Source organism: Bradyrhizobium sp. AUGA SZCCT0160 (assembly GCF_018130105.1).
Lineage (GTDB): Bacteria > Pseudomonadota > Alphaproteobacteria > Rhizobiales > Xanthobacteraceae > Bradyrhizobium.
The window spans coordinates 224,081-450,990 of the sequence record NZ_JAFCMD010000002.1 but is presented as its reverse complement, the minus strand read 5'-3'; the positions used below and the strand labels follow the sequence as shown (position 1 = coordinate 450,990).

The window sequence follows — 226,910 nt, the reverse complement described above, 5'->3', positions numbered from 1 at the left end:
GCACGAAAGCGGCAAGCTGGTGAACCGCATCGAAGATGCCAAGGCCGAGCGCCTGCTGATGGAAGTTTCGAAGGCCGCGTAAACCTGTGGCGCGTGCTGGCGAAGGCGGGCGGTGGATGCTTTTAGCGTCCGCCGCTCGTTTCCCCCGGGGGCGCCCCGGCCTATCAACGATTGTGTCGAAGCCGTATCCCGCGCGAACTCCACGCCAAGGCATGAGAAAGGTAACGACGATGCACGTATCTTCTGAGAATTCTCTCGATGATGATAGCATGCGCGGCGGGCCGGCATGGGCCGATCCACCGTCGCCGCGACGGGCGCTCGTGTTCCTGTTGCTGGGTCCGATCCTTGGAGTTCTCGTCGCCTTGGCACCCGACGTTGCGAGCGGGGGACTTAACGCCTGGCTCGTGCTTATCGGCAAGCAGGTGTTTGTCATCGCCCTGCTGGTATCGGCAATCACCGGGCTCGTCGACGGCATCCTGTCCCGCACCTTGTCGATCTTCTTGCGGGCGCCCCTGACCGCGATCGTCGGCGCGGTGGCCGCCATTGGTCTGCCGGCCGCTTTGCTCGGACCGCTGCCGCAGGAGATGTCGGTGTCGCTTGCGATCGGCGGCGCATTCTGTATGGGCGTATGCTCAGTGCTGTCGCACGAATATGGCCGTAGCCATCTGCAATGAAGGACTGACTTCAATGAGCCGACCGTTTGTCTTCCTGCTGCTGGGCCCGTTGTCGGTCGTTCTCACGACCTGGGTCGCGGTTGGAATGCCCTTTGAAAGCTTTGTCCCGCCCATCGCGCTGGCGCTGTTCTTCTTCACCTTGCCGGTATCGGCGATCGTGGGGATCCTCGATGGACAGCTGGCCCGCGCGATCCCGCTTCTGCTGAGGGCGCCCTTGACGGCGCTGGTCGGCGCGGCGGCCGCCATGGTGCTGCCGCGCGCGTTGCTTGGACCGATGCCGCAGGACATGTCGGTGCCGTTCGGGCTCGGCGGCGCATTCTGCATGGGCGTGTGCTCGTTGCTTGCGCACGACTATAACGCCAACAAAACCCGGCCCGACGACGTCAGCGGTTCCACGTCATGAATCATTTGAAATGGCCGCTCAATCTATCGTTTACCCTTGCGCAACCTGAGGGTGCTTTAATCATAGCTCCTTAACTGACGCGGGCGCAGAAATCTGCCGGCGGATAAGTTCCGCAACGGGATTCACGTCACCGGGCCGGGACCGGTCCTTCATTTCAGCCGCATCAGCAGGATGACGCCATGAACCAGAACGTCCAGCACCACAGCAACGCGTGGGTCACCTTCACCTATGTCTCGTTCGCGGCCTCGGCCTTCATGGTCGCCGTCGGCGTCTACTTCCTCCCCGTCGATCTCTGGATCAAGGGCTATCTCACGATGGGCATCCTGATGCTCGTGCAGTGCTGCGTCACCCTGACCAAGACGGTGCGCGACATGCACGAGAGCGACCGGATGGTGAACCGTCTCGAGGACGCCAAGGCCGAGCGGCTGCTGATGGAAGTTTCCAAATCAACGTAATCGGTCCACTTTACCTGAGCGCCGTGGCTGGCGAAGGCAGACGGCGGGTGCTTCGGCATCCGCCGTTTGTCTGCCTGGCACGATGTCTGCCTCGATGTCTGCCTTGATGTTTGCCTCGCGGATTGTTTGACGCCGCCAACACATCGTTTACCCTCTCGCCACCGCAACGTGCCGCACTCATGGCTCCTTAACGGGCCCGGCGCACAAATCCGGATCGGGTGCGGGCAGGTGGCATGGCGTCTTCTGGGAGCGGCAATTCGGCGATCCGTCATGGCCTCGGGCAGATCAGCTCCGCGGCCGGGCGCCTGCGCAGCTATGGCGCGTTCTGGCTGAAGGCGTTCTCGCAGGAAACCATAGATCTCACCTTGCGCACCCATACCGGCCTGCAGACGCGGATCGTCGAAAGCCCGGGTCTGTCGCTATCGCAACAGGATCTCGACGCACTGGTCGCGGATTTGCGCACCGTCGCCGGCAAGACCCTGCCGGCGGGCAGCCTCACCTACGGCATCTTCTCCGGCGAGCGCGAACGCCTGTCGCGCGCTATCGTCACGCTGATCCGTGAAGAAGCCACCGGCCGCCCGATCGCCTTCAACGCGCTGTCGGTGATGTCCGTCGAGCTCGACGGCGAGGAGCAAGAGGTCACCCATCTCGGCCTCGTGATGGTCGACCCTGACGTGCAGGGGCAGGGGCTGTCCTGGGTTCTGTACGGCCTGACCACGCTGGTGCTGTTCGCCCGCGACGGGTTTCGTCCGAAATGGATCTCGAACGTCACGCAGGTGCCTTCCGTGTTCGGCATGGTCTGCGACACGTTTTCGGATGTATACCCTTCGGCCGATGCCGGCGCACGGCAGAGCTTTGCCCATCTGCAACTGGCGCGCGGCATCATGCGGCACCATCGCGCGGTGTTCGGCGTCGGTGATGAGGCCGGGTTCGACGAGACGCGCTTCGTCATCACCGACGCCTATACCGGCGGATCTGACGCGCTGAAGAAATCCTGGGACGTCGCGCCAAAGCATCGCGACGAGCACTACAACGCGTATTGCCTGCGCGAGCTCGACTACGCCAGGGGCGACGATGTGCTGCAGCTCGGCCGCGTCGATCTCGCCGGCGCGCGGCGCTACCTGCAGCGCGAGGTGCCGGCCGGTTCGATGCCGGCGCTGCTGGCGGCCTCGGCCGTGCTGGCGCTGCAACGCCTGGTGCTTCCTGTGATGCACTGGATGGACGATACGCGCGCGTTCGGCACCCTGCGGCCGCGAGGGAGCGGCCGATGAGCCCGATGTCATCAGGCGTGATCGCCGATTCCATCGTCAATCTCTGCGGCGCGCTCGGGCTTTGCGTCGCCATGTTCGCGCTGTATCGGCGCGATCCCAGGAGCCCATTGACCCTGCGCCTGCTCCTGCTGCTTGGCGTGGTCGCGCTGTTGTTCTTCACACGCGGCATTGCCTGGTGGACCGGCAGCGCGCTGCTTGATCGGCTCTCTTTGATTCCGGCAGCGCTGCTGCCGCTCGGCGCGCTGATTGTCACCGAAGGCATTTTGCGGCGTCACGCGCCGCGTGCGGCCAAGATCGCGGCATTGGCGGGCGCTGTCGTGATCGGCCTCGGCGGCGTGTTCGGGCTGGAGAGCTACACGACGCCTTATGCGATCGCGCTGGCGATATTCCAACTTGCGGGATTTGTCGTTTGCGCGTGGCTGTTGGCGACGCGGGATCGTACCTCGCTGCTGGCCTCCGAAAACCGCAGCATCGGCCGCCTCGCGGCCGGCGCGCTGATCGTGATCCCCTTCATCGTCACGGATTATCAGGCGCTCGCGCCTGATATGCCGGTTCGGCTCGGCGCGCTCGGCGCGCTATTGGTCGTCACCGCCGTCCTGATCGCAGGCAGCGGCACCGAAACCCGGCGGCAGGGTATCCTGATGACGGCGCTGCGGCTGGTGAGTTCCGCATTGCTGGGTGCGGCAGCCGCCTGCGTGTCGCCGGATGTCGATGCCGCGCAGATCATGCGCTTTTGCGCGATCGCGATTGCGGGCGTGCTGACCATCGGCCTGATGACCGATACGCTGCGCGCGCTGTTCGAAGCGCAGGTGCCCGGCGTTTTGAATTCCGTCGCGGCGTCCGCGGCCCGTACCCGCGACGAATTGATCGAGGAACTGGCGCGCCATCCGATGTTCGAAAGTGCCCGGCGCTACCGCGAAAGCGACCTTGCCGCCTACGATCCGCCACTGCTGCGGAACCTGCTCTCGACGCGCCGGGTGTTGCGCCGTCCCGAAGCGCCATGGGGGCTTGCCGCGACGGATCCCGCAGTCGAACGGTTGATGTCGCTGATGAAGGCCGGCAATGCCACGCATGTGATTATTTTGTCGCATGAGCCGGTCGATCTGCTGGTGCTGGCCGTTCCCGTCATTTCCGCCGATCCCGCCACCGAAACCGCGCTCGCGCTGGTGCGGCGCATCCTCGCATTGACGCCGGAAGCGGCGTGACTGGCGACATCAAAATGTGTTAGGTGCCTGACATGTTACGCGGCAAGCGTTCTTCATGACAGGTGCGGCTGATGGACAAGCAAGCGATGCGCGAGGAGGCCGAGCGCCTGATCCGCGAGACCATGGAAAAGAGAAACCTGACCATCAAGCAGGGCAATACGCGGATCGAGACGACCTGCGGCAAATGCGGCGCGCCAAACCGCCTGCAGGCCGAAAAAGGCGCCACCCGCGTCAAATTCGCCTGCAAGCAATGCGGCCACAAGCAGGAGACGCTTTGACGCCGCTAGGCCGTCATTGCGACCCGGTGGCTCGCAATGACGAAGACAACATGCTTGGCTCAGAACACGCCCGGTAGCAACATGGCGACCCGTTCGCGATACTTGCGATATTCGTCGCCGAAGAACGCGACCAGGTCGCGCTCTTCCAGCCAGATGCCGACGAAGATGTAGGCCGTCGTCACGGACGCGAACAGCAAATGCCCCAGCGTCATGACAGGCGTTGACCAGAAGGCGATGATAAAGCCGAGATAGATCGGATGCCGGATCAGGCTGTACAGCCCCGGCGTCCTGAACGCGATGGGCGCGGTCAGGCGTCCGGCGAAATGCGCCACCACCTGCGTCAATCCGAACAGCTCGAAATGGCTGATCAGGAAGGTGCTGTAGAGCACGATAAGCCAGCCCATGAAGCCAATCGCGGTCACGACGCCGGCGAACACGGGGCCTTCGATGTTCCAGACCACCGCCGGCATCGGCTGCCACTGCCAGAACAGCAGGATCAGGCTGAGGCTGGCGAGCAGGACGTAGGTAGAGCGCTCGATCGCCGGTGAGGCGAAGCGCGCGAACAGTCTTTTGAAGCCCTGCCGCGCCATGCCGCTGTGCTGCACGGCGAAGATCGACATCAGGATCAGGTTGATCAGCAACGCCGTCGGCAGCGAAGCGGCCGGGCCGCTATTGATTGTCTTGGGCACGACCAATTGCGAGACGAAGCCGACCGCGTACAGGAACGTGCCGAGGAAAATCAGATAGGCGAGGCCGCCGTAACAGAGGGCCAGCATTCTCATCGCAAAGGAAGGGATGGCAGGAGGCGTACCTGTTTGCATCGTAATCGACATCTTCAGTCTCCTTCGAAATATGCAGTTACTCGGAAATCGCTTCGTTCAAGCCGTGTCAGGCGGCGCGCTTGCGCTGCCTCGCTGCAGCCAGGACCTGGTCGAGCGGGCCGCAGTAGATGCGGGCCTTGTCCAGTCGGCGTTGATCGAGCTTGCGCTGCGCGATCGACGCGGCCTCTCGCTCATGGTGGGCGATCGCGGCCGCCACCTGGCCATTGAGGAAGCGCCTCAGGCGCGCGGCCAGGACGAGGATCTTCCTCAGCAGGGTTGGCGTCGTCGTGGATTGGAACGGCGCAAGCGCCCGCATGGCATGATGCTGGCCGCGTTGCCGTGCGGCAACGGGCCGTCTGGCGGAATATCCGTAAGCGTGGAAATCAGATGAGCCGATCATGGGTCGTCTCCGGTTGTATGATCCTTGACCCGTCTGTAAATTGAACTGCGCCCTCACGCTTGGCGGACTCCTTCAGGAGACGTTGGTTTTTCCTCCGCCAGAGGTTGATTTCGATCTGCAATGCTGAGGATTGTGGCGCGGCCTCGGCTGAGGTGGTAATGAAATACCGATTTTCCAATTTCGAGATCGACCTTGGCCAACACGAGCTGCGCCGCGAGGGCGTGTCCGTCCACATCGAGCCTCAGGTCTTCGATGTCATTGTCCATCTGGTGCGCAACCATGACCGGGTTGTCAGCAAGGAGGAGTTGATCGACACGGTCTGGCATGGCCGGGTGATCTCGGAAGCCGCGTTCTCCAGCCGCATCAATGGCGCAAGACGCGTGCTTGGCGACAACGGAACGGATCAGCTTTTTATCAGGACATTGCACCGGCGCGGCTTCCGGTTCGTCGGCGATGTTCAGGCGATCGCCGCGTCGGATGCCGATGCGGTCAGGCTTGCGCCTGACGATACCGCGTCAGCGAGTGTCGCTCCCGCGCGGGTCTCGATTGCCACCGACGTGTCTCATCTCGACGATGTCGTCTCGGAAGTCGTAAAGGCGGAAGCCATCGCGCGATCGTCGATCGCGGTGCTGCCGTTTGAGAACATGTCGAATGACCCGGAGAACGACTATTTCAGCTACGGCCTGACCGAAGACATCATCCGCCTGCTGGCGCGCAATCGCTGGCTTTCCGTGATCTCGCGCCACTCAACGGTCGGATTCGGGGGGCGCGTGGTCGATGCGCGTGAGGTCGGTGCCCAGCTCGGCGTGAGTTATGTGATGTCCGGCAGCGTTCGCAAGAGTCGCGACGCGGTCAGGATCACGGCGGAACTGGCCCGTGCTGCAGACGGAAAACAGCTTTGGTCCGACAAATACGATCTTCAGCTCGAGAATATTTTCGACATCCAGGAAGAAATGGCGCGGCAGATCGCGGCCACGATCGAACCGGAGCTGTCGAAGGTCGAGCAGCAGCTGGCTGCCCGCAAGGCGCCGGAAAGCCTGGATGCCTGGGATTGCTACCAGCGCGGCCTATGGAATCTATGGCGATTTACCACGCCGGGGTTTGACCAGGCAGAGGCCTATTTCAAGCGCGCGATCGAAGCCGATCCGGATTTCGCCCGCGGCCATGGCGCGCTCGGCTACGTCAATGTTCAGCGCTCGCTGTATGACGATCCCAGGGATCGCCCGGCGCGGCTGGAGACGGCGTTGCGTCAGGCGCGTGTCTCCGTGGCGCTCGACGACCTCGATTGTTTTTGTCACTGCGTTCTCGGCCGCGCGCTGTGCCTGACCCGTCAGAATGATGAAGCGCTGGCAGCGATCGACCTGTCGCTGGAACTCAATCCAAGCTTTGCGCAAGGGTATTTTGCGCAAGGGTTCAATCTACTGTGGTACGGGCGGGAGATCGAAGCGGAAACGCTGCTCGATCGAGCGACCATGCTCAGTCCGCGCGACAGCCATCTTTGGAGTTTCCACCACGTGCGCTCCTGGGCGCATTTCTCGCTCGGTGAGTACGACATCGCCGTCGAGTTTGCCCGCAGGGCAACCCGGCAGCCCAATGTCCCGTATCGGGCGTTTGCAACACTGGCAGCCTCGCTCGGCCGTCTCGGCGAAAAGGCGCAGGCCGAAGCGGTGGCCGCTGAACTCCTGCAACGCAAGCCGGGCTACAAAACCGATACCGCGCGGCAGGAGCTCTTCTTCTGCAATGATCAGGGCTTCATCGACCGGTTCATCGCGGGCCTGCGCGTCGCCGGCATAACCGGCGGCTAGGCAAGCGGCTATTTCACCCGCAGCTTGAGCGGGATCACCTGCCGGTCGGAGCAGGTCATGGTGCCGTTGTAGCCATCAGACAATGGTCCGCTGGCCGTGCATTCGGTGCCCGGCATCGACAATGTCGCGTTCAATTGGGACGAAGCCGAAATCTGCAGCCGCATTTCGCCCTTTTTCTCCACCGGGCCGTCCTGCGTGCACAGGCCGATATGCTTCAGCACGAGCGGGCCACGGTAGTCCCTGATGCGCCCGGATGCCGTTTCGGTGACGGTGGCAGTCACTTCCCATTCCCCGAGAAAGCCGGAAGTGCCGCTCACCTCGAGCGCGCGCGCCGGCCACAACGTCGCCATGACGCCCAGCATGACAGCCGGACCGAATGCTTTCACAACCTGCTCCCGTGCGAGTTGGCCTATGATCCTTATCACTTATCGCCAGGTCAGTTAAGGGAGCAGAAATTGTAGGATGGGTTGAGCCCTCCGCGAAACCCATCACCTTCGTAGCCTACGAGTGATGGGTATCGCTTCGCTCCACCCATCCTACGCGGTGCCCCGCGCTGATTGTTGGGTGCGACAATTCAACCCGACGGGCAAATCAGTTCTGATTTACGGAAAACGTGTCAAGCCCCGAAATAAAAAATATTTCTGTTTACCAGAATGAAAATCAGGTGCATATCTTTGCCCATCCCGTCCTACTCAGAAGGGCGTCGGCCGTCGTCACGGACGTTGGACGGGTTGCGGTGGACGCTTGTTTACGTCTGACGACGGCGTGGATTAAGCGTACGGCAAAACCGTGTGGTCCTGGCACCCGTTGCAGGTGTCAAGCTGTCGGGTAGGCGAAAGCTGAACGACAGCGACGGAGTCAACCAAGAACTCGTCTCCGGGGAGATCACGGCATAAGCCGTAAAGCCATTGCGCAGGGAAGGCCGGGTGTTCTCCGCTGCCCTGTATGCTCGTGTGCAGCATTTCTTGTGCTAACCGCACACGGGACCGCGGGTGCAGCGCGCACCCGGTCTTCCCTGCGCCCTCTCATTGGAGGGCGGGAAGTGTCTGGCATAGCTCGGGCGCAATGCGTCGCGAGAATGCGAAACTGCGTTTGGATGACGGTGCAGATACAAACACCGCCGTCGTCCCGGCCTTGAGCCGGGACCCATACGCCGCGGCCCATCGATGAGAGCACTGGCGTTAGCGACCTTCTGCAACAATGAGCATCACGCGGTATGGGTCCCGGCTCAAGGCCGGGACGACACCGAGTCTTATCACTTCCCCTTCACAAACCGCGCAAACGCCTCCGCGTAATCCTTGTGCCAGCGCGACAGCGCCGGGCGGTTTTCGACGATATCACCGGCGGCCCACAGCATGCGCCGTTCGTCGAGTTGCCGCGGCACGTCATTGTCGGGGCACAGGATATAGAAATCGCCGGCATCGATGCGTTCAATCATGAAGTCGACGGTCTGCTCCGGCGTCCAGGCACCATCAGGTTTCTCGGTGCGGCCGCGGGAGGTGAGGGCTGTGAAGACGTGACCGGGGATCATCAGGTGCGCGCTGATCTGGCACCCTTCGGTGTTGCGCAGCTCATGCTGCAGCGCCTCGGTCAGCGCTTTCACGCCGGCTTTGGAGACATTGTAAGCGGGATTGCCGGGCGGCGTCGTAATGCCTTGCTTGGAGCCGGTATTGATGATGAGCCCGGGCCGTCCGCGTTCGATCATGTGCGGCGCGAAAACCTGGGTGCCGTGGATGATGCCCCAGAGGTTGACGTTCAGAATGCGCTGCCAGTTCTCCAGCGGCCCAAAGCTGTTGCTGTCGGGGCCGATGCCGGCATTGTTCATCAGGATGTCGGTGCCGCCGAACCGCTTCTGCACCGCAGCTTCGAGCCTGGCGACGTCCTCAAACCGGCTGACATCCACCTCGGCGGTCATCACATCGGCGTCGCCGCCCTTGGCGACAGACGACAGTTTTGTGGCAGCCTCCGCCAGCCGCGCGGCGCCGATATCGGCAATGCAGACTTTCATGCCGAGGCCGGCGAACCGCATCGCGGCCGCCAGCCCGATGCCGGACGCGCCTCCGGTGATCACGGCGACATGATTGGTGGACATGGCAGGGTGGGGCATGCAGACTTCCTCCGGACACAAATCGGGTTACACTACTTATCAGCGCAAATCTTCATCAGGACAATATCGGCACGTACGAACCGGCATGGCAGGTCTTCATTTCCCGTCCCGCTTCCGGAGGCTCGTTCCGCTTTACGGTTCGGAGCCCAACGCTATAGTTATCCATATATAACGATCTTCATCACAAGAACGGCTATCGATCCAAGGGAGTAAATACATGGCTGTATCACAGGCAATTCCGATCACGCGCCACCCCTATGCGGATGGTTCCTACAAGAAGATGCTGATCGACGGCCAATGGGTCGATGCGGCCTCCGGCAAGAAGTTCGAGACCCATAACCCGGCGACCGGCGAACTGCTCGCCACGGTAGCCGAGGGCGACGCCGAGGACATCAACCGTGCGGTGGCGGCAGCCCGGCGGGCCTTCGAGGGTCCGTGGAGCAAGGTCAAGCCGTTCGAGCGGCAGAACCTGCTGTTGAAGCTCGCCGATCTCGTCGAGAAGAATTTCGAGGAGCTGTCGCAGCTCGATACGCTCGACATGGGCGCGCCGATCAGCCGCACCCGCGGCAACCGGCTGCGCGTGCTCGGTATGCTCAGGTATTATGCGGGCCAGGCCACCGCGCTGCATGGCGAGACGATCGAGAACTCGCTGCCCGGCGACATCTTCTCCTACACGCTGAAGGAGCCGGTCGGCGTCGTCGGCGCGATCATTCCCTGGAACGGCCCGCTCAGCGCCAGCGTCTGGAAGATCGGTCCGGCGATCGCGACCGGCTGCACCGTGATCCTGAAGCCGGCCGAGGAATCGCCGCTGACCTCGCTGCGGCTGGCCGAGCTCTGCATGGAGGCCGGCATCCCGCCCGGCGTCGTCAACGTGGTGCCTGGTTACGGCGAGACCGCGGGCGCGGCACTGTCCTCGCATTCCGGCGTCGACAAGGTCGCCTTCACCGGCTCGCATGTCACCGGGCAAGCCATCGTCAGGGCCTCCGCCGGCAACCTCAAGCGCGTGTCGCTGGAGCTCGGCGGCAAATCGCCGGACATCGTGTTCGCCGACGCCGACCTCGATGCGGCGGTGCCGGGCGCGGCGATGGCGGTGTTCGCCAATTCCGGCCAGATCTGCAGCGCGGGGACGCGCCTGTTCGTCGAACACAAGATCTATGACGACTTCGTCGGCCGCGTCGCCGAATTCGGCAAGAAGCTGCAGGTCGGCAACGGCCTCGATCCCAACACCCAGATCGGACCCTTGGTGTCGGCGGAGCAGATGAAGCGCGTTTCCGGCTATCTCTCGATCGGCCAGCAGGAGGGTGCCAAGGCGCTGACCGGCGGTACGCCGCTGACCGAAGGCGCGCTGTCGAAGGGCTATTTCGTGGCGCCGACGGTGTTCGCCAACGTGCAGGACAATATGCGGATCGCGCAGGAGGAAATCTTCGGCCCGGTGATCTCGGCGATCTCGTTCAAGGACACCGACGAACTAATCGCACGCGCCAACGCCACCACGTTCGGATTGGGCAGCGGCGTCTGGACCACCAATGTCAGCAAGGCGCATCAGGTGGCAAAATCGCTGCGCGCCGGCTCGGTCTGGGTCAATTGCTACCAGGCGATGGACCCGGCAGTGCCGTTCGGCGGCTACAAGATGAGCGGCTACGGCCGCGAGTCAGGCAAGCAGCACCTGGAGGAGTATCTCAACGTCAAGGCGGTCTGGATCAAGACGGGGTAGGGTTTACGTCGTCCCGGCCTTGAGCCGGGACCCATAACCCCGGTCATCTGTTGTTGAAAGAAGCCGTCTCCCATTGTGCTCAATAATTACCGCTGCGGCGTATGGGTCCCGGCGTTCGCCGGGACGACGACTACTAAAAATCGGTCGTCACCCCGCCCGCTTCTTCCGGCCGATCTCGCTGCGCAGCGCCTGCAACTCCTTGCGCGCCGCGCTCGCGGCGTTGCGTTCGATCTTGCGGTAGCGCTTGACCAGCGAGATGCCGAACGACGTCAGCACCGCGCCGCCGCCGTTCTTGCCGCCGGTCTGCCGCTCGACGGCGGCCTGCCGGCAGATGCGGTTGATCTCGTCGACCAGATCCCATGCCCGCTTGTACGACATCTCCATCGCGCGGCCGGCAGCCGAAATCGAGCCGCAGGTCTGGATGTTCTCCAACAGCTGGATCTTGCCCGGCCCGATCCGGGCGTTCGCATCCAGATCGATGCGAACGCTGAGCGAAGGAAGCGATTTGGCACTCGATTTCGGCATGAAAATACTTGCTCACTACATCGGTTCGAGCGGGCGCCCGCTTCGCTTTCAAAACAAAAGCTGCTCCAGTCTTTTACGGGCAAGCGGAACCGGTTACATACTCGTATGAATACGGATACTTTGGAGTTCCCCACCGGCATGAATCATCCATCATTGTTTTCTCCGCTGCAGATCGGTCCCTACCAGCTCAAACATCGTCTCGCGCTGGCGCCGCTGACGCGGATGCGGGCGGAAAAGCCCAGCCTCGCGCCGCGGCCGCTGAACGCGGAATATTACGCCCAGCGCGCGACGCCGGGCGGATTGCTGATTGCCGAAGCCTCGCCGGTCATGGCGACGGGTTTTGGCAGCCCCGGCGTCCCCGGAATTTATAACGAGCAGCAGATCGCGGGTTGGCGAAAGGTCGTCGATGCCGTTCACGCCAAGGGCGGCGTGATCTTCCTGCAGCTCTGGCATGTCGGCCGCGTTTCGCATTCCTCGTTCCAGCCCGGCGGCGTGCTGCCGGTGGCACCCTCGGCGGTTGCAATCCCGCCCGATCTGAAGACCGGGACGGCCGACGGCAAAGCCGTGACCTACGAGACGCCGCGCGCGCTCGAGACATCCGAAATCCCTGGCGTGGTCGATGCCTACCGGCAGGCGGCGAAGAATGCGCTTGCCGCCGGCTTCGACGGCGTCGAGATCCACGGTGCCAACGGCTATCTGATCGAGCAGTTCCTGCAGTCGCACACCAATCTGCGCACCGATCAATATGGCGGCTCCATCGTAAACCGCACGCGCTTTCTGATGGAAGTGACAGAGGCCGTGGTCGAGGTCTGGGGCGCGAGCCGCGTCGGCCTGCGGCTGTCGCCGTACGGTATCGCCAATGGCAGCGGCGAGCCGGACCCGATGCCGCTCTATAGCCATGTCGTGCAATCGCTCAATCCGTTCGGGCTTGCCTATCTGCATTTCATCGAACCGCGCTCCAGCGGCGCCGGCCGCGCCGAGGTCAACCATCAGAACGTGCCGTCGGCGATGGTGCTGTTCCGCCCCATTTGGAAAGGCGTGCTGATCACGGCCGGCGGCTTCACCGGCGAGACCGCTGACGCCGCGATCGCGGCCGGCCATGCCGATGCGATCGCGTTCGGACGGATCTTCATCTCCAATCCGGACCTGCCGCGCCGCCTGCAACGCGGCTTCCCGCTGACGCCCTATAACCGCGCGACCTTCTATGGCGGCGACGTCGCCGGCTACACCGACTACCCCGCACACGACGAGTTGGCGCAGGCATAGCACTCCACCGTCATTGCGAGCGAAGCGAAGCAATCCATCTCACAACGTAACGAAAGAATGGATTGCTTCGCTTTGCTCGCAATGACGAAACGTGAGGACCGAGCATGTTTCCCGAGCTCGAAGAAACCGAAAAGAAAAAGGCAAAACCGGTGGCGGTGGGAAAACCCGCCGCCGGCCAATGCCTCTGCGGCAAAGTCTGCTTCGAAATCGACGTGCCGGCGCGCTGGGCCTGGCACGATCATACGCCGTCGAGCCGCCGCGCCCACGGCGCGGCCTACGCGACCTATGTCGGAAGCTGGCGCAAGCGCTTCCGCATCACCAAGGGCAAGACCTCCATCACGCGCTATGAAGACAACGCGACCAAGACCGCGCGCAGCTTCTGCAGCAGCTGCGGCACGCCGATCGCCTACGAGCGCCCGCGTTCGCCGCACATGGTCAACATTCCGCGCGCGCTGTTCACCGGCCGCACCGGCCGCCAGCCGCTCTACCACATCGCGATCGAGGAGCTGCAGGAATGGGCTTATACCGGCGAACCGCTGGTGCCGCTGAAAGGTTATCCCGGCGTGGTCTGGCAGCGCTCGAAAAAGAAGAAGCGCAGTGATCGCGAGGGGATGTTCTAGCCATAACCAGCTTCATGCCTGATCACGCAGGGCAGCCATGACCGCGCTCCATTTGATCTCACCATTGCCGATCGTCATGATGGCCTGATCCCGAGAGGTCAACGAACCTCGGGCAGGAGGAAGTATGAAAAATCGCATTACCGGGCGCTCGGCCTTTCTCGCGCTGCTGAAGGACGAGGGCGTCACGCATCTGTTCGGCAACCCCGGCACCACCGAACTGCCGATCATGCACGCCCTGAAGGATCGTCCTGACCTCACCTATGTGATGGCGATGCAGGAGAGCCTGGTGGTCGCGATCGCCGACGGTTACAGCCGCGCCTCGGGCAAGCTCGTCGCCTGCAACGTCCACGTCGCGCCCGGGCTCGGCAATGCGATGGGCTCGCTGTTCAACGCGGCCTTCACCGGCACGCCGATGATCCTGACTGCGGGCCAGCAGGAGCAGGGCCACGGGCTGATGGAGCCGGTGCTGTATGGCCCGCTGGTGCAGATGGCGGAGCCGCTGGTGAAATGGGCCGTCGAGGTGACGCGGCTGGAGGATCTGCCGCGGATCGTGCGCCGCGCCGCCAAGATCGCAACCACGCCGCCGACCGGGCCGGTGTTCATCTCGCTGCCGGGCGACATCCTCAACGCCGAAGCCGGCATCGAGCTCGGCCGCTCCACCCGCGTCGATACCCGCGTCAAACCATCGGACGAAGCGCTCGGGGCGTTGGTCGCGCGCATCCTCAAAGCGGAGCGGCCGGTGATCATTACCGGCGACGAGATCGTCAAGAGCGACGCGTTGAAGGAAGCCGCGCAGTTCGCGGAAGCGATCGGCGCGCCGGCCTATCAATGTTCGACGCCCTACGGCGCGCACTTCCTGTCGGAAAGTCCGTGCTTCATGGGCGCGCTGTCGCGCCTGCAGAAGCAGGTTCGCGAAGTGCTGTCGCCTTACGATCTGATGATCGTGCTCGGCGCCGATCCGTTGCGGATGTCGGTCTACAGCGAAGTCGATCCGCTGCCCGACGGGCTCGGCATCGTGCAGATCGGTCTGGTCGACTGGGATCTCGCCAAGAATTACGGCGCCGAGATCGCGCTCAAGGCCGACGTGAAGGAAACCCTGCGCGCGTTGGTGCCGGCGCTGAAGGCGGCCGGCGGCGGCGCGCTCGAAACGCGCGCCAAGCAGGGCGTGGCCGCGCTGGCCTCAAAGAACTGGACCGCAAAGCGCAAACCGCTGATCGAGCAGATATCGAAGGCCAGCACCAAATCGCCGATCGATCCGGACTGGCTGGCGCTGCAAGTGGTCGAGGCGATGCCCGACAATGCGATCCTGGTCGATGAAGGATTGACGTCGTCGCGGCAGATCCTGGCATTGCGGCCGCACCGCGACCGCTACGGCTATCACGCGCTGGCCTCGGGCGGCATCGGCTGGGGCCTGCCGGCTTCCGTCGGCGTCAGCCTTGCCAATCCCGAGCGCCCGGTGGTGTGCTATTCCGGCGACGGCAGCTCGATGTATTCGATCCAGTCGCTGTGGACCGCCGCGAACCACAAGCTGCCGCTGACCTTCGTGATCGTCAACAATGGCGGCTATCGCATCATCAAGCAGCGTCTGCTCGCCTTCCACGGCGACGATCATTATGTCGGCATGGACTTCGTCGATCCGCCGGTCGATTTCACCGGCGTCGCCAAATCACTCGGGCTCGAAGCTATGCGTGTCACCGATCCAGGGCAACTGAAGTCGGTGCTGTCGTCAGCTATTGGTCGGCCCGGCACCAAGCTGATCGAGGTGGTGGTGAGCAATTCGGTGAATTGAGAGGTAATGCAAACTATCCCCGTCATGCTGAGGTGCGCGCTCTTGCGCGCCTCGAAGCACGACGGCCCGGCTGTGGCCGATTCATCCCTCGAGGCTCGCCCAGCGGTGCAAGTGCACCGCAGGGTTCGCACCTCCAGCGACAACGGCGAAGCCGTTGCGCGGGGATGACGGAAGTAGCAGCGTTGTCATTCCGCCGCCTTCACCCGCGCACCCGGCCGATACTGGCTCGCCGGATGCTGCGCCGTCAGCCGCGCGCGGCCCTTGCCGAACAGCTTCTCGCGCAGCGTGCCCTCGGCATACGCGCTCTTGTATCGCCCGCGACGGGTCAGTTCGGGCACCAGCATGTCGGCGATGTCCTCGAAATCGCCGGGCGAGGTCGCGAAGGCGACGTTGAGGCCGTCGACGTCGGTCTGCTCGAACCAGGCCTCGATATCGTCGGCGACCTTCTCGGGCGTGCCGACCACGACGGGCCCGGCGCCGCCGATGCCGACATGTTCGATGACTTCGCGCACGGTCCAGACCCGATCCGGATCGGCGCGGGTGACGTTGTCGAGCGCGGTGCGGCCGGCGTCGTTCTGGACGTGGCGGACCTGCTGGTCGAGGTCGTAGCCGGAGAAATCGACGCCGGTCCAGCCCGACATCAGCGCCAGCGCGCCCTCGGGATTGATGTGCTTGCGATAGTCGGCGTATTTCGCCTTCGCCTCCGCCTCGGTGCGCCCGAGGATGATCGTCATCATGCTGAACATCAGGATCTCGGCCGGGTTGCGCCCGATCTCGCGTGCCAGGTCACGGATCGCCGCGACGCGCGGACCGATGATCTTGGCCGACGGGCCCGACATGAACACGCATTCGGCGTGCCGGGCGGCGAACTGCCGGCCGCGCGGCGAGGTGCCGGCCTGGTACAGCACCGGCGTGCGCTGCGGCGACGGCTCGCTCAGATGAATCGCATTGAGCCGGTAATGACTGCCCTCATGCGCGATGGGGTGCACCTTCGCCGGGTCCGCGAAGACGCCGCGCGCGCGATCGCGCAGCACGGCGGCGTCCTCCCAGCTGCCTTCCCAGAGCTTGTAGACCAGCTCCATATATTCATCGGCGATCTCGTAGCGGTCGTCGTGCGCGGTCTGCTTGTCCTTGCCGGCGCCGCGCGCGGCGCTGTCGAGATAGCCGGTCACCACGTTCCAGCCGAGCCGTCCCTCGGTAAGGTGATCGAGCGTCGACATCCGCCGCGCGAACGGATAGGGCGGCTCGAACGACAGATTGCTGGTGACGCCGAAGCCGAGATGCTTCGTCACCGCCGCCATCGCGGGAATCAGCATCAGCGGTTCATTCGAGGGGGTCTGCGCGCCGTTGCGCAGCGCCGCGTCGGGGCTGGAGCCGAACACGTCATAGACGCCGAGCACGTCGGCGAGAAACAAGCCGTCGAAACGCCCGCGTTCCAGCGTCCTGGCGAGATCCAGCCAATAGGGCAGTCGGTTATAGTCAAGGGTACGGTCGCGCGGATGGGTCCACAGCCCGGGCGATTGATGCGCCACGCAGTTCATGGCAAAGGCGTTGAGCCGGATCTGTTTTTTCATGGTGGTGGAACCTTGGCTATTCCCGGATACGCCGCCCGGTCGGATGCCGGGCTGCTGGCGGAAATTGTTGCATTGCATGAGGCTTAGCAAGGCCTTATTCGCCCCGACTGATACTACTTCCAGTAGATGAGTTGTCTAACTACACTAACCAGTGATACGTTCGCGAACGCAAAAGGAAACAGCATGACGACGAGAGCCGACGCGATTGAAAATGTCCGTCAGCAGTTTCATTCGGGCGAATTCCTCGCCGAGCTCAACCGCCGGGTCGGTTTCCCTACGCAGAGCCAGGAGCCGCTGCCGGGCGATCCCTTGCGCGCCTATCTGGTGGAAGGACTGCAGCCTGCCTTTGAAGAGCTCGGGTTCTCGACCCGGCTGATCGAGTCGCCGCTCGGCAAGGGCCCGTATCTGCTGGCGGACTATCGCGAGGATCCGTCATTGTTGACGGTTCTCTCCTACGGTCATGGCGACGTTGTGGGTGGCATGGTCGGTGAATGGCGCGACAACCTCAATCCGTGGCAAACCACGACCAAGGGCGATCGCGTCTACGGCCGCGGCACCGCCGACAACAAGGGGCAGCACAGCATCAACATGGCGGCGTTGCGCGCCGTCCGCGAAGCCCGCGACGGCAAGCTCGGCTTCAATGCCAAGTTCATCATCGAGACCAGCGAGGAGATCGGCTCGCCGGACCTGGCTGAGGTCTGCGAGGCGCTGCAGCAGGAACTCAAGGCCGACTTGTTGCTCGCATCCGACGGCCCACGGCTGTCGGCGGATCGTCCCACCATCTTCCTCGGCTGCCGCGGCGGCGTGCGCATCCATCTCGACGTCAACCTGCGTGAAGGCGGCAATCACTCCGGCAATTGGGGCGGCCTGCTTGCCAACCCCGCGACCATCCTGGCCAACGCGATCGCCGCGCTGGTCGATCACCGGGGGCGGATGAAACTCGACATCATGAAGCCGCCGCGCATCACGAACCAGATCCGCGCGGCACTGGCCGATGTCGAGGTCGAGCCGATGGCGGATGAGCCGCAGGTCTCCGAGAATTGGGGCGAGGATGGCCTCTCCGCCGCCGAACGCGTCTATGCCTGGAACACGCTGGAAGTGCTGGCGATGTCATCGGGCAATATCGATGAGCCGGCGAACGCGATTCCAGGCGTGGCTCGCGCCGTGCTGCAGCTTCGCTTCGTGGTCGGCACCGAATACGAAAAGGTGGTCGACGCTGTCAGGACCTATCTGCACGCCAATGGCTTTGCGATGGTTGATGTCAGCGGGCAGCAGAGGTTTGGCGCGTCGCGTACCGATTTGGACAGCCCCTGGGTCAACTGGGCGGCGAACTCGATCCGGCAGACCACCGGAAAGGCGCCGGCGATCCTGCCGAATATCGGCGGTTCGCTGCCCAACGGCGTCTTTGCCGAAGGGCTCGGCCTGCCGACGATCTGGATTCCGCATTCCTATCCCGGCTGCTCGCAGCACGCGCCGGATGAACACATCCTGCTGCCGGTCACCGAGGAAGCGCTGGCCATCATGGCGGGCCTGTTCTGGGATCTCGGCGAGGTGCCGCGTAAACCGTGATGCCGTTAATGGTTCGTGTGACGGAATAAGAACGATGCTGCGGCGCGAAAACGCCGTTTCATGCTATAAAAATTTAGCTCTGCGTATCGTCAGGCGAAATATTGCTCTGTCGCCCGCGCGCCGCGCTCTCTAGGATCGGGGGAAGCGCGATGCGGGGAAGGGCGGCATGAACGCGACGTCACCTAAGAAGAAGCCAGCGCTGTCCGTCGCCGGGCAGCCGGCCAACTTCAACGCCATCCAAAAGGTCTGCGCGATCCTGCGCGTGCTGGCGCAGAACTCGCCGCTGCGGCTCACCGAGATCGCCGACTCCACCTCGCTGAACAAGGCGACGGCGCTGCGCATCCTCGGCTCGCTGATCGAGGAGGGCTTCGTCACCCGCGTGACCGGCGCAAAAACCTACGAGCTCGGCCAGGAGGCGCGGGTGATGGCGGTCAGCGCGCGCCGCACCGTCGACATCGCCGAACTGGCGCAGCCGAGCCTGCTGCGGCTTTCGGAGCGATCCGCCGATACCGCGCTGTTGTCGGTGCGCAGCGGCGTCGAGGCGCTGTATCTGGCGCGTTCCGTCGGCAGCCATCCTTTGCAGCCCAATTACCTGCAGATCGGCAGCCGCCGGCCGCTCGGCGTCGGCGCCGGCAGCCTTGCGCTGATGGTGTGGCTGCCGGACGCCGAGATCGACGCCATCATCGAAGTCATCATGCCGCGGCTGGCGAAATCGCCGCGCATCACGTCGAAATATCTGCGCGAGCGGATCATAGCTGCCCGCAAGCATGGCCATACCGTGCAGATCGACGTTGCCCTTCCCGGCATGGGCGGGGTCGGCGTCCCGATCCGCGACGATGCCGGGCAGGTGATTGCCGCGCTGAGCGTCGGCGCCTCCAGCGACCGGATCAGGCGGCGCGAAACCGAGCTTGCGGAGATGCTGAAGAAGGAAGCGCTGATCCTGACACGGGCAATGGCGCAGCCGGTGAAACCGGGTGCGCTGAAGGTGATCAAGCCGAGCTAGGGATCAAACCCCTTCATCGAGCGCGACCAGCTCGCGCTTCTTGCGCAGCGAGGGCAACAGCGGTCCGACCAGCAGCACTACCGCGAGCGCCAGGCAGGTAGCCGAGATCGGCCGTGTCACGAAGGTCATCAGGTCGCCCTGGGAAAGGATCAACGATTTGCGCAGGTTGTTCTCCAGCATCGGTCCGAGCACGAAGGCCAGCACCAGCGGTGCCGGCTCGTAGCCGAGCTTGCGCATGAAATAGCCGATCACGCCGAACGCGATCATGACGTAGACGTCGAACACGTTGTTGCTGGAGCAATAGACGCCGATGATCGTGAACAGGACGATCAGCGGAAACAGGATGTTGTACGGCAGCTTCAGCAGCTGAACCCACATCCCGATCAGCGGCAGATTGAGCACCAGCAGCATCAAATTGCCGATATACATGCTGGCGACGATGCCCCAGAACAGACCCGGGTTCTGCGTGATCAGCAGCGGTCCGGGCTGCAGGCCGTGAATCACGAACGCCCCCAACAATAGCGCCATCACCACGTTTGGCGGGATGCCCAGCGTCATCAGCGGAATGAAGGCGCCGCCGGCCGCGGCGTTGTTGGCGGCTTCGGGTCCCGCCACGCCTTCGATCGCGCCATTGCCAAAACGCTCCGGCGTTTTCGACAGCCGCTTCTCCAGCGCGTAGGACGCGAATGACGAGATCACGGCGCCGCCGCCCGGCAGGATGCCGAGGAAGAATCCAAGAACGGTTCCGCGTGCGACCGGCCCGGTGCTGGCCTTCCAGTCTTCCTTGCTCGGAAACAGCTGCGTGATCTTGGCGTTGATGATGTCGCGCTTGATGATGTGCTCGGTATTGAGCAGCACCTCGGCGACGCCGAACAGGCCCATCACCACGGGGACGAGGCCGATGCCGTCGATCAATTCAATCCGGCCGAAGGTCAGGCGCGGCTGCGCCGTGATGCTGTCCAGCCCGATCAGGCCAAGCACGATGCCGATGCAGGCCATCAGCAGCGCCTTCGCCATCGATCCCTGCGTGAGGAAGGTCAGCACCACGAGGCCCAGCGCCATCAGGCTGAAATAGTCAGCCGGCCCGAACGCGATCGCGACGCTGGCCAGGGACGGCGCCACCAGCATCAAGGCGATCAGCGCGAAGGTACCGGCGATGAAGGAGCCGAACGCGGAGATGCCGAGCGCCGGCCCGGCGCGGCCTTGTTTCGCCATCTGGTGGCCGTCGATGCAGGTGACGACGGAAGCCGCTTCCCCGGGGATGTTGACCAGGATCGACGTGGTCGAGCCGCCATACATCGAGCCGTAATAGATGCCGGCCATCATGATGATGCCGGATTCCGGCGTTCCCGACAGCGTGACCGGCAGCAACAGCGACATGGCCGAGATCGGCCCGATGCCGGGGAGCACGCCGACCAGCGTGCCGATGAAGACGCCGATGAAGCAATAGACCAGGTTGACCGGCAACAGAGCGATGCCGAAACCGTGCGCGACGTTGATGATCGTGTCCATGTCGCGGTCAACCGATTTCGAAGATGCCCGAAGGCAGCTGGATCAAAAGCAAACGTTTCAGAATCCACCACATGCCGAGCGGGGCGATGACGGCGATCGGGATCGCCAGCGACCAGCGCACCGGATCGATCAGCCGCAACAGCAGCACCATCAACGGGATCGACGACAGCAGAAAGCCGAACGTATCGAGCGAGAAGGCGAATGCGGTGAGGGAGGCGATGACGATCAACGGTTTGGTCCAGCGCGCATTCTCCCAGCGCGAACCGAATGTCGGTCCGCCCTCGGTGAGCGACGCAATGATGATCGATGCCGCGAACAGGCACATCAGGATGCCGGTGTAGAACAGCACGTAGCCGGAGCCGGGATCGTTGATGGTGCCCAGTTTCAGCTTGAGCCCGGACCGGATGACGAAAAGGCCGAGCCCGAGCCCGATCAATCCACCCCACAATTCGGAATTGTTGAAGCGGAATTTGACGTTGCTGTTATTGCTCATGGATTGTTCTCTCAGCCGTTCCCCGGACTGCGCAGCACCATAAGCGCGTTTACGTGTGGTTTCCACACGCTATGGCGACGGCGCTGCAGAGCCGAGGTCGGTCTTGCTGTGTTGTGGGTCCCGGCTCTGCGGAGCAGCGCTTTGCGCCGCACCGCGTCCGGACACGAGGATGGTCTATGCTACTTCTTCGCCAGCCCGAGCGAGTCGATCACCTTGCGTTCGGAATTGGTGACCTCGACGACGAACTTCTTGTAGTCCTCGGTATTCTTGTAATTCGGCACCATGTCGTATTTCGCGAGCGTTGCGATCACGGCCGGGTCCTCGAGGGCCTTCTTGAAGGCGTCGTGCAGCTTGGCGACGATCTTCGGGTCCATGCCCTTCGGTCCGGCGATGCCGAACGGCGAGTCATAGACCATGGGATAGCCGAGTTCCTTCAGCGTCGGCACGTTGGGAAAATTCGGCGAGCGCGCCGAGGTCCACACCATCAGCAGCCGCAACTTGCCGGCGTCGACCAGCGGACGCCATCCGGTCGAATCCGCCTGCAGCATGGTGTGCTGGCCAAGCACGGCGGCGTTGGTCTCCGCGCCGCCCTTGAACGGCACCTGCGTCAGCTTGATGCCGGCGAGCGTCGCGATCTGTTCCATGCCTATATGCAGCGAGGTTCCGGCGCCCGGGGTCGCGTAGGTCACCTTGCCGGGATTCTGTTTGGCGAAGTCGACGACGTCCTTCCAGGTCTTGAACTGCGACTCGGCATTGGTGGTGACACCGAAGGTATAACCGGTGAGGTGGATGATGTAGGAGAAATCCTTGGACGGATCCCAGGATACTTCCTGCATCAGCGGCAGGCGGAACACGGTGATCGGTAGCTGCGCGATGGTGTAGCCATCGGGCTTGGCTCCGGCCGCCATGGTGGCCGGACCGACGGTGCCGCCGCCGCCCGCCTTGTTGTCGATCGCGATCGGCTGGCCGAGAATCTTGGAGGCGCTTTCGGCGATTGCGCGCATCGTAAGGTCGGTCGATCCGCCCGCGGGCCACGGCACGATCAGGGTGATCGGCTTGGTGGGATATTCCTGCGCGCCGGCGGCGGCGGAAATCAGCATGCCGACGGCGGCGACAGCGAACATCAAACGGCTTGGTCTCGACATCTCAAACTCTCCCTTGCGGCCCCGTTGGAAGCGAGGCCGCTTTGTTGCTCTTTGATGCCTTCAATCTTCTCTGAAAACGCAGGCGAAGAAAAGCGCATTGACCGCGCTAACCTATGCAATCGGCTCAGCAATTGGCTGGAATTGACATCTGCGACAATTGGTCTGCCGCGGCATCCCGAGATACGGAATTTACCGGGTCGCACGTGTGCGGCAAGCATGGTTGCACGGCGTCAACGCCGTGCCGCCAACCTTGCGACCATGGAACGTTCGGGCCATCATATCACGATATGACGGCAGGGTTCCGTTCTCCCGATGCCGTTATTGCCGAAAACCCCCTGGAGCGCATGAGTTCAGCTTCGAACGCGACCGACAATGCGGTCCTCAAAGCATTCGCGACAATCCCCGCGCTGCTCGAACAGGCGCCGGAGCTGATCGTTCGCGGCCGGTTTCTCGACTGCGAGTGTCTGCTCGGACCGACCGGCCATCCTCTTCACGCCTCGATCCGTGCCGGCCGTATCGTCGATTTGACATCGGCGCCGGTGCTGATGCGCTCCTGGCGGTTTGCCTATCGCGCTTCGCCGGCCGCCTGGGCGGCGTACTGGCAGCCCGCGCCGCGGCCGGGCTGGCATGATCTGCTCGCCCTGACCAAGCGCGGCGAGGCCGCTATCGAGGGCGATCTGCATCCCTTCATGACGCATCTGCAATATTTCAAGGATGTGCTGGCGTTACCGCGGCAGCATTTCGCGGTAGCGGCATCATGAGCGGCTATGTCGAGCCGATGATCGGCCGCTATGTCCATGTCGACATCGGCGCCGAAATGCATCGCATCTATTTCGAGGAAAACGGCACCGGCATTCCGCTGGTGTGCCTGCACACCGCGGGTTCCGATGCGCGGCAATGGCGGCATCTGCTGGCCGACGCGGAGTTCGCGAAGCATTTTCGGATCATCGCGTTCGACATGCCCTGGCACGGCAAATCCAATCCGCCGGCCAGCTGGAACGGCGACGAATATCAGCTCACCACGGCGCGCTACACCGAAACCATCCGCGCCTTCTGCAAGGCGCTGAAGCTCGACAAGCCGGTGGTGATGGGCTGCTCGATCGGCGGCCGCATCGTGCTCAATCTGGCGATCGATCACGCCGCCGAATTCCGGGCGTTGATTGGCCTGGAAGCGGCTGATTTCCAGGCGCCGTGGTACGATACCACATGGCTCAACCGCCCCGACGTCCATGGCGGCGAAGTCTGCGCGGCGCTGGTGTCGGGTCTGATTGCGCCGCAGGGCCCGCAAGCGGCGCGGACCGAGACGCTGTGGGGGTACAAGCAGGGCGGACCCGGCGTCTTCAAGGGCGATCTCTATTTTTATCGGGTCGACGGCGATCTGCGCGGCCGGGTCGAGAACATCGACACTGATGTCTGCCCGCTGTTTCTGCTCACCGGCGAATATGACTTCTCCTGCACGCCGGAAGACACCAAGCGCACGGCGGCGGCGATCAGGGGTGCCCATGTCACCATCATGGAGCAGCTCGGCCATTTTCCGATGAGCGAGAATCCCGAACAGTTTCGTCGCTACATTGCGCCGGTGCTGGCCCAGATCGTCGCGTCGGCTAAAGTCACCGGCTAGCAGCCGTTGCCGCTTCAAGCCGCGCGGTGCAAGGCGAAGGGTCCGCCTTCGATCGCCGGCCGCTTGCGATCAATCAAATCCGCCGTCAGCCGCGCGCTGCCGCAGGCAAGCGTCCAACCGAGCATGCCGTGGCCTGAATTGATGAACAGGCCATCAAGCGGCGACCAGCCGATGATCGGCCGGCTGTCGGGCGTCATCGGGCGCAGCCCACACCAGGGCTGGACGTCACCGGTAGCATTGATACCGAGCAACTCGGCTGAAGCGCGGCGCAGCGTGTCGATGCGCCCGACATCGATCCTGGCATCATCACTCTCGAGGTCGGCGATGCCCGCGACCCTTATCGTCGTCCTTTCGCCGGACGTGAGCGGCGCGAACACCAGCTTGCGTTCCATATCGGTGACGCTGTGGCGCAGCGCGTGGGTACCGTCAGGCGGTGTCAGGGTGATGCTGTATCCTTTGACCGGATAGATCGGCAGATAGAATCCGCAAGCGCGCGCAAAGGCACGCGATGCCGCGCCCATGCACAGCACAAAGCGGTCCGCCTGCACACGCCCTTTCGTGGTCTCGACCGCGCAGAGGCGGCCGCCGGACCTGACCGGCCCAACCACCGGCGCGCCCAGCAGCCATTCGATGTTGCTGCGCTGCTTCATGCGGGCCGTGAGTGCGGCGCAGAATGCCGCACAATCGCCGACCTGCTCGGAGGCCGTGTAGACCCCGCCCGCGAGATCGCGCACGTCGAGTTTGAGCCCAGGCTCCAGCGCCAGGCACTCGGCAGGTGTCAGGACCTGTTGCTGATCATCACTCGTGCCCATCCTGGCGATTGCGCCTCGCGCCGTGTCGAATTCCTTGCCTGTCCGGAATACGACGAGCTTGCCCGCGGTCCTCAATCCGAACGCGAGCCCAAGGGCCTCGGACAGCTGCGCCAACTCGCTCCGGCTCAAGGCGGCGAGCGCAAGTTGGGCGCCAATGGTCTCTTGCACGGCGTTCGAGCGGCAGGCCAGCAGGAAACGCGCGCCCCATGCCACCAAAGCAGGGTCCAGGCCGGGCCGAATGCGAATGGGCGAACCCTTCGACATCAATAGCGATGGAAGCTTCATCAGCAGCGCCGGCGAGGCCAGCGGCGCCACGAAGGCGTAGCTGAGCTGGCCGCCATTCGCAGCGCTGGCGTCTGCTCCGGTGGAAACGTTGCGGTCGACGACGGTGACATCATGTCCGGCTTCGGCGAGGCGCCATGCTGTGGTGAGGCCGATGACGCCGGCGCCGAGTACGCAAATTTTCATTTCGATGTCTCTTTTTGAAACGGCCGCCCGATCGAAACGTAACTTGACCGGGGACGAACTGGATGGTGTGGGCACCGCCAGACTAGGGCGTTCACTCGCCGCCACTGATGCGAAGGTCGCATAATGCAAAACTTGCATCATCGGCCGCGGCGTAGCACGCTAGCGATGGGTGGCGGTTTTGGGCGGGTTGCGGGCCGGGTTATGACAGGGCGCCGACTGATCGGGATGGACCTTTCGGCGACGGCCGGGCGCCGCGATGCAAAGCTTGCATTGGTCAAGGCGCATGCCGATTGGCTAGGTTCCGCGCATGGGGGATCACATTCTTGACCGGCAACGAGCACCCGACGCTGTTCGCTGCCTTGCGCCGCCTGGAGAGGCGCCGCAGGCCGGCGCGGCGGCGCCACGCGTCCAGGCAAGGTGCGTGATGGAGCTGCGCTGGCTGCAGGATTTTCTGATGGTGGCCGAGACCGGCAACTTTACGCGGGCGGCCGAGCGACGAAATACCTCGCAGGCCGCGTTCAGCCGCCGGATCAAATCGCTGGAGGCCTGGCTCGGCTTCGACCTGATCGACCGCAGCGTCTATCCGACCCAATTGACGCCGCAGGGCGAGCGCTTTCGCGAACATGCCGGCGAGCTGCTGCGGCAGATGCTGGACGCGCGGGTGGAGCTTGGCGGCAAGCCGGTTCGGCGTCACGAACATATCAGGATCGCGTTGCCGTTTGCGATGGCGACTTCCCGCCTGCCGCATTGGTGGCAGCTCTGGTCGCAGGAGCGGCGCCTGAGCTGCTCGGTCGTGGTCGGCAATATCCACGACCTCGTCACCTCGCTGGTCTCGAACAATGTCGACCTGATGATCTGCTACCACCACGCCCAGCAGCCGATCCATCTCGATCCGGACCGCTATGAACGTGCGATCCTCGGCACCGAATTCCTGCGGCCCTATGCCAGCCAGGCGCTGGTGACGAAGGGGAGTGCCTCGCTGCCCGGCCGGCCGACGCATCCGGTGCCGCTTCTGATGTACTCGCCGGGCGTGTATTTTGCGCGCCTGGTCGATCTCATCCTGGAAAATGCCCCGGTTTCCGGCACCCGGGTGATCGAAAGCGACATGTCGGACGTGCTGTGCGAAATGGCGCTCGCCGGCCGCGGCGTCGCCTGGCTTTGCGAGAGCACGGTGGCAGCCTCCGGCCGCAAGGGGCTGACGGCGGTCGGCGGTGACAAATGGGCGCTGCCTTTGTCAATGGTCGCCTTTAGAGATAGGACGAATAGCCAGCGGTCGCTAAATCTGTTTTGGTCCGAGTTATGCAGGTATAGTGCCGGACACGATGGGGGCAATCAGGAAAGGACCGCCTCGAGATCGTCGGCCAAATCACCTTCCAGGTCGTCGAGATCGAGTGGATGATGAATTTCAAACCAATAGAGGGAGAAGTTACGTGAAACACCGTCATATTATCGGCTGTCTGCTGGCCGGCGCGTTGTGCGCCACGCCGGCGATGGCGCAGGAACTCACCGGAACGTTGAAGAACATCAAGGATACCGGGGCCATCACGCTCGGCTTCCGGGATTCGTCGATTCCCTTCTCCTATCTCGATGACAGCCAGAAGCCGGTCGGCTACGCCATGGACATCTGCTACAAGATCGTCGATGCCGTGAAGAAGGAGCTCAAGCTCGACAAGCTCGAGGTCAAGCTCAATCCGGTGACGTCGTCGACCCGGATTCCGCTGCTGGCCAACGGCACCATCGATCTGGAATGCGGCTCGACCACCAACAACGCCGAGCGCCAGAAGCAGATCGCCTACACCAATACCCACTTCCTGACCGCGAGCCGCTACGTCTCGAAGAAGTCGAGCAAGATCAACTCGATCGACGATCTGAAGGGCAAGGCGGTGGTTTCGACATCGGGCACCACCAACATCAAGCAGCTGACCGAAGCCAATGCGGAAAAGAAGCTCGGCGCCAACATCATTCCGGCCAAGGACCACGCCGAAGCCTTCCTGATGGTCGAGACCGACCGCGCGGTGGCGTTCGTGATGGACGACATCCTGCTGGCGAGCCTGGTTGCCGGCTCGAAAGCGCCGGATGACTATGTGATCTCCAAGGACGCGTTCTCCAAGCCGGAGCCCTACGGCATCATGCTGCGCAAGGACGACCCGGCCTTCAAGAAGGTGGTCGATGCCGCCACATCAGCGCTCTATAAGGGCGGCGAGGGCCAGAAGATCTACGACAAGTGGTTCACCCAGAAGATCCCGCCGAAGGGCCTGAACCTGAACTCGCCGATGAGCGCGGAGCTGAAGAACCAGTACGCCAAGCCGTCGGATTCGCCGGATCCGGACGCCTACAAATAAGCAAACAGGTGCTTCTGCCCATGCAATGGCCCAACCATTGCATGGGCACGTTTCGGCGACGTAGCGGACGGTAGGCCTTCGTGAATTACAATTGGAACTGGAGCATCTTCTTCGAGCCGGCCCCGGGCGGGACCGGCACCTATTTCGATATGCTGCTGTCGGGGCTGTGGCTGACCATCCAGACCGGGATCTTCGCCTGGATCATCGCGCTGATATTCGGCTCGATCGTCGGCGTGTTGCGGACGCTGCCATCGAAGACCGCCTACTGGATCGGCTTCGCCTGGGTCGAATTCTTCCGCAACATGCCGCTTCTGGTGCAGCTTTTCCTCTGGTTCTTCGTGCTGCCGGAACTGCTGCCGCGGAGCTGGGGGCTGTGGCTGAAGCAGATGCCTAACGCGCCGTTCTATACCGCGGCGATCGGGGTCGGCCTGTTCATGTCGGCGCGCGTCGCCGTGCAACTGGCCGCCGGCATCGCCTCGCTGCCGCGCGGACAAAAACAGGCCGCGACTGCGCTCGGGCTGACGACGTTTCAAGGTTATCGCTACGTATTGCTGCCGATTGCATTTCGAATCATCATGCCGCCGCTGACCTCGGAGTTCCTCAACACCATCAAGAACACGGCGGTCGCGATCACCATCGGCCTGATCGAGCTGACCGGCCAGGCGCGATCGATGCAGGAATTCTCGTTCCAGGTGTTCGAGGCTTTCACCGCCGCGACCGTGATGTATCTCTTGATCAACATCGTCGTCGTCACCGGCATGCGCTTCCTCGAACGCAGCCTGGCGATCCCCGGCTACATCACGGGGAAATAGCGCATGTTCGCCAGTTTCGATTTCGACGTCATCCGCCGTTCGCTCGGCTACCTGTTTCTCGACGGCATGGCGTTTACGCTGACCCTGACCGCGCTCTCTGCGCTCGGCGGGATCATCTTCGGTACGCTGATCGCGCTGATGCGGCTGTCCGGTTTCAAGGTGCTCGGCCGGATCGCCGGGCTTTACGTCGACTTCATGCGGTCGCTGCCGCTGGTGCTGGTGATCTTCTGGTTCTATTTTCTGGTGCCCTATCTCGGGCAATGGCTGACCGGCGCGTCGCGTCCGATCAGCGTCGGCGCCTTCACCTCCGCGCTCGTCACCTTCATCATGTTCGAGGCGGCGTATTTTTCCGAGATCATGCGCGCCGGCATCCAGTCGATCTCCAAGGGCCAGCCTGCCGCAGCCAATGCGCTCGGCATGACCTACGCCCAGACCATGCGCTACGTCGTGCTGCCGCAGGCGTTCCGCAACATGTTGCCGGTGCTGCTGACCCAGACCATCGTGCTGTTCCAGGACACTTCGCTGGTCTACGTGCTGTCGATGCCGGATTTCCTCGGCGCTGCGAGCAAGGTTGCGCAGCGCGACGGCCGGCTGGTCGAGATGTACCTGTTCGCGGCGGTGGTCTATTTCACGATTTCCTGCGTCGCCTCGTTTGGCGTCCGGCGCCTGCAGGCGCGTATCAGTATTGTTCGTTAGGGAACGCGCATGATCGAAATCAATCACGTCAGTAAATGGTACGGGTCGACCTTCCAGGCGCTGAAGGACTGCACGACCAAGGTCGCCAAGGGCGAAGTGGTCGTGGTGTGCGGCCCGTCGGGCTCGGGCAAGTCGACGCTGATCAAATGCGTCAACGCGCTGGAGCCGATCCAGGAGGGCGACATCATCCTCGACGGCATCAAGGTCAATGATCCGAAGACCGACCTGCCCAAGCTGCGCGCCCGCGTCGGCATGGTGTTCCAGCATTTTGAACTGTTCCCGCACCTGAAGATCATCGAGAATCTGTGCCTGGCGCAGGAGAAGGTACTGGGCCGGTCCCACGACGAGGCGATGGCCAAGGCCGCCAAGCTGCTCGACCGCGTCGGATTGAAGGTTCATGCCAACAAATACCCGGCCGAATTGTCCGGCGGACAGCAGCAGCGCGTGGCGATTGCACGCGCGCTGGCGATGGACCCGATCGCCATGCTGTTCGACGAGCCGACCTCGGCGCTCGACCCCGAAATGATCAGCGAAGTGCTCGACGTGATGGTCGACCTCGCCCGCGAGGGCATGACCATGATGGTCGTGACCCACGAAATGGGCTTTGCCCGCAAGGTGGCGCATCGCGTGATCTTCATGGACCAGGGCGAGATCGTCGAGGATGCGCTGAAGGACGACTTCTTCGGCAAGCCGCGCAGCGACCGCGCGCAGAAATTTTTGTCGAAGATTCTGTCGCATTAAGCCTGACCGTCATTCCGGGGCGCGCGAAGCGCGAGCCCGAAATCCATAACCACGGTCGGGAGTATGGATTCCGGGCTCGCGCCAAAGGGCGCGCCTCGGAATGACGCTGTGAGGGTTTATCCGCATTAACAATTTGCGTATATGAGTCCTCAACCCCTCTTCGCGCTCTCAGGAGACTTCGCTTGGAACAGATCGCCTACGTCAACGGTTCATTCGTGCCCATGGCCGACGCCAAGGTGTCGATTCTCGACCGCGGATTCCTGTTCGCCGATGGCATCTATGAGGTCGCGGCCGTGCTCGACGGCAAGCTGATCGACAATGCCTCGCATCTGGCGCGGCTGGAGCGTTCGGTCGGCGAGATCGAATTGGCGCTGCCGGAGACCATTGAACGGATTCAGGAGATCCAGAAGGAACTGGTGACGCGCAATAATCTCGTCAGCGGCATGGTCTATCTGGAAGTGACGCGTGGCGCCGACACCGGTCGCGATTTTGCGTTTCCAAAGGGCGTCAAGCCGACGCTGGTCATGTTTACCTCCGTGAAAGACATCATCAACGCACCGTCGGCCAAGACCGGCATTGCCGTCATCACCGTGCCCGATCTGCGCTGGACCCGCCGCGACATCAAGAGCGTGGCGCTGCTGGCGCAGGTGCTGGCAAAGCAGGCGGCGGCCGCGGCCGGCGCCGGCGAAGCCTGGATGATCGAGGACGGCAAGGTCACCGAGGGCGGCTCGTCTTCAGCGTTCATCCTGACGCAGGACGATGTGCTGGTGACGCGGCAGAACGGCAGCGAGATCTTGCCGGGCTGCACCCGCAAGGCGGTGGTCAAGCTGGCCGAAGAACGCCAGCTCCGGATCGAGGAGCGCGCCTTTACGGTGGAAGAAGCGCTGGCCGCGAAGGAAGCTTTCATCACCAGCGCCTCCGTGTTCGTGCAGGCGGTGGTATCGATCGACGGCAAGAAAGTCGCGACCGGCAAGCCCGGCCCGATGACCGATCGGCTGCGCGAAATCTATGTCGAGTTCGCCAAGGCGACCGCGGTTTAGGCGCTACCGGTCTTCGGCTTCAATATCGATGTGGGGCGCCGCCAGGTTTATGGGTATGCGGCCCTGATCGACCGCGAACTTTGGTGGATGCGAACATGAGAATTCGGCGCCACACGAAAAGCCTTGTTGCGTTGCTCGCGCTGGTCGCGGTTTCCGTCCCGTCGAGCGCGAAGGCCTTCGCAGCCTATCCCGACCGGACCATCAGGATCGTCGTGCCGTTTGCACCGGGCGGCGGCACTGACGTGATCGCGCGGACGCTGGCGCAGGAGATGGCAAAAGATCTCGGCGCCTCCATCATCATCGAGAACAAGCCGGGCGCGGGCACCATCGTCGGTACGCAGTCGGTCGCGGCCAGCGCGCCAGACGGTTACACGCTGTTGATGGGAACCTTCGCCAATGCGGTCAATCCAAGCCTGAACGCGAAGCTGCCTTACGATGCGCATAAGGATTTTGCGGCGGTGGCGTTGATCGCGCGTTCCTTCAACCTCGTCGTGGTCAATCCGGCGTCGCGGATCAAATCGATTGCCGACCTGATTGCGGTGGCCAAGGCCGAGCCCAATAAACTGTCGTACGGCACCTATGGCACCGGCACCTCGGCGCATCTGGCCGGCGAATTGTTCAAGCACATGGCCAAGGTCAACCTGACCGCCGTGCCGTACAAGGGCGCGGCGCCCGCGATCACCGACCTGCTCGGCGGACAGATCCAGGTGATCTTCACCACGGTCGCCAGCGCCGCCTCGCTGGTCGCGGCCGGCCAGTTGCGCGCAATCGCGGTGACGTCGGCCGAGCGCTCGCCGGCCTTCCCGGAATTGCCGACGGTGTCGGAAGCCGGCGTTCCCGGCTACGCGGCCGAGGCCTGGTATGGCGTGTACGCGCCCGCCAAAACTCCGCCTGACATCATCGGCCTCCTGAACAAATCGGCCGCCAAGGCCGTCCAGTCGGAGGCATTCAAGAAGCTCGGCGTCAACGAAGGGCTTGTCATGGTGGCGGAGCCGCCCGAGGCACTCGACCGCTATTTCAGCGTCGAGGAAACGCGCTGGCGCAAGGTGATTCAGGACGCCGGGATCAAGATCGAGTAGGCGCGCTAACGTTTATCCGCCACGAACCTGTTGCGCAGGGTGCCGATGCCGGTGATGTCGATCTCGACCACGTCGCCGGCCTTCAGATCCGGCGAGGCGCCGTCGGTGCCCATCCAGATCACGTCGCCCGGCCACAGCGTGAAATATTTCGTCAGCTCGACGATGAACGGCACGATGCCGAAGATCATCTCGTTGGTGCGGAAGCGGCCGGTCTCCTTGCCATTGACCCGGATCGCAGTTTCCATCCGGTCGAGGTCGACATCGGTTTCGATCCAGGGCCCCATCGGCTTGAAGGTGTCGGCGTTCTTGGATCGCCACAGCGAGCGATCGGCCTTCTGCCAGGTGCGTTCGCTGACGTCGTTGCCGATGGTGTAGCCGAACACGCAGGATATCGCGTCGGCTTCGGTCAGGTGTTTTGCCTTCTTGCCGATGACGACGACCAGTTCTCCTTCGTAGTGGATTTTCTCGGTCGCGGTTGCCGGAATCACCACGTCTTCATCATGGGCGATCAGGGCGTTCTGCGCGCGGTAGCCGATCTCGGGACGATCAGGCACGTTCGGAACCGTGCCGGCCTTGTCGGCGGCTTCCTTCAAATGCTTCAGATAGTTCAGCCCGACGCAATAGAACGTGCGCGGGATCAGCGGCAATTCGATCTTCACTTCGCTGAGTGCATGGGTTTGCGCGCCGCGCTGCCATTCGCCGAACGGGTCGCCGCTAACTGATATGACCTTGTCGCCCTCGACGAGGCCCCAGGATGTGTTGCCGGCGGCGGTGAATTTGAGCCAACGCATGAAGTGTCCTTTGTTTTATTCGGCTGCGGCCTGAGGCCTGGTTTTCCAGGCGCCGGCTTTGGTGCGCGGCAGGCCGAGATTCTCGCGCAACGTCTTGCCGGCATAATCCTTGTGAAACAGGCCGCGGCGCTGCAGTTCCGGCACCACATGCTTGACGAAGTCGGCGTAGGAGCCGGGCACGATGGTGGCGGCGATGACAAAGCCGTCACAGCCGCGCTCGACGAACATCTCCTCCAACTTGTCCGCGATCTCCTTCGGGCCGCCGACGATCGCGTCCTGCACCTGGCCGCGGCCGGAGAAGGTGACGAAGTCGCGCGCGCTGGGATTGGCCTTGCCTGAATTCTTGAGCACGCCGTCGCGAATGCCCAGGATGCCCTGCATGCTCTTGAGCTCTTCTGTTGTCAGGGGCTCGTCGAGCGGCTTGGAGGCGAAGTCGTAATTCAAGGCTTCCGCGAGCAGCGACAGCGCGTCAATCTGCAGCGGCAGCTTGTTGATGACAGCCATCTTGTCCTCGGCCTCGCTCCTGGTCGCGCCGCAGACGGGTGTGGTGAGGTTGCAGAGGAACATCTGGTCGGGATCGCGGCCGGCCTTCGCCGCTTCGTTGCGGACCGCGGCATAGCCCTCCTTGGCGGCGGCGACGTTGCGCGCGGCGGTGAAAATCACCTCGCCCCATCGTCCCGCAAAGCGCTGACCGCGGCCGGACGCGCCGGCCTGGATGATGACGGGATGGCCCTGCGCCGAGCGCGGCACGGTGAATGGACCGCGCGACTTGAAGAATTGACCCTTGTGGTCGAGCCGCCTGACCTTGGCCGGATCGGCGAAGCGGCCGCTGTTCTTGTCCATGATCAGCGAGCCGTCTTCCCAGGTGTCCCAATGGCCGAGCACGACTTCCATAAATTCGTCGGCGCGGTCGTAGCGGTAGTCATGCTCGAGATGGGCATCCTTGCCCATGTTGTGGGCTTCGCCGTCATTGAGCGAGGTGACGACGTTCCACCCCGCGCGTCCGCCTGTCATCAAATCGAGCGTGGCGAAGCGGCGCGCGACGTCGAACGGCTCGAAATAGGTGGTCGAGCAGGTCGAGGCCAATCCGAGTTTCTCGGTGACCATGCCCATCGTGGTCAGCACCACGATCGGATCCATCTTCACGCAGCGGATGCCGTATTCGACCGTGTGGGCGTGGTCGTTGCCGTAGCGGTCCGGCATCGCCAGGCGATCGTCGAAGAACGCCATGTGGAATTTGCCGGCTTCCAGAATCCGGGCGATCTCCTGATAGTAATCGGTCGACATCGAATCGTCGCGCGATTCCGGGTGCCGCCACGAACTCGGCAAATTGGTGCAGTTCTGCGCCTGCAGGAAGCCGACCATCGCCATTTGCCGTGTCATATCGTTCTCCCTGTATCGGCCAAGCGTGGCTTCATGTCAGATCGAGTTCGGCCGCGAGCTTGTACTCGCCGGCCAGCGCGCGCAATTTGTCCCAGGTCGCGTCCTCGATTTCGATGCCGGAAACCTTGCGCTGCTGCTCGCGGATATACTCGACCTCACCCGGATAGAACACGCCGGTGGAACCTTCGGACGTTGGCGTCTCTTTCAGATAGCGCGCGAATTCGGCGACTTCCTTCTTGAAATCCTTCAGCGGGCGAAACGCCGCGACGTTGAACACCGCCATGAAGCATCCGTCATTGTGGCGGCCGGTCGGCTCGACGCCGAAGCCAAGTCCGGTGAGCAGCCCGCACAACACCTCGACCATCGCGGCAAGGCCGCTGCCCTTGTAACCCTCGCTGCCGCCGAGCGGCAGCAGGGCGCCGCCCTTCCTGTACTCCCTGGGGTCGGTGGTGTGCCGTCCCTCGGCATCGACGATCCAACCCTTCGGGATTTCCTCGTTGCGCGACACGGCCAGCGCAATCTTGCCAGCGGCGACGGCGGAGGTTGCCATGTCAAGATAAAACGGCGCGTCGAGGTCGGAGGGAACGGCAATCGAGATCGGGTTGGTGCCGAGCCGTGCCTCGCGGCCGCCGAACGGCGCCACGATCTTCGGCGAGCGGCCGGAGTCGGCGGTCGCAATGCCGATCATGCCCTCCTGCATCGCCATCAATGGATAGGCGGCGAGCCGACCGACATGGCTTTGGCGAAACACCGTGCAGGCGGCGACGTTCGCGGTCTTCGCCTTCTCGATCGTCAGCGCCATCGCCTTGGCATTAACGTGAAACCCAAAACCCCAGTGGCCGTCGATCACGGTCGTGGTCGGCGATTCCTGCACGATGGTCCACTTCGCTCCGGGCACGATGTGGCCGGCCTTGACGCGGTCGATATAGGTCGGGATTGCGATGATACCGTGGGAATCGTGGCCGGCGAGGTTCGCGTTGACGCAGCCGATAGCGACCGCTTTGGCTTCCTCGTCCGATGCGCCGACAGCCCTGAGCAGTGCCGCGCCGATGCGTGTGAGACGGTCGGCCTGGACGATCGGCATGGGTTTCCTCATCGAATGCCCGCGAGCAGCGGGTCTTGCTTGTTGTTGTCGAAGCATGGTCTCAAAGCAGTGGCATGAGAGCAAGGGCAGAATGTCCGTACCGGCATGCCCGTGAGGCGGGCTCGCGCGGTTCGGATTTCATCTGACGAAAATTGGCTACCGTCGCAGAGGGCGTTACTCGCGGACGCGCCGTCGCTCTCATGGCTGACAAATCGTGAACGGAACCGTAGTTCTTCGGAGAACGGGCTTGCGATGTTGGGCGGTCATTTACTCTGAATCGCAACTTCCGGCCGCCAATAACGACCATTTAGGCGTCTTTCGCGCATAAATTTCCGTGGGGCAGCAGGCCCGTATTGTCTGCTGGGAGCTCGAGAGCCGTGAAGACCAGTATCGCGCGTACATTTGCAGCGTTGAATGCGACCAACGAAGCGATCCTGTACGCAAAATCGCCGGAAGAACTGTACGAAAAGGTCTGTGAAGCCGCTTTCTCCAGCGGGGACTTCCTGGCGACGGCCGTCTTTTTGCTGGACCCTCATACCAATCTGCTGCGGTTTGCGGCCGGTTTCGGCGAGGACACCGCAAGGCTGCGCGGCATCGACATTTCGATCGTGGCGGATACGCCTGAGGGCTCCGGGGTTTGCGGGCAGGCCTTTCGCGATCAGAAGCTCTGCGTCAGCAACGATTATCTCAACGACGCGCATTCGCTGGCCTGGCGCCAGGGTGCCGCTGCCGGGCAGGTCGGCGCGGCCGTCGGGTTGCCGCTGACCCGCAACGGCCGCAGCATCGGCGTCTTCCTCGTCACGCGGCGCGAAGCCGGGTCGATCGATGCCCCCGTCGTCGCATTGCTCGAACGCATGTCGGCGAACCTTTCATTCGCCCTCGACAATTTCGATCATGAAGCGGCGCGCAAGGATGGCGAGCGGACGATGCGGCGTCTGAACCGGATGTTCGGCGCCATCAGCGCGACCAATGAAGCGATCCTTCGCGCCAAGACCGAACAGGAGCTCTACCAGCGCGTTTGCGATGCCGCCGTTTACAGCGGAAAGTCGGTCGCGACGGTGGTCCTGCTGTCCGAGCCGCATTCGATCTGGCTGAAGCCTGCGGCCGGCAGCGGCGAGAGCCTGGATCTGCTGACCCGGACGCGCTTCTCGATCGATGCCGACAATGACTACGGTAAGGGCGTTGCCGGTCAGGCGTACCGGACGCAGCGGCTTTGCGTCAACCACGACATCTCGCAGGGTGGCCCGTGGCAGCAGGCCGGACGCGAGGCCGGCGTCGTCGCCTGCGTCGCCGTGCCTCTGATCAAGGCCGGACAGAGCGTCGGCGTCGTGATGTTCTTTGTCGGCAAGGCATGGGCGGCGGATGAGGAGATCATCGCGCTGCTGGCGCGGATCGGGGAAAACGTCTCGTTCGCCCTCGAAAACTTTGAACGCGCCAACGCCAAGGCGAAAGCCGACGAACAGAAAGAACGGTTGACGCGGATGTTCGAGGCGCTCAGCGCGACCAATGAAGCGATCATGCGGGCCAGGTCGCGCACCGAAATGTTCGAATTGGTATGCACGGCCGCGGCACACGGTGGCCGGTTCAATTCGACCAGCATCCTTCTCGTCAGACCTGACAGCGATTCCTTCAACATGGTTGCCTCGGCCGGGCCGACGGCGGAAAACGCCCGCCGTCTGAAGGTCTCGACCAGCGCGGCTGTGCCGGGAGGTCGCGGGGTCTGCGGGACGGCGTTCCGTTCCCGGCAGGCCTGCATCAATAACGATTTCCTGGCAGGCCCGCGGAACGATGCGTTCGATCAGGTCATCAACAGCGACGGTGCAAGGTCGGGCGCCGCGTTTCCGTTGCTGGTCGAGGAGCGGATCGTCGGTGTGATGCTGTTCATTTCCTCGCAGACGGAAACGTTTACCGCGGAGTTTGCCGAGCTGCTGCAGCGGCTGGCCGACAATGTGTCTTTTGCGCTCGAAAGTTTCGATCGCACCGACGAGAAGGCGAAGACCGAGCAGCAGAAGGAGAGCCTGACACGCATGCTCGCGGCGCTGAGCGCGACCAATGAAGCGATCGTTCGGGCGGGATCGCGCGACGAACTGTATCAACTGGTTTGCGAGGCGGCGGCAACAGGCGGCAGGTTCACCTCCACCACCATCGCGTTGGCAAGGCCGGGCAGCGATTTCATGGATATCGTGGCCGGCGCCGGTCCGACCGGCCAGAGCGCGCGTCAGGTCACCCTGTCGATCAATGAAGCGCATCCGGAAGGGCGCGGTGTCTGCGGCATCACGTTCCGCACCGGCCAGGCCTGCATCTTCAACGACTATCTTGCGGATCCGAGGGCCGCGGCATTCCACGCCAAGGCCCGCCGGGAGGGCTCCAGATCGGGCGCCGGTTTTCCGCTGTTGGTGCGAGGGCAGGTGGTCGGCGTCATGCTCTACGTCTCCTTGTACAAGGACGCGTTCACGCCTGAATTTACCGAGCTCCTGCAACGGCTCGCCGACAACGTATCGTTCTCGCTGGAGACGTTCGAGCGGGCCGACGAAAAGGCGAGGACCGAGGAGCAGAAAGAACGCCTGACGCGCATGCTCGCGGCACTCAGCGCGACCAATGAAGCGATCGTGCGGGCGACGACCCGCGCTGAGTTGTTCGATCTGGTGTGCCAGGCCACGGCAAACGGCGGCAAGTTTACCGCTACTTCCATTGCGCTGACGAGAACGGACAGCGATTATCTGGACATTGTCGCAGCCGCCGGACCGACCGCTGCCAGTTCGCGCGAGGTGCGGGTGTCCGCCAACAAGGCCCATCCGGAAGGACGCGGGTCCGCCGGCATGGCGATCCGCTCGGGCAAGCCCTGCATCATCAACGACTACCTGGCCGACCCGCGTAGCCAGGTGTTCCATGCGCGCGCCCGCAGGGATGGGACCCGTGCGAGCGCCGCCTACCCGCTGCTGGTGCGGGGGCGGGTCGCCGGCGTCATGATCTTCGTTGCGATCGAGAAGGATACGTTCACGCCGGAGTTCTCCGAACTGCTGCAGCGGCTCATCGACAATGTATCGCTGGCGCTGGAGAATTTTGACCGCGCCGACGAAAAGATGCGAGCGGACGAGCGGATCGAGTATCTGGCCTCGCATGACAGCCTGACCAACCTTCCGAACCGCGAGATGTTCAACGGGATGCTGCGCCAGGCGATCGATGCCGCGGAGCGCTATCAGCGGTCGTTTGCGGTCCTGTTCATCGATCTCGACCGGTTCAAGGTCATCAACGACTCGCTGGGCCATGACGCCGGCGACATGCTGCTGGTGGAAATCGGCGGCCGGCTGCGCAACGCATTGCGTTCGAGCGACGTGGTGGCGCGGCTCGGCGGCGACGAATTCGTCGTGATCCTGGAGGAAGCCGCCGAACGTCACGAAGTCGAACGCATCGCCGGCGAACTCCTGTCCGTGCTGAGCCAGCCGCTGCAGCTCAGCGGCCACGAGTGCCACACCACGGCCTCGATCGGCATCGCGATGTATCCGTCTGACGGCGCCGACATGCAGACGCTGACCAAGAACGCCGACATGGCGATGTATCTTGCCAAGGAGGACGGCAAGAACAGCTTCCGCTTCTTCACCAGGGAGATCAAGGCGCAGTCGATCGAGCGTCTGACGCTGGAGAGCGCCCTGCGCCGCGCGCTGGAGCGTGACCAGTTCTCGCTGCACTACCAGCCGAAGGTCGATATGGCGAGCGGTCAGATCACCGGCGTCGAGGCTTTGTTGCGCTGGAACCATCCCGATCTCGGCCTGGTATCGCCGGGGCAATTCATTCCGCTGGCGGAAGAGACCGGGCTGATCGTGCCGATCGGCCGCTGGGTGCTGACGGAAGCCTGCGCGCAGAACATGGCCTGGCAACGCCGCGGCCTGCGGCCGGTGACGATGGCCGTCAACCTGTCGCCGCGGCAGTTCGCCGACGCTAATTTGTTGCATGATGTCGACGAGGCGTTGCTGGCAAGCGGCATGTCGCCGGTGCTGCTGCAGCTCGAGGTCACCGAAAGCATGGTGATGCGCAACGTTTCGCGGGCGATCAAGGTGCTCGACGCGATCCAGAACCGCGGCATCCGGCTTGCAATCGACGATTTCGGCACCGGCTATTCGTCGATGTCGCTGATGAAGCAATTCCCGATCGACACCATCAAGATCGACCGTTCCTTCGTGCGCGATCTGCCTGTTGATTCAGAGGACCAGGCCATCACGCAGGCGATCATCAGTATGGGCAAGGCGCTGGGGATGACCGTCATCGCCGAGGGCGTCGAGACCATCGAGCAGCAGACGTTCCTGCGCAATCATGCCTGCGATGAAATGCAAGGCTTCCTGTTCTCAAAACCGCTGCCGCCGCAGCAGATGGCGGATATGCTTCGAGCCGAGCCGCTGCTGGCCTCGCCGCCGCTGCAACCGGACGCCGGCGATGCGCGCCAATCGGCTTCGCCTTCAAGGCTGGAAAGCACTGTCATCTGACGGCTGCGCATGCAAATCGCGCACGTCGGAGTCCGTGGACCTCACCTTGCGCGAAAAGTCATAGGGCCAGGGCTGGATGACCTGGCCAGCCAGGGAATGGAACAGGACGCCCGCGCCGTCGGCGTAAGTCGCGCCATCGGGCAAACCCAATCTGGCGCTCCAACGCGCCGGCAGCGCCTGGGCGATATCCCGTACCTCGACCGCCGGTCCCCACCACCAGGCTGGAGCGGGCGGCCGGTCATCCTCAGCGAGTGCGCGCCATCGCCCAAATTCGACGACAACGCGCTCAAATTGCAGTTTTGCCGCCGGATGCATCGGAAGGCCCTGTTATCTTGCCGATGATAACTTCATCCGCAGCCGGCACAATACATGGTCAGGGTTACTGCCTGCCGTGTTGCCAGTGTGACGTCACATCCGCGCCTGATTTGTTGAGGTGAACGTGCTGGTCGACGTGATCGACCCAATCCACCGGAATGAAGTGATGGTGCTGGCCGTCCGGCGAACTCTGCTTGGTCAGCTTGATCTTGTCGGGTCCCTCGAGGTGATCGACCTTTCCGACGGTCTTCTTGTCGGACGAGATGACATCCATATGTTCCTTGATCTGCGAAGCGACCGCCATGTTGCGTCTCCGTTGAATGAACTGGCATTTGAAACGCGCCAATTCCGGAAAGGTTGCTGATGCCTGTGGCTCTTGAACAAATGTTCCCAAGCCACCTTAACCGTTCGGTAACCATAGCTTCGCTTATCCATGGTTCCACGGGAGCACAGGCATCACTTGCACGAAATTGATCGCCGGAATGCCGCTGCCGTTTCATGGCTTCGTCATGGGATCGAGCGCGGGTTTCATCAATCACTGTTTATCTTAACAGCGAAGCGTTGTTTGAAGCCCTCAAGCGATCATCTATTATATCAACCTGATCGGGATCGATCTCGATCGCCGGTCACACAAGACATCATGACGGGAAGTGGCGTGACTAAAAGCATAGCATTGATGACCCCGACCTATCGCGGCGATCTCGATCGCTTCGAATTGCTCTGCGAGAGTCTCGATCGGTTCGTCAGCGGATACGAACGGCATTACGTCATCGTCAATGACGACGACCTGCCGTATTTTGCCCGGTTCGAAAATAGCCGCCGCACCGTGCTGCCGAGTTCGCGCTTCTTGCCGTCCTGGCTGAGGGCGTTGCCGCCTTTTGTCTCGCGCAAGGGGCGCAGGACGTGGTGGTCGTTCCGGTCGGGTCCGCTGCACGGCTGGCATATCCAGCAGCTTCTCAAGATCGCGGGCGCCTTGCACCTGCCGCATCAGCGCTATTGCATCGTCGATTCCGATAACACGTTCTTTCGTCCGTTCGATGTCGCCGCCTATGCCGGCGCTGACTTGACCCCGCTCTATGTCGATCGTCTGGCGATTCCGGCCGATAAGCCGTCGCATAATGTCTGGGTCCGAAACAGCGATCGCCTTTTGGGCGGCAGCGCCACCGCGTTCCCGGCCGACGACTATATCGGCAATGTGCTCGTCTGGGACAGATCGACCTTGCGCGACATGACCGCCACGATCGAAGCCGTCACCGGCATGCCCTGGGCGGTAGCGCTTGGCAAGACGCGCTCGTTTTCCGAATACATCCTCTATGGGTACTTTGTGAGCCAGTCACCGGCCCACCGGGCGACACACCGGCTGACCACGCAAAGCCTGGCGACTTCCTACTGGGAGCCGGATCAGCTGGATGAAAAAGCGGTGGTCGCCATGATCGAGAAGTCGCCGCCTGACGTCGTCGCACTTTGCATCGAGTCGTTCTCGGCAACCCCGGTATCGCTTATCCGCAAGGTCGCGGGTTTGTCGAATAACGACGCGCCGTTGCAGCCGCAAGGTCCCACCTCGACGCAGGGCGCGAACGCGGTCATGACCAGGGAAGCCGTCTGAGGCGTCGGACGGCCGTCCCTGCAACAGTTTCCACCTAGACCTTCGCCGGTTAGCCCAACAGCCGGGCGGCATTGCCGCCGGTGGACCGCTTTTGTGCGAACTCAGCCGGTCTTGAGCGGGTGAGCTGTCTTGTGCCAGGCCCAGGCGGTGCGGATGATGGTCGCTAGATCCGAATAAGCGGGGCGGAAGTGCAATGTTTCGCGCGCGGCGGAAGCGTCCGCGACCAGATAGGTCGGGTCGCCGGCGCGGCGTGGCTTGACGACGTGCGGTACTTCGCGCCCGGTCTCGCTCGCGATCGCCGCGAGTATCTCCCGCACCGAAAATCCCTTGCCGGTGCCGAGATTGAAGACGCCGCCGGAATGCCCTTCGAGCAAGAGCTTCAGCGCCAGCACATGGGCGGCGGCAAGGTCGGTGACATGGATGTAGTCGCGGATCGCGGTGCCGTCCGGCGTCGCGTAATCGTCGCCGAATACCGCGAAATCCGGCACGTGGCCCTGCAGCGCCATCATCGCGCGCGGAATGAGATGGGTTTCCACCTCGCGCTGCTCGCCGATGCCGCCGGCGGGATCGGCGCCGCTGGCGTTGAAATAGCGCAGCGCGAACGAGCCGAGCCCGTAGGCCCCGCGATAATCCGAAAGCACCCGCTCGATTATCCATTTCGAGGCGCCATAGGGATTGATCGGCGCGCACGGATAATTTTCGGGCAGCGCCTTGCTGTCGGCATTGCCATAGACCGCGCCGGTCGACGAGAATACCAGGCGGCTGCAGCCGGCCTCGCGCATCGCATCCAGCAGCGCCAACGTGCCGGCGAGGTTGTTGACGTAGTATTTCTGCGGGTCGACCACGGATTCGCCGACCAGGCTGGATGCGGCGAAATGCATGACCGCGACGATGTCGTGCTCGGCGAAGGCGCGCGCCAGCGTGGCCTTGTCGGCGATGTCGCCGGTAACCAGCGCACTCGCGACGAAGCTGTGGTGGCCGGTCGAGAAATTGTCGTAGCAAACGGGGAGATAACCGGCCGCATCAAGCGCCCGGCAGCAATGCGAGCCGATATAGCCCGCGCCGCCCGTGACCAGGATGGCCGGACGATCGCTCGCCAGACCGGCGCCCATCAGTCCCGGGCCCGTTCGGTGGCCGAAGGCCGGCTCTTGTTGAACAGCAGATAGAGCGCGCGCGGATTGGTGGTGAAATAGCGCCAGAACAGCCGGCGCGGCTCCAGCCAGATGCGCCAGGCCCATTCGAGCCCTACCGCCTGCATCCAATACGGAGCGCGGGCCCGGCTGCCCGACAGGAAGTTGAACAGTCCGCCAGAGGTCTTGATCACGCCGACTTTGAACAGGCGCGAGGTGTATTCCTCGACAAAGGCCTGCTCATAGGGAACGCCAAGCGCAAGCCAGAGGTAATCGGGCGCCAGCTCGTTGATTTCGTCGACCTTGGCCCGCAGCGCGTCGCCGCGGAGGAAGCCGTGCGAATGTCCGATGATCTTCAGGTCCGGATAGCGCTTGCGAACATTGGCGACGGCAGCGGCGTTCTCCGCCTCATCGGCGCCGAACATGTAGAAGGTCAAGCCGGCCGCCTGCGCCTTGCGGGCGACGACGTGGAACAGGTCGGTGGTCGCGACCCGCTCGGGGAGCGGCGTCGACGATTTCAACCGCGACACCGTCACGAGCGGCTGGCCGTCGGCATTGATCAGATCGGCGGAGCGAAACAGCCGGTCGGTCATCGGTTCGGTGGAGCAGCGCGCCAGCACCTCGCCATTGGCCGAGGTGAGATACAGCGGGCGAGCGAGCCGGCGTTGCGGGAACACCATCTCGATCATGAAGTCCGCGGTCTGCTCAAGGTCGAGCACGGCAAGCCGCAGCCCGCCCAGTGTGATTCGGGGAACGCCGGCAGTAGCGGCTCTCCCGAGGGGATTCAAGCGACGCTCACGCATACTGTTTGTCTCGCTGACGGTTGACGGCCGTGGGGGTAAGTTCGTTGATGACGACACCGACCAGCTTGCGCTCGGTCTCGCCGAGCGCGGTGATGATGTCTTCCATGCTCTCGTTAATGTCGAGCTTGACCGGAAGGATCGCGACCAGCCCGACGGTGGCGTCGAACAGCGCGTGGTCGGCCGGGCTCCACGGCATGGCAGGCCCGTCGAGGACCACCAGATCGTAGTCGCCGCCGATGCGCGCCTGCGCAATCGCCTTGCGGATGGTGTCGCTTGCCTTGGTATCCGAGGCCTTGAGGGCCGGCAGGATCGAAATCCCGTTCGCGGTCCTGACGACGCGCGCAGCCTTGGCGGCAATATTGAGCCAGCCGAGACGGCCGGTCTCTTCCTTAGCCAGGTGGGCCACCTTGTTCGACAGCGTATAGTTCTTTTGATCGGCATCGATCAGCAGCACCCTGGCGCCATCGCGGGCGGCCGAGAGCGCGACATTGAGCGCGGCAATGCTGCGGTCCTCGCCATCGCCGGCGCCGATCACGGCCATGACGGGCGCGGTGTCCTTGGCGACGCGCGTCGCCAGTGCGGTCCGGATTTCGCGCATGGTGTTGAGGAATGTCATCAGCGGGAAGCCGGCCCGGAGCGTCGGCCAGCCGAGGCTGACGACATCGGGGGTGCCGCCCGTCGCCAGGATTCCGCCGAGCGTGCGTACAACGTCCGATTCCTGCAGCCGGGTGATCGACGGCTTCGCGATCAGGCTGACGGCGGGCTGCGGGGTGGCCGACGGTTGCCTCGTGGCCGCGGCAGGCGTCCGATTTTGCGCGGCGGACGAGGCCGATGTCCTGACCGGTGTGTTGGGTCGAACCGGGTTGGCGCCGGGCGCCAGCTGGTCGACAGCGATGATCCACGCAGCCGAGGCGAGCCCGCCCAGCATAAAGCCGATCATGGCGAACAAGGCCATGCCCGGCGGGAAGGTGCGCCGCTGCGGCACGGTGGCGTCGCCGATGATGCGGGCGCTCGAGGTGTTCAGCGTCTCCTGCTCCTCGGTCTCGCGCGATCGCTTGAGGAACGACTGGTAGACGTCGCGGCTGGCTTCGACGTCGCGTTCGAGTTCGCGCAGCTTGACCGCGGCCTGGCTCATCTGGACGCTCTGGCGCTTTTGGGTCTCGAGCGCCTTATTCAGGGAAGCTTCGTAATCCCGGGCGCGGGTCAGGTCATTCTTCGCCGCCTGCAAAAAGCGATCGGTTTCCTCGCCGATGGTCCGGCGCAGATCCTCGACCTGCTTCTCCATCTGGCGCAGGGCGGGATGGCGCGGCCCCAATTCGCTCTGCAATTCGGCCTGGCGCTTCCTGGCTTCGGCATATTGCGAACGCAGATTGGCGATGGTCGGCGATTGCAGCGCCTCCGGAATGGCGCCGGCGTCCGCCGACGTCTTGCGGCTGGCCGCGATCTGATCGTATTTGGCCTGCGCGTCGAGCGTCAGCGCCCGCGCCGCGGCAAGCCGCTGGTTGCTGGCGGAGAGCTGCTGGTCGCTGATCAGCGTGTCCTGCGTGCCGACGAAATTGTTCTGCGCCTTGTAGACCGCGAGCGTATTCTCGGCGGTGCGAAGCCGATCCTGCAATTCCGTGAGCCGGCTGGAAAGATCGCTGGTGGCGCGACGGACCCGCGCGGCCTGCGATTGGGTATTCTCGGTCAAATAGGCCTTGGCGATCGCATTCGAGAGCATCGCCGCCTTCACCGGGTCGATCGACCAGACCTCGATGTCGACGATGAAGGTCTTGTCGGTCTTTTTCACATTGATGTGGCGGATCAGGGTTTCCAGCGCCGCCATCTCGACGAGCTTGCGCTGCTCGGCGGTCGGGCGCAGTTCGATCCCGAACAGGCCGAGCAGCGATCCGAACAGGCCCTTGCCGCTGCCGCCGCCGAACTCAGGGTCCTTCTCGAGATGGGTCTCGCGGATCACCTGCAACAGCACGTTGTTCGATGTGATGACGCGCCCCTGGCTCTCGACCACCATCGCAAGGCCGGACAGGTCCGGCGCGCGCGGCGTGAGTTCGCGATCGACCAGCTGCAATTCGCGGGGATCGACGTAGAGCTGGGCCGTTGCGGTATATTTCGGTGTCAGGCTCTTGCCGATCGCCACCGCGACGCAGGCGCAGAGCAGCGCCGCCGAGGCGATCGCGATCTTCCGCCGCCACAGCAGTTGAACCAGATCGAGCACGCTGAAGCCACCCAATGCCGGCGTTGCGGCGGGCCGGGGGTCAGGTTTGGCCTGATTTATCGGCTCGTCATAGATAAGCATCGACCCCAGCTTCCATTCCAACTGCCGCACACATCGGCTGAGGGGTTACTGTTCGCCTTACGCCACGCGCGCGGGACTTCAACGCGCCAAAAACGCAACAGGGAAAATTAACCATACTCATTGAGGGACTATTCACCGAAATGGCAAACAAAGCGTTTATGCGCGGGCGCATCGCAATGCCTCCGCCATTGTCAAAGCCGGAATTTTCCGGCGCGCTGCCACCTCCAGGGCATGGTTGAGCAGGGCTGGCGAGCAGCCCCAGGGGCTCGGCCGTTCAGCAACGTCGTGGCCGTAGAAAATTAACCATCCGTTATTGGTTTCGGCCTCGTCGAACATGCGTTCGATCCTGGCGCGGTCCATCTGGCCGTCGATCAGCGGCACGGCGCGAAGGAACTGCAGATCGATTTCGCCGCCGTTGATACCCGGTACGATGCTGCGGCAGGTCTGGAACTGGTCCTTGAGCTGGTTCTTCCGGCCGAACGATCCCAGGCCGTAGGGATAGGCAAAGGTCTCAGTCTCGATAGAGGCGTCCAGCGCGCGGAGGTAACCCCGGTTGCGCATGATCTCGCTGGCGAGGGAGGCCACGTCGAGATCGCTGGCACGCAGGTGCGAGAACGTATGACAGCCGATCTCGTGGCCGCGGCGGTAGAGCGAAAGCAGGTCGTCGGCGTCGCCGGCCGGCCATTCGCGCTTTTCGACGCCAACCAGGCCTCCCGACACATAGAATGTGCCGCGCGCGCCGTGCGCCTCGAGCAGATCCGCGCCGGTCGTCGCCGCGCTTTTCGGCAGATCGTCAAAGGTAAAGCTGACCATCGGCGTGGCATTGCGCATCCGGAAGGAATTGGCGTGCAGATGCATCGCCAGCCGGTGGCTGACTTTTACTCGCGCCTCTGAGAACATAGCGTTCATTCTCAGCGCTTCCTCAAGATCACGTGATAGTCGCCGTGCCGCACGTCGGTCTTGCCGGGCAGGAAGACGTTCATCACCTTGGCGGCGGCGTCGATCAGGCTTGCGAACAGCGGCTTGCGCCGGCGCATCTCCGGATAGCGCGGGCTCTCATACTGCTTGCAATAAATCATCTGCAGCCCGTGCCGGTCGGCGAAGGCTTCCAGGTTCGCCAGCGTGACAAGCGGATGAAAATGAGTCGGGAACGGCGCGCAGCCGGGCAAGCCGGCGTTCTTGTCGCCGCGGATATGGCGGTAGAACCAGACATGGAACCAGTGCGGCGAATATTTGGTGACGACGCCGGACAGCGACCTTGGATTCGGCGCGCCGATCAGGATCAGTCCGTTTTCTTTTAGCGCCTGGCAGAAGCCAAGCAGCGCCGCTTCCACGTCGGGCACATGCTCGATCACGTTGTAGCAGATCACGAGATCGAAACTGTCGGGCGCGAAGCGATGGATCTGGATGTCGCCGAGGATCGTCTCCTGCGCGTAATCATTGTTGCGGATCTGGTCTTCGTCGATATCGACCACGGTGACATGAGCGCGTCGGAGCACGCTGAGCGGCAGGAAGCTGGTCGAGCCGCCGCCGGCCTCATAGATCTTGAGATCGGTCGCGGGCAGTTTGGCCTCGAGAATGCTGTGAACGGTCAGCAGACTCTGCCGGGCCTCGCCGGGCGGCAGGTCGAGCAGCGACTGCGGATGCTGCGCGGCCGGCCGGTCGGCGGCGTCAGTGAAAGCCGAATGAAGGGGATCGAGGGCAAATGTCTTGGTCATTTGTTCTTATCCGTTGATGTTTGCGAATTTGGCCCGGAACATCGCGAAGCCGGTTTTCAGACGGCCGCGAATCCGGGAGATGTCGAACAGCCAGCACAGGGCCGCGTAGGTGACGAGTCCGGCACTGGCCAGCACGGCGCAGGCGGCGAGATCGGCGACGTGCAGGTGTCTGTCGAGCGCCGCGACGGTCAGCGCCATCGCCAGTCCGGCGATCATGATCAGCGCCAGCCGGCCGAGCGGCAGCGGGACCTTGAAGGCAAAGCGGCTGAGGATCAGCGCGCAGGAAAATCCGACCACGTCGGCGCCGAGCCGCGCCCAGGCCGCGCCGACCGTGCCGTAAAGGCTGACCAAGATGTAGGACAGGATCACATTGGCCGCGATGATCGAAGCCGTGTTGATCAGATAGAACGAGTTGCGTCCGGAGAGCAGGAAGCTGGCGTGCAGATATTGCTGGGTCAGGATCTGGAAGACCACGGCCACCGCGATGATCGGCATGGTCTGCGCCGCCAGTTCGCGGAAATCCGGCCCGAGAATGATATTGGCGACATGAGCGGAAATCACCGCGAAGCCGAGGCAGGCCGGCAGCGTGATGCTGAGCAGCAACTCGACGCATTCGGACAGATGCGACCGCACCGCCGCGTCGCCCTTGCTGGCGTGAATCTGCACCGCCATCGGGAAGAACGCCGCGGCGGCGCTCATGGCCGGCATCATCAGGGTCTGCCGGACCAGATCGAGCGCGGCGACATATTTGCCGGCGTCCGCCGCACCCACCAGATTGGCGATCATGAAGCGATCGGTGACGCTGGAAATCGCGAGCAGAGTGAGAGAGAGGGTAAGGGGAAGGCCGGTCTTCGCCAGCGCCGCAAGGCCGGTGCCGTCGAACTTGACCTTGGTACCGCGCCAGGCGGTGCGCGACTGCACCAGCACCGCAAGCAGGTAGGCGAGCGCGGACGACAGCAGCAGCAGGAAGCCAGACGGGCTGACCAGTGCCACGATCATGCCGAGGGCGAGCACGGCGCCGGCGCGGACCAGCGTCGCCTTCATGACCGAAAATGCCATCAGCCGGGCGCGAACCAGATCCTGGGTCAGTTCGAACAGGCCGATCGCGACCGAAAGCACGACTGCCGCCAGCGCCGCATGCGTGTCCAATCCAACCAATCGTCCAAGCACATAGGCGATCGGCGCGGTGAGACAGCAGATCAGGTAGCCCGAGATGACGCGGCCGCGCACGTCGGGGCCGTCGTCGCGGGCGTGACCGCTCAGGATGAGATTACGGAACCAGCCGACGAGGAAAACGCTGATGACGGACGCAAAACCGATGCCCAGCAGATAGACGCCATAATCATGCGGCGAGAACAGCCGCGTGAAAACGAACACGCTCAACAGGCCCAGCAAGGCCGAGATGATATTGGCGGTCAAATTGATGCTGGCTTGTCCGATCAGCATGCTGCGAGCCCCGCGGGCTTGCCCGTGACTCCGCGCCCGAGCACGGCGTCGCACGACGCTACTCGGTCGATCTCGGAAATCTCGTTGACGATGACGTTCAAGGCGGGCGCTTTCTGGACTCGGAATCCCTTTGCCTGACCCTTGAGCAAGATCGGTGCCGGACGGTTCCGCTAACGGTCGCCGCGATTTGATGTGGTTAATTCTGTGTTTGTCTCACCGTCGCAAGCCGGTTAACCGCGCGCGGTAACCACGATGGAAACGCAATACGTGCGCGAAGCGGCGCTTTTGGCGAGGTTGCCCGGATATTGCAGAAGGCTACTCCGCATCGCCGATGTTCATCGCCAGAAGTGTGCCCCATGACAGATTGTCCGCCATTCCAAGCCAATTTCCCGTTGCCCGCGGAGGTCGCGGTGGCATCAGCCCGTTTCGGCACACCTGGATTGTCCAGAGTGTCCGCTTTTGAAACGGTGAAGGCCGGTCGCGGTTGCGGCAGCGTCGCGAGGTTCCTGCAATGAAGTATCGTGCGGATATTGACGGGCTGCGGGCCCTCGCTGTTGTTCCGGTGGTTCTTTACCATGTCGGTGTGCCCGGTTTCGCAGGCGGCTTCGTCGGCGTCGACATCTTCTTTGTCATCTCGGGCTACCTGATCTGCGGCATGATCGATGCGGACATCCGCAACGGATCGTTCTCGCTTGGCAATTTCTACAAGCGACGAATCTTGCGAATCCTGCCGGCGCTGTTCGTCATGTTCCTGGTGACGAGCGTCTTCGCCTATATCTATTTCTTGCCGGCCGAATTGATTGGCTATGCAAAGAGCCTTGCCAGCGCGATCGGCTCGGTTTCCAATGCCTATTTTGCGCAGACCTCTGGATACTTCGATGCGCCGGCCGAAACAAAACCGCTGCTGCATACCTGGTCGCTCAGCGTCGAGGAGCAGTTCTACTTCATCGCCCCGCTGCTGATGCTTTTTGTCTATCGGCGGTTTCCGAAGCGCGCCAGATTGCTGTTTGCGGTTATCGCTGCGATTTCGTTTGCTGCAGCCATCGCCATGAGCATGAGAAATGCGAACTTTACATTCTATCTCACGCCGTTCCGCGCCTGGGAGCTGGCGCTGGGCGCGATGCTGGCGATCAAATTCATTCCGGTGCCGGAAACCACGTTCTGGAAGAACATTTGTGGCGGAGCCGGGTTGCTGCTGCTGATTGGCGTGATCCTGCTTGGATCGGCATCAGTGCCGCTTCTGCTGATGACGTCACTCGCCTGCCTCGGTGCGGTGCTGGTAATCGCGTCCAGCGAGAGCGGGATATCGATGGCCGGACGATTGCTGTCACTGCCGCCTCTGGTCGCGATCGGGTTGATATCCTATTCGCTCTATTTGTGGCACTGGCCGTTGATCGTATTCCAGCGCACCGATTTGCTGTTCGGCGCAGAATCCGCAGCGTCGACCAAACTGACGTTGATCACGCTGGCGGTGGGGCTCGCCTATCTGTCGTGGAAGCTGGTCGAATTGCCGTTCCGTTCGATGGCGCGGCAGACATCGAAGGTCGCTGTGTTCGGCGCCGCGTCAGCCGCGATGGGCTCGACGTTCGCGCTGTGCGCCCTGGTGTTCGTCGTGGGCGGCGCGCCATACCGTTTTCCGCAACGCGTGGTGGATATCGGCACCTATCTTGCCTACGATTCGTCCGCCGCGTTCCGGACCGGACGCTGCTTCATATCGGCCAACCGCCAGCGGTTCGATGTCGAAACCTGCCTGAAACTGGATCCGGCGCGGCCGAATTATCTGCTCATTGGCGACAGCCATGCCGCGCATCTCTGGTCCGGGCTATCCGCCGCCATGCCGCAGGTGAACATCTTGCAGGCGACTGCAAGCGAATGCCGCCCGGCCGTTCCGGGGGAGCCGAGAGGCGGATTGAAGGCTTGCCGCGATGTGATGGAACTGGCGTTCAACGACTTCCTCGTCAACAACCGTGTCGACAAGGTCGTACTCGCTGCCTCATGGAAGGATGAGGATCTGCCGAACCTGTCGGCCACGCTGGATACCCTGAAATCCAGGGGAATCGACGTCGTCGTACTTGGACCGATCGTCGAATACGCCGCCGCTCTTCCACGCCTCCTGATCGACGGGATTCTTCGCGACCATCCAGCCCTTGCCAGCACGAAGCGCACACCCGGAATTCGGGAGCGTGATCGCGTCATGAGCGCCTTGGTAAAGGCGCACGGCGCGAGCTATTCATCCGTCTACGACGCGGTCTGCCGAGATGGTCATTGCGACGAGTTTGTCGAAGCCGATATTCCGATGCAGTTCGACGAGGGGCATCTCACTGACAAGGGCGCAGCCGAAGTCGGCCGAAGGCTGTCTGCTGTCTTCGGTAACAAATTGACGAGGACGTCTAATGTTTCGAACTGAGCGTCCCGCGCCTCGCCGCCGGGTTGGCCTCAGGCGCCTGGTATTTTTCCTGGTGGCCCTTGTGTTGAGCCTGCTGTTGCTCGCCCGCGTCGACAGCAACGCCGCTCCGCGCGTCAACTCCAGTCCTGCAAAATTCGCCGGAGCCTTCGTCGATTGGGGCCCCGTTGGGCGCGAGCGTACCCTGCAGGCCTGGGAAAAATGGTTGAAACAGCCGCCATCGTCGGTGGTGGGCGTCGATTTCTACGGCCAGGCGAATTGGGAGGATTTCCACAAGCTGACCTGGGTTCCCGGCATCTGGAAGAAGCTCAACCCGTCGCGGAATGTCGTCTGGTCGGTGCCGCTGACAGTTCCGGGGACGCCGCTCGTCGACGTCGCCAATGGCGTGCACGACGGCGAGTTCGAGGCGGCTGCCCGTGCGATTGCCGATGCGCAGCCAAGGGCGATCATCCGTCTCGGCTGGGAGATGAATCTGTCGCAGATGGCGTGGTTCGCCAAGGATCATGAAGCCGATTACATCGCGGCGTTCCGGCGCGTGGTCGGGATCTTCCGTCGCCACTCCGACACATTCAAATATGATTGGTGTCCGGGATGGGGAACGCAGGACACGCCGGCGGACCTGGCCTATCCGGGTGACGATGTCGTCGACTACATCGGTCTGGATATCTACGATTTCAAACATGAGGGCTCGCCGGAAGAGCGGTGGAACACCTTCTATCTCAAGGCGCCGTTCGGCCTGGAATGGCACCGCGACTTTGCCGCCAGGCACGGCAAGCCGATGAGCTATCCGGAATGGGGCGTCGGCAATTTCGGCGACAATCCGTACTTCATTCAGCAGATGCATGACTGGTTCGTGAAGAACAGGAACAACATCGCCTACGCCGCTTATTTCGACGTCGACGGATTGTGGCCCACGCGGATCTCCAACGGGCAGTTTCCCAAATCCCAGAAGCTGTTCGGCAAGCTGTTCAGCCGCTGAGCCCCGAGCCTGAACCTGATTTAATTCAAACTTAACCCCGTCCATTAACCGTCGGGAACAATTCGCCACCACCAGGCATCCTGTCGGACCGGATATCGCAGCAATGCTCTTGTATCGTCTGGACCCATAGCAAACGTCATGCGCCAGAGTTTGAACGGATTGCCCGCCGATGGAAACCGCTGACACCATGCCGAACGCCGCCCGCGCCCTGGCGGCGATCTCGCCGGCCCTCGATCCTGCTTCGATCGGGATCGTCGTCTGCATTCCCTGCTTTCGCCGGCCGCAGCATCTGCGGCAGACCCTGGAATCGCTCGCCGGCCAGCGTACCGGTCACCGCTTTGCGGTTGTCATGGTCGAGAACGATGCGCTGCGGAGCGAGAGCGTTCCGGTTGCGACCGAGTTCCTGGCATCGAACAAGTTCCCCGGTCTCTGCGTGGTCGAACCACGGCAGGGCAATTGCCATGCGATCAACGCGGCGTTCGAGACGGCGCTGGCAACCTTCCCGGCAGCGTCAAGTTTCCTGATGATCGACGATGACGAAATTGCCTCGCCGGACTGGCTGGAGCGCATGATATTGACGGCCGAAGCCACCGGGGCTGACATCGTCGGCGGGCCGGTCATGCCTGACTTCGATGACGCGCGAAAGCGCGGGCTGCGTCGTCATCCGGCCTTCGCGCCGGCCTACGACACGTCCGGACCGGTTCCGGTGATCTATGGCTGCGGCAATTGCCTGATCAGGCGCTCGGTGTTCGAGCGCGTCGACGCCCCGGCGTTCGATCTGCGTTTCAATTTCCTCGGCGGCGGCGACACCGATTTCTTCTACCGCTGCCTGCGTCTGGGTATGCGGTTTCACTGGGTGGCGGAGGCCACGATCAGCGAGACGGTGCCACCGAGCCGAACCAGGCTCAGCTGGCTGATCAGCCGCGGCTTGCGGATCGGCGCGATCAATTATCACGTCCAGCGCAAGGCGACACCGACACTCTGGCTGCGCGCCAGGCTGACGCTGAAATTGCTGGCGGCGTTTCCGCTGTCGTTTCTCCAGGCCGCGCGGGCGGCCCTGACGGAGCGCGACCGCATCATAGCGATGCATCCGATGACGGTGGCAATCGGGAGCGTGCTGGCCGCAATCGGCATCGAACCTCAACCCTACAAGGCCTCGAAGATCACGTGAGCCAACTCGCCATCACGTCTCAGCTTCGTATCGTCGCAGGAGGGGTTTGGCGGCAGCAAGTGCTGGATGTCGTTCGCTGCGCCGCGTTCGTCGGAGCGTTGGTGCTGGCATGGATTTCATTGCGGCCGTTCGCCGATCTCGGCGACATACAAATCGGCGAAGTCAGTACCGGCAATGAGGCGCCGACCTATCTGGTGTTCGGCGCCCTCGCGGTGCTGATGATTGCGCTCGCGGCGCGCAACAACATGCGCGGGCTGGCGACTTTGCTGACGCCATCGTTCTTGCTGTTTGCCGGATGGGTCTGTGTGACGGTGGTTCTGTCGGTCGATCCCGCCACATCGATGCGGCGGTTTGTTTTGACGGCGTGTGTTATCGCCGTCACGTCGACCATGTTTTTGTTGCCGAAATCGCAAAGCGAACTGATGCGTTTGCTCAGCATCGCAGCGCTGATCCTGCTCGCGGTCTGTTACCTCGGAATCCTGCTGGCGCCGCAGTTTGCGATCCATCAGGCAACCGATCCGCAGGAGCCGCTTCTTGCCGGCGACTGGCGCGGCGCCTTCGGTCACAAGAACGTGGCAGCCGGCGTGATGGCGATGCTGCTGTTCCTGGGTATCTACATCGCGCGCTCCGGCGCACTTCTGTCCGGCGCGGTCATCATCGGCCTTAGTTCCTTGTTTCTGTTTCATGCCGCCGGCAAGAGTTCGCTGACGCTGTGCTTCGCCGTGCTGCTGCTGACCTCGCTTACCTCGGTGTTTCGCTCGTTCTGGGTGCGGGCGATCCTGCTCCTGACGCCGCTGCTATTGCTGAACATGCTCAGCGTCGGCACCGTCATGAGCGAAGGTCTGGCTGCGGTCGCCAAGCTGCTGCCGCTGGATTCGACCTTCACCGGCCGTACCGACATCTGGAATTTTGCGCTGGACGCGCTGCGGCAGCGGCTGGCAACCGGCTACGGCTTCGTGGCGTTTTGGGGCAGCAAGGCGTTCGAGGAGTTGCCGGCGGGCAAGGAATGGGCCGCGTTCGCGGCGCACAGCCACAATGGTTATCTCGATACCGCGCTCGGCATGGGCCTGCCCGGACTGATCCTGCTCGTCGTCGTGCTGGTGATCGTGCCGCTACGGAATTTCCAGCAAGCCGATCAGGGCGGCAACAATGGTCCGCTGGCGATGGCGCTGTTGCGCATCTGGCTGTTCGGACTCTATCTGTCGGCGATGGAGAGCTTCTTCCTCGACCGCGCCGATCCCCTGTGGTTCACCTTCCTGGTGGCGGTGTTCGGCTTGCACTATCTGGCGCGATTTCGCGTCCGGGAGTGAGGCTTAGAGCTGGGCGCGAACCGCGTTCGCGACGTCCTGCCACCACCCATCGAAGTCGAACGCGGCCTGCACCGGCGGCCGTTTCAGCGCAGCAACGATGCCATCGGCGTAGGCGTCCGCGCTCGATCCGCGCGGCACGAGCACGATGGCGCCGCGATCGATCAATTCCTTGAAGCGCGCATGATGGTCGAATTCGTCAGGCAGCGCGGGGCCGGTCACGATCAGCGGCCGGCCGGCCTGCACGCAGGCAAGAACGCTGGAGCGGCGCGCGGTGAGCCCTTCGTCGAGCGGATAACAGAACCCGTCGACCGCGCCGAACAGCCCGAACACCTCGTGATCGGAGGCGACGAAGCCGGACACGATCACATCATCGGCGATCCCGAGTTCGGTGGCGCGGGCATGGAATTCCTCCTCGACATTGTCTGTGCCGCGGATGAAGGAGCCGACATAGACGATCAGTGGCCGCAGCCCACGCTGCTTGAGGATCGCGCCGATCTCCAGCAGCGCATTGGGTTGCTTGGCCGGATAGATCGAGCCGAAATGACCGATCACCAGCCGGCCGTCTTGCCTTGCTGCAACGAGACGCCGGCGCAAGTCCGAAGCCGCCATCCCTGCAGGCGCCTCTATGTTCGGCGGCAGCGGGGCCAGCACGCATTTCTTCGCGGTCCAGCCCACCAGGGAATCCTCGGCGAGTTCCCGCCGCACCAGCGGCGAGAACATGACGATGGTGTTGGCGAGCAGGAGGGCCGGGATATAGGTGATCCGGCGCAGCCAATGCAGCCCGGCCCATTCGTGCTGAATCAGGACAGTTTTGCGCCGCCGCAGCCGCGCCATGGCCATCGCCAGCAGCGGTGTGAACATCACGCGCTTCCAGGCCACGATCGGAAAGTTGCAGACCACGCTCCGTGCGGAGCCGACGGCGCCCCAGATTTCGGTGAATGACCCTTCCGATCGCGTCAGGGTTAACGTCGTGCAACTGCCGGGTTCGGCCTTTTCGATCCACTCGCCCAGCAATCGCGTGAATTGCCCGACGCCGCACTGCATTTGCGGTCCCGCGCCGAGAAACAGCGCCCGATATTGCGGTTCTGAAGCCATCGTGGGGTCGCCGGCGCTCTCTCGGTTATGCCAGCGTTAGCCATACATCCCAGACCTTATCGTCCGGTAAGTGGGTGCGACACCCCTGCGGCATCCTTCTTGCCAGTTGGAGCGCGAAGGTGATCCGGCCGTCTCATAACGGGACATCGGATGACCGACGGCGTGGCAGCCATCTGAGATTTCGGGACAGCGTGCAGGACGCAGCCGAAATCGGTCGTCATCCGGGCGAAAAAAATTTGGTCAAAAGGAGTTGGACGATGGCGGCAGATCGCATTTTCAGTAATTGGGACGACACCCATTCGGTGCTGTGGGGACACCAACCAATCCGGCTTGCGCACAACATGCACAAGTCGCCGTTGTTCTCGATGGATCAGCTTGCCGCATTGATTGAGAATTATCCGCGCGAGCATTACAGCCTGATGCAGACCGGCGTGAAGGGCGACAAGCGTATCTGGCGGCACGGCGATATCGGCAATTTCAGCGGCCATCAGGTCATCGACGCGATTTCCAGGGGCGACCTGTGGCTCAACCTGCGCATGGTTTCGGATATCGACTCCCGCTACAGCGACCTGCTGGCTCAGATGTTCGCCGAAATCGGCGAGAAGGTCCCGCACTTCGCGCTGCCGCACCAGTACAACGCCGGCATTCTGCTCTCGGCGCCGAAGGCGCAGGTTCACTACCACGCCGATCTTCCCGGCCAGAGCCTGATTCAAATCGCCGGCCGCAAGCGCGTCCATATCTATCCGTCGAACCCTCCCTTCGTGACTCCGAAGAACCTCGAGGACATCCAGCTGTTCGAGCTCGAACTCGATATGCCCTATCACGAATGGTACGATCGCTATGCGACCGTGCTCGATCTCGAGCCTGGGCAAATGCTGAACTGGCCGCTGAACGCGCCGCATCGCGTCGACAATCTCGGCACCGTCAACATCTCCATGACGGTGGGTTACGAGAATGAAGAGATCAGGCGGACCCGGATCGTCAATCTGGCCAACGGTCTGTTGCGCAATCGCTTCGGATATACGCCCAAGAGCCGTTCGCTCAAGGGGCCGGCGTTCTGGGGCAAGGCGGTGATGCAGAAGGCGCTGCGCAACACGTCCTGGATCAAGCGCGAGCGCAAGGCGCGGAACGAGATCGAATTCCGGCTCGACCACGACCATCCGGAGCAGGTGGTCGATCTTTCCAACAATCTTTCCAGGGCGGCATGAAGGCGGCTTGATTGTGACAACACTGACAAACGACGCAGCACGGCACGTGGGGCGGAACCGCACGTCGCAGGTTGCGGCGTTCTCCGTGGAGTTCGACAATTGGGATACCGTCGCAGGTAACTGGGACGGTGCGTATCGTCGCGGACAGACGACCATCTTCCAGCACGAGAAGTGGCTCGCGGCATGGTATGGCGCGTTCGCCGGACAGCCGGATATCGAGCCACTCGTTGCAACCGTCAGGGATCGTGCGACAGGGGAAGTCGCGCTGCTGCTGCCGCTGATCAGGCGCAAGCTGAAGCGCATGTGCGTCGTGGAGTTCGCCGACCTCGAACTGACCGACTACAACGCGCCGCTGCTCGGACCGGCCGCGCCGCGCGAACCAAAGGCGGCAGCCATCCTGTGGCGCGAGCTGCGACTGGCGTTGCGCCGGTTGCCTGGCGGCGCTGATCTCATTCGCTTCAAGAAAATGCCGCTCGATCTGCAGGGCGGATCCAATCCGCTGGCGATGCTGGATGGAGCCGGGCCGTGCTCGCTAAACGGCAATCTCGTCACCACAGGCGAGGATTTCGACCAGTACAAGCGTTCGCTGAAGCGCGACGTGCGCAAGGTTCTCGAACGGTGCTGGCGCGCGTTTACGGCCTATCCCGGCGCTACATTCAAGATCGCAGGAGAGAACGACGAAGCCTTGCGCGTTCTTGCCGCCCTGGATGCGCAACAGAGCGCCCGGATGCAACATCTAGGGGTAAACTTCATCCTCGGCGACGGGGCCTGTGCCGATTTCTATCGAAACCTCGTGCGTGATGGCGTCGGCGAGGGCTATGCCGTGTTGTCGGCGCTGACGGTCGGCGAGGAAGTCGTCGCGACCTTGCTCGGCGTTCGCTGTGGGTCACGCTACGTCATGCTGCGGGTCAGCAATGCCGGCGACAAATGGTCGAGTTGTTCGCCGGGCCGGCTGGTCATCGAACGTACCATGGCCGCCTTGCACAGCGACGGCGTGCGCGAGTTCGACTTCAGCGTGGGCGATTATGACTATAAGCGGCGTTTTGGCGTGACACCGCTGCCGCTGGTCGACATCAGCGCCGCCTTGAGCCTGCGCGGGTTGCCCTACGCATTGCGCGACCGCGCCGCGCGCGAGCTGCGCAACTATCCGAAGCTCAGCGCCTATTTGAAGCGGGCGCCCGGTAAACCCTTGCCGCGCGAAGAGAACTGACGCGCTGTGGCAGAGACGACACGGTCGTGCAAATCTGTCACACTGGGCAGGATTGTGCGGCTGTTCTACCTGTGTTCGCAAGAGTTCATGATCGCCTTTAGTGCAGCGGCGTATGCTGATGGTCGGGTCAAGGGCTACAGCTGAATGCTTCCGTGGGGAGTGCCGACATGCCAGCCTATATCCACCAGCACGACGACATCGAGCCAGCTTTCGTCATTTGTCCGAGCTGCATCGGGATTCCGATGTTTGTAAGGGACGTCGAGCCGCATTGGAGCATGGCGAAGATCGACTTCACCTTTGAATGCGCCGACTGCGGCGCCGAAGTTCGGCAGACGGTCGTGAAGCCGCAATTGCAGCATTAGCGCCGCTTCATTTCCGATTGGACTTGGAACGCATATCGCGATCCCGTTTCGCCGTGATGGCGGCGCTTCCCGGTTTTTGCCCATCGTGCGAAGCTTCCTGCAGGCGACAGCCTCGAATAGGATCGAGCATCGCAATGCCGGAAGTTGATCATGCAAGAGCGGTCGGAAAATCTGCATTCATTCTATGCCAGCCTTGTCTGCGCCGCCGCCAAGGTCCGCGATTCCCGGATTGAACAGGCCTTTCGTGTAGTCAAGCGCGAACCGTTTGTGGGCCCGGGGCCCTGGCTGATTGCGCTCGGCGCGCATGATTACGTAACGACCCCGAACGATGATCCGGCGTTTATCTATCAAAATACGCTGGTCGCGCTGGATAGCGCGCAACATCTCAATATCGGAATGCCCAGCGCGCATGCTTATTGGCTCGATGGCTGCGAATTGAAGGAAGGTGAGACGGTTCTACAAGTTGGCGTGGGCACGGGATATTACACCGCGATCCTCGCACAACTCGTCGGGCCGCGCGGGCAGGTGCACGCCTATGAGATTGACGGAGGCCTGGCGGATCGCGCGCGCGACAACCTGAAAGACCTGCCACAGGTGAATGTTCAGTCAAAATCGGGCATTGCGGCGGATCTGCCGAAAGCGGATTTGATCTACGTGTGTGCCGGTGCGGCCCAGCCAGCCCAACAGTGGCTCGATGCGTTGCGTCGCGGTGGCCGGCTGTTGTTTCCGCTTGCGCCCGCGGGTGTGCATGGCGGGATGCTGCTGGTCACACGTCCCGATCAGGGTGCGGTTTGGCCGGCAAGGTTCCGTGGCCGGGCACAGTTTATTGGCTGCATCGGTCTTCAGGACGAGGATGCCGGCCGCCGCCTGACGGAGGCGTTTCTGCAGGGGTGGGAAGACGTGCGGTCGCTCCGGCTCGATGGCGCCATCGACGACACCTGCTGGTTTGCCGGCGATGGCTGGTGGCTTTCAACGGCAGAAGCCGACGCTGTCCACGAGAATTGATCCGCGCCTAGACCTGCCGCACCACGCCGGGTTGGCCCAAGTCGCATTCCAGCGCGTCGCGATCCCATTTCGCTGAAATCGCCGCGGCTTCATAAGTGCTTTGCAGGAAATCCAGCAACGCCTGGTCGGGATCATCAGCCGTGCGCACGGCATCGTAGGGCAGGATGAATTCGCCGAGCGCTTCGCTGAAGAACGCCGCGTCGGGCCGCACCTTCGTCGCGCGAAAGCCCGCAGGCTCCGGATAGGCATAGCAGTAGAACGCGGGATAATCGATCGCGCCGCTTCCCGGCCAGAAGCCGGCGCTGCTGACTTCGTGCGAATAGGCCTCGCAGGCGACGTCGTCGGACAGATACGGTACGCCACCGGGATGACGTGGCGCGCGACGGCCGGAGAAGCGGGTCACCGCCAGATCAAAGCTGCCCCAGAAGAAATGCACCGGGCTGGCCTTGCCGAGGAATCCGGTGCGGAACTGTTTGAAGACGCGATCGCAGTTCACGAGAATCTGCAGAAAGTCCTTGATCGCTTCGGGATCGTAGGAAGCGTGGACGTTATCTTCCGAAAACCGGACCGGGTCCGGTAGTTCGTTCGGCATTTCGTCGATGGTGACGGAAATGTCCAGCTCGGTCAGCGTCATCATGGTGGCGGCGTAGAAGCTGGCAACCGATTTTCCCGAAAGCGCAAACTGCCGCTTCGCGCCATCGCTGGTCGAGATGCGCAGGACGTGATCGATGAAATCAAGATCGATCTGGAACGTTCGCGTGCCGTCCGGGACTGGCGACGTCGTCAGCCCGCGCGGAGTAACATAGAGCGCCACATGCCAGGAATGGTTCAGCCAGGGGGTCTTGCTCAACCTGATCTTGCCGACGATCTGGGTCCAGAGATGCAGCGTCGCATAGGTGTCACGCCACGCCGCGGTCGGCAATTCCGGCCACGGGGGTTGCGAAAAATTGCTCATGCCTAAACCCCGTATCGGTGAAAAGCGAGTGGTGGATTCCGTATCACGAATCCGTTTCGTACCACGAAACCGTCAGACCGATTTCACAATCTGGTGCATTCCGGGCATCGCCGCTGGCCGCGCGAGGCGCGGTAGAGACTGCGGCACCACCACCGCCGTGCAATCGCCTGCAGCGGACGGCGCACCAGTTGAGCCATAAAGAGAAGTTCGACCATGCTGAATCCATCGTCCCCAATGGATAAATGGGGCGGCAATCTCAAATGAGAATGCCGCCCGTCTCGCATCAGCCATGCAGTTAGCTATGGAGTTTCCTGGCGGTCTCCGCGATCACGCGTCCTTGATAGCGCGCGCCGGCGAGCTCGTTGTCGCTCGGCTGGCGGCTGCCGTCGCCGCCGGTGATCGTGGTCGCCCCATAGGGTGCGCCGCCGGTGACTTCATCGAGCTTCATCTGACCGGCAAAGCCGTAGTTGAGGCCGACGATGGTCATGCCGAAGTGCAACAGATTGGTGATGATCGAGAACAGCGTGGTCTCCTGGCCGCCGTGTTGGGTCGCAGTCGCGGTGAAGGCGCCGCCGACCTTGCCGTGCAACGAGCCCTTGGCCCAGAGGCCGCCGGCCTGATCGAGGAAGTTCGCCATCTGCGACGCCATCCGCCCGAAGCGGGTGCCGGTGCCGACGATGATGGCATCGTAATTGGCAAGTTCTTCGACCTTGGCGACGGGAGCTGCCTGATCGACCTTGTAATACGAAGCCTTGGCGACCTCGGCGGGCACCAGTTCGGGCACGCGCTTGATGTCGACGGTAGCGCCGGCTTCGCGCGCGCCCTCGGCGATGGCGTTCGCCATCGCCTCGATGTGACCGTAAGCGGAATAATAGAGCACGAGTACTTTGGCCATGATGGCTTTCCTTTGAGGTTGTAGGTGGTTGTTAATTGGTAGCTGTCATTGCCGGGCTTGACCCGGCAATCCATCGGCTTCGAAGATTCTCGCGGAGCGGGGTGGATGCCCGGGCCAAGCCCGGGCATGACGAGGAGTGAGTGTGGGGACTACGCCGCGTCGACCAGCACCAGTTCGCTGTCTTCCAGCGCCGTAATCGTCAGCCTGGCTTCATCGCGGATCGCCGCGCCGTCGCGGGCGTTGACGCGCACGCCGTTGACTTCGACGCTGCCGGCCGCCGGCACCAGATAGAGGTGCCGCGCCTTGCCGGCTTCGTATTCCGCGCTCTCGCCGGCCTTCAGCGTGGTGGCGAGCACGCGGGCATCGGCGCGGATCGGCAGCGCATCCTTGTCGCCGGCAATGCCGCTGGCGATGGTGACGAGCTTGCCGGAACGGTCCGACTTCGGAAACGGCTTGGCGCCCCAGGTCGGCTGGCCGCCTTGCGTGGTCGGCTCGATCCAGATCTGGAAGATCCGTGTATTGGTCGGCTCCAGATTGTACTCGGCGTGACGGATGCCGGATCCCGCGCTCATCACCTGCACGTCGCCGGCTTCAGTGCGGCCCTTGTTGCCAAGTGAATCCTGATGCGTGATCGCGCCTTCGCGCACATAGGTGATGATTTCCATGTTGGCGTGGGGATGGGCGGGAAAGCCGGTATTGGGGGCGATCTCGTCGTCGTTCCACACCCGCAGCGAGCCGTGACCCATATTGTCGGGGTCATAATGGCTGCCGAAGGAGAAGTGATGCTTTGCCTTCAGCCAGCCGTGGTCGGCGCCGCCGAGTTCTGCAAAAGGTCTGAGTTCGATCATGGGAAATACTCCTTGTTAAGTTTTGTGCGAGGTGCCAGGCGCCACGCGCCCGGCCTCGCCTGCATGAATTGAACTAGGCGCCGAAGCCGCCATCGACGTTGAGCACGGTGCCGGTAACGAACGAGGCGTCCGGGCTGGTGAGGAACACGACGCCGGCTGCGATCTCTTCGGCGGTGCCGTAGCGTTGCAGCGCGTGCTGCGTACGCTGGGCTTCGGCGAAATCGCCGCCGTCCTTCGGGTTCATGTCGGTATCGATCGAGCCCGGCTGCAGCACGTTCACAGTGATGCCGCGGGGGCCGAGGTCGCGCGATGCGCCCTTGCTGTAGCCGACGATCGCAGCCTTGGTGGCGGCGTAGTCGGCGAGGCCCGGGAACGATGCGCGGGTCGCAATGCCCGAACCGATGGTGACGATGCGTCCGCCTTCGCCCATCAGCTTCGAGGCTGTACGGATCGCGGTGACGACGCCATGCACATTGATCGCGTCCTGCCGCGCCAGTGCCGCGGTGTCGGCGTTGGCATCATCGACTGCGCCGCTGACGGCGACGCCGGCATTGTTGACGAGAATGTCGAGCCGGCCAAAGTGCTTGGCGACGTCATTCACCAATTGCTCGACTTCAACAGTGGAAGCCTGGTCGGCCTTGAAGGCGCGGGCTTCGACACCCTTGGCCTTCAACTCCTTGACGACGGCTTCGGCCTTGTCAGGGGAGGCGACATAGCTGATGGCGACGTTGGCGCCGTGATCCGCGAGGGCGCGGGCGCTGGCTGCGCCGATACCGCGGGAGCCGCCGGTGACGAGGGCTACCTTGCCCGAAAGTTTCCCGGCCATTGGATTTCTCCGTTGCTTGAATTCCGATGGCCATTGGATATGCCTCCCGACGTGGTATATAAATAGAAACTATCGAAACACATTGTTTCTATTTATGATCTAGGCGGAAGGGGAGGCCGGGCTGGCAAATCCATATTTCCGATCACCAAGGCAGCGGAATCCGGTCTCCCAGACCGAACCGCCGGGCGGGTTGACCACACTGATGCCTAGTCACTCGGGCGTCAGCTACGGGGAGGGTCAGGGCACCGCCGTTCGGCGCCGCATCAAGGAGTGAGGCATGAACGCCGTTCGCCGCGGACTATTGGGAATGATAGGAGTATTGCTGATGGCGAGCCCGTCAGACGCCGGCGGCCAGAAGCCGGCCGCGTCCGGTCAGGACGCCGCGGCGAAAGCGCGGCGTGCATCCGTCAAGCCCCGGCACGTTCTGTGTTTCCTCGGCGGCAAACAGGGCCTGGCGAAGCTGTCGGACGCGGCTTCGATGGCCATCCGCGATTTTGCCACCGGCTTTGGCATCGATCAGACCTATTCCCAGGACAAACCGGATCCGCGCATGAGCCGCTCGTTTGGGGTTTCCTGGGATCGCGTGCATCCCAATGCCCGCTCCAGCGCCGATGATGACGCGGTGGAAAATCACCAATCGGTGCTGTACGTGCTCGGTCCGCCCATGACGACGGAAACCGCCATCGTCGTTTCCACCGGTGCCTTGATGCTCGTCCACCAGGTCATCAAGGCGGGGGCTACCGCCGTCAAGGGCGAGAGCGCCGGTGTCGCGCACGGCCTCGTCAGGTGGAACGAACTCATCCTTCAGGCCAGTGCCGCGCTGAAATCCGATGATGACTTCGCGTTGCGCCGCGTTTGCCGCCTGGCATTCGCCAAACGGCCGCTGGCCTCGGACGATTATCTGGAAAGCGTCGGTTTTCACCTGGCGGGCTTGCCCGAAGTGTTCGTGCCGAAATCCCATGGCAGTGAACGGCAAGCCGTCGCGACCATGGACGCGGTCGCTGACGAGATCGCGCGGCAAGGACTGGAGGCAACGCTCAAGTCGCGCCGCGCCAAACTGTCCTTCGAGTCCGATTACGCGGAAGGCGATTTCAAATTCAATCCCTATGGTATCGTCAAGCTTGCATCCTGAGTTGGGCGAGGCCCGACCAATCACATCCGACAGGCGGCCGAATGCCGAAACTCCCGGATTTCGAAGCGCTCGCGATTTTTGCGAAGGTCGTGGAACTGCGGTCGTTTGCATCAGCGGCAACCGAGCTCGCGCTGTCCAAGGCCACGGTATCGAAGGCGGTAAGCCGGCTCGAACAACGGCTCGGCGCGCGGCTGTTCAACCGCACCTCTCGGCGGCTGGCGCTCACCGACGCCGGACAAAAGCTGGCCGAGCGTGCGACGCAGCTCCTGGTCGACGGCGAGGCGGCCGAGAACGAGGCGCTGTCACAATCGACGGCGCCGCGCGGGCTGGTGCGGCTCGCGGTGCCGATGACGTTCGGCGTGAAATCAGTAGCGCCGCTATTGCCGGAATTCCTCGAGCGATATCCGGAAGTCTCGATCGACCTGCACTTAAGCGACGCGACGGTGGATCTGATCGGCGAGGGCTTTGATGCCGGCCTGCGCATCGCGCGGTTGCCGGATTCCTCGCTGATCGCGCGGCGGCTGTGCGCGATGCCGCGCTACACGGTGGCCGCGCCGTCCTATCTCAAGCGCCACGGCCGGCCGACGCATCCGATGCATCTGTCCCAGCACAAATGCTTCGGCTACGCCTATCTCTCGACGCCCGGCGTCTGGCACTACACCAACGCCGCTGGCGAGCAGGCCAGCGTGCGCCCGGCCGGCCAGCTGCGCGTCAACAATGGCGAGGCGGTGCTGCCGTCGGTGATTGCCGGGCTCGGTATCGCCGATCTGCCCGACTTCATCGTCGGCGACGCCATCGCCTCCGGCGAAGTCGAGGTGATCCTCAAGGGCTGGAAGCAGCCGGAAGGCGCGGTGCATCTGGTGACGCCCCCCGGCGGCCCGCGCCCCGCCCGCGTCGAGGTGCTGGCAGAGTTTCTGATGAAGCATTTCGCCAAGGGGAAGAGGAAAGCGTCCTGAGGCGGCGCGACGAACGGGGCCTTTGCCCATGGGATCGAGTTTAGGCTAGGCTACCTCCAACAACCAAAACAAAAACTCCGGGGGAAATGCCTATGAACCGACGCGAACTCCTCAAAGCCGCCGCGCTGCTGCCGCTGGCGCAAACCGCGCTCTCGCATGCGGCGTTTGCGCAAGCTGCCTATCCGTCACGCAACATCACCATGATCGTGCCGTTTCCGCCGGGCGGGCAGGCTGATCTGGCGGCGCGGCCGGTGGCGCAGGCGCTTGAAAGAATCCTCGGCAAGCCTGTGCTGGTCGACAACCGCGCCGGTGGCGGCGGTGGTTCGGTCGGCAATGCGGCGGCGGCGCGCGCCGAACCCGACGGCTACACATTGTTGATGACGCTGTCGTCGCTGGCGGTGCTGCCGGAAGCCGACCGGCTATTCGACCGCCCCGTGGCCTACGAAGTATCGCAATTCGCGCCGGTCGCGCGCGTGCTGGCCGACCCCACGCTGCTGGCGGTGCCGGCCTCCGCGCCATGGAAGACGCTGCAGGATTTCGTCGATGACGCCAAAAGGCGCCCCGGCCAGATCCCTTACGGCTCGTCGGGCCCCTATGGCACGCTCCATATCGCGATGGAAATGTTCGCGGCGAGCGCCGGCATCAAACTGCTGCACGTGCCGTTTCGCGGCGCCGCGCCCGCGTTGACCGCGCTGCTCAGCGGCACGGTGCAGGCGGTGGCCTCGGCGCCGGGTACGCTGAAGCAGCAGGTCGATGACGGCAAGATGCGCGTGCTGGCGAATTGGGGCGCCGCGCGCATTGCAAGCTTTCCCGATCTGCCGACCTTCCAGGAGCTCGGCTACAAGGACGTCGAGTTCTACATCTGGGCGGGTCTGTTCGCGCAGAGCGCGTTGCCGGCGCCGATCATGACGCAGCTGCGCGGCGCGATGGCGCAGGCGGTCAAGGCGCCCGAGGTGATCAAGACTTTCGAAACCGCGGGCAGTCCGGTCGCCTACATGGACGCGCCGGAATTTGCAAAATTCGTCGCCGACGACAGCGCGCGGCTGGTCGCCGCGGTGAAGAAGATCGGCAAGGTGGAGTAGGGAACTCCATTCACATTTTTTTGTCTGAGCGAACGTTGGGTGGCCGCATTCATTGGAGAGTTTTGGGAGCGGTGCGAGTTGGAACCCGCATCGCCACACCACTCGAATGAAAGGACCGGACATGAAACGAGCGGACCCGGCCGCGCCACGCATCGTGCTCAGCCTTGCCCTCGCGATCGGAAGCGTTGGCGCCCTGCAATCAACCGCATTCGCCCAGGAATACAGGGGAACTTGGGAACAACAGATGGCCTGCACGCCAGACGTCTGGCGTCTCTGCAGCGATCAGGTTCCGGATGTCAGCCGGATCGTGGCGTGTTTGCGGCAGAATACGCCGCAGCTCTCGAACAACTGCCGCGCCGTATTCGAATCGCAGGCGAATGCGCAACCAGGCGGACGGGGGCCGCAACCGCAAATGGCGCCGCGCGGCCGTGCAGTACCACTGGTACAGCCCCAGCCGCTGCCGCCGAGGCCCTATCAAGAGAGACCCTACTATCAAGACGACGACGATTAGGCCGTCGCTTCGCTTTCGGTTCTGACCTCACAGACATCGACCCATTCGGCCGAGGTCAGTTCGGCCATGCGCGCGGGTGTGATGCGCACCGCGCTGTGCGTCGAGCCCGCCGCCGGAACCACGATATCGAACGCCTTTAGCGACACATCGCAATAGACCGGCAGCGGCGTCTTCAGTCCGAACGGACAGACGCCGCCGACTTCATGGCCGGTGATCTCCGCGACCTCGTCGAGCCCCAGCATCTTCGGCTTGCCCCCGAACAGCGCCTTCACCTTCTTGTTGTCCATCCGCGAGGTGCCGGCCGCCACGATCAGCACCACGCGTTCGCCGATCCGCAAGGAAAGCGTTTTGGCGATCCGCGCCGGCTCGACACCATAGGCCTCGGCCGCCAGCGCCACGGTCGCTGAACTCATCGATGATTCGATCACCGCAATGTCGGGCGCCTTCTCGGCGAAGAAGGCGCGAACGGAGGCAAGACTCATTTCAGGACCTTTGGGCAGACACCAAGGCGGGAAGCTCGGCGAGACCATGGATGCGATGATCGGGCGCAACGCCGAACTCGTCCATCTGGGTGCGCAATATCTTGAACATCGTCAAGGGCGGCATCGTCTCGCTTTCAAGACAGGCCAGCGCCATCGCTTCCGGCGTCACCCGCTCGATCCAGGCGACGTTGAGCCCGAACGCCTTGGCGCCGCAGGCGTCCCACGGGTTCGAGGAGATGAACAGGACCTCGTGCGGCGGGATATGAAGGGTGCTTTCGATCAAGGCGTAGGCGTCCGGGCTAGGTTTGAATATCTTATTGGCGTCGATGCTGATGGTGGCATCGAGCACGCGGTCGAGGCCACTGTTCTTCACCAGCGCGCCCAGCATGTCCGGGCTGCCGTTGGAGAGAATGGCAAGCTTCTTGTCCCTCATCGCAGCGAGCGAGGCAAGCGCATCGGGATAGAGATCGAGATGCAGGTACTTGTCCATGATCCCGGCGAAATCAGCCTTGTCGTATTTCAGGCCGAGGCAGCGCAGCGTGTAGGCCAGGGATTCCCGCGTCACATCAGAGAAATCCTCATAGCGCCGCATCAGCGAGCGCAGCCAGGTATATTCCAGCTGCTTGATCCGCCAGACTTGGGTGATGATTTCGCCGTAACCGGGAAACGCCTGTTCGGTAACTGACGCCACCGACTGGACATCATAGAGCGTACCATAGGCATCGAACACGACGGCTTTGATAGTCACGTGACTTACTCTCTTCTGCCAATCGTTGCGTCGAGAAATTCGCGGAGCGCGACGATCGATTGGTCTGTTGCAATCTGGTTGAATTCGAGATGGCGCCCCGAAAGCTCGGCCGGTATCGCGACGCTGGGTACGTCGAAGCCGTGATAGGCGTCGGGATAGATGATGAGTTTGATCGGCGCGCCCTGATCCTTCTGCCTTGATATGCCCCAGGCGTCACGGCCGTCTACCATTTTGCGGCACTCTTCGGCAGGGGTCACGTCATCGCGCTCGCCGATCAGGATCAGCGTCGGCACCGTCATGCCGCCCTTGAAATGACGGCAGGGCGGATAGAACGCGATGGCAGCATGAAACTTGTTTGGCGAAGCCTGTTCCAGGAAGCCATGCTCGACGGACGTGAGAGCCACCCGGCCGCCGTTCGCAAAACCCAGCACCGCAATCCGCGCAGGATCGACCAATGGATGGCGCGCCAGAAACTTCAGGGCCCGGTAGCCATCCAGGATCAGATCCTGCGGGGGATGTTCGCCGCAGTGCTTCAGGCCGCGCGGGCCGAGGCTGTCGACGGTGAGCGTCACATAGCCCCAGGAGGCGATCCGCTTACCCCAGCGCTGGTCCAGCCGTCCCCAATTTCCATTGCAGCTATGCAGCAAGACGACGGCAGGCGACGGGCCCGCGCTGCTTGTTTGCCGCAGGTAACCCTGCAGCGGATGGGAGCTGGCGAGCGGGCTCTCGATCTCGACGGCAATCGGCGGCGATTCAGCCGCGAAGCATTGAACGATGCCTGCCGTCGAGATCGCGGTGACGAGGACGGCGATTTTGGCAAGTTGGGTCACTGGCCACCATCTTGTTCAACCGTCCGCCTGCGAAGCGAACGCCTCGTTATATACCCAAAATCTTCCGTGCGTTGGCCTTCAGGACCTTGGGCCGGATCTCGTCGCGGATGTCGAGCTTGGCAAAATCCGCCAGCCAGCGGTCCGGCGTGATCACAGGCCAATCGGAGCCGAACAGCATCTTGTCCTGCAGGATCGAGTTGATGTAGCGCACCAGGATCGGCGGGAAATACTTCGGCGACCAGCCGGAGAGGTCGATATAGACGTTCGGCTTGTGGGTCGCCACCGACAGCGCCTCTTCCTGCCAGGGGAATGACGGGTGGGCGAGGATGATCTTCAGGTCGGGAAAATCCGCCGCGACGTCGTCCATGTACATCGGGTTGGAATATTTCAGCCGCATCCCCATGCCGCCGGGCATGCCAGAGCCGACGCCGGTCTGGCCGGTGTGGAACAGCGCGATCGCGCCGCCCTCGTTGATCGCCTCATAGAGCGGATAGGCCATGCGGTCGTTGGCATAGAAGCCCTGCATGGTCGGGTGGAATTTGAAGCCGCGGACGCCGTATTCCTCGATCAGCTTGCGCGCTTCGCGCACGCCGAGCTTGCCCTTGTGGGGATCGATGGACACGAAGGGGATCAGGACGTCGAGATGGTCGGAGGCGACCTCCAGCATCTCGTAATTGTTGTAGCGGCGGAAACCGGTTTCGCGCTCGGCGTCGACCGGGAAGATCACGGCGGCGATCTTCTTGGAGCGGTAATAGGCCGCGGTTTCCGGAACCGTGGGCGGGTGCTTGTGCGGCGACTTGAAATAGTCGGCCATCTGCGCCTGGAAATCGTCATAGCCGTCGTCGCCATGCATGCCGCAGGGCTCTTCGGCGTGGGTGTGGATGTCGATCGCCACGACGTCGTCGATATTGGGCAATGTGAGCTTGGCCATTTGGGGTTCCCGGCGGCTTGATTTTTCGGTCCGGAAAATTGATTATACTATATAACAAATTCCGCAAGGCGGCAGAACCGAGATCGCGGAAAAACAGGGAGGATGGCATGGCGCCGGGGCAAGCCTTCGAGACCGATTTCTGGAAAGACGCCAATCTGCGCAAGGCCTGGGACGACATCGTGCCCGGCGAGCCGCGCAAGACCATCCCCTACACGCTGACCAGGGAGGCAATCGAGCTGTACTGCAGATCGGTCGGCGAGGATCACCCGATCTATTTTGACGAGGCCTACGCCAAGACCACTCGCTATGGTGGACTGATCGCGCCGCCCTCGATCCACATCCTGCTGATGTTTTCCTGTACGCCGGCGGACGACTGGATGCGCTCACCTGGCACCGTCAATGCCGGGCAATCCTGGAGCTACAACATTCCGGCGCGGCCGAACGACGTCATCACATTGCAGGCCCGCGCGCTCGACAAGTTCATCAAGCGCGAGCGGCTGTTCGTGGTGCACGACAACGTCTTCTTCAACCAGCATGGCGACGTGATCTGTTCCGGCCGCGGCTGGACCATCCGGCCCGAATGAGCGGAGAGCGTCATGACCACCAGCTTCGAAAACCTGAACGCCGGCGACAGCATCGATGGCCCGAAATTCGCGGTGTCACGCGAATCGATCCGGCTGTTTTGCGATGCCTCGCTCGACTACAACCCGCTGCATCTCGACGACGACTACATGAAGGGCAATTTCGGCAAGACCAATTTCGGCGGCATCATCATGCACGGCATGAACAATTTCGGGCTGATTTCCCGGATGCTGACCGACTGGGCCTATCCCGCCGGCGCCATCCACCGCCGGCTGGAAACCCGGTGGGTCAAGCCGGTGAAGCCCGGCGACACCATCCAGCCGACCGGAATCGTCAAATCCAAGCAGGTGACCAAGAACTCGCGCTGGGTGCTGATCGACGTCATGGTGCGCAACCAGGCGGGCGAAAAGGTCGCGACCGGCGAGGCGATGATCGAGTTTCCGAATTAGGCGGGATGAGATCAGGACGTGAACCCATCAACTGCTGGGCGGGCGGCTTCCGAGGTCCACCATGTTCTGGAAGCGGACATCCGCGCTGGCGTTCACCATGTCCGCTTTGTGCCACAAGCAGCCATCGCAAATATCGATCGCCCTTGGTGGTGCTGTTGTCCTTGCCGCCGGGTGGTGTGTTGCTTCGGCCCCAACCCAATCCAAGCAGCCACGCCGCGTCCCAACGCGCCTTCCAGTCGCCGATCTCAGCAACGAGAGGCGGTGGCGACGAATCGGTAGAGAAGATCCTCACCATTGCTGCTGCTGCTGTCTCTCCGCTCGGCTCAGGATCGCATATTCAGCTGCCACAAAATCCAGGAGCGCACGAACTGAGGGAAGCAGACCCCGGCGCGACGGGAAGATGGCATGGATGATGCCCGCCTGAGGGGACCATCCCGGCAACACGTCGATCAATGTTCCGTCGGAAAGGTCTTTTGTCACCATCATGGTCGGTAATTGTACCACGCCCACGCCGTGCAGGGCCGCTAGGCGCAGGGTAACCATGTCCTCCGTTATCAAGCGAGGTTGGTGAGGAATCCGGGCCGTGGCTCCGTTCGGCCCATCCAGTACCCAGTCGTAGTCTTTTTGTTGTTGCGGCGGACCCCAGGCAAGAGTCGGAAGCTTGCTGAGATCGGCTGGCACAAGCGGCCTGGAAAGGTCCTTCATCACCGCGGGGCTGGCCAGCAGGCGTTGCGTGCTCTCTGCAAGCACCTTCATGACAAGGTCGCTTTCCTCCAGTGGCGGGAAGCGTACCCGGATCGCGATGTCGAATCCTTCGCGGATCACATCGACCGGTCGATTGATGGCTTCAAGATGGACTTCGACGTTCGGGCACGACGCCATAAACCGCGCCACCATGTCACCGACCTGAAAATAAAGCACCGATGACGGACAGCTTAACCGAACGATTCCCCTCGGCTCGGCGCGCGCTCTTTCGATCGCGTCCTGCGCCGCCTCGGCTTCAACCAGCATGGCGACACAATGGCGGTAATATTCCAGGCCTATCTCCGTGACAGTGAAACGACGCGTCGATCGCTGCAGCAGACGGACGCCGAGACGGTCCTCGAGCAGGCCGATGCGCCGGCTGAGCCTTGAGCGCGGCATGCCGAGCGCCCGCGCCGCCGCTGCGAAGCCGTTATGCTCAACCACCTGAGCGAAGAAATAGAGATCGTTGAGGTCCTGCATCGTTGCCCATTGTCCCCCCAATAGGACATAGCGACTCGATTATGCCGGCTATTCGAGGGTTTGTCGCGCTCCTATCCTCTATCGCAAGGAAACGAGCGCTCGAAACCTTGGACGGAGGGTTCCTATGCGAAAAATTCTCGGAGTTTATGCAAGTCCCAATCCGCACTGGGTGGGCGACGGCTTTCCAGTGCGATCGATGTTCTCGAACGCGAGCCACGGCCAGCATGTGAACCCATTCCTTCTGTTGGACTATGCCGGCCCGGCGGAGTTTTTGCCTGCGCAAAAGCCGCGCGGCGTAGGGGAGCACCCGCATCGCGGATTCGAGACGGTCACCATCGTCTATCAGGGCGAGGTTGAGCACCGCGATTCGACGGGCAAAGGCGGCGTGATCGGGCCGGGTGACGTGCAGTGGATGACGGCGGCGTCCGGCATCCTGCATGAGGAGTTCCATTCGCAAGAGTTTACGCGCAAGGGTGGGACGTTGGAGATGGTCCAACTCTGGGTAAATCTGCCCGCCAAGGATAAAGACGCTGAGCCGGGCTACCAGACGCTCTTCGACCGAGACATTCCTGCTTTGGCTTTGCCAAATAGTGCGGGTCGGCTTAGGGTGATCGCAGGCGAGTATCAGGGCAGCCGGGGACCGGCGCGGACTTTCACGCCGATCAACGTCTGGGATTTGCGGCTGGGCCAGGGCGGCAGGACAGCTCTTGCCTTGCCGGAGGGGCACACCGTCGGCATGGCGGTGTTGCGTGGCACGGTTCTCGTCAATGGAAGCGAGAGCGCGAGTGAGGCGCATTTCGTGCTGCTTGACCAAAGGGGTGGCGATGTGACTCTGGAAGCCACCAGTGATGCGACGGTCTTGATCCTGAGCGGCGAGCCGATTGACGAGCCGGTCGTCATGTATGGCCCCTTCGTCATGAACACCGAGGACGAAATCAGGCGTGCGATAGCCGACTTTCAGAGCGGGAGGTTTGGCGCGATCCGCGCCGACGTCTAAGCCATTCCGAAGTCCGACCCTGCCTGCCGGCCCTTCGGCTCGGCTCGCGCAGCAGCGTGAGACTCTCATGGGCAAAATGACCTGTAACCAAGGAGGAAAGTCATGAGCACGATTGCAAGTCCTGCCAACTTCGAAGGCAAACGACCGGTCATAGATCCGGATGATTCCGCTATGTTGCTGATCGACCACCAGAGTGGCCTCTTTCAAACTGTTGGCGACATGCCGTTTCCGGAATTGCGCTTGCGTGCTGCGGCGCTCGCAAAAATGGCGACATTGTGCAAGATGCCGGTGATCACCACGGCTTCGGTGCCGCAGGGGCCGAATGGGCCGCTGATCCCTGAAATTCATGAGAATGCGCCGCACGCCAAATACGTGGCGCGCAAAGGCGAAATCAACGCCTGGGATAATCCGGACTTCGTCGCAGCGGTCAAGGCCACCGGCCGCAAGACACTGATCATCGCCGGCACCATCACCAGTGTTTGCATGGCGTTCCCGTCGATCGCCGCGGTGCACGAGGGCTACAGAGTGTTCGCTGTGGTCGATGCCTCGGGGACCTATTCGAAGTGGCGGAAGAGATCACGCTGATGCGTGTTGTCCAGGCCGGCGTCGTGCCGATGGACACCGCTGCGGTCGCTTCGGAGTTGCAGAAGACATGGCACCGCGACGACGCCAAAGAATGGGCCGAGGTCTACACGAAGATCTTCCCGCCCTATCAGCTGCTGATCGAAAGCTACACAAAGGCTCAACAGGTCGCCGTGGACCACGAACAGCTGGATTCGCAGCGCGCAGCCTAAATGAACTGGCGCCCTGGCGAGCCGCCGTCAGGGCGCGTTGATTGGAGCACTTTCACCGGGCGGATTGGGCTCGCAACCGCCCAACATTCGGACAGACGTCTGGCCGTAGACGCGAGCATTGAAGGAGGACAAGATGACCAGTGAAACCATTCGCGATCCCGCCAAGGATCGGTTGTTAACGCCACAGAACTCTGCCTTCATCATCATCGACTATCAGCCGGTTCAGGTGAACTCGATTGCATCGATGGACCGGCAGCTCCTCATCAATAACGTCGTTGGTGCGTGTAAGGCGGCCGTCGCTTACAAATTGCCGATCGTTCATTCGACGGTGAACGTAAAGACCGGGCTCAACAAGCCGCCTATCTCGCAGGTTCAACAGGCGCTGAAGGGGATCCCGACCATCGACCGGACCACGATCAACTCGTGGGAAGACGTCGAATTTCGTCAGGCGGTGCAGGCAACGGGACGGAAAAAACTGATCATGACGGCTCTCTGGACGGAAGCCTGCCTGACTTTTCCCGCAATCGACGCGCTGGCTGAAAACTATGAGGTCTATGTCGTCGCTGACGCGGTCGGGGGCACATCCGTCATGGCTCACGAGGCGGCGCTGCGGCGGATCGAGCAGGCGGGTGGCAAGATGATCAGCGTACCGCAACTCTTCTGCGAGTTGCAGCGTGACTGGTCGCGTAAGGAGACGGTCCCCGCCTTCATGAACCTGTTTATCGAAACCGGGGGCACCGCAGGCATCCAGTTCTCGTATGACCGTGCGGCATGACAAACCGGTTATGGCATCCCGGCAGTGAAAGCCGGGATGCCATTTCGGCCAATGTGCTGTCCAGCAGAAAGAGGGACCTCAAACATGAGCGAATTGTTCATGGTGGTTGCGCTGCACGCGAAAGCGGGAAAGGAAGATGAATTGCGGCGTGATCTGATCGCCGTCGTCGAGCCTTCACGGAGTGAGGAGGGCAATCTCCGCTACGAACTCTTCGTTGACCAAAGCGATCCCCGCCGCTTCGTGTTCGTAGAGCATTGGGCGTCACCCGAGGCTCAGCACAAGCATCACACTGAGGGAGCTCACATTCAGGAATTCAATGCGAACGGCGCGAGGAATGTGGAGCAGATCGAATTTGCGCACATGCTGGCCCGCCTTGCATAGAACTAGGAGGGCCGATGGTCGCAAGCCTGCGGACTGGCTTCAGCGAGACGCAGGCGAAAGTTTTTAGCGCTGAGGCTGTGCTGGAGATCATCGGCGGTTAGGATCTCTGCGCACGACAGATCGGGGAAAATCGAGTGCCAAGGAGACTGACATGGACGGTCGTCAAGCACTACAACTACCCTGCTGCTTGCTCGTTCTGGGCTCTGCCTCGATCGCTTATGCGCAGCAACCGCCGAAACAGGATATGCCACCCCCCTACAAGCTTTTCCGCTTCGAGGAAGATTACAGATATCTCCAGGATCCGACCAAGCGCACGGACATCTGGGACCCGATCAAATATATCCCCATGGGTTCGGATCCTGCTTGGTATCTCAGCCTCGGCGGCGAACTCCGCGAGCGCTTCGAATTCTACTCGCACCCGAATCTTGGGTTACAGGGTCAAGGGCCGAACAGCTATCTCTTACACCGACTTCTCTTGCACGCCGACTTGCACGCGAGCGACTACTTTCGCGCGTTCGTTCAGGTCGGCAATCATCTTGCCCCCTGGAAGGACGCCGCAGCGCCTCCTTATCTCGACCGGCTCGATTTTCAGCAGGCGTTTGTCGATTTTCGACTGCCGTTCAGTGCCGACCGGGACCCGATTCTCCGTCTAGGGCGCCAGGAGATGGCGTACGGCTCACAGCGCCTGGTTGCGATCCGGGATGCCCCGAACGTACGCCGCAGCTTTGATGGAGCGCGTCTGAGTGGCGCCATTGAGGGCGTCAGCGTCGACGCCTTCGTCACGCGCCCCGTTCAGCATCAGGCCGGCATCTTCGACGATCCCTCGGATCAGAGGCAGGCTTTCTGGGGCGTCTACGCCACGACACCGGCGAGCTTCGTTTCTGGTGGGAAGCACGACCTCTACTATCTGGGGTTCGAAAATAAACAGGCGCTCTTCGCAGCGGGGCGGGGGGAGGAACGACGACAAACCATCGGCTCACGCTTCTTCGGCTCGGCTGGGGGGTGGGACTGGGATTGGGAGGTACTTGGCCAGTTCGGGACTTTCGCGGATCAAAATATCCGAGCTTGGGGTGTCTCGACCGACACGGGGTACACGTTTGACCCTGCAGGCTGGAAAGTCCGGCTTGGGTTGAAAGCCGATATCGGGAGCGGAGACCAGAATTTGCACGACGCCACGCTGGGGACCTTGAACGCACTCTTCCCAAAGCTGGCATATTTCAACCAAGCTGCAATCCTTGGGCCCTCGAATGTCATGAACCTGCAGCCGAGCTTGTCTTTCACTCCGATGGAGAAGCTCCAGCTGACGCTGGGCTATGGCTTTCTGTGGCGCGCCACCACCGTCGACGCGATTTATACCGGGGCCGGCGTCCCCGTGGCCGGAACGGCAGGCCAACCCGGCAGATTCACCGGCAGTCAATTTTCTATCGATCTCGCCTGGCAGGTGGATCGTCATGTCGAGACCGGTCTCGGCTACGTCCACTTCGATCCCGCCAGGGTCATGCAAATGGCGGGGGGCCGAGATGTAGACTTCACCTACCTTTACGCCACGTATAGGTTTTGATCGACCCCTTCGACTCTTGTGATGCTGGCACAGCGATGGCGTCATTCTCACTGGTTGTGACCTTCAGGTCTTGGGACGAAAGGTCGAACAATCTTGCCTGAGCCATTTCCAGAGGCGGTTTGCTCGGCTAAGTTGCGCCGCAGTTGGAAGGTTCGATTATAGTCCCTCTCCCCCTCCGCGTCCAAGAACGGTGATGAACTCACGCGTCTCCCCCGGAGAACAGCCTAGACCAAGGTTAGGCCTACCACTTTGCGGCCAGCAGCTGTGAGAATTGGCACTCATCCCCTGATGAAAACTGAGGAGGCCGATGTCTGCCTTGGTTCATCGCTAAAGGGGTGAACCAGCGGCAGGTCTGACCATGTCTGCTATGCCGCTGAAAGCGGAGGTAAAGTCACAGCATTAACGGCGCTATGTTGGACCGTGACGACGGACCATTTTGTCCTCGCGCCCCGGCGGCATCATCATGCACGGCATGAACAATTTCGGGTGATCTCGCGAATGCTGACCGACTGGGCCTATCCGGCCGGCGCCATCCACCGTCGCCTCGAAACAAGATGGGTCAAGCCGGTGAAGCCCGGCGACACCATCCAGCCGACCGGCATCATCAAGTCGAAGCAGGTGACCAAGAACTCGCGCTGGGTGCTGATCGACGTCATGGTGCGCAACCAGGCGGGCGAAAGGGTCGCGACCGGCGAGGCGATGATCGAGTTTCCGAATTAGGGTGTGCACTCCTGAATCAGGACGCTCGTAGCACCACGGCCGGGTTGTGGATTGGAATCTGTGCTGGCGGGGAATTGTTGCGGATGTAACGGCATGCACAAAAAGAAAGGCCGCCTGCGTTGGCGCAAGCGGCCCGAGTCTAGGGAGGAAACGCCCAAGGAGGGCAGCGATAGCGCGAGGAGCGCTACCGCACCCCCTAGCTAACTGATCGCGATCGGCGGCTCAATTGGACGTAGGTAAACGTCGGGTATCTCAAGGTGTCGCGGAACAATACGAAGGTTTATAGCGCTCGCTACTAGGTCCGTTTTCGCACGTCAGTGGAAACCGTCTCGTGTGCACGGACCGGGTTGCAGGTCGTCAATACGAGCGCAAACCGGCTGCACTGCCAGTCAGCGCCGAGCGCGGCGCTGGTGGGTGATGTCAGGTTGACCGACAGTAATGCTGCTACGCAGAAAAACATCACGTACGCCGCGATCAGCACCGCTCCCTTGTGGGTCCTTGGGTGGGAAGTCATGGCCTAGGCTCCTGTACGATGGCCGGAAGAATAAGGGGCAGGCTCCACAGTCTCTAATTCACATCCTGACCCACGTTTTTCGCTGGTGATCCGAAAGCGTGCGCGATTGCTGGCACTGAATCAGCGCCGCAGTCGGACTCGCGCACCGGAGCAAACAGCATCTTTATTCGATCACCCCGTCGGCCCGGGCGAACAGTGGGCGGAATGTCAACGCCGAGCGCCTTGGCTGTCTTGAGATTGATGACCAGCGCAAACTTGGCTGGCTGCTCGACGGGCATGTCGGCGGGCTTCGCGTGCGGCTGCTGGCTCGGTTTGATCTTGATCAAGTTCAGCAGCGTCGCGGCCACGATCATCACCAGGACGCCACCAACACTGAGCGCGATCTGCATCGGCAACCCCTCCGAGATGTGGAGCAGCGCCAGGTGGCTGGCGAGCGTCAGCAGAACGCCGAGGCAGTAGATTGGCAGCGAATTCTGGCCACAGCGTGTGGCGCCGCGCATCACCGCCGTCGTCAGCCCTCGCCAATTGCGAGGCACGAACCATACCACCAGAACCGCAAGGGCAAAAAAATGCAGCAGTCGCAATGGATCGAGATTCGACTTGTCCATCGGGTAGAGCAGCGCCACCAGCGCCTGCGGGATCAGCGCTTCCAGCGGTTTGATGCTCCAGCTCAATGCGATGATGAGGCTGAACACCAGATAGAGAACGGCAGCCACAAGCGCGGCGCGTGAGGTCACCCCCGGCCGGAATCTCTTGCCCTCGATGATCCACCACGCGCCAAGCACAAAAGGCAGCTGCCAGGCCAGCGGATTGAAGTACCAGTGGCTGCTCGGCCATGCCGGAATGGACCAGCCGAAGACGTGCACCAGTGCGTAAAGCAACAGCGACGTGCCGAGCGTTGCGTTCGGCGCCCGCAGCAGCAGCCACAGCAGTGGCGCGAACAACAGGTGATAAAGCACGAAGAGTGGCAAGACGTCGGTGTTGACGGGGCGGTATTGCAGGATCGCCGCGTGTGCGAGCGTCACGCCGGGCTGTTCCAACAGAATACGCGTATTGCTCTCGTCGGCAAGACGGCCACTGCCTGCGAGGTGAACCATGATGGCGCAGGCGAGCGTGAGCAGCAGAAATGCGACATAGATATCCCAGCTTCGCCACAGCGTCCGGCCGATCAAGCCGGTCCAGCCCCCGCTCGACCGGGCCTTGCCGTAGGCCAGTGCGCAGGTCAGACCCGATATGAACATGAACACTTCCGCGGCATCGCTGAAGCCGTAGTTGCGCAACGTCACCCAGCTCCCGATGTTGTTGGGGACATGGTCTAGAAAGATCCACCAGAGCGCGATGCCGCGGCAGGCATCAATGCGCAGATCGCGGCCGTAGTCTTCCAGCTCCGGCAGCGCGCCTGCCAATGGCTTCAGGGTGGCAGTTCGATCATGCATCTGATTGCCCGTCCTGCATGCGAGCACGCTTCAAGAGGATCCGATCTGACAACAAACGCCGCCGCACGGCCGGATCGTAACGACGCTGAACCTAGCGACGAAAGCTATCGCGATAACGATCATATGGCGGCGCTTGGTAGAACCTCCTGGCGCCGTCTTTGACGATCATCATTCACCGGCACAGCGCGTCAATCAGCCAGAGGCCCACACAGAGAGCTTCCTAGGTCCTAGGATCAAAGTACCGTGCGCCTACCGGTGCTTTCTATTTCAGCACACAGCGGCATTCGGCTTCTACCTTGAGTGCCTAACGGCCTGGGACGGAGGACGGTTTCGGAGCCAGTCTTCTTCCTCGCCAGAGACCCGAAGGCGGGTGTATGATTTTTTCAATGGATCTCCGTGCAATGGGAAACGGAGAGCTTTTCATGAAAGTTCTTATTGTCGACGATCATGCATTAATTCGCGACGCGTTGCACGCTGTCCTGAAGCAACTGAAGCGAGAAGCCGCCATATTTGAAGCTTCGAACGGCGATCAGGCAATGCACATCGTCGAGGAAAATCCCGACATCAACCTCATTTTGCTTGATATCAATTTACCTGATCGAGATGGATTCTCTGTCCTCCGCGAACTCCGTGACCGCTATGCGACCATTGCTATCATCATGCTCTCGTCCTCGGATGATCAAGATACAGTCAAGCGCGCTTTCAAACTTGGCGCTCTGGGTTTCATCACGAAAACTACCGAACGTGAGGTCATGCTCAACGCTATCGAGTTAGTGTTCTCCGGCGGTATTTACATTCCCTCGGAGATTCTTGAGGGAACAACGTCTCCGCGGCCTACAAGCAAGCCAGCGACGCGCGACTCTCCTAAGGGTCTGGGTTTGACCGATCGGCAGATTGAAGTGCTTGCGCTCCTGATGAAGGGAAAAAGCAACAAGACCATTGCCAGGACCCTCAATATGGCAGTGCCGACAGTGAAGAACCACATCACTGTCGTTCTCAAGGCGCTCAGCGTAACGAGCCGCACCGAGGCAGTAATAAAGGTAGGAAAAATGGGCTGGGAATTGTCGCCGAAATCCCAGTCATGACGCCGCCCCGGTGTCTCTCCTGTCGTCATGATCCCTGAAAAACTCGTGCATGACAGCGCGGAGCTGCATTGGGTCGACAGGCTTGTGCAGCAAAATGTATCCTCGATCCTTGGCGTCACGTAACGGTTCAGGTGCCGTATCGCCGCTGACGAGGATGGCTGGAATCGATGAGCCAAACGCCGCATTGATTTGTTCAATAACTTGGATCCCCGTCTTTCCGCTCGCAAGGTGGTAATCCGAGACGATAAGATCGGGGCGTTGTTGGCGCTCTGCAAGTCGGGTAAGTGCAGCCTCGTCCGATCCGGCGGTAAGGACGGAGTATCCCCAATTGCCAAGCAATCCGCCCGTTACCTCCAGCACAACTGGAGCATCGGCAATAACAAGAATTACCTTTCCTTCGACCGCAAAGGCCGCAGGATGAGGTTGTTCGACTGGCTCCTCGGACGTGACGCATTCCTCGGCCATCGGAACCAGGATTGCGAATCGCGAACCTCGGCCCACAGTCGAAGCCAAGTCGACTTGATGGTTGAGAAGTACGCAAAGCCTGTCGACAATAGCCAAGCCGAGTCCCAGGCCGCCATACCGGTTTCGTTCTGGGGCGGGAAGTTGAACAAACTCGCCGAATATATTCTGCTTCTGATCCTCAGGAATGCCGGGGCCGGTATCCCATACCTCAATACGCAACATTGCACCGCGCCGACGGCATCCGACGATGATCCCGCCCCGCAATGTATATCGCACAGCATTGGATGCCAGATTGAGCAGTATGCGTTCGAGCAGCATGGCGTCGCTCCGCACCCAGGCGTCATTTCGCCTGACGCGTAGACGCAAGCCTTTTTCTCGCGTTGCCTGATCAAACGCCATCTCGATTTTTTGCAACAGGCGCCCGATCGGGAATTCGGTTATTTTGGATGTAAGGATCCCGGCATCGAGCCTGGAAATATCCAGCAGCGAATTGAACATTTCATCCATTTCTTTTCGCGTTGCATCGATCTGCTCGATCGTCCTTGTCCTTTCTCCCGATTTGAGCGGCATGCGCAACTGCGCAACGAACAGCCCCAGCGCATGGAGCGGTTGCCGCAAATCATGGCTTGCCATTGCAAAAAAGCGCGATTGTGCTGCATTGGCGAGCTCCAGCTGTTGCGTGCGCTCTGCAACCTTCTGTTCGAGATTGATCTGCGCGCGGCGCAGACGTTCCTCGGCTTTCTTGCGCACCTCGACGTCGGCGCTCAATAACAAGCTTGGAACGGTAATACTGATCAAGAACATCAACACCAGCAGGAATGAAACGTTGAGATCCGCGGTCGTGAAGGGGCCGCCGCCCGTGAACGTCCCCCAAATCGTGATGCCCGCAAGCACCAGCGCAACCGTTGCGGTGTCACGTGGACCGCGGCGCAGCGCCGCCCACAACATTGGCAGGATCGCCAGAAAACCCAGCGGATCCCGGCTCGGCGTTTGCTCGATCAGGGGGCTGAAAGCAATGAGTCCAACAGCCGCCGCTGTTACGAGGACGCCGGCCGTCTCCAGAAATTCATTGCGGTTGAAGGCATAGGAGTGGCTTGACGCCCAAAGCACGATAACGGGCGCAATGACCAGCGCGCCGGTCACATCTCCCAGCCACCATGTGACCCAGGCGTTCGCGAAATTCGCTCGTTCGATGTACCCGGCGGTTGCCAGGCTGGTCAGTCCAATGCTCGCGCTGATCGGTGTCGCGATCACGAAGCAAATCAGAGCAAACTTCGCGACAGAATCTGGCCTCGAAAACGTATCACATCCGCTTGACCATCGATTGATCAGGTAAGCGCCAACGACCGCTTCAAGAGAGTTACCGGTCGCAATCGCAATTGCGGTGGCAACCGAGCCGGCGGTCGTCGCATTGGCGATCACCGCAGCCGCAAAAATTGCGGGCCAGGTTCGATATCCCCACAACAGCACCGCCGCCAGCGCGAAACCCGTTGGTGGCCAAATTGGCGTGGCACTGGGATGAATGGAGGCGAGAGCGAGGCCGCCTTTTGCCAGCGCGAAATAGATCCCTCCAATTGCAACCAGACCGCCGGCATACCTGATGCCTCGGCGGAAATGTGTCTCCGGCGTTGGTGATCGTGGATCGGACATCGTCGGCGCCTGGACTAGGCAGTTGGATCGTCCACCATGACCTTTTGATCAAGGATCAAAGATCGCTGTTTCTCGTTTACCGAGTGATAGACACCCCTGGGTCCGAGCGGTGCGACAACGCAAGACTCGGCAAGATGCGCTCGGATCGATTGATCACCGCAGTCCGCTGACGGACGAAGAGATGGCGCGTACCTGGTTCACTCTCTGCCGATGCCGATCGACATCGGCTTGGGGGCTAGAATGCGTGGCGGTGAATGTAGCGGAGACGGGGCCTTCCGGAGGAATGCTCTTGGCCTGGACATTGCCAGCCATGAGAACGGTAGCAACTGAGGACATTGACAGAATTGAATGGACATTTGCGATTGCTCCGTCCTTGGCGGCCACCGCAATTGCCCTGCATAATCGCAATTCGGTTTCGATGAGGAAACTACCCATTTCGAGTTAGCAGCAGCTGGTAGTAAGCCTTTTGGACAATGATCAGTTTAGCCTTCCGTTCACTCTGCGAGGTCCGCTAGGCTCGCGATGAGCGGACATGACCGGGGTCTCTGTTTCACCACGCGCTGGCGGGCGCGCGTTTGTCGTCGGCGACGATGAGGACACGAGACATTAACCTCCGCCCGGTAGGCTGCAACGTCCGCCCGGTAGTCTGCCCGCGTTGGAGCGTCGCGTATGGATATCACGACCATGGTCAGCGGCATTCTCGCCACTCAGGACGAGAGTAAGCAGCTGCAAATCGCGACCACCGTCCTGAGATCCAGCGCCAAAGCAGATGCGGAGAAAATCGCGGCCGAGACGCGTGCGGCCGAGCAGGCCTCGCCCGCCGATCCTGGCCCCGGCGTCGGCGACAATCTCGACATTACCGCCTAATCCAATTGTCGGAATTTTTTGGCCAGCACGCGCCGAATGGCTCAAAAGTTGCGCAATGATATCGTCCTGCCGGTGATTTGCCCGACGCGTCAAATGTTTTTCGCGGGCAAAGTATCCATGCTGGAGGCCCCTTTCTTTTCAAGGGGTTCCTTTCTTTGCATGGGTTGTTTTCGCGATTTTGAGTCCGGGCTCTTATTCAGGCACGCCCGTCGATCCCCGCGTTGTCAGCTTGCTCCCGGCCGGTTGCCTGGCAAGGTGCTTGCTCGGCGGCACCACGTCGGTCGCCAATCCGAGCCACGCCAGAAAGCGAATGGTCAGCCAGGTGTTGTCCATCTCCCACCAGCGATGACCATGGCGCGCTGAGCGTGGATCGGCGTGGTGGTTGTTGTGCCAGCCTTCGCCGTTCGAGATCAGGCCGACGATCATGTTGTTGCGGCTGTCCTCGTCGGTCTCGTAGTTCCGGTAGCCCCAGACATGCGTCACCGAATTGACAGCCCAGGTGATGTGCCAGACCAGCACGGTGCGGACGAAGACGCCGAACAGGAGAATGCTGAGGCCGGTCTGCGTTGCTTCGGCCGGCGTTGCGCCAAACAGCCAGGCCACGGCGAATCCGGCGGCGAAGAACAGCGGCATTTGAATGAGATTGATCCAGATCAGCCAGTTATGGCGTTCCAGCGCGACATAGAAGCGATCGCGCAAAATGTCCTTGGCGTAGCGCTCATAGATCCCGAGCCGCGACAGCTCCGGCTGATGCACCAGGATCCAGCCGATATGGGCCCAGAAGAAGCTTGCCAGCGGGCTGTGCGGGTCCGGCTGCTGGTCGGCGAATTGATGGTGGCGGCGGTGGATCGCGACCCAGCGCGCCGGCGTTTCCTGCAGGCAGGACATCGCGATCACCACCATGCTGTGCTCCAGCCATTTCGGGCATTTCAGGCCGCGATGGGTGAGCAGCCGGTGGTAACAAAGGTTGATGCCGAACAGCCCGCACAGATGCGTGCCCACGATCGCGACGATCAGGCCGCTCCAGCTGAAATAGCCTGGCAGCAAGGCCAGCAGTGCCAGGGCGTGGTAGGCGCCGATCCCCAGAATGTAGGGCCAGTTGAGCTGATACGGCAGCACGCCGGCAGGCAGCAGCAGCCTGGCGCTTGGGGGCAGGTTAATCGCGGCGTCAGGGGGCAGTACCGCAGTCTTGACGGTCGGCCGGGGAGCGGTCGTCATAAGGAGGTCGGTTCCATTCTGCGGGGGAGGCGTCGTCGGCGACGCAAGGGAGCGATTCCTCTTATACGGTTCGCGCTGGCACCGGGGTCCAAATTCTGGGGCTAATTGACGCTGGATTCTCGAGAAAAATCGCTGGAGAATCAGCTGGCTAGCGGCCCCCCGAAGCAGGTGGGCGGGATTTCGCAGGGTTGATTGACATTCTCCCCCGCGATGGCTTAGAAACCGCCCCGTCCCGGGCGGTATGGCCGCTGGCGGGAAAAATCTCATTTTGCCACTTTCGGGTAGCGCAGGTTCGGCCTCCATCACGGCCTTTCAACGCATCAGGATTGTCCCATGAAGGTCCGTAACTCGCTGAAATCGTTGCGCGGTCGCCATCGCAACAACCGTCTGGTCCGCCGCAAGGGCCGGGTCTACGTGATCAACAAGGTGCAGCGCCGCTTCAAGGCCCGTCAGGGCTGAGGTCGGCTTTTCGCCCTTAGATTCCGTCCCGCTTCACAGGTCTTTGACGACGTGCTGCTTTGCAGCTCGTTTTTGTGCGTCTAGACTTGCCCCATGGCTTTGAGATTCCTGCAAGCTCCTAACTGCCGGATCGCGATCCTTGTCGCCGCTGTCATGACAGCCGTGCCGGTGATGGCGTTTGCCCAGAACGATCCCCGAATCATCCCGCCGCCCAAGCAGCAAAAGAAGCTGCCGGAAGCGCCGAGCAAACTGCCGAAGGTCGGCGCCGATCGGACGCGCGGTCTAGATTTCCTGTTCGGCGCGCTGAAGGCTGCGCCCGATGAGGCCAGCGCCAAGCATGTCGAGGCGCGGATCTGGGCGCTGTGGATGCAGACCCCGAGCGATACCGCGGCGCTGTTGATGGTGCGCGCCAAGGCGGCCATGGACGCGCAGAAGGCCGATGTCGCGCTCAAGCTGCTGGATGCCGTGGTCAAGCTGCGACCCGATTATGTCGAAGCCTGGAATCGGCGCGCGACGCTGTATTACCTGAAGAACGATTACGCCCATTCGCTCGAGGACATAAGGCAGGTGCTGGTCCGCGAACCGCGCCATTTCGGGGCGCTGGCCGGCCTCGGCATGATCATGCAGGACATCGGCGAGGAAAAGCGCGCGCTGGAAGCGTTCCGCAAGGCCCTCGCGGTCAACCCATACCTCGAAAAGGTGCCGGAACTGGTCAAGACGCTGACCGAAAAGGTCGAGGGCCGCGATATCTGATTCAATCAGAAGCGCTGTGCTCCGTCGCGGTTAACCCTGTTTCCGGACAGGCCGGAACGTTTCCCGCCAACGCATTATTATCGGCCGTCAGCTTGTCAGGAGCGAAGCCATGAAATCATTGCTGCTGGCCGGCGCGGTGATTGTCACTGCCGGCACGAGCGCTTTCGGCGCAGACTATTGGGTGGTCGGCGACCGCGCGGCCAACAAATGCGAGATCGTCACCAGCAATCCCGTGATCAACGCGCAGGTCGGCGGAAATATCTGGTTCGGCAGCGGGCCCTATCGATCGCTCGACGATGCCAAACTCGCACGCACCACCCTCAGCGCTTGTCCGAAGGTAGAACAGCCTTCCTCCGAAGCGGGGGATGAGGACAAGTCGGACTAAACAAGTCGGACCAGATCAGGATCCGGGGGGGCAATACCGGTTCGCGTAACGTCCTAGTGCAGCACGTTGCTGCCGCGCGCCATGCCGTCGAGGCCTGCCGCCGCGTAGAACTGCGCCAGTTCCGCTTCCAGCTGTTCATTGACCAGCAGAAGCGCCTTCAGCGCGCCGCGCATGTCGCCGTTGCAGGTCGCTACGATCTGGTCGATGGCCGCTTCGCTTGCGTCGGAAATCATGGGTGGTCCTCCGATTGTACCGTGGAACAATGTGTGGTCTTCGCCTGCGTTCCTGTGAATTTTGGGTACAAGTTTCAGGTTTCGGCCACACCTCGATCAAACACGTCGACACATGGCGAAAGTGTTAGCGTGACTGTATAAAAAGCCCAGTGACGGCAGTATGACCCCGCTATCCACAGGGTTGGGCGGACTGTGGAGAACTCCCGAAACCCGCACCCATTCCGGTCGTATCTCGTTGGTGCCAAAGATCATTCGGACATTTTCGATGGTGATAGCGATCGTTGTGGCGGCGCTGGTGATCCTGGCGTTTGTCACGCAGGGCGGGGTGTGGCTGACGCAGCGGGCCCATCCCGCCCAGGGCAGGATGGTCGAGGTTGCCGGCGCGACTCTTCACATTGTCGATATCGGCCCGCGCGATTCGGCCAGCCTTCCGATCGTGATGCTGCATGGCGCCAGTTCAAACCTCGAGGTGATGCGCCAGCCGGTGGGTGAGCGGCTTGCGAAGAGCCATCGCGTCATCCTGATCGATCGTCCCGGCCACGGCTGGAGCACGCGCGCCAATCTTGAGGATTCAACGCCCGACATTCAGGGACGGATGATTGACGAGGCGCTGGCCAAGCTCGGCATCGGGCGTGCGATCTTGGTGGTGCATTCCTGGGCGGGCGCGCTCGGCGCGCGCATGGCGCTGGATTATCCGGAGCGCGTCGCCGGCATGGTGATGCTGGCGCCGGTGGCCTATCCGTGGCCGGGCGGCGTCGGACGCTACAACAAGATCGTCGCGACGCCCGTGATCGGCCCGTTGCTGGCCTATACGATTACGCTGCCGCTGGGCAAACTCCTCATCAGTTCTGGCGTCCGCGGTGTGTTTTTGCCGCAACCGGTCCCGGATGGATATGTCGAAAACACCGCAAGCTCGCTATTGCTGCGTCCGCGCGAGTTTCTCGCCAATGCGCGCGATCTGGTGACGCTGAAGGCGGCCGTCGCCGAGCAGGCGCCGCGCTATGCCAGTATCAAGGCGCCGATCACGATCGTCACCGGCGATATCGACAAGACGGTGTCGACCAACATCCATTCGCGGCCGCTGGCGGCGACCGCCCCGAACGTCAAATTGATCGTGCTGCCCGGCCTCGGTCACATGGTGCAGAACGCGGTGCCTGACCTCGTGATCTCCGAGATCGAAGCCATGATAGGCAAAATGGCCCAGAACACCGCGGCCGCAGCGAATTAAAGCGTTTGTGAGCGAGCATGCCCCTGGGAGCTGATCCGGGGGCGGATAGCGGTTGCGTCAAGAACGCGTCAAACCAGAAGCCGGAGCTTCGGCTCTGCTTTAGTCAGAACCGAAGCTCTGGAATCGCGATATTCGACAGCCGCTACTTGGTCTTGCCGTCCTTATCGTATTGCGCGAGGAACGCCCAGAGGTCGCCCGCCTCTTTCTCGTTCTTGATGCCGGCGAACACCATCTTGGTGCCGGGAATCTTCGCCTTCGGCTCCTTGATGTATTCGAGGAACACATCCTTGCTCCAGGTGATGCCGGAATTCTTGTTGGCCTCCGAATAGGAGTAGCCTGCCGTGGTGCCGGACTTGCGGCCCTCGAGCCCGTTCAGCTCCGGCCCGACCTTGTTCTTGGCGCCTTCGCCGATCGCATGGCAGGCCATGCATTTGTTGAACGAGGATTTGCCGGCAGTGACGTCCTGCGCCAGCGCGCCCGACACGGCCATCAATGAGGTGACAACAACCAGCGTACCCAAGATCGGTGTTTTCATGTGGTGCTCTTCGTCTCTTTCCCTAGGGGTCGATTGCTTTTGGCAGGCTCGTTCCGATTGGACAAGCCACGAAACTTTGACAGGTTCCGGCCTCGCAGGCTTGCCCGAGAGCGAACTCACGATTTGGGGGGAAGGCAATCCGACATTGGTGTGGTGGCCTACCCAAATGCGCCCAGACGTGCTTGATTTACCGCGACAAATCGATAACGCGCTAGGCCCTGGAGGAAACGCATGGCCATTATGATGCCGGCTTCCGATCAGGCCGTTCTGGATCGCCGCGACGCCATTGTGGCCGCCTTGCGGGGGATCGTGCCGGGTGAGGGCGTGATCGACAGCGCAGCCGAGATGCTGCCTTACGAGTCCGACGGCCTGATGGCCTATCGGCAGCCGCCGATGGTCGTGGTGTTGCCCGACACGACAGAGCAGGTCTCCAAGGTCCTGAAATATTGCTGCGAGCAGGGCATCAAGGTGGTGCCGCGCGGCTCGGGCACCTCGCTGTCCGGCGGCGCGCTGCCGCTGGCCGATGGCGTGCTGCTCGGTCTTGGCAAATTCAAGCGGATCCGCGAGATCGATTTCGACAACCGTGTGGTGGTGACCGAACCCGGCGTGACCAATCTCGCCATCAGCCAGGCGGTGGCGCATGCCGGGTTCTATTACGCGCCCGATCCCTCGTCGCAGATTGCCTGCTCGATCGGCGGCAATGTCGCGGAAAATTCCGGCGGCGTGCATTGCCTGAAATACGGCATGACCACCAACAATGTGCTGGGCTGCGAAATCGTGCTGATGTCAGGGGAAATCCTGCGTATCGGCGGCAAGTCGGCCGAGAACGCAGGCTACGACCTGATGGGGATCATCACCGGCTCCGAGGGCCTGCTTGGCGTCATCACCGAGATCACGGTGCGGATCCTGCAGAAGCCGGAAACCGCCCGCGCGCTGATGGTCGGCTTCGCCGAGGTCGAGGCCGCCGGTGAATGCGTGGCCCGCATCATCGGTGCCGGCATCATCCCGGGCGGCATGGAGATGATGGATAAACCGGCGATCCACGCCGCCGAAGCCTTCGTCCATGCCGGCTACCCGCTCGATGTCGAGGCGCTCCTGATCATCGAACTCGATGGTCCCGGCGTCGAAGTCGATGAACTGATCGGCCGCGTCGAGACCATCGCCAAAGGCTGCGGCTCCACCACGCTGCAGATTTCCACGTCGGAAGCCGAGCGCAACCTGTTCTGGGCCGGCCGCAAGGCGGCGTTTCCGGCGGTGGGCCGGATTTCCCCTGATTACCTCTGCATGGACGGTACCATTCCACGCGGCGCGCTGCCGAAGGCCCTGGCCCGCATCCGCGACCTCTCGGCCAAATACGACCTGCGCGTCGCCAACGTGTTTCATGCCGGCGACGGCAATCTGCATCCCTTGATCCTCTATGATGCCAACCAGCCCGGCGAGATGGAGCGGGCCGAGGCGTTCGGCGCCGACATCCTGCGCTGCTGCGTCGAACTCGGCGGCGTGCTCACCGGCGAGCACGGCGTCGGCATCGAGAAACGCGACCTGATGCCGGAAATGTTCAGCGAGATCGACCTCAACCAGCAGCAGCGGCTGAAATGCGCGTTCGATGCCCAAGGCCTGCTCAATCCCGGCAAGGTGTTTCCGACCCTGCACCGCTGCGCCGAACTCGGCCGCGTGCACGTGCACGGCGGCCGGCTGGCATTCCCCGAACTTCCCCGATTTTGAAGCAGGCGCAAGTGGACACCCCAAGAGTACGAGACGCCAAGGACGTCGAGCAGGTGGTGCGGGCGGCGATCGCCAGCGAGCAGCCGCTGGAGATCATCGGCCATGGCTCCCGGCGCCTGGTCGGCCAGCCGATGGCGACCAACGCCGTGCTCGAACTGTCGGCGCTGAATGCAGTCACGGCGTATGAGCCGAACGAGCTGATCATCACGGTGCAGGCGGGCGCGCCGCTTGCCGATGTGCTGTCGCTGATCGACTCTAAGAACCAGCAATTCGCGTTCGAGCCGATGGACACGTCGGCGCTGCTCGGCGTCTCCGGCGCCGGCACCATCGGCGGCATGATCGGCGCAGGCCTTGCCGGCCCGCGCCGCATCAGGGCCGGCGGCGCCCGCGATCATCTGTTGGGGGCGCATGCGGTGTCCGGCTTCGGCGACAGTTTCAAAACCGGGGGTAAGGTGGTGAAGAACGTCACCGGTTACGATCTCTGCAAATTGCTGGCGGGGTCGTGGGGGACGCTGGCGGTCATGACGGAAGTGACGTTGAAGGTGATGCCGAAACCCGAAAGCGAACGCACGCTGGTGCTGCGCGGGCTCGACGATGTCACCGCCAACCGGGCGATGACAGCGGCGCTAGGCTCGCCCTACGACGTGTCGGGTGCGGCGCATCTGCCGCATCAGGCGTTCCGGTCCGCGGCCGGCGGCTTGGCCGGGCTCGGAGCGCCGGGGCAGGCGACGACGCTGCTGCGGCTCGAAGGCATCGCGGCTTCCGCCGCCGACCGCGCCGGCTCGCTCGGCAAGACGCTGGCGCCGTTCGGCACCGTGGAGGTCCTGCAAGACGCTGTTTCGGCCGCGATCTGGAGTTCGATCCGCGATGTCCTGCCGTTTGCCGCCCAAGGCGCGCTGGGGGCGTGGCCGGTGTGGCGGATCGTGTGTCCGCCGGCGTCCGGCGGCGCGCTCGGGCAGCAGCTTTCGCGCGACACCGGCGGCGACGTGATCTACGATTGGGGCGGCGGGCTGATCTGGGCGGCGTTGCCGCCCAGGCCGGACGCGCACGCGGCGCTGCTGCGGGCGCGCGTCGATGCCGCCGGCGGTCATGCGATGCTGGTCCGGGCGTCCGAACTGGTGCGGCGCAATGTCGACGTGTTCCATCCGCAATCCGGCGGCGTGGCCGCCTTGAGCGAGCGCGTCCGGGCGAGCTTCGATCCCAAGAACATCCTCAACCGGGGCCGCTTGCTGCGGGCGGTCGCGACATGAAAACCGAATTCTCTCTCGCCCAACTGGCCGATCCTGACATCGCTGAAGCCGACAAGATCCTGCGCGCCTGCGTGCATTGCGGGTTCTGCACGGCGACTTGTCCGACTTACGTGCTGCTCGGCGACGAACTCGATAGCCCGCGTGGCCGGATCTATCTCATCAAGGAGATGCTGGAGAAGGACCGCCCGCCGACCAAGGAGGTGGTCAAGCATATCGACCGCTGCCTGTCCTGCCTCGCCTGCATGACGACCTGCCCATCGGGCGTGAACTACATGCACCTGGTCGATCAGGCGCGGGTCAGGATCGAGCGGGATTATTCCAGACCGCTGGGCGAGCGGGTCTTGCGCGCGGTGCTGGCCTTTGTGCTGCCGCGGCCGGGTCTGTTCCGCGCCAGCATGATCATGGCGCGGCTGGGCCGGCCGTTCGCTGGCCTGTTGCCGACACCGAAGACCGCATCGGCGACGCCCACCCTGCTGCGGCGGATCAAGGCGATGCTGGCGCTCGCGCCCGGCAGCCTCCCGGCGCCGGGGCCTGCCGCCGGCAGTGTTTTCCCGGCCGTTGGCGACAAGCGGGGGCGGGTGGCGCTGCTGCAGGGCTGTGCCCAGCAGGTGCTGGCGCCGCGCATCAACCAGGCCGCCATCAATCTCCTGACGCGCCACGGCATCGAGGTGGTGCTGGTCAGGGACGAACAATGCTGCGGCGCGCTCACCCATCACCTCGGGCAGGACGGCGACGCACTGGCGCGCGCCCGCGCCAACATCACGGTCTGGCAGCGCGAAGCGGAACAAGGTGGCCTCGACGCCATCCTGGTGACGGCGTCGGGCTGCGGCACGGTCATCAAGGACTATGGTTTCATGCTGCGCGAGGACCGTGAGTTCGCCGGCCCCGCTGCACGAATATCCGCGCTGACAAAGGATATCACCGAGTATCTCGCCGGCATCGATCTGCATCCATCGAGCCAGCAAGGCGACGTCACCATCGCCTATCACTCGGCTTGTTCGCTGCAGCACGGACAGAAAATCACGCACGCGCCGAAAGAATTGCTTTCCAAGAATGGATTCGTGGTGAAAGATGTACCCGAGAGCCATTTGTGTTGCGGTTCGGCGGGGACCTACAACATTCTCCAGCCTGACATTGCGAGCAGATTGCGCGATCGCAAGATCGCCAATATTGCGACAGTCAAACCGGACATGATCGCTGCGGGCAATATTGGGTGCATGGTGCAGATTGCCGGCGGTACGTCAGTTCCTGTGGTGCACACGATTGAGCTTCTCGATTGGGCGACAGGAGGTCGAAAACCCGAATTGAAGGGGTCTGGACTGACAAGGCCAGCATTGAACTAATCGATCGGCCGACTATTCGAGCGCTCGACTGACACGACCAGCGGCAACAGGAGGACCACGATGGCTAAAGCGAAGAAGAGCAAGAAAAGCAAGAAGGCTAAAAAGGCCAAGAAGGCGGTAGCGGCGAAGAAGAAATCTGCGAAGAAGTCGTCGAAGAAGGCCGCCAAGAAGTCGGCAAAGAAATCGGCCAAGAAGGCTTCGAAGAAGAGCGCAAAGAAATCCGCCAAGAAGGCAGCGCCGAAGAAGGCCGCCAAGAAATCCGCCAAGAAAGCTGTGGCGAAGAGCCCGGCGAAGAAAAAGAAAGCCGCCGCCAAGCCTGCCGCGCCGAAGGCGGCAGCCCCGGTGGCGGCTCCGGCGCCAGAGCCCGAAGCTGCGCCCGCTCCGAGCTGGGCAACACCGAGTTCGGAGGCATCGACCCCGTCATGGGGCTCCGGCTCGTCCAATGGCGGCGATCAGCACTAGGTCGTCCGCGGCCCGTCAAGGTCGATTAATCGGAAAGCCGCAGCGTCCACCGCTGCGGCTTTTTTCTTGAGGCCGGCCGGCGGATCGATTTCACCACGGATTTCTACGGAGGCTGTTGATTCGGCCGCTGTTCAGGCAAGCGGGAGCTGATCCCCTTGTTTTGCCGGTTCCAGATGTCGTCTGACCGGCACGAAGGCCGCCAAACTTGTTGTGGGAATGCAACACCCGCAGACAACATTTTCCGAAACAGGCAGAACGCCTAAAAAGGCGGCAGATGATTGTCTTTTTTGCTTCACGCCCATGACAGCACGTCCCAGATTGCCGTTGAGTTTGGTTGCAGTCGGTTATCGCTTGCCCTGGGGGGCCACCGGAACGGGACTGTTCTAGAAGGTGATGGGGATCGTCATGAAGAAACTGGCTTTGTTAGCAACGGCGCTGGCAATGGTATCGGGTTCGGCCCTCGCGGCGGACTTGCGGGTCAAGGCGGTGAAGGCCCCGCCGCCTGTCGCGTTCGATCCCTGGGATATCGCCTTCGGCGCCGGCATCACCAACGATTACATCTTCCGCGGTATCACCCAGTCCAACCACAAGCCGTCGGTCAACGCCTATTTCGAGCCGCGCTACAACGTCACCAAGGACTTCCAGCTGTACGTCGGCCTGGCCGCTGCGAGCATCTCGTTCCCCAACCGTGCAGCCGCTGAAGTCGACGCCTACGGCGGTGCCCGCCTGACGGTTGGCGCATTTGCCTTCGATGTCGGCGCCTGGGGCTACCTCTATCCGGGTGGAACCTGCCAATATGGCGGCGGCGCTGTCACCGATTTCGCCGGCGTTCCGCTCAGCGCCGAATGCCAGGCGAACACCCTGCTCAATCTCAACGTGCTCAAGAAGGACGTCAGCTTCTTCGAGATCTACGGCAAGGTGAACTACACCTTCAACGACAACTTCTCGCTGGGCGGCACCGCCTATTATACGCCGAGCTTCCTCAACAGCGGCGCCGAAGGCACCTATGCTTCGATCGTCGGCAAGGCGATCGCGCCGAGCGCCTGGTTCGGCGCCAGCGGCCTTGGCATGTACGTGTCGGGTGAGTTCGGCCGCCAGTGGCTGGGCACCTCGGACTCGTTCTACGGGACCGCGGTATTCCCGAACGGCATCAACTACGCCGACTACAACACCTGGAATATCGGCGTCGGCTTCACCTACAAGGTGTTCACGCTGGACTTCCGTTACTCCGACACCAACCTGTCGAAGGGCGATTGCAACGCTTTCACCAGCGACTTCACCGCTCGCGGCGAAATCAATGCCTTTACCGGAACCAACGTCACTGCGATCAATCCGTCCGGCGTGGGTTCGAACTGGTGCGGCGCAGCCGGCATCGTCAAGCTCTCGGCTGACCTGACCGCGCTGACCAACCTGAAGTAATATCTTCTTCGCGAAGATCTGGGGGCGGCAGAGCAATCTGCCGCCCCTTTGCTTTTGGGACGGCGCTGGTTGTAGGGGCTGCAACAGCTTCTCTCAGGCTTACGCCGGCTGGGCGCTGACCGTTTCCCGCAGCGTGAACTGGTCGCCGTCGCGGACCATGGCGACGTGGCGCTGGTGGAAGGCCTCGAGCGTCGAACGGTGGCCGATCGAGACGATGGTGGTTTGCGGCAGTTTCGAGCCAAGCAAATTGTAGAGCGCGGCTTCCGAGGGTTCGTCGAGCGAGGCGGTCGCCTCGTCGAGGAACAGATACTGCGGCGCGTGCAACAGCGCGCGCGCCACCCCGAGGCGCTGCTGCTCGCCAAGCGAGAGCATCCGGTTCCAGTGCGATTGCTCCTCCAGCCGCCCGGCAAGCTTGGGCAGGCCGACCTGGGTGAGCGCTTCCCTGACCCGATCGGCGCTGAAGGTTTCGGTTGCGCCGGGATAGGCGATGGCCCCATGCAGCGATCCGATCGGAAAGTAGGGCCGCTGCGGCAGCATCATGACGGACGCGCCGGCGGGGATGGCGATCGAGCCGCTGCCGAACGGCCAGATGCCGGCGATGGCCCGGAACAGGGTCGACTTGCCGGAGCCCGACGGGCCAGTGAGCAGCGTACGTTCGCCGCCGCGAAGGCTTAAAGCATCGGCCGAGACCAGCGGCGTGCCATTGGGTAGGCGCAGCGTGAGCTCGCGCAGGTCGATCGCCGTGCCGCCCTGAGATGCGACGACGTCGATCGATTCGCTCGATTTCTCCAGCGCCGTGGCGCTCGCGATGGCTGCTTCAAAGCCGTCGAGGCGTGCCATGATGGCGCGCCAGTCGGCCAGCGTGCGGTAGATCGTGACGAAGATCGACAGCGCCGACTGCACGCTGCCGAACGCGGACGCTGTCTGGGTCAAACCGCCAAGCTGGACCTTCTTTTCGAAGAAGGCCGGTGCCACCAGGATATAGGGAAAGATCACCGCGGCCTGCGAATAGCTCGCGGTGAACGTGGTCAGCCGCTTGGTCCGGCTCATGATGCCGTACCAGTTTTCGATCACATGGTGGAAGCGCGCCCAAAGCCCGAGGCGCTCCGCGCGCTCGCCCTGCAACAGCGCGATCTGCTCGGAGTTCTCCCGTGCCCGAACCAGGTTGAAGCGGAAATCGGCCTCGAATTGCTGCTGCTTGAAATCAAGCCGCACCAAAGGCGAGCCGATCCATTGCGTCAGCGCCGTGCCGAGGACGGCGTAGATCAGCGCGCCCCAGACCAGGTAGCCCGGGATGGCGTACTCCTTGCCGAACAGGTGCAAGGGGGCGGCTGCCGACAGCCCCCACAGGATGACGACGAAGGAAAGCAGCGTCACCACCGAATTCAAAAGGCTCAGCCCGATATCCAGCGTCCGCTCGACGAACAGCCTGACGTCGTCGGCAATGCGCTGGTCCGGATTGTCGGCGGCGTCACCCTGCAATTGCATGCGGTAGTGATTGGCGCCGTGCATCCATTCGCCGAGATAGTGCCGGGTCAGCCAGCGCCGCCAGCGAATCTGCAGCCATTGATTGAGGTAGAGCTGGTAGACGGCAAGCACGACGGCGCAACTCGCCAGCACGCAAAAGACGCCGATCTCCCTGACGAAGACGTCCCAATTGTATTCCTGCAGCGCGTTGAAGAAGCGATTCTGCCACTGGTTCACCAGAACGTCGATCGCGACCAGCGCCAGTTGGATCGTGATCACGGCAGCGAGCAGCGCGCGGCCGGCCCATTTGTCCTCGGAACGGAAATAGGGAGCGGCGATCCGCCATACGGTCGCGAGCGTCGAGCGGATATTCTTCACGGTGGTCTCCGGGAGCGGGCCTTAAAGGCCTGAAAGAATGGAAGAATTTGACGTTGGACTAAAGTCGTAGATTTCTCAGCCTGCGGCGACTTGTCGCGGCAGCTGGTCAGACCCTAGCATGGCTGTCACGGCGAGGGGCAGGGGACCTCTGGACTTCGCGAGGTTGTGAGCGGGTTTCGGCGAACTGCCGAACCAGCAGTCGATCTTGCGGATGAGAGCAACGTTTCCGCAGGCGCCAGGCACACCAGACCGTCCACACGGCCGGGTGCCCAATAATAATCCGGGGAGAATCCGAACATGTGGGATCAAGTCTACAATCCGCTCGGCAACGCGACCTTGTCGACGCTCGCCGCCGCCGTGCCGGTGGTCACGCTCCTGGTGCTGATCGCCAGCGGCAAGGTCAAGGCGCACATCGCGGCCATCATTGCGTTGATCGTCGCCAACATCGTCACCATTGCCATCTACCATATGCCCGCGGGCATGTCGGTCCGGGCATCGCTGCTCGGTGTGGTGGTCGGCTTCTTCCCGATTGGCTGGATCGTCCTCAATGTCATTTTCCTCTACCGCATTACGGTCGAGACCGGCCGCTTCGAATTGTTGAAGCGCGCCATCGGCGGCGTCACCAACGACCGTCGCCTGCAATTGCTCCTGATCGCGTTCGCCTTCGGCGCATTTTTCGAGGGCGCATCCGGTTTCGGCACGCCGGTCGCGATCACAGGCGCGGTTCTGATCGGGCTCGGCTTCTCGCCGCTGGCCGCCTCCGGCCTGTCGCTGATCGCCAACACCGCACCGGTTGCCTATGGCGCGCTGGGCACGCCGATCCAGGGCCTGGCCCAGGTCACCGGCCTCGATCCCTATGTCCTCGGCGCGATGGTCGGTCGGCAATTGCCGCTGTTCTCGCTGATCGTGCCGTTCTGGGTGGTGTGGGCCTTTGCCGGCTGGAAGGGCATGAAGGAAGTGTGGCCGGCTATCCTGGTCACCGGCGTCTCGTTCGCGATCCCGCAATTCGTGATCTCGAACTACATCAACCCCTGGATCGTCGACATCGGCGCTTCGCTGATTTCGATGGGATGCCTGATCCTGTTCCTGAAAGTGTGGCAGCCCAGGGAGCTCTGGTTGTCGCCCGCCTTGCGCGGCAAGGATGAATCGGCCGCGACCATGGCGACGCCGAAGCCGATGGACAGGACGCCGCTCACGCAAGGCGAATTGTGGAGCGCATTGCTGCCGTGGATCATCGTCTGCGTGGTGATGCTGATCTGGGGCAATGGCGGGTTCAAGAGCTGGGCGAACGCCAGCTTCGTCTGGAAATATCAGGTCCCCGAACTGCACAACCTGATCAACAAGGTGCCCCCGGTCGCCGCCAGGCCGACACCGGAAGCCGCGCTGTTCGACTTCACCTATCTGTCGTTCACCGGCACCGGCATGCTGATCGCCGCGATCATTTCCGGATTCCTGATGAGCTTCTCGCCGGTGAAGATGATTGCGGAATACGGCCGCACCATCAGATTGTGCGCGATTTCGCTGATCACGATCTCGGCGATGCTGGCGATCGGCACGCTGACGCGGCTGTCGGGCGTCGACGCCACGCTCGGCCTGGCCTTCGCCGCAACCGGCGTGCTCTATCCCTTCTTCGGCACCTTGCTCGGCTGGCTTGGCGTGGCGCTGACGGGATCGGACACCGCCTCCAACGTGCTGTTCGGCAATCTGCAAAAGATCACGTCCGAGCAGCTCGGCCTGTCGCCGATCCTGATGGCCGCCGCCAATTCCTCCGGCGGCGTGATGGGCAAGATGATCGACGCGCAATCGATCGTTGTCGCCTCGACGGCAACCAACTGGTACGGCCACGAAGGCTCGATCCTTCGCTATGTATTCCTGCATTCGATCGTGCTGGCCTGTCTGGTCGGCGGACTGGTGACATTGCAGGCCTACGTCTATCCGTTCACGTTGATGGTCCTGCAGTAGGGCGCAACTGAACATATGGAGAAGATGTCGTCCCGGCGAACGCCGGGACCCATAACCCCGGTCATCTGCTGTTGAGAAAAGCCCTCGACCATCGTGCACAACAATCTCTGCCGCGGAGTATGGGTCCCGGCTCAAGGCCGGGACGACGGCGGTGTTTTGTTGTTGCACCATTATCCAAAACGCACTCTCGCATTCTCGCGACGCATTGCGCCCGAGCTTTGCCAGAAACTTCCCGCCCTCCAATGAGAGGGCGCAGGGAAGACCGGGTGCGCGCTGCACCCGCGGTCCCGTGTGCGGTTTGCACTAAGTAGGCTGCACACGAGCATACAGGGCAGCGGAGAACACCCGGCCTTCCCTGCGCAATGGCTTTACGGCTTATGCCGCGCTCTCCCCGGAGACGAGTTCTGGTTGACTCCGTCGCCGCCGTTTCCGCTTGCGCTTCTCCGACAGCTTGACGCCTGCAACGGGCGCCAGGACCACACGGTTTTGCCGTACGCTTAATCCACGCCGTCGTCAGACGTGAACCAGCGTCCACCGCAACCCGCCGCGCGTTCGTGACGTGCGCACGCCCCTCTTGTCGGGCGGGACGCGACGATTCAAACCGCTGATTTGCCCGACGAGGGAAGCGGAATTTTGCCCGTCGGGTTAATTTGTCGCAGCCACTCTCGCTACGTCGTCATTGCCTGCGACAAACGCGAAGCGTTTGCGCAAGGGAGCGACAGCGACGAAGCAATCCATGCCTCCGCAAGTGGTGCCATGGATTGCTTCGCTTCGCTCGCAATGACGAAGCTGGATTGTCATTTTCGTCAGCCGATCCACTGTGTGCGCCAGCTCACATTCAGTCGATGGTGCCTGCTGTAGTAACAGATGGTCGAAGCAATCCTTCCAGGAGCTTCGCGAAGGATGCAGTTGTAGCTCAGTTGGTTAGAGCGCCTGTCTGTGGAACAGGAGGTCGGTGGTTCGAACCCACCCAACTGTACCACTTGAAATCTAAGAAGATTTTGTCGAAGCGAAGCTCTCAAATTCGAGGGCAAAAAAATCGATTTAGCAAATGTTCTAGCAAATGTGCGCCGGCCGTTGAATGCACCGAGCGCGTCTTATCCGGATGGACGCCAAGGGTGTAAAGTTCTCGCTTTGTGCTTGTGCTTGTTACCGGTCTGCAGTTGAATGTTGTTGGCGAGTCGCTTTCCGCGACCCGTGAGACACCACCATGACAGAGCATCAATTCGGCGGCGCTTGGACCGAGCTTAAGCTCGACGCGATCTGCTATTATTTGGAATGCTACACCAAGGCTCTGAGCCAGAAGAATTTTGATCTCTGGTACGTTGACGTATTCGCGGGCACCGGTGATCGCACCAACGAAAAACTCACCGGCGGACTGCTTGAGCGCCAACCGGTGCAATGGGTGACGGAAACGCTGCCGGGTTCCGCCAAACGAGCGATGAATATTCGGCCAGCTTTCAAGCACTTCATTTTCAATGAGAGCGACGATCAGCACAACAAGGCTCTGCACGCTCTTAAGGCCGCTAACCGGTCGCTCGACATCGAGATCATTGACCGCGATGCTAACGCCGCCATTGGGGAAATTTTTTCTCGGCAGGTCTGGCGACGCGGCGCCTCTGGTGGTGCTCGTGCGGCGGTGTTCCTTGATCCCTATGCACTGCAGGTCGATTGGGCGACCCTAGAACTCTTGGCAAAGACGCAGTGTGTGGATGTATGGTATCTATTTCCACTCCAGGACGTCACAAGCCAGCTTGCGAATAAGCTCAGCGGTGTCGGCCCAAAGCAGAAAAAACTGGATCAAGTGCTAAGTCCAGCATGGCGCGACCTTTACGAGCTTCCGCCGCCAACCAGCGATCTATTCGCGAAGACATTGTTCGACACGATGATCCCGGAATTCGCTGCTGACGAACGACGCAACGCAACCAAGGCGCAAATCGAAACTTGGTTCAAAGGTCGCATGGAAACTCTCTTCCCATACGTTTCCGAGCCGCTACCGCTCTTTACCAACATCAATCAGCAGAAATTCTCGTTGTTCTTGGCGGTGGCCAATCCGAGTGCACCGGCCATTGATCTCGCCAAGAAATTCCACCGGTACGTCATGAAAAACTATGGACCGAAGGCATCTCGTCGTATGTCTGCCCATTGAGCATCCGGCCGGCGGCCTTCTTGTTCTTGCCGCCCCACTGCTTGAAAAAGAACGCGGTGCCTGATCGCCGGCACATTGCTTCGATCTCGCTGACCCATTCGGGGTTCATCGGTCTTGCTCGTGGACCGCTTTCGCCGCCGACAATTGCCCAATCGATATCTGTGAGGTCTCCGGCCGCGACCGAGCCAATTAAAGGCTCTAAGGAAACAAACCGGATTGCGGCTGGCACTTTCCGAATATCATCGAGGCGCGATAGCACACGTCCATCCTCGACGCTGGTTCCCAGCCAGACGTTTGGCAAGATCTCAAACTCTGGCTGAGCCAGGATCGAGGCCATTCTATCCGGCCGCTTGGTCAGGATTTGATAAGTGTGCCTCGGGGTCGCTTTCATGGTCGCCCAAACCTTCGCGATAAAGTCGGGCGGCACGTCCGTGTGAAACAAATCGGACATTGAATTGACGAAGACCTTGCGGGGCTTTGACCAAGACTTCGGCACGTCGAGCGATTTGTGGTCGAGCCGTACCTTGCCCGTCCAAACTGACCTGCCGCCGCTCTTTCGCGTGAGCCCTTTGTATTTGGGCTGGCCCATTGCATCGAGCCGAGCGGCCATCCGCATGGCATAGCAATTTGTGCAGCCCGCAGTCAGCACCGTGCACCCCGCCACGGGGTTCCAAGTGGCGTCTGTCCATTCAATTGATGTTTCCGCCATGGAGGCTCCTTTTTCGCCAGAGAAACCATGACACCCGGAGGTTAATCAAGGCCTCATCGGTTCCAATCAGGCCAGCAGCCATCCTCTTCGTGCCGGCCGGTGCGGTTGGTGCAGGTCTGGTCGAGCAATCGCTGCCCGACATCTTTCCAGAGCGCTTGCTGCCCAAAGAGCCGGATCGCATCTGCCGTCTGGATTTCGACGATCCGAACGCAGCGCTGGCACTCGACGCGCAGGACATGCTGGCCAATGTCGGCGAGCCGGCAATGCTGGATCGCGGCCCTCGGCTTTCCGGCCGCGCGCGAATCGGTCAGCAAACTCGTCCATAGCTCGTCCGGGATCGGATCGGCTGGAGCCGGGCCAGGTGTCGCATCGGGCCGGACGGCCTGCCGGCGCTGCTCTGCGAGATCGGCCGCCTTCTCGATTTGCTTCCTTGAGAACATCCGCCATTCCGCCATGCGTCGATTGCCCATCCGGAATGAGAACATATCAAGAACAGATCAGTCAAGGTCGCCGAACAAACTTATTTAACGACAACTTGACATCTATTGGCTTAGAATACATGTCTTTGTCTTAGGTTAACTAAGGAGGAGAGGTTCTTATGCAAGTTACGACGCGCGGGTGGTCCCGAGATCATGGACCAAAGCCGGTCCTGTTCGCGAACTTGACCGCTCAGGAAGTTAACGAAGAAATCGAGAGCTTCGAAAAGGGGGAGACCTATTTCCAAATCTTCCGCCACGTCCAGCAGCTCTTCCGAGGCCGTCGGCGTGTGCACTTTACCGCGCGAATTTCGAGCCACGCTGAGCTGAATTTGAATGGGTCATATTTGGTGCAGCTCGAATTGAGCCGAGAAGAGATCGCTAGACTTTTTTATCTGACACACGGCGATGCCGAGTTGCCCGAACTCATAAAATTCTTTTCTGAGCTCCGAAGAGTGGAATTAGTCGGCGCTCCGCGGGAGGAGAAAGCCGATGGGAATTGAAAGACGCGGCGGTCATCATATTTTTTCATGCGACGTGTGCGATCATCGGCGCAGTGAAGAGATAGCTCAAAATTGGGACCTATCTCGGCTAGCCTTTGTCACAGCCGAAGAGGATGGTTGGCAATTTGAAAAATTGCGGGGCAAATGGGTCGCATTATGTCCTGTCCATGCCGACCAAGGAGAAAAGACCTTCTAATCTCCGGCGGATAGAAAGCTCGTCCAGCTCGATGTCTCGTCCGGGTGCTCCAAGATTGGCCGGCATCGCGATTGGCGCGCTGACGACTTGCTAATGCGGCCAGATAAGGGGAGCACCTGCCCCGCCGCTGAGGATAAAGCGACGGAGCAGGCTCCCCAGATGCCGGACCACCCACGCGCATCTGAAACTCGGCCTGCCATCGGCCGGGAAGGTCAGCGATGGCAGGCTCTGGCCTATCGCGCCGGTATGAATACCCGGGTGCACTGTTATTTCGTAGGGCACGACCTGCGCACTGCGCGCCCCCCGGATCGCTGTTGACGGCATTGATCCGGGATCACCCCCTCCCGTTGGTTGGTGCTCGGACGCGGGAGGATCGCTGGATCAATAGCTTTTGCCGGCCTCCGCTCCCGGCAGGACATTCGAGCCAAAATGTTCGATCAACTCCTTCTGCGTCATCGGCCTTTCGCCGGCCGGCGCATCGGCTCGCACACGCTCACTGTTCGAAGCTGGCTTTGCCGGTGCAGCTTTCTCGCGGGTGATCGTGATCCCGAGCACGGCGCGGGGGTCAGCATCTGGCCGTCGCAGCACGAAGGGACCTCAACCTCGCTCGCTGCCGACGGCGCAAGTGAGCAGCAGGGAATTGCACCGGGGTGCTGTCTAGTTGCGGCCTTCATTTTGTTCTGGCGATCGTCTTTCCCTTCATCACCGCGCGGACACCTGAACAACTGTTCAGAAATTTTCCATGAACAATGTGAATGACGTGCGCGTCAAACAGCCATGCACACGACTAGACACATTGACACGATCGACGACGAAGCGATTTCGGCGCGCGTCATTGTGGCGCATGCCGAGATGAATGTGCAGTTCGTGCCTGATTTGCGTTGCGAATTCGCTTGCAGGTCCACGCTTCAAGAAGAGGCGAGTGCACCTGCGTGTTTCAGCTCACGTTCAGCCGCCGGCGACGATCATAGGGTTCGAACTACGGAGCAGATCCCCTGCTACCACAACCCAAGGAGCTACCATGTCGTTTCGTAAAGCAATCCTCTCCGCGGTCGCTGCAACCGTCATCCTGGTCGCCGGCGTCTCCGCAAGCAGCGCGGGGCATTGGCGTCACCATCACGGCCATCATCACCACGGCCATCACCATCATGGTCATCACCATCATGGCCATCACTGGCATTGGCGCTGGCACCATGGCCATCATCATCATCATGGCCATCACCATCATCACCACGGCCATCACCACCACCACGGTCACCACCACCACTAACGACAAAAAGCCGGCCGACGCCGTCGGCCGGCTTACCAGCTCGGCTGGATCGCCGTTGATCCACGCTGCTCACGTACCTCTGACGCCTGTCGGCAGCCGAGCATCTGGAGAATGACAATGAAGAAGTTTCTGATGGTTGCTGCGCTCGTGTCTTCGTCCGCTTGCGCCTGGGCGCACGATCACCAGGGCACGAATGGCGGCAGGGTCGAGGATGCCGGCTCCTATCATGTCGAGCTGGTTTCGAAATCCGAAAAGGTCGATCTCTACATCAGCGATGCGAACCAGAAGCCGATCGCCGCAACCGGCTTCAAGGCCATCGGCATCTTTGTTGTGAATGGCAAGGCCCAACGCGTTGCAATGGAACCTGCCGGAAGCGCGCGGCTTTCCGGAACCGCCAGCGATGCGCTGACGGCGCAGCCGAAGGGGGTGGTGCAACTGACCTCACCCGATGGCAAAACCGTGCAAGCCAAATTCAACTGAAGTTGATGGGGTCCTGAACGGATGCGGACCGTAATAGTATTCAGTTTCGAGCGAATATACACCCTCTCCGGACCAGCGGCCCCGTTCATCAAAGTCTCGTGAACCGGTGCTGGCCTGAAGGCGACAGAAATATGAATGGCTCGCAGTACGCGTTAGCCATCTTTAACCTGACCTATGCAGGGCCGAGAGCCCTGTGATATTGTGAGCTTGATGAACGCGAACCCAAAGCTTTGGCAGTTTATTTGTACGGTGATCGTCCTGATCGCCGTTCAATTCGCGCCTGCCTTGGCCCGCGCCCATGCCGACCAGGCCCACCGCCTGCAGGGACATGTCCACGTTCATCCTCATGCGGTACCTCACGGCGCCCATGCGCCGGTGGCGCATCACCTCACCAAGGCTGCGTTCACCAAGGACGTCTTTGCCGAGGCTGCCTTCACCAACGAGGCTGCCTTCACCAAAGCCAACGGATCTATCCCGCACGAGCTTATCCTGACCGCAGGTCGACCGCCGGGCGCAGCGCCGATCGACGCGGACGGATGCGTGGACGGTTGTTGCGGGGCGGGCATGGGGTGCTGCGGCGGCGCCGCTTTGGTTGCAGCCTCGCAATGTTTGCCTCCTGCAGTTCATTCGCACCGACTTGATGTCACCGGTGCCGTGCTTGCTTCGGGCATAGAACCCGCAAGCCTGCGTAAACCCCCCCGAGCGTTCACCTGAGCAAAGATATCGCGGCGGCACGATGTGCCGGCCGCGCGAGCGAGAACACGCTTCTTCTCAGGTGAGTCATTCAGATGTCTTTTTTGTTCCGTGCCGCGCGGTGCGTGGCGGCTATGTCATTCCTGCTCATGGCAGGCCCGGTGCTGGCGCACGAAGGCCACGATCATGGCGCGCCCGCTCCGGCGCCGAGCGCCAGTCTCGCGCCGCGTGCCGAGACCGACTCGGATGTGCACGAACTGGTTGCGATTGCGCGCGAAGGCGTGCTCGTCATCTATCTCGACCGGTTCGCAACCAACGAGCCGGTGGATGGCGCCGAAATCGAAATCGAAACGCCCGCCGGGCCGCAGAAGGCCGCAGCCAGGCCGGGCGAGCCCTATCGCCTCGACGCGCCCTGGTCCAGCAAGCCGGGCGCTTACGACCTGATCTTCACGGTCGCGAAAGACGGCAATGTCGATGTGTTGCCCGCCCGGCTGGTGATTCCGGATCTTCCAGGGGCGAAGGCCGGACCGACATCGTGGCTCTCGACCTCCGCCATTGCGGGAGAGGTCGGCTATCACTTCAATCACGACGGCCCGGCGCTGTTCATCGCCATCCTGGCCGGGCTTGCTGCCGGGATCGGCGTCATGGCGCTGATCCGGCGGCGTCGCAGAGCGGCGGCAATGGTTCTCGTCGTCGCCGGCGCGTTCGTCCTGTCCAACAATTCATCGCGCTCCCATGACGGCCATGATCGCGCCGCTCCGGCAGCCGCGATGCAGTCGGTTCGCGACCTCGCACAGCGCCTGCCAGATGGCGGCGTGTTCGTGCCCAAGAGCACGCAACGCATTCTCGCCCTTCGTACCGTGATGACCGAATCCCGTGCGCACCCGCGCGCCATCGAGCTGCCGGGCCGGATCATTCCCGATCCGAACGCCAGCGGCTTCGTGCAGGCTTCGGTGGGCGGCCGCCTCTCAGCCCCGCCCGGCGGTTTTCCGAGACTGGGGACGCCGGTCAAGAAAGGCGATGTGCTCGCTTATGTCGACCCGCCGCTGCAGGCCATCGACGTGTCGGATATGCGCCAGCGCCAGGGCGAACTCGACCAGCAAATTTCCATCGTGGAGCGCCGGCTCGCCCGCTATGAAACGCTGGTGCCGAGCGGCGCCATTGCCCGCTCCCAGCTCGAAGACACGAGGTCGGAGCTGCAGGGCTTGAAAGACCGCCGCGGATCGCTCGACCGGGCGCGCCGTGAGCCCGAAGCGCTGCTGGCGCCAGTCGACGGCGTCGTCGCCGAAGGCACACCGGTGGCCGGACAGATCGCCCAGTCCAATGCGGTGATTTTCCACATCGTCGATCCGACCCGCCTGTGGGTCGAAGCCCGCAGTTTCGATCCGCTGGCCGGCGTTCGCAGCGCGACTGCGAATCTCGGGACCGATCGTACTTTCACACTGGTCTATCAGGGCTCCGGCTTTGCGGACCGCAATCAATCAATCCCGGTCCAGTTCGCCATTCAGGGCGACCATTCCGGCCTTCGCGCCGGGCAGTTCGTCACGGTGCTGGCCACCACCAATGAGGAAAAGGTCGGCCTTGCGGTGCCGCGGGCCAGTCTGGTGCGCAACGCCAACGGCCAGGAGGTGGTTTACGAACACGTCACGCCGGAGCGTTTCGAACAGCGGCCGGTACGGGTGGAGCCGCTCGACGGCGACCGCGTGCTCATCGCCACCGGCCTCGCCGGAGGCAAGCGCCTGGTCGTGCAGGGCGCCGAACTGCTCAACCAAGTGCGCTGAGGAGCCGGGCAGATGTTTCGCTTTCTCGTCACACAGTCGCTGCGCAACAGCCTCTTGGTCATAGCGGCTTCACTGGTCCTGGTGTTGCTCGGCATCTTCAGCGCTACCCGGCTGCCGGTGGACGTGTTTCCCGACCTGAACAAGCCGACGGTCACGATCATGACCGAGTCGGACGGGCTCGCGCCCCCAGAGGTCGAACAGCTCGTCAGCTTTCCGATCGAAACCCAGATGAACGGTGTTCCCGGCGTGACGCGGGTCCGCTCGGTTTCCGGCATCGGCCTTTCGATCGTCTATGTCGAATTCGACTGGGGTACCGATATCTATCGTAACCGGCAGCAGATCGGTGAGCGCCTCAATCTGATCCGGACCCAGTTGCCGCCAAATACCGTTCCGCAACTGGGACCGATCAACTCCATCATGGGGCAGGTGCTGCTGGTCGCGGTGACCAGCGACCGCGCTTCGGCGATGGAGGTTCGCGAGACAACCGACTTCGTGGTGCGGCCGCGGCTGCTCACCATCCCCGGCGTCGCACAGGTGATTCCGATGGGGGGCGAAGTCCGGCAATACCGGATCGCGCCCAATCCGCCGGCGCTGCGCAGCCTCGGCGTCACCTACGAGCAGGTCGAACTCGCCCTCAATCAGTTCGGCGTCAATACCGGCGGCGGATTTACCGATCAGCATGCCCGCGAATATCTGATCCGGAATATCGGGCGGACCACCAATCTGGACGACCTCCGCAACGTGGTGGTGGCGCAGGTCAATGGCGGGCCGGTCTATCTGAAGCAGGTGGCCACCGTCGAGTTTGCGCCCAAGGTCAAGCGCGGCGACGCCGGCTATATGGGCAAGCCGGCCGTCGTCGTCTCGGTCGAGAAGCAGCCCAACGTCGATACCATCCGGCTGACCCGCGAGATCGAGCAGGCCCTGAAGGAAATCACGGCGTCGCTGCCGACGGGCATGAAGGCCGACCAGATCATCTTCCGTCAGGCCAATTTCATCGAGACCTCGATCGGCAATGTCGAGCGTGTCCTGCTCGAGGCCGGCGCGGTCGTCGCCATCGTGCTGTTCCTGTTCCTGATGAACTGGCGGACCACGGCGATCTCGCTGGCTGCGATCCCGGTATCGATCCTGACCACCGCGGTCGTGTTCTATTTTGCCGGCCTGTCGATCAACACGATGACCCTTGGCGGCATCGCCATCGCCATCGGCGAGCTGGTCGATGACGCCGTCGTCGACGTCGAAAACATCTTCCGGCGGTTGCGCGAAAATCGCGCCCTGGAGCATCCGCGCTCCGCGTTCGATGTGGTCGTCTCGGCATCCCAGGAAGTGCGCTCCGGCATCGTCTATGCGACCGCCATCATCGTTCTGGTGTTCGTGCCGCTGTTTGCACTGTCGGGCATCGAAGGCCGGCTGTTTGCGCCGCTTGGTCAGGCCTACATCATCTCCATTCTCGCCAGCCTTGCGGTCTCCATCACCCTGACCCCGGTGATGGCGTATCACATGCTTCCGCATCTCAAGCGCCTCGATCATGGCGACAGCGCGCTGGTCGCGATGCTCAAACGCGCCAATGCGGCCTTGCTCGAACGGGTTTTCCACCATCAGCGCGCCCTGATGGTTGCCGCGCTCGCGGCGGTCGTGATGGCGGCGGCTTCCGCATTCTATCTTCCCCGCGCATTCCTGCCGCCCTTCAACGAGGGCACCTTCACCATCAACATGCTGTTCAATCCGGGAATCTCGCTCGCCGAGTCCCATCGCGTCGGGTTGATTGCCGAGCGCCTCATCCTTGAAGTGCCCGAGGTCAAGACCGTTGGCCGGCGAACCGGCCGGGCGGAGCTCGACGAGCATGCCGAAGGCGTCCATTCGTCGGACCTCGAGGTCAATCTCAAGCCAACGAAACGGCCAAAGACCGAAATCGTCGCGGATATAAGGGCGCGGCTCGCCGTGCTTCCCGCTGCGATCAACGTCGGCCAGCCGATTTCGCACCGGCTCGACCATCTGCTTTCGGGCGTTCGGGCCGAAATTGCGCTGAAAGTGTTCGGCGACGATCTGAACAGCCTGCGCGCGACCGCTGACATGTTGCGCGGCAAGCTTTCGGAGATTCCGGGTCTCACCGACCTGCAGGTCGAAAAGCAGGTGCTGATTCCGCAGCTGGAAATCCGCGTCGATTATGGTCGTGCCGCGCTCTATGGCGTGCAGCCGGCCGCCGTGATCCAGCAGCTCAGCCGGCTCTCGAACGGCCGCGTCATTTCACGGGTGGTGGACGGCTATCGCCGGTTCGACGTCACGATGCGGCTGCCGGACCGGCTTCGCACCACGCAAACCCTGGGCGACCTCTTGATCGAAACGCCGGCCGGATGGATCCCGGCGCGGCAGATCGCCGACGTCAAGGAGACCGAAGGCCCCAACCAGATCCTGCGCGAGAACGGCCGCCGCCGTGTGGTGGTGCTGGCGAACGCCGACGGGACGGCCGACATGACCGACATCATCGCGGCGATCCGCAAGGTGACCGCGTCGACCAGGCTTCCCGAAGGCTTCTACGTTCGGCTGGAGGGAACGTTCCAGGCCCAGGAGGAAGCAAGCCGGACCATCGGCGTGCTCTCGCTGCTGTCACTGTTGCTGGTGTTTGCCATTCTCTACAGCCGCTACCGCTCGGCCGTGCTTGCCTTCATCATCATGGGCAACGTCCCGCTGGCGCTGATCGGCTCGGTCGCGGCGCTCTGGCTGGCGGGCCAACCGCTCTCGGTTGCGTCGATGGTCGGATTTGTCACGCTGACCGGCATTGCGGTTCGCAACGGCATCCTGAAAATCAGCCACTACATCAACCTGGCGCTGAAGGAGGGAATGCCGTTCGGGCACGATCTCGTGGTTCGCGGCAGCGTCGAGCGGCTGACGCCGGTCCTGATGACGGCGATGTCGGCCGGTGTCGCGCTGGTGCCGCTGCTGATCGATGCGGCAACGCCCGGCAAGGAAATTCTCCATCCGGTGGCCGTGACGATTTTTGGCGGTCTCCTCAGCGCGACCCTGCTCGACACGCTGCTGACGCCCGTTCTGTTCCTTCGCTATGGCGAAGCGCCGCTGGAGCGGCTGCGAAGAGGCGCTGGCGGCAGTGCGGAGACGGCCGCGGCAAATTCAGCCGCCGAAGCTTTTTGACATCAACATCCGGAGAATGACGGTGAATGGGAAATTTTTGATGGTTGCGGCCATGCTGGCCTGGTCGACTTGCGCCTCGGCGCACGACGAGAGAGGAACGAATGGCGGCTGGGTCGCGCATGCCGGTTCGTATCACGTCGAACTGGTTTCGAAATCCGACAAGCTCGAACTCTTCGTCAGCGACGAGAACCAGAAATCGATCCCGGCCACAGGGTTCAAGGCGGTTGCCATCCTCGTTGTCGATGGCAAGTCGCAACGGATCCTGCTCCAGCCTGCCGGCAGCGCGCTGCTTTCCGGCACCGCCAGCGTCGCATTGCCGGTTCAGCCAAAAGGTGTCGTGCAACTGACCGGCCCTGATGGAAAGACGGCGCAGGCAAAATTCGACTGAGCGGATTGCGAAGCAAGAGCCAAGTCGATCAACCAAACCCCCGCGGCGCAGCCCGCGGGGATTTTTTTGTCGGTGCGGCATTTTGCGCATTGGCTGAGGCAGACAGGAAACCGGTCTGAACCGGACGGCTCTAGCCAATGACATACTTGTTCAATAGAACGGCGCGATATCGCGGTTGAGGGTTTTTCGAGAGAGGTTGCATGATTTCATTCGCGCGCATGGTGAAGCTCGCAGGCGTTGCTTCGGTGCTGCTGGTTTCCGCTCCCAATGCCGGTCATGCCCAGGCCGACAACGGCTTTCCGTTCGGGATGGAAATGACCATGGATGTCCCGCCCCAGCCCGGCTCCAAGCGAATACCGAATCTGGAAATCGGCGACCGCGGCGAAGTGGTGCTCGAACTCTGGTGCAAAGGCGGCAAGGGCCAGTTTTCGGTGGCGGGCAACACCGTGATCTTCGTCGCCGGCGCGATGGAGAACCGTAATTGTCCGCCCAATCGCGCCCAGGCCGACGACGAACTGATTGCCGCACTGACCGATGCCGCGACCTGGAAGCGGCAGGGCGATGCGATCTCGTTCATCGGCACCAGAACGCTGCGGTTCCGGCTCAACACGAACTAGGCGCGCGAGTCGAGCCGGAGGCTGCGGCCGCTACCAGCGGAATGAAAAGAAGACCTTTGGCGGCAGCGGCTGCGGATTGAGCGCGACCCAGTCCAGCCTGGAGGTAAACTGGCGCAGCAATCCGCCGACGACGATGATGCCACCGGCAACGCGGTCGAGTTCATCTGATGTCAATGCTTCGGGTTTGACGGGAGTGAAATCGGTCATGGCTGTTTTCCCTTGGTTAGGCGCCGCACGATGCTGCGACGAACGGGATTTTGCCTTGCTCCGCCCCGGCTGTTTGTGACCCAGATCACCGTCAGCCGGTGGCCCGCCTCGTCAGGCCTCCCGTGCATAGCGTTTGAGGGACGCTTTGAGGATACCAAGCATTTCGTCCCTGATGAGATCGCGCGCGCCGCGGGTCCAGGCGGCTGCGAGCGGCAAGCGGTTCGTGTCTGATCCCGCGAGCGGAACAAACCGAACGCCGCGCGCCGCCATTCGCGATGTCCATCGTGGCACGATGGCAACGCCAATTTCGGCCGCGACGAGATTCACGATGGTCTGCTTTTCATTGGCAATCTGGATGATGCGTGCCTGCAGTCCGGCCTGTGCAAACAGTTTCATGGTCAGATCGTGGCTATGCGGGCGCGAGCGACGCTCGGGGACGATCAGCGGCTGTTCGGCAAGATCGGCGACGGTCACCCGTTTTCTCGACGCGAGGGGATGACGATCCGGTACGGCGACGACCGCGGTCTCGTGTAGGAGAAACAGAAATTCCAGCCGCTTGTCGGGCTTTTCTGGCGGGCGTACCAGGGCGATGTCGAGCCGGCCGGAGATCAGCGCCGGCAACAGCCGGATCGTTTTGTCTTCCGTCAGTTTCACCGTGACGTCAGGTCTCTGTTCGCGAAAGTCGGAAAGCAGCATCGGCAGCAGTCCCGCCGCTGCGCTGTCGATCGCGCCGACGCGGATGATCGCGCCCTGCTTGCGGCCCCGCGCCTGGAATTTGACCGCCAGATTGTCCGCCTGCGCCAGCAAAATGCGGGCCTCCTTGAGCAGGACGACGCCATCATCGGTCAGCGTCACGCTGCGCGTCGTTCGCGTCATCAGCCTTGTGCCGAGATCGTCTTCGAGCAGCCGGATGTAACGGCCGAGCGCGGAGGGCAGCATTTCCAGCCGCTGCGCCGCACGCCCGAAATGCAATTCCTCGGCCGCCGCCACGAAGCAGCGAAGCTGGTGCAGTTCCATATTTCGTCCTCCCCGGCAGATTATATCAAATATTTGTATAATCGTATGCCGATTGAAGGCGCGTGACCTTTGGCCTTACCTTGTCGGCAAGCGCTGAAATCAGCCAATCAACGAATTCTTCAGGGAGCGACCCATGCGGTTCAATCGTCGCACGATCCTATCCGGCGCCATCGCGGCCGCGTCGCTATGGGCGTCACACACCGCCTTCGCGCAGACCGCTTTTCCGACAAAACCGATCACCATCATCGTTCCGGCGGCGGCCGGAGGGCCGACCGACACCGTGGCCCGCCTCATCGCGGAATCGATGGGCCGAAGCCTCGGCCAGACCATCCTGGTCGAAAATGTCGGCGGCGCCGGTGGCACGCTCGGCATGGCGCGCGTGTCGAAGTCGGCCGCCGACGGCTACACGCTCGCGATCTGGCACATCGCGCACGCGACCGCGCCCGCGCTCTACGACTCTCTCAAATATGATGTCGTCGACGATTTCGACCACCTCGGCCGCATCACCGACGTGCCGATGACCCTGGTGTCGAAGCCGACGCTTGCTGCCAACAATGTGACCGAGTACGTGGCGTGGATTCGCGCCAGCGGCGAAAAGGCCGTCTACGGGCATGCCGGCATCGGCTCCGCCTCGCATCTGTGCATGCTGATGCTGATGAAGGAGCTCGGCGTGCAGATGAACGGGATTCCCTATCGCGGCACCGGGCCGGCCATGAACGACCTGCTCAGCGGCCAGTTCGACGTGATGTGCGACCAGACCACCAACACCACCAACCAGATCAAGGAAGGCAAGATCAAGGGCTTTGCGGTCACGACCAAAGCCAAAGTCTCGTCATTGCCCGACCTGCCGACGCTCGACGGCGGCGCCGTCAAGGGATTTGAGGTCTCGGCCTGGCATGCGATGTGGGCGCCAAAGGGACTGCCCAAAGAGGCCACCGACAAGCTGGTCACAGCTCTTCAGGCCGCGCTGAAGGACCCCAAGGTGATCGAGCGGTTTGCCAATCTCGGCACCGAGCCGGTCCAGGCCGAGCAGGCGACGCCAGCGGCGCTCAAGGCGCATCTGACGGCCGAAGTGCCGCGCTGGGGCGCCGTGATCAAGGCAGCGGGTGCCAAGGGAAACTAATAATCATTCGCCATCCGGAGACCAATCGATGAAGACGTACGCCATAGCCGCCATCCCGGGCGACGGGATCGGCACCGAAGTCATTGCTGCAGGTGTCGAGGTGCTGCACGCGCTGGCCCAGCGCGACGGCAATTTCAAGTTCAAGGTCGATCATTTTGACTGGGGATCTGAATACTACAAGAAGCACGGCATCATGATGCCGGAGGATGGCCGCGACCAGATCAGGAATCACGACGCGATCCTGTTCGGCTCGGCCGGCGCGCCTGATGTGCCTGATCACATCACGCTGTGGGGGCTGCGGCTCGCCATCTGCCAGCCGTTCGATCAGTACGCCAACGTCCGTCCGACGCGGATCCTGCCCGGCATCACCAGCCCGCTGCGCAACGTGCACGGCAAGGAGCTCGACTGGGTGATCGTCCGCGAAAACTCGGAAGGCGAATATGCCGGCGTCGGTGGCCGCGTCCACAAGGGCTTGCCGCTCGAAGTCGCAACCGACGTCTCGATCCTGACCCGTCCCGGGGTCGAGCGCATCATGCGCTTTGCCTTCAAGCTCGCACAGTCGCGGCCGCGCAAGCTGCTTACCGTCGTGACCAAATCCAACGCGCAGCGCCATGCCATGGTGATGTGGGACGAGATCGCAGTCGAGATCGCGGCCGAGTTCAAGGACGTGACCTGGGACAAGATGCTGGTCGATGCGATGACCATGCGCATGGTCATGAAGCCGGAGACCATCGATACCGTGGTGGCGACCAATTTGCATGCCGACGTGCTGTCGGATCTCGCGGCCGCGCTCGCCGGCTCGCTCGGCATCGCGCCGACCGCCAACCTCAATCCGGAGCGGACCTATCCCTCGATGTTCGAGCCGATACACGGCTCGGCCTTCGACATCATCGGCAAAGGCATCGCCAATCCCGTCGGGACGTTCTGGTCATCGGTGATGATGCTGGAGCACCTCGGCGAGCCGGCGGCCGCGACGCGGCTGATGCAGGCGGTCGAACGTGTCACCGCCGACCCCCGCTTTCACACGCCGGACCTCGGCGGCAAGGCCAGGACGAATGAGGTCACGGCCGCGGTCGTCGCCTCCATCCACGGCGCCAACGACTGACGCGCGCGGCGGCAGAAACAAGTGCGGCGGACCGGCCAATAGGCCTGGTCCGCCGTACTCGTATTGGAACGCGGAGGATCTCCTAATCCGCTTACTTCTTGAGGCTGGCGAACATGAACTTGACTTCGAGGATCTGTTCGTACTGCTCCTTGGTGACCTGAACCCGGTCCTTGCCACCCGACACGGCATTGAGCTGTTCGTCGGAGAGGACATCGATCTGAGCATTCTGAGCGTTCTGGGTATTCATGGCAGTTCTCCTTTTGGCAGTTGGACCGCGACCACCGCGTCCGTTTCCTGTGATTAGGAGAATGCCAGAGACTGAACCGGCGCGCTGTTCCCGAGGTGACAGGCTGGGGAGGTGGCAATTAGGCGGTCGCCGCGCGACGCGCCCAACCAAAGGCTCGGAAGGTGTCGCCTTCGCTTCCGGCTTGCGGAAGGTCCCAAGAATCGAGAGTATTCACGTCAATTCGGGAGCCAAATCCCGGGATAAATGGGTGAGGGGAGATGCCTATGACGGCTTTCACGCGCCGCGATCTGTTGTCGGCTGCCGCAGGCGCGGCAGCGGCCGCGAGCCTGCCGTTCAATCAGCCCGTCCACGCCGCGACGCCGCCGGCGGGCAAGCAGACCGCCGGCTGGTACCGCTACAAGATCGGCAGCATCGAGGTGACGGTGGCCACCGATGGCGTCAACCGGTTCAAGATGGCGGAGGATCACGTCACCAACATCAAGAAGGATGTGGTGAACGCCGCGCTCGCCGAGGTCTTCATGGAAAAGGACATGATGACCACGCCGTACAACCCGATCGCCATCAATACCGGATCGAAGCTGGCGATCATCGATACCGGCACCGGCGAGAGCAATTACAAGAAGAGCAACGGCACCGCCCGCCAGTTCGTGACCAACCTCGCGGCCGCGGGAATCGACCGCAACGCCGTCGACGTCGTGATCATCTCGCACTATCACGGCGACCACATGAACGGCCTCCTGATGGACGACAACTCACTGACCTATCCGAACGCCGAGATCGCCGTGCCGGCGAAAGAGCACCAGTTCTGGATGGATGACGGCGAGATGAGCCGCGCGCCCAAGGGCCGGATGGAAGGCAACTTCAAGAATGTGCGGCGCGTCTTCACGCCGGAGGTTTTGAAGCGCGTAAAAACCTATGAATGGGGCAAGGAGCTGATTCCCGGGGTCACTGCGCAGGGCACGCCCGGGCACACGCCCGGCCACAGCTCGTTCGTGATCGCTTCCGGCCCGGACTCCGTCTACGTGCAATCCGACGTCACCCACGTGCCGTTCCTGTTCGTCCGCCATCCCGACTGGCACGCCTTTTACGATCAGGACGGCGCCATGGCGGAAGCGACCCGCCGCAAGGTCTACGACATGCTGGTGGCCGACCGGATGCGGGTGCAGGGTTTCCATTACCCGTTCCCTTCGCTCGCGCATGTCGAGAAACACGGCAGCGGCTACCGGGAGATCCCGGTGATGTGGAAGCCGAATATTTGATGTGCGGGACGGCGGTCTGGTCACCTCTCCCCGCTTGCGGCCGCTTGCGGGGAGAGGTCGAAATTCGCAATAGCGAATTTCGGGTGAGGGGGTACAGGTCTATCGATAGACTGCAATGGCGGAGAGAGCCCCTCACCCCGACCCTCTAAGAGCGAGCTCCGCTCGTCTCGACCCCGCGAAGGGCGGGGAGAGGGAGAAGAGTCCCGCCGCTACTCCACCTTCAGCCCGAGCTGATGAACGAGCTTGCTCCACTTCTTCTCTTCCTTGTCGATATCGTCTGCGTATTCGGCCGGCGTCGAGGCCAGGGGATCGCCGCCTTCGAGACGGATGCGTTTCTGCACCTCCGGATCGCTGACAAGTTTGCGCAGCTCGGCGCTGAGGAGTTCGACGATGTCAGGCGGCGTGCCTGACGGCGCCAGCAGCCCGTAATGCAGCACGGCTTCGAAGCCGGGCATCCCTGATTCGTCGAATGTCGGCACGTCAGGCAGTAGCGAGAAGCGCTGCTTGCTGGTGACGGCGATGGCGCGCAACTGGCCGGCCGCGATATTGCCGAGCGCCGGCGGCAGCACGCCGAACGCGACAGGCACATGGCCGCCGAGCAGGTCGTTCATGACAGGCGCCGTACCCTTGTAGGGAATAATAGCGGCATCGATACCGGATTCGGCCTTGAACAGTTCCGCGCACATGTACCCGCCGGTGCCGACCGGCGACGTGCCGATATTGAGTTTGCCCGGCTCCTTTTTGGCGAACGCGATCACCTCAGCGACCGTCTTGGCTGAGAACGACGGGTGCGCGAGCAGGGCCACCGGCATCGACGCGACGAGACCGATCGGCGCAAAATCCTTGCGCGGGTCCATGCCGAGCTTGGTGTAGAGGCTGGGGTTGATGGAGAGGGTGCCGGTGTGGCCCAGCAGCAGCGTGTAGCCATCAGGCGCGGCGCGCGCCACGGCGCGGGTGCCGATGGTTCCTCCGCCGCCGCCGCGGTTATCGACGGTCACGGTCTGGCGGAATGCGTCCGACAGTTTTTGCGCGACCACACGCGCCATGGCGTCGACGCCGCCGCCGGCCGGGTAGGGGACGACCAGCGTGATGCTGCGCGCTGGAAACTCGGCGGCATGCACGGCCGCGCTTGCCACCAGCGGGCATGCGAAGGCGATGGTTGATGCAAAGTTGATCACGGCATTCATGATGTTGCGACGATGTGAGAGCCTAAGCACCAGATTGCCTCCCTCCAGCGATGTCGATCCACGTTCTTATGGGTGGCCTCATTTCACCGCAAGCCCGGCGCGCGCAAACACTCTCCCCCGTCATTCCCCGATGCGCGATTGCGCATCTGAGGGCGCGCGAAGCGCGAGCCCGGAATCCATTCAACCGCGTGCACCGTTGCCCGATGGATTCCGGGTTCGATGCTGCGCATCGCCCTCAGATGCGCAATCGCGCATCGGGGAATGACAACGACTTGGAATCATGCACTGCAGCAGAGATAACAGCCAATCATAGCCCGAACCTTGAACTGCCTGCCAAGGCCGCATAGGCTCGGTGATTGGAAACGCCTGCCAGGCATCAAACAACAAGAGGGATACCCCCCAGTCGATGAGCTCCGCGTTGCGGCGCCCTTTTGCCCACCGCCGGGGCCTGATCATCGTCGCGACCTTGGCCACGGCCTATGTCGCCAGTCATTTTTTCCGCGCCGCCAACGTCACCATCGGCCTCGACCTGATGCGCGACCTCGCCATCGGACCGGAAGCGTTGGGCGCGCTGACCGGCGCGTTCTTCTTCGGCTTCGCCGCGATGCAGATCCCCTGTGGCCTTCTGTTCGACCATTTCGGACCGCGGCGCACCGTGGCCTGCATGCTGATCCTCGCCACGACAGGCGCTGCGATCTTCACGCTGGCGCCGACGTGGCCGGTTCTGCTCACCGGCCGCGTGCTGATGGGCGCCGGCTTCGGCGTCATGCTGATCGGCAGCATGGTGGTGATCTCGCGCTGGTTTCCACCGGATCGTTTTTCCACGCTCACCGCCATGGTGCTGTCGATCGGACTGCTCGGCAATCTGTTCGCCACCACGCCGCTGGCATGGGCCTCGGAGGCCGTCGGCTGGCGCGCGGTGTTCGGCGCCGTCGTCGTCTTCATCGCACTTGCCACCATCGCCGTGTGGCTGGTGGTGCGCGACGCGCCGCCCGGCCATCCGTTTCTCGACCGCACCCCGGAGCCGCCACGCCAGATGCTGCAAGGCCTGATCGAGGTGCTGGGCAACCCGCGCCTGAGGCCGATCCTGGCGATGAATTTCTGCAACTATGCCTGCACCTTCACCGTTCAGGGCCTGTGGGGCGGCTCGTTCCTGCGCGAGGTGTATGGCATGAGCCCGATCGAGGCCGGCAACGTGCTGCTATCAGCCGTGATCACCTACCAGCTTGGGATCGTCGCCTTCGGCCCCCTGGACCGCGTGCTCGACACGCGCAAATGGATCGCCATCGGCGGCACCATGGTGACCATATCCATGCTTGCGACGCTGGCGCTCGCTTCTCGCCCGCCCGTCTGGGTGCCCGTCGGCGCCATCGTCGCCATCGGTTTCTTCAGCGCCTCCAGCACCATGGTGATGACGCATGGCCGCGGCATTTTCCCGGACCGGCTGATCGGCCGCGGCATTGCGACCATCAACACCGCCGTGATGCTGGGCGTCGCCTGCATGCAGACCTTGTCGGGCATCATCGTCGGCGGGTTCGAGCCTCTCGCCGATGGCGCCCGCTCCGAGACCGCCTACCGCGCCTTGTTCGGCGTGCTCACCGTGGTGCTGATCCTGGCCGTTGCGATCTACAGCCGCTCGCGGGACGTCAAGCCCAGCGAGGAGATGCGCGCCCGGGCGGCCACCGCGTGACGCCTCGGCGCGGCGTCATGGCTTGCCATGATGCGGGTAAACCTGTGAACATGCCGCCATGACGCTCGACGCCTTGAAAAGCAATATCCGGCAGCTTTACGAAGGCGCCACGTCAGCCGGCGTCCGTTTTCGCTACGCGCTGCTGGCGTTCGACATCGTCACGGTGCTGTTCATCGTCGTGACGTCGTTCCTGCCCCCAACCGAACTCGTCGAAACGCTCGACGTTCTGTTCGGCGCGGTGATCCTGGCCGATTTCGCCGCGCGGCTGTTCATCAACCGGCGCCGCTTGCGGGCGTTTACCCGCCTTTCGACCTGGACCGACCTGATCGCGATCGCCTCGTTCCTGGCCCCGCTGGCGGGAGAGGCGGGCGGCTTCTTGCGCATCCTGCGCACCCTGCGGCTGCTCCGCGAGGTTCAGATGCTGACCCGGCTGCGCGGCGACAGCACGTTTTTCCGGCGCAACGAGGAAGTGATCTTTGCCGTCACCAACCTTGCGGTCTTCATTTTCGTGATGACCGCCATCGTCTACGAGACCCAGAAATTTCGTAACGAGCAGATCACGAATTACGCCGACGCGCTGTATTTCACCGTCACGGCGCTGACGACGACCGGCTTTGGCGACATCACCCTGCGCGGAACGGCCGGCCGCATGATCACGGTCGTGATCATGATCTTTGGCGTGACGCTGTTCTTCAATCTTGCCCGCGCGCTGCTGTCCCCGAGTAAAGTGCGTTTTCCCTGTCCGTCCTGCGGCCTGCAGCGCCATGACAGCGATGCCGTGCACTGCAAGGCGTGTGGTGTGGTGCTGAATATTCCTGACGAAGGGGCGACGTAGCCGAGCCGCTCGGAACCGCGATGGTTTTGCTTTGGTGTAGCCTCTTACGCCTCACTCTTCGGTGGCGTCGGGTAGTTCGGCGAGCCGGGGAATCAGCCGAACCTCGATATTGGCTTCGTTCAGCATCTGACCGGAGATGGAGAAATCCTCGGCCCAGTTCGAGTTCGGCCGGTCGGGTGCGTAGGCGACGAGCGCTGTGATGCCGCACTGGATGATGGCCTTGGTACACTCCACGCAGGGAAACCAGGGAACGTAGATGGTGCAGCCCTTGAGCGCGACGCCAATGCGGGCCGCATTGAAGATCGCATTCTGTTCGGCATGGCAGCTCCAGATATATTTGGCGCCGGTGATGCGGGAATGGCGCTCCTCGAGGTCATCGCGAACGCCGCGCGGCAGCCCGTTGAAGCCGGTCGAGCGGATTTCATGATCGGGTCCCACGATCACGGCGCCGACGCGCCGCCCTTTCTCGATACTCCAGCTCGCCAGATGATGCGCCAGGAGCATAAATCGCTCATCCCATTTTGGATCCAGCAATACCGTTCCCTCAAAAATCAGTGCGCTCTATGCGCCGATGTTCCACCATCAGCCATGGCGAGACAACAGCGAGAGCATCAACATCCCGTTAATGCCCGTGTGGCCGCGGTCAGCCTGACAGATTTAAGCCCGGCGGTAGCCGCTTGTCGATGACCGCTCGGATCGTAAGCTTAACGGTTAGGATACGCCTATTCCTCGTCCGCGCCCGGCGCCTGCCTCAGCATGAAATGCCCGAACGCCGAGGCGATCGGTTTGGTCCGGTCGTCCTGCCAGGCCTGCGCCTCGAAGGCGACGACGCGCCGGCCCTGCTTGACGATCGAGACGTTGGCGTAGCTGTCCAATGCGCGGCCGGACCGCAAATAGTTGATCGTCAGCCCGATCGGCTTCGGCAGCGACACGCCGAGTTCGCGCGTCACGCCGACGATCGCGGTGGTTTCGAGAAAGGCGCCGGTCATGCCGCCATGGATCGCGGGCAGGATCGGGTTGCCGATGATCGTTGGTGAGAACGGCATCACCAGCGTGCCGTCCTCACTGACGCGGATGCCGAGGGCGCGCGCGAACGGGCTTTGGGCGAACGGGCCTGCCGGATCTTCCGGCGCTTCAAGCGCCGGCAGCGCGAGATCCTCCCTCGAGCGGCCCTTGAGCATGTTGGTGCGGTTGGCGCCGACCATGAAGCAGGCCGTTGCGGTGGCGACCGGATCGTCCTCGGTCTCCTGGTAGGCGGTCGCGCGCACGAAGGCGATCGAGCGGGTGACACGGTAGCAGATCGCGTGCGCCCTTATGTCGAGGCCGGGCGTTGCCGGCTTCAGGTAATCAATGCGCAGGTCGAGGGTTGCGATCGCGCGCGTCCCGTCGAGCGCGAGCTGGACCGCCATGCCGCAGCTCTCGTCGAGCATCGCGGTGACAACGCCGCCGTGAAGTACGCCGGTCCCGGTGTCGCCGACGAAGACCGGGCGGTAGGGCAGGCTTGACCAGGCTTCGCCAGGGGCGGCGCGGTCGAGCTGAAGTCCACTGATGTGCCCATAGACGGAGCGGTGGCTCTTGATGGCGTCAGCCAGTTCGTCAAACGGCAGCGGCATGTCGACTTTTGATGCTTCGGACATACGGACGTTCTAGACCATATTGATGGATGAGCCAAAGACGGCTCAACCGTTCGTCGCGTGCACGCCGGGCTTCCGTCCCGAGTTCCATTGGCCGCCGAGCGTGCGCTCGATCTGCGCCGCCAGCTGCAGCAGCAGCCCGTCATTGGCCTGCCTGGCCTGGGCCTGAATGCCGAGTGGCAAGCCGTGCTCATGCTGCGCCATCGGCAGCGAGATTGCGGGAATCCCGCACAGATTGGCGAGCGGCGTGAACGCAAAATTGCGCCACAGATTGCCGAACCAGTCCAGCACCGACGGATTGTCCGAGATGGTCAGATATTCTTTGGTGCCGACCTTCGGCGTCGGCAGCGCGGTGATCGGCGTCAGGATGATGTCCCACTCCTCGAAGAATGCGCCGAAGCCGCGCGACGTCGTGTTGAAGACGGCCTGCATGCGCGCGCGCTCGGCATACGTCGTGTGCCGGCCGGCTTCCCAGATCCGGATGTTAACCGGTTCAATGAGGTCCGCCGGCGGCTTTTCGAGCCCACGCGCGGCGAGCATGTTGCTGATCACCACCGCAAAATTGCTGATGTAGCAGGTGGTCTGGGCGTCAAAGGCGGCGCGATAGTCGATCGCCGGCAACGCGTAATCAACGTGATGGCCGAGGCCTTCAAGGAATTGTCCGGCTTTTTTCAGCTCGGACGCGATCTGCGGTGTCGCTTGGTAGTCGCCCCATTGGTGCGAGAGCGCGATTTTGAGCCGTCCCGGATCGCGCTTGATCATCTCCTGATAAGGCTCCGGCGCGGTCCAGAACGGCATCAATTCGCCGGGCGCGGGACCGCGGCAGGCATCGACGAAGGCGGCGGTATCGCGCACGGTGCGTGACTGGCAGCCCTGGATCGACACCAGCCCCGACAGATCGGAAAGATGCGGCGCCAGCGAGAACACGCCGCGTGATACCTTCAGGCCAATGTTGCCGTTGACGCCGGCCGGAATGCGGATCGAACCGCCGCCGTCGGTGGCATGCGCGATCGGCACCGCGCCCGCCGCGACCATCGCGGCGCTGCCGGCCGACGATCCGCAGGTGGTGTAGTCGGTATTCCACGGGTTGCGCGTGACGTAGACGGCCGGATTGTCCGCCGAACTGCAAACGCCGAACTCCGGCGTCGTCGTCCGTCCGATCAGATTCAGTCCGGCCTGGCGCATCTTCGATGTCAGGAACGTATCTGATGTGGCGCGGTTGCCGCGCATCAGCAGCGAGCCCATTTCCTGCAGGCGCCCCTGCATGGTCGGGCCCAGATCCTTCATCAGGAACGGCAGGCCGGCAAACGGCCCCGCAAGATTGGCGCCGGCCTTGGCGGGATCGTCGATCGCGTCCTCAAACACTTCGACCACGGCCGACAGCGCCGGATCGACCTTGGCGATGGCTGCGGCCGCCTGACTTGCCAATTCCTGTGCCGTCAGTTCGCCTTTCCTGACACGCTCCGCCAGCGCCACGCCGTCGTGCTGCGCCCATTCGTTCCAGTTCATCGGCAAAGTCATGCGGTGCAATTCCTTCGGTGCGAACCAACTTTAGGTTCGCAGCGTGCCAAGTCAATCAATGGGCTTGCAACGGGAATTGCTGCCCCGGTGCATTCACTGCATCGAGGCCGCAATCTTCTCCGCCGACATCAGCACCGGAAAATTGGTGTTGGCGCAGGGCACGACGGGGAAGATCGAGGCGTCGACCACGCGCAGGCCCTGCACGCCCTTGACGCGGCCCTCGGTGTCGACGACCGACATCGGGTCCTCCGGCCGGCCCATCCGGCACGAGCAGGAGGCGTGCCACACGCCGATGGTCCCCTTGCGCACGAAGCTCTCCAGCGCCTCGTCGTCGTTGATCACGTCGTCGAACGAAAAACCTTCGACCACGAAATTGTCGATCATGTAATGGCGCAGCGCCGCCGGGCCGTCCATCAGGGTGGCGGCGATTTTGGTGAGGATCCTGTTCTTGTTGTTGACCACGCCGATCTTGCGCACGCGGTCGGTATAGGAGGCCGGGAACGGCTTGTCGGTGACCGCCCTGACGGCGTCGCTCATTTGCACCGCGGCCATCTTGCGGAAACCGCTCATCAGCCGATCGAGGTCGCGCCGGTCGGACAACAGGTTGAACTCGACGATCGGCTCGGCGGCCGGGTCGCGCGAGGCGAGCTTGACCTGTCCGGTTTCGGAATAGGTCTTGTTGACGAACGTCAGCGCCGAGCCGATTTGCTCGCCGACCGCATGCCAGGCCGATTTGCTCAGCACCACGACGAACATGTCGCCCTTCGGCACGCCGGGCAGTCCGGACGAATAACGCAAGCCGACCTGCATGTGACGCCTGGTATGCCCGTTCATGCGCGCGCCGCGGCGGACAAAGGAGGATAGCGAAATCGAGGGATGATCCATCAGGCGCTGGCCGACACCTTCAAGCCCCACCAGCACGGGAACGCCCATGTCCTTGAGGTGACCGACCGGGCCGATGCCGGCGCGCAGCAGATGAGCCGGCGAATGGATGGCGCCGCTGCACAGAATGATCTCGCGGCCGCGGAATTCCTGCTCCTTGCCGTCGACGACGGCCTTCACGCCGACGCACTGCGTGCCTTCGAACAGCAATTCCCTGACCTGAGTGTTGGTGGAGATCGCGAGATTGGCGCGCTTGCGCGTTTCGCGATCGAGATAGCCCATCGCGGCCGAGACGCGTTGCTCGGCCTGGTTGGAATGCGTCACGGGGAAATAGCCGTCGACGAACTCGCCGTTCTGGTCCGGCAGGAATTGATGGCCGGCCTGCTGGAAGGCGTCGGCGAAAGCCTGCGAATGCTTGGTCCAGTGCTCCCTGGGGATGCGTCGCACCGGGATGCGGCCATCCTTGCCATGGTACGGCCCGTCGAAATCAAGGTCGCGCTCGACCTTTTTGAAATAGGGCAGCACGTCCTTCCAGTTCCAGCCGGTGGCGCCTCGCGCTTCCCATTCATCGTAGTCGGTCGGCGCGCCGCGGTTGGCCATCTGGCCGTTGATCGAGGAGCCACCGCCCAGAACCCGCGCCTGTTCGTATTTGCGTAAGGGCGGCCGCCCCTCGTTGGGATTGTTATGGCTGACGATCTGCGTCGTGACCTTGAGTTCGGTCCAGTGGAAACGCGGATCGAAATAGGCGGTGCCGGGATAGCTGTCCCTGATCTCGGCCGGCTCGTTGCCGGGCGGGGTGTCCTGGCCGGCCTCGCACAGCAGGACCTTGTGGCCGCTTTTGGCTGACAGCCGATGCGCCATGACCGAACCAGCCGAACCGCCGCCTACGATAATCGTGTCATACACTTTGGTATTTCCCCGTGTTGTTGGTCTTGTTGCCGGGGAAGGTAGCGCAGCTCCGCGTCCGGGTCACGCCTGCCGTCGTCACCGCTTCGCTATTGCAGCATGAGGCGTCGCCCGCACACGACGCTCAAAAGCGCGATGCTCAAGATCGAAGCTGAAGTCAACCCCGCGCAAGATCATGTCGATGGCCGGTGTCGACATGACTTGTGCTACACCGGCCTCAATTGGCGAACGTGATGTTGGCGTCCTGTCACGGCTCTACGTGCCCTGGCCATCTTCGCCTTCAGCCAGGGCGGCGACTTCGGCATGAGAGAGAATGTGCCCAAGAAGGTCCTTGATCAGGACCTCTGGATGTCCTTCTTCAGCAAATTGCGCGGCCTTTGTGACGGCATCGCGCGCCGTTTCAACGATCACCCCGAAGGCACTGGGGCCGCTCCTCGTATAGACGTGATACGGCATGCTCATCTCCACACGTCGGCCCGCAGGAGACGAGGCTTTCGCGCAGACCGTCGCAAGACCGGAACGCCGGTTGCGGTCACGCTGTGTCGAAGCGACCGACCGTGTCTCCAGGCCCGCACCTCGTTTTCCAGATTTTGTGCCAGCGCTCTCTCGACCCGTTCGAATTCGCGCGGCAGTTCGCTGGACTTTTCCATTGTTCCTCCCGCTGAATCAGGCTGCAGCTTGGCGCACGGTTGAGCGCAGGCGCATTGGCTTTCCGCCGGGCGGATGGCGCGGGCCGTTTCCGTCGAGTGCGCAAAGCGCTGCCAGGATGTCGTCGATGTGGACGGGCGCTCTCAGCCCTTCAGGCGCGCGCAATGTGGGACATGATGCCATCGCAGAGGCATCGGAAGCCCAGGATGCGAGGATGGCGCGCTTCTCGGCAAGCGTTAGACCCGGGTGACAAACCACATCCCGGGGATGTTCGAATGCCGTGCCGGGACGGAGCAGAAAGTCGAAGTCGAACACGTTATCGTGCTGTGCGGGCGTCGGCCGCATGGCTGCCTCCAAATCAATAGACGCGTTGATGAGCTGCCGCGCGGGAAGCCCCGCGCGGCGATCGATCCTGATGGTTCAGTCGGTCAGGCCGCCTTGGCCTCGATCTGGTTCACCTTGCCGGTGCCGTCGCTGATTGCGATGCGGCGCGGCTTCATGGTTTCGGGGATTTCCCGCTGAAGCTCGATGACCAGAAGGCCGTTCTCGAAGCGTGCACCCTTGATGTCGACGTGGTCGGCCAGGGTGAACTGACGCTTGAATGACCGCGTGGAGATTCCGCGATGCAAAAAGGTCTTTTCGTCCTTGTCGGCCTTGCGGCCTTCCAGGGTCAGGACATTCTGCTCCATGGTCAGCGCCACCTCGTCCGGCGTGAAGCCGGCGAGCGCCACCGAGATCTGGAAGCGGTTTTCGTCGAGACGTTCGATGTTGTAGGGGGGATAGCTCTCTTCGCTGGCCCGCTGGACCTCGTCGAGAACGTCAAACAGGCGGTCGAAGCCAATCGTCGACCTCCACAGGGGAGTCCAATCATACCTCATAGCCAAATCCTCCAAAGAGCAAGTTGGGTACGAGCTGGCACCGGACACCTTCCGGCGCCCGCCTCATGTCCGGGGCCCCGATGGGCACCCCGGCCGCTTTGTCTGCGGCGACCATAAGAATTGTCAGAGTGGAAAAAAGTTCAAGGGGAGCGCGAAATTTTTTTTAGGGTGAGGCGGCTGATTGGTTACCGATTTTTTCAGGCATCAGCCGGCTTGACAGTAAAGGCCGGCCGCCTAATTTTTCCGCGGGGCCTTTCCCCTTCCAGTCTCAAAGGAAAACACGACGACCGTCAGGAGACGATGATGTTGGATGAAAAACTTGCCCGCTTGCGTGCCCACCGCGACAATATCCATCGCTACCGCAGGCTGCTCGCGACGCAGCTATCGGACCTGGAACGCGCCTACATTATGCGCCGGATGGACGAAGAACAGTCCGCCCTGAACTCCCTTTCGGAAAATACCTTTCCATTCACTCTGCCTGTCCCGCCGAACGCAGCCGGGAGGGCCGAGCATGTCTGAGCTCGATGCTTTCCTCGTTCGCGGGCATGAAAAGGTCATCGAACATTATCGCAGGCTGCGCGATTCATCCTCTTCTGACGAAGAACGCCGAGCCTTGCAGACACGCATAGACCGGGAACTTTCGGCGTTGAGTCTATATGCCCCCGCAGAGCAGCGGCGCGCTGCCTAGGTGGAGGTGAAGCCGAGCTGCAGCGGGTGCGCTGCCCGATCGTCGACGGAAAGAGCCAGACCGTGGGAGAGCTACGGCCCAGCGCGTAGGACGGATCAGCAACGACGTAAATCCGCTCTCCGAACCAGGTGCGGACGCGGGTGCAGCGCGCATCCGGCATTCCCTGCTCTCTTGTTTTGGGGAGAAACGGCAGCAACCACTCGGGCGCAGCGCGTCGCGAGAATAATTTTCGTCGTCCCGGACAAGCGAGCAGCGCGAGCGCCGATCTCAGATGCGCAATTGCGCATCGGGGGACCCATACGCCGCGGCCCATCGGTGAGAGCGCAGGCGTTAGCGACCTTCTGAAACAACAACCGCCGCGGAGTATGGGTCCCGGCTCAAGGCCGGGACGACGCGTGGAGAGAGCAGAATCGCAATGACGACGCGGCGCGTGTCACCCTTCCCGCAAGATCATATCCGCGCAGAGACCGGCCGATTGCACGACGCCGGTGTAGCCGCCGAAGCCGGCATAGGCGGAGGCCAGATAAAGCCCTGATACCGTCGTGCGCGGCGAGCGGAACGGGTTGCTCCAGATCGCCTGTGGCGGGGTCGGCGCAAAGCCGTAAACCGCGCCGTCGGGGGCGTTGAGATATTGCCGCACCGACAGCGCGCTGTTGAACGAGGACGCAACGACGGCCTCGCCAAGCCCCGGATAGATCGCGGCGAGATAGCGCACGATCGCCTCCTGCCAGCGCCCGCGCTTCTCGCGATAGGCGTCCATGTCGGAGGCGTCCCAGTTCGACAACAGATCGGGGCCGAGGATCGAAAGCACATAGGGCGGCGCCGGCACGCCGGAATCGATCGCGGCATAGTCCACCACCGACATCGGCGGCATGCGCTCGCCGGGCTCTTCCGCCATCAGCGCGGCGCCTTGCGCATAGTCGGTCAATCGCTTCATCCAGGGCGGCAGCAATTGCGTGGAGTAGGCGGCGATACCGAATTCGCACGGCGGTTTTGACAGCCCGAGCGTCAGCGCGAACAGCGAGGTCGAGGGCGCCTGCCGGGCGTAAGTTTGCCTCAGTTGCTTGGCGGCGTCCGCCTGCATCAGGGGTTCGAGGGCTGCGGGCGCGGCGTTGCCGATGATCCGCGCGCATTGCACGGTCCGGGGATCGCTGCCGTCCTTGGCGGTGTGGGTGATGGACTTGGCGCCGTCGCCGAGCGCTATGGCGCTGACGACACGGCGCAGCAGCACTTCGCCGCCGGCCACCTTGATGGCGCGGGCGAGCGCGCTGGAGAGCCGCTGCGAGCCGCCCTGCACGTAGCGGCCGCCGCTCTGGAGGTAGCTGCCCTGCGCCATCGCGAAATAGATCCACCACAGCGTGGCGGGGTCGTCGTGGAAATAGGACAGGTTGGCGGCAAGCGCGCATTTGACGGCTTCATTGTCGCCGAATACGCGGTCGAGCTTTTGCGACAGCGACAACGGCCAATCCGCGGCGTCAGGCAAAAGCTTGATCAGGGCGCCGAGACGGTCGCGCGAGGTTTCCGTTGCGTCGTCGCCTCGCGAGAACCGGCTCATGACGGCGACGATGTGCTGCATCTCGCCGAGCAGTTGATCGATGCCGCGGCGCGCCTCCGGGAAGCGTTCGGTCAACGCACGGCGCGCGGCGTCGAAATCGTCGGGCATCAGGAACGGCTGATCGAGCGGGCCGCCGCGCGCCTGGTAAAACGCGCCGGACGGAATCCATTTGACGGCGTCGATCACGCCGGCACGCGTCAGCACGTCATGTTTGGGGTCGCGCGGGTCGTTCGGGTCGCTGGTCTCGTGCAGTGATCCCTCGACAAACAGCTCGCCGGATTTGTAGCTCGACGCCGCACCGCCGACCGAATTGCTGCGCTCGACCACCAGCACCTTGCGGCCGGCGCGCGCCAGGATCGCTCCAGCTGTGAGGCCGCCAAGGCCGGCGCCGACAATCACGACATCATAACGTGTCATTCAGCGTGGCACCCTGGAAGCCATTGCAAGATCAGGGTGTTTCATTGCCGCTCGGGTGCGGCATGTCAAATGCGCTGACCGCATGGAGCGGTGCGCGGAAAGCCGCCTTCAGCGATTTAGAAAGGATCGAGAAAGGGAACGGCTGAAAACCGCTATTTCCAGGCCGATTTGTCGATGTCCCAGCGCTGGCCCTTGAACTCCCTGGCGAGCGCCTCGACCGAACCATTATCGTCTTCCGGCTCGCCGCCTTCCTCCTCGCCGCCGGCGCCTTCGGACAGGTTCAGCTTGGGACCTGCGCCTTCGTCGATGGTCGATGTCACCGGGCTCGAGATCCACAGCATCAGCCGGTCCGACGCGCCGGGCTTGTCGGGCGAGACCAGCGCGGTGACCTCGATGCTGTCGGTGAGGCCAAGCGCCGGGTAGATCTCGCTCGGCCGCTTGAAGGTCAGCGTCAGCTTGCCGGTGTTGGCGTTCCACGCCGCACCCGCCGCCTTGGCTGCGAGCGTCTTCGACAGCACCGCGGATACTGCGGCGGCGATCTTGTCCTTGTTGATCTTGTCGCCATCGCGCCAGTCGGCGGCGGCAAAACGGATGGTGCGGTCCATCTCGACGATGCCGGTGGTCCATCCCGCGGTGACCACGCCTGGTGTCGACTTCGCCTTGGCGATCAGCGCCGCCGACCGCTCCGGATCGGCGGTGAGATTGATGGTCTGTTCGCCGGCGCGGAGCGCGTCACAGGAAATCGAGAGACTGCTCAGGCCGAGTTCCACCTCCTGGCCCTTCAGGCTCTTGAGGAAATCCAGCGCCGCATCCAGCTTTATCCGCACGCCGATGGATTCCGGCGACACCTCGGTGAAGTCCTTCGGCGTTGGCGTGATGCCGTCATCGGTGGTCTGGTTGTCCAAAAACTCCTTCTCGCTGAGATCGGAATTGTCGGTCGAGGCCACTTCCGTCACCGCCTGGCCGATGGTGATCCGGCCGCGGAATTCGAAGCCGTCGGCGCTGGCCTTGCGCGCGAGGTTCACGGTGACCGGCAGCTTGTCACCGATGCTTTGCGTCGAGCCGGTCAGGCTCTGGCCATTAACAGTGAGGTTGGCGACGAAGCGGTCCTTGCGGTCGGAGCCTTTTTCGACGGGGTAGCAGACGTCGAGCACGGCCGCGGTGACGGTTTTGCCCTGGCGGATCTCCTTGAGGACCACGTCGGCATTGCCGCCCATCAATCCGTCGATCGAGGTGAAGTACCTGACTTCGCTGCCGCCGGGTGCCGGTGCTGCCTTGGAGGGGAGCTTCATCTGGGCAAAAGCCAGGTCCGAGGCCGTCACCAGACCGAGCAGGCAGAGCAGGAGTGCGCGCATGGGAATTCCTCAAGGGAGAGAATCAGCGTCGTCGTAAGTAGCAAACCTCCAGATCATGTCGCCAAAAAAGAAGGCCGCCCGGAGGCGGCCTTCGATGATTGCATTGGTCGGCGAGACTTAGAAGCCCATGCCGCCCATTCCACCCATGCCGCCGCCACCGCCGGGCATCGGCGGGGCCGCTTCCTTCGGCAGCTCGGCGACCATGGCTTCGGTGGTCACCAGCAGGCCGGCGACGGAGGAAGCGTCCTGCAGGGCGGTGCGCACCACCTTGGCGGGGTCGATGATGCCCTTGTCGACCATGTCGACATACTGCTCGGTCTGGGCGTCGAAGCCGAAGGTTTCGGACTTGTTCTCGAGGATCTTGCCGACCACGATCGAGCCCTCGACACCGGCGTTCTCCGAGATCTGGCGAACCGGAGCTTCCAGCGCCTTCAGCACGATGTTGATGCCCGCCTGAACGTCGGAATTGTCGTTCTGGATGCGGCCGACCGCCTTCTTGGCGCGCAGCAGCGCCACGCCGCCGCCCGGCACGATGCCTTCCTGCACGGCCGCGCGGGTTGCGTTGAGCGCGTCCTCGACGCGGTCCTTCTTCTCCTTGACCTCGATCTCGGTCGCACCGCCCACGCGGATCACCGCGACGCCGCCGGCGAGCTTGGCAAGGCGCTCCTGCAGCTTCTCGCGGTCGTAGTCCGAGGTGGTCTCCTCGATCTGCGCCTTGATCTGGCTGACGCGGGCTTCGATCGCGGGCTTCTTGCCGGCGCCGTTGACGATGGTGGTGTTCTCCTTGTCGATCACAACCTTCTTGGCGCGGCCGAGCATGTTGACGGTGACGCTTTCCAACTTCATGCCGAGCTCATCGGAGATCAGCTGACCGCCGGTCAGGATCGCGATGTCTTCCAGCATCGCCTTGCGGCGATCGCCGAAGCCCGGCGCCTTGACGGCGGCGACCTTCAGTCCACCACGGAGACGGTTCACCACCAGCGTCGCCAGCGCCTCGCCCTCGACGTCCTCGGCGATGATCAGGAGCGGGCGGCCGGACTGCACCACGGCTTCCAGCACCGGCAGCATCGCCTGCAGGCCGGAGAGCTTCTTCTCGTGCAGCAGCACGTAGACGTCCTCGAGCTCGGCGGTCATCTTTTCGGCGTTGGTGATGAAGTAGGGCGACAGATAGCCGCGGTCGAACTTCATGCCCTCGACGATGTCGACTTCGGTCTCGAGCGACTTGTTTTCCTCGACGGTAATGACGCCTTCATTGCCGACCTTCTGCATCGCTTGCGCGATCATCTTGCCGATGGCGGCATCGCCATTGGCCGAGATGGTGCCGACCTGGGCGACTTCGGCGGAGGAGGCGACCGGCTTGGCGCGCTTTTCGATGTCCTTGACCACGGCCAGCACCGCGATGTCGATGCCGCGCTTCAGATCCATCGGGTTCATGCCGGCGGCAACCGACTTGGCGCCTTCGCGCACGATCGCCTGGGCGAGCACGGTCGCGGTGGTGGTGCCGTCACCGGCGGTGTCGTTGGTCTTGGAGGCAACTTCGCGCAGCATCTGCGCGCCCATGTTCTCGAACTTGTCCTCGAGTTCGATCTCCTTGGCGACGGTGACGCCGTCCTTGGTGATGCGCGGGGCGCCGAAGCTCTTGTCGATCACGACATTGCGGCCCTTCGGGCCGAGCGTCACCTTCACGGCGTTGGCGAGGATATCGACGCCGCGCAGCATGCGATCGCGGGCGTCTCCGGCGAATTTAACGTCTTTGGCAGCCATGTGGATTTACTCCTGATTGGATTGGGTACGGTTTTGCCGCCTGTCGTGGCCGGGTCTTCTTCCCCTCTCCCCTTGTGGGAGAGGGTGGCACGGACGCGCTGAAGGCGCGTTCGTGACGGGTGAGGGGTCTGTCTCCGCGGATGGAGACCCCTCATCCGGCGCGCTTTGCGCGCCACCTTCTCCCACAAGGGGAGAAGGAAAGAAGGGATGCGCCGACGAATGAGGGTGCGGCGGTAGTCAGGCGGTGCTTAAACCAGCACGCCCATGATGTCGGATTCCTTCATGATGAGGAGTTCCTCACCGTCGAGCTTGACCTCGGTGCCCGACCATTTGCCGAACAGCACGCGGTCGCCGACCTTGAGGTCAATCGGGATCAGCTTGCCGGCTTCGTCCCGGCCGCCCGGGCCGACGGCCGTGATTTCGCCCTGCGAGGGCTTTTCCTTGGCGCTGTCGGGAATGATGATGCCGCCCTTGGTCTTCTCTTCGGCGTCGATACGCTTGACCACGACGCGGTCATGCAGCGGGCGGAATTTGGATTTGGCCATGAGGTTTCCTCTGTGGAAGGCTTGGTTTCAGGTCTGATTGCCATCAAAATGGCTGTTAATGCCGGGTATTCGACACCGTCCCGGGCGGGACGGCCAAACTCCCCGGGCAATTCTTGCCTTAGCAATCGTCGCATTTGAGTGCTAATGTGTGGTCCGGGGAATATGGCTTGGCGCCGATCCTGTCAAGCAAGGGGGTTAAGGCCCAAAAAAGGTTAAGGCCTTGGTGAGGCCAATATAGGATGCTCCCTGAGAAACCAAATCGGAGCGGCGGCGTAATTTGATGGACGTCATTGCTCCGGCACGTGTTTTACGGTTGGCTGCAGGACGGGTGCGGCCAAAAAACTTGTTTGGGGGAATGCGATGATCGGGTCCGGTACTGCGCGCGTGGTTGCCAATCTGGCGATCGCCTCGGCGCTCACGATAATCCTGGGGGCGTGCAGCAGCATGAGCCTGCCGTCGCTGTCATCAAGTTCCGCGCCTCCGCCCGAGCCGGGCGTGGCGCCCGAGATGCCGGCGACGATCCGCTCCGACGAAATCGTCGGCCGCTGGGGTCTCGCCTCGTATCAGAATCCGAACGACCGGGCCCGCACCGAAAAGATGGCCCGCGATCAGTGCAGGCAGCCTTATGTGATCACCGCCGGCACCTCCGGGGGCGTGGTCATGCATCTGGCCGACCAGGCGACCCCGCAGGAACTGCGCCTCAAGGGCTCTCCGAGCGGCAAGAATTATATCGGCCCGGCGGGAGCGACCCCGGGCGAGCAGGATCGCGAGATCGTCTCGTTCGACGGCCGTGTGCTGGTGACCCGCTTCGTCGAAAAGGATGCCGGGGTTCGTTACGGCAACATGGTCTATGTCCGCTGCGCGCCGCGCGCGTGAGACCACAAAAGCCTTAACCTCATCCGCAATAAAAAACGCCGGCTCCGCGCCGGCGTTTTTTTTCTCGACGTGACGTCGCCAGGCGTTGTCGCCCGGCGCGCCGGAATTCCTAATCAAACAGCGCGTCGATGTCGTCCTGCGAGGCATGGCCGACGTCGCCGTCGAGCTTCGGACCGTTGAGCAGCTTGGCGTCGCCTTCACGGGTGTCGACGATCGGGGTCGCGTGCGCCTTCAGCGCGTCGACGCCACCCCAGATGTCCATCATGACGTTGATGTGGTTCTCGATGAACTTCATCGTGGTCATCACCTTGCTGATGCGCTGACCGGTGAGATCCTGGAAATTGCAGGCTTCGAAGATCGCGATGACGCGTTCCTGGATTTCCTCGCTGAGCAGCTTCTGCTGGTCCGGCGAAGTGTTCTTGGACAGCGCGGTCGCCGCCTGGTCGATCGCCTCGGTGGCTTCGAGAATTTGCTGCGTGGCCTGCTCGGTTCCGCCGACGACGGCGCCGAGCTCGCCATTGACCTTGGCCATTTCGCCGCCGTCAAAGCTCTTGCCGTGCAGCGTTGCGATTTCGCGCTTGGTGCGGTTGATGGCGTCGTGAATGAGGTCGAGTTCGACCTTGAGCTTTTCACACTGCTCGATCTGGGCACGATAGGTTTCCAGCAGCGCCTGGGCTTCGGCAACCTCGCGCGCCACCGACGCTTCCGCCGATTCAGTCACAACTGAGCGGCCTTGACCGCCCGCGGCCATCTGGGCGCGGATCGAGCGCAGCTCGCTCATGATCTCGCGATGCATCGGGCCGATGTCGCCGCCTTCGGCAGCCGCGGACACCGGTATTGGCACATCGCCCAAAATGGCCTGTTCGATACGAAAACGTTTGCGACTAACCGACATGATGTATTCCCACCCCTTAACTCCGTGACCTGTTTTAGACAGATGCGATTTAACGTGAGGTTCACGCGGGAACACATCGCGGCGCAGTGTTGCGCGAAGCGCATACCAGGGATTAACCATGCGTGTGCGGCGTTCACTCAAAATAAACGCTACCGGGCAAATCAGCGCGCAACCTGTGACGTGGTGAATCCAAACGCCGTTTCTGTTTACCAAACCGATGTGGTTTTGACCCTTTATTGACCACGTGCAACGGCGCCGCTCAGGCGTCGCCAAGATCTAACAGTGACGAAACAGTACAGAGTACGTCGATGTTCAGAAAAATGTCTCTCGCGCTCCTTGCGGGCGTGTCGTGCCTTGGCTTCTCCGATTCTGCGTTGGCGATCGACGCCTCTCCGCTCGCCGAACCCACCGTGATCTACGCCAATCGGCCCGCGCAACCTGCGCCGGTACGCACCGCCTATGCCGAACGTTCGCAAATGGGCGGCGGCTTCATTGAATTCCTGTTCGGCGATGGGCCGGTGCAGGGCGGCCGCTATCAGCAGCAGCCCGTCTATCAGCAGCAGCCGGATTACCAGCAGCAGCCGGGGTACGGATATGGCGGACGGCGCGGCACCCTGCCGCCGATGGATCCGCAACAATCGATGCGTCAGCAGCAGGAAGAGGCGCTCGAGCCGGCACAGCGCCCGGTCGATCCGAAGTACAACAAGCAGGTTGTCGACTATCACGGCAAGGAAGGTGTCGGCACCATCGTCGTCGATACGCCCAACAAGTTCCTGTTCCTGGTGCAGGGCGACGGCAAGGCGCTGCGCTACGGGATCGGCGTCGGCCGCCCCGGCTTCACCTGGTCCGGCGTCAAGACGATTTCGGCGAAGAAGGAATGGCCGGCCTGGACCCCGCCGCCGGAAATGCTGGCGCGGCGTCCCGATCTGCCGCGGCACATGGAAGGCGGTCCGCAGAATCCGCTCGGCGCCCGCGCGATGTATCTGGGATCGACGCTTTACCGCATCCACGGCTCCAACGAGCCCTGGACCATCGGCACCAACGTCTCGTCCGGCTGCATCCGGATGCGCAATGAAGACGTGATCGATCTCTACGGCCGCGTCGGCGTCGGCGCCAAGGTCGTTGTGATCTGAGCAAAACCAGGTCTCGAAAAAAACGGCCGCTCGATCGAGCGGCCGTTTTGCAATCATCGCTGTCGTCCCGGCGAAGGCCGGGACCCATAACCACAGATGTCTGTTGGTTTTGTATGTCCGTTGCCACAGCTTCGCTTACCACGAGCAGTGGTGGTTATGGGTCCCGGCTCAAGGCCGGGACGACGAGGAAGAGGAATCAAAACGGCCGCCCGATCGAGCGGCCGTTTTCTTTTTCAGACGTGACGTCGTTCAGGCTTAATCGTCGTCGCCGCCGCCGTCACCATCGAAGCCGTCATCCATGTCGTCATAATTGTCCTCGTTCGATGCGTTGTCGAAGTATCCGCTGCGTGAGCTGTCACCGCTGTTGTTGTCGTCGAACAGCCCGGTGCGCGAACTTCCGGACGAGCCGATGTCATTGGCACCGGCCTCCCGCGCCAAATCGCCGCCGGATTGATCGCTGCCGCCAGGCCGCCGGTCTTCGACGCTGCCGCGATGACCACCGCTATCGCCGCCGAAGGCCGCCTGCTGGTTGCCGCCGCCGCCCATCATCGAGCGGATGCTGCCGAGCAGCATCGATCCGCCGACCACGCCGGCGGCTGCCGCCGCCGCCGTTCCGAGGAACGAGCCGCCGCCGCCGCCGAACGGCGGTTGCTGCTGCTGCGGTTGACCATAGGCCGGCTGACCGTAGCCGGGCTGGCCGTATTGTCCGGGTTGTCCCTGTCCTGGACCTTGGGCCTGCTGGATCACCTCGCCGCTGTTCCATACCGGGCGGCCGCCCATGCCGGGCGAGCGGACGTTAGGCACCGAGCCGCGCGGCTGGCTCTGCCCGAAGATGGTGTCACGCATCGAATCGAGGAAACCGCCGGGTTGATTCTGTTCGCCCGCATGTCCGCCTTCCAGTTGCTGGATGCGGTCGTTGGCGCGCTTCAGCGCTTCGTCCTGCACCAGCGCCGTCTGCACCAGCGCATAGACGGCATTGGGCGCACCACGCAGGCCCTGCATGATCGCGGACATGGCTTCGGGATCGCGCGGGGCGTTTTCCAGCTTGGCAAGGCGGTCGAAAAGATCGTCAATCAGTTGGCGTTCTTGCGGTGTCATGGCGTTCTCCATCGCGCCCGGTGCCTCGAAGCGCGGGGCAGATGTAGGGCGGGGTTTGTGTCGCAAGTAGTGGGAGGGCAGATTAAATTTCGGTATGCGACAAAACGACCGGCCGGTTTATTGAGCAAACTCAAGCCAGTGTAACATTGTTCCTTGCCAGCAGCGGCGGCAATTGCGCGCCGGCGAGAAACGCGTGCTCGCTTTCGCGCTGTGTGGTCAGGGGATCGAGGCTGATGAGGGTTTCGTCGACGAAGCCCGGATGACACATCACCAGCCCGCCCTCCGGCATGCCCTGCAGGAATTGTCCCATCAGGACGCCGAAATCGGGCGTCTTCGAAAAATCATAGGCGCCGGCAAAGGCCGGATTGAACGGGATACCGGCACGGGTGGCGAGCTTGCGAAACCGCGAGCTGAGCGCATCGAGCAGCAGCGCCTTCGGCGCGCCGAGCCGTTTGGCCAGCGGCTGCAGGCGCCCGCCCTGGCGAACCCAGGCGCCGGGCGCGGCCTGCTTCACCGCGCGCAGAAACGCATCGCGCACCTGCGGGAAGAGCTGCGCATGCTGATGGCCGTCAACGAAATCCGGCGGGCGGCCGAACAGATCCTGGAACGCGGCCAGCTGATCGATCAATTCGGCATGGATCATCTCGGGATCGAGCCGCCGCAGCAGGCCCGAACGCAGCATCGCCGGCAGCGGCAGAAACATGCCGCCATCGGTCGGTCTGAAGTGCATCGTCAGCGGCCGGAATGGCGCGGTCAGCGTCGCATGCAGGCCGATGGCGCAGCGCGGGCTGCCGGCGGCGGCGTCCTGCAGCGCCGTGACCTCGCCGCGGCCGATCGCCGGGCCGACCACCATCACCGATGTCGCATTGAGGCGGCGCTGGCCGATCAGCTCGCGAATGGCGCGATTGACGCCCTCGCTGATCCCGTAATCATCGGCGCACAGCCAGATACGGCGCGGCGGCGCGGCATCGTTCATTCCGCGGCGGTCCGTTCGCTGACAGTTGTGGTGGTCGTTTCGTCCGCGTGCTTCTCGGAGTGTTCGGCGACGAAATAGATCGGACGCGCTTTCAGCTCCGACAGGATCTTGCCGATATATTCGCCGACGATACCGATCATGATCAGCTGCACGCCGCCGATCGTCATCAGGCCGATCACGAGCGAGGGATAGCCGGGGACCTGCTTGCCCGTGGTCAAGACTTCCCAGAGAATAGTCAGGCCGAACAGAAAGGCGCCCACGGCGAGCAGCACGCCGAGCAGGCTGGCAAAGCGCAGCGGCGCTACCGAGAACGAGGTCAGCCCCTCGATCGACAGGCCCACCAGCCGGCCGGCGCTGAAGGTGGTGACGCCGTGTGCGCGCGGCGCCGGCTCATAATCGACGCGGATCTGGCGAAAGCCGATCCAGCTCGCCAGACCCTTGAAGAAGCGATTGCGCTCGGGCAGCTGCTTGAGCGCTGCCGCGGCGCGCGGCGACAGCAGGCGGAAGTCGCCGGCATCCTCGGGGATTTTCTGCCGTGCGCCGTAATTGATCAGCGCGTAGAAGCCGTGCACGGCAAGACGACGCAGAAACGATTCATTGTCGCGATGCGCCTTCGCCGTATAGACAACGTCGTAGCCGTCATCGATCCAGTGGCTGACCAGCTTCTCGACCAAAGTCGGCGGATGCTGGCCGTCGCCGTCCATGAACAGCACCGCGCCGCGCCGCGCATGGTCGAGCCCCGCCATCAAGGCGGCTTCCTTGCCGAAATTGCGCGACAGCGACACCACCTGAACGTCGAGCGCGTCGGCCTTCAGGGTGCGCGCGATCGTGAGCGTGGTATCGGCGCTGCCGTCGTCGACATAGACCACTTCGCTGGCGAGGCCGTAGCGCTGCCGCAATGTCCTGGCGAGGCCGATCAGCCGCTCGTGCAGCAACGCGAGCCCGGCGGCCTCGTTATAGACAGGCACGACAATCGACAGCCCCCGCGCCGCGGCGCTCGCCGCGGTGGTGGACAGGCCGGAAACGTCAGAGCCAAGCGTCATCGATCAGGTTCCAAATCATCCATATGTTTTTAGCATGATCTCTTCGGAAAACCGGTGCCCACCCCGCATCAAGTGCGGGGCAGGCTTTTTCCGGATCATGCTCCCAACAGCATATGTTACTTGCCACTGGCTGTCGCTACGATGAACGAAAACAAGAGCCGCTTTGAAAACACAGCCGCCTTATTGTCGCAGAAACGCCTCGAGCCGGGCGAACAGCGGGTTTTCCCGGTCGAGCACATATTCGAGGGAAGCCACCGAAACCGTATCGGCGCCGTGCTCGCGCAGGAAGCTGCCGAGCGCGTAGAGCTTCGACGGCGGGCAGTGCAGCGTCAGCATGCCCGACGAGGTCGGTCCGCCGAACGGGGCGACGACACCGAAGCGGTTATGCGCCTCGGTCAGCAGCCTGTCGTTGCAACCGGCAAAGCGGGTACGGACTTCGCGATATTTGGCGGCGCGCGCGCGTGCGGCAATGTGATCGAGGATGACGCGCGCGGTCTCGCGCGCCCCGCTCGACCAGTCGGCATCCTTTGAGGCGACGAGATTGGCCTGGCTGCGCAGGATCACGCCGTCGTCAAGCACCTTGAGGCCGTTGGCGACGAGGGTAGCCCCTGTTGTCGTGATATCGACGATCATCTCGGCGGTGCCGACCGCGGGCGCGCCTTCGGTGGCGCCGGCGCTCTCGACGATGCGGTAGTCGACCACGCCGTGGGTGGCAAAGAAGTTCCGGGTCAGGTTGATGTATTTGGTCGCGACCCGCATGCGCCGGTTATGCTGCGCGCGGAAACCCGTCGTGACGTCGTCGAGATCGGCCATGGTGCGAACGTCGATCCAGGCCTGCGGTACCGCGACCACGACATTGGCGCTGCCGAAGCCGAGATTGTCGATCAACAGCACGCGCTTGTCGGCGTCCACGATGCTTTCGCGCAGGAGATCTTCGCCGGTCACGCCAAGATGCACCATGCCGCGGGCGAGCTGCGAGGCAATCTCGCTCGCCGAGAGATAGGCGATCTCGACATTGTCGAGCCCGGAGATCGTGCCGCGATAATCGCGCGCGCCGCGCGGCTTGGCGAGGCTGAGGCCGGCGCGCGAAAAGAACGCCTGGGCTTCTTCCTGCAGGCGGCCCTTGGAGGGAACGGCGAGAACGAAGGGCGCGGTCATGATGCGTTCCCGACCGGTTTGCGGAGTTGCGTCAGGGCTTCGATCCAGACCGAGAAGCCCACCGCCGGGATCGGCGCGGCCGAGCCCAACTGGGTCATCAGCCCGTCATAGCGCCCGCCCGCCACCAGCGGCTCGACGCCGTTGTCCTTGACGCGACCTTTGGCGTGCAGTTCGAACTCGAAGCCGGTGTAATAGTCGAGGCCGCGTCCGAACGACGTCGAAAAACGCGTCAGGCTGGTGTCGATGCCGCGCGCGGCCATGAAGCCGACGCGGCTTTCGAGCTGATCGATCGCCGCCGTCAAATTGAGCCTGGTGTCCTCGGCCAGCGCGCGCAATTGCGCCACCGCGTCATCGGGGTCGCCCGCGATGGCAAGAAAGCGCTTGATGGTCGCGAGCGCGTCGCGCGGCAGCGAGCCGCTCTTGAGCGTCGATTGTTCGAGAAAGCGGTCGGCGATTTCGGAAACCGTGCGGCCGCCGACATTGGTGGTGCCGGCGATCGACATCAGGTCGGTGACCAGCGCCAGCGCGGCCTTGCGGTCGGAGCCGGCAAGGGCTGCCAGCACGCCTTCATATTCATTGCGGCCGGGGGCGGTCGCCAGTGTCAGCTGCTCGATGTCCTGGGCGAGGCTGACCTTGCGGTTGAAATCCTTGATCAGCCGCCGCTTCCAGACCGGATAAAGTTCGAGCGCATCGATCAGCGCGGTGAACAGCGCGACGTCGCCGGTGCGGATTTCGACATCGCTCAGGCCGAACGCCGAAGTCGCCTCCAGCGCCAGCGCCAGCATTTCCGCATCCGCCGCGGCGCGATCCTGCCGGCCGAAGGATTCGATGCCGGCCTGCAGGAACTGGCTCGGCTGACCGTCGCGATAACGGAACACCGGCCCGAGATAGCTGAAGCCCGCGGGCTGGCCGGCGCGGCCCGAGGCCAGATAGTCCCGCGCCACCGGAATGGTGAGATCGGGACGAAGGCAAAGTTCCTCGCCGCTGGCGTCGGTGGTCAGATAGAGGCTCTTGCGGATGTCCTCGCCGGAGAGGTCGAGGAACGGCTCGGCCGGCTGCAAAATCGCCGGTTCAGCCTGGGCGTAGCCGGCCTGCGCAAACGACAAAAGCAGCGCGTCCACCCAGGTGGCGGACCCGGCGGCACCATCGATGGCGGCGGTTACGGTCATTTCGCGTCCAAATATCCCGAAAAACGGGTTCCTAGAGGTATCGAGCGTTTGGTGGCGGAGGCCTTAGCATGGCCGGGGCAGGGTTTCGACAGAGATTGGTGTCGTCGCTTAACGCGGGGTTCAATGAGGCTTAACGGCCTCGGCTGGCTAACCCGGCCCGGCCCAGTCGCCGAGCGCGGCCTGCACCAGCGCCAGCGCCGCGACGCCGGCCGTATCGGCGCGCAAAATTCGGGGGCCAAGGGAAAGCCGCAGGGTTCGCGGCTGGCGCAGCAGCAGCGTGCGCTCTTCCTCGGCAAATCCGCCTTCGGGACCGATCAGGATGTCGATGCCGCCAGCCGCCGTTAACGCGTTTTGCAGCGCCTGCAGCGGCGAGGTGGTTTCCGCGGCCTCGTCGCAGAAAACCAGGAGGCGCTCCGGCTGGCGCTGGCTCAGAAAGCGATCGAGCGGCATCGGCTCGGCAACATCGGCGAGACTCAGGATGCCGCATTGCTCGGCGGCCTCGATGACATTGGCGCGCATCCGCTCGCCATTGACCCGCGAGACCTGGGTGAAACGCGTCAACACCGGCTGCAGCCGTGAGGCGCCCATCTCGACCGCCTTCTGCACCATGTAGTCGAGCCGGGCATGCTTTAACGGGGCAAAGACGTAGGCGATGTCGGGCAGGCGATCCTGCGGCCGGTTCTGAATGAGGATCTCAAGGCTGTCGGGCCGCTTCCGCCCGATAATCTGCGCCTGCCATTCGCCGTCACGGCCGTTGAACACCAGGATCGATTCGCCGGCGGCAAGCCGCAGCACATTGCCGAGATAATTGCTCTGGTTGCGCTCCAGCGCGACCCTTTCGCCCGGGCTCAAGGGGGCATCGACGAACAGGCGAGGGGCACGAAAATCGAGTTCAGGCATCTGTGATTGTTCCGTTTCGCGCCGGTTTTAGCCTAAAGGGCTAGAATCCGGGGACAATTTAATGATTCGGTGCGGCCCAGCGCCGCGCTGCCGCCTAAATCCACGGGTTGTTAAGGGCCGGCAGGAATCGTAAAAAGCCCCGTCGGAATTGTGCTTCGATCGGAAGTCGCCCGGGCCCTGCTGGACCTTTGCCGGAGAAACACCTTTGAAAATCCGCCGTCTCATTGTGCCGCTGACGATTGCCGTGACCGTTCTCGCGGGGCAGGCCTTTGCGCAGACCCCATTTCCGGCGCCGCTGCCCGGACAGGCTGCCCCCGCCGCGGCCAGCAACGCATCGCCGTTTCCGCCGGTGAACGGCGGGGCGCCAGCGGCATCGGTGGGGGGTCCTTCACCGTTCCCGTCGGCGGGAGCCGCCCCTGTCGGGGGCGGTTCGGTATTCGACCGCGGAGCGGCGCCGCCGCCACAAGCCGGCGGCGCGCAGGATGCCTGCATGAAGAACTTCGTCCCGTTGCGCGAGGAAGCCGAGAAGCGCGGCAAGCTGATCAAGGCCGCCAGCGATCGCAAGGCGTCGCCGGACGAGGCCTGCAAGCTGATCGGCAATTACAGCGCGGCCGAAGTCAAGATGATCAAATATGTCGAGGCCAATTCCGCGAAATGCGGAATTCCGCCGCAGATCGCCGAGCAGCTCAAGAACGGCCACAAGAACACCGAAAAAATGCAAAAGCAGGTCTGCACGGTGGCGCAGCAGGGCGCGCAGGCGCAGCGCGCGGCCGCGCCGAGCCTGAGCGAAGCGCTCGGTTCTTCGGCGGCGCTGCCCGAGGCGCAAACCGTGCGGAAGGGCGGCAGCACGTTCGATACGCTGAACGGCAACGTTCTCACCCGATGACCGCCTTCCGATGAGCGACGCTACGGCCCGCGTTGCCGACGCCACCGGCAACTGGGTCGATACGCGCGCGCCGTCCTGGTCGCGGCCCTATCTGCGGCTTTCCCGTTTCGACCGGCCGATCGGCTCCTGGCTGTTGCTGATGCCGTGCTGGTGGTCGGCGGCGCTGGCCGCCGGCATCGCGCGCGACGCCAGTCAATTGTGGCTCGTCATCGTGCTGTTCTTCATCGGCGCCTTCGTGATGCGCGGGGCGGGGTGCACCTGGAACGACATCACCGATCGCGATCTCGACGGCAAGGTCGAGCGCACGCGGTCGCGCCCGATTCCGGCCGGACAGGTGAGCGTGCCGCAGGCACTGGCGTGGCTGGTGCTGCAGGCGCTGATTGGGCTCGCCGTGTTGCTGCAGTTCAACCGCTTCGCGATCATGACCGGCATCGCGTCGCTGATCATCGTCGCGGTCTATCCCTTCATGAAGCGCATCACCTGGTGGCCGCAGGTCGTGCTCGGCCTTGCCTTCTCATGGGGCGCCTTGATGGGATTTGCGGTCACGCTCGGACGCGTCGATCTGACCGCGCTCGTGCTCTATGCCGGCTCGATCGCCTGGGTGATCGGCTACGACACCATCTACGCGCATCAGGACGCCGAGGACGACGCGCTGATCGGCGTCAAATCGACCGCGCGTCTGTTCGGCGCGGCGACGCATCGCGCGCTGGTCGTGTTCTATTCACTGGCAGTGGTGCTGATCGGCGTCGCGTTGGTGCTCGGCGGGGCGCGATGGCCGGCATGGATCGGGCTGGTCGCGTTCGCTGTTCACCTGGTCTGGCAAATCCGGCGCTTGGACATCAGCGATCCCGCGCTGTGCCTGCGCATCTTCAAATCCAACCGCGATGCGGGGCTGCTGCTGTTTGCGGGATTGCTGCTGGATGCGGTGATGCGCTGAAGTGTAGGGTGGGTTAGCGAAGCGTAACCCACCATCTTGATCTTCCGCACAGCGGTGGGTTACGCCTTCGGCTAACCCACCCTACGAAAACAATTTCAATCCCTCGCGATGATCTCGCGCTCGCCCTGGTGGATACTCGCCGGATTGAGCAAATCGCCGGGGCGGCGGCGCACCAGAAATTTCGGGCGGCGGGCGCGGATCGCGTTGTGGCGGCGGCGGCGCTGGGCCGGATCGCGGCGCTTGTCCTCCGGCAATAGCGGAAGCGCGAAGATATCGCTCCACATCTGCCAGGCGGAAGAAAGCTCCTCGGCATCGGAGCTGACGCCAAGCGGAATGTTCAGCGAGGGGTCGCGATGCACCAGCACCAGCATCTGCGCGTCGTCGAGACCGCGCAAAGCCACGCCAAGGAAATCGCTGACGCGAACGTTGACGGCCATCTGCATGCCCTTGACGGCACGGCGCAGCACGACGCGTTCGCGGTGAAGTTCTATCTGCCGCACGCCGCCGTCGGCGCGGGTGTCCTGCGCATCGAAGCGGAGCGGAAGGGAAAGAGGGTCGAGCCGCAATGCGCGGCCCGACCCGGCGGGATTGATCCCGCTTGTTGCTGTTTGACGCCTCACGGCTTTCGTCTCCCCGCCGGAATTATGTTCCCGGTCGATGTGTGAGACCTTAGCCGAGCGGTTTCCGTTTTGGCTTAAAAAGGCTGGTTAACCCGAGGTCACCGGCACTGCTTCTGCCCGCATGATTGACAAGAGCTTGGCGCGCATGATTGACGAGTCCTTGCTTTGAAGCCGAAAATGATTGGCTTTTGGCACCGCAAAATGCTTGAAATCCCTGTGAATCAGGCACATCTGATGGGTCCAAAGATTTGCGTCCCAACTCGCTTCAATGTCAGGGATTTTGTTTGTGAACTCTTCACCATCCAAGCCTTCATCTTCCGCGACCTCGGACCTGTTCGACCAGTCGGCGCTCTCGACGCTGGCGCAGCAACTGGTCGAGGCCGCCAGGCGCGCCGGCGCCGACGCGGCTGATGCGGTCGCGGTGCGCGGCGTCAGCCAAGGCGTCGAAGTGCGCGATGGCCGCGTCGAGGAATCCGAGCGCTCGGAAGGCGACGATGTCGGATTGCGCGTGCTGGTCGGACAGCGCCAGGCCGTGGTCTCGACCAACGACATCAGCGGCGATGGCATTTCGAAACTGGCCGAGCGCGCGGTCGCGATGGCGAAGGTCGCACCCGACGACAAATATGTCGGCCTCGCCGATCCTTCACTCCTGGCACGCGAGTTCGCCGATCTCGACCTGCTCGATCGCACGGTTCCCTCGACTTCCGAACTCGAACGCCGCGCCGTAGAAGCGGAGGCCGCGGCGCTTGCGGTCAAGGGCGTGACGCGATCAGGCGGCGCGTCGGCATCGAGCGGCATCGGCGGCATGGTGCTGGTGACTTCGACCGGGTTCCACGGCTCGTATTTGCGATCGAGCCAGGGCATCTCGATGACCGCGATTTCAGGCGAGGGCACCGGCATGGAGCGCGACTACGACTACACGTCGGCGCCGCATGCCTCCGATCTCGCCGCGCCCGAAAGCGTTGGCCGCAAGGCGGGCGAGCGCACGGTGGCGCGCGCCAATCCGCGCAAGGTCGAGACCTGCAAGGTGCCGGTCGTGTTCGATCCGCGGGTGTCGGGATCGCTGGTCGGCCATCTCGTCGGCGCCGTCAACGGCGCCTCGATCGCGCGCAAGACCAGTTTTCTGAAAGACCGCATGGGCGAGCAACTGTTCGCCAAAAACATCCGCATCATCGACGATCCGCTGCGGGTGCGCGGATTGCGTTCGCAGACCTTCGATGCCGAAGGCGTCACGGTGAAGAAGCTCGCGATCATCGACGAGGGCGTGCTGACCTCGTGGCTGCTGGACACCGCGACCGCGCGCGAACTTGGACTGGTGACGACCGGCCATGCGCATCGCGGCGTGTCGTCGTCGCCGTCGCCGGGATCGTACAATCTGCACATGGAGGCGGGCGAGCCGACGCCGGCCGAGTTGATCTCTGACATCAAGCAGGGCTTTTACGTCACCGATCTGATCGGCTCCGGCGTCAACGGCGTCACCGGCGATTACAGCCGCGGCGCGTCCGGCTTCTGGATCGAGAACGGCGAGATCACCTATCCCGTCAGCGAAGTCACGATCGCGGGCCATCTGCTGGCGATCTTCCAGTCGCTGACTGCGGCCAACGATCTGGAATTCCGCTATGGCGTCAATGCGCCGACAGTGCGCATCGAGGGTTTGACGCTTGGCGGACGCTGATACGCTTGAAACGACAAAGGCGCGCGACGCCGCGCTGCTGACGGAGACGGTGCGCGAGGCGGGGGCGCTGGCGCTGTCGTTGTTTCGCACCGAGCTGAAGAACTGGACCAAGGGCGCCTCGTCGCCGGTGTCGGAAGCCGACATCGCCGTCAACGATCTCGTCGAAAGCCGCCTTCGCGCGGCAACGCCTGATTATGGCTGGCTGTCGGAGGAAAGCGTCGACGACGACACGCGCCTCGGCAAGAAGCTGGTCTGGATCGTCGATCCCATCGATGGCACCCGCGCCTATCTGGCCGGCCGCGAAGACTGGTGCGTGAGCATTGCGCTGGTGGCCGATGCCACGCCGGTGCTGGCGGCGGTGTTCGCACCGGCGACCGACGAATTCTTCTTCGCGATGCGCGGGCAGGGCGCCACGCGCAACGGCAAGCGCGTGCTGGCGACCGCAGGCACGGATCTGGATTTTTCCCGCATGGCCGGCCCCAAGCCGCTGGTGCAGCGGCTGAGCCCGTCGTCCGATGAGATCACGCTGTTTCCGCGAATCGGCTCGTTGGCGCTTCGGCTGTGTCGGGTGGCGGACGGCGGCCTGGACGCCGCTTTTGCGGGCGGGCAGAGCCGCGATTGGGACCTTGCGGCGGCGAATTTGATCGTGCACGAAGCCGATGGTAGGATGACGGCGCTCTCGGGGGACACGATTGAGTATAATCGCCGGGAGGTGACGCACGGGGTGCTGGTGGCTGCGGGACGTGATCGGCATGCACGCATTGTCGAGCATTTTCGAATCCGACCGCTGCCCTGAACACGCCGGACCTGCGTCACGGTTCGTCACGCCACTCATCATGCGATACGCCTCAACAACCTTGCTTGCCGGGCACCTCGTTAGGAAAAATCATCATGCCAGATAGTGCCCCGCCGCAACTGCTTCATCTCGTCATCGGCGGCGAGTTGACCGATCTCGAACACATCACCTTCAAGGATCTCGACCAGGTCGATATCGTCGGCGTGTACCCGAATTACGCCACCGCCCATGCGGCCTGGAAGGCGAAGGCGCAGCAGACCGTGGACAACGCCCACATGCGCTATTTCGTGGTCCACCTCCACCGGCTGCTCGATCCGGGGCAGGACACCAAGCAAGATACCAAGCAAGACGCGAAGCCTGCCCGTTGAAACGATTCCTTCGCGATTTGCTGCGCAGCAGCTGGCTTCAGCGCGCGCTCGGTGTGCTTGCGGCCGAATATCTGCGGCTGGTCTGGCTGACCAACAAGTTCAGCTACGAACCGGCTGACGTCTATGACCAAGTCGAGCCGGTGATGCCGGCGATCCTCGCGTTCTGGCACGGCCAGCATTTCATCACGCCGTTCATCAAGACCAAGGAGAGCCATCGCGCCAAGGTCCTGATCTCGCGGCATCGCGACGGCGAGTTCAACGCCATTGCGGCCGAACGGCTGGGCATCGGAACCATCAGAGGTTCCGGCGACCATGGCGGCGCCTTCCACCGCAAGGGTGGCGTCGGCGCGTTCCGGGAGATGGTGCAGGCGCTGGAGCAGGGGTGGAATGTCGCGACCACCGCCGACGTGCCGAAGCGGGCGCGGGTGGTCGGGCTCGGCCTCATCATGCTGGCGCGGGAGTCCGGGCGGCCGATACTCCCGTTTGCAATGGTGACCAGCCGGTTCATCCGGTTGAAAAATTGGGACTCCTCCACCATCAATTTGCCATTCGGCAGGGGTGCCGTGGTAGGCATTGATGCGGTTTTCGTGCCGCCGGACGCCGACGCAGAGACCATGGAAAAGCTGCGCCAACAGGTAGAGACTTATCTGAACGAAGCGACCCGCCGCGCCTATGCGGCTGTCGGTCGTCCGGAGGCCGCCCTTGGTTAATTCGCTGCCGCTGCCGATGACGTTGCGCGTCTACCGGAGTCTGTCGTCCGCGATGGTGCCGCTGGCGCCTGCGTTCATCAACCGGCGGCTGAAGCTCGGCAAGGAAGATCCGGCGCGCGTCAGCGAGCGCCGCGGCGTGAGCGCCGATGTTCGCCCGGTCGGGCCGCTGGTGTGGATTCACGGCGCCAGCGTCGGCGAGGTGCTGGCCTCGGCAGCGCTGGTCGAGCAGCTGCGGGCGCTGAACCTGCGCATCCTCCTCACCTCGGGCACGGTGACCTCGGCAGCGGTCGTCGCCAAGCGGTTTCCGCCCGACGTTATCCATCAATATGTCCCTTACGACTCGCCGCGCTATGTCGCGCGGTTTCTCGACCATTGGCGTCCGTCGCTGGCGCTGTTCATCGAGTCCGATCTGTGGCCGAATTTGATCCTGTCGAGCGCGGCGCGGCGCGTGCCGATGGTGCTGATCAACGGCCGCATGTCGCCTCGCTCGTTTCCGCGCTGGCGGCGTGTCTCCGGCACCATCTCGGCGCTGCTCGGCCGGTTCGAACTGTGCCTCGCGCAGTCGGAAACTGATGCCGACAGGTTTTCGACACTTGGTTGTCCCAACGTCGTGACCACAGGCAATCTGAAGCTCGATGTTCCCGCACCACCGGCGGACCAAGCCAAGCTGGAGCGGCTGATGGCGATGACGCGCGGCCGTCCGGTCGTCATCGCCGCCTCCACCCATCCCGGCGAGGACGAGATGCTGGCGGAGGCGCACAAGACCCTCGCCGGATACTTTCCGAACCTGCTCACCGTGATCGTGCCGCGGCATCCCGATCGCGGCGAGGCGATCGCGCGCATGGTCGAGGCGTCCGGCCTGCACGCGTCGCTGCGTTCGCGCGAGGAATTGCCGACCGCTGCGACCGACATCTATGTCGCCGACACCATGGGCGAGCTCGGGTTGTTCTACCGGTTGTCGCCGATCGTGTTCATGGGCGGATCGCTGGTCGAACATGGCGGACAAAATCCGATCGAGGCGGTCAAGCTCGGCGCCTCGATCGTCCATGGCCCGCACGTCTTCAATTTCGGCGACGTCTATGAGGCGCTCGATCAGGCCGGCGGCGCGCGAAAGGCTGACACCCAGGAGGCCCTGGTCAAGCAACTCGGTCAGCTGCTCGCCGATCCCAGGGCGCGCGAAGTATCGCTCAAAGCTGCCGAGCGTGTGGTCGAACGGCTCGGCGGCGCGCTGGATCGCACGATGATCGCGCTGGAGCCGTATCTGTTGCAGCTGCGGCTCGAAATGGGAGCCGCGAATGCGTGAGCCGCGCTTCTGGCACGGCCCGCCTTCTCTTCAATCCAACCTGTTGAGCCCGCTCGCTGCCCTCTACGGCGCCATCGCCGCGAGACGGATGCAGCGCGGGGGGCTGGATGCCGGCGTCCCCGTCATTTGTATTGGCAATTATCACGTCGGCGGCGCCGGCAAGACGCCGACGGTGCTGGCACTGGCGAAGCTGCTCCGCGAGCTCGGCGAAACGCCCGTCGTGCTGAGCCGCGGCTATGGCGGAAAATTACGCGGGCCGGTGCGGGTCGATCCGGAGCGGCATGCCGCCGCCGATGTCGGCGATGAGCCGCTGATGCTGGCGGCGACGCTGCCGGTGGTGGTCGCGCGCCAACGCGCCGACGGCGTTCCGCTGGCGCGTTCGCTGGCGGCGACCGTGATCCTGATGGACGACGGTTTCCAGAGTCCGGCCGTCGCCAAGGATGCCTCGCTGATCGTGATCGACGGCGCCCGCGGCCTCGGCAACGGGCAGGTGTTTCCCGCTGGTCCGTTGCGTGCACCCCTGCCGCCACAAATCGCGCGCACCGATGCGCTGATCATCGTCGGCAACGGCACGGCGGCCGACCGCGTTGCGGCCGATATCGCCGTGCAGGACAAGCCGGTGCTGCGCGCGCGCCTTGTGCCGAACCAGGATTCGGTGGCTTCGCTGCGCGGCAAGCGCGTGCTGGCCTTCGCCGGCATCGGCGATCCCGCACGGTTCTTCGGCACGCTGACGGCAAGCGGCGTTGACGTGGTCCGGCAGCACGCCTTTGCCGATCACCACGCTTTCTCCAGGGCCGAGATAGACAGCCTGATCGCCGAGGCCGGCCGCGACGCGCTGACGCTGGTGACGACGGAAAAGGATCTGGCGCGCCTGAGAGTCGGCGGCGGATTGCCGGATTGGGCGAAAGCGATCGTGCCGTTCGCGGTGACGCTCGAGTTTGAGGACGGCGCGAAGCTAAAGAGGTTCGTGACCGATCAACTCTTCAAGGCGCGCGAGAAGAAATTTGCGTCGTCGTCCCGGGCTTGACCCGGGACCCATAACCACCGTCGTCAGTTGTTGAAGCGGGCTGGAGTTCCAGCCTGACATAACCACGAAGAGCTGTGGTTATGGGTCCCGGGTCAAGCCCGGGACGACAAATAATTCACCCCTGCGTCTTCAGCGCGCCGGGAAAATGCCGCTGCAGCACGGCTGATGGCACCGAATAGGCTTCCTGCAGATCGACGCTCCAGTATTTCAACTCGTCGAGCGGGATCCGCACATCCGATATGGCGCAGCGCACATAGGTTCCCGGCGAGACCACGCGGAAATCGCCATCCAGATATTGCACCTGCGCTTCGCCATGTCCCGAGGGACCGAATTTATTCAGCACCGCAAACTCTCCGACAGGTCGGCCATTTCACAGGCCGACTAAAGTGTATTTTCCAAATCCGATCTATCACAGATAGGCTGGGCTGTCCGCTCCCGAAACCCACCCGCAAGAAACCACCTGCAAGAAACCACCTGCAAGAAAACCACCTGCAAGAAAACCACCTGATTGTGATGAATTTTCGCCGATCGCGCGTGATAACCTCCTGATTATGTTCGCTTTGCCCCGAGCGCCAGTTTGACCCGGCGAAATCAGATGCGCCCAGCGACACTGCTATTCCTGACGCTGTTCGCCGCGGCCTGCGCAGCCGTGCCGCGCGCCGCTTCGGGCGCGCCACTGCCGGCCCCCAAACAGGTCGATATCCCCGCGCCAAAACTCAACTTGCACGCCCAGCTCTACAGGCCTGACGGTGACGGGCCGTTTCCCACCGTGATCGCGCTGCATGGCTGCGGCGGTCTGAGTGGGCATTCCGAACCGGTGCTGCCGCGCTATCGCGACTGGGTCGAACAACTATTGAAGGCGGGACATGCGGTCGTGCTGCCGGACAGCTACGGTTCGCGCGAACTCGGCCCGCAATGCCGCGACAAGGAGCGCCGGGTGCTGGCGCGCCGCGAGCGGGTGGCCGATATCGTGGCGACGCGGCGATGGCTGGCGCAGCAGGCCTGGGTGGCGCAGGATCGCGTCAGCCTGATGGGATGGGCGAACGGGGCCAGCGCGCTGTTGTGGGCGGTGCGTCCGCAAGCCTGGCGCCACGACGGGCCGGATTTCCGCTCGGCGGTCGCTTTCTATCCGGACTGCCGGATCTCCGCCGGCCTCGGCTGGAGCGCGCGGATGCCGACGCTGCTGTTGATCGGCGCCAAGGACGATGTCAGTTCGCCATCGGCGTGCCGCCAGATGGTGGACGGCGCCCGCGGCCGCAGCGCGCTGGCGCGGATCGAAATCTATCCCGGCGCGCCGCACGATTTCGACCGCGCCAATCTGCCGCTCCGTGCGCTCGGCGGCGGCGACGCGGGCCAGCCGGAACGCGGCCACATCGGCACCGACGCGGCGGCGCGCTCGGATTCGCAAAAGCGCGTGGCGGAATGGCTGGCAAGGTGAGCGAGAGCGACGTAGCGCGGTGTCTCTGCTCCCTCGCCCCGCTCTTGCGGGGGAGAGGTAAGGAAGGCGCATCGCTCGCCTAAAACAAACTGCCCTGATCGACCGGCTTGACCACCCGCTTGGGCGCAAGCGTCTTGGTTTCCCGCCGGGCAAGGGTGGGCTGGCTGGTCGGCGCTGACGTCGCCGCCGGCCGGTCCGCATCCGCCGTCGCCGCGACGCGGCCATCGGCGAATTCGATCGACAGAGGTGCGCCCGGGCCGATGGTCGCTGCGGCATGCACGGCGTGGCCGTGTTCGTCGCGCACCAGGGCAAACCCGCGCGCCAGCACGCCACGATAGGACAGCGCCGACAGCAACTGGCCGCTATGGGCGACGCGGGCGTTGAGCCGCGTCATCGCGGTCAGCAGCGCGCGGCGCGCGCGCTCGGCGAGGCGTTGCGTGCGTTCGCGGTCGCGCGCGATCGCGTTGCGCTGCGCTTGCGCGTTGGAGAGTTTCGAGGCTTTCAGCCTGACTTCAAGCCCGGCAAAGCGATCGCGCCGGCTTCGCAGCAGCGCGCGCGCGGAAAGCCTGATGCGCTCGCCGGACACGGTGAGACGGTGCCCCGCCTGCGCGACCTGTCCGCGCAGCACCTTCAGCGTCAGGCCGGCGCTGAGCTGCGAGAAGCGGCGGTGATGCGCGTTGGTGTTGGCTTTCAAGCCGCGGGGCAGGGCGCTACCCGTGCTGTCGAGCCGCTGCCGCGGGATCGCCAATAGTTCGCTGGCGGCGGGCAGCGCACGCGCCGCGGCGCGCAATTCGTTGCGGCGGCTTTCCTGGCCGCGCAGCCAGCACACCATGGTGCGGCGCGCCAGGCCGGCGACCTCGACCAGCAATTCGCTGCGCACCGGCACGGCCATTTCGGCGGCCGCCGTCGGCGTCGGCGCGCGCTTGTCGGCGGCAAAATCGATCAGCGTGATGTCGGTCTCGTGCCCGACCGCGGAGATCAGCGGGATCATGCTCTCGGCCGCGGCGCGAACCACGATCTCCTCGTTGAACGACCACAAATCCTCCAACGAGCCGCCGCCGCGCGCGACGATCAGCAGATCCGGCCGCGGAATCTTGCCACCCTCGGGCAGCGCGTTGAAACCGCGGATCGCGGCGGCAACCTGCTCGGCGGAGCCTTCGCCCTGCACCTTCACCGGCCACACCAGCACGCGGCGCGGAAACCGGTCTTCCAGGCGGTGCAGGATGTCGCGGATCACGGCGCCGGTCGGTGAGGTCACGATGCCGATCACTTCCGGCAGCCACGGCAGCAATTGCTTGCGCGCTTCGTCGAACAGGCCCTCGGCGCCGAGTTTCTTCTTGCGCTCTTCCACCAGCGCCATCAGCGCGCCGATGCCGGCGGGCTCGATGGCTTCGATGACGATCTGGTATTTCGACGAGCCCGGATAGGTGGTGAGCTTGCCGGTCGCGATCACCTCGAGCCCTTCCTGCGGCTTGAACCGCATTCGGGAATGCACGCCCTTCCAGATCACAGCCTCGATCTTGGCGCTCTCGTCCTTCAGCGCGAAATAGCAGTGGCCGGAGGAATGCGGCCCGCGGAAGCCCGAAATTTCGCCGCGCACCCGGACATGGCCATAGGCGTCCTCCACCGTCCGCTTCAGGGCGGAGGAGAGTTCCGAGACGGTGAATTCGGGCGCGTTGAGCAGTGGTTCGGTGGCAGGCATCTCGTCAATCGAATCAGGCTTTTGGGGCTTCTACGCAAGGTAGGGACTTTTGCTTATCCCCGCCAATCTCCGCCCGATTGTGTGGTGTTTCAGGTAATATAGTAGTGATGACTTTGTCCGTCGGGGGAAAACCGGATTGCGGGCGGAAAAGTCATCTTGGCTCCGGACAAGTGCCATCCTGCTGGAGGCTGCTCTTGCCGTCCGTGAAGGTTTTGTGCGACCTGCTCGACTTGTCGTTCCCCACATCTGGCTCCAGTCATGAACATCCTCCTGCTCGGTTCCGGCGGCCGCGAACATGCCCTGGCATGGAAGATCGCCGCATCTCCGCTGCTGACGAAGCTCTGGTGCGCGCCGGGCAATGCCGGCATCGCCAAGGATGCCGAATGCGTCGCGCTCGACATCACCGACCATCCGGCCGTGATCGATTTCTGCAAGGCGCACAAGGTGGATTTCGTCGTGGTCGGCCCCGACGCGCCGATCGCCGCCGGGATCGTCGACGATCTCAACGCCGCCGGCTTCAAGGCGTTCGGGCCCACCCAGGCCGCGGGCCGGCTCGAGAGTTCGAAAACCTTCACCAAGAATCTCTGCCGCGCCAACAACATTCCGACGGCGGCCTATGAGCATTTCACCGAGGCCGCGAAGGCAAAAGCCTATATCCGCAAGCAGGGCGCGCCGATCGTGATCAAGGCCGATGGTCTGGCCGCCGGCAAGGGCGTCGTCGTGGCGATGAGCGAGGCCGAAGCGCTTGACGCCGTCGACATGATGTTCGGCGGCGGGTTCGGCGACGCGGGCGCCGAGGTCGTGGTCGAGGAATTCATGGTGGGCGAGGAGGCCTCGTTCTTTGCGCTGTGCGACGGCGAACACGCGCTGCCGCTGGCGACCGCGCAGGACCACAAGCGCGCCTTCGACGGCGACCAGGGCCCGAACACCGGCGGCATGGGCGCCTATTCGCCGGCGCCGGTCATGACGGACGCGATGTGCGCCCGCGTCATGGAGGAGATGATCCATCCGACGCTGCGTGCGATGAAGGCGATGGGATCGCCCTACAAGGGCGTGCTGTTTGCCGGCGTGATGGTGACCAAGGACGGCCCGAAACTCGTCGAATACAACGCCCGGTTCGGCGATCCGGAAACCCAGGTGCTGATGTTGCGGATGATGTCCGATATCTTGCCGGCGCTGATCGCCAGCGCCGACGGGCAATTGAAGAATTTCAGCCTGCGCTGGTTCGACGATGCGGCGCTGACCGTGATCATGGCAACGAAAGGTTATCCCGGCAGCTATGGCAAGGGCTCGGTGATCTCAGGTCTCGACGACGCCGCAAAAGTCGAGGGCGTCGAAATCTTCCACGCCGGGACGATCGAGAAAGACGGAAAAATTCTCGCCAGCGGCGGCCGCGTGCTGAACGTCTGCGCCATGGGCAAGACGGTGACCGAGGCGCAGCAGCGCGCCTATGCGGCCGTCGATCGCATTAACTGGGCGGAAGGCTTCTGCCGCCGCGACATCGGCTGGCAGGCGGTGGCGCGGGAGCGCTGACGCCGCCTGCAATCCGCGCAACGCATCTCCGCGCTTTGGCCCTCTGGACACGCAGATGTTGCGATGTCCAAAATCGCCTCAAAACGGAGGAGCGTCCCGATGGCGATTATCGATTCCCAGGTCCATGCCTATGAGGCCAACACGCCGAAGCGGCCCTGGGCCACGGTGCCGAACTGGCCCGACCACGTCACCGGCGACGAGATGGTGGCGGCGATGGACAAGGTCGGCGTCGACGGCGCGATCTTCATCTCCGCCTTCTCGATGTACCGCTACGACGCCAGCTATGCCGTGGAAGTGGCGCGCGCCCATCCCACCCGGCTCGCCATCGTCAAGCCGGTCGACCCCGATGATCCCAACGTCGCCGACGTCGTCGCCGACTGGAAGAAGACGCCGGGCGCGGTCGGCATCCGGATCATGCTGACCAAGGAGAACAAGCGCGAGCCCGGTCATCCCGGCATCGACCGCATCGCACGCGCGGCCGTTCAACATGATTTTCCGGTCAACCTGCTGTGCTGGGATAATCTCGACGCCGGCACGGCGCTGGTCGATCGTCATCCCGACACGCGCTTCATCCTCGACCATCTCGGCATCCTTCAGCCGCGCACGCCGCCGGCGCCCGCGCAGCCCTGGTCCCCTTGGGCCGAACTGCCCAAGGTGCTGGCGCTCGCCAAACGCAAGAACGTGGTGATCAAGGTCAGCGGCGCCTGCACGCTGTCCAAAGAGCCGTATCCATTCCCTGACATCTGGGACCCGCTGGCGCGCGTGTTTGAGGCCTGGGGTTTCGATCGCTGCCTGTGGGGCACCGACTGGACCCGCGCCTTCGCCGTCGTCAATTACGAGCAGGCCGTCACGCCGTTCCTCAAGACGGACCGCCTCAGTGACACCGAGCGGGCCATGCTGATGGGCGGTGCCTGCGCCAAGGCCTATGGCTGGTCACCGAACAAAGGCTAGCGCATTTCAACAGCGGCCCTAGCCCGGGGATTGCTTCCCATTGACCATCGAAAGAACCGTACCGGCGAGATCGGCGGGAGAATTCACCAGTTGGTCTGCGCCCGCCGTCTCAAGTTCGTCCCTCGTGCCATAACCCCAGAGCACGCCAAGACCGCGCATCCCGGCCGCGTGGGCGCCGGAAATATCATGCCGGCGATCCCCGACCATCAGGCTGCGAGACGGCGCAAGACCGTGCCTGGACAGGATATGGGCGAGCAGCTCGGGCTTGTGATCCAGCTCGCCGCTCGGCACGGAGCCATGGATGCCATCGAAGTAGCTGGCAAACCCCAGATGCTCCAGAATTCGGCTCGCGAAGATCTCCCGCTTCGAGGTCGCGAGATAGACCCGCAATCCGCATCGCTTCATCTCTGCAAGGCAGTTGCCAATTCCCGGATAGGGCACGCTGCCGAGAAACCCGCTTTCACCGTAGTACTGACGATAGGCCGTGACTGCTTCACCGACCCGGTCGTCTCCGTATGACTGCAGCAGGGTTTGCATGATCTCTTCGAGTGGCGGCCCGATGATGCGTTTTATGTCGGGGGTTTCATCCGGTTCATGTCCAAGGGCGCGCAGCGCCGCCAGACAGCTTGCCGAAATGCCGGGATACGAATCGATCAAGGTGCCGTCGAGGTCCAGAAGAACGGAGCACGTCATGATCCAAAGCTAGCGGCCAAAGCAAACCTGTACAAGTTCGCTTGATTTCGTTGCTGCGTCGGCTCATTCGCGGCAAGGCAATGCAGCGGCAAGTCCGGCCATGTCGCGGTGAGGTCTCATCCGGCGCAGCCACCGCCCCCCGTTTCCCGTTACTAGCCTAAGCCGATCCGATGGCTTATTCTGAAGCCCGGGGCAGGCAATGACACCACGTTCTGCAGCAGGCGGCGGATCGAAAAAGCCGCAAAGCCGTACGGCGAAGCCGCGAAAGCGGATCATTGCGCCAAAGGTGGCGCGCACTTCCAGGTCAGCGAAAACGGACGCCGAAAATCCAGCGCAAACCGAAGTCGAACGACTCGCCCTCGAACTTCAGCAAGCCAGAGAGCGCCAGGCCGCGACATCCGAGGTCCTGAGCCTCATCGCCGCTTGCGCCGGTATTCGACCGGATCGTCAGGAACGCAGCGCGGCTCTGCCAGAGCGTGCTGAGCGCCGTCTACCGCCGGGACGGGGACCACGTCCACCTGGTCGCGCACGATCAGTTCTCTCCGGCATCGGTGGCGGCGGTGCGCAAAGCCTACCCGGCTCCGCTCACCAGCAAGAATCTGATCTCGGTCGCGATCCGCGAGCGCCGCGTCGTGCATGAGCCGGATGTGCTGGTCTCCGGCGGCTACAGCGAACTGCAGAAGACATCGGGCTATCGCAGCATCCTGATCGTGCCGATGCTGCGCGACGAGGTCGCGATCGGCGCCATCGCGGTGATGCGCCTGGAGCCGCAATTATTCCCCAAGGCGCAGGTCGAGCTCCTGAAGACCTTTGCCGGCCAGGCGGTCATCGCCATCGAGAACACGCGGCTGTTCACGGAAGTGCAGGAACGCACCAGGCAGCTGTCGCAATCGCTTGACGATTTGCGCGCCGCGCAGGGCAGTCTGGTACAGACCGAGAAACTGGCCGCGCTGGGACGGCTGGTGGCGGGCGTTGCGCACGAGATCAACACCCCCGTCGGCACCAACCTCACCGTGGCCTCGGCATTGATCAACAAGACCAAGCGGTTTGAAGCCGATGTCGCCAAGGGTGACGTGCGCCGCTCGACGCTCTCGGAGTTCATTGCGGCCAGCCGCGAGGCGGCGTCGCAGATCATGTTCAATCTTGGCAATGCGGTCGAACTGATCCAGTCGTTCAAGCAGGTTGCAGCCGATCGCAACGTTTCGGACCGCAGGCGCTTCGATCTCGGCGAGGTGACCGAGCAGGTCGTCGGGGGATTGCGGTTCGGGCTGCGAGGTCAAAACCTGACGGTCGCCGTCGAATGCGAACCCGATCTTGTCATGAATAGCTATCCCGGACCTTACGGCCAGGTGCTCACCAATCTGGTTCTCAACTCCGCGGCGCATGCCTTTCCGGACGGCGGCGGGGGATCGGTCCATATTGCGGCGCAGGCATCGGGCAAGGGCAATGTCGAGGTGCTGTTTTCAGACGACGGCTGCGGCATGAGCCCGGAGGTCAAGCGCCAGGTGTTCGACCCGTTTTTCACCACCCGGCGCGACCAGGGCAACACCGGCCTCGGGTTGCACATCGTGCACAACATCGTGACCAATCGTCTGGGCGGCCGGATCCATCTGGAAACCAGACCCGGCATGGGCACGAAAATCCAGATCATCATGCCGCGCGAAGCGCCGCGGGAGTCGGTGACGGAATAGTGTGCGTCGACGCGGCGAGATCGCGAAGCGGTGTTTGCAATGACCCATCCACGTCGTCCCGGACAAGCGAAGCGCGATCCGGGACCCAAACGCCGCGGCCCATCGGTGAGAGCGCAGGTCTTGGACACCTTCTGCAAACAATGAGGGCCGCGGCGTATGGGTCCCGGCTCAAGGCCGGGACGACGTCGCTGCGCTCGCGACGACGATTGACTGCGACAAAGTAACCCGACGGGCAAAATTACACTTCCCTCGTCGGGCAAATCAGCGGTTTGAATCGTCGCGTCCCGCCCGACAAGAGGGGCGTGCGCACGTCACGAACGCGCGGCGGGATGCGGTGGACGTTTGTTGCGCCTGACGACGGCGTATACAGGCGTACGGCAAAACCGTGTGGTCCTGACGCCCGTTGCAGGTGTCAAGCTGTCGGGTAGGCGAGAGCTGAACCGGCGGTGACGGAGTCAACCAAGAACTCGTCTCCGGGGAGATCACGGCATAAGCCGTAAAGCCATTGCGCAGGGAAGGCCGGGTGTTCTCCGCTGCCCTGTATGCTCGTGTGCAGCTTTCTTTGCACTATTCGCACACGAGACCGCGGGTGCAGCGCGCACCCGGTCTTCCCTGCGCCCTCTCAACGAGAGGGCGGGAAGTTTCTGGCAAAGCTCGGGCTTATCAGGCCGCGAGAATGCGAAGCCGCGTCATCCGGCTCAAATGCGCCATTGCACATAGCGAGCCTGATAGCCGCTGATGCGCAAGTTATATCGGGCGATGCCGAGGTTAGATCAGGCTGGAGTCGCAATCCCCTTCACAATCAAAATGGGTGGTTATGGGGTGCCGTTCACAATTGCGCCCCAGGCCGGGACGACAAGGCTGAAACGACGTCGTTGACGCCTGATTGCCTTGCCAGGACGAACGCTTGGCCTGGCTGGAACCGCCCTACACAAGTTTGCAACGCGGCATCTAGATCGCGCCGTTTGGTTGCGCTATCACTGATCCAACCGGGTTGGAAAACCCGGCATATCCAGGGAGAACAATGTGAGATTCAAGGGAATTGGTGCAGTTTCACTCGCGGTCGCGGCTGTCGGGCTGTTTTACGCCACAGCGCCTGCGATGGCCCAACAAAAAACCATTACCGTCTGGTTCGGCAAGGGCTTCTACAAGTCCGAGGACGACGCGCTGCTCGAGGCGATCAAGAAGTTCGAGGCCAAGACCGGCATCAAGGTCGAACTGTCGCAATACGCCATTCAGGACATGATTCCGAAGACGGTGGCGGCGATGGATTCGGGCACCGTGCCTGACGTCGCCTATTCCGACAGCTACGACGTGCAGGCGCAGGGCAAATGGGCCTATGAAGGCAAGCTCGAGGACCTCGGCGACATCCTGCTGCCGATGAAGTCGGCGTTCGCGCCGAACACGCTGGAGACCGCGCTGCTCTACAACGATGTCGCCAAGAAGAAGGCCTATTACGGCTATCCGCTGAAGCAGCAGAGCATGCACGTCCAGATCTGGAGCGACATGCTGGGGCAGGCCGGCTTCAAGCAAAGCGACATTCCAACCAAGTGGGAAGATTACTGGTCGTTCTGGTGCGACAAGGTGCAGCCCGCCATTCGCAAGGCCACCGGCCAGCGCATCTATGCCGTCGGCCAGCCGATGGGCGTGGAATCGACCGACTCGTTCCAGTCGTTCTACACCTTCATGGACGCCTACAACGTCAAGCTCGTCGATGACGACGGCAAGCTGCTGGTCGACGACCCGAAGGTGCGCGAAAACCTGATCAAGGCGCTGAAGGACTACACAGACACCTACACCAGGGGCTGCGCGCCGCCCTCCTCCACCACCTGGAAGGATCCGGACAACAACGTCGCGTTCCACAACAAGACCATCGTGATGACGCACAACTTCACGATCTCGATCGCCGCGAAATGGCTCGACGACGCCAACAACCCGGCGCTGACGCCGGAACAGCGCGCGCTCGGCAAGAAGAACTACGACGAGACCATCATCACGGCCTCGTTCCCCAACAAGCCGGACGGCACGCCGATCAAGTACCGCTCCGACGTCAAGACCGGGCTGATGTTCACCGCGGCCAAGAACAAGGCCGAAGGCAAGGAGTTCATCAAGTTCCTGCTGCAGGAAGAAAACCTGCGGCCCTATATCGAAGGCGCGCTCGGCCGCTGGTTCCCGGTGACGACGGCCAGTCAGCAGAGCCCGTTCTGGCAGGCTGACCGGCATCGCAAGGCCGTCTACACCCAGTTCACCGGCGGCACCACGCCTTTCGACTTCACCAAGAACTGGAAGTTCACGATCCTGAACAACGAGAACGTCTGGGCCAAGGCGATGAACCGGGTGGTGAGCGAGAAGGTTCCGGTCGATAAAGCCGTCGACGAACTGATCGCCCGCCTCAAGCAGATCGCGGGTTGATCTTGCTTCTCCCTCGCCCCGCTCTTGCGGGGAGAGGGTCGGGGTGAGGGGCTCTCTCCGCGAGTAATGCTCGTTGAGAGTCCTGTACCCCCTCACCCGAAGCCTTCGGCTTCGACCTCTCCCCGCAAGCGGGGAGAGGTGTACCAACCAACACCGGCCGCGCATTGCGGCCGGCATGGCTGACAAGAGTAACTGAATATGGCGATTACGATCTCGGGCGATCAGGCGATGCCAGGCCCGCCGCTGTCTGCCCGGCTGACTACCCCGCAGGTCTGGGGCATCGTGCTGGTCGCGCCCTACCTCTTGGTGTTTCTGGCCTTCGTGGTCTACCCGGTCTGCTACGGGCTGTGGCTGGCGCGTCATCCGGCGAGCTATGTCGCGCTCTGGCATGATCCGATCTTCGCGCGCGCCGCGGTCAATACGCTGATCTTCCTCCTGGTCGGCATCAACCTCAAAATGATGATCGCGCTGTTCCTGTCCGGCTTCTTCGCCCAGCAGCGCCCGTGGATCAAATGGCTCTCGGTGCTGTTCATCCTGCCCTGGGCGGTGCCGTCGATCCCGACCATTCTCTCCGTGCGTTTCATGTTCAACCCCGAATGGGGCATGGTCAACACGCTGATCTTCAAACTCACCGGCGATGACGGCCCGAACTGGCTCAATGACCCGACCGTAGCGCTCGGCATGGCGATCGGCGTGCACATCTGGAAATCGCTGCCGTTCTGGACGCTGATCCTGATGACCGGGCGGCTTGCGATCTCGCACGATCTTTACGAAGCGGCCGAAGTCGACGGCGCGAGCTGGACGCAGAAGTTCCGCTTCATCACCTGGCCGTCGATGCAGGCGCTGTATCTGACCTGCACCCTGCTCTCGATGATCTGGACGCTGGGTGACTTCAACAGCGTCTATCTGTTGACCGGCGGCGGCCCCGCCGATCTCACCCATGTGCTCGCGACCCTCGGGATTCGCTATCTGCGGCTCGATCAGCTCAGCCTGGCGATGGCGTCCATCGTCTGCGCGCTGCCGTTCGTGCTGCCGCTGATCTATTTCATGATGAAACGGTTGTCGCGATGAAACTGCCCACGCTACGCGAAGTCGGCGTCGAAGCCCGCCTTCTCTTGATCGGGATTCCCGTGTTCCTCTGGACCATGATCCCGATCTACCACATGTTCCTGTTCGCGATTTCGCCGAAGGAAGATGCGTTCTCCGGAAAGCTCTGGCCGGCGCATCCGACGCTGAACAATTTCCGCATCGTGTTCCATCAGGAGCATTACTTCCTGCGGGATTTCTGGATCCAGTTCTGGAATTCGATCGTGATTGCGCTCGCGGCCGGCGCGCTGACGCTGCTGATCGCGACCGCGGCGGCGTTTGCGATCTCGCGGCTCAAGGTGCCCGGCGGACGGTGGGTGATGAATCTCGCGCTGTTCACCTATTTCATTCCGGCGGCGTTCCTCGCCGTGCCGATGTACCGGACCATGGGTAATTACGGCCTGCTCAACAATCACTGGTCGCTGATTCTGGCGATGGTGACGATCGCCTCGCCCTACGCGATCTGGGTGCTGAAGCAGGCCTCCGACAAGCTGCCGGTCGAACTCGACGAAGCCGCCACCATGGACGGCGCGACCATTCCGCAGCTTTTCAGGCTGGTCTATGTGCCGCTGATGATGCCCTCGCTGGTGGCGATCGGCACCTACGCTATCCTGCTCGCCTGGAACGAATATCTCTACGCGTTCCTGCTGCTCTCCAAGGACACCGAAATCACGCTGCCCGTGGCGCTCGGCAACTTCCTTGCCGCGGATGATTCGCCCTGGGAATTGCTGATGACCACCGGCTTCATCTACGCCCTGCCGCCGGCCGCGATCTATTACGCGTTCAAGCGGTATATGGTGGGCGGGCTGACGGCGGGCGCGGTGAAGTCATAATGGCGCCGCGCTCTCGCCTTGCGAGCTCGACAGCTTCGAGGCGAAGGACGCAATCACGATCACGACCGCAATCAGCGCGATCACCATCGTGCAGATCGCGTTGATCTGCGGCTTCACCCCGAGCCGCACCTCGGAATAGATCCGGATCGGCAAGGTCGCCGAGCCCGGGCCCGTCGTAAAACTCGCGATCACGACGTCGTCGAGCGACAGCGTGAAGGCCAGCATCCAGCCGGCAACGATCGCCGGGACGATCAGCGGCAGCGTCACGGACAGAAACGCCCGCACCGGATCGCAGCCGAGATCCATCGCGGCTTCCTCGAGGCTGCGGTCGATGGAGGCGAGGCGCGACTGCACCACGACGGTGACGAAGCACATCGTCAGCGTCGTATGCGCAAGCGTCACGGTCCAGAAGCCGCGCTCGGCGTTCAGCGCCACGAACAGCAAAAGCAGCGACAGGCCCGAAATCACCTCCGGCATCACCAGCGGCGCATAGAGCATGCCCGAGAACAGCGAGCGGCCCTTGAAGCGCTCGCCGCGCGCCAGACCAATCGCCGCCAGCGTGCCGAGCAGGGTTGCGACCGTCGCCGACACCGCGGCGACGCGCAGGCTCATCCAGGCTGCGTCCAGCATGGCGCGGTCGTTGAAGAACTCGGTGTACCAGCGCAGCGACCAGCCGCCCCACACCGTCACCAGCCGCGAGGCGTTGAACGAGTAGATGACGAGAATGACGATCGGCAGATAGAGAAACGCCAGCCCCAGCGCCAGCGAGGTGATGTTGAACGGCGAAATCCGGTTCACCCGGCGCGTCATCAGCCCCCTCCCCGCAGCGTGCGGCGCTGCAGCCGGTCATAGAGCAGCAGCGGCGGTATCAGCAAAAGCAGCAGCGCGACCGCGGCTGCGGAAGCAACCGGCCAGTCCTTGTTGGTGAAGAATTCGAGCCATAGCGTCTGCCCGATCATCATCGAACCGGAACCCGCCAAGAGATCAGGGATCACGAACTCGCCGACGATCGGAATGAAGCACAGCAGCGCGCCGGCACCGACGCCGGGCAGCGACAGCGGAAACGTCACCAGCCAGAACGCGCGTCCCGGCGAGGCGCCGAGATCGGAGGCCGCTTCGATCAGCGCGCCGTCCATTTTCGCGAGCGTGGCGTACAGCGGCAGGATCATGAACGGCAGATAGGAATAGACGATGCCGATATACATCGCGGTGTCGGTCGACAGCCACACCACGGGTGTCGAGACGACGTGCAGCGCCAGCAGCATTTTGTTGAGCAGACCGTCATGCTGCAGGATGTTGATCCAGGCATAGATCCGGATCAGGAACGAGGTCCAGAACGGCACGATGACCAGCACCATCGCGACCGGTTGCCAGCGCTGCGGCAGCCGCGCCATGCCATAGGCGATCGGGTAGCCGATCAGCAGCAGGATCGCCGTCGAGGTCACCGCGACGAAGATGCTGCGCAAGTACGAGGAGATGTAGAGACTGTCCGAGACCAGCAGTTTGAAATTACCCAGCGACAGTTCCGCCAACGCCGCCTTGATCGCGGCCCAGCCCGCGGTGAGGTCGAACAGCGGCACGTAGGGCGGCTGCGCGATCGCGGTCTGCGACAGGCTTATTTTGAGCACGAAACCGAACGGCACCAGGAAGAACAGCACCATCCACAGATAGGGCGCGATCGCAGCCAGCCGCGCCGGACGGGCGAAGATGCTGCGCGCGCTCATTGTTCCAGCACCATGCAGTCGTCAGGCGTGAACCAGGCCACCACGCGCTGGCCCGCGAGATAGGCATCGATGTCGAGCCGCGCGGTATTGGCCACCGATGCGCGCACCACGGCGCCGGATTCCAGCTTGACCTTGTACGCGGTGAGCCCGCCGAGATAGCTGACATCTGTCACCACGCCCTCGAGCCGGTTGATCGCATGCGTATTGGCCGCATCCGACACCGGGGCGCGGCGCGACAGCTTGACCTTCTCGGGGCGGATCGCGACACAGACCGTGGCCTTGGTAACCCGCTGGCGCGGCTCGGTCACCGCAAGCGTGACGCCCTCCCTGGTCGTGACCAGCAGCCGGTTATTTTCGCGCCAGCCAACCTCGCCATCGAACAGGTTGACGTCGCCGATGAATTCCGCGACCCAGCGCGAATGCGGTGCCTCGTAGAGCTCGCGCGGGGTGGCGACCTGTTCGAGGCGGCCGGCATCCATCACGCCGATCCGGCTCGCCATCGTCATCGCCTCTTCCTGGTCGTGGGTGACGATGATGAAGGTCATGCCGAGCCGGCGCTGCAGGTCCATCAATTCGAGCTGCGTGCTCTCGCGCAGCTTTTTGTCCAGCGCAGCCAGCGGCTCGTCGAGCAACAGCACCTGCGGGCGGCGGGCCAGCGAGCGCGCCAGCGCCACGCGCTGCTTCTGGCCGCCGGAGAGCTGATCGGGCTTGCGCTTCTCCATGCCTTCGAGCTTGACCAGCGCAACCATCTCGGCGACGCGGGTGGCGATCTCGTCGCGCGCCATGCCGGCGCGCTTGAGGCCGAACGCGATGTTGTCCCGCACCGACAGATGCGGAAACAGCGCGTAGTTCTGGAACATCATGTTGACCGGGCGCAGATGCGGCGGCACCTGCGCGATGTCCTTGGCCCCAAGCAGGATGCGGCCCTCGTCCGGCGTCTCGAAACCGGCGAGCATGCGCAGCAGCGTGGTCTTGCCGCAGCCGCTCGGACCCAGCAGCGCAAAAAACTCCCCGGCGCGGATATCGAGCGACAGCCGGTCCACCGCGCGGAAACTGCCGAACGTCTTGCCGACCCCCTCGATGCGCAGCAGCGGCATGTCGGCAGCCGGTTCGAACTGCGGCGCCGGTACGGGCGCTCGAGGTAGCAGCTCCGGCTTTGCGGGGTCCGCGATCCCATCGGCCTTCGGCGTAATTTCCGGCGATTCCTCGGTCATGTCCCCTGCAGCCCTCGCTGCCGCACGCTAGCGGCGGATCGGCATCGGCTCAACCGCTTCGCGGCGCACAGTCACAATATTATCGCTGTCAGCGGTCATGTCTCTGCTAGGCTTGGCACTCACCGCGCACATCACGGAACAAGAAAATGAACCGGGACCGATATGATCTGCCACTGACGACGACCTCCGACCGCGCCGCCGCGCATTATCGCGACGGCATGGACTGCATGTTGTCAGCCTGGCACGGCGCCGAGGACGCCTTTGACCGCGCGATCCGGGAAGATAGTGATTTCGCGCTGGCACATATCGCGCGGGCCCGCCTGCATCAGCTCAATATGCAGGGCAATGAAGCGCGCAGCATGGCCGCGCGAGCACGGCAACTGGCCGCCGGCGCCGACGCCCGTGAGCGCCAGCATATCGAGGTGATGGCTGCCGTGATCGAAGGCAAGCCGAAAGTGGCCGTCGGCGGCGCCGAAGCGCATCTCGAGGAATATCCCCGCGATGCGCTGGTGCTGTCGATGCTGCTCGGCGCCTTCGGGCTCTACGCGTTTTCGGGCCGTGCCGACCACGACGCCGCCAAGCTTGCGGTATGCGAGCGTGTCGCCAGGCATTACGGCGAGGATTGGTGGCTGTTGAGTTATCTCGGCTGGTCGCATACCGAAGCCGGCAACCTCGCCACCGGCCGCACTTTAAGCGAACGCGCGATGGGGTTGCGGGCTGAAAACGCCAATGCCGCACACGGCCTGTCGCACGCGATGTTCGAGCAAGGCGACCTGGCGGCGGGCCGCCAGTTCCTTTCCGCGTGGCTGCCCGCGCACGACCGCAAGAGCTTCCTGCACGGGCATCTGTGGTGGCACATCTCGCTGACCGCGCTCGACGAAGGCGATCTCGAAGGCGCGCTTGCGATCTACGAACAGCAAATCAAGCCGGCCGACCGCCCCTACCCGCCGCTGAATATTTTCACCGACGGCGCTTCGCTGCTGTGGCGGCTGTCGCTCGCCGGCAAATCCGGGCTGGAGCCGCATTGGCGCGACGTCGCCGCCTATGGCGAAAAATATTTCCCGCAAGCCGGGGCGCATTTCGCCGACGTCCACCACGCGCTATCAGGGGCGGCCATCGGCGGCGAGGCGCTGGACACGCGACTGGCGCAACTGGAGGCCCGTGCCGCCGACGGTAAACTGGCGCCGGGGCGCGCGGCGATCGACCTCTGCCGCGGCATGCGCGCCTTCGTCGACGGAGATAATGACGGTGCGATCCGCCTGCTTGAACCCGCGATGGCCGATTTGGTGCGGATCGGCGGCAGCCACGCCCAGCGCGAATTGTGGGAGGACACGCTGATCGTGGCGTATTTGCGCGGAGGACACCGCGAGAAGGCCGCCGGGCTGATCTCCAGCCGGCTCGAGCGCAGGCCATCCGCACGTGACGCGGCCTGGTCGCGCGAAGTTCAGGCGCGGCGTTGAACGGCGAACACGTCGATCGCCGCCGCGCCGTGGCAATGACAATCGTCGGATTTATTGAGCGCCGCATGCCAGCTCCGAGGACACCGTCGCCATGTACGCCGCCAGCGCCTCGCGATCCGCCGGCGGCATGGTCAGGCCAAGCTTCGAGCGTCGCCACAAAATGTCGTCCGGGAAACGCGCCCATTCGTGCTTCATGAGATAGCGCACTTCCGCGCCCGTCAGCTCAGGCCCAAACGCCGGGCCGAGATCGCCGCGATCCCTGGCCTCGCCAAGGATCGCCTTGACGTTCGACCCATAGGCGCCGACCAGGCGGCGGGCGTGGTCTTCGCTGAGAAACCGCCAGCGCGCGCGCACCTCATCGACCTCGTTCTCGAAGCGGTTCCAGGTAAAATCGCCGCCGGGCAGCGGCGCCGTCGCAGTCCAGCGCGGCGACATCGGATAAAACGGCGTCAGCCTGGAGACGGCCCTTTCGGCACGCAGCCGCGAGGTGGTGACGTCGCCGCCGAAGATCGTGATCAGCGGCGCCTTGCGGCGAGCGTGGTCAAAGCTCATCGCGCCATCCCACGCTGCCCGGTTGTTCGCGGGGTTCATCACCAGGTTGGCGCCGGAAACCGTCCGCACCACGTCGAACGGCTCGATCCGTTCGCGAAAATACCGGTTGGCGGCATCGCAAAGATAAGCCACGTCACTGGCCGCCATCGCGACAATGGCGGGATCACCCTTGAAGGCATCGCCAACGGTGCCGATCAGGGTGAAATCGCGCTCATAGGGGCTGGCGAAAATCAGCCGGCGGTCGCTGTTCTGGAATACGTAGACGTTGTCGGTGTCGAACAGGCGGCGGACGACGATCTGGCTCATCTGGATCGTGGCAAGCCTGGGTGGCGGCTGGCGCAGCACCGTCTCGGCGACGGTCGCGGTCCAGGCTCCGGTGGCGTTGACCAGCGCCCGCGCGGTCACGACCTGACGATGGCCGCGATCGATCGTCACCAGCCGCCAGGTCTCGCCCCGCTCGGCGCGGGTGCAGCGGGCGCCGGTGCGGATCGCAGCCCCCCGCGCCGCGGCATCGACGGCGGTCAACACCACCAGGCGGGAATCGTCGACGACGCAGTCGGAATATTCGAAGGCCGTTCCGAACGGCCGCTTCAGCGGATTGCCGACCGGATGGTGGGTGACGTCGACGGTGGCGGAGCGCGGCAACGGCGCGCGCGAGGCCAGCCGGTCATACAGCAACAGCCATGACCGCAGCTGCCAGGCCGGGCGTTCGTCAGTGTGGGCCGGGATGGCAAAGCGCATCGGGCGCACCAGATGTGGCGCGATCCGGAGCCAAATGTCGCGCTCGGCCAATGCCGCACGGACGCGAAGGAAGCGGCGCCGCTCCAGCCCCGCCAGATCGCCATGAACGAGCCGGGGCGAGGCCGAGGAGGCGCCCGCAGCGAGATCGCCCTGCTCCAGCAGGATCACGCGCAGGCCGCGCCCGGCGGCGTCGCGCGCGATGCCAACGCCGTTCAATCCGCCGCCGATGATCGCAAGATCGTAATCCGCCATGCAACGCTTACAGTCGAGAACCGAGTTGCACGACAACATAGCGTTTTCGCGCGAAGTGGATACCGGTTCGCATCGCAATCAAGTAGATCGCGTAGACTTATCTGCGGCAAAAACGCGTCAAACAAACGGGTAGAGCCTGCGCAGGCTCTAGCCGGTCTTGCGCGTGGACTCGATGCTGTTGATGACGTTGCGCCCGACCAGCGCGGCGTATTGCCCGATCGGCAGGGGTTTGCCGATGAAATAGCCCTGCACCGCGTCGCAGCCCTCTTCCGACAGGAAACCGAGCTGTTCCTGGGTTTCGACACCCTCGGCGACGATCGACATTTCGAGGCCGTGGCCGAGGTCGATGACGGCGCGCACGATCGCGGCCGATTGCGGATTGCGCCCGAGATGCATGACGAAGGCGCGGTCGATCTTGATCTTGTCGAACGGGAACGCCTGCAGGTAGCTCAGCGAGGAGTAGCCGCTGCCGAAATCGTCCATCGAGATGCGCACGCCGAGCGCCTTGAGCCGCCGCAGCAGCGCCAGGCCGCGATCGAAATCCTCGATCAGCACGCCTTCGGTGATTTCGAGCTCGAGCCGATCCGGCGCCAACCCGGTTTCGAGCAGGATCGAATGCACCAGACTGACCACATCGCCGTGCATGAACTGCGCCGGCGACAAATTGACCGCGATCTGCATCGGCACCGGCCAGGAGGCCGCCTCCCGGCAGGCTTCGCGCAGGATCCATTCGCCCATTTCGACGATCAGGCCGCTTTCTTCCGCCAGCGGAATGAAATCGCCTGGTGACACGAAGCCGCGTACCGGATGCATCCAGCGCGCCAGTGCCTCGAAGCCGATCACGTCGCTGGTGGCAACCGTCGGACCCGAAGTGGCCTGCGGCTGGTAGTACAGCGACAATTCGCCGTTCTTGATCGCGACCGAGAGGTCCTGATGCAGCACGCGGCGGTCGCGGATCTGCTGGTCCATCTCGGGCTCGAAGACGCTGATCGAGCCGCGCGATTTTGCTTTCGCCCGGAACAGCGCCGCGCCGGAATTGGCGAGCAGGGCTGCGGCGTCCGACCCGTTGTGCGGAAATACCGAGATGCCCGTGGTGGCACCGGCCCGAACCGGCTTGCCGTCGATCTGGAATTCCTTCGCCAGCGCGATCGCGACCTGCTCGGCCAGCGCGATGCCCGCGGAGGGCTGTTTGCCGTCGATGATCAACCCGAATTCGTCGCCGCCGAGCCGGGCCACCACGCCGCCGCGGGCGCAGTCCTGCAGGCGCTGGGCGACCTCGGTCAGCACCTTGTCGCCCATCGCGTGACCGAACACGTCGTTCACTTCCTTCAGCCCGTCGAGGTCGATGCAGAGCACCGCGAATTCCTCTTCGGTGCCCTCGCAGGCCTCGATCATCTGGGCCAGCGCCTGCAGGAAGGCGGCGCGGTTCGGCAGATCGGTCAGGCCGTCATGATAGGCCATGTGCGCCATCCGCGACTCGGTCTGGCGGCGGTCGGTGACGTCCTCATGGGTCTTGATCAGATATTGCGGCTCGCCGGCATCATCGAGCACCGTCATCCGGCGGGTCAGGAACAGCCGCAGCCCGTCCTTGGTCGAAATCGGGTGTTCCTCGGTCAGAAGACCGCGCTTCTTGATCGCCGCCTCGTCGCGCGCGATGATCAGCTTGGCTTCGCGCGGATTGAAGATATCGGCAGCCGTCAGTCCGGTGGCGTCCTCGCGACGGCGGTTGAGGATGGTTTCGGCGCTGCGGTTGGCGAGCAGGTATTTTCCGTCCGAGACGCGCTCGACGATCAGCGAGACCGGAATGTTGTCGACCACGAGTTCGAGGAACTTCTTGGTACTCTCCAGCTCGCGCGACAACGAGCGGCGGTCGGTGACGTCGTCGAACAGTGCGATCAGGAATTCGGGCTGGTTGTTCTCATCGCGCGCGATCACGCGGTTGGATGCGAGGACGCGCTTCTCGGAGCCGCGCTCGACTTCGAACTCAGTGCGGTGGTAGCCTTCCGGTGCCTTCAGCGCCGACTGGTCCGCGGTGTCGATCGTGCGTGCGGTTTCGGGTTGGAATATCTCGTCGGCGCGCTTGCCGACGATATGGTCGCGCGAGAAGCGCGAGAAACGCTCGAACGCGCGGTTGGCGAAAATATAGCGGCCGTCCTCGATGTTCTTGGCGGCGACGCAGACCGGAACGTTGTCGAGCACCGATTCCAGGAACTGCGTGGTCGACGCCAGCTTGCGCGAAAGTTTGCGCTGCTCCGTGCAATCCTCGTGGGTCGCGACCGACCCACCATTCGGCAGGCGGAAATACTTGACCAGCACCGATTTGCCGTTTGGCAGTTCGGTGATCAGGCCCTCCGCGGTGGAGGCCTGGGCATAGAATTCGTCGGCGCTGACGCCCAGTGCGCCGCGCTTGCGCCGCACTTCCAGCAGTTCCGGCCCGGTCATGTTGCGGGGAATGTCCGAGCGGACCAGGCCATAGATTTCGAGATAGCGGTCGTTGCTGAAGATGATGCGCTGACGGGCGTCGGTCATCACCACGCCCTGGCTGAGATTGTTCAGGGCTGAGCTGACGAACGCACTGCGCCGGAGTTGCGAGCGCTTGACCCGGCGCAGCGCCGACAGCACCCACAGCGCGGCCGCTACCAGAAACGATACGGCCACGATGCCGCCGATCAGCATCTCCCAGATCATGCTGGCGTCGAGCTCACCAAAATAGCCCGACGGCGCCAAGCTGCCGGAAACGGGCGGCGCGGCCCATGCCAATCCGCACGACGCAGCGGTGGCGAGCAGACACACGAGGGCCAGCGCCGGAACTGAATCCCTCCCGCCTGCCTGCCAATTCTTGCCAGCCATCATTCACCCGCGGATTTCCCGGTGGAGTGTCTGGCTTGACGGGTTTGGATCGGGTAAACGCCTACCCTTGCAACCGGAAAATGCGACTCAAATTGCGGCAATTGCCCTGACATGATTAATGCTTCACTAACAGGATCGGACCTCAGGGCATATGTCGAGACAATCCAACGGGTTGTTGGGGCTTACTTCTGAACGAAACGATAATAAAACAAGCGCGCGACGGGCGTGATCCCGCGCCAAATTTCCGGGCCTGAAGCGTACATGGACAAGGTTGATTGCGTCGTCATCGGAGCGGGAGTGATCGGGCTCGCGATCGCGCGGCGGCTCGCCCAGCAGGGCCGCGAAGTCATCGTGCTGGAGGCGGCCGAGGGCATCGGCACCATCACCTCATCGCGCAACAGCGAAGTGATCCACGCCGGTATCTATTACCGCGCCGGCAGCCTGATGGCGCAGATGTGCGTCAGTGGCAAACGGGCGCTCTACGAATATTGCCGCGACCACGGCATCCCGCATCGCAATTGCGGCAAGCTGATCGTCGCGACGACGCCTGCGGAAACCGAAAAACTGCAATCGATCCGCGCCCATGCCGAAGCCAATGGCGTCGACGACATGCAGCTTCTGACCGGCGAAGCGGCGCGTGCATTGGAGCCGGCACTCAATTGCGATGCGGCCCTGCTCTCGCCGTCGACCGGCATCATCGACAGCCACGCCTACATGCTGGCGCTGCGCGGCGATGCCGAGGAAGCTGGTGCCGCCTACGCGTTTTACACGCCGCTGCTGCGCGCCCGGGCAAACGCGGGCAGGATCGAAATCGAGACGGGCGGCGATGCGCCGATGGTTCTGGAATGCAACCTGCTGGTCAACGCGGCGGGATTGGGCGCGCCTTCGGTCGCGCGCAGCATCGAGGGCATGCCGATCGAGTTGATACCGCCGGCGTATCTCGCCAAGGGCAATTATTTCAGCTGCAGCGCGCGGGCGCCGTTTTCACGGCTGATCTATCCGGTGCCGGAGCCCGGCGGGCTTGGCGTGCACCTCACCCTCGACATGGCCGGACAGGCGCGCTTCGGTCCGGACGTGGAGTGGGTCGAAAGCATCGACTACGCCGTCGACCCGGCCCGTGCCGACAGGTTCTATCCCGCGATCCGGCGCTATTGGCCGACGCTGCCGGACGGGGCGCTGATGCCGAGCTATTCCGGAATCCGGCCCAAGATCGTGCCACCTGCGGTTGCCACGCAGGACTTCCTGATCCAGGGACCGCGCGCGCACGGCGTCACTGGACTGATCAACCTGTTCGGCATCGAATCGCCGGGACTGACGTCGTCCCTGGCGATCGCTGATCATGTTGGTGAACTGGCAGAGCAGTAAGCGATAAATACAAGATAATTTCGCAATACAACCTACACGGATGAGCGCAAAAGCGCCCATCCGACGGTGAATTACGTTTCGCTATTCTGCTGGAGACCGGTTTAGTGGACCGTATCGCTGGCGGTTTGCTTCAACCGCTCGATCTCGTCCTTGACCATCAACTTGCGGCGCTTCAACTCGACAATGTGGAGGTCGTCTGTGGAAAGGTGCACGAGCGCTTCGTGCAATTCGTTTTCGAGGATCTTGTGTTTACGTTCAAGTTCAACAAGATGCGCCTGTAGAGCCATACGAAATCTCCTCGGTGGGTGAAACCTCAGATTCGATCCGGACGAATGAGTGTACACCAGCCGCCGAATCTGTCGATGGCTATCCAGAATCGGGGCTCTCATTTTTTCGGATTTATCTGTAACCAATCGTGACTATGGAACCGGGTCGGCTTGCGGACCGGGCCCGCAGGGACGATATTTCGCTGGCGGCTTCGCAAGCCGTCTACAACCTCATCGTGCTTTTGCAGTTAGCGTACGCCATGACCGACGAAGATGAGCGCGAGCTCGTAAACGAGCTTGCCCGGCTGCAGCAGGAGCATCGCGATCTCGATGCGGCGATCGACGCGCTGCATCAGTCGCCGGCGCCGGATCTGCTGCGGCTGCAGCGGCTGAAGAAGCGCAAACTGCAATTGCGCGACCGCATCGCCTTCATCGAAGATCAGATCACGCCTGATATCATTGCCTGATCGCAGGCTGATCGCGCTGGCGCCGGATGCCGCGCAGGACAAGCCGCACCACGATGAACAGCCGCAACCTGGCTGCCGCCGATCGGCTCGCCCGGCAGGTGCGATTTTTTTTCGGAACGGTGCGGCTATAGCCGGAAGACCGCCCGCCTGCGCGCAAATCCCTTTTCCCCGACATCCACAAGCGCCGCGGTTGCGACGAACTTTCAGGGCCGCGATCGCGTCGCCGGCAGCCTTTGAGCGCGGGAAAATGAACTTTCGCGCACGCTCTTTGCTTGACTCCAATAGAACAAAAGAGGAACATATCTCCCTGCCGCCAGCAAAGGGAGTTCTGTCATGTCCGCACCACCGTCCCTGTCCGACAACAGCCGCTACGAGCAAGCCTGCGATCAGGCGATCGCGATGTGCGACGGCAATCTGCGCTCGACCATCAAGGCGCTGATCATGGCCAACGAATATCTGGAAGCCGAGCTGGAGGAATTGCAGGCGGCGATATCCGCCGGCTGCGTGCCGACCCAACCCTTGCGCACCAGCAGCACCGCTGCCTGAGCAGCAAAACCGGAGCGACGATGATGGCCGATGTCACCTATTACGTTGCATTGCCATTCCTGCAGGACGATGACGGCTCGCCGGTCGCTGGCGCTGCCGAGGAGTGCCAGAGTCCGACCACCGCGCTGCGCCGGGCCGAGATCCTGTCGCGAGCCCCCGGCAGCATCGGCGCAGTCGCGTTCAGCCGCAGTGGCGATCCGATGATCGGCGAATTCGGCGACGCGCAATTGCTGCGGAAGTTCGGCAACGTGCCGGAAGATTTGAGCGGGCTGTAGTCGTCACTGCGAACGTTCGCAGCAAGCATTCGCAGGGTGGGCAAAGGCACACTTGTGCGTGCCCACCAAATCAATTCACGAAGCAAGATGCGGAGCCTGTCATCGGGCGCGCATTCGCGCGACCCGTTGGCTTTTGCTCACCTGACGAATGCAGTTCACGCCTCATGCCGCCGCTGCGCCTTGCGGATGTACATCGCGCTGTCGGCCTCTTCCAGCGCGCGGCCCGATTCCGCGTGAGGACCGAGGATCGCGACGCCGGCGGAGGCGCCCGCAGTGACGGTGCGGCCACCAAACACAAAGGTGAGGCGATCAATCGTCCCCTCCAGCAACGCCGCCTTGGCCCTGGCATCGGTTTCGCTGAGATTCCACAACAGCAGCGCGAACTCGTCGCCGCCGAGCCGGCCGATCACGTCAGATGCGCGCACATGGGCCAGCAGCGTCTTCACAATGGCCTTGAGCACCTCGTCGCCGGCGGCATGACCGAAAGCGTCGTTGATCGGCTTCAGGCGATCGACGTCGAGCACGATCAGGGCGCCGCTCGCGTGGTAGCGCTTGATGAAGGCGATCGCGCGGTGCAATTCGCGCTCAAAACCGCGCCGGTTCGGAATATCCAGCAGGAAGTCGGTATCGGCCGAGGCCTGCAGTTCCTCGATTCGGGCCCGAGCCCGCGCCAATTGCGTCTTGAGCCGACGGATCGTCGATTTGGGGTCAACGGACGGAGCTGGGGGCGGGCTTGCCGACTTGCGGATCCCGCGCGGCGCGGCTTTTCGTCCTGCCGGGGCCGTTTTCGGGCGTTTTCCGGTTCCCGAAGCCGCTGCCCTGGTTTTCTTCTTCATGACCTTCCCTGTGCAGGCATGCGTATGAAGGCTTGCCCGGATTCACCAAGACAGGATAGTCCATTCCTAATCCCTTGCCATGCCTTGGATGACGCCCGGGCCGCCCCTATAATCGGCCTATGTTTCTGGATTCCCCAATAGAATTGACGAAATGACCGCACCGATCGCCATCATTATGGGAAGCCAGTCGGACTGGGAGACCATGCACCACGCCGCCGACACGCTGGCGGCGCTCGGGGTCGACTGCGAAAAACGCATTGTCTCGGCCCATCGCACCCCCGACCGGCTGTTTGCTTTCGCCAAGGGCGCCAAGGCGGCCGGCTTCAAGATCATTATCGCCGGTGCCGGGGGTGCGGCGCATCTGCCGGGCATGGCGGCGGCGCTGACCGAGCTTCCGGTGTTCGGCGTTCCCGTCGAATCCAAGGCGCTGTCCGGCCTCGATTCGCTCTATTCGATCGTGCAGATGCCCGCGGGCGTCCCCGTGGGCACCCTCGCGATCGGCAAGGCCGGCGCGATCAACGCCGCGCTGCTCGCCGCCAGCGTATTGGCGCTGCAGGATCCGGCGCTGGCGACGCGCCTGGCCGCCTGGCGCCAGCAACAGACCGATGCGGTCAAAGAACGGCCGGAGGGCTTGGCGTGACGGCTTCCAACAATGTGAAGCTGAAGCCCGGCGACACCATCGGAATTCTCGGCGGCGGGCAACTGGGGCGGATGCTGGCGATGGCTGCGGCGCGCCTCGGCCTCCGCTGCCAGGTGTTTTCGCCGGACCCGGATTCGCCGGCCTTTGACGTGGTGCTGAACGCCACCTGCGCGGAATATGCCGATGTCGAGGCGCTCGAACTGTTCGCCAACGACGTCAACGTCATCACCTATGAATTCGAGAATGTGCCGGCCGCCACCGCCATGGTGCTGGCGGCGCGCCGTCCGGTGCTGCCGGCCCAGAAGATCCTGGAGACCACGCAGGACCGGCTGGTCGAAAAGGATTTTGTGAAGCGCCTCGGTATCGGCACCGCCGACTATGCCGACGTCTCGTCGGTGGAAACCCTGCGGGCGGCGATCAAGAAGATCGGCCTGCCCGCCGTGATCAAGACCCGCCGCTTCGGCTATGACGGCAAGGGCCAGGCGATCATCCGCGACGGCGACGATCTCACCCGGGTCTGGGAAGACCTCGGCACCAAATCGGCGATCCTCGAGGCTTTCATTCCGTTCGAACGCGAGATCTCGGTGATCGCTGCGCGCTCGGTCGACGGCCAGGTCGAGAGTTTCGACGTCACTGAAAACGAGCACCGCGACCACATCCTGAAAATCTCGCGCGCGCCGGCGCAGATATCGGATGCGCTGGCGGCGCAGGCACGCGGCATCGCCGAGCAGATCGCAACCGCGCTGAACTATGTCGGCGTGCTCGCGGTCGAAATGTTCGTGGTAGCGGAAAATGGCGGGCCGAAAGTGCTGGTCAACGAGATCGCGCCGCGGGTGCATAATTCCGGACATTGGACGCTGGACGGCGCCTCGATCTCGCAGTTCGAGCAGCACATCCGCGCCATCGCCGGCTGGCCGCTCGGCAAACCGGTCCGTCATGGCGAGGTCACCATGACGAACCTGATTGGCGACGACATCCTCGGCTACGAGCAGTGGCTGACGGTTCCCGGCGCCACCGTTCACCTTTACGGCAAAGGCGCGCCGAAGCCGGGCCGCAAGATGGGTCACGTCACCGAAGTGTCGCCGCGCAAGAAATAGCGGCAAGCCCGCATCACGCGGGCTTGCGGCCCTCGACGACGCCGGAGGGCTCCTCGCTGAGCCAGCGGTAGATCACCCCGCCCAGCACGCCGCCGATCAGCGGCGCTACCCAGAACAGCCAGAGCTGCGCCAGCGCCCATCCGCCGACGAACAGCGCAGGCCCGGTGCTGCGCGCCGGATTCACCGAGGTGTTGGTGACGGGAATGCTGACGAGGTGGATCATGACGAGCGCCAATCCGATCGCCAGCGGTGCAAAGCCCGCCGGCGCCTTGCCATGGGTCGCGCCCATGATGATGAAGAGGAACATCATGGTCATCACAACCTCGGTGATGAAGCAGGCAACCATGCTGTACTTGCCGGGCGAATGCGCGTCGTAGCCATTCGACGCAAAACCCTTGGTGACGTCGAAACCGGCAGCGCCGCTTGCGATCACATAAAGCAGCGCCGCCGCCGCAACGGCGCCGATCACCTGCGCGATGATGTAGGGCGCGATTTGCCCGGTTGGAAAGCGCCCGCCGGCGGCAAGCCCCACCGTGACGGCCGGATTGAGATGGCAACCGGATACATGGCCGATCGCATAGGCCATGGTGACGACGCTCAGTCCGAACGCAAAGGACACCCCGACCAGTCCGATACCCACCTGCGGAAAGGCGGCGGCGATGACGGCGCTGCCGCATCCCGCAAATGTCAGCCAGAACGTACCGATGGCCTCGGCGGCATATTTCTTCGTATCCATGGTTGTCTCCCCAGATTGTTGTTGCCGGGTTGCTCAAAACGCCGGGAACGGCCTCGATCTGGGCACACAACTTCCCAAATCAGGGCCGAACAGCGACAGATTTGCCGCATTTCATGGCTTAACTTGGTCCGGCTTTTCGCTTCACAGGTGGACATCGCAGGTTTTGTCTGGTAAATGCCCGCCTTCAGGTTAAGGGCCAGGCCTTTCGCCAGCTCTTCGCTTTACCAGAATTCCTATCCGATCAATTGAAAGAGGATGCCGCGTGCAGGTTCTCGTCCGCGATAACAATGTCGATCAAGCCCTCAAGGCGCTGAAGAAGAAGATGCAGCGCGAGGGTATTTTCCGCGAGATGAAACTCCGCGGCCATTACGAAAAGCCCTCCGAGAAGAAGGCCCGTGAAAAGGCCGAAGCCGTGCGCCGCGCGCGCAAGCTGGCTCGCAAGAAGCTGCAGCGCGAAGGCCTGCTGCCGATGAAGCCGAAGCCGGTGTTCGGTGCTGGCCCCGGTGGCGACCGCGGTGGTCCCGGTGGCGGTCGTGGCGGCCCGGGTGCAGGTCCGCGCGGACCGCGCTGAACGACCGAGCAGATTTGAATTGGAAAGCGCGGGCCTTGGCCTGCGCTTTTTTCTTTGGGTTTTTCTTTGGTTTTTTGTTTGTCGGTCCCTGGGCCTGACGGGTTCGGTCCGCCGGTTGCGGCTATTTTGACCGATGCATTTTGCGGCGTGCCGGGCTACCTATGCGCCATGAACGCGCGAGCATTCCGCCATAAGGCCGTTCCGGCCTCCTGTTCGTTTTCTCGCGGCGTGCGCCATACGGCCGTACTTGTCGCGCTGCTGACGATACCGCTTGGCGGCTGCTCGTTCGATCTGGGATCGTGGGGTGCGGACAGCCCAAAGCCGCAGCCCGTGGCGCAAAAACCGACCGACAATATCAGCGCGCGTAGCGTCAGCGACTCGCAGGGCTATGCCACCCGCGGCCAGGTGCTCGCCAGGTCCGGCAAGAACGAAGAGGCGCTGGCGGAATTCGATCGCGCCCTCTCCCTCGATCCGTACAACGTCCAAGCGCTCTACGGCCGCGGGCTGATCTATCAAGGCGAGAAACAATACCAGCAGGCGATCGAGGATTTCACCGCCGCCAATGGCCTGACGCCGCAAAAGGTCGAACCGTTGCTCGGCCGCGCAACAAGCTATCTCGCGATAGACAAGGCCAAGGAAGCGGCCGCCGACCTGGATGAAGCGGTGCAGGCCGATCCCAACAGCGCACCGGCCTGGTCAGCCCGCGGGCAGGCCTATGAGCGGCTTGGCGACAAGGCCAAGGCGGCCGCCTCTTATGGCCGCGCCATCGCAATCCGCCCCAAGGACGAAGCCGCACGCAGCGGCCTGGCCCGCACCGGCGGGTAGCGCCGTTTTCCAGCGAAGCATGCCCCGCCATCCCTCGGACTTGATCGCGGGTGGCTACCGGTTGCGCCAGAAGCAAAATCGCGAAAACAACCCCATGCAAAGTAGAAGCCCCGGTCGCGGCCTGCGTCCGGGGGCACGAGAAGACACGATGTTATGGATTATTTCGGCAGGACGGCGTGAAACACCGACTTCGCCGCCGACAGCACGTCCTCGGCAACCGAGGTCCGCTCGCGCCCGGACGGCTCCGCCATATCGGCCCGCAAATCGAGCGGACGCGACACCGGAATTTCGGCCGGCGGCGTCGGACGGCGCGGATCGACAGACGCATTGGCTGCGTAAGGCGGCCTGCCCTGATCGAAGGTCTCTCCTCCTGAAGGCGTCGAGAACGAGATCGGCGGCGGCAGCGGGCGAAGCGCCGGCGCGGTTGCGACCCGCGGCATTTCGCTTCGTGGCGTCTCGATCCGCGGGGCCTCGATCCGCGGAGTCTCGACTCGCTGAGCTTCGGGGGCGCGCACCACTTCGGGTGCACGCGGCGGACCATCATTGTTGACCCGCAGACGCTCGATCGCAGCGCGCGCGAGGTCGTTGGCGTCGCGGCGGTCATCCGGCACAACGGCGGTTTCGACCGGCGGCGCGGCAACTGGCGGCGCGGCGGCGACGGCCGGCGCCACGGGCTGCACCGGAGACGGCAGCACGACCCTGATCTTTTCCTTCTCGCGTTCGCGCGGCGCGGCGCGGGCGGCGCGCGGCTCGGCCGGAACGCTCGCGGTCTCGGCAGGCGCGTCGGCGGGCTTCGTGTCAGCTTTTACATCCGCCTTCATATCCGCTTTGGCTTCAACCTTCTCCACCACCGCCGGCCGTTCGGCCGCGGTCTTCTCGAGGAGGGCTTTTTCGGAAATCCCCTTGGCCCTGACGCCCGCCGTCGGCGGGTTGCCGGTTTCCGCGGCCTTGGTGTCCTGGGTCTTGGCTGCAGCTTTGGGGTCGGCAGCCGATACGGCGGCGGCGACAGGGGCGTCCGTGCCCGGCCTGGTGACGATGTAATGATTGACGATGTAAGCCCCGATGACGGTCGCTGCCACCGAAGGCAGGATGTCGATCGTGAATTTCGAAATATACTTCTTCAGCATGCCGGCCACTCCCCGCGGCAAGTTTGATGCTGGAACTTCTGGGCATATTGAGGGATCAACTAAGACGGATCGGTGGCAATTGTGCAGATCCTCATGAGGTTCCGTTTCTGCGTCTCTAAGGCGACCCCGCCGGCCCTCCTTGTTGCGGGACGTTCCGGGAACCACACCATTAACGGCTTGTCAGGACCTGCGGCCGAAATGGGTCGGTTGCGGCGCTGCCGATAACGGACGATCAGGGCTTCAGCTCGACCTCCAGGAACACGATCTCGGTTGCCGTTTCGTTGAGCACGTCGTGCTCGACGCCCGCTTTGCGGAAATAGGACTTGCCGACGGCGAGCTGCGCCTTCGAGCGTTCGCCATTCGGCGCCACGATGGTCATTTCGCCCGCGGTCACCGGCACGATGACGTAGTCCATCCCGTGGGTGTGGTGGCCGGTGGCACTGCCCGGCGCCAGCCGCCATTCGGTAACGCGAACTTCCGGGGTGTCGACCTGAACGTCTGACTGGGCGCTGAGCATTTTGGATGAACTCCAGGGAACGACAAGGGAACTACGGCACGAATACCATGAACAGGAATACGGCGAACACCACCATGTGGACCAGCCCGAACAGGATGTTGGTGCGTCCGGTTCCGAAGGTGAGCATGCTGAGGACGAAGGTCAGCACCAGCAGCACCATCTCCTGCGTGTTGAGCCCAAGCACCAATTGCTTGTCGAGCGCGTAGGCGGCGACTGCGACGGCGGGGATCGTCAGCCCGATGGTCGCCAGCGACGAGCCGAGCGCCAGATTGATGCTCTTCTGCAGGTCGTTCTTGCGGGCGGCAGAAATGGCGGCGACGCTTTCCGGCAGCAGGATCAACAGCGCCACCAGCACGCCCGCGAAAGCCGGCGGCGCGCCGATGCTGGCAATCGCGATATCGACCACCAGCGAGAATTTCTTGGCCAGCAGCACCACCGCCAGCAGCGACACCAGCAACAGTGCGATGCTCAGCGCCAGCATCCGGTTCGACAGCAGCGATCCGTCCGCCGCCTCGCCCCCGGCATCATTGATGAAATAATCGCGATGCCGGATGGTCTGGGTATAGAGAAACACGCAATAAAGAACGAGTGTGACGACGCTGACAAAGCCGAGCTGGGCCGCCGAATAGAACGGCCCCGGCGCCGTCAGCGTGTAGTTGGGCATGATCAGCGTGATGGTCGCCATCACGAACAGCACGCTGAGATAAAGGTTGGCCCCGGAGACCTGAAAATCCTGCTCGCGATAGCGCAGCCCGCCGATGAAGATGCAGATGCCGACGAGGCCGTTGCACACGATCATGACCACCGCGAACACCGTGTCGCGCGCCAGCGCCGGCACCGGCTTTTCGCCGAGCATAATGGTCGCAATCAGCGCGACCTCGATGATGGTGACCGCCAGCGTCAACAACAGCGTGCCGTAAGGCTCGCCGATCCGCTCCGCGATCATTTCGGCGTGATGCACGGCGGCAAACACCGTGCCGAACAGGATCGCCAGCAGCAGCGCCGCGAACAGCAAACCGCCGGCCGTCGGTGTGAAGGTCAGCCCGAGCGCGGTGGCGACCACGAACAGCGCCACCGCCAAGGCAGGGAAAATCCACGACGATTTCGGCATCGGGCCGTGCGCGCTCATGCGGTCAAAATCCTTGAAATCATTGCCGTCCGACTATGCAGTAAACAATCGCCGCCGTCAGCCTTTTGCGGCGTTGATGAATTGCCGCGCTGCTGCCGTTGCACCATAAGCATCGAGATCGTTGTGGCCGCCGTCAGGGAACCTGACGAACGTCTTGGGATCGTGCGCAAGCGCAAACAGGCGCTCGCCAAATGCGATCGGGATCGTGGCATCGCGCGCGCCATGCAGGACCAGGAGCGGCACGTTCACCCGCGCGATGCGGTGGTCGGAATGGAATGGATCTTTGATCGCCCAACGAACCGGGAAGATCGGAAATGCGGCAGCGCCAACGTCGGCAAGCGATGTATAGGGCGCCTCCAGAATGATCTTGCCGATCGGCTGCTCCGCCGCCAGCGCCACCGCGACGCCGGTGCCGAGCGAAAAACCCCAGGCCACGATCTTGTCCGCGCTGTATCGCGCCGTCGTGAAGGCATAGGCCGCGGCCGCATCCTGCAGCAAGCCGCGCTCGCTCGGGTGTCCGCTCGAGCCCGCATAGCCGCGATAGGACATCGCGACGATGCCAGTGCCGTCGGCGATCAGTTCGCGAAAGCGCCCGAAGAAGCCGGCGAGGAAATCGCCATTGCCGTGGAAATAGAGAATGACGGGACGGCCGGGCCTAGCCGGAACATGCCAGACAATGACCTTCTCACCGTCCGCGGTGGTCAGCACATGCTCTTCGGCTTCCGGAAAACCGGCCGCCTGCGGCGTCGTTCGTGTGGCCGTTGGAATCGGAAACAGGAACGAGCGCTGCGCGAAGAACAGCCCGGCAAGCCCGCAAGCATAACCGACCGAAACGACAATCAGCAGCCATTTCAGGACGGTCATGACTTCCCGTGTCCGGGGCTACATCCCCTTGACGATGTTCTCGGTGACTTTCTTGGCGTCGCCGAGCAGCATCATGGTGTTGTCGCGATAGAACAAGGGATTGTCGATGCCGGCATAGCCCGAGGCGAGCGACCGCTTGATGAACATCACGGTGCCGGCCTTCCAGACCTGCAGCACCGGCATGCCGTAGATCGGCGAGGTCTTGTCGTCCTCGGCCGCCGGATTGGTGACGTCGTTGGCGCCGATCACGAAGGCGATGTCGGCCTGGGCGAATTCGGAGTTGATGTCCTCGAGTTCGAACACCTCGTCATAGGGCACGTTGGCCTCGGCCAGCAGCACGTTCATGTGGCCGGGCATGCGGCCGGCGACCGGGTGGATGGCGTACTTGACCTCGACGCCTTCCTTCTTCAGCAGATCGCCCATTTCGCGCAGCGCATGCTGGGCCTGCGCCACCGCCATGCCGTAGCCGGGCACGATGATCACCTTCTGCGCGTTCTTCATGATGAAGGCCGCGTCGTCGGCGGAGCCGAGTTTGGCGGGCTTCTGCTCGCCTCCGCCACCGCCGGCCGCCGCGGTCTCGCCGCCGAAGCCGCCGAGGATGACCGAGATGAAGGAACGGTTCATCGCGTGGCACATGATGTAGGACAGGATCGCGCCCGACGAGCCGACCAGCGCGCCGGTGATGATCAGCGCGGAATTGCCGAGCGTGAAGCCGATGCCGGCCGCGGCCCAGCCGGAATAGGAGTTCAGCATCGAGATCACGACCGGCATGTCGGCGCCGCCGATCGGAATGATCATGAGCACGCCGAGCACCAGCGCGATGATCGTGATCAGCCAGAAGTCGAGCGCGCTGCCGGACCGCACCAGACCGAAGATGAAGAATACCAGCGCCAGAGCCAGCGCGATGTTGATGATGTGGCGCGCCGGCAGGATGATCGGCGCGCCGCTCATGCGGCCGGACAGCTTCAGGAACGCGATCACGGAGCCGGTGAAGGTCAGCGCGCCGATCGCGACGCCGAGCGACATTTCGATCAGGCTCGCGGCGTGGATCTGCCCGGGCTTGCCGATGTCGAACGCTTCGGGCGCGTAGAACGCGCCGGCGGCCACCAGCACCGCGGCCATACCGACCAGCGAGTGGAAGGCGGCGACCAATTCCGGCATCGAGGTCATCGGCACCCGCCGCGCGATCACGGCACCGATGCCGCCGCCGATGGCGATGCCTAATATCACCAGCACCCAGGCGACGCCGTCCGCCGGCGGATGGCTGGCGAGCGTGGTCGCGACCGCGATCGCCATGCCGACCATGCCGAACAGATTGCCCTGGCGGGACGATGCCGGGCTGGACAAGCCGCGCAGCGACAGGATGAACAGCACACCTGCCACGAGATACAATAATGCAGCCAGATTGGCGTTCATCTCAGGTCCCCTATTGTCTTCGCCACCCCGAGGTGCACGCCGCTCACTTTGCCTTCTTCTTGTACATCGCCAGCATGCGCTGGGTGACAAGGAAGCCGCCGAAGATATTCACGCAGGCGAAAATCAGCGCGATGAAGCCGAAGCCGCGCGCCCAGCCTGAGCCGCTCGAGATCATGGGAACGCCGACCGCGAGCAGCGCGCCGACCACGATCACCGACGAGATCGCGTTCGTCACCGACATCAGCGGTGTATGCAGCGCGGGGGTCACCGACCAGACCACGAAGTAGCCGACGAAAACGGCAAGGACGAAGATCGACAGCCGGAACACGAAGGGATCGACGGCCTGTGCAATATGATCCATGGCGGCTCTCCTGGGCTGGCTATTTAGGCTGGAAGTTCGGATGGATGACGGCGCCGTCTTTGGTCAGCGCCGTGGCCTTGACCAGTTCGTCTTCCCAATTGACCGCGAGCGCCTTGTTCGGCTTGTCGATCATGGTCTCGATGAAGGAAAACAGGTTGCGGGCGTACAGGCTCGAGGCGGACTGCGCGACACGGCCCGCGACATTGGTGTAGCCGACGATCTTGACGCCATCGGCATCGACGACTTCGCCCGCCCTGGCGCCCTCGACATTGCCGCCGCGCTCAATCGCCAGATCGATCAGGACCGAGCCGGGCTTCATCGACTTGACCATGTCGGCGCTGACGAGCCTCGGCGCCGGACGGCCCGGGATCAGCGCGGTCGTGATGATAATGTCCTGCTTCTTGATGTGTTCGGCGGTGAGGGCGGCCTGCTTGGCCTGATACTCTTTCGACATTTCCTTGGCATAGCCGCCGGCGGTCTGGGCGTTCTTGAACTCCTCATCCTCGACCGCGAGGAATTTGGCGCCGAGACTTTCGACCTGCTCCTTGGTGGCCGGCCGCACGTCGGTCGCGGTGACGACGGCGCCAAGCCGGCGCGCGGTCGCGATCGCCTGCAGGCCGGCGACGCCGACGCCCATCACGAACACTTTCGCCGCGGGAACCGTGCCCGCTGCGGTCATCATCATGGGGAAAGCGCGGCCGAACGCCTCGGCGGCCTCGATCACCGCGCGGTAGCCGGCGAGGTTGGCCTGCGACGACAACACGTCCATCACCTGCGCGCGGGTGATGCGCGGCATCAATTCCATCGCGAAGGCCGACACGCCGGAGTCGGCGATGGTCTTGAGCGCCGCCTCGTTGCCGTAGGGGTCCATGATGGCGATGACCAGGGCGCCGCGCTTGTATTGGCCGAGTTCAGAGGCCTCCGGCCGCTTCACCTTGATGATGATGTCGGCATCCTTCAACGCGTCCGCGCTGATGGTGGCACCGGCCGCGGTATATTCGGAATCCGGCAGGCCCGACTTGATGCCCGCTCCCGGCTCCACCACCACTTCGGCGCCAATCGCCTTGAACTTCTTCACGGTATCGGGGGAAGCAGCCACCCGTGGTTCGGACGGATCGATTTCCTTGGCAACGGCAATCTTCATGGGGCCTCCGGCGGCGCGAGGGCGCGCGCGCAAGCAAACTAGCGTTATTTCCGCTTAGTTGGATACCGGTTTCATAACCGGGCAACGTGCAAATTTTTCTGGTCACCGCCGCCCGGGCGGTGCAGCCGGCGACGCATCAGGTCAGGAAGTAGCCCATCAGAGCGACGATCACGACAACGGCGATGGTGCCGTACTTGACCAGCATGATGAACCCTTCATAGGTCTGCTCATGGGCCGGATAATCGTTGCCGTCAGCGGTCGTGTAGGCCACTTCGCTATGGTCTGCCATCGGTATCCCCAGTAATCATCGATCTGGCGTGCAATTACCGCAAAGCCGCCAGCAGGGCAACGGGACAAAGCCTATCGGGTCATTCGCAAGGCCAATTGTCCCGGATCCAGCGGGTCAGGCTTTCCTTGCTGACCTCGCCCGCGGCCAGGGACAGGATGATGGCGGTGGCGTGCGCCGGATCGGGCGCGAACGGGATGTCGTTGACCCGCAGAAACACCATCATGGCGTGGAACGCGGTGCGCTTGTTACCGTCCACAAAGGCGCGGTTGCGGGCAAGACCGAACGCATAGGCTGCGGCGAGCGCGGCCATATCGGTCTGTCCATAAGCCCATTGATCGACCGGCCGCATAACTGCCGACTCCAGAAGGCCGTGATCCCGGAGGCCTTCTGGTCCACCAAATATCGCCAGTTGCTCGGCATGCATGTCGATGACTTCGTCGACATCGAGCCAGATTGGCTCGCTCATTTTGCAAGCGCGGCAAACGTATCGCGATATTCGTGCATGATCTGGCGGGCGATTTCCATCGTCCGCGCGTGCTTGGGGTTGAACGGCGAAAGACGCAGGCTGCCATCCGGTTGCTCGACCGGATAGAACTTGTCGCCCTCCTTGAGATTCAGCCGGGCAAGGAGTTCTTTTGGCAGGATCACGCCGACCGAATTGCCAATCTTCCGAATCTGAAGAGCGGTATCCTCGATCTTGTACTCACGAGGGGCTTCGTTCATGCCGCGAGGGGTCTTGGTCATAGCACCGGCTCCGTTGTACGGAACGTATAACACGGCCCGCCCACCTGTTCAACAAATGTTTTACAACCATCCGGAAATGCCGGCGCGGCGCGAAAGCGCCTAGCCGACCACGAAATCGAACCGTCCGGCGAGCCATCCGGCGTTCTTGGCGGTGCACACCAGCAACGCCTTGCGGAACAGGCCGTCGGAGCCGTTCTGCGATTCGCCCGGAAAATAGAGCTGGGTCGTCAGCACGCGGCCGCCGCGCGGCTGCAGCTTCACATGGATATGGCGGGTGCGCCCGGGGTAAACGCCGGGCACGACGCTGCGCAATCGATAGCGCCCTTCCGCATCGGTGAACTGATGACCGCGCAGCCGGAAGCCGGAATTGTCATATTGCCCCTTGCCGTCGGCTTGCCAGAAATCAAGCAAAGCGCCAGAGACCGGCTTGCAGGCACGGGTAAGCACGAACCCAACGAGTTCGATCGGCTGCCCCGCCATCCCCTCTTCAAACAGTTCGACCCGCTCGGGCGAGGACGGCTTGAAGTAAGGCCCTTCGGTCTGCGCCAAGGTTGCCGCCTCGCCGTCGTGGCAGGCGGGCGTGGGCCGAAGCGGCGCCTGCGCAACAGCGCTTTCGATCCCGAACAGCGAACCGGCCACGAGGGCGCCCGCTCCAAGCACTGCGCGGCGTGTCGGCGTGTCGACCATGAGCACTGCACTCCTGACGTCGCCGTCATGATGGGTTGCGACGACGGCCGAAGTTTGTCGCCGCGGCGCGTGCGTCAGCCCATCGTTTCCAGTTCGTCGATCATGCCGGCTATGACCGACAGCCCGCCGTCCCAGAATTTCGGATCCTTGGCATCGAGCCCGAACGGCTTCAGCAGTTCGGAATAATGCTTGGTGCCGCCGGCCGCCAGCATCTCAAGGTAGCGCTCGGCAAAGCCGTCGGACGCATTCTCGTAGACCGCATAGAGCGAGTTCACCAGGCAATCGCCGAACGCATAGGCGTAGACGTAGAACGGCGAGTGGATGAAGTGCGGGATGTACATCCAGAAATTTTCGTAGCCCGGGCGGATGTCGATGGCCGGCCCGAGGCTTTCGCCCTGCACGCTGAGCCAGATCTCGCCGATGCGCTGGGCGGTCAGTTCGCCGTTCTTGCGCTCGGTGTGGATGGCGCGCTCGAACGAATAGAACGCGACCTGCCGCACCACGGTGTTGATCATGTCCTCGACCTTGCCGGCGAGCAGCGCCTGACGCTGTTTCGCATTCTTGGTCTGTCCCAAGAGCCGCTTGAAGGTCAGCATTTCGCCGAACACGCTGGCGGTTTCGGCGAGCGTCAGCGGCGTCGGCGCCATCAGCGCACCGTTTTTGGCCGCCAGCACCTGGTGCACGCCATGGCCGAGCTCATGCGCCAGCGTCATCACGTCGCGCGGCTTGCCCTGATAGTTCATCAGCACATAGGGATGCGCCGACGGCGTGGTCGGATGCGAGAACGCACCGGGCGCCTTGCCCGGCCGCACCGGCGCGTCGATCCAGCGGTCGGTGAAGAAACGCTCGGCGATATCGGCCATCTCGACCGAGAAGCCGCGATAGGCCGTCAGCACCATGTTGCGGGCCTCGGGCCAGGCGATCGTGCCGGTCGCCGCGAACGGCAGCGGCGCGTTGCGATCCCAATGCGCCAGCTTCTTCTTTTTGAACCAGCCGGCCTTGAGCGCGTAATAACGATGCGACAGCCGCGGATAGGCCGACCTGACCGATCCGACCAGCGCATCGACCACCTCGCGCTCGACACGGTTGTTGAGATGCCGGGAATCCGCGACATCCGCAAAGCCGCGCCAGCGATCGGAAATCTCCTTGTCCTTGGCGAGCGTGTTGGTGACGAGCGCAAAGGTCCGCTCGTTCTCCTTGAAGGTTTTCGCCAGCGCCTGCCCCGCGGCCTTGCGCTTTTCGGGCGCGCGGTCCTGCAGGAAATTCAGCGTCGGCTCGATCGCCAGTTCTTTTCCACCGACCTTGAAGCGCAGGCCGGAGATGGTCTGGTCGAACAGCCGGTTCCAGGCGGCATAGCCGCTCTGGGATTTTTCGTGAAACAACTGCTCGACGCGATCCTCGAGCTGATACGGCTTGTCCTTGCGCAGATCCTCGATCCACGGGCGATAGTAGGCGAGGTCGGGCGTCTGCATCGCGCGCTCAATCACGGCGTCGTCCACGCGGTTGAGTTCGAGCCCGAAGAACAGCAGATGCACCGATGCGGCGGTGAGCCGCTCCGAAACGTCGCCGTAGAATTTCGTGATTGCGGGATCGACGCTGTCGCCGGCGTGGATCAGGCCGGCATAGGAGCCAAGGCGGCCGGCGAGATCGTCGATCGCCTCGTAGCGCTTGACCGCTGCGGCGAGCCACTGCCCGCCATCATCCTTTGCAACGTTGTCGGCCAGTTTGCCTTTGTAGTCGGTCTCGAACGCGATGCATGCGGCATCCATCTCCTGCAAGTCACGCGCGACTTCGGGGGCGTCGATACCGGAATAGAGGTCGGCCAGATTCCATTCCGGCAATTTGCCGGTTTTCGATTTGGCTGCGGCGGCCTTGCTGACGGCAGTTCCCTTGCTGATTGCGGTTTTGCGGGACTTCTTGCTGGCGCGGGATGTCGCAGATTTCGCGTTCATGAACACTTTCAGATTGGCGTGATGATTTTTGACGAGGCGATCAGGCGAACGCTGCCAGCTGCGGCGCGAGCTGCACCAGCAGCTCTTCGGTCTCCGCGATCATCGGCTCGAGTTTTTCGTGGAAGACGCTCCGAATCGCACACCACAGCGTGATCGCCCGAACCATCAGCCACGACGTGCAAGGGACCGCGGCCCTCGCGTGCAGCGCGACGAGATCGAGGTTTCGATGCTCGAACAGCAGCCGGCCCAACCCGTCTTCCAGAATATAGCGCCCCCCGACCCGGGACACACACAGCTCGCAGGCCTGATCCGGAAGCGGGCCCAACAGATAGAACTGGGCATCGCCTTTTTCCGTCGTGCCGGTTTCCCATTCACGGCCGGTCGATGGCGCGAGCGCAGCCTGCAATGCCGCGGAGATTGTATTGAGCTCCCGTTCGCTCCAGACGCCGGTTTCATGTCTGCGCTCGAACGCAACCACGCTCATTTGCTTTCCGCTCCGAACAGCAGCCGGTGCAGTTCCGGCTCGTAGTACAATAATAGATGCCTAGCGAACGCCGCCTGTTCAAGACCCAATTCGCTGGCCCACGCGCCCATAATTTCGGTCGGGACACGGCTGAACCCGTTCTCGACCTGTGAGATGAACGTATAATACTTGAGACCGAGCCGCGCGGCGAGATCGGCCTGCGACAATTCGGCATCCGCCCGGCGCTGCTTTAGCCAATCCCCCGCCAGTTTCCGCAATTGCTTGGCTTCCGGCACAGCCTTGCCCGGCAGCCGTTCAGCGGAAACGTCTTGATGTTTTACTCGTTTCATGATTACTAAACTAGCCAAATTGAATACCGGGATCAGTCAAGTTCCCTACCACAATCTCAGCTCGCGAATAAGATTTCGATGGCCTTCTTGGACCGCAATCAGATTGTCCGAACGAGCGACCGAGCACCTTCGGCTCGCGGCAAGGAGCTGTTTGCCGGCATCCTGATCGTGGCACTGATCGCCACCCTCGGAATCCGGAGTGTGGTGCCGGCGGATGCGCTGGCGCCTGCGATCGTCACCCTGCTGTTTGCAATTGCCGCTGCGACGGCTGGCTTCGCGCTGCTTTGCCGGCGCGACCGCTTCCGCACCATGTGGTTCGACCTCGCCGGAAGCCTGACGTTCATCGGCGTCGTCCTCTCCGTTCTGATCGAGCCGGACCAAATGGTCAGGCTTTTCACCCTCGAACCAACCTGAGTAACGGAATCAGTTTCGCAGTTTTGACTGCGTCGTTTTTGTCTGCACGTCCAAGCCCGGGCCCCTCTGGCAGTTCAAGCGAACTGCGATGTCGGATTGGACCATTCACGGAGTGGCCCGCATGTTCGAACTAATCTCCTCAGAAGCCCTGACAGCGTTTTTCCAGGTCGTGATGATCGACCTGGTGCTCGCCGGCGACAACGCGATCGTCATCGGGCTTGCAGCCGCCGGGCTACCGGAGGGTCAGCGCAAGAAAGCGATTTTGATCGGCATATTGGCCGCCACGATCCTGCGCATCGGTTTCGCTTCCGTCACGGTTCAGTTGCTGCAAATCATTGGACTGCTGCTCGCGGGCGGCATTCTGCTGCTTTGGGTATGCTGGAAAATGTGGCGTGAGTTGCGCACGTCGCATCATCATGAACCGAAATTGCAGGATCTTTCGGCAGCAAGAACGATCGATCCATCAGCCGCTGCGCCCAACCAGAAGACGCTTGGCCAGGCCGTCTGGCAGATCACGCTCGCCGACGTGTCGATGTCGCTCGACAATGTGCTCGCCGTCGCAGGTGCGGCGCGCGAGCATCCAATGATCCTGATATTCGGTCTGGGACTTTCCATTGCGCTGATGGGGCTCGCCGCCAACTTCATCGCGCGCCTTCTGGAAAAGCATCGCTGGATCGCCTATGTCGGCCTCGCGATCATCCTCTATGTGGCTTTCGACATGTGCTATCGCGGCGTTCTGGAGGTGTGGCCACACCTCAACACTTAGCCGCTCACGCACAGCCGCAGCTCCAACAATTAAGTGTGCGTTAATCGCCATAGGCGAGAGTGCCCCGATTCGATACAGTTGGCGTAACGTGCGGGGTAAACCATGGCTGCCACCATTCTGATTGCTGATGACGACGCGGTGCAGCGCCGTCTGGTAGAAAACATGGTGCAGAAATGCGGTTATGCGTCGCTGGTCGTCGACAGCGGCGACGCCGCCGTGGCCTTGCTGACCGCCCCCGACGCGCAAGCGATCGATGCCGTCGTTCTCGATCTCGTGATGCCCGGCCTCGACGGGCTCGGTGTGCTCGCAAAAATTCGTGATGCCGGTTTGACCGTTCCCGTCATCGTGCAGACCGCCCACGGCGGCATCGACAATGTGGTTTCGGCAATGCGCGCCGGCGCGCAGGATTTCGTCGTCAAGCCGGTCGGCTTCGAACGGCTGCAGGTCAGCTTGCGCAACGCGCTCAACACGCAGGCCTTGAAGGGCGAATTGCAGCGCATCCGTCACAGTCGCGAAGGCCGGCTGACCTTTGCCGATATCATCACCCGCAGCGAAACCATGGCAGGCGTGCTGCGCACCGCGCAGAAGGCCGCCTCATCGGGCATTCCGGTGCTGATCGAAGGCGAGTCCGGCGTCGGCAAGGAATTGTTTGCCCGCGCCATCCACGGCAGCAGCGAGCGCAAGGCCAAGCCGTTCGTGGCCGTCAACTGCGGCGCGATCCCCGACAATCTGGTGGAGTCGATCCTGTTCGGTCACGAGAAGGGCGCGTTCACCGGCGCCACCGAACGCCACATGGGCAAGTTCGTCGAAGCTTCCGGCGGCACGCTGTTCCTCGACGAAGTCGGCGAACTGCCGCTTGCAGCCCAGGTAAAACTGCTTCGTGCATTGCAGGAAGGCACGGTGGAGGCCGTCGGCGGCCGCAAGCCGGTGAAGGTCGACGTCCGCATCATTTCGGCGACAAACCGCAAACTGCTCGACCTCGTGAAGAACGGCGCCTTCCGCGAGGACCTGTTCTATCGCCTGCACGTGCTGCCGCTGACCATTCCTCCGCTTCGCATGCGCCGCGAAGACATCCCGCATCTGTTGCGGCACTTCCTGGCGCGGTTCAGCGCCGAAGAGAACCGCACCATCACCGGCATCAGCGGTGAAGCCATGACGCATCTGGCGCAGCTCGATTGGCCCGGCAATATCCGCCAGCTCGAAAACACCGTGTATCGCGCCGTGGTGTTGAGCGAGAGCGACCAGCTTGGCCTGTCGGACTTCCCGCATGCCGCCGCCCACCATATCGTCCCGGACACGGACACCCAGGCTCTGCACGGCGAACCGCTGATCGTGGGTCCGTCGACGGCGCCTGCGATGGTGTCAGGTAATGAGATACCGATTGCACCGCTGAGCAACACCGGCAGCCTCGCGATGCTGACTCCCGCGGGCGAGGTGCGGCCGCTCGAGGAAATGGAAAACGAGATCATCCGTTTCGCGATTTCGCACTATCGCGGGCAAATGTCGGAAGTGGCGCGCCGGCTGAAGATCGGCCGCTCCACGCTCTATCGCAAACTCGACGAGGCCGCCGCCAACGATCCGGCTGAGGGCGCGCAAGATACCAATTGAGCAGCAATTGAGCTCGACGGACGATTGTGGCGCTCCGGTGGCAAGGGCTTGAGCGCCATCGACGATTCGGGAACCTTCGAACCGTGGCTTGCCGGTGACAGACAAATCTCAGGGGGCATGGCAAAACCACGCTACCCGAATTGCAACTGGTGGTTTGAGGTCAGTTTGTCGTGAGTTGCCCCCCATGGCGCTGGCTGCATGAAAGGGGCGCATGTATCGTCTGCGTTTGAATCGTTGCGTGCAGGCGTACCGACTTAAAGCGATCGAGGCCGGCGCTTTCGCGCAAGCTGTGACGAGCGATACCTGAAGGACTGCTCCATGCCGGGGCGGTTCCGCCCAAGGGGGTGTGACGATGCGTGACTGTTCGACCAACCGTGCTGGATTTGACCGCGTGCTGATCGCTGTCGCGGCAACCTTCCTCGCGGTGTCCGCGACTTCTGCATTGGCGGGTCAGAGCGATACGCCCCGGACCAGTGCTGCAGAGCTCGCAATCGATGCAGCGGTCCCGCGCCCCGAACCGGCCAACGTTCCACCGCCGACCATCGGCGATTTCAAGATCGAGAGCACCGCGTCAGTGCCCGATCCGGCCAAGACGACAGCGCCCGCACCGAGCACGACCGCAACCGTTCCCGATCCGAGGCCGGCCGAAACCGTCGCCGTGCCCGCGGCCGCGTCCCCCAGGAGCGACGCTCCCAAGAGCGACACCGCGACCACGACGCCCGCAACGCCCGCGCCCGCAACGGCTGCGGCGCCTGCCGCGGAGCCGGTGAAAGCCGCGAGCAGTGTCGCGCCGGCGGATCAGCCGGTCGCCGACAAATTGCGCGACATGCTGGCCAGCAAGGCGCTGCGGACCTTCGACCGCAAGGGCGAGCGCGCCGCGGTCGAAAAATTCTACAGCGCCCGCGAATACGCGCCGCAGTGGACGCAGGCCGGCAAACTGACCGCCAGCGCCAAAGGCGTCGTCGCGCGCCTGAAGGACGCCGCCTCTGACGGCCTCAATCCCTCCGACTATCCGGTGCCGGATTTCGCGGCCGCCACCTCGCCCGATCAACTCGCCGACGCCGAACTGAAGTTGACCGCCAGCATGCTCGATTATGCACGCCAGGCGCAGAGCAGCCGGATGCACTGGTCGCAGGTCGCTGCCGACATCCTCTATCCCGAGCATCCGACCGATCCGGCCGAAGTGCTGGCCAACATCTCGACCGCCAAGGATGCTTCCGCAGCGCTCGAGGGCTACAATCCGCAGTTCAAGCTGTACAAGGATCTGAAGGCCAAGCTCGCCGAACTGCGCGGCCAGGGCGAAGGCCCGGTGGTGCAGATCGCCGAAGGCGCTCCGCTCGCATTCAAGGCCGCCACCAAGAAACAGCCGGAGGTCGCCCCCGAAGATCCGCGTGTGCCGCAACTGCGCGCCAAGCTCGGCGTCACCGAAAACCCTGATGACACCAAATACGATGCCAAGGTCGCCGCAGCGGTGCGCAAATTCCAGGAAAGCGCCGACCTCAAGCCGACCGGCGTGCTCGACGACAAGACCGTCAAGGCCATCAACAGCCCGAAGCGTGACCGTCAGATCGACACCGTGATCGTCAACATGGAGCGCTTGCGCTGGCTGCCGCGCCAGCTCGGCGTGCCGTCGCTCAACAATGCCTACGTTATCCTCAACGTACCCGACTTCACGCTCAAGGTGATGCAGGGCGGTGCCCCGGTCTGGACCACCCGCGTCGTGACCGGAAAGCCGGGAAACCACGCCACGCCGATGCTGACCGAGACGATGAAGTTCATCACCGTCAATCCGACCTGGAACGTGCCGCCGTCGATCATCTACAACGAATATCTGCCGGCGCTGCAGCAGGATCCGACCGTACTGCAACGCATGGGGCTGAGGCTCGAACGCAACCGCGACGGCTCGATCCACATCTCGCAGCCGCCGGGTGAAGCCAATGCGCTCGGCCGGATCCGCTTCAACTTCCCGAACAAGTTCCTGGTCTATCAGCACGACACCCCGGACAAGCACCTGTTCGCCAAGGATGAGCGCGCCTTCAGCCATGGCTGCATGCGGGTGCAAAATCCGGATCAGTACGCCTCGACACTGCTCAACATCGTCATGCCGAACGACAAATACACGCCGGAAAAAATCCGCAGCATGTATGGCCGCAGCGAGGTCGACCTGCGCTTCCCGACGCCGATCCCGGTTCACATCACCTATCAGACCGCGTTCGTGGATGAATCCGGCAAGCTCCAGATGCGCCGGGACGTCTATGGCCGCGACGCAAGGATGCTGCCGCTGCTGAAGAATTCCGGCAGCAGGGATCTGGAAAACGTAGTGGCCCATGCCAACCCGAGCTACGTCCGGCCGAGCGGCGCGTCCCTGCCCTCCAACGTCGCCTTCAACAACGATTACGGCAGCTCTGGTCCTTCGTTCTTCGAGCGGCTGTTCGGCGGAGGACCATCTGTTACGCCTCCCGCGCCGGTCGGCCGCCGGCCGCAAGCGCAGCCCCAGCAGCAGCGGCGGGTGATCACCCGTTAATCCCCGGGGGTCTCAATCCCCGGGTCCCCGCCGCCCGTCGAAATTTTTAAGTAAAATCAACGATCTCGCCGCTTTGGCGGGATCGTTTACGTTAACCATTATCCATCTCGGTTTTGGCACAGGGCACTTTTTCGCCACAGTCGACGGGTTAGGTTAAGCCTAACTTGGGGGCGGGTCGGTAAACTTCGGTTAACCCTCCCGCTTTAATAAAGCGTTCACCCTCTTTCGCAGGTCCTAGGGAGGCCTGGTTTGCGAAAGAGATCCGTGATCGCTGGTCGACTGGGTGGGCTCATACGTGCTGGCTGGTTTCGCGCGCCAATTCAATTCGCTTCGTCTGCCGAAGGCCGGATATCAAATCGGCCTGACTTCCCTGTTGCTCCTTGCCGGAGTCGGGTCGGTGCATGACGCGACCGCGCGGAACGAGACCCGGACGCTTTCTTTCCACCACACCCACTCCAACGAAGACCTCACCGTCACCTTCAAGCGCGACGGGCGTTACGACGAAGAAGCGCTGAAGAAACTCAATCACTTCCTCCGCGACTGGCGCAGCCAGGACCAGACCACGATGGATCGTCACCTCTTCGACATCCTCTGGGAAGTCTACCGCGACGTCGACGGCAAGCAGCCGATCCAGATCATCTCCGCCTACCGCTCCCCCGCCACCAATGCCATGCTCCGCCGCCGCTCGTCCGGCGTGGCCCGCCACAGCCAGCATACGCTCGGCCACGCGATGGATTTCTTCATCCCGGGCATTCCGCTCGAGCAGATCCGCGCCGCCGGACTTCGCCTGCAGCGCGGTGGCGTCGGCTTCTACCCGACCTCGGGATCGCCGTTCGTTCATCTCGATACCGGCAGCGTCCGTCACTGGCCGCGCATGACCCATGACCAGCTGGCCAGGGTGTTCCCCAACGGTCGTACCGTCCACCTGCCCTCGAATGGTGGTCCGCTGAAGGGTTATGAACTGGCCCGCGCCGACATCGAGAGGCGCGGCAGTGGCGACGACGCTGCAACGGTCGGCAAGAAGCCCAGCCTGTTCGCCTCGCTGTTCAAGAGCGGCAAGTCCAATGACGAGGACGATGAGGGCGGCGCCCCCGTCACCGTCAGGAACGAAAAGCCCGCTCCTTCTGTGGTGGCCGCCGCCGCGGCCCCGAAGGCCGCCGAGATCGTGCCGACGCCGCGCGCAAAGCCGGTCGCAGCAACGATCCAGCTGGCCTCGGCTGATGCGCAGATCGTTCCGGCGCCCAAATCCAAGCCGGAGGCATCCAAACCGGAGCCATCCAAACCGGACGCCAAGCCGGCCGCGCAGGCTTCCGCCGACAAGCCGGCCGAGCCGAAACCGCAGACACCTGCCGACATCATCAACGCCCGCGGCTTCTGGGGCGATGCGCCGACGACGGCCAATCAGCCTACCCCCGTGCAGCTTGCGGCCCTCCGGGCCCGTCAGGCCGTCGGCGCCGCCGATCCGCAACCGACTGCCAGCGTCGCCGAGGCTTTCAACAAGGCGCTGGCCTATGCGCCGGCCGCCTCCTCGCCGGTCGACCGCGCCAACGTGGTTGCTGCCTCCGCGCCGATCCCGCGCACCGTGCGGCCGGCGCGCAACGCTGCCGCTGCCGCCACCGAAATCAACACCGTCGTCGCCAAGGGAGCGCAGGGGGCATCGCAGGGCCAGGGCAGCGTGATTTCGACCTCGACGCGCCTTGCCGCCGCCAAGGGCAACGATGTCTGGATGCGGGTCGTGATGCTGGCGCCGAGCGCGAGCAACGCGATGTCGACGACCGTGCTCGGCGATACCGACATGACGCTGATGCGCAGCTATTTCATCAAGCCGCCGTTCGCGATCACGATGGGCTTCTCGGAAGATCCGATGCTGGGCATGACCACCGACCGGTTCACCGGATCGGCGACCGCCAAGCTCACCACGCAGTCTTTCGTCGTGCGCACGGCGTCGCTGCGCTAAGCGCGCACAACTTCCATTGGTCTCGAAATCATCCTCGCGAGCGCGCGGCCCCTCTACGCCGTGATCACCGTGTTCGTGCTCGGCTGCGTCAGGCCGGCAAGCCTGCCTTGAGCAGGCCAGCCTCGTGACGCTGGCGGTCGAAGGCGTGCTTGTAATGCTGGGTGGCGAGGTAAACGGCCACCGAGAATCCCGGCTCTGACTTTAGAACCTCGGCCGCGTGCGCAGCGGCCGCGACCGCGTTGCCCATTTGCGCAAAGGTGGCTGCGAGGAAGGCATGATGGGTGTAGTCGGGCCGCGTGATGCGCGAAAAGGCCTCGATGGCGTCGGCATATTTCTCAGCGCAGTAGCAGGCGCGCCCGAGATGGCTCCAGAAGCGCTCCGGATGGTACGGGTTGAGGCGCATCGCCTTCTTGATCCAGTCGATGCCTTCCTCCGGCCGCCCGAGCCAGGTTAGAAGCTCGCCCTGCTGCACCACGACAAGGTCGTAGTTGGGGTTGAGCGCGAGGCCTCGCTCCTGGTGATACGCGGCCTTGTCATGGTCGTTACGGTTCAGGTTCAGCGCGGCGAGAATTCGGTGCACGTCGCTGTCATTGTCGTCGAGCGCCAGCGTGACCTCCAGCTCCGCGGCCACCTGATCGAAGGTGGCATCGCGATCGGCACACCAGCCATAGACCCATGTCTGGCCGAGGACACATGCTTTCCAGGCGTGGGCATGTGCATAGTTCGGGTCGAGCGCGAGGGCGCGGTCGAGCAGGCGCTGCGCTTCGGCATTGTCCTCCCGCGTCGAGCGGTGGTGCCGCACCTTGGCGGCCAGCACGCACTCATACGCCGCCATGCTCTCGGTCGGCTTGCGTTTTGCGCGGTCGTGCCTGGCGGCCTCGACCCTGCCGGGGAGCGTCGCGACGATCGCATGGGTGATCTCGTCCTGGATGGCGAAGATGTCCTCAAGCTCGCGGTCGTAGCGTTCGGCCCAGACGTGCTGGTCGGTTTCTGCGTCGATCAGCTGCACGGTGACGCGGACGCGATCGCGCGCCTTGCGCACGCTCCCCTCGAGGACGTAATCGACGCCGAATTCGCGCGCGATCTCGCGCACGTTGACCGCCTTGCCCTTGTGCACGAACGTCGAGTTGCGCGAGATGACGAGCAAATCGCGGAAGCGTGACAGCTCGGTAATGATGTCCTCGGTGAGGCCGTCCGCGAAGAATTCCTGCTCCGGATCGCCGCTCATGTTGGCGAGCGGCAGCACGGCAATCGACGGCTTCTTGGAGGCCGGCGCCGCCACCGCAGCGTCCTTTGCGCCCTCTGGCGCGGCTTCTGGATCGGCATCGAGCCGAACCCGGAAGACGCGGATCGGACGGACGATGTTCTTGACGCTCTGCTCGCCGAGATCCTCGAACGCGACGTCATCCAGCCGTTGGCCGACCTGATCGCGCACCGCGCCCGAGACACAGATGCCGCCAGGCTCGGCGAGCATTTCGAGGCGCGCCGCCACGTTGACGCCGTCGCCAAAGATGTCGTTGTCCTCGACGATTACGTCGCCAAGATTGATGCCGATCCGGAACTGTATCCAGCGCGCCGGCGCGACGTCGGCGTTGCGGCGCGCCATCCGGCGCTGAATCTCGGCGGCACACAGCACAGCGTCGGCGACGCTGCGGAATTCGACCAGCATGCCGTCGCCGGTGGTCTTGATGATGCGGCCATGGTTCTTCGCGATGGCCGGATCGATGAGTTCGATCCGGTGGGTCTTGAGACGGGCAAGCGTCCCCGTCTCGTCAACCTCCATGAGCCGGCTGTAACCGACCATGTCGGCGGCAAGGATCGCTGCGAGCCTCCGCTCTGGTCCAGGCACGTCCATTTCCAGGTTCCCTTGCGGGCAGCCTAACAGAGGCGAGGCCGCGGCCCAAGCTGGTTTGCGCCGGAAATGCCTGCTGGAGCGTTTTCCAGCGAAGTGGACGCCGGTTCGCGTCAGGAAAACGCGTCAACCAATCCAGAGTCCCGTTCCGCTTCCATCGGAACAGGACTCTGGCTGGCGGCTCACAGCATCCCGAGCGCCTGCATGTAGGTTTCCAGAATCGTCTCCTGCTCGGCGCGCTCATTGGCGTCCTGCTTGCGCAGGCGAACAATGGTGCGCAGTGCCTTGACGTCGTAACCGTTGCCCTTGGCTTCGGCATAGACGTCGCGGATATCATCGGAGATCGTCTTCTTTTCCTCTTCCAGCCGTTCGATGCGCTCGACGATGGCCTTGAGCTGGTCTTTTGCGAATTTCGTCGCGGGTTCTTCCTGGACGGCGGCGGCAGAGGTGGCCATCGGGTACTCCTGAGTGGAACTGAATGGGTGGGCTGAATGATCAAGCGCCGCACGCTTCACCGCGCGGCGCTTTCTGAGATTGACCCTCAAGAGTGCGGCGCCTTGCGTCAAGGCACCATCGCGCTCATCCACAGCGCGCCCACAGGAAGGTAGGAGTGGTGCCTGTGCACTTTCCCTTCTCCCCTTGTGGGAGAAGGTGGCGCGAAGCGCCGGATGAGGGGTCTCTATCCTCAAACTCGAATCTTACCGTGAGGAGAGAAACCCCTCACCCGTCTTCGTTTCGCGAAGCCACCCTCTCCCACAAGGGGAGAGGGGAAGGGCAGCGCGCGCCGACGCTCTAATGCCCGCCATGGGTCTTCTTCATCGCCTCCAGCTGCTCGGGGCTGGCGGTGCCCTGAAACTTCGACTTCCAGGTCTCATAGGGCATGCCGTAGACCGCCTCGCGGCTCTCATCCTTGCTGATCGCCACGCCCTTGCCGTCGGCCTCTTCCTTCATCCAGTTCGACAGGCAGTTGCGGCAGAAGCCGGCCAGGTTCATCAGGTCGATGTTCTGGACGTCGGTCCGGGTGCGCAGGTGCTCGACCAGGCGGCGGAAAACGGCGGCTTCCAGTTCTGTTCTGGTTTTGTCGTCAATTGTCATGGTTTGGTCCCGCGGGGTTGTTCCTGAGCATATTGATATCAGGTGGGAATTGTCACAGATTTTGCCATATCGGCGCGCAAACCAGCACGGGACCGGTTAATCCGGACGTCCCGCATCGTGGGAAACGCGCCTGCCGGGCGTTGACAGCTCCCGCCGGGCAAGCGAAATCGTCAATGATTTGATATAGCTTCGCATATGATCGGAACAGATTCTCTGCCTTCACGTCCCTTCCCCGCTCGCCTGACCACCGGCCTCCTGCCGGCGCTGGCGTTGGCGGTGATGGGCCTGTGGAACAGTTCGGCGGCCGCTGACTTTCGCCTCTGCAACAACACCTCGAGCCGGGTCGGCATCGCGCTCGGCTACAAGGACGCCGAGGGCTGGACCACCGAGGGCTGGTGGAACGTCTCCTCGCGCAGTTGCGAGACGCTGCTGCGCGGAACGCTTGTCGCACGGTTCTATTATATTTACGCGCTCGACTATGACCGCGGCGGCGAATGGTCGGGGCAGGCCTTCATGTGTTCGCGAGACAAGGAATTCACCATCAAGGGTACCGAGAATTGCCTGGCGCGCGGTTTTGACCGCACCGGGTTCTTCGAGGTCGACACCGGCGAACAGAGAGCATGGACCGTGCAATTGACCGAAGCCAATGAACAACCCGCGCAGCAGCGCGTGCCGGGGATTCCGGGAACGGTCGGTCCCGGTGGTGTGCCGGGTCTGTCGCCTGGCGGACCGCCTCAAGGCGGATCCGGGCAGCCGCCAGCTTCGGCGCCCAAGCAATGAGGCGTCTCCGTCGGATCAAGATCCTCGCCACCCTCGGCCCGGCATCGTCGGACAGCGCGATGATTCGCAAGCTGTTCGAGGCCGGTGCCGATGTGTTCCGCATCAATATGAGCCACACCTCGCACGACAAGATGCGCGAACTGGTCACGACCATTCGCAATGTCGAGTCCAGCTACGGCCGGCCGATCGGCATCCTGGTCGACCTGCAAGGACCGAAGCTGCGTCTTGGCTCGTTCAATGAAGGCGCCACCCAGCTCAAGAACGGCCAGAACTTTGTTCTGGATTCCGACAAGGCGCCGGGCGACAACAGCCGCGTCCAGCTTCCGCATCCGGAAATCCTGGCGGCGTTGCGGCCGGGTCACGCCTTGCTGCTCGACGACGGCAAGGTGCGGCTGATTGCCGAGGAAACATCGCCCGATCGCGCCGTGACGCGGGTGGTGATCGGCGGCAAGATGTCGGACCGCAAGGGCGTCAGCCTGCCCGACACCGACCTGCCGGTCTCGGCGATGACGCCAAAGGATCGCGCCGATCTCGAAGCCGCGGTGACGACCGGGATCGACTGGGTCGCGCTCTCCTTTGTGCAGCGCGCCGAGGACGTCAATGAGGCCAAGCGGCTGATCCGCGGCCGCGCCGCTGTGATGGCCAAGATCGAAAAGCCGCAGGCGATCGACCGGCTCGGCGAAATCCTCGAGGTCTCCGACGCGCTGATGGTGGCGCGCGGCGATCTCGGCGTCGAATTGCCGCTGGAGCGGGTGCCCAGTCTTCAAAAGCAAATGACGCGGATGGCACGGCGCGCCGGCAAGCCGGTGGTGATCGCAACGCAAATGCTGGAATCGATGATCCAGGCGCCGGTGCCGACGCGCGCCGAAGTCTCCGACGTCGCGACCGCGGTCTATGAAGGCGCCGACGCCATCATGCTGTCGGCGGAATCCGCCGCCGGCAAATTCCCGGTCGAGGCGGTCTCGACCATGAACCGCATCGGCGAGGAAGTGGAGCGCGATCCGACCTATCGCTCGGTGCTGACGGCACAGCGGCCCGAGCCGGAGCAGACGGTCGGCGACGCCATCGCGGACGCCGCACGGCAGATCGCCGAGACGCTGGAATTGTCCGCGATCATCTGCTGGACCAGTTCGGGCTCGACCGCGATCCGCGTGGCGCGCGAACGGCCGAAGCCGCCGGTGGTGGCGATTACGCCGAACCTGGTGACGGGGCGCAAATTGTCCGTCGTGTGGGGCGTGCATTGCGTGGTCGCGGAAGACGCGCACGACCAGGACGACATGGTCGATCGCGCCGGCTCGATTGCGTTCCGCGACGGCTTCGCCAAGGCGGGCCAGCGCGTGATCATCGTCGCTGGCGTGCCGCTCGGCATCGCCGGCACCACCAACATGGTGCGCATCGCCTATGTCGGCCCGGATGGCAAAGCGGATAAGTGACGGCGTGCCGTCATTCCGGGATGGTCCGAAGGACCAGCCTCAGGGGCGCAATTGCGCCCCGGGGAATCTCGAGATTCCCCGATGTGCAATTGCACATCTGAGATTCGCGCTTTCGCGCGCCCCGGAATGACAGCTAAGCAAGCGTCGCGTCCAGCGTGATTTTCGTGTTCAGCAATTTCGACACCGGACAGCCGGCTTTTGCCTTGCCCACGAGTTCCTCGAACTTCGCCTTGTCGGCGCCAGGAATTTTCGCATTCAATGTCAGGTGCACCGAGGTGATGGCAAAGCCATCGCCCTGCTTTTCCAGCGTCACGTCGGCCTTGGTTTCCATCTGCTCGGCGGTGAGCTTGGCTTCGCCGAGGATCAGCGACAGCGCCATGGTAAAGCAGGCGGCGTGCGCGGCGCCGATCAATTCTTCCGGGTTCGAGCCCGGCTTGCCCTCGAAGCGGCTGGCGAAACCGTAGGGATAGTCGTTCAGCGCGCCGCTCTTGGTCGAGATCGCGCCCTTGCCGTCCTTGATGCCGCCCTGCCATTTGGCCGAGCCTGATGTCGTCGTCATGGAATGCTCCTTCACCGGTGAATGACCGATCACGCGCAACCTGGCGGATGGTTGCGTCAGAGCGATGTCAATTGCCGGTGATATCCGCGCAAAACGCGTTCCGCGTTTTGTCGCGACTACGCCCCCACCAGCGCCTTGGCCGGCAGCACCGCCTGCACCACGAGGCCGCGGGCGCGGGCGTCCATGACGCCGACCGCGCGTAGCGCCAATAGCGTCACGGTCTGCACGGCGTCGCGCAGTTTTGCGGAATCGTCCATATTGTCAGGGGCCAGCGGGCCGACCAGCGCCTCGTGCAATGCGCCGAGCAGTGCGGTGGCGGCGAGCGCGGTATCCTGCGCCGGCAGATGTCCGGCACGCACGGCCGCCTCGATCCTTGCTGCGATCTCGCCGGAGATTTCGCGGCGGCTGGCGAGCCGCGAAGCCGACACGTCGACATCGACCGGCTCCGCCAGAATCCCCCAGGCGAGCTTGCGCTGCGACAGCACATGGACGGCGACCGTCGTGACCGCCGCGGCCAGTGCCGAGGACGGCCCGGGCGCCGCCTCCGCCGCGCGGCGGATCGCGGCCAGTTCGTCGCGCGAAACTTCGGCGATCAATTCGGAAATCAGTTCGGCCTTGGAGGGGAAATAGCGATAGACGGTTCCGGCCGCGACATTGGCCCGGACCGCCACGGGGGCGATCTGCACCGCCGCCATGCCGCCGTCCGCCGCAGCGTCCCGCGCCGCCGCCAGAATGGCGCTGCGCCGCGCCGCCAGCCGTTTCACCACTTGCTGGGTTCGCCGATAGACCATGGCGCGCTTCCCCATCCCCGGCGCGTCCGCACCCGGGAGGGGTTGCAAGATCGCGCTGCGTCTTCATCGTTTTGAACGATTGTCCCCAATCGCTTTGAAGAACTGAACAACTATTCAGGCCTGTTGACAAGAAGCAAATATGACGGCCTCGGGGGCAAATGGCCGCTGAACGCAGGGTCCAATTGGTGGGCCGATAACCATAGCCGTTTCCCGAATATTAAGCCTTCCCGCGCAACTGTGCCCTACAACCTCGCAGGGTGCGGCATGGTCAATTCGAACGCTTTCACGGCCTGGCGGCTGTTTCAGCTGAACTGGATTCCGATTGCCGCCATGGGCGCCGTGGTGCTGCTCGGGGGCGCGCTCTGCGGTTTCACGATGAAACCGCTCGCCCTTGCCGTTACTCTTGGAATCGTCGCGGCATTGGCGCTGATCGCCTACCTCTATGCCTTCGCCAAGGGCGATCAGGCGGATCCCAAGCTGATCTTTCCGCTGGGGGCGATTTCCCAGCTGCTGTTGATCGCGACGATCATGGGGCCGCTGACCTACGTCGCTGCTGTGACCAACTGGCCGCTGCAGGACCGCGCCTTGCTCGCGATCGATCGCGCCATGGGCATGGATCCGGAGATGATCGCGCAGTACGTCAATGACCGTGAATGGCTCGGCGCTTTGCTGGTGCGCAGCTACACCCTGATCAAGATCATCCTGGTCGCGATCCCACTGGTCCTTGCCCTGACATCGCGTTTTGTGCGGCTGCAGGTGTTCGTGCTTGCGTTCAGCCTGACGCTGATCATGACACTCGTGATTTCGACGTTCACGCCGGCGGTCGGAACTTACCACGGCCTCAACATCGACCCTTCGCAATTCTCGTCCCTGGATGCCTCGATGTATCAGGCGCAGCTGCGCGACATCCTGGCGCTGCGCGACGGCTCGCTGCGGCACCTCGAATTGCTCAAGATCACCGGCATCGTATCCTTCCCGAGCTTCCACGCGGCTTCCGCCGTGCTCTACATCTGGGCGCTTTGGCCAGTGCGCTATGTTGGAGGGGCCGCGGTCGTCCTCAATATCCTGATGATGGCTTCGACGCCGGTGATCGGCGCCCACTACATGATCGACGTGTTCGGCGGTGTCGCGCTGGCCGTGATCGGCATCTGCCTTGCCAAGTATCTCGTAAACATCGTGGCGCCCTCGTCGTCGACCGCGCAGGCTGCGCCGCAGATAGCCCTGGTGCCGGCATTGGATTAGGCCGCCATCGTCGTGCCTTGCGATGGTAAATTCTGACTAAAACGCTGGTCCGCCCGGTTAACGGCTTCTTCGCCAAAGAACATCATTGTCAGGCACGTGAGCCTGCAATTCACGCAAAAATAGCGCGGCTATGGTCAGCTCGCGAAAATTCCTGCGGCACGCCGTGACTGTCACACCAACGCAAGAAGCCGGCCCAAAATCCGATGTCCATTTCCTTCGCCAATCCGACTGTTAATGGCGCCAGTGTCCGCAGCCTCGGGCGCGTGCTGATTCCGCTGTTGACCGGGCTCGTCGCCTATCTGATCTTCCTGTCGCTCGGGGAAATCCTGCTGCGGGATTCCGACACGCTCTGGCAGATCAGGATCGGGCAGTGGATCGTCGAGCATGGCGCCGTGCCCTACACCGACGTTCATACCTTCACCCGGTTCGGCGAACCCTGGATGTCGAGCTCCTGGCTGTCCCAGGTGCTCTATGCCGTTTCCTATGAATCTTTGGGCTGGGCCGGCCCGGTCATCCTGACCTCGCTCGCGATCGGGGCGACGGTCACGATCTTCATGTACCTGTTTGCCGACTATCTCGACCCAACCCGCGCGATCCTGCTGGTCACGCTTGCGGTGCTGGAGTCGGCGACCCACTTCCTGGCACGCCCCCATATGCTGGCGTTCCCGTTCATGGTCGCGTTCCTCGGCGGGCTGCTGGCAGCCGCGGATCGCCGGAGCGCGCCGTCATGGTGGCTGCTGCCGGTGCTTGCGATCTGGGCCAATCTGCACGGCGGTTTTGTTCTCGGACTGGCACTGATCGGACCGATCGGCCTGGAAGCGCTTTGGACCTGCGAACGCAAGGACCGCATCAGGCTGACGATTCAATGGGCGATGTTCGGTGTTGCCGCCGTCGCGGCGTGCTGCTGCACCCCCTATGGCTGGAACACGCTGATCGGCGCGGCAAAAATCCTCAGCCTCGGCAAGCTGCTGTCCATGATCTGGGAATGGATGCCGGCCAACTTCGCCACCTGGAGCTTCTTCGAATTCACGCTGCTCGGCCTGATCGGTCTCGGCTTCTATCGAGGCCTCTCATTGTCGGTGCCGCGAATCATCCTGCTGCTCGGCCTGCTCTGGATGGCGCTGTCGCATTCCCGGAACATCGAAATCTTCGCCTTTATCGTGCCACTGGTCGTGGCCAAGCCGTTTGCCGAGCAGTTGGGAACGCTGCGCGCGGCGATGGTGCCCGTTCGGGAAGGACAGTCGCGGGCGCCTGTGATGCTTGCCGCGCTCGCGGTGGCAGTGGCCGGATGGGCATCGACGCAAGTGTTCATCGCGCACCACCCGTTCGCGTTCCTGTCGTCCCAGACCCCGGTCGCAGCGGTGGACGTCCTGCAGAAGCGGCAGGCTCAGCGCATCTTCAGCACGTCGCCGTTTGGCGGCTATCTGCTGTCGCGCGACATCAAGGCCTTCATCGACGGCCGCGCCGAACTCTACGGCGAACAGTTCGTCCTGGACTATTTCGACGCGGTCACCGCCAAGGACGTCAACATACTGCTCGCCACGCTCGACAAGTATCAGATCGACGCCACCTTGCTGGGGCCGGATTTGCCGGCCACCAGGGTGCTGGATCATATCGCGGGGTGGAAGAGGGTGTATGCGGACGACGTCGCCGTGATCCACGTCCGCGACGATCAGCGCAAGGCCGCTCCACCTTCCGCGCCGGGCTCGTCAAACTGAGGCCCGGCTCTCACTCCCAGGTCAGCGCGCCACCGTTCTGATACTCGATCACGCGGGTCTCGAAGAAGTTCTTTTCCTTCTTCAGGTCCATCGCTTCCGACATCCACGGGAACGGGTTCTCGGTCTCGTCGAACACCCGCGCCAGCCCGAGCTGCGCGCAGCGGCGGTTGGCGATGAAGTGCATGTAGGTCTCGCACAAAGCCGCGTTCAGCCCGAGAAAGCCGCGCGGCATGGTATCCCGGCCATAGGCGGCTTCGAGCTCCGCCGCGGCGCGCACCATGTCACGAATCTCGTCCTGGAACGCCTTGGTCCACAGATGCGGGTTCTCGATCTTGATCTGGTTGATGACGTCGATGCCGAAATTCAGGTGGATGGATTCGTCGCGCAGGATGTATTGGTACTGCTCGGCAATCCCCACCATCTTGTTGCGGCGGCCGAGCGACAGGATCTGGGCAAAGCCGGTGTAGAACCACATGCCCTCGAAGATCACATAGAAGGCGACGAGGTCGCGCAGGAACGCCTGGTCGGCCTCCGGCGTGCCGGTCTTGAAGTCGGGATCGTCGAGATGCTGGGTGTGCTTCAGCGCCCACGCCGCCTTGTCGGTAATCGACGGCACCTCGCGGTACATGTTGAACAGCTCGCCCTCGTCCAGGCCGAGGCTCTCCACGATGTACTGGAAGGTGTGGGTATGCACCGCCTCCTCGAAGGATTGCCGCAACAGATATTGCCGGCATTCCGGATTGGTCAGATGGCGGTAGATCGCCAGCACGATGTTGTTGGCGACAAGGCTCTCGGATGCCGCGAAGAAGCCGAGATTGCGCTTGATGGCGCGGCGCTCGTCCTCGGTGAGGCCGTCGCGCGACTTCCATAACGCGATATCGGCCTGCATCGAGACTTCGGTCGGCATCCAGTGATTGTTGCAGCCGGCGAGATATTTCTCCCACGCCCATTTGTATTTCAGCGGCAGCAATTGATTGACGTCGGCGCGGCAATTGATCATCCGCTTGTCGTCGACCGACACACGTCCACCGCGGCGGTCGATGGTGCCGAGCCCGGTTTGATCGGCCCCGGCAGGAGGTAATGCCGCAAAGGGCGGCGGCGCGTGAGATGCGGGCGCGGAAGGTTCGGACCAGTCGAGCATTGGGTTTATTTCCTTATGTTTCTTGCTGCTTACTGGCAGGCTTCGCATTCGGGATTATCGATGGAGCACGCCACCGCACCGGACAAGTCCGGCGCGGTGGCGGCCAGCGGGACGATGATTGGGGCTGGAGCCATCATCGTCACGGAGGCGACACTGTTGAGCTTGCCGTCGGTGCCCTTGAGCGTGGACTTCTCGACATGCGTCGCGCTGCGCGAGCGCAGGTAATAGGTGGTCTTCAAGCCGCGGCTCCACGCCAGGCGATAGAGCGCGTCGAGCTTCTTGCCGGACGGGTTGGCGATGTAGAGGTTGAGCGACTGCGACTGGTCGATCCATTTCTGTCGCCGCGCCGCCGCCTCGATCAGCCAGGCGCTGTCGATCTCGAAGGAGGTGGCATAGAGCGCCTTGAGATCATCAGGGATGCGGTCGATCGAGCCGACGCTGCCGTCGAAATATTTGAGATCGTTGACCATCACCTCGTCCCACAACCCGCGCGCCTTGAGGTCGCGCACCAGAAACTCGTTCACGACGGTGAAGTCGCCGGACATGTTGGATTTGACATAGAGGTTCTGGTAGGCGGGCTCGATCGACTGCGCGACGCCGCAGATGTTGGAGATGGTCGCCGTCGGCGCGATCGCCATCACGTTGGAATTGCGCATGCCGGTCGATCTGACGCGCTCGCGCAAGCTGCCCCAATCGAGCGTCATGGAGCGGTCCATCGCGACGCCGCCGCGCGCTTCCGCCAACAGTTCGATCGAATCGATCGGCAGGATGCCCTGGCTCCACAGCGATCCGTCGAACGAGGGATAGCGGCCGCGCTCGGCGGCGAGATCGACCGAAGCCGAAATCGCGTAGTAGGAGATCGCCTCCATGCTGGTGTCGGCGAACGTCACGGCCGCGTCGGAGGCGACAGCGATCCGCATCGCCTGCAGCGCATCCTGGAACCCCATCAACCCGAGGCCGACCGGACGGTGCCGCAGGTTCGAACGCCGCGCTTCCGGAATGGTGTAGAAATTGATGTCGATGACATTGTCGAGCATCCGCATCGCAATCGTCACGCTGTTCTTCAGCCGCGCCTCGTTCAGGCGGCCGCCTTGGATGTGATTGAGCAGGTTGATCGAGCCGAGATTGCAAACCGCGGTCTCGTCGTCCGAGGTGTTGAGCGTGATTTCGGTGCAGAGATTGGAGGAGTGGATGACGCCGGCATGGCGCTGCGGCGAACGGAGATTGCAGGGGTCCTTGAACGTGATCCAGGGATGTCCGGTCTCGAACAGCATGGTCAGCATCTTGCGCCACAGGTCCGTGGCGCGGACCTGCTTGAAGACGCGGATTTCACCGCGCGCCGCCTTGGCCTCATAGGCGGCATAGCGCTCGGCGAATTTTGTGCCGTAGAGGTCGTGCAGGTCGGGCGTCTCGTCCGGCGAGAACAAGGTCCATTCGCCGTCGGTTTCGACGCGTTGCATGAACAGGTCAGGCACCCAGTTCGCGGTGTTCATGTCGTGGGTGCGGCGGCGGTCGTCGCCGGTGTTCTTGCGCAGATCGAGGAACTCCTCGATATCGATATGCCAGGTCTCGAGATAAGCGCAGACCGCGCCCTTGCGCTTGCCGCCCTGGTTGACCGCAATGGCCGTATCGTTGGCGACTTTCAGGAACGGCACCACGCCCTGGCTTTCACCATTGGTGCCCTTGATGTGGGCCCCAAGGCCGCGCACGCGGGTCCAGTCATTGCCGAGCCCGCCGGAATATTTCGCCAGCAGCGCGTTGTCCTTGACCGACTTGAAGATGCCGTCGAGATCATCCGCGATCGTGGTGAGGAAGCACGACGACAGTTGCGGCCGCAGCGTTCCCGAATTGAACAGCGTCGGCGTCGAAGCCATGAAGTCGAACGACGACAGCAGATCGTAAAACTCGATCGCGCGGGCCTCGCGATCGATCTCGCGGGTCGCAAGTCCCATCGCGACGCGCATGAAGAACGCCTGCGGCAGCTCGATGCGGTTGCCGCCTTCATGCAGGAAATAGCGGTCGTACAGCGTCTGCAGGCCGAGGAACTGAAACGCCAGATCGCGTTCCGGCTTCAGCGCCGCGGCGATTTTCTTCAGGTCGAAGCGCGCCAGATCCGGATCGAGCAACTCGGCCTTGATGCCGGTCTTGATATAGGCCGGGAAATATTCGCCGTAGCGCGTGGCCATGTCGGCCTGCGAGGCGTTGGTCGGCGCGCCATGCACGTGGGACAGCACTTCGGTGCGCAGCTTGTCGAGCAGCAGCCGCGCGCTCACGTACGCGTAGTTGGGCTCCTGCTCCACCAATGTCCGCGCGGCCATCACGGAAGCGAGCGCCAGTTCGTCCTGGCTGATGCCGTCGTAAATATTGCGCTGGGTATCCGCGATGACGGGCGCGGCGTCGACGCCATCAAGGCCGGCGCAGGCCTCGGCCACGATCAGCGCAAGCCGCGCGGTATCGAGCGGCACTTTGGTGCCGTTCGCCAGCGTCACATGCAGCACGGGTCCTGCCGCGGGCTTGGCCGATTTGGCGACCTCCTGCTCGGCGCGCTGCCTGGTGCGCTCGTCACGGTACAGCACATAGGCGCGCGCCACCTTGTGGTGCTCGCTGCGCATCAGCGCCAGTTCGACCTGGTCCTGCACGTCTTCGATGTGAAAGGTGCGGCCTTCGCTCATCCGGCGCGACAGCGCGCCGACGACTTCCGCGGTCAACTGCTCCACCACCTCGTGAACCCGGCGCGAGGCCGCCGCGGTGTGGCCCTCGACGGCGAGGAACGCCTTGGTCATCGCGACCGAGATCTTGCTGGCATCGAATTTCGAAACCGTGCCGTTGCGGCGGATCACCTGCATCGGAAGTTCGGCGTCCGGCGCGGCAAGCGTTTCGGGACGCAACTGGAACAAGGCAGCGGTTTTGGCTTCGAGAGAAATGAGACCGGAAGATTCGGACATCGGCAGACCCCGTGGTGTTGTTGAGGCCGGATGTCGTTGGGGACGCTGCATCGAATGCGCGGCGGCAAGCGCCGGCATGGATCTGCAAGCGACCGCCGGACACCCCGCCCGTGGACGTTTTTTCGGTGTCGCGGCAGGTCTCCTGGCTCGCAGGTCGTCGTTATTCCCTGTCTTCCCAATGCGAATCCGCATCAGTGACGTAAAGGCGGGAACAACTCACTGCTTACAGTTGCGGGGGCAGCGCCGGAATTTCGCGCCCTTTGGCGCGATCACCGACTTCCCTCTTAGCCACCATGACTTGCGTCGTGATAGACCGTGACAACTACATCTGGTGCGATTTGGGCAATCGTGTCAATGGTGCGCTAGCCGAGCCTGCGAAAATTCTGGTTCACCCTGTTAAAGCTGTGAACAACCGCAACAACCGGCGATCGAGTTGACGGGCGCGCCGAGTTGCCAGTAAGTGGACGCGTCGTGGTTCTTCGGGATGGTTTTCCCGAAGCTAAGAGGGAAGCCGGTGTGAAGCCGGAGCTGCCCCCGCAACTGTAAGCGGCGAGCCGCTGTCCAACAAAGTCACTGAGACCCGCAACGGTTTTGGGAAGACCGGACAGCAGCATTGACCCGCGAGCCAGGAGACCTGCCTCGACAACATAAACGTCCTCGGGCGGGGTGTCCCGGTGGTGCGGTTGCGATTCCGCGCGCCTCCTGACGCCTGGAATCCAGACGTGTCACTTCGGCCTTTGCCCCCAACTTTTGGGGTTAAGCCAATGACTACTTCTACAGAGAAGTCTTCCACAGCGACTTCTTCTACAAATTCTACCTCCTCACTTCCCGTCGCTTCGCTCGGCACGCCGCGCATCGGTCCGCGCCGCGAGCTGAAATTCGCGCTGGAGAGCTTCTGGTCGGGTACGACCGACGAGAAAGCCCTGATCGAGACCGGCATCGGGCTGCGCGCCGCCAACTGGGCGCGCCAGAAGAAGCTTGGTGTCAGCATCATCCCGTCCAACGACTTCTCGTTCTACGACCAGGTGCTCGACACCTGCGTGATGGTCGGCGCCATTCCGAAAAGCTACGGCTGGAACGGCGGCACGGTTCCACTCGCCACCTACTTCGCGATGGCGCGCGGCGCCAAAGGCGCGGCGCAGGATGCGGATTGCGGCCACGCCCACCACGACGCGGCCCACGGCGTGCCGGCGCTGGAGATGACAAAATGGTTCGACACCAATTACCACTACATGGTGCCGGAACTGGAGAAGGATCAGCAATTCATCCTCGCCTCGCGCAAGTCGATCGAGGAATATCTCGAAGCCAAAGCGCTCGGCTACCAGACCCGCCCGGTGCTGGTCGGCCCGGTGACGTTCCTCAAACTCGCCAAGTGCAAGGATGCGGGGTTCAACACGCTGTCGCTGCTAGACCGGTTGCTGCCGGTCTACATCGAGGTGCTGAGCGAACTTGCCAAGGCCGGCGCGGAATGGGTGCAGATCGACGAGCCGTGTCTGGTCCTCGACCTCGACGTCATCGCGCAGCAGGCGCTGCATTATGCCTATGCGGAAATCGCCAAGGCGGCGCCTGAGCTCAAGATCATGCTGGCCACGTACTTTGGCGGGCTCGGCGCCAACCGCGACACAGCGATGGCCCTGCCTGTCGCCGGCCTCCATCTCGACCTCGTGCGCGCGCCCGAGCAACTCGACGACCTCGCCGGTCTTCCAAAGGACCGCGTGCTGTCGCTCGGCATCATCGATGGCCGCAATATCTGGCGCGCCGATCTGAGCCGGCTGCTCGACCGACTGGAACCTGTGGTCACCAGGCTCGGCGGCGACCGCGTGCAGCTCGCGCCATCATGCTCGCTGCTGCACGTCCCGATCGACCTTGCGCTGGAAACCAGCCTCGATCCTGACGTGAAGAGCTGGCTGGCGTTTTCGGTGCAGAAGATCGAGGAACTGGCGGCGCTCGGAACGGCGTTGGCGTGCGGCCGCGTCCACGCCGACGCCATCCTGAAGGCCTCCGATGAAACCGCAGCCGCGCGCAAAGCTTCGCCGCGGATCCACGATGTCAAGGTGGCAGCGCGCGCCGTCGGCATCGATAGCGCGATGCGCCGCCGCATCAGCGCGTTTACCGATCGCGCCGGCGTGCAGCACAGCCGCTTCAACCTGCCGGCCTTCCCGACCACGACCATCGGCTCGTTCCCGCAGACCGCGGATGTCCGAAACGCCCGCGCCGCGCATGCCAAGGGCGCGCTGACCGACGACGCCTATAAACTCTATCTGCAGAACCAGACCGCGCGCGCGGTGCGCTGGCAGGAGAATATCGGGCTCGACGTGCTTGTTCATGGCGAGTTCGAGCGCAATGACATGGTGCAGTATTTCGGCGAGCAGCTCGCAGGCTTCGCCTTCACCGCGCATGGCTGGGTGCAATCCTATGGCTCGCGCTACGTCCGCCCGCCGGTGCTGTTCGGCGACGTGTCCCGCCCGAAACCGATGACGGTCGAATGGTGGCAATATGCGCAGTCGCTGACCAAGCGGCCGATGAAGGCGATGCTGACGGGGCCGGTGACGATTCTGAACTGGTCGTTCGTCCGCGACGACATCCCGCGTAGCGAAGCCTGCCGCCAGATCGCGCTGGCGATCCGCGACGAGGTCGCCGACCTCGAAGCCGCCGGTGCCGGGATGATACAGATCGACGAAGCGGCGCTGCGGGAGGGCCTGCCGCTGCGCCGGTCGGAGCGGAAGACTTACCTCGACTGGGCCGTGGACGCCTTCCGCATCTGTTCGTCGGGCGTACGCGACGACACCCAGATCCACACCCACATGTGTTATTCGGAGTTCAACGACATCATCGACGCGATCGGCGCGATGGATGCCGACGTGATCTCGATCGAGACCTCGCGCTCGAAGATGGAACTGCTCGACGCTTTCAGGAACTACCGCTATCCGAACGAAATCGGCCCCGGCGTCTACGACATCCATTCGCCGCGGGTGCCTGAAACCGCCGAGATGACCGACCTGCTCAAGCTGGCACGGCTGCGCCTTAGCGACGCCCAGCTCTGGATCAATCCGGATTGCGGATTGAAGACCCGGAAATGGGAAGAGGTGCGGCCCGCTCTGGTCAACATGGTCGCCGCCGCCCGCGAATTGCGAGCGCTCGCTTAAACGCCCGCCCCGTCTCTCATCCCGGCGTCATTGAAAGGATACGCCATGCGCTTCTGGATCGAATGCACGAGGTGCGAGACGGGGCAGGCCACCCACATCAATATCGCGCTGGTCGGCAGCATGTGGCGCGACGGCGAGCGCACCGTGCTCGCCTTCGTCCGTGGCGACGGCCAGCGCATTGAGGTCACCGAGACGCCGGAACAGATCATGGCGCGGCATCTCGGGCCGCTGGCAAAGGCGTAACGACGCGATGACGGTGAGGCCGGATAACGCCTGGTCGGAAGCTGCCGTCGATCTTCGCAAGGTCGGCGCGAATCCGGACCACTGGTATCCGGTCGCATGGTCGCGCGAGGTGAAGTCCGGCCAGACTTTCGCGGCGCGGTTCGCGGGCGAACCGATCGTGCTGGTGCGCCCGAGGGAGGGCGCGATCTTCGCGCTTGAGGACCGCTGCGCGCACCGCCAGGTGCCGCTGTCGAAGGGAACGGTCGATGGCTGCACCCTGCGCTGCGTCTATCACGGCTGGCGCTACGACGCGTCGGGCGACTGCGTCGACGTCCCCTATCTCGGCAAGGGCAAGCGGCCGAACGGCGTCCGCCGCTATCCCTGCTTCGAGCGCGACGGGTTGATCTTCATATGGCCCGGCACCGGGCCTGCCGCCGTCCCCTTGCCGCAGATCGGCGCAGCCGCTGATACCGCCTACAAGACCCGGCGGTTCGGCAAGCTCGTCGCCTGCCACTACACTTTCATGCATGAGAACTTGATGGACATGAACCATCAGTTCCTGCACCGGCGCACCACCGGAAAAGTCGTCCCGCGCTATCTCGGCAGCCGCGCCGGCGAACGCTGGATGGAGGTCGATTACAGCTTTGCCCGGCCTGGCGAGAAGCCGCCGATCGGCGAGGCCGTCATCGTCGGCCGCCTGCGCGGCCGTGCCGGCACGGCGCGCGACCTGATGACGGTGCGCACCGAATATCCCTACCAGACCCTGCGGATGTGGACGAAGGGCGACGCACCGGTTCTCAGCGTATGGCTTGGTTACACGCCCATCGATGCCGCACAGCGCCGTAACCGGACCTTCGTCGTGCTGTCGGTACGCAAGCCCAGAGTGCCCGGCATCCTCGATCTCGGCTGGCCGGTGCTGGCCTGGTTCACCAACCGGGTCTTTTCGGAGGATTGCGAGATCGTCGAGATGGAACAGGCCGCCCATGACGCGCAAGGCGCCGACTGGAACAGGGAAGTGTTTCCGCCGATCCAGGCGCTGCGAAAACTGTTGCGGGCGTGCGGGGAGCCGGCTCGTTAGTCATTCCGGGGCGACGCGAAGCGTCGAACCTCAGATGTGCAATTGCACATCGTAGTTCGCGCGAAGACGCGCGCCCCGGAATGACGGAGTGTCAATTCGCCGTCAGCAGCTTACCAAGCCACTCCCACGTCTTGCCGTTGATCCTCATGGCGCGGGACAGGACGCCACCATAAAAAAACGCGGCGTCACCGCCGCGTTCCTTATTCCATGTGCAACCCACTTAGGCCTGCGGTTGCGGCTCCAGGCCGGGATCCGGATCGGGGCGCGGGCGCGACTTGCCGGCGGGCGGCACAGCGGAGGCCCGCGGCGTGGTCGGCTCAAGCACCGACTCGCGGTTCGGCTTCTTGCCATTGAGCAGGTCGATGATCTCGTCGCCGGACAGCGTCTCGAATTCGAGCAGGCCCTTGGCAAGCGCTTCGAGGTCGGCGCGCTTTTCGGTGAGAATGCGCGTCGCTTCGTTGTAGCCGTCTTCGACGAAACGCCGGATCTCGGTATCGATCTTCTGAACCGTGGCTTCCGACGCGTTCTGGGTGCGCGACACCGACATGCCGAGGAAGACCTCGTCCTGGTTCTCGCCATAGGAGACCGTACCGAGTGCCTCGGACAGGCCCCAGCGCGTCACCATCATGCGGGCCAGGCGCGTGGCCTGCTCGATGTCGGACGACGCACCCGAAGTGACCTTTTCGCGGCCGAAGATCAGCTCTTCGGCAACCCGGCCGCCCATCATGATCGCGAGCCGCGACGTCATCTGCTCGAGCGACATCGACAGCTTGTCGCGCTCCGGCAGCTGCATCACCATGCCGAGTGCGCGGCCGCGCGGGATGATCGTGGCCTTGTGGATCGGATCGGTCGCGACGACGTTGAGGCCGACGATGGCGTGGCCGCCCTCGTGATAGGCCGTCAGCAATTTCTCTTCCTCGGTCATGACGAGCGACTTGCGCTCGGCGCCCATCATCACCTTGTCCTTCGCCTCTTCGAACTCGGCCTGCGTCACCATGCGCTTGTTGCGGCGCGCGGCGGTCAGGGCGGCTTCGTTGACGAGGTTCATCAGGTCGGCGCCGGAGAAGCCCGGCGTGCCGCGCGCGATGGTCTTGAGGTTGATATCCGGCGCCAGCGGCACCTTGCGGACGTGGACCTTGAGGATCTGCTCGCGGCCGACGACATCCGGGTTCGGCACCACCACCTGGCGGTCGAAACGGCCCGGGCGCAGCAGCGCGGGATCGAGCACGTCGGGACGGTTGGTCGCCGCGATCAGGATCACGCCTTCATTGGCCTCGAAGCCGTCCATCTCGACCAGCAACTGGTTGAGGGTCTGTTCGCGCTCGTCATTGCCGCCGCCGAGGCCGGCGCCACGATGGCGACCGACCGCGTCGATTTCGTCGATGAAGATGATGCAGGGCGCGTTCTTCTTGGCCTGTTCGAACATGTCGCGGACGCGGCTGGCGCCGACGCCGACGAACATTTCAACGAAGTCGGAGCCCGAGATGGTGAAGAACGGCACGTTGGCTTCGCCCGCGACCGCACGCGCGATCAGGGTCTTGCCGGTGCCGGGAGGGCCGACCAACAGCACGCCGCGCGGAATCCGTCCGCCGAGGCGCTGGAATTTGCCGGGGTCGCGCAGGAATTCGACGATCTCCTGCAAATCCTGCTTGGCTTCGTCGACACCAGCGACGTCCTCGAAGGTGACGCGGCCATGCGCCTCGGTCAGCATCTTGGCGCGCGACTTGCCGAAGCCCATCGCCTTGCCGGCGCCGCCCTGCATCTGGCGCGACAGGAAGATCCACACGCCGATCAGCGCGATGAAGGGCAGCCAGGAGACCAGCAACGACACGAACCAGGGCACATTGTCGCCGGGCGGCTTGGCGCTGACGTTCACCTTGGCATCAACCAGGCGCTTGACCAGCGACGGATCGTTCGGCGAGTAGGTCTGGAAACTGGAGCCGTTGGTGAAGGTGCCGTGGATTTCCGGCCCCTGGATCACGACGTCGCGGACGGTGTTCTTTTCGACCTCACTCACGAACTGCGAAAACGTGATGTCCTGCGAGGACGCGCGCTGCCCCGGATTCTGGAAAAGCGTGAAGAGTGCCAACAGCAACAAAACAATGATTACCCAGAGGGCGAAATTGCGCAGATTGGCGTTCATCGATCTTCCTTCGTGGCCGCGCGGATCGTGGCCTTATGTCCTTGGCAGTAAACCTTGGGTCGTCCTAGAGCAGTCAGGCCAGAATCCCCGGAGCACTGCTTACAATCTAGGTGGCGCCCGGGTCGATGCCAAGGGAACCACGCAGGACTATTTAGCGCATCTTGCAGGACGATTTAGCGCATCTTAACGGGATTCCCGGTCAAATAATGGCGTAAAAATCAGCGTTTTTCGGGGGTGGTTAAGACTCCACACCGGTTTATGACGGGATATCAAGGTTTAGGCTTGCCTCTTATGCCGGCCTGCGACGACGCGGAGGAGCCGGCTCGACGTGAATCCGGCCTCCAATGAAGCTGATTGCGGCGCCTGCGAGGGTCTGTTTCAACTTCGGCTGGCCTTCCGATACCGCCCGATCCAGCACCGTCAGCAGGGCCTCGACCTTGCCGAGTTCCGCAGGCCCCTCGTGACCGACGCGGTCGATGGCCCGCATCAGCAGCCGAAGCCGGATTTCCTCAGGCAGACCCGCAAAGGCTGACGCATCGAAGCCAAAACGCGCGACGTCATTGCGGTCCCTCAGTGCCAGATAGCGCTCGGCGCCATCAACCAGCACTTCCAGCGCGGCATTGGCCCGCGCCAGCCGTGACGCCAGCCGCGCCAGGATTCTGGCATCGCCGCCCTCTTCCGCCAGCGCCGGCATCAGCGCACGTAAACGAGGACGCGTGTAATTGACGTCGCGGTTGGTCGGATCATCCGCGAAGGCGATCTTGGCCTTGTTCAACGTCGCGATCAGTTGCGATTTCGGGACATCCAGCAACGGCCGCGCCAGCCACACACCGTCGCGTTCGCTCTGGCGCGCCATCGCCGCCAGACCGGCGATGCCGCTGCCACGCAGCATCCGCATCAACAATGTCTCAGCCTGGTCATCGCGGGTGTGCGCGGTGAGGATATGGGTCGCGCCACCAGCGCGTGCTGCTTGCGCCAGCAGGCGATAGCGCGCCGCCCGCGCCGCGGCCGGCACGCCTGTGTTCGGCTTGGCGCCATGCCAGCGCAGCGTGCGATGGGGCAGATCGAGATGCCTGGCGAGCTTCTTGACGTCACGCGCCTCGCGCGCGGCTTCATGCCGCAAGCCATGATCGACGGTCACCGCAATCAATCGCGGCCCGCGCTTCAGGGCACGGCGCCAGCGCGCGGCGAGCCACATCAGGGCGATGGAATCAGGTCCGCCGGAAACGGCGAGCACGATCGCGGGCGCAGCCTTCCAGTCGGCGAACAGAAGTTTCGCCTGGCTCGCCGTGATCGCGGAATGGTCGTCCTCTGCCATGGACCGACCATAGCGTTTTCGGGCCAAGCCTGTCCCGCGCTTGATGCGGGGTCTAACGACTCAGCACTTCACCCGCTTCTGCTCGCGGTCCACGGCGGCCTTCACGCCGGCCGAGGCGCGCGGATATTTCCGCGTCACTTCGCCGAGCGCGGCGCAGGCCGCTTCCTTCTCCTTCAGTGCCGCCAGCGACTGGCCGAGCCGCAGCAGCGAGTCCGGCGCCTTTGCGGATTTGTCGAACTTGGTGGTCACGCCGAGAAAGGCTTCCGCGGCGTCACGGTATTGCTGGCGCTGGAAGTAGCTTTCGCCAAGCCAGTATTGCGAATCCGCGATCAGGGGATCGCTCGGATATTTCTGAGCGAAATTCTTCATGGTCTCTTCGGCGAGCGCATAGTCCTTGCGCTGCATGTAGCCGATACCGAGATCGAACTCGTCCTTCGGCGTCGCCGAAGGCGGCAGCGTCGTCAGCGCGGCGCTGGCGCCGGGCGCACGCACGGGCGGCGGCGCGCCGCCGGGATCGCGCGGGCTGGTGGCACCGAGGTCGAGCGGCTCGCCCCGTCCGCGGCCGCCGGGAGCGCCGACCGGCGCGTCATTGGCAACCGGCAACTGACCGCCGCCGAGCGCGCGCGGCGCGCCGGGGGCGTTCGGATTCTGACTGGGATCGAAGGCGTCGCCGCGGCGGCGGCCGGTCGCCGGCGCTGCTGCCTGCTCCTGCATGATCGGCGGCGGTGCCGCGATCTGCGGCTGCTCATAGGTCGGCTGTCCCTGCGGATAGCCCTGCTGCCCCTGCGGGTAGCCGGGCTGCGCCTGGGTTTGCCGGGCGGGCGGATAGGCCTGGACCGGGGGCGGCACCGCGGCCACGCCGGGCTGGGCCGCCGGAGGCTGACCGGCAGGCGCTACCGCCGCACCGCCACCGAGCTGCCGCAGGCGCTCCTCGAGCTGGCGGTTACGGTATTGCAGTTCCTCGTTCTGGCCGGTGAGCTGCCGCAGCTGGTTCTCGAGCCGCTGGATCCGCATATCCGCGTCGGCGTCGTCGGATTGCGCCTGGACCGGCGGAGAGCCTTGCGGAGAAGAGGACCACGGGAACGATATCTGCGCGAAGGAGGCCTGCGAAGACAGGGAGAGCATCGCGGCAATCGCCACGGCGCTGATCGAATTGAGAAACCTGAATGACATTTTGCCCTGACGACGAAAATTCGGCGTGACATCGAAAGCCGAACACATTGAGAGAGGGAGTACGCCAGAATTGTGACTGGCGTTTCCGAATCCGGAAGCCGGATTTCGGTATGGTTTAGTATCAGCTTCAAAACAAGCAAGCGGCATGGTCGGCGGGCCGTTCATCAACGGAAGGGATCAGGCCCATGCACGCAGCCGTGAACGGGGTTCGGCTGTTCTTCGACCTCGAAGGCCCCGAAACCGCCAGACGCAGCGAAAGCTGGCCGTCACCCGCGGCTTCATCATACGCCCAAAGCAAAACCGGCGCCCCAGGGCGCCGGTTCTGAAATTCGGCAGTCGAAGCCGCTCAGGCGCCGGCGTTCAGCACCGTGACCGCGCGGCGGTTCTGCGACCAGCAGGAGATGTCGTTACACACGGCGACCGGGCGTTCCTTGCCGTAGGAGATCGTGCGCATGCGGTTCGGATCGACGCCGCGCGAGGCGAGATAGCTCCGTACCGACTGGGCGCGCCGTGCACCGAGCGCGATGTTGTATTCGCGGGTGCCGCGCTCGTCCGCATGGCCTTCGATGGTGAAGGAATAGCGGTTGTAGGTCTGCAGCCACTGCGCCTGCTTTTCCAGGGTCGCGATCGCCTGCGGGCTGAGCTCGGTCTGGTCGCTCTCGAAGAACACGCGGTCGCCGACATTGACCACGAAGTCCTGTTGGCTGCCCGGGGTCGCCGCACTCGCCATCGCCCCATCGGCGCCGACGTTCTTGTTGGCGCAAGCGCCCATCGACAGGGCCACCGCGAGTACCGCGGCCAGTTTCAATCCCTGGAGGATGCGCATCTGATGTTTCATTCCGGAGCCTCCACGCTCACGTTTTCCGACTGTTATCCGGTCTACAGGGCGATGGTTAAGCGAACGTTCCGTCAACCTTGATGGAACCTTGCCAGACCCGATCAAATGCCGACAAACCGTGAAAAGCGCCCACGATGGTTAATGGTTTGTAAATGTGGCGCGACGGTGAAGGCAAGCGGGCTGAGGCCGAAATCGTCACTTTGGGCGCGCGGCACAGGGCGGTTTGTGCGCCGATTGGGCGGCCCCTGCCGGCGGACAGCAAATTCCTGATGATTCCGGCCCGGCAGCTTCAGGAACTGGGAACGATCGAGGCTCGCTCGAAGGTCGATATTTCGGCATCCTGGAAGGAATGAGGCGCACGCTGGAACAGCATCCGCCGCTCGAATGCACTTGAGCGCATGATGGGAAACCGGGTCATGACGTGTTCCCGCACGGCGCGGAAATCGGACGCCATCAATGCCACCTTGGCCAATGCGTTCGGAAATTGGCGCGGGTCGGCGATGGTCTCGTTAAGAAAGACCCGGCGATAAAACGACTGGTGCGCGGGGCGAACGAGCGCGAGCCCGGTATCGGCGTTGAAATACTCGCATGCCAGATAGGCCAGCCGCACTGTCAGATAAGGAAGCTCCGGGAAACGCTGGGCTTTATCCGGATCTGCAACAAAACGGGCCGGATCGATGAACACTTCGCCGCGATCGAGGCGAGGATGAAGAACATCGCCAAACAAATCGGTCGTGCAGGACATCCGTTGTTCGGACGTCAGGACGTGGAGACGGATGGAGCTATAAAGTTCTCCGTCAACATAGATTCCGAACGTCCAGGCATTGGGCGCATCGTCGTAGCGATCACTGTAGCGCTCGGTCCCTGACGGCGGAATTAAATTGCCGTGCGTATAGGCCCTGTAGCGCATCAAATAGAGCTGGTCTTTCGCCTCAGGAGTTTCGATGGGTCGGTAATCGACGCGGTCAAACAGCGCTCCTCCCCGAACAGCGAACGAAGCGCGCGGTTCGGCTTCGGATTTCATCACGTACTCCATCACTTCTAAACAACCTGAGCGAGTACGAAAAACTTAACAGCTCCTTAACAAAATTGCAAAGCTATCGAGACGTTAGGGTTAACCTTTGTGGCCGTAACCGTCCGTAATATTACGGGAAGTTGTATCACGCGATCGAACGCGACGGCACCACAACCAGCGGCTCGTCCGGCGAACGGCGGCCGTGGGAAGCGTTCAGCAATTGGCGAACCCGAACCGCCGGGACCGGCCGGCTGAACAGATAGCCTTGCGCCTCGGTCACCGTGCCATCGGTGCTGATCAATTCGAGTTGTTCGTTGGTCTCGATGCCCTCGACCACGACCGACATGCCGAGATCGGCCGAGAGCCGCGCCACGCCCCGCAGCAACGTCAGCGGACGATCGGTATCGATGCCTTCGAGGAAGGAACGGTCGATCTTGACTTTTTGCAGTGGGAAGTTGTGCAGATAGCTCAGGCTCGAATAGCCGGTGCCGAAATCGTCCAGCGAGATCCGCACGCCGAGTGAATGCAGTTGCGACAGCACATCATGGGTCAGCTGCGTGTTGCGCAATAACGAGGATTCGGTGATCTCGATTTCGAGCCGGTGCGCCGGCAGGCCGGAGACCTCGAGCGCGTAGCGGACTTCGCTCAGCACGTCGCGCTGATGGAATTGCTGCGGCGAGAAGTTGACGGCGACGCTGACGGCCTCGGGCCACTTCATGCACTCCATGCAGGCCTTGCGCAGAATCCAGCGGCCGAGATCGACGATCAGGCCCATATCCTCGGCGACCGGAATGATATCGATCGGCGACACCGTGCCGCGGATTGGATGATTCCAGCGCAGCAGCGCCTCGCAGGTCGCGATCTTGCCCGACTTGATATTGACCAGCGGCTGATAGAACAGTTCGAACTCCTCGTTCGCCAGCGCCTTGCGCAGGTCGAGTTCAAGAATGCGGCGCGCTTCGACGGTTTGGGCCATCTCGTCGCGGAAGAAGCAGAAGGTGCCGCGGCCGTCGGCCTTGGCGCGGTACAGCGCCATGTCGGCATTCTTGAGCAGCGTATCCGCGCTGACCCCGGGAGAGGTCATGGCGATGCCGACGCTGGCGCCGATCTCGACCAGATGATTGTCGATCTTGTAGCGCTCGCTCAGCCGGTCGACGATACGCCGGGCAAGACCTGCCGCGTCCTCATGGGAGTGAATGTCCTGCTGGAACACGACGAATTCGTCGCCGCCAAACCGCGCCACGAAGTCCTCGGGACGCAACATCTCGCGCAGCCGGCCGGCAACCGCGCACAACAACTGGTCGCCGCAGGGATGACCCAGCGTGTCGTTGACCTGCTTGAATTGATCGAGGTCGACGAACAGCAGCGCCGACAACCTGTCGGCGCCTTGCTGAATGGCCAGCAGGCGCCCGATTTCGTCGCGGAAATTGACCCGGTTGGGAAGCTCGGTGAGTTCGTCGTAACGCGCGAGATGGCTGATCTTGGCTTCCGCGTCGCGCCGCTCGGTGATGTCTTCGAGCAAGACCACCGCGCCTCCGCCCGCCATCGGCTGGAACGTCCATGACAGTGACCGGTTGCGCGTGAAGTCGGGATCGGTCGTGATCATGTCCCGCGCCTGCGAGCTCTCGATTTCCGACAGGATCATGCTGCCGCTCGCGTGCGAAATCGAACCAGAGGCGACGCAGGCTGCAATAATGTCGGACGCACTGGCGGCACCCTGCACCGAATCGTCAGGCAGGTTCATCATCTCGCTGAAGCGGTGGTTCATGACCGCAAGGCGGCCGTCAGCGCCGAACATGCACAGCCCGTGCGGCATGTTGTTCAACGCGGTATCGAACTGGCCGGCCAGCGCCGCCTCGCGCTCGCGCGCCATCAGCGCCTGCATGAATATTCTGTGCAGATTGGCCGAAATCTGTATGACCACCACGAGAAATGCGGCGCACAGGACCGACATGGCCATGTAATAGGGCGTGCCACGCAATGCCAGCGCGATGACCGTTGAGCCGAAGCAGAGGTAAGCCTGCAGCTGGAATATCCATTGCCGTCCATAGGCCCTGCCCGCACCGCCCGCCACGAATCCGGTGGTTGTGGACAGACAAATCATATGGGCGACGGCGTCGTCAGAGACCAACAGGGTGGTGCAGCACCAGATGCCGACCGCGGCGGCCTGGATGATCGCCCCGATCTGATGCCGGCTCTTCCACCGCGCAGCTTCATCGGCGGTCAGCGTCGCTTTGCGTGTGTGGTACCGCCGCAAGTCGAACGCCCGGATGGCGGCGGCGAAGATGAGGAGCGCGACACACGCCCAGATCAGCGGTTCTCCGGTCTTCAGCGCGGTCACGGCCGCCGCAACGGCGCCGAAGAAAAGACCCGTGAGCAGCGGAGCGCGAGTTTCGAACAGCGAATCGATCAGCGCCGCGCGAAGATACGGCGACATCTTCTGGTCGGACTCTCCGGTCTGGTTTGCGAGCTGCATGTCGGGTGTACGCCGTCCTGTTCGGGTGCGTAGTCTTACCCTTTGCAGATGAAGTCTTTCTGAGGGAATATCGTTACCAAGACGTTGCTTTCGATTTCAGGCTATAGAAATCCCCTGATAAATCAGCACGCTAGGCAATGTTTGCCGATTAACGCCCTAACCCATGGAACGCTCAGGACAACAGCGGAGACCATGCCGGATCGGAGGCGAAGCCGGGGGTCGGAACCCGCAACTCGTTGCGCCCGGAGATATCGACGGTGAACAATGAAGGGCCGCTGTTGCCGCCGGGCTCGCGGAAGAACATCAGCACCCGGCCGTTCGGCGCAAAGGTCGGGCCTTCGTTATGGAAGCCCGAGGTGAGAATGCGTTCGCCCGATCCGTCCGGCTTCATGATGCCGATCGCGAATTGACCACCGCCCTGCTTGGTGAAGGCGATGTAGTCGCCGCGCGGCGACCACACCGGCGTCGAATAGCTGCCCTCGCCGAACGAAATGCGCTGCGCGCCGCCGCCGGTCGCGCCCATCACATAGATCTGCGGCTTGCCGCCGCGATCGGACTCAAAGCAGATGCGGGCTCCGTCCGGCGAATAGGACGGCGAGGTGTCGATCGCCGGCGTGTCGGTCAGCCGCGTGGTCGATTTCGAGCGCAGGTCCATCACGAACAGGTTCGAATTGCCGCCCTGCTGCAGGCTCATGATGACGCGCTGGCCGTCCGGCGAGAAGCGCGGCGAGAACGACATGCCCGGGAAGTTGCCGACGATCTCGCGCTGCCCGGTCTCGATGTTGAACAGATAGACGCGCGGATCGCCCTGCCCGAACTCCATATAGGTGATTTCCTGGGTCGACGGCGAAAATCGCGGCGTCAGCACCAGGTCGGCGCCGCGCGTCAGATATTTCACATTGGCGCCGTCCTGATCCATCAAGGCCAGCCGCTTGACGCGGCGTTCCTTGGAGCCGCTCTCGTCGACGAACACCACGCGGCTGTCGAAGTAGCCTTTCTCGCCGGTCAGGCGCTCGTAGATCTGGTCGGAGATGATGTGGGCGATCCGCCGCCAGTATTCCGGCGAGGTGAAATATTGCTGGCCGGTGAGCTGCTGGCCGGTGTTGACGTCCCAGAGCCGGAATTCGGCCTTGAGACGGCCGTCGCCCTGCCGCGTCATGCGGCCGGTCACCAGCGCCTGCGCGTTGATGCTCTTCCAGCTCTGGAAGTTCGGCGCGGCATCGATGTTGATTACTTTCTCGATGTAGGCCGCCTGATCGATCGGCGCGAAGAGACCGCTGCGCTTCAGGTTGTTGGTGATGACCTGCGTGACGCCGGCGCCGACCTCGGTGTCTGCCGGCGTGCCGGCAGCGAAATTCGGGATCGCGATGGGGAGCGGCGTGAATTCGCCCTCGGGCACAATGATGCGTTTCGGCGCCTGGCCGAAGGCACGCTGGCCGCTCATCAGCAGGCCCGCTGACGCCATTCCCGTAATGATCTGCCGGCGGTTCGGGCGAAACAGCATGTTCGGCAATCCATCTTTGTCAGTCATCGCTTCGACTTTGCTCATATCCGTGATTGCCGGGAGGTGACCACCAAATTACAAAAGCTTCAGGTCTTCTGTTCGGTGAACACCGGCGCAAAATATTTCCATTCCTCGAAAAACGCCGCAGGCAGCTTGTACGGCTGGCATTCGATGATCGCGCGCAACGCGCTCTCCTGATAGACGCGCAAATACGGCGTTGCCGGTGTTCCTTCCGGAACCGGCATTCCCTCGAGCGTACCGTCGCGCTTCAGGCGGATCGCAAACGCCGCTTCCGGCTTCTGCGACTCGATGCCGCCATAGGGTTTTTTCCAGCATCGCTCGACCTGCTGCTTGAACATCGATCCCCAGGTCGCGGAGTTGTCTGCTGCCGTGCCCTTTGAAGTGCCGAGCGCGGCGTTGGAATTCAGCGTGGCACCAGTCGCGGCTTGCCGCGTCGCGTCGCGCTTGTCCAAGAGCGCCGCAATCTGCGTTTGATCGAAGTGCCGTTCGACGATCTTCTGCTTCTGCTCCGGCGGTTTTGCCGCAGGCTGGGCGACCGGCTTCGGCGGCGGCTTCTTCTCTTCCTTCTTGATGGCTTCCGCGATCGGATCGACCTTCGGGGGATCCGGCTTCTTCTCCGGCTTCGGCTCTTCCTTGGGCTTTTCGGCGACCTTCGGCGGATCAGGTTTTTTCTCGACCGGCTTCTCCTCGGCCTTCGGCTGCGGCGGCGGCGCAGTTTCGGTGATGACCGGCGCCTTCTCGGTCACCTTGCCGACCGCGTCGTCGATCGGTTTGGCTTCAGCCACCTTGTCGACCAGCGGCTTCGGATTTTCCTTCTTGCCGGTCTTCATGCCGGCCATAACCTTGGCGAGCTGGTCGGGGGAAATGACGTCGACGGCGACCGATTCCTCCGGCGTCATTTCGTAAGCCTTGGTCGAGAACGACACCAGTCCGTACCCCAGCACGAGGACGTGCAGGGCGACCGACGCAGCCAGTGTCTTGTCGATCTTGAGCTTCACTTAAGTCTTTCCGCTCCGCGCAAAAACGGGATCGCTCACGAGCCCCCCTCAGGGATGATCACGATGTTCGCCTTGAACCCCGCCGTCCTAATATACCCCAATAACTTCATCATATCCGTGTAACAGACGTCTTTATCGCCGCGCAGATAGACCACGCTCTCGGCCTCCGACCGGGTTTCCCGGATAGCCTTGATTTTGGGCAGCAAGTCGGCGGCAGGGATTAATGTATCCCCCAGATATAGTTCGACATTCGAATTGCAGGAGCCGCCGGTGCGCTTGACCGACAGCGTCAATGGCGGGGCGTTCGACGCCAGCGACTTGCCGCCGCTGGCGACAGGCAGATCGATATCGATGGTCGAGGT

At 63.0% G+C, this 226,910-nt stretch carries 216 protein-coding genes, 1 tRNA gene, 2 pseudogenes and 2 riboswitches (2 of these 221 running past the window's edge); of the genes and pseudogenes, 114 read left to right on the top strand and 105 right to left on the bottom strand.

Going from position 1 to position 226,910, the window contains the following annotated elements; genetic code table 11:
• From JQ558_RS05765 to JQ558_RS05735, 7 genes are all read left to right on the top strand, one after another.
• Positions 1-82, top strand: the 3' portion of a protein-coding gene (locus tag JQ558_RS05765; RefSeq protein WP_192740356.1) for a YiaA/YiaB family inner membrane protein. 194 nt of this gene lie to the left of the window's left edge; the window shows 82 of its 276 coding nt (coding positions 195-276); its start codon lies off the left edge, out of view; its stop codon occupies positions 80-82.
• 187 nt (positions 83-269) lie between these two features.
• Positions 270-674 (top strand): hypothetical protein, encoded by a 405-nt coding sequence (locus tag JQ558_RS05760; RefSeq protein ID WP_212293058.1) that lies wholly within the window; start codon positions 270-272, stop codon positions 672-674.
• 13 nt (positions 675-687) lie between these two features.
• Positions 688-1,077, top strand: coding sequence for a hypothetical protein (locus tag JQ558_RS05755; protein ID WP_212293057.1), 390 nt, complete (start codon positions 688-690; stop codon positions 1,075-1,077).
• A gap of 179 nt (positions 1,078-1,256) precedes the next feature.
• On the top strand, positions 1,257-1,532 hold the full coding sequence (locus JQ558_RS05750) for a YiaA/YiaB family inner membrane protein (RefSeq protein WP_192740352.1): 276 nt from the start codon (positions 1,257-1,259) through the stop codon (positions 1,530-1,532).
• Between the two features lie 233 nt (positions 1,533-1,765).
• Positions 1,766-2,803, top strand: a complete 1,038-nt coding sequence (locus tag JQ558_RS05745; RefSeq protein WP_212276514.1) for a hypothetical protein — start codon at positions 1,766-1,768, stop codon at positions 2,801-2,803.
• A gap of 5 nt (positions 2,804-2,808) precedes the next feature.
• Entirely contained in the window at positions 2,809-4,008 is a 1,200-nt protein-coding gene (locus JQ558_RS05740; RefSeq protein WP_212293111.1) for a hypothetical protein, read from the top strand.
• Positions 4,009-4,079: 71 nt separating this feature from the next.
• Positions 4,080-4,286, top strand: coding sequence for a hypothetical protein (locus JQ558_RS05735; protein ID WP_192740350.1), 207 nt, complete (start codon positions 4,080-4,082; stop codon positions 4,284-4,286).
• Between the two features lie 59 nt (positions 4,287-4,345).
• Here JQ558_RS05735 and mddA read toward each other — a convergent pair whose 3' ends face one another.
• Together mddA and JQ558_RS05725 are read right to left on the bottom strand one after the other, a co-directional pair.
• A complete protein-coding gene (gene mddA / locus JQ558_RS05730; RefSeq protein WP_212293056.1) occupies positions 4,346-5,119 on the bottom strand; it encodes a methanethiol S-methyltransferase in 774 nt (257 codons plus the stop codon).
• A 55-nt stretch (positions 5,120-5,174) separates the two neighbouring features.
• Positions 5,175-5,507, bottom strand: a complete 333-nt coding sequence (locus tag JQ558_RS05725) for a hypothetical protein (RefSeq protein WP_212276512.1) — start codon at positions 5,505-5,507, stop codon at positions 5,175-5,177.
• Positions 5,508-5,665: 158 nt separating this feature from the next.
• On the opposite strand from JQ558_RS05725, the gene JQ558_RS05720 reads away from it, so the two are divergent.
• A complete protein-coding gene (locus JQ558_RS05720; protein ID WP_212293055.1) occupies positions 5,666-7,312 on the top strand; it encodes a winged helix-turn-helix domain-containing tetratricopeptide repeat protein in 1,647 nt (548 codons plus the stop codon).
• An 8-nt stretch (positions 7,313-7,320) separates the two neighbouring features.
• Here the strand turns inward: JQ558_RS05720 and JQ558_RS05715 are convergent, their stop codons facing one another.
• Entirely contained in the window at positions 7,321-7,698 is a 378-nt protein-coding gene (locus tag JQ558_RS05715; RefSeq protein ID WP_212293054.1) for a hypothetical protein, read from the bottom strand.
• 869 nt (positions 7,699-8,567) lie between these two features.
• The gene (locus tag JQ558_RS05710; protein ID WP_212275738.1) at positions 8,568-9,419 is read right to left on the bottom strand and encodes an SDR family oxidoreductase; all 852 of its coding nucleotides are present in this window, start codon (positions 9,417-9,419) and stop codon (positions 8,568-8,570) included.
• Between the two features lie 217 nt (positions 9,420-9,636).
• On the opposite strand from JQ558_RS05710, the gene JQ558_RS05705 reads away from it, so the two are divergent.
• Positions 9,637-11,133 carry an aldehyde dehydrogenase family protein gene (locus tag JQ558_RS05705; RefSeq protein ID WP_212292906.1) on the top strand — a complete coding sequence of 499 codons (1,497 nt, stop codon included), beginning with the start codon at positions 9,637-9,639 and terminating at the stop codon, positions 11,131-11,133.
• 147 nt (positions 11,134-11,280) lie between these two features.
• Here the strand turns inward: JQ558_RS05705 and JQ558_RS05700 are convergent, their stop codons facing one another.
• Positions 11,281-11,658 carry a winged helix-turn-helix domain-containing protein gene (locus JQ558_RS05700; RefSeq protein WP_212209537.1) on the bottom strand — a complete coding sequence of 126 codons (378 nt, stop codon included), beginning with the start codon at positions 11,656-11,658 and terminating at the stop codon, positions 11,281-11,283.
• Positions 11,659-11,796: 138 nt separating this feature from the next.
• Between JQ558_RS05700 and JQ558_RS05695 the strand changes: the two genes are divergently transcribed.
• The 3 genes from JQ558_RS05695 (at position 11,797) to JQ558_RS05685 (ending at position 15,333) form a co-directional block, all read left to right on the top strand.
• Entirely contained in the window at positions 11,797-12,924 is a 1,128-nt protein-coding gene (locus tag JQ558_RS05695) for an alkene reductase (RefSeq protein WP_212292907.1), read from the top strand.
• A gap of 104 nt (positions 12,925-13,028) precedes the next feature.
• Positions 13,029-13,544: a GFA family protein gene (locus tag JQ558_RS05690; protein WP_212292908.1), complete on the top strand. Its 516-nt coding sequence runs from the start codon at positions 13,029-13,031 to the stop codon at positions 13,542-13,544.
• Positions 13,545-13,668: 124 nt separating this feature from the next.
• A complete protein-coding gene (locus tag JQ558_RS05685; protein ID WP_212292909.1) occupies positions 13,669-15,333 on the top strand; it encodes a thiamine pyrophosphate-binding protein in 1,665 nt (554 codons plus the stop codon).
• A gap of 185 nt (positions 15,334-15,518) precedes the next feature.
• Here the strand turns inward: JQ558_RS05685 and JQ558_RS05680 are convergent, their stop codons facing one another.
• On the bottom strand, positions 15,519-16,907 hold the full coding sequence (locus tag JQ558_RS05680) for an LLM class flavin-dependent oxidoreductase (protein ID WP_212292910.1): 1,389 nt from the start codon (positions 16,905-16,907) through the stop codon (positions 15,519-15,521).
• 183 nt (positions 16,908-17,090) lie between these two features.
• On the opposite strand from JQ558_RS05680, the gene JQ558_RS05675 reads away from it, so the two are divergent.
• Together JQ558_RS05675 and JQ558_RS05670 are read left to right on the top strand one after the other, a co-directional pair.
• A complete protein-coding gene (locus JQ558_RS05675; RefSeq protein ID WP_212292911.1) occupies positions 17,091-18,476 on the top strand; it encodes a M20 family metallopeptidase in 1,386 nt (461 codons plus the stop codon).
• A 166-nt stretch (positions 18,477-18,642) separates the two neighbouring features.
• Complete coding sequence (locus JQ558_RS05670; RefSeq protein WP_212292912.1) at positions 18,643-19,479, top strand: IclR family transcriptional regulator; 837 nt, start codon at positions 18,643-18,645, stop codon at positions 19,477-19,479.
• 3 nt (positions 19,480-19,482) lie between these two features.
• Here the strand turns inward: JQ558_RS05670 and JQ558_RS05665 are convergent, their stop codons facing one another.
• From JQ558_RS05665 to JQ558_RS05655, 3 genes are all read right to left on the bottom strand, one after another.
• A complete protein-coding gene (locus tag JQ558_RS05665) occupies positions 19,483-20,991 on the bottom strand; it encodes a tripartite tricarboxylate transporter permease (protein ID WP_212292913.1) in 1,509 nt (502 codons plus the stop codon).
• A 7-nt stretch (positions 20,992-20,998) separates the two neighbouring features.
• Positions 20,999-21,484 carry a tripartite tricarboxylate transporter TctB family protein gene (locus tag JQ558_RS05660; protein ID WP_212292914.1) on the bottom strand — a complete coding sequence of 162 codons (486 nt, stop codon included), beginning with the start codon at positions 21,482-21,484 and terminating at the stop codon, positions 20,999-21,001.
• Between the two features lie 179 nt (positions 21,485-21,663).
• Positions 21,664-22,629, bottom strand: coding sequence for a tripartite tricarboxylate transporter substrate binding protein (locus JQ558_RS05655; RefSeq protein ID WP_212209546.1), 966 nt, complete (start codon positions 22,627-22,629; stop codon positions 21,664-21,666).
• A gap of 344 nt (positions 22,630-22,973) precedes the next feature.
• Here JQ558_RS05655 and JQ558_RS05650 point away from each other — a divergent pair, with 344 nt between their 5' ends.
• Together JQ558_RS05650 and JQ558_RS05645 are read left to right on the top strand one after the other, a co-directional pair.
• Complete coding sequence (locus tag JQ558_RS05650) at positions 22,974-23,390, top strand: hypothetical protein (protein ID WP_212209547.1); 417 nt, start codon at positions 22,974-22,976, stop codon at positions 23,388-23,390.
• Positions 23,387-24,250 (top strand): alpha/beta fold hydrolase, encoded by an 864-nt coding sequence (locus tag JQ558_RS05645; protein WP_212292915.1) that lies wholly within the window; start codon positions 23,387-23,389, stop codon positions 24,248-24,250. The genes JQ558_RS05650 and JQ558_RS05645 overlap by 4 nt, the downstream gene beginning before the upstream one ends.
• 14 nt (positions 24,251-24,264) lie before the next feature.
• On the opposite strand, the gene JQ558_RS05640 is transcribed toward JQ558_RS05645, so the two are convergent.
• Positions 24,265-25,530 (bottom strand): D-amino acid dehydrogenase, encoded by a 1,266-nt coding sequence (locus tag JQ558_RS05640; RefSeq protein WP_212292916.1) that lies wholly within the window; start codon positions 25,528-25,530, stop codon positions 24,265-24,267.
• A 307-nt stretch (positions 25,531-25,837) separates the two neighbouring features.
• Between JQ558_RS05640 and JQ558_RS05635 the strand changes: the two genes are divergently transcribed.
• The 7 genes from JQ558_RS05635 to JQ558_RS05605 all read left to right on the top strand — a co-directional run bounded on the left by JQ558_RS05635 (position 25,838) and on the right by JQ558_RS05605 (position 32,240).
• Entirely contained in the window at positions 25,838-26,929 is a 1,092-nt protein-coding gene (locus JQ558_RS05635) for a LysR family transcriptional regulator (RefSeq protein WP_249142330.1), read from the top strand.
• Between the two features lie 91 nt (positions 26,930-27,020).
• Positions 27,021-27,872 (top strand): amino acid ABC transporter substrate-binding protein, encoded by an 852-nt coding sequence (locus tag JQ558_RS05630; RefSeq protein WP_212209662.1) that lies wholly within the window; start codon positions 27,021-27,023, stop codon positions 27,870-27,872.
• Positions 27,873-27,952: 80 nt separating this feature from the next.
• Complete coding sequence (locus JQ558_RS05625; RefSeq protein ID WP_212209550.1) at positions 27,953-28,684, top strand: amino acid ABC transporter permease; 732 nt, start codon at positions 27,953-27,955, stop codon at positions 28,682-28,684.
• Positions 28,685-28,687: 3 nt separating this feature from the next.
• Positions 28,688-29,380: an amino acid ABC transporter permease gene (locus JQ558_RS05620; RefSeq protein WP_212209551.1), complete on the top strand. Its 693-nt coding sequence runs from the start codon at positions 28,688-28,690 to the stop codon at positions 29,378-29,380.
• A 9-nt stretch (positions 29,381-29,389) separates the two neighbouring features.
• Positions 29,390-30,121 carry an amino acid ABC transporter ATP-binding protein gene (locus JQ558_RS05615; protein WP_212209552.1) on the top strand — a complete coding sequence of 244 codons (732 nt, stop codon included), beginning with the start codon at positions 29,390-29,392 and terminating at the stop codon, positions 30,119-30,121.
• Between the two features lie 182 nt (positions 30,122-30,303).
• On the top strand, positions 30,304-31,161 hold the full coding sequence (locus tag JQ558_RS05610) for a D-amino-acid transaminase (RefSeq protein WP_212292917.1): 858 nt from the start codon (positions 30,304-30,306) through the stop codon (positions 31,159-31,161).
• A 95-nt stretch (positions 31,162-31,256) separates the two neighbouring features.
• Positions 31,257-32,240, top strand: coding sequence for a tripartite tricarboxylate transporter substrate binding protein (locus tag JQ558_RS05605; RefSeq protein ID WP_212292918.1), 984 nt, complete (start codon positions 31,257-31,259; stop codon positions 32,238-32,240).
• A 5-nt stretch (positions 32,241-32,245) separates the two neighbouring features.
• On the opposite strand, the gene JQ558_RS05600 is transcribed toward JQ558_RS05605, so the two are convergent.
• From JQ558_RS05600 to JQ558_RS05590, 3 genes are read right to left on the bottom strand one after another with little or no spacing between them, the layout of a single operon-like run.
• A complete protein-coding gene (locus tag JQ558_RS05600; RefSeq protein WP_212292919.1) occupies positions 32,246-33,031 on the bottom strand; it encodes a fumarylacetoacetate hydrolase family protein in 786 nt (261 codons plus the stop codon).
• A 15-nt stretch (positions 33,032-33,046) separates the two neighbouring features.
• On the bottom strand, positions 33,047-34,414 hold the full coding sequence (locus JQ558_RS05595; protein WP_212292920.1) for an LLM class flavin-dependent oxidoreductase: 1,368 nt from the start codon (positions 34,412-34,414) through the stop codon (positions 33,047-33,049).
• A 31-nt stretch (positions 34,415-34,445) separates the two neighbouring features.
• Positions 34,446-35,498 (bottom strand): Ldh family oxidoreductase, encoded by a 1,053-nt coding sequence (locus tag JQ558_RS05590; protein WP_212275726.1) that lies wholly within the window; start codon positions 35,496-35,498, stop codon positions 34,446-34,448.
• 377 nt (positions 35,499-35,875) lie between these two features.
• Here JQ558_RS05590 and JQ558_RS05585 point away from each other — a divergent pair, with 377 nt between their 5' ends.
• The gene (locus JQ558_RS05585; protein WP_212292921.1) at positions 35,876-39,979 is read left to right on the top strand and encodes a GAF domain-containing protein; all 4,104 of its coding nucleotides are present in this window, start codon (positions 35,876-35,878) and stop codon (positions 39,977-39,979) included.
• On the opposite strand, the gene JQ558_RS05580 is transcribed toward JQ558_RS05585, so the two are convergent.
• Together JQ558_RS05580 and JQ558_RS05575 are read right to left on the bottom strand one after the other, a co-directional pair.
• Positions 39,953-40,294, bottom strand: coding sequence for a hypothetical protein (locus JQ558_RS05580; protein WP_212209559.1), 342 nt, complete (start codon positions 40,292-40,294; stop codon positions 39,953-39,955). The two genes, JQ558_RS05585 and JQ558_RS05580, sit on opposite strands and share 27 nt — an antisense overlap.
• 64 nt (positions 40,295-40,358) lie before the next feature.
• On the bottom strand, positions 40,359-40,598 hold the full coding sequence (locus tag JQ558_RS05575) for a DUF2171 domain-containing protein (protein WP_212209560.1): 240 nt from the start codon (positions 40,596-40,598) through the stop codon (positions 40,359-40,361).
• 351 nt (positions 40,599-40,949) lie between these two features.
• On the opposite strand from JQ558_RS05575, the gene JQ558_RS05570 reads away from it, so the two are divergent.
• Entirely contained in the window at positions 40,950-41,900 is a 951-nt protein-coding gene (locus JQ558_RS05570; RefSeq protein ID WP_212292922.1) for a DUF6492 family protein, read from the top strand.
• 101 nt (positions 41,901-42,001) lie between these two features.
• Here the strand turns inward: JQ558_RS05570 and galE are convergent, their stop codons facing one another.
• The 6 genes from galE to JQ558_RS05540 all read right to left on the bottom strand — a co-directional run bounded on the left by galE (position 42,002) and on the right by JQ558_RS05540 (position 49,293).
• On the bottom strand, positions 42,002-43,012 hold the full coding sequence (gene galE / locus JQ558_RS05565) for a UDP-glucose 4-epimerase GalE (protein WP_212292923.1): 1,011 nt from the start codon (positions 43,010-43,012) through the stop codon (positions 42,002-42,004).
• The gene (locus JQ558_RS05560) at positions 43,012-43,833 is read right to left on the bottom strand and encodes a WecB/TagA/CpsF family glycosyltransferase (RefSeq protein ID WP_212209563.1); all 822 of its coding nucleotides are present in this window, start codon (positions 43,831-43,833) and stop codon (positions 43,012-43,014) included. Before JQ558_RS05560 ends, galE begins: the two co-directional genes overlap by 1 nt.
• Positions 43,826-46,129 carry an exopolysaccharide transport family protein gene (locus tag JQ558_RS05555; RefSeq protein ID WP_212275716.1) on the bottom strand — a complete coding sequence of 768 codons (2,304 nt, stop codon included), beginning with the start codon at positions 46,127-46,129 and terminating at the stop codon, positions 43,826-43,828. The genes JQ558_RS05560 and JQ558_RS05555 overlap by 8 nt, the downstream gene beginning before the upstream one ends.
• Before the next feature lie 156 nt (positions 46,130-46,285).
• Positions 46,286-47,038 (bottom strand): polysaccharide deacetylase family protein, encoded by a 753-nt coding sequence (locus JQ558_RS05550; protein ID WP_249142332.1) that lies wholly within the window; start codon positions 47,036-47,038, stop codon positions 46,286-46,288.
• Between the two features lie 2 nt (positions 47,039-47,040).
• A complete protein-coding gene (locus tag JQ558_RS05545; RefSeq protein ID WP_212292924.1) occupies positions 47,041-47,847 on the bottom strand; it encodes a bifunctional 2-polyprenyl-6-hydroxyphenol methylase/3-demethylubiquinol 3-O-methyltransferase UbiG in 807 nt (268 codons plus the stop codon).
• A 6-nt stretch (positions 47,848-47,853) separates the two neighbouring features.
• Positions 47,854-49,293, bottom strand: a complete 1,440-nt coding sequence (locus JQ558_RS05540; protein ID WP_212292925.1) for a lipopolysaccharide biosynthesis protein — start codon at positions 49,291-49,293, stop codon at positions 47,854-47,856.
• Positions 49,294-49,804: 511 nt separating this feature from the next.
• On the opposite strand from JQ558_RS05540, the gene JQ558_RS05535 reads away from it, so the two are divergent.
• From JQ558_RS05535 to JQ558_RS38075, 4 genes are all read left to right on the top strand, one after another.
• Positions 49,805-51,700 carry an acyltransferase family protein gene (locus JQ558_RS05535; protein ID WP_212292926.1) on the top strand — a complete coding sequence of 632 codons (1,896 nt, stop codon included), beginning with the start codon at positions 49,805-49,807 and terminating at the stop codon, positions 51,698-51,700.
• A 52-nt stretch (positions 51,701-51,752) separates the two neighbouring features.
• Positions 51,753-52,676 carry a glycoside hydrolase family 26 protein gene (locus JQ558_RS05530; protein WP_212292927.1) on the top strand — a complete coding sequence of 308 codons (924 nt, stop codon included), beginning with the start codon at positions 51,753-51,755 and terminating at the stop codon, positions 52,674-52,676.
• A gap of 169 nt (positions 52,677-52,845) precedes the next feature.
• Positions 52,846-53,847, top strand: coding sequence for a glycosyltransferase family 2 protein (locus JQ558_RS05525; RefSeq protein ID WP_212292928.1), 1,002 nt, complete (start codon positions 52,846-52,848; stop codon positions 53,845-53,847).
• Positions 53,844-55,157 carry an O-antigen ligase gene (locus JQ558_RS38075; protein WP_212292929.1) on the top strand — a complete coding sequence of 438 codons (1,314 nt, stop codon included), beginning with the start codon at positions 53,844-53,846 and terminating at the stop codon, positions 55,155-55,157. Before JQ558_RS05525 ends, JQ558_RS38075 begins: the two co-directional genes overlap by 4 nt.
• Before the next feature lie 3 nt (positions 55,158-55,160).
• Here the strand turns inward: JQ558_RS38075 and JQ558_RS05515 are convergent, their stop codons facing one another.
• On the bottom strand, positions 55,161-56,252 hold the full coding sequence (locus JQ558_RS05515) for a glycosyltransferase (RefSeq protein WP_212292930.1): 1,092 nt from the start codon (positions 56,250-56,252) through the stop codon (positions 55,161-55,163).
• Between the two features lie 257 nt (positions 56,253-56,509).
• On the opposite strand from JQ558_RS05515, the gene JQ558_RS05510 reads away from it, so the two are divergent.
• The 4 genes from JQ558_RS05510 to JQ558_RS05495 all read left to right on the top strand — a co-directional run bounded on the left by JQ558_RS05510 (position 56,510) and on the right by JQ558_RS05495 (position 60,037).
• On the top strand, positions 56,510-57,460 hold the full coding sequence (locus tag JQ558_RS05510; protein ID WP_212209572.1) for a hypothetical protein: 951 nt from the start codon (positions 56,510-56,512) through the stop codon (positions 57,458-57,460).
• A 13-nt stretch (positions 57,461-57,473) separates the two neighbouring features.
• Positions 57,474-58,670 (top strand): GNAT family N-acetyltransferase, encoded by a 1,197-nt coding sequence (locus JQ558_RS05505; RefSeq protein WP_212292931.1) that lies wholly within the window; start codon positions 57,474-57,476, stop codon positions 58,668-58,670.
• A 167-nt stretch (positions 58,671-58,837) separates the two neighbouring features.
• The gene (locus tag JQ558_RS05500; protein WP_212292932.1) at positions 58,838-59,032 is read left to right on the top strand and encodes a hypothetical protein; all 195 of its coding nucleotides are present in this window, start codon (positions 58,838-58,840) and stop codon (positions 59,030-59,032) included.
• 150 nt (positions 59,033-59,182) lie between these two features.
• Positions 59,183-60,037 (top strand): protein-L-isoaspartate O-methyltransferase, encoded by an 855-nt coding sequence (locus tag JQ558_RS05495; RefSeq protein ID WP_212292933.1) that lies wholly within the window; start codon positions 59,183-59,185, stop codon positions 60,035-60,037.
• Positions 60,038-60,044: 7 nt separating this feature from the next.
• On the opposite strand, the gene JQ558_RS05490 is transcribed toward JQ558_RS05495, so the two are convergent.
• The 4 genes from JQ558_RS05490 to JQ558_RS05475 form a co-directional block, all read right to left on the bottom strand.
• Positions 60,045-60,992 carry a DUF5996 family protein gene (locus JQ558_RS05490; protein ID WP_212292934.1) on the bottom strand — a complete coding sequence of 316 codons (948 nt, stop codon included), beginning with the start codon at positions 60,990-60,992 and terminating at the stop codon, positions 60,045-60,047.
• A gap of 295 nt (positions 60,993-61,287) precedes the next feature.
• Positions 61,288-61,887 carry an NAD(P)H:quinone oxidoreductase gene (gene wrbA, locus JQ558_RS05485; RefSeq protein WP_212275696.1) on the bottom strand — a complete coding sequence of 200 codons (600 nt, stop codon included), beginning with the start codon at positions 61,885-61,887 and terminating at the stop codon, positions 61,288-61,290.
• A gap of 149 nt (positions 61,888-62,036) precedes the next feature.
• A complete protein-coding gene (locus JQ558_RS05480) occupies positions 62,037-62,735 on the bottom strand; it encodes a pirin family protein (protein ID WP_212209578.1) in 699 nt (232 codons plus the stop codon).
• Positions 62,736-62,808: 73 nt separating this feature from the next.
• On the bottom strand, positions 62,809-63,561 hold the full coding sequence (locus JQ558_RS05475; protein ID WP_212292935.1) for an SDR family NAD(P)-dependent oxidoreductase: 753 nt from the start codon (positions 63,559-63,561) through the stop codon (positions 62,809-62,811).
• 277 nt (positions 63,562-63,838) lie between these two features.
• On the opposite strand from JQ558_RS05475, the gene JQ558_RS05470 reads away from it, so the two are divergent.
• From JQ558_RS05470 to JQ558_RS05455, 4 genes are all read left to right on the top strand, one after another.
• Positions 63,839-64,693 (top strand): hypothetical protein, encoded by an 855-nt coding sequence (locus JQ558_RS05470; protein ID WP_212292936.1) that lies wholly within the window; start codon positions 63,839-63,841, stop codon positions 64,691-64,693.
• A gap of 41 nt (positions 64,694-64,734) precedes the next feature.
• Complete coding sequence (locus JQ558_RS05465; RefSeq protein ID WP_212209581.1) at positions 64,735-65,649, top strand: LysR family transcriptional regulator; 915 nt, start codon at positions 64,735-64,737, stop codon at positions 65,647-65,649.
• A gap of 92 nt (positions 65,650-65,741) precedes the next feature.
• Positions 65,742-66,731, top strand: a complete 990-nt coding sequence (locus JQ558_RS05460) for a tripartite tricarboxylate transporter substrate binding protein (RefSeq protein WP_212292937.1) — start codon at positions 65,742-65,744, stop codon at positions 66,729-66,731.
• Between the two features lie 121 nt (positions 66,732-66,852).
• Positions 66,853-67,242 (top strand): hypothetical protein, encoded by a 390-nt coding sequence (locus JQ558_RS05455; protein WP_212292938.1) that lies wholly within the window; start codon positions 66,853-66,855, stop codon positions 67,240-67,242.
• On the opposite strand, the gene JQ558_RS05450 is transcribed toward JQ558_RS05455, so the two are convergent.
• The 4 genes from JQ558_RS05450 to JQ558_RS05435 are packed head-to-tail and all read right to left on the bottom strand — an operon-like array spanning position 67,239 to position 70,233.
• Entirely contained in the window at positions 67,239-67,724 is a 486-nt protein-coding gene (locus tag JQ558_RS05450; protein ID WP_212209584.1) for a YbaK/EbsC family protein, read from the bottom strand. The two genes, JQ558_RS05455 and JQ558_RS05450, sit on opposite strands and share 4 nt — an antisense overlap.
• A gap of 1 nt (position 67,725) precedes the next feature.
• A complete protein-coding gene (locus tag JQ558_RS05445; protein WP_212292939.1) occupies positions 67,726-68,472 on the bottom strand; it encodes a haloacid dehalogenase type II in 747 nt (248 codons plus the stop codon).
• 5 nt (positions 68,473-68,477) lie between these two features.
• Positions 68,478-69,302, bottom strand: a complete 825-nt coding sequence (locus tag JQ558_RS05440) for a dienelactone hydrolase family protein (RefSeq protein ID WP_212292940.1) — start codon at positions 69,300-69,302, stop codon at positions 68,478-68,480.
• Positions 69,303-69,348: 46 nt separating this feature from the next.
• Entirely contained in the window at positions 69,349-70,233 is an 885-nt protein-coding gene (locus JQ558_RS05435; protein ID WP_212036908.1) for an amidohydrolase family protein, read from the bottom strand.
• Positions 70,234-70,340: 107 nt separating this feature from the next.
• Between JQ558_RS05435 and JQ558_RS05430 the strand changes: the two genes are divergently transcribed.
• Positions 70,341-70,817 carry a MaoC family dehydratase gene (locus tag JQ558_RS05430; RefSeq protein ID WP_212292941.1) on the top strand — a complete coding sequence of 159 codons (477 nt, stop codon included), beginning with the start codon at positions 70,341-70,343 and terminating at the stop codon, positions 70,815-70,817.
• 12 nt (positions 70,818-70,829) lie between these two features.
• On the top strand, positions 70,830-71,264 hold the full coding sequence (locus tag JQ558_RS05425) for a MaoC family dehydratase (RefSeq protein WP_212292942.1): 435 nt from the start codon (positions 70,830-70,832) through the stop codon (positions 71,262-71,264).
• 288 nt (positions 71,265-71,552) lie between these two features.
• On the opposite strand, the gene JQ558_RS05420 is transcribed toward JQ558_RS05425, so the two are convergent.
• Positions 71,553-72,488: a LysR family transcriptional regulator gene (locus JQ558_RS05420; protein ID WP_212209589.1), complete on the bottom strand. Its 936-nt coding sequence runs from the start codon at positions 72,486-72,488 to the stop codon at positions 71,553-71,555.
• A 124-nt stretch (positions 72,489-72,612) separates the two neighbouring features.
• Here JQ558_RS05420 and JQ558_RS05415 point away from each other — a divergent pair, with 124 nt between their 5' ends.
• The 7 genes from JQ558_RS05415 to JQ558_RS05390 all read left to right on the top strand — a co-directional run bounded on the left by JQ558_RS05415 (position 72,613) and on the right by JQ558_RS05390 (position 77,716).
• Complete coding sequence (locus JQ558_RS05415; protein ID WP_212292943.1) at positions 72,613-73,485, top strand: pirin family protein; 873 nt, start codon at positions 72,613-72,615, stop codon at positions 73,483-73,485.
• Positions 73,486-73,587: 102 nt separating this feature from the next.
• Positions 73,588-74,070 carry an isochorismatase family protein gene (locus JQ558_RS05410; RefSeq protein ID WP_249142333.1) on the top strand — a complete coding sequence of 161 codons (483 nt, stop codon included), beginning with the start codon at positions 73,588-73,590 and terminating at the stop codon, positions 74,068-74,070.
• Positions 74,070-74,279 (top strand): hypothetical protein, encoded by a 210-nt coding sequence (locus tag JQ558_RS37105; RefSeq protein WP_249142334.1) that lies wholly within the window; start codon positions 74,070-74,072, stop codon positions 74,277-74,279. Before JQ558_RS05410 ends, JQ558_RS37105 begins: the two co-directional genes overlap by 1 nt.
• A 133-nt stretch (positions 74,280-74,412) precedes the next feature.
• Positions 74,413-75,054, top strand: coding sequence for a hydrolase (locus tag JQ558_RS05405; RefSeq protein WP_212209591.1), 642 nt, complete (start codon positions 74,413-74,415; stop codon positions 75,052-75,054).
• An 84-nt stretch (positions 75,055-75,138) separates the two neighbouring features.
• Positions 75,139-75,435: a putative quinol monooxygenase gene (locus JQ558_RS05400; RefSeq protein ID WP_212209592.1), complete on the top strand. Its 297-nt coding sequence runs from the start codon at positions 75,139-75,141 to the stop codon at positions 75,433-75,435.
• Between the two features lie 151 nt (positions 75,436-75,586).
• Positions 75,587-76,996, top strand: a complete 1,410-nt coding sequence (locus tag JQ558_RS05395) for an alginate export family protein (RefSeq protein WP_212292944.1) — start codon at positions 75,587-75,589, stop codon at positions 76,994-76,996.
• Between the two features lie 498 nt (positions 76,997-77,494).
• On the top strand, positions 77,495-77,716 hold the full coding sequence (locus tag JQ558_RS05390; RefSeq protein WP_249142335.1) for a MaoC family dehydratase: 222 nt from the start codon (positions 77,495-77,497) through the stop codon (positions 77,714-77,716).
• 295 nt (positions 77,717-78,011) lie between these two features.
• Here JQ558_RS05390 and JQ558_RS05385 read toward each other — a convergent pair whose 3' ends face one another.
• Both JQ558_RS05385 and opgC read right to left on the bottom strand, forming a co-directional pair.
• Positions 78,012-78,230 carry a hypothetical protein gene (locus JQ558_RS05385; protein ID WP_212292945.1) on the bottom strand — a complete coding sequence of 73 codons (219 nt, stop codon included), beginning with the start codon at positions 78,228-78,230 and terminating at the stop codon, positions 78,012-78,014.
• Positions 78,231-78,283: 53 nt separating this feature from the next.
• The gene (gene opgC / locus JQ558_RS05380; RefSeq protein WP_249142336.1) at positions 78,284-79,636 is read right to left on the bottom strand and encodes an OpgC domain-containing protein; all 1,353 of its coding nucleotides are present in this window, start codon (positions 79,634-79,636) and stop codon (positions 78,284-78,286) included.
• Positions 79,637-80,088: 452 nt separating this feature from the next.
• Between opgC and JQ558_RS05375 the strand changes: the two genes are divergently transcribed.
• Positions 80,089-80,751 carry a response regulator transcription factor gene (locus JQ558_RS05375; RefSeq protein WP_212209597.1) on the top strand — a complete coding sequence of 221 codons (663 nt, stop codon included), beginning with the start codon at positions 80,089-80,091 and terminating at the stop codon, positions 80,749-80,751.
• On the opposite strand, the gene JQ558_RS05370 is transcribed toward JQ558_RS05375, so the two are convergent.
• Positions 80,746-82,866: an MASE1 domain-containing protein gene (locus JQ558_RS05370; protein ID WP_212292946.1), complete on the bottom strand. Its 2,121-nt coding sequence runs from the start codon at positions 82,864-82,866 to the stop codon at positions 80,746-80,748. The two genes, JQ558_RS05375 and JQ558_RS05370, sit on opposite strands and share 6 nt — an antisense overlap.
• Positions 82,867-83,535: 669 nt before the next feature.
• On the opposite strand from JQ558_RS05370, the gene JQ558_RS05365 reads away from it, so the two are divergent.
• Positions 83,536-83,733, top strand: a complete 198-nt coding sequence (locus JQ558_RS05365) for a hypothetical protein (protein ID WP_212209599.1) — start codon at positions 83,536-83,538, stop codon at positions 83,731-83,733.
• 192 nt (positions 83,734-83,925) lie between these two features.
• Here JQ558_RS05365 and JQ558_RS05360 read toward each other — a convergent pair whose 3' ends face one another.
• The gene (locus tag JQ558_RS05360; RefSeq protein ID WP_212292947.1) at positions 83,926-84,951 is read right to left on the bottom strand and encodes an acyl-CoA desaturase; all 1,026 of its coding nucleotides are present in this window, start codon (positions 84,949-84,951) and stop codon (positions 83,926-83,928) included.
• A gap of 333 nt (positions 84,952-85,284) precedes the next feature.
• Here JQ558_RS05360 and ykgO point away from each other — a divergent pair, with 333 nt between their 5' ends.
• The 3 genes from ykgO to JQ558_RS05345 all read left to right on the top strand — a co-directional run bounded on the left by ykgO (position 85,285) and on the right by JQ558_RS05345 (position 86,548).
• Positions 85,285-85,410 carry a type B 50S ribosomal protein L36 gene (gene ykgO / locus JQ558_RS05355; RefSeq protein WP_002718645.1) on the top strand — a complete coding sequence of 42 codons (126 nt, stop codon included), beginning with the start codon at positions 85,285-85,287 and terminating at the stop codon, positions 85,408-85,410.
• A gap of 93 nt (positions 85,411-85,503) precedes the next feature.
• Positions 85,504-86,163, top strand: coding sequence for a tetratricopeptide repeat protein (locus tag JQ558_RS05350; protein ID WP_192738964.1), 660 nt, complete (start codon positions 85,504-85,506; stop codon positions 86,161-86,163).
• 109 nt (positions 86,164-86,272) lie between these two features.
• Positions 86,273-86,548: a hypothetical protein gene (locus tag JQ558_RS05345; protein ID WP_212209602.1), complete on the top strand. Its 276-nt coding sequence runs from the start codon at positions 86,273-86,275 to the stop codon at positions 86,546-86,548.
• A gap of 53 nt (positions 86,549-86,601) precedes the next feature.
• Here JQ558_RS05345 and JQ558_RS05340 read toward each other — a convergent pair whose 3' ends face one another.
• On the bottom strand, positions 86,602-86,781 hold the full coding sequence (locus tag JQ558_RS05340; protein WP_211993733.1) for a hypothetical protein: 180 nt from the start codon (positions 86,779-86,781) through the stop codon (positions 86,602-86,604).
• A gap of 265 nt (positions 86,782-87,046) precedes the next feature.
• On the opposite strand from JQ558_RS05340, the gene JQ558_RS05335 reads away from it, so the two are divergent.
• A complete protein-coding gene (locus JQ558_RS05335; protein ID WP_212292948.1) occupies positions 87,047-88,009 on the top strand; it encodes an alpha/beta fold hydrolase in 963 nt (320 codons plus the stop codon).
• Between the two features lie 142 nt (positions 88,010-88,151).
• Here the strand turns inward: JQ558_RS05335 and JQ558_RS05330 are convergent, their stop codons facing one another.
• Positions 88,152-88,544, bottom strand: a complete 393-nt coding sequence (locus tag JQ558_RS05330) for a cytochrome c family protein (protein WP_212209604.1) — start codon at positions 88,542-88,544, stop codon at positions 88,152-88,154.
• A 231-nt stretch (positions 88,545-88,775) separates the two neighbouring features.
• Between JQ558_RS05330 and JQ558_RS05325 the strand changes: the two genes are divergently transcribed.
• The 3 genes from JQ558_RS05325 to glcF are packed head-to-tail and all read left to right on the top strand — an operon-like array spanning position 88,776 to position 92,862.
• Positions 88,776-90,269: an FAD-linked oxidase C-terminal domain-containing protein gene (locus JQ558_RS05325; protein WP_212209605.1), complete on the top strand. Its 1,494-nt coding sequence runs from the start codon at positions 88,776-88,778 to the stop codon at positions 90,267-90,269.
• Between the two features lie 11 nt (positions 90,270-90,280).
• Complete coding sequence (locus JQ558_RS05320; protein ID WP_212292949.1) at positions 90,281-91,519, top strand: FAD-binding protein; 1,239 nt, start codon at positions 90,281-90,283, stop codon at positions 91,517-91,519.
• Positions 91,516-92,862 carry a glycolate oxidase subunit GlcF gene (gene glcF, locus JQ558_RS05315; RefSeq protein ID WP_212292950.1) on the top strand — a complete coding sequence of 449 codons (1,347 nt, stop codon included), beginning with the start codon at positions 91,516-91,518 and terminating at the stop codon, positions 92,860-92,862. Before JQ558_RS05320 ends, glcF begins: the two co-directional genes overlap by 4 nt.
• On the opposite strand, the gene JQ558_RS05310 is transcribed toward glcF, so the two are convergent.
• Positions 92,859-93,305, bottom strand: coding sequence for a hypothetical protein (locus JQ558_RS05310; RefSeq protein WP_212209608.1), 447 nt, complete (start codon positions 93,303-93,305; stop codon positions 92,859-92,861). The genes glcF and JQ558_RS05310 overlap by 4 nt on opposite strands.
• A 424-nt stretch (positions 93,306-93,729) precedes the next feature.
• On the opposite strand from JQ558_RS05310, the gene JQ558_RS05305 reads away from it, so the two are divergent.
• A complete protein-coding gene (locus JQ558_RS05305; protein ID WP_212209609.1) occupies positions 93,730-94,743 on the top strand; it encodes a TorF family putative porin in 1,014 nt (337 codons plus the stop codon).
• Positions 94,744-94,842: 99 nt separating this feature from the next.
• Here the strand turns inward: JQ558_RS05305 and JQ558_RS05300 are convergent, their stop codons facing one another.
• The gene (locus tag JQ558_RS05300) at positions 94,843-96,588 is read right to left on the bottom strand and encodes an ABC transporter ATP-binding protein/permease (protein WP_212292951.1); all 1,746 of its coding nucleotides are present in this window, start codon (positions 96,586-96,588) and stop codon (positions 94,843-94,845) included.
• A gap of 297 nt (positions 96,589-96,885) precedes the next feature.
• On the opposite strand from JQ558_RS05300, the gene JQ558_RS05295 reads away from it, so the two are divergent.
• From JQ558_RS05295 to tcmP, 3 genes are all read left to right on the top strand, one after another.
• Positions 96,886-98,550, top strand: a complete 1,665-nt coding sequence (locus tag JQ558_RS05295) for an L-lactate permease (protein ID WP_212292952.1) — start codon at positions 96,886-96,888, stop codon at positions 98,548-98,550.
• Positions 98,551-99,455: 905 nt separating this feature from the next.
• Positions 99,456-99,532, top strand: a tRNA-His gene (locus JQ558_RS05290).
• A gap of 228 nt (positions 99,533-99,760) precedes the next feature.
• Entirely contained in the window at positions 99,761-100,699 is a 939-nt protein-coding gene (gene tcmP / locus JQ558_RS05285; RefSeq protein ID WP_212292953.1) for a three-Cys-motif partner protein TcmP, read from the top strand.
• Here the strand turns inward: tcmP and JQ558_RS05280 are convergent.
• Complete coding sequence (locus tag JQ558_RS05280; protein ID WP_212292954.1) at positions 100,650-101,408, bottom strand: DUF5131 family protein; 759 nt, start codon at positions 101,406-101,408, stop codon at positions 100,650-100,652. The genes tcmP and JQ558_RS05280 overlap by 50 nt on opposite strands.
• A gap of 53 nt (positions 101,409-101,461) precedes the next feature.
• Positions 101,462-101,848, bottom strand: a complete 387-nt coding sequence (locus JQ558_RS05275) for a hypothetical protein (protein WP_249142338.1) — start codon at positions 101,846-101,848, stop codon at positions 101,462-101,464.
• A gap of 158 nt (positions 101,849-102,006) precedes the next feature.
• Here JQ558_RS05275 and JQ558_RS05270 point away from each other — a divergent pair, with 158 nt between their 5' ends.
• From JQ558_RS05270 to JQ558_RS05230, 9 genes are all read left to right on the top strand, one after another.
• Positions 102,007-102,387: a hypothetical protein gene (locus JQ558_RS05270; RefSeq protein WP_212292956.1), complete on the top strand. Its 381-nt coding sequence runs from the start codon at positions 102,007-102,009 to the stop codon at positions 102,385-102,387.
• A complete protein-coding gene (locus JQ558_RS05265; RefSeq protein ID WP_212292957.1) occupies positions 102,377-102,583 on the top strand; it encodes a hypothetical protein in 207 nt (68 codons plus the stop codon). Before JQ558_RS05270 ends, JQ558_RS05265 begins: the two co-directional genes overlap by 11 nt.
• Before the next feature lie 1,148 nt (positions 102,584-103,731).
• Positions 103,732-103,968 (top strand): hypothetical protein, encoded by a 237-nt coding sequence (locus JQ558_RS05260; RefSeq protein ID WP_212292958.1) that lies wholly within the window; start codon positions 103,732-103,734, stop codon positions 103,966-103,968.
• Between the two features lie 2 nt (positions 103,969-103,970).
• Positions 103,971-104,333 carry a hypothetical protein gene (locus JQ558_RS05255; protein ID WP_312014957.1) on the top strand — a complete coding sequence of 121 codons (363 nt, stop codon included), beginning with the start codon at positions 103,971-103,973 and terminating at the stop codon, positions 104,331-104,333.
• Between the two features lie 210 nt (positions 104,334-104,543).
• The gene (locus JQ558_RS05250) at positions 104,544-105,047 is read left to right on the top strand and encodes a hypothetical protein (RefSeq protein ID WP_212292960.1); all 504 of its coding nucleotides are present in this window, start codon (positions 104,544-104,546) and stop codon (positions 105,045-105,047) included.
• 74 nt (positions 105,048-105,121) lie between these two features.
• The gene (locus JQ558_RS05245) at positions 105,122-106,807 is read left to right on the top strand and encodes an efflux RND transporter periplasmic adaptor subunit (protein WP_212292961.1); all 1,686 of its coding nucleotides are present in this window, start codon (positions 105,122-105,124) and stop codon (positions 106,805-106,807) included.
• A 12-nt stretch (positions 106,808-106,819) separates the two neighbouring features.
• A complete protein-coding gene (locus JQ558_RS05240; RefSeq protein ID WP_212292962.1) occupies positions 106,820-109,954 on the top strand; it encodes an efflux RND transporter permease subunit in 3,135 nt (1,044 codons plus the stop codon).
• Between the two features lie 22 nt (positions 109,955-109,976).
• Positions 109,977-110,342, top strand: coding sequence for a hypothetical protein (locus JQ558_RS05235; RefSeq protein WP_312014958.1), 366 nt, complete (start codon positions 109,977-109,979; stop codon positions 110,340-110,342).
• 200 nt (positions 110,343-110,542) lie between these two features.
• The gene (locus JQ558_RS05230; protein WP_212209617.1) at positions 110,543-110,959 is read left to right on the top strand and encodes an META domain-containing protein; all 417 of its coding nucleotides are present in this window, start codon (positions 110,543-110,545) and stop codon (positions 110,957-110,959) included.
• A gap of 30 nt (positions 110,960-110,989) precedes the next feature.
• On the opposite strand, the gene JQ558_RS05225 is transcribed toward JQ558_RS05230, so the two are convergent.
• Both JQ558_RS05225 and JQ558_RS05220 read right to left on the bottom strand, forming a co-directional pair.
• Positions 110,990-111,166 (bottom strand): hypothetical protein, encoded by a 177-nt coding sequence (locus JQ558_RS05225; RefSeq protein ID WP_212209618.1) that lies wholly within the window; start codon positions 111,164-111,166, stop codon positions 110,990-110,992.
• Between the two features lie 111 nt (positions 111,167-111,277).
• The gene (locus JQ558_RS05220; protein ID WP_212292963.1) at positions 111,278-112,183 is read right to left on the bottom strand and encodes a LysR family transcriptional regulator; all 906 of its coding nucleotides are present in this window, start codon (positions 112,181-112,183) and stop codon (positions 111,278-111,280) included.
• 133 nt (positions 112,184-112,316) lie between these two features.
• Here JQ558_RS05220 and JQ558_RS05215 point away from each other — a divergent pair, with 133 nt between their 5' ends.
• Entirely contained in the window at positions 112,317-113,306 is a 990-nt protein-coding gene (locus JQ558_RS05215; protein ID WP_212292964.1) for a tripartite tricarboxylate transporter substrate-binding protein, read from the top strand.
• Positions 113,307-113,334: 28 nt separating this feature from the next.
• Complete coding sequence (locus tag JQ558_RS05210; protein WP_212292965.1) at positions 113,335-114,411, top strand: tartrate dehydrogenase; 1,077 nt, start codon at positions 113,335-113,337, stop codon at positions 114,409-114,411.
• 91 nt (positions 114,412-114,502) lie between these two features.
• On the opposite strand, the gene JQ558_RS05205 is transcribed toward JQ558_RS05210, so the two are convergent.
• Positions 114,503-114,658 (bottom strand): hypothetical protein, encoded by a 156-nt coding sequence (locus JQ558_RS05205; RefSeq protein ID WP_212292966.1) that lies wholly within the window; start codon positions 114,656-114,658, stop codon positions 114,503-114,505.
• A 263-nt stretch (positions 114,659-114,921) separates the two neighbouring features.
• On the opposite strand from JQ558_RS05205, the gene JQ558_RS05200 reads away from it, so the two are divergent.
• Positions 114,922-115,917: an MBL fold metallo-hydrolase gene (locus tag JQ558_RS05200; RefSeq protein ID WP_212292967.1), complete on the top strand. Its 996-nt coding sequence runs from the start codon at positions 114,922-114,924 to the stop codon at positions 115,915-115,917.
• A 209-nt stretch (positions 115,918-116,126) separates the two neighbouring features.
• Here the strand turns inward: JQ558_RS05200 and JQ558_RS05195 are convergent, their stop codons facing one another.
• Positions 116,127-117,134, bottom strand: coding sequence for a tripartite tricarboxylate transporter substrate binding protein (locus tag JQ558_RS05195; RefSeq protein ID WP_212292968.1), 1,008 nt, complete (start codon positions 117,132-117,134; stop codon positions 116,127-116,129).
• A gap of 376 nt (positions 117,135-117,510) precedes the next feature.
• On the opposite strand from JQ558_RS05195, the gene JQ558_RS05190 reads away from it, so the two are divergent.
• Complete coding sequence (locus JQ558_RS05190; protein WP_212274997.1) at positions 117,511-118,794, top strand: MFS transporter; 1,284 nt, start codon at positions 117,511-117,513, stop codon at positions 118,792-118,794.
• A gap of 58 nt (positions 118,795-118,852) precedes the next feature.
• A complete protein-coding gene (locus JQ558_RS05185) occupies positions 118,853-119,629 on the top strand; it encodes a potassium channel family protein (RefSeq protein ID WP_212209626.1) in 777 nt (258 codons plus the stop codon).
• A gap of 51 nt (positions 119,630-119,680) precedes the next feature.
• Here JQ558_RS05185 and JQ558_RS05180 read toward each other — a convergent pair whose 3' ends face one another.
• The 7 genes from JQ558_RS05180 to JQ558_RS05150 all read right to left on the bottom strand — a co-directional run bounded on the left by JQ558_RS05180 (position 119,681) and on the right by JQ558_RS05150 (position 126,098).
• Positions 119,681-120,163 carry a dCMP deaminase family protein gene (locus JQ558_RS05180; RefSeq protein ID WP_283813793.1) on the bottom strand — a complete coding sequence of 161 codons (483 nt, stop codon included), beginning with the start codon at positions 120,161-120,163 and terminating at the stop codon, positions 119,681-119,683.
• Positions 120,164-120,351: 188 nt separating this feature from the next.
• Complete coding sequence (locus JQ558_RS05175) at positions 120,352-121,266, bottom strand: PaaI family thioesterase (RefSeq protein WP_212292969.1); 915 nt, start codon at positions 121,264-121,266, stop codon at positions 120,352-120,354.
• 42 nt (positions 121,267-121,308) lie between these two features.
• A complete protein-coding gene (locus tag JQ558_RS05170) occupies positions 121,309-122,784 on the bottom strand; it encodes an amidase (protein ID WP_212292970.1) in 1,476 nt (491 codons plus the stop codon).
• Between the two features lie 93 nt (positions 122,785-122,877).
• Positions 122,878-124,572: a GMC oxidoreductase gene (locus JQ558_RS05165; protein WP_212292971.1), complete on the bottom strand. Its 1,695-nt coding sequence runs from the start codon at positions 124,570-124,572 to the stop codon at positions 122,878-122,880.
• A gap of 255 nt (positions 124,573-124,827) precedes the next feature.
• A complete protein-coding gene (locus JQ558_RS05160; protein WP_212209631.1) occupies positions 124,828-125,028 on the bottom strand; it encodes a hypothetical protein in 201 nt (66 codons plus the stop codon).
• A 210-nt stretch (positions 125,029-125,238) separates the two neighbouring features.
• The gene (locus tag JQ558_RS05155; RefSeq protein ID WP_212209632.1) at positions 125,239-125,565 is read right to left on the bottom strand and encodes a hypothetical protein; all 327 of its coding nucleotides are present in this window, start codon (positions 125,563-125,565) and stop codon (positions 125,239-125,241) included.
• An 83-nt stretch (positions 125,566-125,648) separates the two neighbouring features.
• A complete protein-coding gene (locus JQ558_RS05150) occupies positions 125,649-126,098 on the bottom strand; it encodes an Hsp20 family protein (protein ID WP_212209633.1) in 450 nt (149 codons plus the stop codon).
• 120 nt (positions 126,099-126,218) lie between these two features.
• Between JQ558_RS05150 and JQ558_RS37100 the strand changes: the two genes are divergently transcribed.
• Complete coding sequence (locus tag JQ558_RS37100) at positions 126,219-126,617, top strand: hypothetical protein (RefSeq protein WP_249142339.1); 399 nt, start codon at positions 126,219-126,221, stop codon at positions 126,615-126,617.
• A complete protein-coding gene (locus JQ558_RS05140; RefSeq protein WP_212292972.1) occupies positions 126,610-126,786 on the top strand; it encodes a hypothetical protein in 177 nt (58 codons plus the stop codon). Before JQ558_RS37100 ends, JQ558_RS05140 begins: the two co-directional genes overlap by 8 nt.
• Positions 126,787-127,219: 433 nt before the next feature.
• Here the strand turns inward: JQ558_RS05140 and JQ558_RS05135 are convergent, their stop codons facing one another.
• From JQ558_RS05135 to groES, 4 genes are all read right to left on the bottom strand, one after another.
• Positions 127,220-128,758, bottom strand: a complete 1,539-nt coding sequence (locus tag JQ558_RS05135) for an NAD(P)/FAD-dependent oxidoreductase (RefSeq protein WP_212292973.1) — start codon at positions 128,756-128,758, stop codon at positions 127,220-127,222.
• 152 nt (positions 128,759-128,910) lie between these two features.
• Complete coding sequence (locus JQ558_RS05130; RefSeq protein WP_212275005.1) at positions 128,911-130,113, bottom strand: hypothetical protein; 1,203 nt, start codon at positions 130,111-130,113, stop codon at positions 128,911-128,913.
• Between the two features lie 117 nt (positions 130,114-130,230).
• A complete protein-coding gene (gene groL / locus JQ558_RS05125; protein ID WP_212209637.1) occupies positions 130,231-131,877 on the bottom strand; it encodes a chaperonin GroEL in 1,647 nt (548 codons plus the stop codon).
• 248 nt (positions 131,878-132,125) lie between these two features.
• Positions 132,126-132,422 carry a co-chaperone GroES gene (gene groES / locus JQ558_RS05120; RefSeq protein ID WP_192738881.1) on the bottom strand — a complete coding sequence of 99 codons (297 nt, stop codon included), beginning with the start codon at positions 132,420-132,422 and terminating at the stop codon, positions 132,126-132,128.
• A gap of 360 nt (positions 132,423-132,782) precedes the next feature.
• Here groES and JQ558_RS05115 point away from each other — a divergent pair, with 360 nt between their 5' ends.
• Entirely contained in the window at positions 132,783-133,298 is a 516-nt protein-coding gene (locus JQ558_RS05115; protein WP_212209638.1) for a hypothetical protein, read from the top strand.
• Between the two features lie 109 nt (positions 133,299-133,407).
• Here JQ558_RS05115 and JQ558_RS05110 read toward each other — a convergent pair whose 3' ends face one another.
• Complete coding sequence (locus JQ558_RS05110; protein ID WP_212209639.1) at positions 133,408-134,193, bottom strand: protein phosphatase CheZ; 786 nt, start codon at positions 134,191-134,193, stop codon at positions 133,408-133,410.
• A gap of 308 nt (positions 134,194-134,501) precedes the next feature.
• On the opposite strand from JQ558_RS05110, the gene JQ558_RS05105 reads away from it, so the two are divergent.
• Entirely contained in the window at positions 134,502-135,326 is an 825-nt protein-coding gene (locus JQ558_RS05105; RefSeq protein WP_212209640.1) for a L,D-transpeptidase, read from the top strand.
• 255 nt (positions 135,327-135,581) lie between these two features.
• Here JQ558_RS05105 and JQ558_RS05100 read toward each other — a convergent pair whose 3' ends face one another.
• The 6 genes from JQ558_RS05100 to JQ558_RS05075 form a co-directional block, all read right to left on the bottom strand.
• Positions 135,582-136,424: a DUF2076 domain-containing protein gene (locus JQ558_RS05100; protein WP_212292974.1), complete on the bottom strand. Its 843-nt coding sequence runs from the start codon at positions 136,422-136,424 to the stop codon at positions 135,582-135,584.
• A 130-nt stretch (positions 136,425-136,554) separates the two neighbouring features.
• Positions 136,555-137,400 carry a ChbG/HpnK family deacetylase gene (locus tag JQ558_RS05095; RefSeq protein ID WP_212209642.1) on the bottom strand — a complete coding sequence of 282 codons (846 nt, stop codon included), beginning with the start codon at positions 137,398-137,400 and terminating at the stop codon, positions 136,555-136,557.
• Entirely contained in the window at positions 137,397-138,443 is a 1,047-nt protein-coding gene (locus tag JQ558_RS05090) for a glycosyltransferase family 2 protein (protein WP_212209643.1), read from the bottom strand. Before JQ558_RS05090 ends, JQ558_RS05095 begins: the two co-directional genes overlap by 4 nt.
• A 180-nt stretch (positions 138,444-138,623) precedes the next feature.
• Positions 138,624-139,601 carry an ATP phosphoribosyltransferase gene (gene hisG, locus JQ558_RS05085; protein WP_212209644.1) on the bottom strand — a complete coding sequence of 326 codons (978 nt, stop codon included), beginning with the start codon at positions 139,599-139,601 and terminating at the stop codon, positions 138,624-138,626.
• Positions 139,598-140,770, bottom strand: a complete 1,173-nt coding sequence (locus tag JQ558_RS05080; protein ID WP_212292975.1) for an ATP phosphoribosyltransferase regulatory subunit — start codon at positions 140,768-140,770, stop codon at positions 139,598-139,600. The genes hisG and JQ558_RS05080 overlap by 4 nt, the downstream gene beginning before the upstream one ends.
• A 147-nt stretch (positions 140,771-140,917) precedes the next feature.
• The gene (locus JQ558_RS05075) at positions 140,918-141,670 is read right to left on the bottom strand and encodes a 16S rRNA (uracil(1498)-N(3))-methyltransferase (RefSeq protein ID WP_212292976.1); all 753 of its coding nucleotides are present in this window, start codon (positions 141,668-141,670) and stop codon (positions 140,918-140,920) included.
• A gap of 205 nt (positions 141,671-141,875) precedes the next feature.
• On the opposite strand from JQ558_RS05075, the gene JQ558_RS05070 reads away from it, so the two are divergent.
• Positions 141,876-142,556, top strand: coding sequence for a hypothetical protein (locus tag JQ558_RS05070; RefSeq protein WP_212292977.1), 681 nt, complete (start codon positions 141,876-141,878; stop codon positions 142,554-142,556).
• A 10-nt stretch (positions 142,557-142,566) separates the two neighbouring features.
• Positions 142,567-143,493, top strand: coding sequence for a 4-hydroxybenzoate octaprenyltransferase (ubiA, locus tag JQ558_RS05065; RefSeq protein ID WP_212292978.1), 927 nt, complete (start codon positions 142,567-142,569; stop codon positions 143,491-143,493).
• Positions 143,494-143,588: 95 nt separating this feature from the next.
• Here the strand turns inward: ubiA and JQ558_RS05060 are convergent, their stop codons facing one another.
• A complete protein-coding gene (locus JQ558_RS05060) occupies positions 143,589-144,113 on the bottom strand; it encodes a DUF6101 family protein (RefSeq protein WP_212292979.1) in 525 nt (174 codons plus the stop codon).
• Between the two features lie 268 nt (positions 144,114-144,381).
• Here JQ558_RS05060 and JQ558_RS05055 point away from each other — a divergent pair, with 268 nt between their 5' ends.
• From JQ558_RS05055 to lpxK, 6 genes are all read left to right on the top strand, one after another.
• Positions 144,382-145,788 carry a TldD/PmbA family protein gene (locus JQ558_RS05055; RefSeq protein ID WP_212209650.1) on the top strand — a complete coding sequence of 469 codons (1,407 nt, stop codon included), beginning with the start codon at positions 144,382-144,384 and terminating at the stop codon, positions 145,786-145,788.
• Positions 145,775-146,584, top strand: coding sequence for a 3'(2'),5'-bisphosphate nucleotidase CysQ (locus JQ558_RS05050; protein WP_212292980.1), 810 nt, complete (start codon positions 145,775-145,777; stop codon positions 146,582-146,584). The genes JQ558_RS05055 and JQ558_RS05050 overlap by 14 nt, the downstream gene beginning before the upstream one ends.
• A gap of 95 nt (positions 146,585-146,679) precedes the next feature.
• Positions 146,680-146,952: a DUF4170 domain-containing protein gene (locus JQ558_RS05045; protein ID WP_211993617.1), complete on the top strand. Its 273-nt coding sequence runs from the start codon at positions 146,680-146,682 to the stop codon at positions 146,950-146,952.
• Positions 146,949-147,662, top strand: a complete 714-nt coding sequence (locus JQ558_RS05040; protein ID WP_212292981.1) for a lysophospholipid acyltransferase family protein — start codon at positions 146,949-146,951, stop codon at positions 147,660-147,662. Before JQ558_RS05045 ends, JQ558_RS05040 begins: the two co-directional genes overlap by 4 nt.
• Positions 147,625-148,965 carry a 3-deoxy-D-manno-octulosonic acid transferase gene (locus JQ558_RS05035; RefSeq protein WP_212292982.1) on the top strand — a complete coding sequence of 447 codons (1,341 nt, stop codon included), beginning with the start codon at positions 147,625-147,627 and terminating at the stop codon, positions 148,963-148,965. Before JQ558_RS05040 ends, JQ558_RS05035 begins: the two co-directional genes overlap by 38 nt.
• Positions 148,958-149,992, top strand: coding sequence for a tetraacyldisaccharide 4'-kinase (gene lpxK / locus JQ558_RS05030; protein ID WP_212292983.1), 1,035 nt, complete (start codon positions 148,958-148,960; stop codon positions 149,990-149,992). The genes JQ558_RS05035 and lpxK overlap by 8 nt, the downstream gene beginning before the upstream one ends.
• A gap of 115 nt (positions 149,993-150,107) precedes the next feature.
• On the opposite strand, the gene JQ558_RS05025 is transcribed toward lpxK, so the two are convergent.
• Positions 150,108-150,335: a DUF2093 domain-containing protein gene (locus tag JQ558_RS05025; RefSeq protein ID WP_212209655.1), complete on the bottom strand. Its 228-nt coding sequence runs from the start codon at positions 150,333-150,335 to the stop codon at positions 150,108-150,110.
• Between the two features lie 252 nt (positions 150,336-150,587).
• Here JQ558_RS05025 and JQ558_RS05020 point away from each other — a divergent pair, with 252 nt between their 5' ends.
• Complete coding sequence (locus JQ558_RS05020; protein ID WP_212292984.1) at positions 150,588-151,430, top strand: dienelactone hydrolase family protein; 843 nt, start codon at positions 150,588-150,590, stop codon at positions 151,428-151,430.
• 79 nt (positions 151,431-151,509) lie between these two features.
• Here JQ558_RS05020 and xseA read toward each other — a convergent pair whose 3' ends face one another.
• Positions 151,510-153,132 carry an exodeoxyribonuclease VII large subunit gene (gene xseA, locus JQ558_RS05015; protein ID WP_212292985.1) on the bottom strand — a complete coding sequence of 541 codons (1,623 nt, stop codon included), beginning with the start codon at positions 153,130-153,132 and terminating at the stop codon, positions 151,510-151,512.
• Between the two features lie 258 nt (positions 153,133-153,390).
• Between xseA and purD the strand changes: the two genes are divergently transcribed.
• Together purD and JQ558_RS05005 are read left to right on the top strand one after the other, a co-directional pair.
• Positions 153,391-154,665 (top strand): phosphoribosylamine--glycine ligase, encoded by a 1,275-nt coding sequence (gene purD, locus JQ558_RS05010; protein ID WP_212292986.1) that lies wholly within the window; start codon positions 153,391-153,393, stop codon positions 154,663-154,665.
• 99 nt (positions 154,666-154,764) lie between these two features.
• The gene (locus JQ558_RS05005; RefSeq protein WP_212292987.1) at positions 154,765-155,616 is read left to right on the top strand and encodes an amidohydrolase; all 852 of its coding nucleotides are present in this window, start codon (positions 154,765-154,767) and stop codon (positions 155,614-155,616) included.
• 18 nt (positions 155,617-155,634) lie between these two features.
• Here the strand turns inward: JQ558_RS05005 and JQ558_RS05000 are convergent, their stop codons facing one another.
• The gene (locus tag JQ558_RS05000; RefSeq protein WP_212292988.1) at positions 155,635-156,309 is read right to left on the bottom strand and encodes an HAD hydrolase-like protein; all 675 of its coding nucleotides are present in this window, start codon (positions 156,307-156,309) and stop codon (positions 155,635-155,637) included.
• 437 nt (positions 156,310-156,746) lie between these two features.
• On the opposite strand from JQ558_RS05000, the pseudogene JQ558_RS38310 reads away from it, so the two are divergent.
• From JQ558_RS38310 to JQ558_RS04980, 5 genes and pseudogenes are all read left to right on the top strand, one after another.
• Positions 156,747-157,139 (top strand): annotated as a pseudogene (locus JQ558_RS38310) (GAF domain-containing protein); the annotation flags it as partial.
• A 63-nt stretch (positions 157,140-157,202) separates the two neighbouring features.
• Positions 157,203-158,000 (top strand): annotated as a pseudogene (locus JQ558_RS38305) (sensor histidine kinase); the annotation flags it as partial.
• A gap of 1,026 nt (positions 158,001-159,026) precedes the next feature.
• Positions 159,027-160,412 carry an ABC transporter substrate-binding protein gene (locus tag JQ558_RS04990; protein WP_212207669.1) on the top strand — a complete coding sequence of 462 codons (1,386 nt, stop codon included), beginning with the start codon at positions 159,027-159,029 and terminating at the stop codon, positions 160,410-160,412.
• Between the two features lie 198 nt (positions 160,413-160,610).
• On the top strand, positions 160,611-161,483 hold the full coding sequence (locus tag JQ558_RS04985) for a carbohydrate ABC transporter permease (RefSeq protein ID WP_212207668.1): 873 nt from the start codon (positions 160,611-160,613) through the stop codon (positions 161,481-161,483).
• A complete protein-coding gene (locus tag JQ558_RS04980; RefSeq protein WP_211999422.1) occupies positions 161,480-162,331 on the top strand; it encodes a carbohydrate ABC transporter permease in 852 nt (283 codons plus the stop codon). The genes JQ558_RS04985 and JQ558_RS04980 overlap by 4 nt, the downstream gene beginning before the upstream one ends.
• On the opposite strand, the gene JQ558_RS04975 is transcribed toward JQ558_RS04980, so the two are convergent.
• Genes JQ558_RS04975 through JQ558_RS04965 form a run of 3 tightly spaced genes read right to left on the bottom strand, consistent with a single transcriptional unit; the run spans position 162,326 to position 165,269 of the window.
• Positions 162,326-163,141: an ABC transporter permease gene (locus JQ558_RS04975; RefSeq protein WP_212275043.1), complete on the bottom strand. Its 816-nt coding sequence runs from the start codon at positions 163,139-163,141 to the stop codon at positions 162,326-162,328. The genes JQ558_RS04980 and JQ558_RS04975 overlap by 6 nt on opposite strands.
• On the bottom strand, positions 163,141-164,055 hold the full coding sequence (locus tag JQ558_RS04970) for an ABC transporter permease (RefSeq protein ID WP_212293053.1): 915 nt from the start codon (positions 164,053-164,055) through the stop codon (positions 163,141-163,143). The genes JQ558_RS04975 and JQ558_RS04970 overlap by 1 nt, the downstream gene beginning before the upstream one ends.
• A complete protein-coding gene (locus JQ558_RS04965; RefSeq protein WP_212293052.1) occupies positions 164,052-165,269 on the bottom strand; it encodes an ABC transporter ATP-binding protein in 1,218 nt (405 codons plus the stop codon). Before JQ558_RS04965 ends, JQ558_RS04970 begins: the two co-directional genes overlap by 4 nt.
• A 146-nt stretch (positions 165,270-165,415) precedes the next feature.
• On the opposite strand from JQ558_RS04965, the gene JQ558_RS04960 reads away from it, so the two are divergent.
• A complete protein-coding gene (locus JQ558_RS04960; RefSeq protein ID WP_212293051.1) occupies positions 165,416-166,729 on the top strand; it encodes a tetratricopeptide repeat protein in 1,314 nt (437 codons plus the stop codon).
• A 51-nt stretch (positions 166,730-166,780) separates the two neighbouring features.
• Here JQ558_RS04960 and JQ558_RS04955 read toward each other — a convergent pair whose 3' ends face one another.
• Together JQ558_RS04955 and JQ558_RS04950 are read right to left on the bottom strand one after the other, a co-directional pair.
• Positions 166,781-168,274, bottom strand: coding sequence for a glycerol-3-phosphate dehydrogenase (locus tag JQ558_RS04955; RefSeq protein WP_212293050.1), 1,494 nt, complete (start codon positions 168,272-168,274; stop codon positions 166,781-166,783).
• Positions 168,275-168,421: 147 nt separating this feature from the next.
• Positions 168,422-171,124 carry an EAL domain-containing protein gene (locus JQ558_RS04950; protein WP_212293049.1) on the bottom strand — a complete coding sequence of 901 codons (2,703 nt, stop codon included), beginning with the start codon at positions 171,122-171,124 and terminating at the stop codon, positions 168,422-168,424.
• Positions 171,125-171,385: 261 nt separating this feature from the next.
• Between JQ558_RS04950 and JQ558_RS04945 the strand changes: the two genes are divergently transcribed.
• Positions 171,386-172,489, top strand: a complete 1,104-nt coding sequence (locus tag JQ558_RS04945) for an NAD(P)/FAD-dependent oxidoreductase (protein ID WP_212293048.1) — start codon at positions 171,386-171,388, stop codon at positions 172,487-172,489.
• A 101-nt stretch (positions 172,490-172,590) separates the two neighbouring features.
• Here JQ558_RS04945 and JQ558_RS04940 read toward each other — a convergent pair whose 3' ends face one another.
• On the bottom strand, positions 172,591-172,776 hold the full coding sequence (locus JQ558_RS04940; protein ID WP_192736781.1) for a YdcH family protein: 186 nt from the start codon (positions 172,774-172,776) through the stop codon (positions 172,591-172,593).
• Positions 172,777-173,015: 239 nt separating this feature from the next.
• Here JQ558_RS04940 and JQ558_RS04935 point away from each other — a divergent pair, with 239 nt between their 5' ends.
• From JQ558_RS04935 to JQ558_RS04925, 3 genes are all read left to right on the top strand, one after another.
• Positions 173,016-173,222 carry a YdcH family protein gene (locus JQ558_RS04935; protein ID WP_192736782.1) on the top strand — a complete coding sequence of 69 codons (207 nt, stop codon included), beginning with the start codon at positions 173,016-173,018 and terminating at the stop codon, positions 173,220-173,222.
• Between the two features lie 333 nt (positions 173,223-173,555).
• The gene (locus tag JQ558_RS04930; protein ID WP_212207661.1) at positions 173,556-173,768 is read left to right on the top strand and encodes a hypothetical protein; all 213 of its coding nucleotides are present in this window, start codon (positions 173,556-173,558) and stop codon (positions 173,766-173,768) included.
• Positions 173,769-173,791: 23 nt separating this feature from the next.
• Positions 173,792-174,043 carry a hypothetical protein gene (locus tag JQ558_RS04925; protein WP_212032854.1) on the top strand — a complete coding sequence of 84 codons (252 nt, stop codon included), beginning with the start codon at positions 173,792-173,794 and terminating at the stop codon, positions 174,041-174,043.
• A gap of 155 nt (positions 174,044-174,198) precedes the next feature.
• On the opposite strand, the gene JQ558_RS04920 is transcribed toward JQ558_RS04925, so the two are convergent.
• Complete coding sequence (locus JQ558_RS04920; RefSeq protein ID WP_212275049.1) at positions 174,199-174,879, bottom strand: GGDEF domain-containing protein; 681 nt, start codon at positions 174,877-174,879, stop codon at positions 174,199-174,201.
• A 151-nt stretch (positions 174,880-175,030) separates the two neighbouring features.
• On the opposite strand from JQ558_RS04920, the gene purE reads away from it, so the two are divergent.
• Together purE and JQ558_RS04910 are read left to right on the top strand one after the other, a co-directional pair.
• Positions 175,031-175,519: a 5-(carboxyamino)imidazole ribonucleotide mutase gene (purE, locus tag JQ558_RS04915; protein ID WP_212293047.1), complete on the top strand. Its 489-nt coding sequence runs from the start codon at positions 175,031-175,033 to the stop codon at positions 175,517-175,519.
• Positions 175,516-176,616, top strand: a complete 1,101-nt coding sequence (locus JQ558_RS04910; protein WP_192736786.1) for a 5-(carboxyamino)imidazole ribonucleotide synthase — start codon at positions 175,516-175,518, stop codon at positions 176,614-176,616. The genes purE and JQ558_RS04910 overlap by 4 nt, the downstream gene beginning before the upstream one ends.
• A 13-nt stretch (positions 176,617-176,629) precedes the next feature.
• Here the strand turns inward: JQ558_RS04910 and aqpZ are convergent, their stop codons facing one another.
• A complete protein-coding gene (aqpZ, locus tag JQ558_RS04905; protein ID WP_212207658.1) occupies positions 176,630-177,352 on the bottom strand; it encodes an aquaporin Z in 723 nt (240 codons plus the stop codon).
• Positions 177,353-177,614: 262 nt separating this feature from the next.
• Here aqpZ and rpsU point away from each other — a divergent pair, with 262 nt between their 5' ends.
• Both rpsU and JQ558_RS04895 read left to right on the top strand, forming a co-directional pair.
• On the top strand, positions 177,615-177,923 hold the full coding sequence (rpsU, locus tag JQ558_RS04900; RefSeq protein WP_192736788.1) for a 30S ribosomal protein S21: 309 nt from the start codon (positions 177,615-177,617) through the stop codon (positions 177,921-177,923).
• Positions 177,924-178,091: 168 nt separating this feature from the next.
• The gene (locus JQ558_RS04895; protein ID WP_212293046.1) at positions 178,092-178,748 is read left to right on the top strand and encodes a tetratricopeptide repeat protein; all 657 of its coding nucleotides are present in this window, start codon (positions 178,092-178,094) and stop codon (positions 178,746-178,748) included.
• 158 nt (positions 178,749-178,906) lie between these two features.
• Here the strand turns inward: JQ558_RS04895 and JQ558_RS04890 are convergent, their stop codons facing one another.
• The 14 genes from JQ558_RS04890 to JQ558_RS04825 form a co-directional block, all read right to left on the bottom strand.
• Positions 178,907-179,875, bottom strand: a complete 969-nt coding sequence (locus JQ558_RS04890; RefSeq protein WP_312014959.1) for a hypothetical protein — start codon at positions 179,873-179,875, stop codon at positions 178,907-178,909.
• Positions 179,876-180,107: 232 nt separating this feature from the next.
• Positions 180,108-180,392, bottom strand: a complete 285-nt coding sequence (locus tag JQ558_RS04885) for a cupin domain-containing protein (RefSeq protein WP_212207656.1) — start codon at positions 180,390-180,392, stop codon at positions 180,108-180,110.
• A 31-nt stretch (positions 180,393-180,423) separates the two neighbouring features.
• Complete coding sequence (locus JQ558_RS04880) at positions 180,424-181,521, bottom strand: calcium:proton antiporter (RefSeq protein ID WP_212275053.1); 1,098 nt, start codon at positions 181,519-181,521, stop codon at positions 180,424-180,426.
• 57 nt (positions 181,522-181,578) lie between these two features.
• Positions 181,579-182,385: an alpha/beta hydrolase gene (locus JQ558_RS04875; protein WP_212293045.1), complete on the bottom strand. Its 807-nt coding sequence runs from the start codon at positions 182,383-182,385 to the stop codon at positions 181,579-181,581.
• A gap of 18 nt (positions 182,386-182,403) precedes the next feature.
• Positions 182,404-183,801: an NAD(P)(+) transhydrogenase (Re/Si-specific) subunit beta gene (locus JQ558_RS04870; protein WP_212207653.1), complete on the bottom strand. Its 1,398-nt coding sequence runs from the start codon at positions 183,799-183,801 to the stop codon at positions 182,404-182,406.
• A gap of 43 nt (positions 183,802-183,844) precedes the next feature.
• The gene (locus JQ558_RS04865) at positions 183,845-184,162 is read right to left on the bottom strand and encodes a proton-translocating transhydrogenase family protein (protein WP_212207652.1); all 318 of its coding nucleotides are present in this window, start codon (positions 184,160-184,162) and stop codon (positions 183,845-183,847) included.
• Between the two features lie 19 nt (positions 184,163-184,181).
• Positions 184,182-185,306, bottom strand: coding sequence for a Re/Si-specific NAD(P)(+) transhydrogenase subunit alpha (locus JQ558_RS04860; protein ID WP_212207651.1), 1,125 nt, complete (start codon positions 185,304-185,306; stop codon positions 184,182-184,184).
• A gap of 136 nt (positions 185,307-185,442) precedes the next feature.
• Entirely contained in the window at positions 185,443-185,595 is a 153-nt protein-coding gene (locus tag JQ558_RS04855) for an aa3-type cytochrome c oxidase subunit IV (protein WP_212207650.1), read from the bottom strand.
• A 79-nt stretch (positions 185,596-185,674) separates the two neighbouring features.
• A complete protein-coding gene (locus JQ558_RS04850) occupies positions 185,675-186,061 on the bottom strand; it encodes a type II toxin-antitoxin system death-on-curing family toxin (RefSeq protein ID WP_212293044.1) in 387 nt (128 codons plus the stop codon).
• Positions 186,058-186,318 (bottom strand): AbrB/MazE/SpoVT family DNA-binding domain-containing protein, encoded by a 261-nt coding sequence (locus JQ558_RS04845; protein ID WP_192736949.1) that lies wholly within the window; start codon positions 186,316-186,318, stop codon positions 186,058-186,060. The genes JQ558_RS04850 and JQ558_RS04845 overlap by 4 nt, the downstream gene beginning before the upstream one ends.
• A 120-nt stretch (positions 186,319-186,438) precedes the next feature.
• Positions 186,439-187,026 (bottom strand): intradiol ring-cleavage dioxygenase, encoded by a 588-nt coding sequence (locus tag JQ558_RS04840; protein ID WP_212293043.1) that lies wholly within the window; start codon positions 187,024-187,026, stop codon positions 186,439-186,441.
• A 74-nt stretch (positions 187,027-187,100) separates the two neighbouring features.
• The gene (locus JQ558_RS04835; RefSeq protein ID WP_212293042.1) at positions 187,101-188,978 is read right to left on the bottom strand and encodes a M3 family oligoendopeptidase; all 1,878 of its coding nucleotides are present in this window, start codon (positions 188,976-188,978) and stop codon (positions 187,101-187,103) included.
• 40 nt (positions 188,979-189,018) lie between these two features.
• Positions 189,019-189,462, bottom strand: a complete 444-nt coding sequence (locus JQ558_RS04830; protein WP_212207646.1) for a hypothetical protein — start codon at positions 189,460-189,462, stop codon at positions 189,019-189,021.
• Positions 189,459-189,737, bottom strand: a complete 279-nt coding sequence (locus JQ558_RS04825) for a helix-turn-helix domain-containing protein (protein ID WP_212207645.1) — start codon at positions 189,735-189,737, stop codon at positions 189,459-189,461. The genes JQ558_RS04830 and JQ558_RS04825 overlap by 4 nt, the downstream gene beginning before the upstream one ends.
• Positions 189,738-189,959: 222 nt before the next feature.
• Here JQ558_RS04825 and JQ558_RS04820 point away from each other — a divergent pair, with 222 nt between their 5' ends.
• From JQ558_RS04820 to JQ558_RS04800, 5 genes are all read left to right on the top strand, one after another.
• Positions 189,960-190,205, top strand: a complete 246-nt coding sequence (locus JQ558_RS04820) for a hypothetical protein (protein ID WP_212293041.1) — start codon at positions 189,960-189,962, stop codon at positions 190,203-190,205.
• Between the two features lie 121 nt (positions 190,206-190,326).
• A complete protein-coding gene (locus JQ558_RS04815) occupies positions 190,327-190,971 on the top strand; it encodes a TerC family protein (RefSeq protein ID WP_212275059.1) in 645 nt (214 codons plus the stop codon).
• A gap of 102 nt (positions 190,972-191,073) precedes the next feature.
• The gene (locus JQ558_RS04810) at positions 191,074-192,579 is read left to right on the top strand and encodes a sigma-54 dependent transcriptional regulator (RefSeq protein ID WP_212293040.1); all 1,506 of its coding nucleotides are present in this window, start codon (positions 191,074-191,076) and stop codon (positions 192,577-192,579) included.
• A gap of 352 nt (positions 192,580-192,931) precedes the next feature.
• The gene (locus tag JQ558_RS04805; protein WP_212293039.1) at positions 192,932-195,103 is read left to right on the top strand and encodes a murein L,D-transpeptidase; all 2,172 of its coding nucleotides are present in this window, start codon (positions 192,932-192,934) and stop codon (positions 195,101-195,103) included.
• Positions 195,104-195,386: 283 nt separating this feature from the next.
• Entirely contained in the window at positions 195,387-197,060 is a 1,674-nt protein-coding gene (locus JQ558_RS04800) for a DUF882 domain-containing protein (RefSeq protein WP_212293038.1), read from the top strand.
• 88 nt (positions 197,061-197,148) lie between these two features.
• Here the strand turns inward: JQ558_RS04800 and JQ558_RS04795 are convergent, their stop codons facing one another.
• The 3 genes from JQ558_RS04795 to JQ558_RS04785 all read right to left on the bottom strand — a co-directional run bounded on the left by JQ558_RS04795 (position 197,149) and on the right by JQ558_RS04785 (position 200,007).
• Positions 197,149-198,915 carry an adenylate/guanylate cyclase domain-containing protein gene (locus JQ558_RS04795; RefSeq protein WP_212293037.1) on the bottom strand — a complete coding sequence of 589 codons (1,767 nt, stop codon included), beginning with the start codon at positions 198,913-198,915 and terminating at the stop codon, positions 197,149-197,151.
• A 179-nt stretch (positions 198,916-199,094) separates the two neighbouring features.
• Complete coding sequence (locus JQ558_RS04790) at positions 199,095-199,367, bottom strand: DUF2312 domain-containing protein (RefSeq protein ID WP_079600063.1); 273 nt, start codon at positions 199,365-199,367, stop codon at positions 199,095-199,097.
• A gap of 337 nt (positions 199,368-199,704) precedes the next feature.
• Positions 199,705-200,007 (bottom strand): DUF1244 domain-containing protein, encoded by a 303-nt coding sequence (locus JQ558_RS04785; RefSeq protein WP_212293036.1) that lies wholly within the window; start codon positions 200,005-200,007, stop codon positions 199,705-199,707.
• 195 nt (positions 200,008-200,202) lie between these two features.
• On the opposite strand from JQ558_RS04785, the gene JQ558_RS04780 reads away from it, so the two are divergent.
• Entirely contained in the window at positions 200,203-200,787 is a 585-nt protein-coding gene (locus JQ558_RS04780) for a DUF1036 domain-containing protein (RefSeq protein WP_212032877.1), read from the top strand.
• Complete coding sequence (gene pyk / locus JQ558_RS04775; RefSeq protein WP_212207637.1) at positions 200,784-202,220, top strand: pyruvate kinase; 1,437 nt, start codon at positions 200,784-200,786, stop codon at positions 202,218-202,220. Before JQ558_RS04780 ends, pyk begins: the two co-directional genes overlap by 4 nt.
• A gap of 133 nt (positions 202,221-202,353) precedes the next feature.
• Here the strand turns inward: pyk and JQ558_RS04770 are convergent, their stop codons facing one another.
• Complete coding sequence (locus tag JQ558_RS04770; protein WP_212275064.1) at positions 202,354-202,779, bottom strand: OsmC family protein; 426 nt, start codon at positions 202,777-202,779, stop codon at positions 202,354-202,356.
• A gap of 116 nt (positions 202,780-202,895) precedes the next feature.
• Complete coding sequence (locus JQ558_RS04765) at positions 202,896-203,570, bottom strand: TetR/AcrR family transcriptional regulator (protein ID WP_192736811.1); 675 nt, start codon at positions 203,568-203,570, stop codon at positions 202,896-202,898.
• 264 nt (positions 203,571-203,834) lie between these two features.
• On the opposite strand from JQ558_RS04765, the gene JQ558_RS04760 reads away from it, so the two are divergent.
• Both JQ558_RS04760 and JQ558_RS04755 read left to right on the top strand, forming a co-directional pair.
• Entirely contained in the window at positions 203,835-204,812 is a 978-nt protein-coding gene (locus JQ558_RS04760; RefSeq protein ID WP_212293035.1) for a phosphatase PAP2 family protein, read from the top strand.
• A 203-nt stretch (positions 204,813-205,015) separates the two neighbouring features.
• Positions 205,016-206,530: a hypothetical protein gene (locus JQ558_RS04755; RefSeq protein ID WP_212293034.1), complete on the top strand. Its 1,515-nt coding sequence runs from the start codon at positions 205,016-205,018 to the stop codon at positions 206,528-206,530.
• A 10-nt stretch (positions 206,531-206,540) separates the two neighbouring features.
• On the opposite strand, the gene JQ558_RS04750 is transcribed toward JQ558_RS04755, so the two are convergent.
• A complete protein-coding gene (locus JQ558_RS04750; RefSeq protein WP_212293033.1) occupies positions 206,541-207,671 on the bottom strand; it encodes a ribonucleotide-diphosphate reductase subunit beta in 1,131 nt (376 codons plus the stop codon).
• 29 nt (positions 207,672-207,700) lie between these two features.
• Positions 207,701-210,616: a ribonucleoside-diphosphate reductase subunit alpha gene (locus JQ558_RS04745; RefSeq protein ID WP_212293032.1), complete on the bottom strand. Its 2,916-nt coding sequence runs from the start codon at positions 210,614-210,616 to the stop codon at positions 207,701-207,703.
• Between the two features lie 114 nt (positions 210,617-210,730).
• Positions 210,731-210,949: riboswitch (cobalamin riboswitch) on the bottom strand.
• 122 nt (positions 210,950-211,071) lie between these two features.
• Positions 211,072-211,273: riboswitch (cobalamin riboswitch) on the top strand.
• Positions 211,274-211,380: 107 nt separating this feature from the next.
• On the opposite strand from JQ558_RS04745, the gene metE reads away from it, so the two are divergent.
• Genes metE through JQ558_RS04730 form a run of 3 tightly spaced genes read left to right on the top strand, consistent with a single transcriptional unit; the run spans position 211,381 to position 215,062 of the window.
• Complete coding sequence (gene metE / locus JQ558_RS04740; RefSeq protein WP_212293031.1) at positions 211,381-213,762, top strand: 5-methyltetrahydropteroyltriglutamate--homocysteine S-methyltransferase; 2,382 nt, start codon at positions 211,381-211,383, stop codon at positions 213,760-213,762.
• 45 nt (positions 213,763-213,807) lie between these two features.
• Positions 213,808-214,005 carry a hypothetical protein gene (locus JQ558_RS04735; RefSeq protein WP_212293030.1) on the top strand — a complete coding sequence of 66 codons (198 nt, stop codon included), beginning with the start codon at positions 213,808-213,810 and terminating at the stop codon, positions 214,003-214,005.
• A gap of 7 nt (positions 214,006-214,012) precedes the next feature.
• The gene (locus tag JQ558_RS04730; RefSeq protein ID WP_212293029.1) at positions 214,013-215,062 is read left to right on the top strand and encodes an aromatic ring-hydroxylating dioxygenase subunit alpha; all 1,050 of its coding nucleotides are present in this window, start codon (positions 214,013-214,015) and stop codon (positions 215,060-215,062) included.
• A gap of 220 nt (positions 215,063-215,282) precedes the next feature.
• Here JQ558_RS04730 and ftsH read toward each other — a convergent pair whose 3' ends face one another.
• The 9 genes from ftsH to JQ558_RS04685 all read right to left on the bottom strand — a co-directional run.
• Positions 215,283-217,205 (bottom strand): ATP-dependent zinc metalloprotease FtsH, encoded by a 1,923-nt coding sequence (gene ftsH, locus JQ558_RS04725; protein ID WP_192736823.1) that lies wholly within the window; start codon positions 217,203-217,205, stop codon positions 215,283-215,285.
• A gap of 289 nt (positions 217,206-217,494) precedes the next feature.
• Positions 217,495-218,523: a tRNA lysidine(34) synthetase TilS gene (tilS, locus tag JQ558_RS04720; RefSeq protein ID WP_212275071.1), complete on the bottom strand. Its 1,029-nt coding sequence runs from the start codon at positions 218,521-218,523 to the stop codon at positions 217,495-217,497.
• A gap of 60 nt (positions 218,524-218,583) precedes the next feature.
• Positions 218,584-219,696: a tol-pal system protein YbgF gene (gene ybgF / locus JQ558_RS04715; protein WP_212293028.1), complete on the bottom strand. Its 1,113-nt coding sequence runs from the start codon at positions 219,694-219,696 to the stop codon at positions 218,584-218,586.
• 346 nt (positions 219,697-220,042) lie between these two features.
• Positions 220,043-220,534 carry a peptidoglycan-associated lipoprotein Pal gene (gene pal / locus JQ558_RS04710; protein WP_212207628.1) on the bottom strand — a complete coding sequence of 164 codons (492 nt, stop codon included), beginning with the start codon at positions 220,532-220,534 and terminating at the stop codon, positions 220,043-220,045.
• 289 nt (positions 220,535-220,823) lie between these two features.
• The gene (locus JQ558_RS04705) at positions 220,824-221,558 is read right to left on the bottom strand and encodes an N-acyl amino acid synthase FeeM domain-containing protein (RefSeq protein WP_212207627.1); all 735 of its coding nucleotides are present in this window, start codon (positions 221,556-221,558) and stop codon (positions 220,824-220,826) included.
• A gap of 136 nt (positions 221,559-221,694) precedes the next feature.
• Complete coding sequence (locus tag JQ558_RS04700) at positions 221,695-224,025, bottom strand: bifunctional diguanylate cyclase/phosphodiesterase (RefSeq protein ID WP_212207626.1); 2,331 nt, start codon at positions 224,023-224,025, stop codon at positions 221,695-221,697.
• Positions 224,026-224,197: 172 nt separating this feature from the next.
• On the bottom strand, positions 224,198-225,529 hold the full coding sequence (gene tolB, locus JQ558_RS04695) for a Tol-Pal system beta propeller repeat protein TolB (RefSeq protein WP_212207807.1): 1,332 nt from the start codon (positions 225,527-225,529) through the stop codon (positions 224,198-224,200).
• Positions 225,530-225,615: 86 nt separating this feature from the next.
• On the bottom strand, positions 225,616-226,548 hold the full coding sequence (locus JQ558_RS04690; protein WP_212207625.1) for a protein TolA: 933 nt from the start codon (positions 226,546-226,548) through the stop codon (positions 225,616-225,618).
• A 35-nt stretch (positions 226,549-226,583) separates the two neighbouring features.
• Positions 226,584-226,910 carry the 3' portion of a biopolymer transporter ExbD gene (locus JQ558_RS04685; RefSeq protein ID WP_212207624.1) on the bottom strand. The gene runs 147 nt beyond the window's last position, so 327 of the gene's 474 nt are visible here — the last part of the coding sequence; the start codon falls outside the window, past its right edge — the gene reads right to left on this strand; the stop codon is at positions 226,584-226,586.

Coding starts and splice junctions, on each gene's coding strand:
- JQ558_RS05760 (WP_212293058.1), top strand. CDS start 270: ATGCGCGGCGGGCCGGCATGGGCCGATCCACCGTCGCCGCGACGGGCG.
- JQ558_RS05755 (WP_212293057.1), top strand. CDS start 688: ATGAGCCGACCGTTTGTCTTCCTGCTGCTGGGCCCGTTGTCGGTCGTT.
- JQ558_RS05750 (WP_192740352.1), top strand. CDS start 1,257: ATGAACCAGAACGTCCAGCACCACAGCAACGCGTGGGTCACCTTCACC.
- JQ558_RS05745 (WP_212276514.1), top strand. CDS start 1,766: ATGGCGTCTTCTGGGAGCGGCAATTCGGCGATCCGTCATGGCCTCGGG.
- JQ558_RS05740 (WP_212293111.1), top strand. CDS start 2,809: ATGTCATCAGGCGTGATCGCCGATTCCATCGTCAATCTCTGCGGCGCG.
- JQ558_RS05735 (WP_192740350.1), top strand. CDS start 4,080: ATGGACAAGCAAGCGATGCGCGAGGAGGCCGAGCGCCTGATCCGCGAG.
- mddA (WP_212293056.1), bottom strand. CDS start 5,119: ATGTCGATTACGATGCAAACAGGTACGCCTCCTGCCATCCCTTCCTTT.
- JQ558_RS05725 (WP_212276512.1), bottom strand. CDS start 5,507: ATGATCGGCTCATCTGATTTCCACGCTTACGGATATTCCGCCAGACGG.
- JQ558_RS05720 (WP_212293055.1), top strand. CDS start 5,666: ATGAAATACCGATTTTCCAATTTCGAGATCGACCTTGGCCAACACGAG.
- JQ558_RS05710 (WP_212275738.1), bottom strand. CDS start 9,419: ATGCCCCACCCTGCCATGTCCACCAATCATGTCGCCGTGATCACCGGA.
- JQ558_RS05705 (WP_212292906.1), top strand. CDS start 9,637: ATGGCTGTATCACAGGCAATTCCGATCACGCGCCACCCCTATGCGGAT.
- JQ558_RS05700 (WP_212209537.1), bottom strand. CDS start 11,658: ATGCCGAAATCGAGTGCCAAATCGCTTCCTTCGCTCAGCGTTCGCATC.
- JQ558_RS05695 (WP_212292907.1), top strand. CDS start 11,797: ATGAATCATCCATCATTGTTTTCTCCGCTGCAGATCGGTCCCTACCAG.
- JQ558_RS05690 (WP_212292908.1), top strand. CDS start 13,029: ATGTTTCCCGAGCTCGAAGAAACCGAAAAGAAAAAGGCAAAACCGGTG.
- JQ558_RS05685 (WP_212292909.1), top strand. CDS start 13,669: ATGAAAAATCGCATTACCGGGCGCTCGGCCTTTCTCGCGCTGCTGAAG.
- JQ558_RS05680 (WP_212292910.1), bottom strand. CDS start 16,907: ATGAAAAAACAGATCCGGCTCAACGCCTTTGCCATGAACTGCGTGGCG.
- JQ558_RS05675 (WP_212292911.1), top strand. CDS start 17,091: ATGACGACGAGAGCCGACGCGATTGAAAATGTCCGTCAGCAGTTTCAT.
- JQ558_RS05670 (WP_212292912.1), top strand. CDS start 18,643: ATGAACGCGACGTCACCTAAGAAGAAGCCAGCGCTGTCCGTCGCCGGG.
- JQ558_RS05665 (WP_212292913.1), bottom strand. CDS start 20,991: ATGGACACGATCATCAACGTCGCGCACGGTTTCGGCATCGCTCTGTTG.
- JQ558_RS05660 (WP_212292914.1), bottom strand. CDS start 21,484: ATGAGCAATAACAGCAACGTCAAATTCCGCTTCAACAATTCCGAATTG.
- JQ558_RS05655 (WP_212209546.1), bottom strand. CDS start 22,629: ATGTCGAGACCAAGCCGTTTGATGTTCGCTGTCGCCGCCGTCGGCATG.
- JQ558_RS05650 (WP_212209547.1), top strand. CDS start 22,974: ATGAGTTCAGCTTCGAACGCGACCGACAATGCGGTCCTCAAAGCATTC.
- JQ558_RS05645 (WP_212292915.1), top strand. CDS start 23,387: ATGAGCGGCTATGTCGAGCCGATGATCGGCCGCTATGTCCATGTCGAC.
- JQ558_RS05640 (WP_212292916.1), bottom strand. CDS start 25,530: ATGAAAATTTGCGTACTCGGCGCCGGCGTCATCGGCCTCACCACAGCA.
- JQ558_RS05635 (WP_249142330.1), top strand. CDS start 25,838: ATGGGGGATCACATTCTTGACCGGCAACGAGCACCCGACGCTGTTCGC.
- JQ558_RS05630 (WP_212209662.1), top strand. CDS start 27,021: ATGGCGCAGGAACTCACCGGAACGTTGAAGAACATCAAGGATACCGGG.
- JQ558_RS05620 (WP_212209551.1), top strand. CDS start 28,688: ATGTTCGCCAGTTTCGATTTCGACGTCATCCGCCGTTCGCTCGGCTAC.
- JQ558_RS05615 (WP_212209552.1), top strand. CDS start 29,390: ATGATCGAAATCAATCACGTCAGTAAATGGTACGGGTCGACCTTCCAG.
- JQ558_RS05605 (WP_212292918.1), top strand. CDS start 31,257: ATGAGAATTCGGCGCCACACGAAAAGCCTTGTTGCGTTGCTCGCGCTG.
- JQ558_RS05600 (WP_212292919.1), bottom strand. CDS start 33,031: ATGCGTTGGCTCAAATTCACCGCCGCCGGCAACACATCCTGGGGCCTC.
- JQ558_RS05595 (WP_212292920.1), bottom strand. CDS start 34,414: ATGACACGGCAAATGGCGATGGTCGGCTTCCTGCAGGCGCAGAACTGC.
- JQ558_RS05590 (WP_212275726.1), bottom strand. CDS start 35,498: ATGCCGATCGTCCAGGCCGACCGTCTCACACGCATCGGCGCGGCACTG.
- JQ558_RS05580 (WP_212209559.1), bottom strand. CDS start 40,294: ATGCATCCGGCGGCAAAACTGCAATTTGAGCGCGTTGTCGTCGAATTT.
- JQ558_RS05575 (WP_212209560.1), bottom strand. CDS start 40,598: ATGGCGGTCGCTTCGCAGATCAAGGAACATATGGATGTCATCTCGTCC.
- galE (WP_212292923.1), bottom strand. CDS start 43,012: ATGGGCGCCGGTCTGGCGAGCGATCGTCCGGCCATCCTGGTCACGGGC.
- JQ558_RS05560 (WP_212209563.1), bottom strand. CDS start 43,833: ATGCGTGAGCGTCGCTTGAATCCCCTCGGGAGAGCCGCTACTGCCGGC.
- JQ558_RS05555 (WP_212275716.1), bottom strand. CDS start 46,129: ATGCTTATCTATGACGAGCCGATAAATCAGGCCAAACCTGACCCCCGG.
- JQ558_RS05550 (WP_249142332.1), bottom strand. CDS start 47,038: ATGAACGCTATGTTCTCAGAGGCGCGAGTAAAAGTCAGCCACCGGCTG.
- JQ558_RS05545 (WP_212292924.1), bottom strand. CDS start 47,847: ATGACCAAGACATTTGCCCTCGATCCCCTTCATTCGGCTTTCACTGAC.
- JQ558_RS05540 (WP_212292925.1), bottom strand. CDS start 49,293: ATGCTGATCGGACAAGCCAGCATCAATTTGACCGCCAATATCATCTCG.
- JQ558_RS05535 (WP_212292926.1), top strand. CDS start 49,805: ATGAAGTATCGTGCGGATATTGACGGGCTGCGGGCCCTCGCTGTTGTT.
- JQ558_RS05525 (WP_212292928.1), top strand. CDS start 52,846: ATGGAAACCGCTGACACCATGCCGAACGCCGCCCGCGCCCTGGCGGCG.
- JQ558_RS05515 (WP_212292930.1), bottom strand. CDS start 56,252: ATGGCTTCAGAACCGCAATATCGGGCGCTGTTTCTCGGCGCGGGACCG.
- JQ558_RS05510 (WP_212209572.1), top strand. CDS start 56,510: ATGGCGGCAGATCGCATTTTCAGTAATTGGGACGACACCCATTCGGTG.
- JQ558_RS05500 (WP_212292932.1), top strand. CDS start 58,838: ATGCCAGCCTATATCCACCAGCACGACGACATCGAGCCAGCTTTCGTC.
- JQ558_RS05495 (WP_212292933.1), top strand. CDS start 59,183: ATGCAAGAGCGGTCGGAAAATCTGCATTCATTCTATGCCAGCCTTGTC.
- JQ558_RS05490 (WP_212292934.1), bottom strand. CDS start 60,992: ATGAGCAATTTTTCGCAACCCCCGTGGCCGGAATTGCCGACCGCGGCG.
- wrbA (WP_212275696.1), bottom strand. CDS start 61,887: ATGGCCAAAGTACTCGTGCTCTATTATTCCGCTTACGGTCACATCGAG.
- JQ558_RS05480 (WP_212209578.1), bottom strand. CDS start 62,735: ATGATCGAACTCAGACCTTTTGCAGAACTCGGCGGCGCCGACCACGGC.
- JQ558_RS05475 (WP_212292935.1), bottom strand. CDS start 63,561: ATGGCCGGGAAACTTTCGGGCAAGGTAGCCCTCGTCACCGGCGGCTCC.
- JQ558_RS05470 (WP_212292936.1), top strand. CDS start 63,839: ATGAACGCCGTTCGCCGCGGACTATTGGGAATGATAGGAGTATTGCTG.
- JQ558_RS05465 (WP_212209581.1), top strand. CDS start 64,735: ATGCCGAAACTCCCGGATTTCGAAGCGCTCGCGATTTTTGCGAAGGTC.
- JQ558_RS05460 (WP_212292937.1), top strand. CDS start 65,742: ATGAACCGACGCGAACTCCTCAAAGCCGCCGCGCTGCTGCCGCTGGCG.
- JQ558_RS05455 (WP_212292938.1), top strand. CDS start 66,853: ATGAAACGAGCGGACCCGGCCGCGCCACGCATCGTGCTCAGCCTTGCC.
- JQ558_RS05450 (WP_212209584.1), bottom strand. CDS start 67,724: ATGAGTCTTGCCTCCGTTCGCGCCTTCTTCGCCGAGAAGGCGCCCGAC.
- JQ558_RS05435 (WP_212036908.1), bottom strand. CDS start 70,233: ATGGCCAAGCTCACATTGCCCAATATCGACGACGTCGTGGCGATCGAC.
- JQ558_RS05430 (WP_212292941.1), top strand. CDS start 70,341: ATGGCGCCGGGGCAAGCCTTCGAGACCGATTTCTGGAAAGACGCCAAT.
- JQ558_RS05425 (WP_212292942.1), top strand. CDS start 70,830: ATGACCACCAGCTTCGAAAACCTGAACGCCGGCGACAGCATCGATGGC.
- JQ558_RS05420 (WP_212209589.1), bottom strand. CDS start 72,488: ATGCAGGACCTCAACGATCTCTATTTCTTCGCTCAGGTGGTTGAGCAT.
- JQ558_RS05415 (WP_212292943.1), top strand. CDS start 72,613: ATGCGAAAAATTCTCGGAGTTTATGCAAGTCCCAATCCGCACTGGGTG.
- JQ558_RS05410 (WP_249142333.1), top strand. CDS start 73,588: ATGAGCACGATTGCAAGTCCTGCCAACTTCGAAGGCAAACGACCGGTC.
- JQ558_RS37105 (WP_249142334.1), top strand. CDS start 74,070: ATGCGTGTTGTCCAGGCCGGCGTCGTGCCGATGGACACCGCTGCGGTC.
- JQ558_RS05405 (WP_212209591.1), top strand. CDS start 74,413: ATGACCAGTGAAACCATTCGCGATCCCGCCAAGGATCGGTTGTTAACG.
- JQ558_RS05400 (WP_212209592.1), top strand. CDS start 75,139: ATGAGCGAATTGTTCATGGTGGTTGCGCTGCACGCGAAAGCGGGAAAG.
- JQ558_RS05395 (WP_212292944.1), top strand. CDS start 75,587: ATGGACGGTCGTCAAGCACTACAACTACCCTGCTGCTTGCTCGTTCTG.
- JQ558_RS05390 (WP_249142335.1), top strand. CDS start 77,495: ATGCTGACCGACTGGGCCTATCCGGCCGGCGCCATCCACCGTCGCCTC.
- JQ558_RS05385 (WP_212292945.1), bottom strand. CDS start 78,230: ATGACTTCCCACCCAAGGACCCACAAGGGAGCGGTGCTGATCGCGGCG.
- JQ558_RS05375 (WP_212209597.1), top strand. CDS start 80,089: ATGAAAGTTCTTATTGTCGACGATCATGCATTAATTCGCGACGCGTTG.
- JQ558_RS05370 (WP_212292946.1), bottom strand. CDS start 82,866: ATGTCCGATCCACGATCACCAACGCCGGAGACACATTTCCGCCGAGGC.
- JQ558_RS05365 (WP_212209599.1), top strand. CDS start 83,536: ATGGATATCACGACCATGGTCAGCGGCATTCTCGCCACTCAGGACGAG.
- JQ558_RS05360 (WP_212292947.1), bottom strand. CDS start 84,951: ATGACGACCGCTCCCCGGCCGACCGTCAAGACTGCGGTACTGCCCCCT.
- ykgO (WP_002718645.1), top strand. CDS start 85,285: ATGAAGGTCCGTAACTCGCTGAAATCGTTGCGCGGTCGCCATCGCAAC.
- JQ558_RS05350 (WP_192738964.1), top strand. CDS start 85,504: ATGGCTTTGAGATTCCTGCAAGCTCCTAACTGCCGGATCGCGATCCTT.
- JQ558_RS05345 (WP_212209602.1), top strand. CDS start 86,273: ATGAAATCATTGCTGCTGGCCGGCGCGGTGATTGTCACTGCCGGCACG.
- JQ558_RS05340 (WP_211993733.1), bottom strand. CDS start 86,781: ATGATTTCCGACGCAAGCGAAGCGGCCATCGACCAGATCGTAGCGACC.
- JQ558_RS05335 (WP_212292948.1), top strand. CDS start 87,047: ATGGTGATAGCGATCGTTGTGGCGGCGCTGGTGATCCTGGCGTTTGTC.
- JQ558_RS05330 (WP_212209604.1), bottom strand. CDS start 88,544: ATGAAAACACCGATCTTGGGTACGCTGGTTGTTGTCACCTCATTGATG.
- JQ558_RS05325 (WP_212209605.1), top strand. CDS start 88,776: ATGGCCATTATGATGCCGGCTTCCGATCAGGCCGTTCTGGATCGCCGC.
- glcF (WP_212292950.1), top strand. CDS start 91,516: ATGAAAACCGAATTCTCTCTCGCCCAACTGGCCGATCCTGACATCGCT.
- JQ558_RS05305 (WP_212209609.1), top strand. CDS start 93,730: ATGAAGAAACTGGCTTTGTTAGCAACGGCGCTGGCAATGGTATCGGGT.
- JQ558_RS05295 (WP_212292952.1), top strand. CDS start 96,886: ATGTGGGATCAAGTCTACAATCCGCTCGGCAACGCGACCTTGTCGACG.
- tcmP (WP_212292953.1), top strand. CDS start 99,761: ATGACAGAGCATCAATTCGGCGGCGCTTGGACCGAGCTTAAGCTCGAC.
- JQ558_RS05280 (WP_212292954.1), bottom strand. CDS start 101,408: ATGGCGGAAACATCAATTGAATGGACAGACGCCACTTGGAACCCCGTG.
- JQ558_RS05275 (WP_249142338.1), bottom strand. CDS start 101,848: ATGTTCTCAAGGAAGCAAATCGAGAAGGCGGCCGATCTCGCAGAGCAG.
- JQ558_RS05270 (WP_212292956.1), top strand. CDS start 102,007: ATGCAAGTTACGACGCGCGGGTGGTCCCGAGATCATGGACCAAAGCCG.
- JQ558_RS05265 (WP_212292957.1), top strand. CDS start 102,377: ATGGGAATTGAAAGACGCGGCGGTCATCATATTTTTTCATGCGACGTG.
- JQ558_RS05260 (WP_212292958.1), top strand. CDS start 103,732: ATGGTCATCACCATCATGGCCATCACTGGCATTGGCGCTGGCACCATG.
- JQ558_RS05255 (WP_312014957.1), top strand. CDS start 103,971: ATGAAGAAGTTTCTGATGGTTGCTGCGCTCGTGTCTTCGTCCGCTTGC.
- JQ558_RS05250 (WP_212292960.1), top strand. CDS start 104,544: ATGAACGCGAACCCAAAGCTTTGGCAGTTTATTTGTACGGTGATCGTC.
- JQ558_RS05245 (WP_212292961.1), top strand. CDS start 105,122: ATGTCTTTTTTGTTCCGTGCCGCGCGGTGCGTGGCGGCTATGTCATTC.
- JQ558_RS05240 (WP_212292962.1), top strand. CDS start 106,820: ATGTTTCGCTTTCTCGTCACACAGTCGCTGCGCAACAGCCTCTTGGTC.
- JQ558_RS05230 (WP_212209617.1), top strand. CDS start 110,543: ATGATTTCATTCGCGCGCATGGTGAAGCTCGCAGGCGTTGCTTCGGTG.
- JQ558_RS05225 (WP_212209618.1), bottom strand. CDS start 111,166: ATGACCGATTTCACTCCCGTCAAACCCGAAGCATTGACATCAGATGAA.
- JQ558_RS05220 (WP_212292963.1), bottom strand. CDS start 112,183: ATGGAACTGCACCAGCTTCGCTGCTTCGTGGCGGCGGCCGAGGAATTG.
- JQ558_RS05215 (WP_212292964.1), top strand. CDS start 112,317: ATGCGGTTCAATCGTCGCACGATCCTATCCGGCGCCATCGCGGCCGCG.
- JQ558_RS05210 (WP_212292965.1), top strand. CDS start 113,335: ATGAAGACGTACGCCATAGCCGCCATCCCGGGCGACGGGATCGGCACC.
- JQ558_RS05205 (WP_212292966.1), bottom strand. CDS start 114,658: ATGAATACCCAGAACGCTCAGAATGCTCAGATCGATGTCCTCTCCGAC.
- JQ558_RS05200 (WP_212292967.1), top strand. CDS start 114,922: ATGACGGCTTTCACGCGCCGCGATCTGTTGTCGGCTGCCGCAGGCGCG.
- JQ558_RS05190 (WP_212274997.1), top strand. CDS start 117,511: ATGAGCTCCGCGTTGCGGCGCCCTTTTGCCCACCGCCGGGGCCTGATC.
- JQ558_RS05185 (WP_212209626.1), top strand. CDS start 118,853: ATGACGCTCGACGCCTTGAAAAGCAATATCCGGCAGCTTTACGAAGGC.
- JQ558_RS05175 (WP_212292969.1), bottom strand. CDS start 121,266: ATGTCCGAAGCATCAAAAGTCGACATGCCGCTGCCGTTTGACGAACTG.
- JQ558_RS05170 (WP_212292970.1), bottom strand. CDS start 122,784: ATGACTTTGCCGATGAACTGGAACGAATGGGCGCAGCACGACGGCGTG.
- JQ558_RS05160 (WP_212209631.1), bottom strand. CDS start 125,028: ATGCCGTATCACGTCTATACGAGGAGCGGCCCCAGTGCCTTCGGGGTG.
- JQ558_RS05155 (WP_212209632.1), bottom strand. CDS start 125,565: ATGCGGCCGACGCCCGCACAGCACGATAACGTGTTCGACTTCGACTTT.
- JQ558_RS05150 (WP_212209633.1), bottom strand. CDS start 126,098: ATGAGGTATGATTGGACTCCCCTGTGGAGGTCGACGATTGGCTTCGAC.
- JQ558_RS05140 (WP_212292972.1), top strand. CDS start 126,610: ATGTCTGAGCTCGATGCTTTCCTCGTTCGCGGGCATGAAAAGGTCATC.
- JQ558_RS05135 (WP_212292973.1), bottom strand. CDS start 128,758: ATGACACGTTATGATGTCGTGATTGTCGGCGCCGGCCTTGGCGGCCTC.
- JQ558_RS05130 (WP_212275005.1), bottom strand. CDS start 130,113: ATGCGCGCACTCCTGCTCTGCCTGCTCGGTCTGGTGACGGCCTCGGAC.
- groL (WP_212209637.1), bottom strand. CDS start 131,877: ATGGCTGCCAAAGACGTTAAATTCGCCGGAGACGCCCGCGATCGCATG.
- groES (WP_192738881.1), bottom strand. CDS start 132,422: ATGGCCAAATCCAAATTCCGCCCGCTGCATGACCGCGTCGTGGTCAAG.
- JQ558_RS05115 (WP_212209638.1), top strand. CDS start 132,783: ATGATCGGGTCCGGTACTGCGCGCGTGGTTGCCAATCTGGCGATCGCC.
- JQ558_RS05110 (WP_212209639.1), bottom strand. CDS start 134,193: ATGTCGGTTAGTCGCAAACGTTTTCGTATCGAACAGGCCATTTTGGGC.
- JQ558_RS05105 (WP_212209640.1), top strand. CDS start 134,502: ATGTTCAGAAAAATGTCTCTCGCGCTCCTTGCGGGCGTGTCGTGCCTT.
- JQ558_RS05100 (WP_212292974.1), bottom strand. CDS start 136,424: ATGACACCGCAAGAACGCCAACTGATTGACGATCTTTTCGACCGCCTT.
- JQ558_RS05095 (WP_212209642.1), bottom strand. CDS start 137,400: ATGAACGATGCCGCGCCGCCGCGCCGTATCTGGCTGTGCGCCGATGAT.
- JQ558_RS05090 (WP_212209643.1), bottom strand. CDS start 138,443: ATGACGCTTGGCTCTGACGTTTCCGGCCTGTCCACCACCGCGGCGAGC.
- hisG (WP_212209644.1), bottom strand. CDS start 139,601: ATGACCGCGCCCTTCGTTCTCGCCGTTCCCTCCAAGGGCCGCCTGCAG.
- JQ558_RS05080 (WP_212292975.1), bottom strand. CDS start 140,770: ATGACCGTAACCGCCGCCATCGATGGTGCCGCCGGGTCCGCCACCTGG.
- JQ558_RS05075 (WP_212292976.1), bottom strand. CDS start 141,670: ATGCCTGAACTCGATTTTCGTGCCCCTCGCCTGTTCGTCGATGCCCCC.
- ubiA (WP_212292978.1), top strand. CDS start 142,567: ATGAGCGACGCTACGGCCCGCGTTGCCGACGCCACCGGCAACTGGGTC.
- JQ558_RS05055 (WP_212209650.1), top strand. CDS start 144,382: ATGTCAGGGATTTTGTTTGTGAACTCTTCACCATCCAAGCCTTCATCT.
- JQ558_RS05045 (WP_211993617.1), top strand. CDS start 146,680: ATGCCAGATAGTGCCCCGCCGCAACTGCTTCATCTCGTCATCGGCGGC.
- JQ558_RS05035 (WP_212292982.1), top strand. CDS start 147,625: ATGCGGCTGTCGGTCGTCCGGAGGCCGCCCTTGGTTAATTCGCTGCCG.
- lpxK (WP_212292983.1), top strand. CDS start 148,958: ATGCGTGAGCCGCGCTTCTGGCACGGCCCGCCTTCTCTTCAATCCAAC.
- JQ558_RS05020 (WP_212292984.1), top strand. CDS start 150,588: ATGCGCCCAGCGACACTGCTATTCCTGACGCTGTTCGCCGCGGCCTGC.
- xseA (WP_212292985.1), bottom strand. CDS start 153,132: ATGCCTGCCACCGAACCACTGCTCAACGCGCCCGAATTCACCGTCTCG.
- purD (WP_212292986.1), top strand. CDS start 153,391: ATGAACATCCTCCTGCTCGGTTCCGGCGGCCGCGAACATGCCCTGGCA.
- JQ558_RS05005 (WP_212292987.1), top strand. CDS start 154,765: ATGGCGATTATCGATTCCCAGGTCCATGCCTATGAGGCCAACACGCCG.
- JQ558_RS05000 (WP_212292988.1), bottom strand. CDS start 156,309: ATGACGTGCTCCGTTCTTCTGGACCTCGACGGCACCTTGATCGATTCG.
- JQ558_RS04985 (WP_212207668.1), top strand. CDS start 160,611: ATGGCGATTACGATCTCGGGCGATCAGGCGATGCCAGGCCCGCCGCTG.
- JQ558_RS04980 (WP_211999422.1), top strand. CDS start 161,480: ATGAAACTGCCCACGCTACGCGAAGTCGGCGTCGAAGCCCGCCTTCTC.
- JQ558_RS04975 (WP_212275043.1), bottom strand. CDS start 163,141: ATGACGCGCCGGGTGAACCGGATTTCGCCGTTCAACATCACCTCGCTG.
- JQ558_RS04970 (WP_212293053.1), bottom strand. CDS start 164,055: ATGAGCGCGCGCAGCATCTTCGCCCGTCCGGCGCGGCTGGCTGCGATC.
- JQ558_RS04965 (WP_212293052.1), bottom strand. CDS start 165,269: ATGACCGAGGAATCGCCGGAAATTACGCCGAAGGCCGATGGGATCGCG.
- JQ558_RS04960 (WP_212293051.1), top strand. CDS start 165,416: ATGAACCGGGACCGATATGATCTGCCACTGACGACGACCTCCGACCGC.
- JQ558_RS04955 (WP_212293050.1), bottom strand. CDS start 168,274: ATGGCGGATTACGATCTTGCGATCATCGGCGGCGGATTGAACGGCGTT.
- JQ558_RS04950 (WP_212293049.1), bottom strand. CDS start 171,124: ATGGCTGGCAAGAATTGGCAGGCAGGCGGGAGGGATTCAGTTCCGGCG.
- JQ558_RS04945 (WP_212293048.1), top strand. CDS start 171,386: ATGGACAAGGTTGATTGCGTCGTCATCGGAGCGGGAGTGATCGGGCTC.
- JQ558_RS04940 (WP_192736781.1), bottom strand. CDS start 172,776: ATGGCTCTACAGGCGCATCTTGTTGAACTTGAACGTAAACACAAGATC.
- JQ558_RS04935 (WP_192736782.1), top strand. CDS start 173,016: ATGACCGACGAAGATGAGCGCGAGCTCGTAAACGAGCTTGCCCGGCTG.
- JQ558_RS04930 (WP_212207661.1), top strand. CDS start 173,556: ATGTCCGCACCACCGTCCCTGTCCGACAACAGCCGCTACGAGCAAGCC.
- JQ558_RS04925 (WP_212032854.1), top strand. CDS start 173,792: ATGGCCGATGTCACCTATTACGTTGCATTGCCATTCCTGCAGGACGAT.
- JQ558_RS04920 (WP_212275049.1), bottom strand. CDS start 174,879: ATGAAGAAGAAAACCAGGGCAGCGGCTTCGGGAACCGGAAAACGCCCG.
- purE (WP_212293047.1), top strand. CDS start 175,031: ATGACCGCACCGATCGCCATCATTATGGGAAGCCAGTCGGACTGGGAG.
- aqpZ (WP_212207658.1), bottom strand. CDS start 177,352: ATGGATACGAAGAAATATGCCGCCGAGGCCATCGGTACGTTCTGGCTG.
- JQ558_RS04895 (WP_212293046.1), top strand. CDS start 178,092: ATGAACGCGCGAGCATTCCGCCATAAGGCCGTTCCGGCCTCCTGTTCG.
- JQ558_RS04890 (WP_312014959.1), bottom strand. CDS start 179,875: ATGCTGAAGAAGTATATTTCGAAATTCACGATCGACATCCTGCCTTCG.
- JQ558_RS04885 (WP_212207656.1), bottom strand. CDS start 180,392: ATGCTCAGCGCCCAGTCAGACGTTCAGGTCGACACCCCGGAAGTTCGC.
- JQ558_RS04880 (WP_212275053.1), bottom strand. CDS start 181,521: ATGAGCGCGCACGGCCCGATGCCGAAATCGTCGTGGATTTTCCCTGCC.
- JQ558_RS04875 (WP_212293045.1), bottom strand. CDS start 182,385: ATGACCGTCCTGAAATGGCTGCTGATTGTCGTTTCGGTCGGTTATGCT.
- JQ558_RS04870 (WP_212207653.1), bottom strand. CDS start 183,801: ATGAACGCCAATCTGGCTGCATTATTGTATCTCGTGGCAGGTGTGCTG.
- JQ558_RS04865 (WP_212207652.1), bottom strand. CDS start 184,162: ATGGATCATATTGCACAGGCCGTCGATCCCTTCGTGTTCCGGCTGTCG.
- JQ558_RS04860 (WP_212207651.1), bottom strand. CDS start 185,306: ATGAAGATTGCCGTTGCCAAGGAAATCGATCCGTCCGAACCACGGGTG.
- JQ558_RS04855 (WP_212207650.1), bottom strand. CDS start 185,595: ATGGCAGACCATAGCGAAGTGGCCTACACGACCGCTGACGGCAACGAT.
- JQ558_RS04850 (WP_212293044.1), bottom strand. CDS start 186,061: ATGAGCGAGCCAATCTGGCTCGATGTCGACGAAGTCATCGACATGCAT.
- JQ558_RS04845 (WP_192736949.1), bottom strand. CDS start 186,318: ATGAACGAAGCCCCTCGTGAGTACAAGATCGAGGATACCGCTCTTCAG.
- JQ558_RS04840 (WP_212293043.1), bottom strand. CDS start 187,026: ATGGTCGACACGCCGACACGCCGCGCAGTGCTTGGAGCGGGCGCCCTC.
- JQ558_RS04835 (WP_212293042.1), bottom strand. CDS start 188,978: ATGAACGCGAAATCTGCGACATCCCGCGCCAGCAAGAAGTCCCGCAAA.
- JQ558_RS04830 (WP_212207646.1), bottom strand. CDS start 189,462: ATGAGCGTGGTTGCGTTCGAGCGCAGACATGAAACCGGCGTCTGGAGC.
- JQ558_RS04815 (WP_212275059.1), top strand. CDS start 190,327: ATGTTCGAACTAATCTCCTCAGAAGCCCTGACAGCGTTTTTCCAGGTC.
- JQ558_RS04810 (WP_212293040.1), top strand. CDS start 191,074: ATGGCTGCCACCATTCTGATTGCTGATGACGACGCGGTGCAGCGCCGT.
- JQ558_RS04805 (WP_212293039.1), top strand. CDS start 192,932: ATGCGTGACTGTTCGACCAACCGTGCTGGATTTGACCGCGTGCTGATC.
- JQ558_RS04795 (WP_212293037.1), bottom strand. CDS start 198,915: ATGGACGTGCCTGGACCAGAGCGGAGGCTCGCAGCGATCCTTGCCGCC.
- JQ558_RS04790 (WP_079600063.1), bottom strand. CDS start 199,367: ATGGCCACCTCTGCCGCCGCCGTCCAGGAAGAACCCGCGACGAAATTC.
- JQ558_RS04785 (WP_212293036.1), bottom strand. CDS start 200,007: ATGACAATTGACGACAAAACCAGAACAGAACTGGAAGCCGCCGTTTTC.
- JQ558_RS04780 (WP_212032877.1), top strand. CDS start 200,203: ATGATCGGAACAGATTCTCTGCCTTCACGTCCCTTCCCCGCTCGCCTG.
- pyk (WP_212207637.1), top strand. CDS start 200,784: ATGAGGCGTCTCCGTCGGATCAAGATCCTCGCCACCCTCGGCCCGGCA.
- JQ558_RS04770 (WP_212275064.1), bottom strand. CDS start 202,779: ATGACGACGACATCAGGCTCGGCCAAATGGCAGGGCGGCATCAAGGAC.
- JQ558_RS04765 (WP_192736811.1), bottom strand. CDS start 203,570: ATGGTCTATCGGCGAACCCAGCAAGTGGTGAAACGGCTGGCGGCGCGG.
- JQ558_RS04760 (WP_212293035.1), top strand. CDS start 203,835: ATGGTCAATTCGAACGCTTTCACGGCCTGGCGGCTGTTTCAGCTGAAC.
- JQ558_RS04755 (WP_212293034.1), top strand. CDS start 205,016: ATGTCCATTTCCTTCGCCAATCCGACTGTTAATGGCGCCAGTGTCCGC.
- JQ558_RS04750 (WP_212293033.1), bottom strand. CDS start 207,671: ATGCTCGACTGGTCCGAACCTTCCGCGCCCGCATCTCACGCGCCGCCG.
- JQ558_RS04745 (WP_212293032.1), bottom strand. CDS start 210,616: ATGTCCGAATCTTCCGGTCTCATTTCTCTCGAAGCCAAAACCGCTGCC.
- metE (WP_212293031.1), top strand. CDS start 211,381: ATGACTACTTCTACAGAGAAGTCTTCCACAGCGACTTCTTCTACAAAT.
- JQ558_RS04735 (WP_212293030.1), top strand. CDS start 213,808: ATGCGCTTCTGGATCGAATGCACGAGGTGCGAGACGGGGCAGGCCACC.
- JQ558_RS04730 (WP_212293029.1), top strand. CDS start 214,013: ATGACGGTGAGGCCGGATAACGCCTGGTCGGAAGCTGCCGTCGATCTT.
- ftsH (WP_192736823.1), bottom strand. CDS start 217,205: ATGAACGCCAATCTGCGCAATTTCGCCCTCTGGGTAATCATTGTTTTG.
- tilS (WP_212275071.1), bottom strand. CDS start 218,523: ATGGCAGAGGACGACCATTCCGCGATCACGGCGAGCCAGGCGAAACTT.
- ybgF (WP_212293028.1), bottom strand. CDS start 219,696: ATGTCATTCAGGTTTCTCAATTCGATCAGCGCCGTGGCGATTGCCGCG.
- pal (WP_212207628.1), bottom strand. CDS start 220,534: ATGAAACATCAGATGCGCATCCTCCAGGGATTGAAACTGGCCGCGGTA.
- JQ558_RS04705 (WP_212207627.1), bottom strand. CDS start 221,558: ATGAAATCCGAAGCCGAACCGCGCGCTTCGTTCGCTGTTCGGGGAGGA.
- JQ558_RS04700 (WP_212207626.1), bottom strand. CDS start 224,025: ATGCAGCTCGCAAACCAGACCGGAGAGTCCGACCAGAAGATGTCGCCG.
- tolB (WP_212207807.1), bottom strand. CDS start 225,529: ATGCTGTTTCGCCCGAACCGCCGGCAGATCATTACGGGAATGGCGTCA.